The organism is Paucibacter sediminis, assembly GCF_030254645.1.
Classification (GTDB): Bacteria; Pseudomonadota; Gammaproteobacteria; order Burkholderiales; family Burkholderiaceae_C; genus Paucibacter_B; species Paucibacter_B sediminis.
Genome location: NZ_CP116346.1, coordinates 3932179 through 4160273 on the forward strand (window position 1 = coordinate 3932179; position 228095 = coordinate 4160273).

General features: G+C 68.2%; 187 protein-coding genes and 6 tRNA genes (2 of these 193 only partly in view). 93 read left to right on the forward strand and 100 right to left on the reverse strand.

Annotated elements, in window-relative coordinates:
• On the reverse strand, positions 1-183 hold the start of the coding sequence (galU, locus tag PFX98_RS18265) for a UTP--glucose-1-phosphate uridylyltransferase GalU (RefSeq protein WP_285231920.1). The gene continues 684 nt to the left of window position 1, outside the view; only the first 183 of its 867 coding nucleotides appear in the window; the start codon lies at positions 181-183; its stop codon lies off the left edge, out of view.
• 86 nt (positions 184-269) lie between these two features.
• Here galU and PFX98_RS18270 point away from each other — a divergent pair, with 86 nt between their 5' ends.
• Positions 270-1247 carry an NAD(P)-dependent oxidoreductase gene (locus PFX98_RS18270; protein WP_285231921.1) on the forward strand — a complete coding sequence of 326 codons (978 nt, stop codon included), beginning with the start codon at positions 270-272 and terminating at the stop codon, positions 1245-1247.
• On the opposite strand, the gene PFX98_RS18275 is transcribed toward PFX98_RS18270, so the two are convergent.
• Positions 1198-4020, reverse strand: a complete 2823-nt coding sequence (locus PFX98_RS18275; RefSeq protein WP_285231922.1) for a valine--tRNA ligase — start codon at positions 4018-4020, stop codon at positions 1198-1200. The genes PFX98_RS18270 and PFX98_RS18275 overlap by 50 nt on opposite strands.
• Positions 4021-4110: 90 nt before the next feature.
• Positions 4111-5088, reverse strand: coding sequence for a GMP reductase (locus PFX98_RS18280; RefSeq protein WP_285231923.1), 978 nt, complete (start codon positions 5086-5088; stop codon positions 4111-4113).
• Positions 5089-5361: 273 nt separating this feature from the next.
• Between PFX98_RS18280 and PFX98_RS18285 the strand changes: the two genes are divergently transcribed.
• A complete protein-coding gene (locus tag PFX98_RS18285; protein ID WP_285231924.1) occupies positions 5362-6483 on the forward strand; it encodes a beta-ketoacyl-ACP synthase III in 1122 nt (373 codons plus the stop codon).
• Here PFX98_RS18285 and PFX98_RS18290 read toward each other — a convergent pair whose 3' ends face one another.
• Positions 6484-8790, reverse strand: a complete 2307-nt coding sequence (locus PFX98_RS18290; RefSeq protein ID WP_285231925.1) for a penicillin-binding protein 1A — start codon at positions 8788-8790, stop codon at positions 6484-6486. It abuts the gene before it with no gap.
• A gap of 96 nt (positions 8791-8886) precedes the next feature.
• Between PFX98_RS18290 and sbcB the strand changes: the two genes are divergently transcribed.
• Positions 8887-10335, forward strand: coding sequence for an exodeoxyribonuclease I (gene sbcB / locus PFX98_RS18295; RefSeq protein ID WP_285231926.1), 1449 nt, complete (start codon positions 8887-8889; stop codon positions 10333-10335).
• 13 nt (positions 10336-10348) lie between these two features.
• Here the strand turns inward: sbcB and PFX98_RS18300 are convergent, their stop codons facing one another.
• Positions 10349-11194 carry a substrate-binding periplasmic protein gene (locus PFX98_RS18300; protein WP_285231927.1) on the reverse strand — a complete coding sequence of 282 codons (846 nt, stop codon included), beginning with the start codon at positions 11192-11194 and terminating at the stop codon, positions 10349-10351.
• A 54-nt stretch (positions 11195-11248) separates the two neighbouring features.
• Between PFX98_RS18300 and PFX98_RS18305 the strand changes: the two genes are divergently transcribed.
• Positions 11249-11761, forward strand: coding sequence for a YybH family protein (locus tag PFX98_RS18305; protein WP_285231928.1), 513 nt, complete (start codon positions 11249-11251; stop codon positions 11759-11761).
• Between the two features lie 3 nt (positions 11762-11764).
• Here the strand turns inward: PFX98_RS18305 and PFX98_RS18310 are convergent, their stop codons facing one another.
• Both PFX98_RS18310 and PFX98_RS18315 read right to left on the reverse strand, forming a co-directional pair.
• Positions 11765-13111: an amidohydrolase family protein gene (locus tag PFX98_RS18310; RefSeq protein WP_285231929.1), complete on the reverse strand. Its 1347-nt coding sequence runs from the start codon at positions 13109-13111 to the stop codon at positions 11765-11767.
• Entirely contained in the window at positions 13108-16284 is a 3177-nt protein-coding gene (locus tag PFX98_RS18315; RefSeq protein WP_285231930.1) for an amidohydrolase family protein, read from the reverse strand. Before PFX98_RS18315 ends, PFX98_RS18310 begins: the two co-directional genes overlap by 4 nt.
• A 263-nt stretch (positions 16285-16547) precedes the next feature.
• On the opposite strand from PFX98_RS18315, the gene PFX98_RS18320 reads away from it, so the two are divergent.
• Both PFX98_RS18320 and PFX98_RS18325 read left to right on the forward strand, forming a co-directional pair.
• Positions 16548-17489 (forward strand): GGDEF domain-containing protein, encoded by a 942-nt coding sequence (locus PFX98_RS18320; RefSeq protein ID WP_285231931.1) that lies wholly within the window; start codon positions 16548-16550, stop codon positions 17487-17489.
• Between the two features lie 112 nt (positions 17490-17601).
• Positions 17602-17901 (forward strand): flagellar basal body rod protein FlgC, encoded by a 300-nt coding sequence (locus tag PFX98_RS18325; protein ID WP_285231932.1) that lies wholly within the window; start codon positions 17602-17604, stop codon positions 17899-17901.
• Here PFX98_RS18325 and PFX98_RS18330 read toward each other — a convergent pair whose 3' ends face one another.
• Positions 17902-19827 (reverse strand): bifunctional 2',3'-cyclic-nucleotide 2'-phosphodiesterase/3'-nucleotidase, encoded by a 1926-nt coding sequence (locus tag PFX98_RS18330; RefSeq protein WP_285231933.1) that lies wholly within the window; start codon positions 19825-19827, stop codon positions 17902-17904. It lies immediately after the preceding gene.
• Positions 19828-20020: 193 nt separating this feature from the next.
• Between PFX98_RS18330 and PFX98_RS18335 the strand changes: the two genes are divergently transcribed.
• The 5 genes from PFX98_RS18335 (at position 20021) to PFX98_RS18355 (ending at position 29950) form a co-directional block, all read left to right on the forward strand.
• Positions 20021-21268 (forward strand): 3-methyl-2-oxobutanoate dehydrogenase (2-methylpropanoyl-transferring) subunit alpha, encoded by a 1248-nt coding sequence (locus PFX98_RS18335; protein WP_285231934.1) that lies wholly within the window; start codon positions 20021-20023, stop codon positions 21266-21268.
• Positions 21265-22323: an alpha-ketoacid dehydrogenase subunit beta gene (locus PFX98_RS18340; RefSeq protein ID WP_425334623.1), complete on the forward strand. Its 1059-nt coding sequence runs from the start codon at positions 21265-21267 to the stop codon at positions 22321-22323. The genes PFX98_RS18335 and PFX98_RS18340 overlap by 4 nt, the downstream gene beginning before the upstream one ends.
• On the forward strand, positions 22323-23600 hold the full coding sequence (locus PFX98_RS18345) for a dihydrolipoamide acetyltransferase family protein (protein ID WP_285231935.1): 1278 nt from the start codon (positions 22323-22325) through the stop codon (positions 23598-23600). The genes PFX98_RS18340 and PFX98_RS18345 overlap by 1 nt, the downstream gene beginning before the upstream one ends.
• 73 nt (positions 23601-23673) lie before the next feature.
• Positions 23674-24984 (forward strand): prephenate-dependent tRNA uridine(34) hydroxylase TrhP, encoded by a 1311-nt coding sequence (trhP, locus tag PFX98_RS18350; RefSeq protein WP_285231936.1) that lies wholly within the window; start codon positions 23674-23676, stop codon positions 24982-24984.
• Between the two features lie 151 nt (positions 24985-25135).
• Positions 25136-29950 (forward strand): NAD-glutamate dehydrogenase, encoded by a 4815-nt coding sequence (locus PFX98_RS18355; RefSeq protein WP_285231937.1) that lies wholly within the window; start codon positions 25136-25138, stop codon positions 29948-29950.
• Between the two features lie 33 nt (positions 29951-29983).
• Here PFX98_RS18355 and PFX98_RS18360 read toward each other — a convergent pair whose 3' ends face one another.
• Entirely contained in the window at positions 29984-35041 is a 5058-nt protein-coding gene (locus PFX98_RS18360) for a diguanylate cyclase domain-containing protein (protein WP_285231938.1), read from the reverse strand.
• A gap of 57 nt (positions 35042-35098) precedes the next feature.
• On the reverse strand, positions 35099-35737 hold the full coding sequence (locus tag PFX98_RS18365) for a pyridoxamine 5'-phosphate oxidase family protein (protein WP_285231939.1): 639 nt from the start codon (positions 35735-35737) through the stop codon (positions 35099-35101).
• A gap of 96 nt (positions 35738-35833) precedes the next feature.
• On the opposite strand from PFX98_RS18365, the gene pdxR reads away from it, so the two are divergent.
• Positions 35834-37303, forward strand: coding sequence for a MocR-like pyridoxine biosynthesis transcription factor PdxR (pdxR, locus tag PFX98_RS18370; RefSeq protein WP_285231940.1), 1470 nt, complete (start codon positions 35834-35836; stop codon positions 37301-37303).
• Positions 37304-37380: 77 nt separating this feature from the next.
• On the opposite strand, the gene PFX98_RS18375 is transcribed toward pdxR, so the two are convergent.
• Entirely contained in the window at positions 37381-37983 is a 603-nt protein-coding gene (locus PFX98_RS18375; protein WP_285235631.1) for a TetR/AcrR family transcriptional regulator, read from the reverse strand.
• Between the two features lie 176 nt (positions 37984-38159).
• Between PFX98_RS18375 and PFX98_RS18380 the strand changes: the two genes are divergently transcribed.
• The 6 genes from PFX98_RS18380 (at position 38160) to PFX98_RS18405 (ending at position 43544) form a co-directional block, all read left to right on the forward strand.
• A complete protein-coding gene (locus tag PFX98_RS18380; RefSeq protein ID WP_285235632.1) occupies positions 38160-38951 on the forward strand; it encodes an SDR family NAD(P)-dependent oxidoreductase in 792 nt (263 codons plus the stop codon).
• Positions 38952-38981: 30 nt separating this feature from the next.
• Complete coding sequence (locus PFX98_RS18385; RefSeq protein WP_285231941.1) at positions 38982-39908, forward strand: alpha/beta fold hydrolase; 927 nt, start codon at positions 38982-38984, stop codon at positions 39906-39908.
• A gap of 14 nt (positions 39909-39922) precedes the next feature.
• Positions 39923-40768, forward strand: a complete 846-nt coding sequence (locus PFX98_RS18390) for an alpha/beta fold hydrolase (RefSeq protein ID WP_285231942.1) — start codon at positions 39923-39925, stop codon at positions 40766-40768.
• A gap of 56 nt (positions 40769-40824) precedes the next feature.
• Positions 40825-41223, forward strand: a complete 399-nt coding sequence (locus PFX98_RS18395; protein ID WP_285231943.1) for a helicase — start codon at positions 40825-40827, stop codon at positions 41221-41223.
• Between the two features lie 7 nt (positions 41224-41230).
• Positions 41231-42481 (forward strand): NADH:flavin oxidoreductase/NADH oxidase family protein, encoded by a 1251-nt coding sequence (locus PFX98_RS18400; RefSeq protein ID WP_285231944.1) that lies wholly within the window; start codon positions 41231-41233, stop codon positions 42479-42481.
• A gap of 61 nt (positions 42482-42542) precedes the next feature.
• Positions 42543-43544 carry an NADP-dependent oxidoreductase gene (locus PFX98_RS18405; RefSeq protein WP_285231945.1) on the forward strand — a complete coding sequence of 334 codons (1002 nt, stop codon included), beginning with the start codon at positions 42543-42545 and terminating at the stop codon, positions 43542-43544.
• Between the two features lie 80 nt (positions 43545-43624).
• On the opposite strand, the gene acnB is transcribed toward PFX98_RS18405, so the two are convergent.
• The 6 genes from acnB to PFX98_RS18435 form a co-directional block, all read right to left on the reverse strand.
• Positions 43625-46216 (reverse strand): bifunctional aconitate hydratase 2/2-methylisocitrate dehydratase, encoded by a 2592-nt coding sequence (gene acnB, locus PFX98_RS18410; protein ID WP_285231946.1) that lies wholly within the window; start codon positions 46214-46216, stop codon positions 43625-43627.
• Between the two features lie 40 nt (positions 46217-46256).
• On the reverse strand, positions 46257-46661 hold the full coding sequence (locus PFX98_RS18415) for a type II toxin-antitoxin system VapC family toxin (RefSeq protein ID WP_285231947.1): 405 nt from the start codon (positions 46659-46661) through the stop codon (positions 46257-46259).
• A gap of 12 nt (positions 46662-46673) precedes the next feature.
• On the reverse strand, positions 46674-46919 hold the full coding sequence (locus tag PFX98_RS18420) for an AbrB/MazE/SpoVT family DNA-binding domain-containing protein (protein ID WP_285231948.1): 246 nt from the start codon (positions 46917-46919) through the stop codon (positions 46674-46676).
• Positions 46920-47054: 135 nt separating this feature from the next.
• Positions 47055-47594, reverse strand: coding sequence for a hypothetical protein (locus PFX98_RS18425; RefSeq protein WP_285231949.1), 540 nt, complete (start codon positions 47592-47594; stop codon positions 47055-47057).
• Between the two features lie 121 nt (positions 47595-47715).
• Positions 47716-48714 (reverse strand): HpcH/HpaI aldolase/citrate lyase family protein, encoded by a 999-nt coding sequence (locus PFX98_RS18430; protein ID WP_285231950.1) that lies wholly within the window; start codon positions 48712-48714, stop codon positions 47716-47718.
• 83 nt (positions 48715-48797) lie between these two features.
• Entirely contained in the window at positions 48798-49784 is a 987-nt protein-coding gene (locus PFX98_RS18435) for a malate dehydrogenase (protein WP_285231951.1), read from the reverse strand.
• Between the two features lie 266 nt (positions 49785-50050).
• Here PFX98_RS18435 and PFX98_RS18440 point away from each other — a divergent pair, with 266 nt between their 5' ends.
• The 11 genes from PFX98_RS18440 (at position 50051) to PFX98_RS18490 (ending at position 60399) form a co-directional block, all read left to right on the forward strand.
• Positions 50051-50806 (forward strand): GntR family transcriptional regulator, encoded by a 756-nt coding sequence (locus PFX98_RS18440; RefSeq protein ID WP_285231952.1) that lies wholly within the window; start codon positions 50051-50053, stop codon positions 50804-50806.
• A gap of 102 nt (positions 50807-50908) precedes the next feature.
• Positions 50909-51352 (forward strand): succinate dehydrogenase, cytochrome b556 subunit, encoded by a 444-nt coding sequence (gene sdhC, locus PFX98_RS18445; protein ID WP_285231953.1) that lies wholly within the window; start codon positions 50909-50911, stop codon positions 51350-51352.
• Positions 51353-51392: 40 nt separating this feature from the next.
• Positions 51393-51752 carry a succinate dehydrogenase, hydrophobic membrane anchor protein gene (gene sdhD / locus PFX98_RS18450; protein WP_285231954.1) on the forward strand — a complete coding sequence of 120 codons (360 nt, stop codon included), beginning with the start codon at positions 51393-51395 and terminating at the stop codon, positions 51750-51752.
• 2 nt (positions 51753-51754) lie between these two features.
• Positions 51755-53530 (forward strand): succinate dehydrogenase flavoprotein subunit, encoded by a 1776-nt coding sequence (gene sdhA / locus PFX98_RS18455; protein ID WP_285231955.1) that lies wholly within the window; start codon positions 51755-51757, stop codon positions 53528-53530.
• Between the two features lie 12 nt (positions 53531-53542).
• Positions 53543-54244 (forward strand): succinate dehydrogenase iron-sulfur subunit, encoded by a 702-nt coding sequence (locus PFX98_RS18460; RefSeq protein ID WP_285231956.1) that lies wholly within the window; start codon positions 53543-53545, stop codon positions 54242-54244.
• Positions 54245-54266: 22 nt separating this feature from the next.
• On the forward strand, positions 54267-54557 hold the full coding sequence (locus PFX98_RS18465) for an FAD assembly factor SdhE (protein ID WP_285231957.1): 291 nt from the start codon (positions 54267-54269) through the stop codon (positions 54555-54557).
• Positions 54558-54593: 36 nt separating this feature from the next.
• Positions 54594-55904, forward strand: a complete 1311-nt coding sequence (gene gltA / locus PFX98_RS18470; RefSeq protein WP_285231958.1) for a citrate synthase — start codon at positions 54594-54596, stop codon at positions 55902-55904.
• A gap of 203 nt (positions 55905-56107) precedes the next feature.
• Positions 56108-57109, forward strand: a complete 1002-nt coding sequence (locus PFX98_RS18475; RefSeq protein ID WP_285231959.1) for a LacI family DNA-binding transcriptional regulator — start codon at positions 56108-56110, stop codon at positions 57107-57109.
• An 18-nt stretch (positions 57110-57127) separates the two neighbouring features.
• Complete coding sequence (gene rbsK / locus PFX98_RS18480) at positions 57128-58078, forward strand: ribokinase (protein ID WP_285231960.1); 951 nt, start codon at positions 57128-57130, stop codon at positions 58076-58078.
• A gap of 12 nt (positions 58079-58090) precedes the next feature.
• On the forward strand, positions 58091-59068 hold the full coding sequence (locus tag PFX98_RS18485; RefSeq protein WP_285231961.1) for a nucleoside hydrolase: 978 nt from the start codon (positions 58091-58093) through the stop codon (positions 59066-59068).
• Between the two features lie 11 nt (positions 59069-59079).
• Positions 59080-60399, forward strand: coding sequence for a TRZ/ATZ family hydrolase (locus PFX98_RS18490; RefSeq protein ID WP_285231962.1), 1320 nt, complete (start codon positions 59080-59082; stop codon positions 60397-60399).
• Positions 60400-60407: 8 nt separating this feature from the next.
• Here the strand turns inward: PFX98_RS18490 and PFX98_RS18495 are convergent, their stop codons facing one another.
• Complete coding sequence (locus PFX98_RS18495) at positions 60408-61046, reverse strand: class I SAM-dependent methyltransferase (protein ID WP_285231963.1); 639 nt, start codon at positions 61044-61046, stop codon at positions 60408-60410.
• Between the two features lie 187 nt (positions 61047-61233).
• Between PFX98_RS18495 and purL the strand changes: the two genes are divergently transcribed.
• On the forward strand, positions 61234-65247 hold the full coding sequence (gene purL, locus PFX98_RS18500; protein ID WP_285231964.1) for a phosphoribosylformylglycinamidine synthase: 4014 nt from the start codon (positions 61234-61236) through the stop codon (positions 65245-65247).
• Between the two features lie 13 nt (positions 65248-65260).
• Here the strand turns inward: purL and PFX98_RS18505 are convergent, their stop codons facing one another.
• The 4 genes from PFX98_RS18505 to PFX98_RS18520 form a co-directional block, all read right to left on the reverse strand.
• On the reverse strand, positions 65261-65518 hold the full coding sequence (locus PFX98_RS18505) for a hypothetical protein (RefSeq protein ID WP_285231965.1): 258 nt from the start codon (positions 65516-65518) through the stop codon (positions 65261-65263).
• A 117-nt stretch (positions 65519-65635) separates the two neighbouring features.
• Complete coding sequence (locus tag PFX98_RS18510; protein WP_342399157.1) at positions 65636-66622, reverse strand: LLM class flavin-dependent oxidoreductase; 987 nt, start codon at positions 66620-66622, stop codon at positions 65636-65638.
• A 44-nt stretch (positions 66623-66666) separates the two neighbouring features.
• The gene (locus PFX98_RS18515; protein ID WP_285231967.1) at positions 66667-69306 is read right to left on the reverse strand and encodes a PAS domain S-box protein; all 2640 of its coding nucleotides are present in this window, start codon (positions 69304-69306) and stop codon (positions 66667-66669) included.
• A 65-nt stretch (positions 69307-69371) separates the two neighbouring features.
• Positions 69372-70436, reverse strand: a complete 1065-nt coding sequence (locus PFX98_RS18520; protein ID WP_285231968.1) for a S1C family serine protease — start codon at positions 70434-70436, stop codon at positions 69372-69374.
• Positions 70437-70511: 75 nt separating this feature from the next.
• Between PFX98_RS18520 and PFX98_RS18525 the strand changes: the two genes are divergently transcribed.
• The 4 genes from PFX98_RS18525 (at position 70512) to upp (ending at position 73941) form a co-directional block, all read left to right on the forward strand.
• The gene (locus tag PFX98_RS18525; RefSeq protein WP_285231969.1) at positions 70512-71210 is read left to right on the forward strand and encodes an acetyltransferase domain-containing protein; all 699 of its coding nucleotides are present in this window, start codon (positions 70512-70514) and stop codon (positions 71208-71210) included.
• A gap of 64 nt (positions 71211-71274) precedes the next feature.
• Positions 71275-72468, forward strand: a complete 1194-nt coding sequence (locus PFX98_RS18530) for a glycerophosphodiester phosphodiesterase (protein WP_285231970.1) — start codon at positions 71275-71277, stop codon at positions 72466-72468.
• A 49-nt stretch (positions 72469-72517) separates the two neighbouring features.
• Positions 72518-73267: a 23S rRNA (guanosine(2251)-2'-O)-methyltransferase RlmB gene (rlmB, locus tag PFX98_RS18535; protein WP_285231971.1), complete on the forward strand. Its 750-nt coding sequence runs from the start codon at positions 72518-72520 to the stop codon at positions 73265-73267.
• Between the two features lie 44 nt (positions 73268-73311).
• Positions 73312-73941 carry a uracil phosphoribosyltransferase gene (gene upp / locus PFX98_RS18540; RefSeq protein ID WP_285231972.1) on the forward strand — a complete coding sequence of 210 codons (630 nt, stop codon included), beginning with the start codon at positions 73312-73314 and terminating at the stop codon, positions 73939-73941.
• Positions 73942-73953: 12 nt separating this feature from the next.
• On the opposite strand, the gene PFX98_RS18545 is transcribed toward upp, so the two are convergent.
• Genes PFX98_RS18545 through PFX98_RS18555 form a run of 3 tightly spaced genes read right to left on the reverse strand, consistent with a single transcriptional unit; the run spans position 73954 to position 76074 of the window.
• The gene (locus tag PFX98_RS18545; RefSeq protein ID WP_285231973.1) at positions 73954-74496 is read right to left on the reverse strand and encodes a chromate transporter; all 543 of its coding nucleotides are present in this window, start codon (positions 74494-74496) and stop codon (positions 73954-73956) included.
• 4 nt (positions 74497-74500) lie between these two features.
• A complete protein-coding gene (locus PFX98_RS18550; protein WP_285231974.1) occupies positions 74501-75067 on the reverse strand; it encodes a chromate transporter in 567 nt (188 codons plus the stop codon).
• Positions 75067-76074 (reverse strand): D-2-hydroxyacid dehydrogenase family protein, encoded by a 1008-nt coding sequence (locus PFX98_RS18555; protein WP_285231975.1) that lies wholly within the window; start codon positions 76072-76074, stop codon positions 75067-75069. Before PFX98_RS18555 ends, PFX98_RS18550 begins: the two co-directional genes overlap by 1 nt.
• Positions 76075-76194: 120 nt before the next feature.
• Here PFX98_RS18555 and PFX98_RS18560 point away from each other — a divergent pair, with 120 nt between their 5' ends.
• Entirely contained in the window at positions 76195-76701 is a 507-nt protein-coding gene (locus PFX98_RS18560) for a DUF1993 domain-containing protein (RefSeq protein ID WP_285231976.1), read from the forward strand.
• Between the two features lie 4 nt (positions 76702-76705).
• Here PFX98_RS18560 and PFX98_RS18565 read toward each other — a convergent pair whose 3' ends face one another.
• Positions 76706-77026, reverse strand: a complete 321-nt coding sequence (locus PFX98_RS18565; protein WP_285231977.1) for a hypothetical protein — start codon at positions 77024-77026, stop codon at positions 76706-76708.
• The gene (locus PFX98_RS18570; protein ID WP_285231978.1) at positions 77017-77481 is read right to left on the reverse strand and encodes a hypothetical protein; all 465 of its coding nucleotides are present in this window, start codon (positions 77479-77481) and stop codon (positions 77017-77019) included. Before PFX98_RS18570 ends, PFX98_RS18565 begins: the two co-directional genes overlap by 10 nt.
• Positions 77482-77696: 215 nt before the next feature.
• Between PFX98_RS18570 and PFX98_RS18575 the strand changes: the two genes are divergently transcribed.
• Positions 77697-79094 (forward strand): glycosyltransferase domain-containing protein, encoded by a 1398-nt coding sequence (locus PFX98_RS18575; RefSeq protein ID WP_285231979.1) that lies wholly within the window; start codon positions 77697-77699, stop codon positions 79092-79094.
• A gap of 4 nt (positions 79095-79098) precedes the next feature.
• Here PFX98_RS18575 and PFX98_RS18580 read toward each other — a convergent pair whose 3' ends face one another.
• Genes PFX98_RS18580 through asnB form a run of 3 tightly spaced genes read right to left on the reverse strand, consistent with a single transcriptional unit; the run spans position 79099 to position 83924 of the window.
• Positions 79099-79767, reverse strand: a complete 669-nt coding sequence (locus tag PFX98_RS18580; protein WP_285231980.1) for an FkbM family methyltransferase — start codon at positions 79765-79767, stop codon at positions 79099-79101.
• Between the two features lie 10 nt (positions 79768-79777).
• The gene (locus PFX98_RS18585; RefSeq protein ID WP_285231981.1) at positions 79778-80455 is read right to left on the reverse strand and encodes an FkbM family methyltransferase; all 678 of its coding nucleotides are present in this window, start codon (positions 80453-80455) and stop codon (positions 79778-79780) included.
• A 13-nt stretch (positions 80456-80468) separates the two neighbouring features.
• Positions 80469-83924, reverse strand: coding sequence for an asparagine synthase (glutamine-hydrolyzing) (gene asnB, locus PFX98_RS18590; protein ID WP_285231982.1), 3456 nt, complete (start codon positions 83922-83924; stop codon positions 80469-80471).
• Between the two features lie 272 nt (positions 83925-84196).
• Between asnB and PFX98_RS18595 the strand changes: the two genes are divergently transcribed.
• The 5 genes from PFX98_RS18595 (at position 84197) to PFX98_RS18615 (ending at position 92265) form a co-directional block, all read left to right on the forward strand.
• The gene (locus tag PFX98_RS18595) at positions 84197-86089 is read left to right on the forward strand and encodes an O-linked N-acetylglucosamine transferase, SPINDLY family protein (RefSeq protein WP_285231983.1); all 1893 of its coding nucleotides are present in this window, start codon (positions 84197-84199) and stop codon (positions 86087-86089) included.
• 29 nt (positions 86090-86118) lie between these two features.
• Positions 86119-88482, forward strand: a complete 2364-nt coding sequence (locus tag PFX98_RS18600; RefSeq protein ID WP_285231984.1) for a type I secretion system permease/ATPase — start codon at positions 86119-86121, stop codon at positions 88480-88482.
• A gap of 3 nt (positions 88483-88485) precedes the next feature.
• Positions 88486-89718: an HlyD family type I secretion periplasmic adaptor subunit gene (locus tag PFX98_RS18605; protein WP_285231985.1), complete on the forward strand. Its 1233-nt coding sequence runs from the start codon at positions 88486-88488 to the stop codon at positions 89716-89718.
• A gap of 65 nt (positions 89719-89783) precedes the next feature.
• Positions 89784-91280 carry a TolC family protein gene (locus PFX98_RS18610; RefSeq protein ID WP_285231986.1) on the forward strand — a complete coding sequence of 499 codons (1497 nt, stop codon included), beginning with the start codon at positions 89784-89786 and terminating at the stop codon, positions 91278-91280.
• A gap of 22 nt (positions 91281-91302) precedes the next feature.
• On the forward strand, positions 91303-92265 hold the full coding sequence (locus tag PFX98_RS18615) for a class I SAM-dependent methyltransferase (RefSeq protein ID WP_285231987.1): 963 nt from the start codon (positions 91303-91305) through the stop codon (positions 92263-92265).
• A gap of 3 nt (positions 92266-92268) precedes the next feature.
• Here PFX98_RS18615 and PFX98_RS18620 read toward each other — a convergent pair whose 3' ends face one another.
• From PFX98_RS18620 to PFX98_RS18655, 8 genes are all read right to left on the reverse strand, one after another.
• On the reverse strand, positions 92269-92745 hold the full coding sequence (locus tag PFX98_RS18620) for an acyltransferase (RefSeq protein WP_285231988.1): 477 nt from the start codon (positions 92743-92745) through the stop codon (positions 92269-92271).
• On the reverse strand, positions 92742-93389 hold the full coding sequence (locus PFX98_RS18625) for an acyltransferase (protein WP_285231989.1): 648 nt from the start codon (positions 93387-93389) through the stop codon (positions 92742-92744). The genes PFX98_RS18620 and PFX98_RS18625 overlap by 4 nt, the downstream gene beginning before the upstream one ends.
• An 8-nt stretch (positions 93390-93397) precedes the next feature.
• The gene (locus PFX98_RS18630; protein WP_285231990.1) at positions 93398-94357 is read right to left on the reverse strand and encodes a glycosyltransferase family A protein; all 960 of its coding nucleotides are present in this window, start codon (positions 94355-94357) and stop codon (positions 93398-93400) included.
• A gap of 17 nt (positions 94358-94374) precedes the next feature.
• Complete coding sequence (locus PFX98_RS18635) at positions 94375-95490, reverse strand: DegT/DnrJ/EryC1/StrS family aminotransferase (RefSeq protein ID WP_285231991.1); 1116 nt, start codon at positions 95488-95490, stop codon at positions 94375-94377.
• 4 nt (positions 95491-95494) lie between these two features.
• Positions 95495-96307: a WxcM-like domain-containing protein gene (locus tag PFX98_RS18640; RefSeq protein WP_285231992.1), complete on the reverse strand. Its 813-nt coding sequence runs from the start codon at positions 96305-96307 to the stop codon at positions 95495-95497.
• 73 nt (positions 96308-96380) lie between these two features.
• Positions 96381-100241, reverse strand: coding sequence for a heme utilization protein (locus PFX98_RS18645; RefSeq protein ID WP_285231993.1), 3861 nt, complete (start codon positions 100239-100241; stop codon positions 96381-96383).
• Between the two features lie 97 nt (positions 100242-100338).
• Positions 100339-113325: a hypothetical protein gene (locus PFX98_RS18650; protein WP_285231994.1), complete on the reverse strand. Its 12987-nt coding sequence runs from the start codon at positions 113323-113325 to the stop codon at positions 100339-100341.
• Between the two features lie 515 nt (positions 113326-113840).
• Positions 113841-114506 carry a GntR family transcriptional regulator gene (locus PFX98_RS18655; RefSeq protein WP_285231995.1) on the reverse strand — a complete coding sequence of 222 codons (666 nt, stop codon included), beginning with the start codon at positions 114504-114506 and terminating at the stop codon, positions 113841-113843.
• An 83-nt stretch (positions 114507-114589) separates the two neighbouring features.
• Here PFX98_RS18655 and scpA point away from each other — a divergent pair, with 83 nt between their 5' ends.
• From scpA to PFX98_RS18685, 6 genes are read left to right on the forward strand one after another with little or no spacing between them, the layout of a single operon-like run.
• Positions 114590-116773, forward strand: coding sequence for a methylmalonyl-CoA mutase (gene scpA / locus PFX98_RS18660; protein ID WP_285231996.1), 2184 nt, complete (start codon positions 114590-114592; stop codon positions 116771-116773).
• Entirely contained in the window at positions 116773-117201 is a 429-nt protein-coding gene (locus PFX98_RS18665; protein ID WP_285231997.1) for a GNAT family N-acetyltransferase, read from the forward strand. The genes scpA and PFX98_RS18665 overlap by 1 nt, the downstream gene beginning before the upstream one ends.
• Positions 117198-118220 (forward strand): methylmalonyl Co-A mutase-associated GTPase MeaB, encoded by a 1023-nt coding sequence (meaB, locus tag PFX98_RS18670; protein WP_285231998.1) that lies wholly within the window; start codon positions 117198-117200, stop codon positions 118218-118220. Before PFX98_RS18665 ends, meaB begins: the two co-directional genes overlap by 4 nt.
• Positions 118213-119745: an acyl-CoA carboxylase subunit beta gene (locus PFX98_RS18675; protein ID WP_285231999.1), complete on the forward strand. Its 1533-nt coding sequence runs from the start codon at positions 118213-118215 to the stop codon at positions 119743-119745. Before meaB ends, PFX98_RS18675 begins: the two co-directional genes overlap by 8 nt.
• 20 nt (positions 119746-119765) lie before the next feature.
• Positions 119766-121841, forward strand: a complete 2076-nt coding sequence (locus tag PFX98_RS18680) for an acetyl-CoA carboxylase biotin carboxylase subunit (protein WP_285232000.1) — start codon at positions 119766-119768, stop codon at positions 121839-121841.
• On the forward strand, positions 121841-122311 hold the full coding sequence (locus tag PFX98_RS18685) for a VOC family protein (RefSeq protein ID WP_285232001.1): 471 nt from the start codon (positions 121841-121843) through the stop codon (positions 122309-122311). The genes PFX98_RS18680 and PFX98_RS18685 overlap by 1 nt, the downstream gene beginning before the upstream one ends.
• A gap of 1 nt (position 122312) precedes the next feature.
• On the opposite strand, the gene PFX98_RS18690 is transcribed toward PFX98_RS18685, so the two are convergent.
• From PFX98_RS18690 to PFX98_RS18705, 4 genes are read right to left on the reverse strand one after another with little or no spacing between them, the layout of a single operon-like run.
• Positions 122313-122897: a PqiC family protein gene (locus PFX98_RS18690; RefSeq protein WP_285232002.1), complete on the reverse strand. Its 585-nt coding sequence runs from the start codon at positions 122895-122897 to the stop codon at positions 122313-122315.
• The gene (locus tag PFX98_RS18695) at positions 122894-123901 is read right to left on the reverse strand and encodes an MlaD family protein (RefSeq protein WP_285232003.1); all 1008 of its coding nucleotides are present in this window, start codon (positions 123899-123901) and stop codon (positions 122894-122896) included. Before PFX98_RS18695 ends, PFX98_RS18690 begins: the two co-directional genes overlap by 4 nt.
• Positions 123898-124656, reverse strand: coding sequence for an ABC transporter ATP-binding protein (locus PFX98_RS18700; RefSeq protein WP_285232004.1), 759 nt, complete (start codon positions 124654-124656; stop codon positions 123898-123900). Before PFX98_RS18700 ends, PFX98_RS18695 begins: the two co-directional genes overlap by 4 nt.
• Positions 124656-125822, reverse strand: a complete 1167-nt coding sequence (locus tag PFX98_RS18705) for an MlaE family ABC transporter permease (RefSeq protein WP_285232005.1) — start codon at positions 125820-125822, stop codon at positions 124656-124658. The genes PFX98_RS18700 and PFX98_RS18705 overlap by 1 nt, the downstream gene beginning before the upstream one ends.
• Positions 125823-125947: 125 nt before the next feature.
• Between PFX98_RS18705 and PFX98_RS18710 the strand changes: the two genes are divergently transcribed.
• The 26 genes from PFX98_RS18710 (at position 125948) to PFX98_RS18835 (ending at position 149701) form a co-directional block, all read left to right on the forward strand.
• Entirely contained in the window at positions 125948-126115 is a 168-nt protein-coding gene (locus PFX98_RS18710; RefSeq protein ID WP_285232006.1) for a hypothetical protein, read from the forward strand.
• Between the two features lie 99 nt (positions 126116-126214).
• Positions 126215-127876: an NAD(P)/FAD-dependent oxidoreductase gene (locus PFX98_RS18715; RefSeq protein ID WP_285232007.1), complete on the forward strand. Its 1662-nt coding sequence runs from the start codon at positions 126215-126217 to the stop codon at positions 127874-127876.
• A gap of 75 nt (positions 127877-127951) precedes the next feature.
• On the forward strand, positions 127952-128929 hold the full coding sequence (locus PFX98_RS18720) for a Bug family tripartite tricarboxylate transporter substrate binding protein (protein ID WP_285232008.1): 978 nt from the start codon (positions 127952-127954) through the stop codon (positions 128927-128929).
• A gap of 19 nt (positions 128930-128948) precedes the next feature.
• Positions 128949-129860 (forward strand): LysR family transcriptional regulator, encoded by a 912-nt coding sequence (locus tag PFX98_RS18725; protein ID WP_285232009.1) that lies wholly within the window; start codon positions 128949-128951, stop codon positions 129858-129860.
• A gap of 1 nt (position 129861) precedes the next feature.
• A complete protein-coding gene (gene leuC / locus PFX98_RS18730) occupies positions 129862-131274 on the forward strand; it encodes a 3-isopropylmalate dehydratase large subunit (RefSeq protein ID WP_285232010.1) in 1413 nt (470 codons plus the stop codon).
• Positions 131274-131924, forward strand: coding sequence for a 3-isopropylmalate dehydratase small subunit (leuD, locus tag PFX98_RS18735; protein WP_285232011.1), 651 nt, complete (start codon positions 131274-131276; stop codon positions 131922-131924). Before leuC ends, leuD begins: the two co-directional genes overlap by 1 nt.
• Before the next feature lie 7 nt (positions 131925-131931).
• On the forward strand, positions 131932-133026 hold the full coding sequence (leuB, locus tag PFX98_RS18740; protein ID WP_285232012.1) for a 3-isopropylmalate dehydrogenase: 1095 nt from the start codon (positions 131932-131934) through the stop codon (positions 133024-133026).
• A gap of 98 nt (positions 133027-133124) precedes the next feature.
• Entirely contained in the window at positions 133125-134255 is a 1131-nt protein-coding gene (gene asd / locus PFX98_RS18745) for an aspartate-semialdehyde dehydrogenase (protein ID WP_285232013.1), read from the forward strand.
• Between the two features lie 294 nt (positions 134256-134549).
• Positions 134550-137150 (forward strand): motility hub landmark protein FimV, encoded by a 2601-nt coding sequence (locus PFX98_RS18750; protein ID WP_285232014.1) that lies wholly within the window; start codon positions 134550-134552, stop codon positions 137148-137150.
• A gap of 76 nt (positions 137151-137226) precedes the next feature.
• Complete coding sequence (gene truA / locus PFX98_RS18755; protein WP_285232015.1) at positions 137227-138015, forward strand: tRNA pseudouridine(38-40) synthase TruA; 789 nt, start codon at positions 137227-137229, stop codon at positions 138013-138015.
• A 14-nt stretch (positions 138016-138029) separates the two neighbouring features.
• Positions 138030-138674, forward strand: a complete 645-nt coding sequence (locus PFX98_RS18760; protein WP_285232016.1) for a phosphoribosylanthranilate isomerase — start codon at positions 138030-138032, stop codon at positions 138672-138674.
• A gap of 15 nt (positions 138675-138689) precedes the next feature.
• Entirely contained in the window at positions 138690-139970 is a 1281-nt protein-coding gene (gene trpB, locus PFX98_RS18765; RefSeq protein ID WP_285232017.1) for a tryptophan synthase subunit beta, read from the forward strand.
• Complete coding sequence (trpA, locus tag PFX98_RS18770) at positions 139967-140779, forward strand: tryptophan synthase subunit alpha (RefSeq protein ID WP_285232018.1); 813 nt, start codon at positions 139967-139969, stop codon at positions 140777-140779. Before trpB ends, trpA begins: the two co-directional genes overlap by 4 nt.
• A gap of 52 nt (positions 140780-140831) precedes the next feature.
• Positions 140832-141704, forward strand: a complete 873-nt coding sequence (gene accD / locus PFX98_RS18775; RefSeq protein WP_285232019.1) for an acetyl-CoA carboxylase, carboxyltransferase subunit beta — start codon at positions 140832-140834, stop codon at positions 141702-141704.
• A 66-nt stretch (positions 141705-141770) separates the two neighbouring features.
• On the forward strand, positions 141771-143105 hold the full coding sequence (folC, locus tag PFX98_RS18780) for a bifunctional tetrahydrofolate synthase/dihydrofolate synthase (protein ID WP_285232020.1): 1335 nt from the start codon (positions 141771-141773) through the stop codon (positions 143103-143105).
• A gap of 73 nt (positions 143106-143178) precedes the next feature.
• Positions 143179-144000 carry an SPOR domain-containing protein gene (locus PFX98_RS18785; RefSeq protein WP_285232021.1) on the forward strand — a complete coding sequence of 274 codons (822 nt, stop codon included), beginning with the start codon at positions 143179-143181 and terminating at the stop codon, positions 143998-144000.
• 2 nt (positions 144001-144002) lie between these two features.
• Positions 144003-144491 carry a CvpA family protein gene (locus tag PFX98_RS18790; protein WP_285232022.1) on the forward strand — a complete coding sequence of 163 codons (489 nt, stop codon included), beginning with the start codon at positions 144003-144005 and terminating at the stop codon, positions 144489-144491.
• A gap of 97 nt (positions 144492-144588) precedes the next feature.
• Entirely contained in the window at positions 144589-146100 is a 1512-nt protein-coding gene (gene purF, locus PFX98_RS18795; protein WP_285232023.1) for an amidophosphoribosyltransferase, read from the forward strand.
• A 4-nt stretch (positions 146101-146104) separates the two neighbouring features.
• Positions 146105-147346: an O-succinylhomoserine sulfhydrylase gene (locus tag PFX98_RS18800; protein WP_285232024.1), complete on the forward strand. Its 1242-nt coding sequence runs from the start codon at positions 146105-146107 to the stop codon at positions 147344-147346.
• Complete coding sequence (gltX, locus tag PFX98_RS18805) at positions 147343-148746, forward strand: glutamate--tRNA ligase (protein WP_285232025.1); 1404 nt, start codon at positions 147343-147345, stop codon at positions 148744-148746. Before PFX98_RS18800 ends, gltX begins: the two co-directional genes overlap by 4 nt.
• Positions 148747-148849: 103 nt before the next feature.
• A tRNA-Ala gene (locus PFX98_RS18810) sits at positions 148850-148925 on the forward strand.
• A gap of 48 nt (positions 148926-148973) precedes the next feature.
• Positions 148974-149049 (forward strand) — tRNA-Glu (locus PFX98_RS18815).
• Positions 149050-149131: 82 nt separating this feature from the next.
• Positions 149132-149208, forward strand: a tRNA-Asp gene (locus PFX98_RS18820).
• A gap of 85 nt (positions 149209-149293) precedes the next feature.
• Positions 149294-149369 (forward strand) — tRNA-Ala (locus tag PFX98_RS18825).
• 88 nt (positions 149370-149457) lie between these two features.
• Positions 149458-149533 (forward strand) — tRNA-Glu (locus PFX98_RS18830).
• A gap of 91 nt (positions 149534-149624) precedes the next feature.
• Positions 149625-149701: transfer RNA gene (locus PFX98_RS18835), tRNA-Asp, on the forward strand.
• A 52-nt stretch (positions 149702-149753) separates the two neighbouring features.
• On the opposite strand, the gene PFX98_RS18840 is transcribed toward PFX98_RS18835, so the two are convergent.
• Positions 149754-150050: a helix-hairpin-helix domain-containing protein gene (locus PFX98_RS18840; RefSeq protein ID WP_285232026.1), complete on the reverse strand. Its 297-nt coding sequence runs from the start codon at positions 150048-150050 to the stop codon at positions 149754-149756.
• Positions 150051-150062: 12 nt separating this feature from the next.
• The gene (gene lexA, locus PFX98_RS18845) at positions 150063-150761 is read right to left on the reverse strand and encodes a transcriptional repressor LexA (RefSeq protein ID WP_285232027.1); all 699 of its coding nucleotides are present in this window, start codon (positions 150759-150761) and stop codon (positions 150063-150065) included.
• Positions 150762-150851: 90 nt separating this feature from the next.
• Between lexA and PFX98_RS18850 the strand changes: the two genes are divergently transcribed.
• Entirely contained in the window at positions 150852-151787 is a 936-nt protein-coding gene (locus PFX98_RS18850; protein WP_425334624.1) for an asparaginase, read from the forward strand.
• Between the two features lie 49 nt (positions 151788-151836).
• Here the strand turns inward: PFX98_RS18850 and PFX98_RS18855 are convergent, their stop codons facing one another.
• On the reverse strand, positions 151837-152262 hold the full coding sequence (locus tag PFX98_RS18855) for an organic hydroperoxide resistance protein (protein WP_285232028.1): 426 nt from the start codon (positions 152260-152262) through the stop codon (positions 151837-151839).
• A 26-nt stretch (positions 152263-152288) separates the two neighbouring features.
• Positions 152289-152783, reverse strand: a complete 495-nt coding sequence (locus tag PFX98_RS18860; protein ID WP_285232029.1) for a MarR family winged helix-turn-helix transcriptional regulator — start codon at positions 152781-152783, stop codon at positions 152289-152291.
• Between the two features lie 67 nt (positions 152784-152850).
• Here PFX98_RS18860 and PFX98_RS18865 point away from each other — a divergent pair, with 67 nt between their 5' ends.
• Positions 152851-153210: a DUF1304 domain-containing protein gene (locus tag PFX98_RS18865; protein ID WP_285232030.1), complete on the forward strand. Its 360-nt coding sequence runs from the start codon at positions 152851-152853 to the stop codon at positions 153208-153210.
• A gap of 4 nt (positions 153211-153214) precedes the next feature.
• On the opposite strand, the gene PFX98_RS18870 is transcribed toward PFX98_RS18865, so the two are convergent.
• Genes PFX98_RS18870 through queF form a run of 8 tightly spaced genes read right to left on the reverse strand, consistent with a single transcriptional unit; the run spans position 153215 to position 161402 of the window.
• Positions 153215-155203, reverse strand: a complete 1989-nt coding sequence (locus tag PFX98_RS18870) for an ATP-binding cassette domain-containing protein (RefSeq protein ID WP_285232031.1) — start codon at positions 155201-155203, stop codon at positions 153215-153217.
• A complete protein-coding gene (gene prmB / locus PFX98_RS18875) occupies positions 155200-156069 on the reverse strand; it encodes a 50S ribosomal protein L3 N(5)-glutamine methyltransferase (RefSeq protein WP_425334704.1) in 870 nt (289 codons plus the stop codon). Before prmB ends, PFX98_RS18870 begins: the two co-directional genes overlap by 4 nt.
• A gap of 5 nt (positions 156070-156074) precedes the next feature.
• Complete coding sequence (gene dapE, locus PFX98_RS18880; RefSeq protein WP_285232033.1) at positions 156075-157232, reverse strand: succinyl-diaminopimelate desuccinylase; 1158 nt, start codon at positions 157230-157232, stop codon at positions 156075-156077.
• A 2-nt stretch (positions 157233-157234) separates the two neighbouring features.
• Positions 157235-158389: a PilT/PilU family type 4a pilus ATPase gene (locus tag PFX98_RS18885; protein WP_285232034.1), complete on the reverse strand. Its 1155-nt coding sequence runs from the start codon at positions 158387-158389 to the stop codon at positions 157235-157237.
• Between the two features lie 34 nt (positions 158390-158423).
• The gene (gene dapD / locus PFX98_RS18890) at positions 158424-159248 is read right to left on the reverse strand and encodes a 2,3,4,5-tetrahydropyridine-2,6-dicarboxylate N-succinyltransferase (protein ID WP_285232035.1); all 825 of its coding nucleotides are present in this window, start codon (positions 159246-159248) and stop codon (positions 158424-158426) included.
• 57 nt (positions 159249-159305) lie between these two features.
• Positions 159306-160526 (reverse strand): succinyldiaminopimelate transaminase, encoded by a 1221-nt coding sequence (gene dapC, locus PFX98_RS18895; protein ID WP_285232036.1) that lies wholly within the window; start codon positions 160524-160526, stop codon positions 159306-159308.
• Between the two features lie 7 nt (positions 160527-160533).
• Positions 160534-160959, reverse strand: a complete 426-nt coding sequence (locus tag PFX98_RS18900) for an SET domain-containing protein (protein ID WP_285232037.1) — start codon at positions 160957-160959, stop codon at positions 160534-160536.
• 11 nt (positions 160960-160970) lie between these two features.
• The gene (gene queF / locus PFX98_RS18905; RefSeq protein ID WP_285235634.1) at positions 160971-161402 is read right to left on the reverse strand and encodes a preQ(1) synthase; all 432 of its coding nucleotides are present in this window, start codon (positions 161400-161402) and stop codon (positions 160971-160973) included.
• Positions 161403-161627: 225 nt separating this feature from the next.
• Here queF and smc point away from each other — a divergent pair, with 225 nt between their 5' ends.
• From smc to paeA, 3 genes are all read left to right on the forward strand, one after another.
• A complete protein-coding gene (gene smc / locus PFX98_RS18910) occupies positions 161628-165149 on the forward strand; it encodes a chromosome segregation protein SMC (RefSeq protein WP_285232038.1) in 3522 nt (1173 codons plus the stop codon).
• On the forward strand, positions 165146-166213 hold the full coding sequence (locus tag PFX98_RS18915) for a cell division protein ZipA C-terminal FtsZ-binding domain-containing protein (protein ID WP_285232039.1): 1068 nt from the start codon (positions 165146-165148) through the stop codon (positions 166211-166213). Before smc ends, PFX98_RS18915 begins: the two co-directional genes overlap by 4 nt.
• A 92-nt stretch (positions 166214-166305) precedes the next feature.
• Complete coding sequence (paeA, locus tag PFX98_RS18920; protein ID WP_425334705.1) at positions 166306-167541, forward strand: polyamine export protein PaeA; 1236 nt, start codon at positions 166306-166308, stop codon at positions 167539-167541.
• A 23-nt stretch (positions 167542-167564) separates the two neighbouring features.
• On the opposite strand, the gene PFX98_RS18925 is transcribed toward paeA, so the two are convergent.
• Positions 167565-168290, reverse strand: coding sequence for a hypothetical protein (locus PFX98_RS18925; RefSeq protein WP_285232041.1), 726 nt, complete (start codon positions 168288-168290; stop codon positions 167565-167567).
• A 162-nt stretch (positions 168291-168452) separates the two neighbouring features.
• Between PFX98_RS18925 and PFX98_RS18930 the strand changes: the two genes are divergently transcribed.
• On the forward strand, positions 168453-169142 hold the full coding sequence (locus tag PFX98_RS18930) for a DUF4082 domain-containing protein (RefSeq protein ID WP_285232042.1): 690 nt from the start codon (positions 168453-168455) through the stop codon (positions 169140-169142).
• Between the two features lie 91 nt (positions 169143-169233).
• Positions 169234-171297, forward strand: coding sequence for an NAD-dependent DNA ligase LigA (ligA, locus tag PFX98_RS18935; protein ID WP_285232043.1), 2064 nt, complete (start codon positions 169234-169236; stop codon positions 171295-171297).
• On the opposite strand, the gene PFX98_RS18940 is transcribed toward ligA, so the two are convergent.
• From PFX98_RS18940 to PFX98_RS18965, 6 genes are all read right to left on the reverse strand, one after another.
• Positions 171269-172642 carry an MFS transporter gene (locus PFX98_RS18940; RefSeq protein ID WP_285232044.1) on the reverse strand — a complete coding sequence of 458 codons (1374 nt, stop codon included), beginning with the start codon at positions 172640-172642 and terminating at the stop codon, positions 171269-171271. The two genes, ligA and PFX98_RS18940, sit on opposite strands and share 29 nt — an antisense overlap.
• Before the next feature lie 93 nt (positions 172643-172735).
• Positions 172736-174175, reverse strand: a complete 1440-nt coding sequence (locus PFX98_RS18945; RefSeq protein ID WP_285235635.1) for an aldehyde dehydrogenase family protein — start codon at positions 174173-174175, stop codon at positions 172736-172738.
• A gap of 15 nt (positions 174176-174190) precedes the next feature.
• A complete protein-coding gene (gene gudD, locus PFX98_RS18950) occupies positions 174191-175525 on the reverse strand; it encodes a glucarate dehydratase (RefSeq protein ID WP_285232045.1) in 1335 nt (444 codons plus the stop codon).
• 23 nt (positions 175526-175548) lie between these two features.
• Positions 175549-176505, reverse strand: coding sequence for a Bug family tripartite tricarboxylate transporter substrate binding protein (locus PFX98_RS18955; RefSeq protein WP_285235636.1), 957 nt, complete (start codon positions 176503-176505; stop codon positions 175549-175551).
• 36 nt (positions 176506-176541) lie between these two features.
• Complete coding sequence (kdgD, locus tag PFX98_RS18960; protein ID WP_285232046.1) at positions 176542-177453, reverse strand: 5-dehydro-4-deoxyglucarate dehydratase; 912 nt, start codon at positions 177451-177453, stop codon at positions 176542-176544.
• Between the two features lie 117 nt (positions 177454-177570).
• On the reverse strand, positions 177571-178302 hold the full coding sequence (locus tag PFX98_RS18965; RefSeq protein WP_285232047.1) for a FadR/GntR family transcriptional regulator: 732 nt from the start codon (positions 178300-178302) through the stop codon (positions 177571-177573).
• Between the two features lie 127 nt (positions 178303-178429).
• Here PFX98_RS18965 and garD point away from each other — a divergent pair, with 127 nt between their 5' ends.
• Positions 178430-180031 carry a galactarate dehydratase gene (gene garD / locus PFX98_RS18970; RefSeq protein WP_285232048.1) on the forward strand — a complete coding sequence of 534 codons (1602 nt, stop codon included), beginning with the start codon at positions 178430-178432 and terminating at the stop codon, positions 180029-180031.
• Positions 180032-180046: 15 nt separating this feature from the next.
• Here the strand turns inward: garD and PFX98_RS18975 are convergent, their stop codons facing one another.
• The 5 genes from PFX98_RS18975 to PFX98_RS18995 form a co-directional block, all read right to left on the reverse strand.
• Positions 180047-180934, reverse strand: coding sequence for a DMT family transporter (locus PFX98_RS18975; RefSeq protein ID WP_285232049.1), 888 nt, complete (start codon positions 180932-180934; stop codon positions 180047-180049).
• On the reverse strand, positions 180931-182460 hold the full coding sequence (locus PFX98_RS18980; protein ID WP_285232050.1) for a DNA-3-methyladenine glycosylase 2 family protein: 1530 nt from the start codon (positions 182458-182460) through the stop codon (positions 180931-180933). The genes PFX98_RS18975 and PFX98_RS18980 overlap by 4 nt, the downstream gene beginning before the upstream one ends.
• A gap of 59 nt (positions 182461-182519) precedes the next feature.
• Positions 182520-183260 (reverse strand): substrate-binding periplasmic protein, encoded by a 741-nt coding sequence (locus PFX98_RS18985; RefSeq protein ID WP_285232051.1) that lies wholly within the window; start codon positions 183258-183260, stop codon positions 182520-182522.
• Positions 183261-183363: 103 nt separating this feature from the next.
• A complete protein-coding gene (locus PFX98_RS18990; RefSeq protein ID WP_285232052.1) occupies positions 183364-184137 on the reverse strand; it encodes a LytR/AlgR family response regulator transcription factor in 774 nt (257 codons plus the stop codon).
• Between the two features lie 11 nt (positions 184138-184148).
• Entirely contained in the window at positions 184149-185276 is a 1128-nt protein-coding gene (locus tag PFX98_RS18995; RefSeq protein ID WP_285232053.1) for a sensor histidine kinase, read from the reverse strand.
• 154 nt (positions 185277-185430) lie between these two features.
• On the opposite strand from PFX98_RS18995, the gene PFX98_RS19000 reads away from it, so the two are divergent.
• The 3 genes from PFX98_RS19000 to PFX98_RS19010 all read left to right on the forward strand — a co-directional run bounded on the left by PFX98_RS19000 (position 185431) and on the right by PFX98_RS19010 (position 188816).
• A complete protein-coding gene (locus PFX98_RS19000; protein WP_285232054.1) occupies positions 185431-186828 on the forward strand; it encodes a phosphomannomutase/phosphoglucomutase in 1398 nt (465 codons plus the stop codon).
• Positions 186825-188129 (forward strand): 3-deoxy-D-manno-octulosonic acid transferase, encoded by a 1305-nt coding sequence (locus tag PFX98_RS19005; RefSeq protein WP_285232055.1) that lies wholly within the window; start codon positions 186825-186827, stop codon positions 188127-188129. Before PFX98_RS19000 ends, PFX98_RS19005 begins: the two co-directional genes overlap by 4 nt.
• 186 nt (positions 188130-188315) lie before the next feature.
• Entirely contained in the window at positions 188316-188816 is a 501-nt protein-coding gene (locus tag PFX98_RS19010; protein WP_285232056.1) for a DUF2938 family protein, read from the forward strand.
• A 16-nt stretch (positions 188817-188832) separates the two neighbouring features.
• On the opposite strand, the gene PFX98_RS19015 is transcribed toward PFX98_RS19010, so the two are convergent.
• From PFX98_RS19015 to PFX98_RS19085, 15 genes are all read right to left on the reverse strand, one after another.
• Positions 188833-190017, reverse strand: a complete 1185-nt coding sequence (locus PFX98_RS19015; RefSeq protein ID WP_285232057.1) for a sigma-54-dependent Fis family transcriptional regulator — start codon at positions 190015-190017, stop codon at positions 188833-188835.
• 100 nt (positions 190018-190117) lie between these two features.
• On the reverse strand, positions 190118-191911 hold the full coding sequence (locus PFX98_RS19020) for a pilus (MSHA type) biogenesis protein MshL (protein WP_285232058.1): 1794 nt from the start codon (positions 191909-191911) through the stop codon (positions 190118-190120).
• Complete coding sequence (locus PFX98_RS19025; protein WP_285232059.1) at positions 191908-192291, reverse strand: hypothetical protein; 384 nt, start codon at positions 192289-192291, stop codon at positions 191908-191910. The genes PFX98_RS19020 and PFX98_RS19025 overlap by 4 nt, the downstream gene beginning before the upstream one ends.
• Positions 192288-192947 (reverse strand): hypothetical protein, encoded by a 660-nt coding sequence (locus PFX98_RS19030; RefSeq protein WP_285232060.1) that lies wholly within the window; start codon positions 192945-192947, stop codon positions 192288-192290. The genes PFX98_RS19025 and PFX98_RS19030 overlap by 4 nt, the downstream gene beginning before the upstream one ends.
• Complete coding sequence (locus PFX98_RS19035; RefSeq protein ID WP_285232061.1) at positions 192944-193648, reverse strand: PilN domain-containing protein; 705 nt, start codon at positions 193646-193648, stop codon at positions 192944-192946. The genes PFX98_RS19030 and PFX98_RS19035 overlap by 4 nt, the downstream gene beginning before the upstream one ends.
• 20 nt (positions 193649-193668) lie before the next feature.
• Positions 193669-194694 carry a type IV pilus biogenesis protein PilM gene (locus PFX98_RS19040; RefSeq protein ID WP_285232062.1) on the reverse strand — a complete coding sequence of 342 codons (1026 nt, stop codon included), beginning with the start codon at positions 194692-194694 and terminating at the stop codon, positions 193669-193671.
• The gene (locus PFX98_RS19045) at positions 194694-197375 is read right to left on the reverse strand and encodes a DUF6701 domain-containing protein (RefSeq protein WP_285232063.1); all 2682 of its coding nucleotides are present in this window, start codon (positions 197373-197375) and stop codon (positions 194694-194696) included. Before PFX98_RS19045 ends, PFX98_RS19040 begins: the two co-directional genes overlap by 1 nt.
• Positions 197372-197842, reverse strand: coding sequence for a pilus assembly FimT family protein (locus PFX98_RS19050; protein WP_285232064.1), 471 nt, complete (start codon positions 197840-197842; stop codon positions 197372-197374). Before PFX98_RS19050 ends, PFX98_RS19045 begins: the two co-directional genes overlap by 4 nt.
• Positions 197823-198641 (reverse strand): PulJ/GspJ family protein, encoded by an 819-nt coding sequence (locus PFX98_RS19055; protein ID WP_285232065.1) that lies wholly within the window; start codon positions 198639-198641, stop codon positions 197823-197825. Before PFX98_RS19055 ends, PFX98_RS19050 begins: the two co-directional genes overlap by 20 nt.
• A complete protein-coding gene (locus tag PFX98_RS19060; RefSeq protein WP_285232066.1) occupies positions 198628-199200 on the reverse strand; it encodes a type IV pilus modification PilV family protein in 573 nt (190 codons plus the stop codon). Before PFX98_RS19060 ends, PFX98_RS19055 begins: the two co-directional genes overlap by 14 nt.
• Positions 199201-199252: 52 nt before the next feature.
• Positions 199253-199672: a pilus assembly FimT family protein gene (locus PFX98_RS19065; protein WP_285232067.1), complete on the reverse strand. Its 420-nt coding sequence runs from the start codon at positions 199670-199672 to the stop codon at positions 199253-199255.
• Between the two features lie 65 nt (positions 199673-199737).
• Positions 199738-200124, reverse strand: a complete 387-nt coding sequence (locus tag PFX98_RS19070) for a pilin (protein WP_285232068.1) — start codon at positions 200122-200124, stop codon at positions 199738-199740.
• Positions 200125-200258: 134 nt separating this feature from the next.
• Complete coding sequence (locus PFX98_RS19075; protein WP_285232069.1) at positions 200259-201491, reverse strand: type II secretion system F family protein; 1233 nt, start codon at positions 201489-201491, stop codon at positions 200259-200261.
• A gap of 5 nt (positions 201492-201496) precedes the next feature.
• Positions 201497-203248 carry a GspE/PulE family protein gene (locus PFX98_RS19080; protein WP_285232070.1) on the reverse strand — a complete coding sequence of 584 codons (1752 nt, stop codon included), beginning with the start codon at positions 203246-203248 and terminating at the stop codon, positions 201497-201499.
• A gap of 6 nt (positions 203249-203254) precedes the next feature.
• Positions 203255-205786 carry a GspE/PulE family protein gene (locus PFX98_RS19085; protein WP_425334625.1) on the reverse strand — a complete coding sequence of 844 codons (2532 nt, stop codon included), beginning with the start codon at positions 205784-205786 and terminating at the stop codon, positions 203255-203257.
• A gap of 230 nt (positions 205787-206016) precedes the next feature.
• On the opposite strand from PFX98_RS19085, the gene PFX98_RS19090 reads away from it, so the two are divergent.
• From PFX98_RS19090 to pcp, 3 genes are read left to right on the forward strand one after another with little or no spacing between them, the layout of a single operon-like run.
• Positions 206017-206550 carry a winged helix DNA-binding protein gene (locus tag PFX98_RS19090; RefSeq protein ID WP_285232071.1) on the forward strand — a complete coding sequence of 178 codons (534 nt, stop codon included), beginning with the start codon at positions 206017-206019 and terminating at the stop codon, positions 206548-206550.
• Positions 206547-210206: a hydantoinase B/oxoprolinase family protein gene (locus tag PFX98_RS19095; protein WP_285232072.1), complete on the forward strand. Its 3660-nt coding sequence runs from the start codon at positions 206547-206549 to the stop codon at positions 210204-210206. Before PFX98_RS19090 ends, PFX98_RS19095 begins: the two co-directional genes overlap by 4 nt.
• Positions 210203-210850 carry a pyroglutamyl-peptidase I gene (gene pcp, locus PFX98_RS19100; protein ID WP_285232073.1) on the forward strand — a complete coding sequence of 216 codons (648 nt, stop codon included), beginning with the start codon at positions 210203-210205 and terminating at the stop codon, positions 210848-210850. The genes PFX98_RS19095 and pcp overlap by 4 nt, the downstream gene beginning before the upstream one ends.
• A 9-nt stretch (positions 210851-210859) precedes the next feature.
• On the opposite strand, the gene PFX98_RS19105 is transcribed toward pcp, so the two are convergent.
• Together PFX98_RS19105 and PFX98_RS19110 are read right to left on the reverse strand one after the other, a co-directional pair.
• A complete protein-coding gene (locus PFX98_RS19105) occupies positions 210860-211057 on the reverse strand; it encodes an anti-sigma factor family protein (protein WP_285232074.1) in 198 nt (65 codons plus the stop codon).
• Entirely contained in the window at positions 211057-211623 is a 567-nt protein-coding gene (locus tag PFX98_RS19110) for a sigma-70 family RNA polymerase sigma factor (protein WP_285232075.1), read from the reverse strand. The genes PFX98_RS19105 and PFX98_RS19110 overlap by 1 nt, the downstream gene beginning before the upstream one ends.
• Before the next feature lie 129 nt (positions 211624-211752).
• Between PFX98_RS19110 and PFX98_RS19115 the strand changes: the two genes are divergently transcribed.
• The 4 genes from PFX98_RS19115 to PFX98_RS19130 are packed head-to-tail and all read left to right on the forward strand — an operon-like array spanning position 211753 to position 214105.
• Positions 211753-212034: a BufA1 family periplasmic bufferin-type metallophore gene (locus tag PFX98_RS19115; protein WP_285232076.1), complete on the forward strand. Its 282-nt coding sequence runs from the start codon at positions 211753-211755 to the stop codon at positions 212032-212034.
• A 21-nt stretch (positions 212035-212055) separates the two neighbouring features.
• On the forward strand, positions 212056-212907 hold the full coding sequence (locus PFX98_RS19120; RefSeq protein ID WP_285232077.1) for an MbnB/TglH/ChrH family RiPP precursor modification enzyme: 852 nt from the start codon (positions 212056-212058) through the stop codon (positions 212905-212907).
• Positions 212907-213617: an HvfC/BufC family peptide modification chaperone gene (locus tag PFX98_RS19125; RefSeq protein ID WP_285232078.1), complete on the forward strand. Its 711-nt coding sequence runs from the start codon at positions 212907-212909 to the stop codon at positions 213615-213617. The genes PFX98_RS19120 and PFX98_RS19125 overlap by 1 nt, the downstream gene beginning before the upstream one ends.
• On the forward strand, positions 213614-214105 hold the full coding sequence (locus PFX98_RS19130) for a DoxX family protein (protein ID WP_285232079.1): 492 nt from the start codon (positions 213614-213616) through the stop codon (positions 214103-214105). Before PFX98_RS19125 ends, PFX98_RS19130 begins: the two co-directional genes overlap by 4 nt.
• A gap of 3 nt (positions 214106-214108) precedes the next feature.
• On the opposite strand, the gene tolA is transcribed toward PFX98_RS19130, so the two are convergent.
• The 5 genes from tolA to PFX98_RS19155 are packed head-to-tail and all read right to left on the reverse strand — an operon-like array spanning position 214109 to position 217804.
• Entirely contained in the window at positions 214109-214990 is an 882-nt protein-coding gene (tolA, locus tag PFX98_RS19135) for a cell envelope integrity protein TolA (RefSeq protein WP_285232080.1), read from the reverse strand.
• Positions 214991-215011: 21 nt separating this feature from the next.
• Entirely contained in the window at positions 215012-215458 is a 447-nt protein-coding gene (gene tolR, locus PFX98_RS19140; protein WP_285232081.1) for a protein TolR, read from the reverse strand.
• Positions 215459-215476: 18 nt separating this feature from the next.
• Positions 215477-216181 (reverse strand): protein TolQ, encoded by a 705-nt coding sequence (gene tolQ / locus PFX98_RS19145; RefSeq protein WP_285232082.1) that lies wholly within the window; start codon positions 216179-216181, stop codon positions 215477-215479.
• 16 nt (positions 216182-216197) lie between these two features.
• Positions 216198-216617: a tol-pal system-associated acyl-CoA thioesterase gene (ybgC, locus tag PFX98_RS19150; protein WP_285232083.1), complete on the reverse strand. Its 420-nt coding sequence runs from the start codon at positions 216615-216617 to the stop codon at positions 216198-216200.
• Complete coding sequence (locus PFX98_RS19155) at positions 216614-217804, reverse strand: pyridoxal phosphate-dependent aminotransferase (RefSeq protein WP_285232084.1); 1191 nt, start codon at positions 217802-217804, stop codon at positions 216614-216616. The genes ybgC and PFX98_RS19155 overlap by 4 nt, the downstream gene beginning before the upstream one ends.
• A 12-nt stretch (positions 217805-217816) precedes the next feature.
• On the opposite strand from PFX98_RS19155, the gene PFX98_RS19160 reads away from it, so the two are divergent.
• Positions 217817-218314 carry a recombinase family protein gene (locus tag PFX98_RS19160; RefSeq protein WP_285232085.1) on the forward strand — a complete coding sequence of 166 codons (498 nt, stop codon included), beginning with the start codon at positions 217817-217819 and terminating at the stop codon, positions 218312-218314.
• A 19-nt stretch (positions 218315-218333) separates the two neighbouring features.
• The gene (locus PFX98_RS19165) at positions 218334-218834 is read left to right on the forward strand and encodes a hypothetical protein (RefSeq protein WP_285232086.1); all 501 of its coding nucleotides are present in this window, start codon (positions 218334-218336) and stop codon (positions 218832-218834) included.
• A gap of 123 nt (positions 218835-218957) precedes the next feature.
• On the opposite strand, the gene PFX98_RS19170 is transcribed toward PFX98_RS19165, so the two are convergent.
• The 12 genes from PFX98_RS19170 to nrdR form a co-directional block, all read right to left on the reverse strand.
• Positions 218958-219374, reverse strand: coding sequence for a hypothetical protein (locus PFX98_RS19170; RefSeq protein ID WP_285232087.1), 417 nt, complete (start codon positions 219372-219374; stop codon positions 218958-218960).
• A gap of 267 nt (positions 219375-219641) precedes the next feature.
• A complete protein-coding gene (nusB, locus tag PFX98_RS19175) occupies positions 219642-220136 on the reverse strand; it encodes a transcription antitermination factor NusB (protein ID WP_285232088.1) in 495 nt (164 codons plus the stop codon).
• Positions 220133-220597: a 6,7-dimethyl-8-ribityllumazine synthase gene (ribH, locus tag PFX98_RS19180; RefSeq protein WP_285232089.1), complete on the reverse strand. Its 465-nt coding sequence runs from the start codon at positions 220595-220597 to the stop codon at positions 220133-220135. Before ribH ends, nusB begins: the two co-directional genes overlap by 4 nt.
• Before the next feature lie 13 nt (positions 220598-220610).
• Positions 220611-221708, reverse strand: coding sequence for a bifunctional 3,4-dihydroxy-2-butanone-4-phosphate synthase/GTP cyclohydrolase II (gene ribBA, locus PFX98_RS19185; protein WP_285232090.1), 1098 nt, complete (start codon positions 221706-221708; stop codon positions 220611-220613).
• 59 nt (positions 221709-221767) lie between these two features.
• Positions 221768-222904, reverse strand: coding sequence for a bifunctional diaminohydroxyphosphoribosylaminopyrimidine deaminase/5-amino-6-(5-phosphoribosylamino)uracil reductase RibD (gene ribD / locus PFX98_RS19190; RefSeq protein ID WP_285232091.1), 1137 nt, complete (start codon positions 222902-222904; stop codon positions 221768-221770).
• A gap of 26 nt (positions 222905-222930) precedes the next feature.
• On the reverse strand, positions 222931-224109 hold the full coding sequence (locus PFX98_RS19195; protein WP_285232092.1) for a prepilin-type N-terminal cleavage/methylation domain-containing protein: 1179 nt from the start codon (positions 224107-224109) through the stop codon (positions 222931-222933).
• Complete coding sequence (locus PFX98_RS19200; RefSeq protein WP_285232093.1) at positions 224106-225389, reverse strand: pilus assembly PilX family protein; 1284 nt, start codon at positions 225387-225389, stop codon at positions 224106-224108. The genes PFX98_RS19195 and PFX98_RS19200 overlap by 4 nt, the downstream gene beginning before the upstream one ends.
• Complete coding sequence (locus PFX98_RS19205) at positions 225383-226084, reverse strand: PilW family protein (RefSeq protein WP_285232094.1); 702 nt, start codon at positions 226082-226084, stop codon at positions 225383-225385. Before PFX98_RS19205 ends, PFX98_RS19200 begins: the two co-directional genes overlap by 7 nt.
• Entirely contained in the window at positions 226078-226641 is a 564-nt protein-coding gene (locus PFX98_RS19210; RefSeq protein WP_285232095.1) for a GspH/FimT family pseudopilin, read from the reverse strand. The genes PFX98_RS19205 and PFX98_RS19210 overlap by 7 nt, the downstream gene beginning before the upstream one ends.
• The gene (locus tag PFX98_RS19215; RefSeq protein ID WP_285232096.1) at positions 226638-227087 is read right to left on the reverse strand and encodes a type IV pilin protein; all 450 of its coding nucleotides are present in this window, start codon (positions 227085-227087) and stop codon (positions 226638-226640) included. Before PFX98_RS19215 ends, PFX98_RS19210 begins: the two co-directional genes overlap by 4 nt.
• Before the next feature lie 131 nt (positions 227088-227218).
• Positions 227219-227773, reverse strand: a complete 555-nt coding sequence (locus PFX98_RS19220) for a GspH/FimT family pseudopilin (protein ID WP_285232097.1) — start codon at positions 227771-227773, stop codon at positions 227219-227221.
• Between the two features lie 89 nt (positions 227774-227862).
• On the reverse strand, positions 227863-228095 hold the 3' portion of the coding sequence (gene nrdR / locus PFX98_RS19225; protein ID WP_285232098.1) for a transcriptional regulator NrdR. It continues 211 nt past the right edge of the window; only the last 233 of its 444 coding nucleotides appear in the window; its start codon lies beyond the right edge, outside the window; its stop codon occupies positions 227863-227865.

Sequence of the window (228095 nt, forward strand, 5' to 3'; positions counted from 1 at the left end):
GCGCTTGTGGCGGCCCGTCACAAAAATCATTTCGCGTACGCCGGCGGCATAGGCTTCTTCCACCGCGTACTGAATGAGGGGCTTGTCCACCACGGGCAGCATTTCCTTGGGCTGGGCCTTGGTGGCCGGCAGGAAGCGCGTGCCAAGACCTGCAACAGGGAAGATCGCTTTCGTGACTTTCATATCCGTACACTCTCCGGTTTGCGTTGGCGCGCATTGTGGCATTGCCGCATAGCCGTGCCGCGGATCCCGAACCCCCTAAATAGCGCATGAGCCTGCTGATCCTGGAGCCACTCGAGCTGGAAGTGATGCAATGGTTGTCCGAGCGGCATCCGGTGCATTACGCCCCCGAGCTCGCGCTGGAGCCGCAGGCCTTGAAGGGGCTGCTGCACCAGGCCCAGGGTCTGGTCTTGCCCCCCTCGGTGGCGCTGGACGCCAGCCTGATACGCATGGCGCCCAAGTTGCGCGTGGTCGGGCGCATGAGCGCCGGGGCCGAAAACATCGATCTCGAGGCCTGCCGGGCGGCGCGCGTGGAGGTGGTGCGCAGCCTCACCGCCACCGCGGCGGCCGAGGCCGAATTCGTGATCGGCGCCTTGCTTGCGCTGCTGCGGCGTGTGCCGGTGCAGTCCACCGACGGCATGTGGGTGGGGCGCGAGCTGGGCTGCGCCACCATCGGTCTGATCGGCATGACGCCGGCCTCGCGCATGCTGGCGCAGATCCTGCCGGTGTTTGGCACGCGCGTGCTGGGCTATGACCCCAGCCTGCACCAAAACGACCCGCTGTGGGCGCAATGGGGCATCGAGCCCCTGCCGCTGAAGGACCTGATGGAACAGTCCGACGGCGTGAGCGTGCAGCTGGCCTATTTCCAGCGCTACCGCGGCCTCATCGGCGAGCGCGTGCTGGGCTTCGCCAGGCCCTCGCAGGTGCTGGTGAGCCTGGGCCATTCGGCCCTGTTCGACGAGCAGGCGCTGGCCGAGGCCCTGCACAGCGGCCGCGTGCTGGCCGCCTGGTTCGACAGCGTCGAGCCCGGCCTGATGGAGCCGGGGCGGCCGCTCTACGGCGCGCCGGGCCTGCAGGTGACGCCGCGCGTGGCCAGCACCACGCGCGAGTCGCGCACGCGCGCCGCCTGGGGCATTGCGCGGCGCATCGACGAGCTGCTGATGATTCCGCCCGAACCCGCGGCGGAATTCCGTTCGACTACGCCAGCCGCGCTGCCTGATCCTGTAGCCGAGCAACGGTGGCGCTGAACTCGGCCACGCGCTGACGCTCCTGCTCCACCACGGCGGCGGGCGCGCGCGCCACGAAGCTCTCGTTGGTCAGCTTGCCTTGGGCCTTGCTGATCTCACCCTGCAGACGCGCGATTTCCTTGGCCAGGCGGGCCTGCTCGGCCGCCACGTCGATCTCCACCTTGAGCGCCAGGCGTGCCTCGCCATGCACCAGCACCGGCGAGCTGGCGCTGGCCTTGGCGAACTCGGCCTCGTCGGCGATCAGCTGCACATCGGCGAGCTTGGCCAGCGCCTTCAGCAGCAGCGCCGCTTCGGCGATGAAGCCGGTGTCGCCGCCCACCAGGAGCGGCACGCGCTCCGAGGGGCTCAGCGCCATCTCGCTGCGCAGGCTGCGGCAGGTGCCCACCAGCGCCTTCAGATTGGCCACCCAGGCCTCGGCCTTTGCGTCGATGCGCTCGGGCTGTGCCAGCGGGTAGGGCGCGTTGACGATGTAGTCGGTATTCTTGCGTCCGGCCAGCGGAGCCACCGTCTGCCACAGCTCCTCGGTGATGAAGGGCGCGATCGGGTGCAGCAGGCGCAGCATGGTTTCCAGCGTGCGCACCAGGGTGCGGCGGGTGGCGCGCTGCTGCGCTTCGTCGCCGCTCTGGATCTGCACCTTGGCGATTTCCAGGTACCAGTCGCAGTACTCGTCCCACACAAAGGAGTAGATCGCGTTGGCGACGTTGTCCAGGCGGTAGTCGGCAAAGCCCTGGGCCACCGCCTGCTCGACGCGCTGCAGCTCGCTGGCGATCCAGCGGTCGGCCTGGCTGAAGCTCATATAGCCGGGCGGGCATTGGCCCTGCTCATGCGCGAGGCCGCAATCCTGGCCCTCGGTGTTCATCAGCACGAACTTGGTGGCGTTCCAGAGCTTGTTGCAGAAGTTGCGATAGCCCTCGCAGCGCTTGCTGTCGAAGTTGATGTTGCGACCCAAGGACGCCAGCGAGGCGAAGGTGAAGCGCAGCGCATCGGCACCGAAGCCGGGAATGCCCTCGGGGAACTCCTTCTCGGTGGCCTTGCGCACCTTGGGCGCCGTCTCGGGGCGGCGCAGGCCGGTGGTGCGCTTGTCCAGCAGGGGGCCGAGCTCGATGCCGTCGATCAGGTCCACCGGGTCCAGCACATTGCCCTCGCTCTTGCTCATCTTCTGGCCCTGCGAGTCGCGCACCAGGCCATGGATGTAGACATGCTTGAACGGCACCTTGCCGGTGAAGTGCGTGGTCATCATGATCATCCGGGCGACCCAGAAGAAGATGATGTCGTAGCCGGTCACCAGCACCGAGGAGGGCAGGAAGAGATCCTGTTCCAGCGTCTGCTCGGGCCAGCCCAGCGTGGAGAAGGGCACCATGGCCGAGGAGTACCAGGTGTCCAGCACATCCTCGTCGCGCGTCAGTGCGCCGCTATAGCCGGCGGCGGCGGCCTTGGCGCGCGCCTCCTCCTCGCTGCGTGCCACGAACAGCTCGCCACCGGTGCCGTACCAGGCCGGGATCTGGTGGCCCCACCAGAGCTGGCGCGAGATGCACCAGTCCTGGATGTTGTTCATCCAGTGGTTGTAGGTGTTGACCCATTGCTCGGGGTAGAACTTCACCGAGCCGTCGGCCACCACCTCGGTGGCGCGCTGGGCGATGCTCTTGCCATCCTTGCCCGGCTTGCTGACGGCCATGAACCACTGGTCGGTCAGCATCGGTTCGATCACCTGGCCGGTGCGCTCGCAGCGCGGCACCATCAGCTTGTGCTTCTTCACCTCGACCAGCAGGCCCAGGGCCTCCAGATCGGCGACGACCTTCTTGCGCGCGACAAAGCGGTCCAGGCCGCGGTAGGCCTCGGGCGCGTTGTCGTTGATGGTGGCGTCCAGCGTCAGCACGCAGATCATCGGCAGGCCATGGCGCTGGCCCACCGCGTAGTCGTTGGTGTCGTGGGCGGGCGTGACCTTGACCACGCCGGTGCCGAATTCGCGGTCCACATAGTCGTCGGCAATCACCGGGATCTCGCGCCCGGTGAGCGGCAGCGTCACCCGCTTGCCGATCAGCGCCTGGTAGCGCTCGTCCTCGGGGTGCACCATCACCGCCACGTCGCCCAGCATGGTCTCGGGGCGGGTGGTGGCCACCACGATCTCGCCCGCGCCATCGGCCATCGGGTAGCGGATATGCCAGAGGAAACCGTCCTCCTCCTCGCTGCTGACCTCCAGATCGGAGACGGCTGACTTCAGCACCGGGTCCCAGCTCACCAGGCGCTTGCCGCGGTAGATCAGGCCGTCGTCGAACAGCTGCACAAAGGTCTCCGTCACCACCTTGGAGAGCTTCTCGTCCATGGTGAAGTACTCGTGCTCCCAGGAGACCGAGTCGCCCATGCGGCGCATCTGGCGCGTGATGGTGTTGCCGGACTCCTGCTTCCACTCCCAGACGCGCGCGACGAAGTTCTTGCGGCCCAGGTCGTGGCGGGTTTTCTCACCTTCTACGCCGCGCTCCTGCAGCTGGCGCTCCACCACGATCTGGGTGGCGATGCCGGCATGGTCGGTGCCCGGCACCCACAGGGTGTTGTGGCCCCGCATGCGGTGGTAGCGCGTCAACGAGTCCATGATGGTCTGGTTGAAGGCATGGCCCATGTGCAGGGTGCCGGTCACATTGGGCGGAGGCAGCTGGATGCAGAAAGACTCGCGCGCCTTGTCCAGGCTGGGCTTGTACAGACCCTTGGACTCCCACAGGGGGCCCCAATGGGCTTCCAGGGCGGCGGGTTCGAAGGACTTGGCGAGTTCGGTCATGGCAAGGTTCACTTCAATACAAAGGCAAAGGGGCGAACTCCCGGTCCGGGAGCCGCCCCTGGCGTGGAGACGGGGGATGCCCCGATTGTCCTACATGAACAGATGCTCCCCGGCGTTTTCACCCCCGAGGATCACGTAGTTCACCTTGCGCAGATCGGCGAGCTGCTTGCCGCCTGAGTAGGAGACCGAGCTCTGCACGTCCTCCTGCATCTCGCGCAAGGTGTCGGCCAGCTTGCCCTTCACCGGCTCGAGGATGCGCTTGCCCTCGACATGCTTGTACTCGCCCTTGTTGAAGTCCGAGGCCGAACCGTAGTACTCCTTGAAGAGTTTGCCGTCCACCTCGACGGTGGCGCCGGGCGACTCCTCATGGCCGGCGAACAGCGAGCCCACCATCACCATGGCGGCGCCGAAGCGCACACTCTTGGCGATGTCGCCATGGTGGCGGATACCGCCGTCGGCAATGATGGGCTTGGTGGCCACGCGCGCACACCATTTCAGCGCCGAGAGCTGCCAGCCGCCGGTGCCGAAGCCGGTCTTCAAGCGCGTGATGCAGACCTTGCCCGGGCCGATGCCCACCTTGGTGGCGTCGGCGCCCCAGTTCTCCAGGTCGATCACGCCCTCGGGCGTGCCCACATTGCCGGCGATCACGAAGGCCTTGGGCAGCTTCTGCTTGATGTGCGCGATCATGCGCTGCACGCTGTCGGCATGGCCGTGGGCGATGTCGATGGTGATGTAGTCGGCGCCCACACCATCGGCGGCCAGGGCATCGATCACCGCGTAGTCGGCCGGCTTGACGCCCGAGCTGATCGAGACGAACAGGCCCTTGTCGCGCATGCTGCGCGCGTAGGCCACGTTGTCGAGATCGAAGCGGTGCATCACGTAGAAGTAGCCATTGGCGGCCAGGTATTCGGTGATGCTTTCATCCACCACCGTCTTCATATTGGCCGGCACCACCGGCAGCTTGAAGCGGCGCGGGCCGAATTCGATCGAGGTGTCGCATTCGGCGCGGCTTTCCACGCGGCATTTGCGCGGCAGCAACAGGATGTTGTCGTAGTCAAAAATTTCCATGACGGAAGTCCAAGTTCGCAAGGTCGGGATGCGTTCGTGCAGTGCATGCCCTGGGCTGCGAGCGCTTGACTTGGAGCCCGGCCGGCCCGCGAAGCCGTCCGAGGCAAGGGACGGTGCAGGCACAAAAAACCGGGCGCCAATATTTGGGCCCGGTGCCCGATTCTACGCAGATTCCACCGCCATGCTGAACACCCTTAAGCGGTGCCTGCATAGCGGTCGCTACACTTCCGGCACCGCCCGCCCGCCTGGTGGGCACCAGAATCCGAGATTCATATGCATGCAGTCGTCATCAGCGGCACCGGCATCTACACGCCGCCGCACACCATCAGCAACGCCGAGCTGGTGCAAGCCTTCAACCAGTACGTGGACCTGCAGAACGCCCAACATGCCGAGGCCATTGCGGCCGGCACGCATGAGGCGCTGACGCATTCCAGCGTCGAGTTCATTGAAAAGGCCTCCGGCATCAAGCAGCGCTATGTGATCGAGAAAGAGGGTGTGCTCGACCCCACCCGCATGTACCCGCGCTTTGCCGAGCGCGCCGACGATCAGCTCTCGCTGATGGCCGAGATCGCCGTGGTGGCGGCCCGCGACGCGCTGGCCGCGGCCGGCAAGCAGGCCAGCGAGGTGGACGCGATCTTCTGCGCCGCCGCCAATATGCAGCGCGCCTACCCGGCCATGGCGGTGGAGATCCAGCAGGCCCTGGGCGCCGGCGGCTACGGCTTCGACATGAACGTGGCCTGCTCCTCGGCCACCTTCGCGCTCGAGCAGGCCTATAACGCGGTGCGTTCGGGCGCCAGCAAATGCGTGCTGGTGGTGAACCCCGAGATCACCTCGGCCCACCTGGAGTGGAAGGACCGCGACTGCCACTTCATCTTCGGCGATGTCTGCACCGCCATCGTGGTCGAGCGTGCCGACACCGCCACCGCCGCCGAGCAATGGGAGGTGCTGGGCACCAAGCTGGCCACGCAGTTCTCCAACAACATCCGCAACAACTTCGGTTTCATGAACCGCAGCGAGGACAGCGACCCGCTAGCACGCGACAAGACCTTCCGCCAGGAGGGCCGCAAGGTCTTCAAGGAAGTGGTGCCGATCGCCGCCGCCCATATCGAGGGCCATCTGAAGGCGCTGGACAAGGCCCCCACCGACGTGCGCCGGTTCTGGCTGCACCAGGCCAATCTGGGCATGAACCAACTGGTCATCAAGCGCCTGGTCGGCGGTGAAGCCGGCTCCGACGTGGCGCCGCTGATCCTGGACGAGTTCGCCAACACCGCCTCGGCCGGCTCCATCATCGCCTTCCACCGTCACCGTGCCGACCTGGCCCCGGGCGATCTGGGCGTGATCTGCTCCTTCGGCGCCGGCTATTCGGTCGGCAGCGTGATCGTCAGGAAGCGATAGCTAGATCCCAGGGGCCGAGGCCGGCGGCGAACTGGCCGCCGCATCCAGGCCGATGAAGCGGATGCCGGCCTCGCCGGCAAACTCCTCGAAGCTCCAGTCGCCACCCTCGGGTCGCACCAGGCCCTCGGTGGGCGGCGCGATCTCGGCCACCGGCACGCCCTTGAGCGCCACGCTCATGAAATCGATCCAGGCCGGCAGGGCCATGCCGCCACCGGTCTCGCGGTCGCCCAGGCTGCGCGGGTTGTCATAGCCGATCCACACCACCGCCGCCAGGCTCGGTTGGTAGCCGGCAAACCAGGCGTCCACCGCATCGTTGGTGGTGCCGGTCTTGCCATAGATGTCGGGCCGGCGCAGGCTGGCCTGGGCGCGCGCCGCGGTGCCGCTGCGCGCCACCTCCTGCAAGAGGCTGCTCATCACGAAGGCGTTGCGCTCGGGAATGGCGCGGTTGTCCTCGCTGATGGCGGGGGCCTCGGCCTCGAACAGCGGCACTCCCTTGGCATCGGTGATGCGCGTGATGATGAGGGGCTTGAGCGCATGGCCGCCGTTGGCAAACACCGCGTAGGCGCTGGCCATCTGCAGCGGCGTCACCGAGCCCGAGCCCAGCGCCAGCGTGAGGTTGTCGGGCTGCTTGTCCTGGTCCAGGCCGAAACGGCCGGCCCAGGCCTTGGCGCGCTGCGGGCCCAGCTGTTCCAGCACTCGGATCGTCACCATGTTCTTGGAACGCGCCAACGCCTGGCGCACCGTCATCGGGCCGTCGAAAGTGCCGTCGTAGTTCTTGGGCTCCCAGTCGCCGGCCACGAAGGGCGCGTCGTTCACCAGGGTGGCGGGCGAGACCCCCAGCTCCAGCGCCGACGAATAGACGATGGGCTTGAAGCTCGAGCCCGGCTGGCGCCAGGCCTGGGTGACATGGTTGAACTGGTTGCGCGCGAAATCGAAGCCGCCCACCAGCGCGTGCACGCGCCCGCTGCCGGGCTCCAGCGCCACTAGCGCGCCCTCGGCCTCGGGCGCCTGGGTGATCAGCCAGGCGCCTTGCGGCTCGGCCTTGCTGGGCGCGCCGCGCAGCACGCGGATGATGCTGCCGCTGCGGATGCGCAGCTCGCTCCTGGCCTTGTCGGACAGCGCGGCCTGCACCGAGCGCAGGCCTTCGCCCGTGATCACCAGATCCTCGCCGCTCTGCAGGCTGGCCAGCACCTTGGCGGGCGAGGCCTGGGTCACCACCGCGGCGCGCAACTCGTCCTGGTCGGGGTGCTCGGCGAGCGCCTGGGTGATGGCAGCGTCCTGCTCGGCGGCATCGCCGGGCAGGTCCACATGGCCCTCGGGGCCGCGGTAGGGCTTGCGGCGCTCGTATTCCATCAGGGTCTTGCGCAGCGCCTTGTAGGCGGCCTGCTGCTGCTCGGCCACCAGGGTGGTGTAGACCTTCAGGCCGCGGCTGTAGGCCTCGTCGCCGTACTGCGCATGCACCACGGCGCGCGCCATCTCGGCCGCGTACTCGGCATGCAGGCGCGGGTCCTGGGCCGAGCGGATATGCAGCTTCTCGGCCTTGGCGGCGGCATAGTCCTCGGGGCTGATCAGGCCGGTGTCGTGCATGCGCTCCAGCACGATCAGCTGGCGCCGCGTGGCGCGCTGGAAGTTGCTGATCGGGTTGGCGTAATAGGGGTTCTGCGGCAGGCCGGCCAGCATCGCGGTCTCGGCAATGCTCAGCTCCTTCAGGCTCTTGCCGAAGTAGGCCGCCGCCGCCGCTTCGAAGCCGTAGGCCCGCTGACCCAGATAGATCTGGTTCATATAGACCTCGAGGATCTGCTGCTTGCTCAGCTGGCTCTCGATCTTCAGCGCCAGCATCATCTCGACGAACTTGCGCGTGTAGAGCTTCTTCTTGGTGAGGTAGAGATCGCGCGCCAGCTGCTGCGTGATGGTGGAGGCGCCCTGGCTGCGCGAGCTGAACAGATTCGCCAGTGCGGCACGCGCGATGCCCGGGTAGTAGAGCCCGCCATGCTCGTAGAAGCCGGTGTCCTCGATCGCCAGCAGGGCGTCCTGCATGCGCTTGGGAATGTCCTTGAGCGGCAGGTAGTGGCGGCGCTCGGCGCCGAACTCGCCCATCAGCTGGCCATCCGCGGTGTAGACGCGCAGGGGCTGGCGCGGCTGGTAGTCGGTGAGGTTGTCGATCGAGGGCAGGTTGGGGTAGACCAGGGCCGCGGCCATCGCCAGCAGCAGCACCAGCAGCGCGGCCGTGGCGGCCAGGATGATGAGCAGGCGTTGCCAGGCCAGGCCGGACTGGGACGCGAAGGAGTGGCTGAAGCGTGTGCGCATCAAGGCGGGTCAGACAAGCGGGGACAGGTGATTATCGCGACCCTTCGGTGAAGGCCTGCTGAAGCGGCGGGGCAGCGATCGGTTATCGTGCCGGCCATGCAAGCCCTGACCTTCTACTGGCACGATTACGAAACCTTCGGTCGCGTGCCGCGCCGCGACCGCCCCTCGCAGTTCGCCGGCATCCGCACCGACGCCGAACTCAATGAGATCGGCGCGCCCCTGATGGTGTACTGCCGGCCCGCGCCCGACTACCTGCCCGAGCCCGAGGCCTGCCTGCTCACCGGCATCCTGCCGCAGACCTGCCTCGAACAGGGCCTGGCCGAGCATGAGTTCGCCGCCGCCATCGAGGCCGAGCTGGCAAGACCTGGCACCGTGGGCCTGGGCTACAACACCATACGCTTTGACGACGAGGTGACGCGCCATCTGTTCTGGCGCAACCTGATGGACCCCTATGCGCGCGAGTGGCAGAACGACTGCGGCCGCTGGGATCTGCTGGACGTGGTGCGCTGCGCCTACGCGCTGCGCCCCGAGGGCATTGAATGGCCCAGGCACGAGGACGGCCGCCCCTCCTTCAAGCTGGAGCATCTCAGCGCCGCCAATGGCCTCGCCCACGAGGCGGCGCACGACGCGCTCTCGGACGTGCGCGCCACCATCGCGCTGGCGCGCCTGCTCAGGAGTGCCCAGCCCAAGCTGTTCGAGTTCTGCCTCAGGCTGCGCAAGAAGGAGGCGGTGTGGGCCGAGATCGGCGTGGGCCGCCCCTTCCTGCACATCTCCGGCATGTATGGCGTGGAGCGCGGCTGCATGGCCCTGGTGTGGCCGCTGGCGCCGCACCCGAGCAACAAGAACGAGCTGATCGTCTGGGACCTGGCCAGCGATCCGGCCGAGCTGCTGACGCTCAACGCCGAGGCGATCCGCGCACGCATGTTCGTCAAGCAGGAGGCGCTGGAGGAGGGCGTGACGCGCTTGCCCATCAAGACCATCCACGTCAACAAATCGCCCATCGTGATCGGCAATCTGAAGACGCTCAGCTCCGCCATGGCCGAGCGCTGGGGGCTGGACCTGGCGCAGGGCCTGCGGCATGCCGAGCTGCTGGCGCGCGAGGGCCAGCTGCTGGCCGGGCTCTGGGGCGAGGTGTTCCAGCGCCCCGCGGCGGCCGGGCCGGTGGACGTGGACGAGGATCTCTATGGCGGTTTTCTGAGCCCCGACGACCGGCGCCTGCTGAATCGCCTGCGCGGCCTCGATGCCGCGGCCCTGGCCGAGCGCGTGGCGCAGGGCAAGGCGGCGTTCCAGGACGCGCGCCTGGCCGAGCTGCTGTTCCGCTACCGCGCCCGCAACTTTCCCGCGTCGCTCAGCGATGCCGAGCAGGCGCAGTGGCAGGCGCATTGCGCCGCGCGCCTGCATGCCGGTGCGGGCGGCGCGCAGACGCTGGCGCAGTTCTTCGAGCGCATCGACGCGCTGGGCGAGAGCGCCGAGGACGAGCGCAGCGAGGCCATCCTCGGCGCGCTCTACGACTACGCCGAGCAGATCGCGCCGCCGCCGCCGTGAATGCGGCGGTCTGCTAGAGCCAGTCCTTCCAGCGCAGGCGGATGCGCTCCAACTCGCCATTGCGGGCGATCACCTCCTGGCCCCGATCCATCAGCTCGCGCAGGGCCTGGTGCTGGGGGCGTGACTTGGCCATTGCGAAATGCAGGGGCATGCGCTCCAGGGCCGGCTCCATCCAGACGAATTGCGCGGCCGCGCCTTTCAACTCGGTATTGATGAGGTAGCGCGCCACGCCCTTGTCGATCAGCACCAGATCTACCCGGCCGGCCAGCAGCTTGCGCAGATTGGTGAGGTCATCGCGCGCCGGGTCGGCCTTCGCACCCAGTTGCACCGCCTGCTCGAAGGCCTTGGGGTTGGCATAGCCCTGCACGGTGCCGATGTGCAGACCGGCAAGGTCCGCGGGCAGCTGGTTCTTGGCCGCGTTGCGCTGCGTGGCCAGGCCGAAATAGCCGACCTGGTTGTCGATGCCCATGGGCTTGGCGAAATCCATGACGCGTTCGCGCTCGGGCTGGTACCAGGCGCCGATCACGCCGTCGTGCTGGCCCGCCTCCAGCTCGGTGAGGGCGCGCGCCCAGGGGCGGAACGCGACCTGCAGGCGCCAGCCCTGGCTGGCCAGGGCGGCACGCGCGATCGCCACCGGCACGCCTTGCTCGGGCAGTTTCTCGCCCATATAGGGCGCGAATTCGGTGGTGACCAGATGAAGCACCGGCGCATCGGCTGGCATGGCTTCCGGCTGCGCGCTGCCGGCCTTGCTATAAGCAGCGCAGGCCAGCATGGCCAGGCTGCATAGCCAACGCCGCCGGTGCCAGGTCTTGCCTGCGGCGCGCTTGCTTGCGGTGCTCGCGGTGATGCGCGGATTCATGCCTGCTTGCCCAACGTCGTTCTTGTCACCCCACACCCATCCGGAGGTCTTGCCGTGAATCGTAGCGATCAGTACATCGGATTGTGCCGCCTATTGATGCTCGCCCTGCTGGGGGGATCGGCCATGGCCGGCGAGGTGCCCGCCGGCGGCGCGGCGGATCTGCGCGCCCAGGTCTGGGCCGCGGAATGCGCGTTCGCGCGCAGCATGGCCGAGCGCGATCTGCCGGCCTTCGAGCGCCATCTCTCCGAGCAGGCGCTGTTCTTCGGCTCCAGCCAGGTGCACCGCGGCAAGCCGGCGGTGCTGGCGGCCTGGAAAGGTTTTTACGAGGGCGCGCAGGCGCCGTTCTCCTGGGCGCCCGATTCGGTCGAGGTGCTGGGCGACGGCACGCTGGCCCATTCCACCGGGCCGGTGCGCAATCCCCAGGGCGAGCTGGTGTCGCGCTTTGCCTCGGTGTGGCGGCAGGAGGCGCCGGGCCAATGGCGCATCGTGCTCGACAAGGGCGTGCCGCTCACGGCCGCCGAGCGCGAGCGCGCCAAGGAGGCGCCGGCCAAGCCGCTGTGCCCCTGAAATTTACCGGGCCGTGGCCGGGTAGCGCTGCTGGTATTTGTCGCGCAGCCGGGTCTGGCGGTCTTCCAACGCCAGCTCGCGGCCGGCGATGAAGATGCGCTCGATGCGGGTGCCGGCCTCCAGCGGATCGCCATCGGCGACGAACAGATTGGCCAGCCGGCCCGGCTGCAGCGAGCCCAGCAAGGCCTCGGCGCCGAGGATCTGCGCGGGGTAGAGCGTGATGGCCTTGAGCGCTTCGGCGCGCGGCAGGCCATGGGCGACGGCGGTGGCGGCCTCGAAGGGCAGGCGGCGCTCGTTGGCCGCATCGCCCTCCGCGCCGCCGCGCGCGATGCAGTAGCGCAGCCCGGCCGCATGCAGGCGCGCGGCCAGGCGCAAGGGCGCGTCCGCCGCATCGTCGCGGCGCAGCGGCAGCCGGTGCACGCCGGCAATCACCACCGCGGCATCGGCCGCCTTGAGGGCGTCGGCCAGCAGCGGGGCGTCGTAGCCGCCCACGATCACCAGCTTCAGATGGTGGCGCTGGGCCAGGCCCAGGGCCCAGCGTATCTGCGCCGCCTCGTCGGCATGCACGAACACCGGCAGCTCGCCGCGCAGCGCCGGCAGCATCGCCTCCCAGCGCGTGTCCGGCGCCAGGCCGGGTTCGGCGCTGCGCGCCTTCAGATAGGCGGCGGCCTGCTCGAAGCTCTCCTCCAGGCTTTGCAGACGCTGGCGCGCCAGGCGCTTGTAGTCGGCCAGCCTGGCCTCGTCCAGCATCGGCAGCAGCTGCGCATTGGCGCGCAGCGAGGGCGGGCGCACATGCAGGCCCACGGCGGGGCGCAGCGCCATGTCCTCCCAGTTCCAGCCGTCCAGTTGCAGCAGGGCCGAGGTGCCCGAGATCAGGCCGGCCGGGCCGCTGCGCGGCACCGTCTGCGTGGCCAGCACGCCGTTGGCGCGCGTCACCGGGATCAGCTCGCTGTCGGCATTCACCGCCACCAGCGCGCGCGCGTTCGGATTCAGGCTGCCGGCCTCGGCGGTGTCGACGGTGGCGCGCACCGCGGCCACCTCCACCAGGCCCAGGGCCGAATTGGCGGCGATGAAACCGGGGTAGACATGCTTGCCGGGCAGGGCCAGGCGCTCGGTGCCGGCGGGCAGCTGGAGGGCCTCGCCCTCGGCGGCCACCGCGCTGATGCGGCCCTGCTCCAGCAGCAATTGGCCGCGCTCCAGCACCGCGCCGCTGACGGTGTGCAGGGTTGCGCCGCTGATCAGCAGCGGCCGGCTCTGCGGCGCGGGCGGCACATTGGGCGTGCCGTGCACAGCGCCGCTGGTGAGCAGCGCTGCCAGCCAAATAGTCGTGATGCTGGCCCCGCGCTTCATGGTGCGTCCTCCGTGCATTCATGCCAGGCCCCGCCGGCCCAATAGCTGCCACGCAGGCGCGTGGCCTGGTGGACCTCGTTCTGCAAGGCCAGCCAGTCCAGCAGCTCGCGCACCGGGCTGCCGCCCGCGGCCGCGGGGCGGCCGGCGGGTGCCGCCTGCAGCGCGGCCAGGCGCTCGGGCAGGGCCTTGGCCAGCAGGCGCTGGCGTTCGCGCTCGGCGGCCTGGCGCAGCTCGGCATCGCGCGCCAGGCTGTAGCTGCGGCGGCCGTCGATCCAGGTCTGCTCGGCACGGCTGTAGCCGGACAGCGGCGGGCCGCTCCAGATCACGAAGTCGGCGTCCTTGCCGGGTTCTAGCGAGCCGACGCGCTGCTCCACGCCCAGCTGGCGCGCCGGGTTGATGGTCACCAGCTTGAGCGCCTCGGGCTCGGACATGCCACCGTACTTGACCGCCTTGGCGGCCTCGGTGTTGAGGCGGCGCGCCAGTTCGTCGCTGTCGGAGTTGAAGCTGGACAGCACGCCGGCGCGCGTCATGATGACGCCGTTGTAGGGCACGGCGTCCTGTACCTCCATCTTGTAGGTCCACCAATCGCTGAAGGTGGAGGCGCCGGCGCCGATGCTGGCGATCTCGCTGGCCACCTTGTAGCCCTCCAGCACATGCTGGAAGGCCGCCACGCGCAGGCCGAATTCCCTGGCCAGGCGGGTGAACATCAGGATCTCGTCGGCGCGGTAGGCATGGATGTGGATGGCGCGCTTGCGCTCCAGCAGCTCCACCAGGGTCTCCAGCTGCAGATCGCGGCGCGGCTCGGCGATCGCCTTGGGGTTGCCCTGCCAGCGCGCGCGCTCGCGCTGGTAATGGCGCGCGGTCTGGAAGGCGTCGCGCAGCAGCTGCTCCACGCCCATGCGGGTCTGCGGGTAGCGGCTGCTCGCGGCCTCCCAGCTCTGCTTGACGTTCTCGCCCAGCGCGAACTTGATGCCGGGCAGGGCGCCCTTGAACTTCAGCGCCTCGGCGTCCTGGCCCCAGCGCAGCTTGATCACCTGGCTCTGGCCGCCGATGGTGTTGGCCGAACCATGCAGCAGATTGGCGGTGGTGAGGCCGCCGGCCAGCTCGCGGTAGAGGTTGATGTCGGTGGCGTCCAGCACATCGCCCACCCGCACCTCGGCGGTGATGGAACTGCTGAACTCGTTGATGCCGCGCGCGATCGCGGTATGCGAATGCGCGTCGATCAGGCCCGCGCTGACATGCTTGCCGGCCAGCTCCAGCAGCTCGGCGCCGGCCGGGGCCTTGAGGTCCTGGCCGATGGCGCTGATCTTGCCGTCCTGCACCAGCAGGTCGTGGTTCTCCAGCTTGCCGGCGGGGCCGCTGGTCCAGAGCGTGGCATGGCGCAGCAGCAGGGCCGCGGGGCGTGGCGCCAGGGTTTCGGCCAGCGCGCCGGCCGGGTAGCCGGCCGAGGGCGGGGGCGGCAGGGCTTCCGCCTTGGGCGGGGCCGCCTCGCCGGCCTGGTGCGGCGCCACGCGCCGCGCCTCCCAGCTCTGCCGGCTGCCATCGGGCCGCAGCAGCTGGCCGCTGAGGCGCTCGCCATCGAGCTCGGCCACCAGCTGCTGCCATTGCGCGGGCTCGACCTGGCCGCAGGGCAGGCGCAGCAGCAGCTGGCGGCCCTGCTGGCGCAGCTCGCAGCGCGCATCGCCCAGGCTCAGCTCGGGCTTGGCCGCGCTGCCGCCAATCTGCCAGCTCGCGTCGGCGAGCTGCCAGCGCCCGCGCAGATCGGGGCGCGCGGCGGCTTCCAGCGCATAGGGCTGGCCATCGACAAAACTCCACTCCGGCTCGGCCTGCTCGTCGCGGAACAGGTCGCCGCGGGCGATCAGCAGATTCGCCAGATGGCCCGGCTCCAGGCTGCCCAGTCGTGCGCTTTCGCCCACCAGCCGGGCCGGCACGGTGGTCAGCGCGGCCAGGGCCTGCTCGGGCGCCAGGCCGCGGCGCACCGCCTGGCGCAGGCGCGGCCAGAACTCGCGGCGCGGCTCCTTGAGCCCATGGGCCGAGAGTGCGAACTCCAGGCCCTGGGCCGCCAGATAGGCCGCGTTGGAGGGCGCCTGCTCCCAATGCTGCAGGGTCTCCAGGCCCACATCCAGCGCGGCATCGGGCTGCTCCAGCTCGGGCGCGGGCGGGAAGTTGAGCGGCAGCAGCAGCGGCGCGCCCAGCGCCTTGAGCTGGGCCGCGCGACGGTATTCGTGGCCATTGCCCTGCAGCACCAGTCTGAAGCCGAACTCCTCGCGCAGGCGGCCGATGCGCGCATAGTCCTGCTCGTCGTCGGCGGCGAAGAACACCGGCTGGCGCCCGGCCACCGCGTCCTGCAGCGCCGCCAGGCCGGCATGGGCGGCGATGCGCTCAATGCCCTGGGGGCCGCCACGGGCGGCCTGCTGCGCCTGCCCGTACCAGCGCGTGTCCGACCAGGTCTGGCGCAGCAGCGCGATGCTGCCCATCAGCGAATTGGGATAGGCGCGCCCGTTGTCCACATCCAGGCCCAGATGCTGGGCCACGCGCTCGGCCAGCAGCAGGCGCTTGGCGTCACCGCCATCGCCCAGGTTCAGCAGCGCGCTCTGGCCGCGGAAGATGCCCACCGAGGGCGCGGCCAGCACGGTGGTGAAACCCAGCTCGCGCGCGGCCTTGAGCTCATCGGCCTTGAGTTCCAGCTGCGTGCCCACCTGCTGTTCGGCGCGCAGCATGGTGTTGGACGCCGCCAGGCCGCGGCCCGTCAGCGGCGGGATCGGCCGCGCGGCGGCCGGCGGCGCGTCGGCGCCGGGGCCCCAGCGCGGGTTGACGGGCGGCCGCTCGCGCAGGGCCGCGGGCACGCCCAGGCTGCTGGCCAGGTCGATGAAGCCGGCATAGACGGTGCGGCCGGGCAGGGCCCAGACGCGCGCACCCGCCGGCACCGGCAGCTGGGCGCCGACGGCCACGATCAGGCCGTCGCGCATCACCAGGGTGCCGCGTTCGATCACCTTGCCGGGCGCCAGCACCAGGCGCGCCTCGGTGATGGCGTGCCAGCGCGGGCTGTGGTCGTGCAGGCCTTCGACGCGCTCGACGCCGGGCTGGGCCGCCGCCGTCAGCACCAGCGCGCCGGCCGCCAGGGCGAAAACAGACCGCGGCGCGCGTGGCGCACCGCATCGATGGCTGGGCATGGCATCCTCCTTGGGCCCGGCTAGGGCGGGTCTTGCTGGCAGGCACTCTAGGGGCTGGGCAGCGACCCGGCCATGCGGGATTGCGTGGGGCCGCCGCCGCGGCGTGCGAATGCTGAACCAGTCAAACAAGGTCTTGTTCGGGCTTTTCAGGCAGGCGCAAACGCGGTACACCCTCAAGCATGGCCCGCTGCGTGTCGAAAAGTCCTGCTGACGCCGGCGCCGAGACCATGGCCAATACCATGGTCAATACCAAGGAGAACCGAATGCAAGCCACCACCCCCGCGGCCAGCGAGCCCGCAGCCGATGTGATCGCCGCCCGCATGCGCGCCCTGCTGGTGCGTGCGCCGATGGCGGTGGCCTTCGTCAGCGGGCCCGGCTTCGAGGTGGTGAGCGAACAGTTCAACCACCTGTTCGGCCATGGCGACGAGACCGATCTGTGCGGGCAGACCACGCGCAGCGTGCATGTCTCGGACACCGCCCATGCCGGCGTGCTGGAGCGCCAGGGCGCCGCCTTTGCGGCCGGCCGGCCGCTGGACGAGGAGATCGAATATGTGCGCCGCGACGGCTCGCGCTTCTGGGGCCGACTGCAGGCCACGCCGGTGCACTGGGATGCGCCCGCCGGCGAGGCGCTCTGGATCGTCGAGGACGTGACCGCGGCGCGCCAGCTGCGTCTGCAACCCACCTGGACCGCCAAGCACGATGTGCTCACCGAGCTGGCGAATCGCCGCGAGTTCGAGCGCCGCCTGGCCGAGCATGTGGGCAGCCGCCGGCACGAGCCGGTGTCGGTGCTGTGGGTGGATGTGGACCGTTTTACCGAGGTGGTGCACGGCATGGGCACCGAGGTGGCCGACCATTTCCTCTATGGCCTGGGCCAGATGCTGATCACCAAGGTGCGCGCCTCCGACCTGGTGGCGCGCCTGGAGAACGACCATTTCGCCGTGCTGCTGCCCGACTGCGACCAGCATTACGCCCAGATCGTGGCCGAGAAGATGCGCGCGTCGGTGGCCGGCTACCGCCTGCGCTGGGGCCTGCACCGCACGCGCGTGAAGGCCAGCCTGGGCGTGGTGCAGCTCCATCCCACGCTGGAAACCGTGGACGCAGTGCTGGGCGCGGGCTCGCTGGCCTGTGCCGAGGCCAAGGCGGCGGGTGGCGATTGCGTGCGCGTGTTCGTCTCCAACGGCGGCTTCGAGGAGCTGGCCGGTTGATGACCGCATGAATTGAGGGTTTTTTACCCTTCAGTTCTAAAGTCCGGCGGCGCGCTGCCGATATGCAGGGAAATCACCCGGCATATCGCCTGCAGTCTGGAGCGCCGCCATCATGTCCATCAGCCTTTCCACCGCCCTGTCCGGCATGTCCGCGGCCCAGGAGAGGCTGCGCGCGGCCGCCAGCAACATCGCCTCCTCGGGCACCGGCGATCTGCGCCGGCTGCAGGTCGAGGCCCAGACCGTCGAGGGCGGCGGCGTGAAGGCGCAGCTGCGCCAGGTGCCGGCCAGCGGCCAGGTGCCCGAGCAGGACCTCATCAACCAGCATGGTGCCACCTATGCCTTCGTGGCCAATCTGCGCGTGCTGCAGACCCAGGTGCGCGCCGAGGGCTCGCTGCTGGACATCCAGGCCTGATCAGGGCGCGGGGCCGGCCCCGCTCAGCTCATAGAGCGCCGAACCGTCGCCCAGCTCACGCACCAGGCGCACCGCCGGTGTGGCGGCCAGATGGGCGATGCCGCCCAGCCCCGAGACGAATTGCAGCCGCACGCCCGGCACCGGCCGGATGCGCCAGTTGCCATCCGCGCTGGGGTTGACGCGCTTGGTGTCGGCCAGGTACTGGGCCAGCGCGGCGCGGTTCTCGTCGGGCGCGTCCACCACGATGCGTTCCGGGCCCAGGCCGGGGAAATGCCCGCCGCCGCTGGCGCGGTAGTTGTTGGTGACGACCAGGAATTCGGCCTCGTCATCGATCGGCGCGCCGCGGTAGCTCAGGCCCAGGATGCGATGCGACTGCGGCTGCACGAGCCGCCCCTCGAGGTCGTAGCGCGCCGGCTGGCTCACATCGATCTCGTAGGCGAGCCCGTCCAGGGTGTCGAAGTTGAAGCTCGGAAAGCGCGGCTCGATCAGGGCCTGCTCGGCCGGGCCCGCCGGGTCGATCTGGCGGAACTGGCCCGCCGCCATCTCCAGCCATTCGCGCAGCTCGCGGCCCTTGAGCTTGAGCCCCTTGATGGTGTTGGGGTAGACATAGAGATCGGCCACATGCTTGATGGCCAGAGGGCCGGCCGGGATGTCGGTGTAGTGGCTCCAGCCCTGGCGCCCGCCGCTCTTGAAGGGCGCCGCGGCCGACACCAGCGGCAGGCCCTCGTAGGCCGTGCCCTTCACCGCGCGCGCCATGTAGGCGAGCTGGGCCTGTGCCACCAGCTGCACCGAGGGGTCGTCGGCCACCTGGGCAAAGTAGCTGTGGATGGGCGCCTCGGTGCTGGCCACCTGCTGGCGCACATAGTCCAGCGTGCGCGCATGCTCGTCGGCGATCAGGCGCGCCGGTGCGGGGTCGGCCGCTACCAGGGCGCGGCGCGCCTGGCGGTCGTAGATGGGGCGCAGGCTGGCCTGGCTCTCGAGCACGCGCCAGCGGCCGGCGCTCCTGCGCAGGGTCAGGTCGATCAGGCCCAGATGGTCGCCCCAGCGGCCCGGCATCACCGCGGGCAGGCCGTGCAGGCGCCCGGCCTTGGCATCGACGCCCGGCAGCCCCTCGAACTCGGGGCCGGGAAACTGCGCGTGGGCATGGCCCAGCAGCAGCAGGTCAAGACCTGGCACCTGGGCCAGCCTGACGGCGGCGTTCTCGGCCAGCGGTGCCGAGGCCTGGGCTTCGATGCCGGTGTGGGCGATCGCGATCACCAGGTCGGCGCCGGCGGCGCGCAGCCTGGGCACCAGCGCGCGCGCCGTCTCCACCATGTCGTGCGCCTGCACGCGGCCGCTCAGGTGCTGCTTGTCCCATTGCATGATCTGCGGCGGCACCAGGCCGAACACCGCAATCTTGAGCCGCTGCGGCCGGCCGGCTTCGTCCTTGAACTGGCGCTGCAGCATCACGCTGGGCGTGAAGGCAGGCTGGCCATTGCCGGCCAGCCGCACGTTCGCGTTCACATAGGGAAAGCGCGCGCCGGCCAGCGCCTGGCGCAGAAAGGGCAGGCCGTAGTTGAACTCGTGGTTGCCGATATTGGCGGCGTCCACCCCGAGCTCGTTCAGCACCTTGAACGCCGGGTGAAGCTCGCCCTGGGCGAGCGGCCGCACGCGCGCCACCAGATCGCCCAGCGGATTGCCCTGCAGCAGGTCGCCGTTGTCGAACAGCAGGCTGTTGGCCACCTCGGCGCGCGCCGCCTTGATCAGGGTGATGGTCTTGGCCAGGCCGTACTCGTCGGTGGCCTGGTCGCGGTAGTAGTCGTAGTTGAGCAGGCTCATGTGCACATCCGTGGTCTCGAGGATGCGCAGCTTCAGGTCGGCGGCATGGGCGCTGGCCAGGCTCAGCAGCAAGGACAGCGATGCAAACAACAGGCGGCGATTCAGCATGGGCGCATGGTAGCCGGCTAGGGTTAGCGAGACCGCGGCGGGGCCCGCAGATTGCGCTACGCTAGCCCTGCGCAAGTGCCGCGCTGGTGATCCCGGCGTGGCGCCTGCTGGGCAGCGCGAGCCTCATCAAGCCCGCCGCTGCATCCAACCATGACAAGCCGCGCAGCCACTACCCTGCGCAGGAGCGAGCCGCATGAGCTATGAGCCTTTGCGTTTGCATGTCCCCGAGCCCACCGGGCGTCCGGGCTGCCATACCGATTTTTCCTATCTGAAGCTCTCGCCCGCCGGCGCGGTGCTGCAGCCGCCCATCGACGTGGCGCCGGTGGAGATGGGCCCGCTGGCCTACAGCCTGGTGCGGGTGCTGGACGAGGAGGGCCGGGCGGTCGGCCCCTGGGCCCCCGAGCTGAGCGAGGCGCAACTGCTGCGCGGCCTGCGCACCATGCTGAAGACGCGCATCTTCGACGCCCGCATGCTGATCGCGCAGCGCCAGAAGAAGCTCAGCTTCTACATGCAGAGCCTGGGCGAGGAGGCGATCGGCAGCGCCCATGCGATGGCGCTGCACGACGGCGACATGTGCTTCCCCACCTACCGCCAGCAAAGCCTTTTGATCGCGCGCGACGATGTGCCCCTGGTGGACCTGATCTGCCAGCTGCTCTCCAACGAGCGCGACCCGCTGAAGGGCCGCCAGCTGCCGGTGATGTACTCGATCAAGCGCGCCGGCTTCTTCAGCATCAGCGGCAACCTCGCCACCCAGTTCATCCAGGCGGTGGGCTGGGCCATGGCCAGCGCCATCAAGGGCGACACCAGGATCGCCTCGGCCTGGATCGGCGACGGCGCCACCGCCGAGAGCGACTTCCACACCGCGCTGACCTTTGCCCATGTCTACCGCGCGCCGGTGATCCTGAATGTGGTGAACAACCAATGGGCGATCTCGACCTTCCAGGCGATTGCGGGCGGCGAGGGCACCACCTTCGCCGCGCGCGGCGTGGGCTGCGGCATCGCCTCGCTGCGCGTGGACGGCAACGACTTCCTGGCCGTCTACGCCGTCTCGCGCTGGGCCGCCGAGCGCGCGCGCCGCAACCTCGGGCCCACCCTGATCGAATGGGTGACCTACCGCGCCGGCCCGCACAGCACCTCGGACGACCCCAGCAAATACCGGCCCGCCGACGACTGGTCGCATTTCCCGCTGGGCGACCCGATTGCGCGCCTCCGGCAACACCTGACCCTCACCGGCATCTGGTCCGATGCCCAGCACGAGGCCCTGCAGGCCGAGCTGGAGGCTGAGGTGATCGCGGCGCAGAAGGAGGCCGAGCGCTATGGCAGTCTGGCCGATGGCCATATCCCGACGGCGGCCTCGATGTTCGAGGACGTCTACAAGGAGATGCCGCCGCACCTGAAGGATCAGCTGCGCCAGGTACACGAGCGAGGAGGCCGCGCATGAAACCCGAAGACCTGAGCCAGCTGCTCGAGGAGCAGCCCGCCGTCAGCACCATGACCATGATCCAGGCGCTGCGCTCTGCCATGGACGTGATGCTGGCGCGCGACCCCGATGTGGTGATCTTCGGCCAGGATGTGGGCTATTTCGGTGGCGTGTTCCGCTGCACCGATGGCCTGCAGGCCAGGTACGGCAAGCACCGCGTCTTCGATGCGCCGATCTCCGAGGGCGGCATCGTCGGCGTGGCGGTGGGCATGGGCGCCTACGGACTGCGGCCGGTGGCCGAGATCCAGTTCGCCGACTATTTCTACCCGGCCTCCGACCAGATCGTTTCCGAGGCGGCGCGCCTGCGCTACCGCTCGGCCGGCGACTTCACCGCGCCGCTGACGATACGCATGCCCTGCGGCGGCGGCATCTACGGTGGCCAGACCCACAGCCAGAGCCCCGAGGCGCTGTTCACCCATGTCTGTGGCCTGCGCACCGTGATGCCCTCCAACCCCTATGACGCCAAGGGCCTGCTGATCGCGGCGATCGAATGCGACGACCCGGTGATCTTTCTGGAGCCCAAGCGCCTCTACAACGGGCCCTTCGACGGCCACCACGACCGCCCCTCCACGCCCTGGACCGACCATCCGCTGAGCCAGGTGCCCGAGGGCCATTACCGCGTGCCGCTGGAGAGCGCGTCGGTCTATCGGGCCGGCAGCCAGCTGAGCGTGATCACCTACGGCACCATGGTCTATGTGGCCGAGGCGGCGGCGCGCGAGACCGGCATCGATGCCGAGATCATCGACCTGCGCAGCATCTGGCCGCTGGACCTGCCGACCATCGTCAACTCGGTGAAGAAGACCGGCCGCTGCTTGGTGCTGCACGAGGCCACGCGCACCAGCGGCTTCGGTGCCGAGCTGCTGGCGCTGGTGCAGGAGCATTGCTTCTACCACCTGGAGGCGCCGATCGAACGCGTGGCGGGTTGGGACACACCTTACCCCCATGCCCAGGAATGGGACTATTTCCCCGGCCCGGCCCGCGTGGCGGCCGCGATGCAACGCGCGATGGAGTCGTGATGAGCGTACATGTGATCAAGATGCCGGATATCGGCGAAGGCATCGTCGAGGTGGAGCTGGTGGCCTGGCGCGTGCAGCCCGGCGAGCTGGTGAAGGAAGACCAGATCCTGGCCGATGTGATGACCGACAAGGCCACCGTGGAGATCCCGTCGCCGGTGCATGGCCGCGTGGCCGAGCTGGGCGCCGCGGCCGGCACGGTGATGCGGGTGGGTGCGGCGCTGATCAAGATTGATATGGAGGATGGGGCTGAAGCGCCGGCGCCGGTGGAACCGCCGGCCCAGGCAAGACCTGACCCCGCGCCGCGCGCAGCCGTGCCTGCGCCTGTGCGCTCGCCAGCACCTGCGCCCGCACCCGTCGCGGCACACGATCGCCCGATCGCCTCGCCCTCGGTGCGCCGCCAGGCCTGGGAGCTGGGTGTGGACCTGAGCCAGGTGCGTGCCAGCGGCACCGCCGGGCGCATCATGCATGCCGATCTGGAAGCCTATGCGGCGGCCCATCCGCAGCGCAGTGCGCGTGTCTCAGCGCCAACGCCAGCAGCGGCGGCCGCAGCGCCGCGGCCGCCGGCCATCACCGGCAGCGATGCCGTCGAGGCCATCCCCATCATCGGCCTGCGCCGCAAGATCGCGCAGAAGATGCAGGAGGCCAAGCGCCGCATCCCGCATTTCAGCTATGTGGAGGAGGTAGACGTCACCGAGCTGGAGGCGCTGCGCCAGACGCTCAACCAGCAGCATGGCGCCACGCGCGGCAAGCTCACCCTGCTGCCGCTGCTGGCGCGCGCCATCTGCCGCGCGCTGCGCCAGCATCCGCAGCTCAATGCCAGGCTGGACGACGAGGCCGGCGTGCTGACGCGCTTCGATGCGGTGCATCTGGGCATCGCCACCCAGACCCCGGCCGGCCTGATGGTGCCGGTGCTGCGCCATGCCGAGGCGCTGGACCCCTGGCGCTGCGCCGCCGAGATCCGCCGTCTCGCCGAGGTGGCGCGCAACGGCCGCGCCACGCGCGACGAGCTCAGCGGCTCCACCATCACACTCAGCAGCCTGGGCGCCTTAGGCGGCATCGTCAGCACGCCGGTGATCAACCATCCCGAGGTGGCCATCGTCGGCGTGAACCGCATCGTCGAGCGGCCGATGCTGCGCGACGGCCTGGTGGTGGGGCGGCAGATGATGAATCTCTCGTCCTCCTTCGATCACCGCGTGGTCGATGGCCAGGTGGCGGCGGAGTTCATCCAGGCCATCCGGGCCATGCTGGAAAGTCCGGCCCTGCTGTTCGTGGATTGATCTGGCTCAAAGGAGTGCGAGGCGGGCGCTTGCGCTGAGCAGGCGGGGGCGATGGGCTGGAGACAATCCCGCGATGTCACTCAAAGCCCCCGAACTCCTGCTCCCTGCCGGCTCGCTCGCCAAGATGCGCGCCGCCTATGACTTTGGCGCCGATGCCGTCTATGCCGGCCAGCCGCGCTATTCGCTGCGCGCCCGCAACAACGAATTCCGCCTCGAACAGCTGGCCGAGGGCATCGCCGAGGCGCATGCGCGTGGCAAGAAGTTCTTCGTCACCAGCAATCTGATCGCCCACAACGACAAGGTGCGCACCTATCTGCGCGACATAGCACCGGTGATCGCGCTCAAGCCCGACGCGCTCATCATGGCCGACGCCGGCCTCATCATGCAGGTACGCGAACGCTGGCCCGAGACGCCCATCCACCTCTCGGTGCAGGCCAACACCACCAACTGGGCGGCGGTGAAGTTCTGGCAGAAGATGGGTGTGGCGCGGGTGATCCTCTCGCGCGAACTCAGCCTGGAAGAGATCGAGGGCATACGCAACGAATGCCCGGACATGGAGATCGAGGTGTTCGTGCACGGCGCGCTGTGCATCGCCTACTCGGGCCGCTGCCTGCTCTCGGGCTATTTCAACCGGCGCGATTCCAACCAGGGCACCTGCACCAATGCCTGCCGCTGGTGCTATGACACGCACGAGGCCGGCAACTGTGGCAACACCGGCGAGGCCGTGCCGATCGCGCCGCCGGCCCGCGCCGACCGCCACCCCGCCGCCGAGCAGCTCTACCTGATCGAGGAGCAGGGCCGGCCCGGCGAGCTGATGCCCATCATGGAAGACGAGCATGGCACCTACATCATGAACAGCAAGGACCTGCGCGCGGTCGAGCATGTGGAGCGGCTGGCGCGCATTGGCGTGGATTCGCTCAAGATCGAGGGCCGCACCAAGAGCCTGTACTACGTGGCGCGCACCGCCCAGGTCTACCGCCGCGCCATCGACGATGCGGTGGCGGGGCGGGCCTTCAATCCCGAGCTGATGCTGGAGCTGGAGGGCCTGGCCAACCGCGGCTATACCAGCGGCTTCCTGGAGCGCCGCCCCAACCAGGATTACCAGAACTACCTCAGCGGCAGCTCGCAGCTGCAGCGCAGCCATTTCGTGGCCGAGGTGCGCGGCGTGCGTGCGGACGGCTGGGTCGAGGTGGAGACCAAGAACCGCTTCGAGGTGGGCGACGAGCTGGAGCTGATCCACCCGGGCGGCAACCGGCGCCTGCGCCTCACCCAGATGCAGGACGCCGAGGGCCGCGCCATCCAGGTGGCGCCCGGCAGCCCCTTGCGCGTCTGGCTGCCGCTGGGCCAGCCGGCCGAGGGTGGCCTGCTGGCGCGCCTGCTCTAGCGCTGTAGCAACAACAGCGGCATGCGCCGAACAGAATTTGGCGCTGCCGCGCCCCGAGCTTGGCCGCCTGTGGCAGGCTTGGGATACTTGGCCGACAAGCCGGCAAAACCGGCACAGGCAACGGGCTGACTAGGCCCAAGGAGACAAGTTGATGAATGACGCCACCGAGACCGCGCACCACGAACGCATGGAGGCCGTGCTGGCCATGGCCTGCGAGCGCCTGCCCGCCGATCAGCACGCCATGCTGGAGAATTTCGCGCGCGGCTGCTTCCGCCAGTTCGATGCCGAAGACTGGGCCGAGCGCCGCAACGAGGACCTCTGCGGCGCCTTGCTCTCGCACTGGCAGTTCGGCGCCGCGCGCGCGGCCGGGCGGCCCAAGGTGCGGGTGTTCAGCCCCACCATGGCCGAGCATGGCTGGAGTTCGCGCCATTCGGTGATCGAGATCGTCAACGACGACATGCCGTTTCTGGTCGATTCCGCCTCGGCCGAGATCAACCGCCAGGGCCTGACCCTGCACCTGATCGTCCATCCGATCTTCGCGGTGCAGCGCGCCGCCGATGACGCGCTGACGGCCCTGCAGGCGCGCGCCCAGGCGCCGCAGGACGGGCGCGAATCGTGGATGTATATCGAGGTCGACCGCCTGGTCGATCCGCAGCAGCGCGCCGAACTGGCGGCCGGCATCGAGCGCGTGCTGGCCGATGTGCGCGCCGCGGTGGAGGACTGGCAGCCCATGCTGGCACGCCTGCGCGCGGCCGCCGCCGAGCTGGCCCCGCTCGAGCAGGTGCTGCCCAACGCCCAGGTGGCGGAGAGCCGCGCCTTCCTGGAATGGCTGGCCGACGAACACCTGACCCTGCTGGGCTACCGCCAGCATGAGCTGGTGGAGCAGCAGGGCGCCGATGCGCTGCGCCTGGTGCCCGGCAGCGGCCTGGGCGTGCTGCGCGAGAGCGAGGCCGAGCAACGCAGCGGCAGCATCACGGTGCTGCCCGCGAATGCGCGCGCGCTGGCGCGTGCGCCCACGCCGCCGCTGGTGGTCACCAAGGCCAACACCCGCTCCACCGTGCACCGGCCCGGCTATACCGACTACATCGGCGTGAAGCGCTACGACGCGCAGGGCCGGGTGGTGGGCGAGCACCGCTTCCTGGGCCTCTTCACCTCCACCGCCTACAGCGCGCGCGTGTCCGAAACGCCGCTGCTGCGCGACAAGGTGGGCGCGATCGCCGAGCGCGCCGGCCTGCCGCCGGGCGGCCATCTGGCCAAGGCGCTGCACCACATCCTCGAGACCTATCCGCGCGACGAGCTGTTCCAGATCGCTGACGACGAGCTCTACGAAACCGCACTGGGCATCCTCTCGCTGGGCGAACGTCAGCGCCTGCGCCTGTTCCTGCGCCGCGATCCCTTCGACCGCTTCGTCTCCTGCCTGGTCTATGTGCCGCGCGAGGCCTATGCGACCGATCTGCGCATCAAGTTCCAGGCCATCCTGATGGAGGCGTTTGCGGGCGTCAACGCCGACTTCAATGTGCTGCTCAGCGACACCGTGCTGGCGCGCATCCACTTCTATGTGCGCACCACGCCGGGCCAGGTGCCGGCGGTCGACCAGCGCGAGCTGGAGCTGCGCCTGGCCGAGGCCGCGCGCCGCTGGGGCGACCAGCTGCGCGATGCCCTCATCGAGGCCGAGGGCGACGCGCGCGGCATTGCGCTGTTCAAGCAATGGAGCGGCGCCTTCCCGCCCGAGTACCGCGAGCGCGTGAGCGCGCGTGCGGCCGTGCCGGACGTGCGCAAGATGGCCGCGCTGACCCCCGAGGCGCCGCTGGCCCTGGCCTTCTACCGGCCGCTGGGTGCGGCCGCCAACGCCCTGGGCTTCAAGGTCTACCGCCTGGGCGAGGCCATCGTGCTGTCCGACAGCCTGCCGATGCTGGAGCATATGGGCGTGCGCGTGCTGGGCGAGCAGAACTACCGAATCAACGAAAAGGGCGGGGCCATCTCGCTGCACGACTTCGAGCTGCAGGCGCAGCTCAACGAGGAGTTCGAGCCCGAGTTGCTGGCCAGCCTGTTCGAGGACTGTTTTGCGCGCGTGTTCCGCGGCGAGGTGGAGAACGACGACTTCAACCGCCTGGTGCTGCGGGGCGCACTGGCGGCCGACGAGATCGTGGTGCTGCGCGCCTATGCCAAGTACCTCAAGCAGATCGGCTTTGCGCTCTCGCAGGGCGCCATCGAGGCCACGCTGGGCGCGCACCCGCATCTGGCGCGCATGCTGGTGGCGCTGTTCAAGCTGCGCTTCGATCCCGCCACGGCCGATGAGCAGGGCGCGCAATCGCAGGTGAATGCGATCGAGCAGGCGCTGGACCGCGTCAGCAACCTCTCCGAGGACCGCGTGCTGCGCCAGCTGCTGGCGCTGATGAAGGCCACCCTGCGCACCAACTTCTGGCGCACCGGCACCGGCCACAGCGGTGCCGCCGGGCCGCGCCGCAGCTTCTTGAGCTTCAAGCTCGAGTCGGCCAAGGTGCCGGGCCTGCCCGAGCCCAAGCCGCTGTACGAGATCTTCGTCTACTCGCCGCGCTTCGAGGGCATCCACCTGCGCGGCGGCAAGGTGGCGCGCGGCGGCCTGCGCTGGTCGGATCGCCCGGAAGACTTCCGCACCGAGGTGCTGGGCCTGGTGAAGGCGCAGATGGTGAAGAACACGGTGATCGTGCCGGTGGGCTCCAAGGGCGGCTTCGTGCTGAAGAAGGCGCCACCGGCGAGCGAGCGCGATGCCTACCTCAAAGAAGGCGTGGCCTGCTACCAGGACTATCTGCGCGGCCTGCTGGACCTCACCGACAACCTGGCCGGCACGGCCCTGGTGCCGCCGCCCCAGGTGCGGCGCCTGGACGGCGACGACCCCTATCTGGTGGTGGCGGCCGACAAGGGCACGGCCACCTTCAGCGATTACGCCAACGCGGTGAGCAAGGAATACGGCCATTGGCTGGGCGACGCCTTTGCCTCGGGCGGCAGCGTCGGCTACGACCACAAGGCGATGGGCATCACCGCGCGCGGCGCCTGGGAGAGCGTGAAACGCTGCTTCCGCGAGCGCGGCCAGGACATCCAGAGCAGCGACTTCACCGTCGTCGGCGTGGGCGATATGTCGGGCGATGTGTTCGGCAACGGCATGCTGCTGTCACGCCATATCCGGCTGCTGGCGGCCTTTGACCATCGCCATGTCTTCATCGATCCGAGCCCCGATGCGGCGCGCTCCTTTGCCGAGCGCGAGCGCCTCTTCAAGCTGCCGCGTTCCTCCTGGGCTGATTACGACACCGCGCTGATCTCGGCCGGCGGCGGGGTCTGGTCGCGTTCCGAGAAGTCCATCCCGATCTCGCCGCAGGCGCGTGCGGCGCTGGGCATCGACGCTGAACGCCTCGCGCCCAACGAACTGCTCAGCGCCATCCTGCGGGCGCCGGTGGACCTGCTCTACAACGGCGGCATCGGCACCTATGTGAAGGCCAGCAGCGAGAGCCATGCCGAGGTGGGCGACCGCGCCAATGACGCGCTGCGCATCAATGGTTGCGAGCTGCGCTGCAAGGTGGTGGGCGAGGGCGGCAATCTGGGCTTCACCCAGCGCGGCCGCATCGAGGCTGCCAGCCATGGCGTGGCGCTCAACACCGATGCGATCGACAACTCGGCCGGCGTCGATACCTCCGACCACGAGGTCAACATCAAGATCCTGCTGGGCCTGGCGAGCGCCGACGGCGAGATCACCGAGAAGCAGCGCAACAGCGTGCTGGCCGAGATGACCGACGAGGTGGCCGCGCTGGTGCTGCGCGACAACTACTTCCAGACCCAGGCGCTCTCGGTCACCGGCCGCCTGGGCGTGGCCCTGCTGGACGAGGAGGCGCGCTTCATACGCTTCCTGGAGAAGGCCGGGCGCCTGAACCGCGCCATCGAGTTCCTGCCCAGCGACGAGGAGATCGCCGAGCGCAAGGCGCGCGGCGTGGGCCTCACCACGCCCGAGCGCGCGGTGCTGCTGGCCTATTGCAAGATGTGGCTGTTCGACGAGATCGTGGCCTCCGAGCTGCCCGAGGACGCCTGGATCAGCACCGCGCTGTACCGCTACTTCCCGGCCCAGCTGCGCGAGCGCTTTGGCGCCCATATCGCGCGCCATCCGCTCAAGCGCGAGATCATCGCCACCCATGTGCTCAACAGCATGGTGAACCGCGTCGGCTCGACCTTTGTGCACCGCCTGGCCGACGCCACCGGCATGCGCCCCGCCCAGGTGGTGCGCGCCTACCTGGCCACGCGCGAGGTGATGGGCCACGTGGAGCTGTGGCAGCAGGTCGAGGCGCTGGACAACCGCGTCGCCGATGCGGTGCAGTCCGAGCTGCTGATCGAGGAGGGCCGCCTGACCGCGCGCGCCACCGCCTGGTTCCTGCGCTCGCGCCGGCTGGCCGAGCCGCTGGAGCAGACCATCGCGCGCTTCACGCCGGCGGTGCAGGCCCTGCGCACGCAGCTGGCCGCGCAGGCCGAGGCCTCGCCCCTGGCCCAGGCCTGGGTGGCGGCCGGCGTGCCGGCGGCGTTGGCGCAGCGCGTGGCCAGCGCCGAGGGGCTGTATGCCGCGCTGGACATCGCCGAGCTGGCCGATGCCCTGCAACGCGATGTGGCCGAGGTGGCCGAGGTGCATGCCGAGGTGGAGCGCCGCCTGGGCCTGGCGCGGCTGCGCCAGCAGATCGAGGCCCTGCCGGCCGGCAGCTACTGGCAGGCCCTGGCCAAGGCCGCGCTGGGCGACGACCTCTGGGGCCTGCGGCGCGATATTGCGCAGCAGGTCCTGATGGGTGGCGCGGGCGGTGCGGACGGTGCGGGTGCCCGCCTGGCCGCCTGGGAGCAGGACAAGGCCGCGGCGCTGGAACGTTCGCAACGCCTCTTGGCCGAGCTGGCCGAGGCCAAGGGCGCCGACCTGGCGATGCTCTCGGTGGCGCTGCGCGAGTTGCGCAATGTGTAGCTGAGCGCCGCGGGCTCGCCGCGCAGGTGCCGATCAAGCGGCGTCGGCGTGGTGTTGCCAGCGCCGCCGGCCGGCGCGCTTGGCCTGGTAGAGCGCGGCATCGGCCTGCCCCAGCAAATGCTCGGGGCTGCTCAGTGGCGTGGCCACCAGGGTGGCGCAGCCCAGGCTGATGCTCACCAGCGGGCCGGCCAGCGACTGCGCATGCGGCATGGCCAGCAGTTCGGTGGCGTCCAGGCAGGCCTGGGCCAGGCGCGCCGCGGCCGGGGAGTCGGTGTCGGGCAGCAGCAGTGCGAATTCCTCGCCGCCGTAGCGCGCCACCAGGTCGCCGCCGCGGCCCGCCACCTCGCTGAGCACCGACGCCACGGCGCGGATGCAGCGGTCGCCCTCGAGGTGGCCATAGCAATCGTTGTATTGCTTGAAGTGGTCGATGTCGACCATCAGCAGCGACAGCGGCGAACCCTGGCGCTGGCTGCGTCGCCACTCCAGCGCCAGGCGCTCGTCGAAGGCGCGGCGGTTGGCGATGCCGGTGAGCCCATCCTTCATGCTCATCTGGCGCAGCTCCTCGGTGCGCTGCGCCACCTTGTGCTCCAGGCTCTCGTACAGCCTGGCATTCACCAGCGAGATCGCGGCCTGGCTGCTGAGCAGTTCCAGGGTCTGCAGATGCTGGGTGGTGAAGGCGTTCTCGAGCTGGTTGTTTTCCAGATAGACCAGCGCCACCGGCTTGCCCTGGCTGAGCACCGGCAGGCACACCAGCGACTTGATCTGGCGCCGCTGCAGGCAGGCGCTGTGGGAGAAGCGTTCGTCCTCGGCGGGGCGGTTCAGCACCAGGGTGCGGCGCGTCAGCCTGACGTACTCGATCAGGCCCGCGGGCAGCATCTGCTGGCCGGCCTCGCCCAGCTCTTCCAGGGGCATGCACAGGCGCTGCATGTCACCTTGCTGCTCGGGCGCCATTGCCCCCATCACCTCCACCACCAGGCTTTCGTCCTCGTCGAGCACGATGGCGCCGAACTCGGCACCGGCATGCTCCAGCAGCACGCCCAGCATCTGCGGCAGCAAGGTGTCGAGATGGATTTCCTGTGCCAGCAGCTGGTTGGCCTTGAGCAGGGAATGCAGGTCCAGGCTTGCGCCTGGCTCCAGCGAGTCGCGGTAGCTGCTGCCGCTACTGCGGCCCGCCGAGCCGCCAGAGCCGCCAGAGCCGCCAGAGCCGCCTGAAGGGCGCGGCTGGCCGAAGCTGATGTGCGGCCAGCGCGCCTCCAGCTGCAGGCACTTCACCAGCGCGCCCCAGCGGCGGTAGTGGTAATGCGCCTCGCGGATGAAGTTGCTGCTCAGCTGCCTTTGCTGTTGCGCGGCCCAGAACTCGGCATAGAGCTCGTTGGCCAGGGCTTCGCAGGCGGTGAAACCGGCCGCGGCCGCGGCGTCGATGGCCTGGGCATAGAAGTCCATGGCGGCGCGCTCCTCGCCGCGCACGCGCGCCAGCTCGGCGGCGATCAGCGCCTGCTTGTGGTGGAAGTTGGCGGCGCAGCCCTCGGCCCAGCTGGCGAAACGCGCCAGTTGCTGCTCGGCGGCCTGCACGGCCTCGGCCTGCTGCGCGGCGTCCACAAAGCCCGGGCGCAGCTGGCCCAGGGCGGTGTAGAAGCAGGCCTCCACCATCGAGGGGCTGTCGGGCAGGCACATGCCTATCACCGCCTGGCGTGCCACGCAGGCCTGCCACTGCGCCCGGTCGCCCATCAGATAGGCGTGGCGCAGCATGGCGGCGCTGTAGAGCGCCAGCGGAATCGAGGGCGCCGCATCGGCGAACATGGTGCTGCTGGCGCTGTCCTCGGTGTCGAAGCTGAGGGCGCCGAGGGTCTTGCCGCGCAAGGCCTGCAGAGGCTGCAGCACACCGTGGCGCAGCATCAGCTCGGTATTGGGCTGGCGGGTCTTTTGCAGAAAGCGCAGGCCTTGCTGGCAACGCACTTCCAGCTGCGCCAACTCCTCACCCAGGGCGAAGCGGTTCACCGCGCCCAGCAGGGCGCAATAGCCGGCGGCGAGCGGGTTCACCCCGCCCTGGCCCAGCTCCAGGCCCAGCTCCACCTGGGCGATGGCCTCGGCCAGGGGCTCGCCCCAATGCTGGTAGAAGGCCGAGAAATACTGGTAGACGGTGATGCGGTAATAGGGGCCGCCGCGCTGCTCGGCCAGCCGCATGGCCAGCCGCCCCAGCGCATGGCACTGGGTATAGGGCCGGTGCATCACCGACATGGCGGTGAGGTAGGCCACATAGGCGATGCAGCTGAGGTCGCCCTGCCCATGGGCGAGCGTGGTCTGCACCATGCGGCAGGCGTCCAGCACGAAGGCAGCGAAGCGCCCGGTCTGGTAGCTGGCGTAGGAGAGCGCGTAATAGACGCGCATTTCCATCAGGCGCTCGGGTGCCTGCATTTCGGCCGCCTGCAGCAGGGCGGATGGGCCGAGCCGCTGCAGCAGCGCCTCGGTGCGCTCGAACTCGGCGGGGAACAGCGCCTGCGCCTCTTCCTCGCTGGCCGGGAAGGGCTGGCCCAGCAGGGCCATGGCCTGCAGCAGCACCGGGAAGGCGTCGGCAAAGCGACCCTGGATATGGTATTGGTCGGCCTGCACCAGGCAGATGCTGACCCGGCCCAGCCGCAGCGGGCAGGCCGCCATCACCTCGGGGTAGAGCCGCTCGGCGGCATCGAAATGGCCGGCCAGGTACTCGGCCTCGGCCAGCGCGGTGAACAGCGCCAGCGTCTCGTCGGGTGCGTGCTGCCAGGCCTGTTCGGGCAGCAGCGCGCGCGCCTGGCGCAGCAGGGCCACGGCCGCGCAATGGGCCGAGGCGTTCTTGGCGCGCAGGCCCGCCTGCACGTTCAGGCGCAGCAACAGCGCGCGCTCGTCGGCGGCGCTGATCAGCGCCAGCGCCTGGTTGAGGCAATCGACGATGTTGAAGAGCCGCTCGTCCAGCAGCGCGCCCGGGCTGCAGGCCAGCAGCTGGCGCCCGCAATGCAGCAGCATGGCCTGGCGCTCGGGCTCGGGCGTGAGCTCATGCGCGGCCTGCTGCACGCGGTCGTGCAGGAAGCGGTAGCGCGCCGCTTCCAGCAGGGCCGGGCTGTGCTCGAACTTGTAGTCCTCATCCATGGGCAGCAGCAGGCCGGCATCCAGGGCCGGCCAGAGCATCGCCGCGGTGCTGCCGGCGTCGGCCTGCAGCAGCGCCATCAGCTCGCGCAGGCAGAAGCTGTCGCCCAGCTGGGCGGCGCGGGTCAGCAGCGTCTGGGTGGCCGCGGGCAGGCCGCGCAGGCGCTCCAGCATCAGGGTGACGACGTTGTCGGTCATGCCGCGCCGGGCGATCTGCTCGATGTCCCACTGCCAGGCGCCCTGGGCGCGCTCGTAGTGCAGGTCGCCATGGACATGCAGGCTGCGCAGGAACTGGCCGAGGAAGAAGGGGTTGCCGCGGGTCTTTTCCAGGCACAGCGCGGCCAGTGGCGCGACGCGCTGGCCCTCGGCCCGCAAGGTGTCGGCCAGCAGGGCCTGCACCTCAGGCAGGCCGAGGGGCTGGAGCGTCAGCTGCTGCAGCGCCGTGCCCAGCTGGCGCTGCTGCTCCAGCAGCTGTGCCAGCGGGTGGGCCGCGTCCACTTCGTTGTCGCGGTAGGCACCCACCACCAGCAGGCAGGCGCCGGCCTCGTCGGCATTGATGAGCCGGCGCAGCAGGCGCAGGCTGGGCGCATCGACCCATTGCAGATCGTCGATGAAGAGCAGCAGCGGATGGGCCGGCGCGGCCAGCGCCTTGACGAAGCGGGCGAAGGCGAGGTGAAAGCGCTGTTCATGTTCGGCCACCGGCAGCGGCGTCAGCGGCGCCGGAGTGCCGATCAGCAGGCTCAGGCCGGGCACGATGGCGGCCACCGCGGCGGCCGCGTCACCCAGCGCCTTGCCCAGGCTGGCCTGCCAGTAGCGACGGCGCTCGGCGCCCTCGCTGGCGAGCTGCTGCATCAGCAGCTGGAAGGCCTGGCTGAGCGCGGCATAGGGCTGCTGGTGGCTGTATTGGTCGCACTTGCCGCGCAGGAAATAGCCTCGTTGCGCGACCACGGGGCGATGCAGTTCCGCCGCCAGCGCGGTCTTGCCCACGCCCGCACTGCCCCCGATCAGCAGCAGCTCGGCACGGCCGGCGCTGGCGCGCGCAAAGGCCTCGCGCAGCGTCAGCACATCGGCGGCGCGGCCATAGAGTTTCTGCGAGACGCAGAAGCGTTCCGGGATGTCCTCGCTGGCGAGCGCAAAGGCCTCGATGCGGCGCTGCTGCTGCCATTGCTCGGCGCAGCGCTGCAAGTCCTTCAGCAGGCCATAGCTGCTCTGGTAGCGGTCGTCCGGGTACTTGGCGAGCAGCTTCTGCACGATGGCGGCCAGTGGCGCGGGCACGCCGTGGCCGAGCTGGTCCAGGGGTGGCGGCATGAGTGCCACCTGGGCATGCAGCAGGGCGATCGGATCGCTCAGCTGGAAGGGCTTGTGGCCGCTGAACAGTTCGTACAGGCTCACGCCCAGCGAGTAGAAGTCGCTGCGGTAGTCCACTTCCAGATTGGTACGCCCGGTCTGCTCGGGTGCGATGTAGTCCAGCGTGCCGCGCAGGCCGCCACCGGCCGGCTGCGTCTGGCCATGCGCCAGCCGCGTCGAGAGCGCAAAGTCGCAGAGCTTGAGTTGCAGGCTGGCCAGGTCCACCAGCACATTCTTGGGCGCGATGTCGCCATGGATGAGGCGGGCCTGGTGCACGGCGCTGAGCGCCTGCGTCAGCTGCATCGCCAGACCGAGACGCTCGCCGAGGTCCAGCAGGCCCTGCTCGATCACCTGGCTCAGATTGAGGGGCGAAAAGTTCTCCAGCACCAGCACCAGCCGGTGACCCACCTCATGCAGGCCTAGCGCCTTGACGACCCAGGGCGAATCGATCGCCCGCAGCATGCCGTACTCATGGCGCCAGCGCGCATTCAGGGCCGGCGCCGGCTGCTCGCTTTCGGGGTATTTGAGCGCCACGCGCTCGCCCTGCGGTGACTGCGCCGTGGCCACCGTGGTTTCACCGCCGGTGTAGAGAATGCCTGTTAGTTGATAGCCGGCGAGTTGCATCGTGGAGGGGCGGGGCAGGGACTGCGCCGATGTTATCCCTCCAAAGGCGGGTATGGTTCATGCCCAGCCCCTCACATAGGCCGGCACGGCTTGGTAGCCGTCGCCATCGGCCTGCGGCTGGCCGTGCACCTGCGCCAGCGGCAGCACGCCGGCCCAGACCGCGAGCCCGAGGTCTTCCTCATCGTCCACCGGGCCGCCGCTGCGCGTCTTGCAAGCGGCCTCTGCCAATGCCATCCGCAGCACCGTGGTGGCGGCGAACTCGCGCTCGTTGCCGGGCCGGATCTCGGCCTGGCGGCCCGGCGCGAGCTTGTCCATGAAGGCGGCCAGCGCGGCGCGCTTGTCCGTCTCGCCCTCGACCTTCTCGAAGCGGCCGTAGATCACCGCCGAGCGGTAGTTCATCGAATGGTTGAAGGCCGAGCGCGCCAGCACCAGGCCGTCCAGATGGCAGATGCTGATGCACACCGCCGCGCCGCCCGCCAGCTGCTTCATCAGGCGGCCGCCGTTGGAGCCGTGGATGTAGAGGTGCTCGCCCGTGCGCCAGCAGGCCATCGGGATGCTGTGCAGGCCCTTGTCGTCGGCAAAGGCGAGGTGGCACAGATAGGCCGCGTCGATGATGGCGTGCAGGGTGGCGCTGTCGTAGCGGGCGTTCTCGGCCACGCGGCGGATGCGGCTGCGGTCGCTGGGAGCTTGCTTCATGCTGAGGTGCGGGTGTTTGCTTGCGTGGAAGAGGGCGCAATGTAGTGCCAGGCTGGTTCCATGAAAAGGTCCACGGATCACCAATATCATGGGGCCATGACGTACCAGCTGCTGATCGACCGCTTCGCCAGCCCGCAGGGCCCCATGCAGCGCCGCCTGCACGAGGCGCTGCGCGCGGCCATCCGCGCCGGCGTTCTGGCGCCGGGCACGCGCCTGCAGGCCAGCCGGGTGCTGGCGCGCGAGCTGGGCGTGGCGCGCAATACCGTGCTCTATGCCTATGAGCAGCTCGCCACCGAGGGCCTGATCGCACCCGACCGGCGCGGCAGTCGGGTCAGCGAGCTGCTGCGCCCGCCGGCCAAGGAGACGCGTCCGCCCGGGGCGTCCGGGTCGCTCGGGCCGCTGGCGCGGCCACTCTCGCGCCGCGCCGAGGCGGTGCTGGCCGCCGGCCCGGTGCTGGAGACCACGCTGGCGTTTGCACCGGGCGTGCCGGCGCTGGATGAATTCCCCACCCAGCGCTGGCGCCGCCTGCTGGAGCGTTGCTGGCGCGGCCTGGGTCCGGCCCAGCTCAACTATGCGGACGCGGCCGGCGAGGCCGGGCTGCGCCAGGCGATCGCCGAGCATCTGCGCGCCTCGCGCGGCGTGCAATGCGAGCCGCAGCAGGTCTTCGTCACCGACGGCACGCAGGCCAGCCTGGACCTGTGCGCGCGCGCCTTTGCCGATGCCGGCGAAACGGCCTGGCTGGAGAGCCCCGGCTATGCCGGCGCCGAGACCGCGCTGCGCGGCGCCCAGCTGAAGCTGATCGGCATCGCGGTGGACGAGCAGGGCATGGCGCCGCGCGCCCAGGACTGGCGGCGCCAGCGCCCGCGCCTGATCTACACCACGCCCTCGCACCAATACCCCACCGGCGCGGTGATGAGCCTGGAGCGGCGCCTGGCCCTGCTGGCCCACGCACGCGAGGCCGGTAGCCTGATCATCGAGGACGACTACGACAGCGAGTTCCGCCACGACGGCCCACCGCTGCCGGCCATGCAGGGCCTGCAGGCGGACGCGCCGGTGCTCTACCTGGGCACCTTCAGCAAGACCTTGTTCCCGGGCCTGCGCATCGGCTTCATGGTGGTGCCCGAGGGCCTGTGCGAGGCGCTCGCGCGCCTGCTGGCGCGCAGCCAGCCGCGCGGCCGCATGGCCGATCAGCTGGCCCTGGCCGAGTTCCTGCGCAGCGGCCAGTTCGGCCTGCACCTGCGCCGCATGCGTCGGCTCTATCGCCAGCGCCGCGACGCGCTGGTGGCGGCGCTGGAGCGCGAGTTGGGTGATCTGGCCAGTGTCCACGGCGGCTCGGCCGGCATGCATCTGGCGCTGCGCTTTGCAGACAGCGCCGGCCTTGATGACGTGGCCATCAGTGCGCGGGCGCTGCGGGCCGGCATCGTCGCACCGGCGCTCAGCGAGCTGGCGATGGGGCCGCGCGCCCAGGCCTGGCGCGGCCTGCTGCTGGGCTATGCCCAGGTGCCGGTGGCGCAGATGGCGCCGCTGGTCGCGCGCTTGGCCAAGGTGCTGCGGGCCGGGCCATAGCAATGGATCCGTGCCGTTGGTCTGCACACCAAGCCTTCGCGCGACTCAGGCGCGAGGAGGATTGGGGCGGGGCGTGGTCAGCGCGAAGGAGCCTCTGGTACCTGAGTTGCCGCCAGCGTCCCAAGCATCGCGTCACGGCATACCGTGAGGAATTCGTCGGCGAGGGGCGAGTCGTCCGGGCAGGCTCGCGACATGACGAGGGCTCCCACGGCGTGCGAGATCATGTCCAGGACCTGGGCGCGCGTCTGGCGCGCGTCTGCAGAATCTGCCACATCGCCATCGCCGCGGCTCAATGCCGCCACCAGGCTCTCTATGCCCGTTGCAAAAGCGCTTCGGACTGAATCGGGCTGACGTGCCGCGTCCCCGCCCAAGGCGGCCATCGTGCAACCGGTGCCACGACTGTCACGGTGCTCGCGCGATAGGTACTGCCTGACGAACTCAGCAAGTTCTACACCGGCCCCTGTCAGCGCAATGGTCTGGGCGATGCCGCAAGCCGCCGATTCCGCGATCAGGTCGGTCTTGGACCCGAACTGCTTGTAGAAGCCGCCGTGGGTGAAGCCGGCGGCGGCCATCAGGTCGGCCACGCCGACGCCGTCATAGCCGCGTTCACGAAACAGCTGGGAAGCTGTTTCCACCACATGCGCCCGATTCGCCTGCGCCTGCGCTTTGGTGACTCTCATCGCTTGTTTGCCCTGGAGTGATGCATTTGTCGATCTCGATTCTATATTGATGTTGTTCGTAATCAAAGTATTGACATTTTGGATTACGTCCATCATCATTGGTCCATGCCAAGCCAATCCCGCCGGAAGTCGAACTCACTCGACAAGCGGCCATCACTGCTCAGGAACTCATGAACATGACCAGCACTCCTTCCACCGTCCTCATCACCGGCGCGTCCAGCGGCATCGGCGCCGTCTACGCCGAGCGCTTTGCAAAGCGTGGCCACGACCTGGTTCTGGTTGCCCGCGACAAATCCCGGCTCGATGCGCTTGCGGCACGCCTGCAGGAGGCGCACAAGGTCACGGTCGACGTGCTGCAGGCGGACCTGACGCAGCAGAGCGAGCTGGCGGCGGTCGAAACCCGCCTGCGCGAGGACGCTCGCATCGGCATCCTGATCAACAACGCGGGCATGGCGCAGCCCGGCAGCTTTGTCCAGCAAAGCGCGCAAGCCATCGAGAGGCTGATCGCCCTCAACACCACGGCGTTGACCCGCTTGGCGGCCGCCATTGCCCCACGCCTGGTACAGGCCGGCACCGGCACCATCGTCAACATCGGCTCGGTGGTGGGCTTCGCACCCGAACTCGGCATGACGATCTACGGTGCTACCAAGGCCTTCGTGCTGTTCCTGTCGCAGGGCTTGAACCTGGAGCTCTCGCCCAGGGGCATCTATGTGCAGGCCGTGCTGCCGGCCGCGACGCGCACGGAGATCTGGGAGCGTGCCGGCGTTGACATCAACACCCTCCCCGAAGTCATGGACGTCGAGGAACTGGTCGATGCGGCCATGGTCGGCTTCGACCGCCGCGAACTCGTCACGATCCCGCCGCTCCATGTGGCCGAGCGCTGGGACGCGTTGGATGGCGCGCGCCAAGGCTTGCTGTCTGACGTCCGGCAGGCCCACGCGGCCGATCGCTACCGCCAGCAGGCCTGAGCCCCCATCCCTCGCAAACGGAAGTCTGTCATGCCTATCAAGCTGATGAAATCGATCCTCCACGCGCTCGCACTGTCCGGTGTGCTGGCCTCTTCGAGCGCCTTGGCGAGCGATGTGCAGCCGGCGACATGGAAGAGCGTGCCGACGCAAAGTGTCACGGCCGGCGATGTGAGCTTCTCCTACCGCGAGCTCGGGCAGCAAAACGGCGGCACGCCCGTGGTGCTTCTCGTCCACCTGGCTGCCGTGCTGGACAACTGGGATCCGCGCATGGTGGACGGGCTCGCCGCGAAACATCACGTGATCGCGTTCGACAACCGAGGTGTCGGCGCCTCCACCGGCAAGCCGGCCAACACCATCGAGCAGATGGCCGACGACGTCATCAGCTTCATCAAGGCCAAGGGCTTCACGCAGGTGGACCTGTTCGGCTTCTCGATCGGCGGAATGATCGCGCAGGAGATCGTGCTGAAGGATTCGCAGCTGGTTCGCAAATTGATTCTTGCAGGCACGGGCCCAGCCGGAGGCGAGGGCATCAGCTCTGTCGCAGGCGTGGCGAACTACGACCTGATTCGGGCCACGCTGACCGGCCAGGATCCGAAGCAGTACCTGTTCTTCACCCGCACGCCGAACGGCATCGAGGCCGGCAAGGCGTTTCTGAAGCGATTGCAGGAGCGCATCGACCAGCGCGACAGCGAGATCGCCATCTGGGCCTATGTGTCGCAACTGCAGGCGCTCAGTGCCTGGGGGCAGAAGCGACCGGCCGACCTCTCGGTGATCAAGCAGCCGGTGCTCGTGGCCAATGGTGAGGATGACCGGATGGTGCCCACGCGCAACTCGCATGAGCTGGCGAAGCGCCTGCCGAATGCGCAGTTGATCATCTACCCGGATGCAGGGCACGGTGGCATCTTCCAGTATCACGAGGACTTCGTGCCCAAGGCGCTGGCCTTCCTGGCGAATTGATGTCGGAGGCCCTCATGACTGACACCCATCTCACCGCACCCACCCGTTTCGTGAGCGTCGACGGCGCACGGCTCGCCTACCGGCGCTGGGGCAATGCGGGCGCTGGGCAAGCGCCGCTGCTGATGCTGCAACACTTCCGGGGCGGCATGGACCACTGGGATCCGCTGATGACGGACGGCCTGGCCGAAGGCCGGGAGGTGATCCTCTACAACGGTCGAGGCATCGCGTCCTCTGATGGGACACCACGCACGCGCATCGAGGACATGGCCGACGATGCGGCGGCCTTCGTTCGTGCGCTGGGCCTGGAACAGGTCGACCTGCTGGGCTTCTCGCTGGGAGGCTTCCAGGCGCTCGATCTGACCTGGCGTCATCCGACGCTTGTGCGCAAGCTGATGCTTCTGGGCACGGGCCCGCGCGGCGGTGATCCGGAGATGGAGCATCGCGTGCTGGGCACGGCCGTCAACCCGGTGCCGACCCTGGAAGACTTCCTGTATCTGTTCTTCGGCCGCTCCGAGACGGCGGCGCAAGCAGGAAGGGACTTCTGGGAGCGGCGCCATCGGCGCGTCGATCAGCACCCGCCGTCCTCACCCGATGCCGCGAAGGCGCAGATCGAGGCCAATATGCATTACCTGCCCAGGTTGTCGGAAGACGATCCCTTCGCCTACCTGCGCGGCATCCAGCAGCCAACCTTCATCCTCAACGGCGTGCACGACGTGATGATCCCGACGGTCAACTCGTTCTACATGGCGCGTAACCTGCCGAACGCCCAGCTGTTCATCTATCCCGACTCGGGCCACGCCGCGCAGTTCCAGTACCCGCAGCGATTCCTGCGTCACGCGGTCCAGTTCCTCGGCGAGTGATGGCGGCGACCGCCGTCGTCCGCATCGCCTTGCCGGCTCTCTAAAGGTTGCCCCTCATGTTGAAGTTCAAGTTCCTCTTGTGGGCGTTCGCCCAGATCCTCAAGCGCCAGATTCGCGGAAACCCCGACTGCGCCCGCTATGTCGCCAGCAAGCGCCTGGTGTTCCAGATCCGCACTGCCTCGGGCGCGGGCCGCACCTTCGTGATCGAAGGCGGCGCCATCCGGTCTTTTGCCGGGCTCGCCGCGAATCCCCAGTTCACGTTCAGCTTCAAGGACGCCACCAGGGGATTCGCCATCCTGTCGGCCAAGGACAGCCAGGCCGCCTTCCTACGGGCTCTGGGTAGCAAGGAGCTGGTCATCAGCGGCGACTTCCAGGAAGTGATGTGGTTTCAGGGACTGACGGCATTCCTGCAGCCACCCAAAATCATCTCGCCGTATGAACGCACGGCCTTCTGAGTTGCCCATGGAATCCAGTCTGCTGAATCAGCCCTTGCACCTGCCGAACGGCAGCGTGCTGCGCAATCGTCTGGCCAAGGCGGCCATGAGCGAGACGCTGGGCACCTACGACAACCGTCCGACGAATGGCCTTGTGCAGTTGTATGGCCGCTGGGGCGCCTCGGGTCTGGGTCTGATCGTCACGGGTAATGTGATGATCGACCGGCGCGCGCTCGGCGAGCCCGGCAACGTCGTGATCGAGGATGAGTCTGACATGGCCGTGCTGAGGCAATGGACGCAGGCGGCAACAGCCCATGGATCGGCGCTATGGGCGCAACTCAACCATCCGGGCAAGCAGTCGACGCGGGGCTTGAATGCGTTCAACCTCGCGCCCTCTGCCGTTCCCTTCCGCGAGGACATGGCGGCGTTCTTCGACACCCCACGCGAGGCCAGCAGCGATGACATCCTGGACATCATCGAGCGCTTTGGGCGCAGCGCGGCCATCTGCAAGAAGGCGGGGTTCAGTGGTGTCCAGATCCACGCCGCGCATGGCTACCTGATCAACCAGTTTCTCTCGCCCCACCACAACCGTCGCGACGACGAATGGGGCAGTACGGCCGAGAAGCGCCGGCGCTTCCTGATGGCCGTCTATGCCGAGATCCGACGCCAAGTCGGCGCGGATTTCCCGGTGGGCATCAAGCTCAACTCGGCCGACTTCCAGCGCGGTGGTTTCACCGAGGAGGAATCGCTTGCGACGATTCGCGCGCTGGCAAAGGCTGGCATTGACCTGATCGAGATCTCCGGCGGCACTTACGAAGCCCCTGCGATGAGCGGCGCCATGCAGGAGCCAAAAAGGGCAAGCACCGCAGCGCGGGAAGCCTACTTTCTTGGCTTCGCGGAAAAGGCGCGGGCCACGACCAAGCTGCCGCTCATGGTGACCGGTGGCTTCCGTACGGCGACCGGCATGAACGCTGCGCTGCGTACCGGTGCACTGGATGTGGTGGGCCTGGCCCGGCTGCTGGCGATCGACCCCGACGCGCCCGCAGCACTGCTGCAAGGGCGCGACAGCGCACAGCGGGTCCGACCGATCAGCACGGGTCTCAAGGCCGTGGACCGCATGGGAATCATGGAGGTGCTCTGGTATGAGCGCCAGCTCAAACGCATCGCCAAGGGCAAGGAACCACGTCCGGCCGAGAGCGGCCTGGCGGCGTTCCTGAAGTCGGCGCTCGGCAGTAGCTGGGGCACGTTTCGCACACGACGCCTGCGTGCGCGCGCCTGAGAGGCAGGCTTGTGACCCGATTGACCACCACCCTGGGTTCGCCAGGAACAAGGAAGAAGACATGAAAGCCCTCACATTCAAGCGCTACGGCAAGTCGCCCGATATCGGGTTCTCCAACGTCGACCGCCCCACGCTGCAACCCGACGAGCTGCTGGTTCAAGTTCACGCCGCAGGCGTGAACCCCATCGACAACATGGTCCCGGTCGGCACCTTCAAACCTGTGCTGCATTTCAAGCTGCCGGCCATCCTGGGCAGCGATCTGGCCGGCGTGGTGGTCGAGATCGGGAGCCGCGTGACCCGCTTCAAGCCGGGTGACGAGGTCTTCGCCAGCCTCTTTGACCTGGGCAAGGGGTCGATTGCAGAGTTCGCCGCGGTGCCGGAAAGCGCCGCCGCCCTGAAGCCGCCCAAGCTGGACTTCGTGCAGGCCGCGTCCGTCCCCATGGTCGCGCTCACCTCCTGGCAGGCGTTGAAGGAACGTATCAAGCTGCGCCATGGTCAGAAGGTGTTCATCCCTGCAGGCTCGGGTGGCATCGGGACCTTTGCGATCCAGCTGGCTCACCAGCTTGGCGCCAAGGTCGGGACGACGGTCAGTACCGGCAACGTCGAGTTCGTTCGCGGCTTGGGTGCCGATGAAATCGTCGACTACAAGAAGCAGGAATTCGAGAAGCTGCTGCGCGGTTACGACGCCGTGCTTGGCACGGTCCGGGGCGACGCCATCGAGAAGTCGCTGGATATCCTGAAGCCGGGAAGCCGCATCGTTTCGCTCATCGGCCCGCTGGATGCGGCCTTCGCAAAGGCGAAGAAGCTGAACTTCTTCCTGACGTTTGTGTTCGGCCTGATGAGCCGCAAGATCCGCAAACTGTCCCGGAAGAAGGGCGTCGACTACGCCTTCCTCTTCGTGCGGCCTGATGGCCAACAGCTCGCAGAAATCGCTGAGCTGCTCAAGACCGAACGGATCCGACCGGTCATCGACAAGGTGTTCCCGTTCGACCAGGCCAAGGAAGCCCTGGACTACCTGGCCCTCGGCCGAGCCAAGGGAAAGGTCGTCATCAAGATCAAATGACGGGTGTCGCAAAAAAAAAGCCCGCCCGGTTGCCCGGGCGGGCTTGTCAGCACCGATCAGCGCGGCGCTTCAGATGGTGATCAGGCGGTGACGCCCTTGGCAGTCTCCGCGTACTCTTCGATCTGGTCGAAGTTCATGTACTTGTAGATCGAGGCGCCGTCCTTGTTCACCACGCCCATGGCCTCGTGATACTCGCTCACGCTGGGGATCTTGCCCAGCTTGGAGGCGATCGCGGCCAACTCCGCCGAGGCCAGGAACACATTGGTGTTCTTGCCCAGGCGGTTGGGGAAGTTGCGGGTCGAGGTCGAGACCACGGTGGCACCTTCACGCACCTGCGCCTGGTTGCCCATGCACAGCGAGCAGCCGGGCATCTCGGTGCGCGCACCGGCGGTGCCGAAGGCGGCGTAATGGCCTTCCTTGATCAGCTCGCTCTGGTCCATCTTGGTGGGCGGTGCCACCCACAGCTTGACCGGGATGTCGCGCTGGCCGCCCAGCAGCTTGGCCGCGGCGCGGAAGTGGCCGATGTTCGTCATGCAGGAACCGATGAAGGCCTCGTCGATCTTGGTGCCGGCCACTTCGCTGAGGGTCTTGGCATCGTCCGGATCGTTGGGGCAGCAGAGGATGGGTTCCTTGATGTCGGCCAGGTCGATCTCGATCACGGCCGCGTATTCGGCGTCCTTGTCAGCTTCCAGCAGGCTGGGGTTGGCCAGCCAGGCTTCGACCTTCTCGATACGGCGCTGCAGGGTGCGCGCGTCGGCATAGCCGTCCGCGATCATGTTCTTCATCAGCACGATGTTGCTGCTGAGGTATTCCTTGATCGGCGCGGGGTTCAGCTTGACCGTGCAGCCGGCGGCGCTGCGCTCGGCCGAGGCGTCGCTGAGCTCGAACGCTTGCTCGACCTTCAGGTCGGGCAGGCCTTCGATCTCGAGGATGCGGCCCGAGAACACGTTCTTCTTGCCGGCCTTGGCGACGGTCAGCAGACCGGCCTTGATGGCGTACAGCGGGATCGCATGCACCAGATCACGCAGGGTGATGCCGGGCTGCATCTGGCCCTTGAAGCGCACCAGCACCGACTCGGGCATATCCAGCGGCATCACGCCGGTGGCGGCGCCGAAGGCGACCAGGCCGGAGCCTGCCGGGAAGGAGATGCCGATCGGGAAGCGGGTGTGCGAATCGCCGCCGGTGCCGACGGTGTCGGGCAGCAGCAGGCGGTTCAGCCAGCTGTGGATCACGCCGTCGCCCGGGCGCAGGGCCACGCCGCCACGGTTGCTGATGAAGGCGGGCAGCTCGCGATGCGTCTTCACGTCCACGGGCTTGGGATAGGCCGCGGTGTGGCAGAACGATTGCATCACCAGGTCGGCGCTGAAGCCCAGGCAGGCCAGGTCCTTCAGCTCGTCGCGGGTCATCGGGCCGGTGGTGTCCTGCGAGCCGACGGTGGTCATCTTCGGTTCGCAATAGGTGCCGGGGCGCACGCCCTGGCCTTCCGGCAGGCCGACGGCACGGCCGACCATCTTCTGCGCCAGCGTGAAGCCGGCCTTGGTTTCGGCGGGGGCCTGCGGCAGGCGGAACAGGGTGGAGGCGGGCAGGCCCAGGTAGTCGCGTGCCTTGCCGGTCAGCGAGCGGCCGATGATCAGGTTGATGCGGCCGCCGGCGCGCACCTCGTCGAACAGCACGTCGCTCTTGAGCTTGAACTCGGCCACGGTCTGGCCGTCCTTCACCAGCTTGCCTTCATAGGGCAGCACGTCGATGACGTCGCCCATTTCCAGCTTGCTGACGTCGACCTCGATCGGCAGCGAGCCCGAGTCTTCCTGCGTGTTGAAGAAGATCGGGGCGATCTTGCCGCCCAGGGTCACGCCGCCGAAGCGCTTGTTCGGCACGAAGGGGATGTCTTGGCCGGTGGCCCAGATCACGCTGTTGGTGGCGCTCTTGCGCGAGGAACCGGTGCCGACCACGTCGCCCACGTAGGCGACCAGGTGGCCCTTCTTCTTCAGGTCCTCGATGAACTGCATCGGGCCGCGCTTGCCGTCTTCCTCGGGCTCGAAGGCCGCGTCGGGGCGGGTGTTCTTCAGCATCGCCAGGTAGTGCAGCGGGATGTCCGGGCGGCTCCAGGCATCGGGGGCGGGCGAGAGGTCGTCGGTATTGGTTTCGCCGGGCACCTTGAAGACGGTGACGGTGATCTTCTTCTCGACCTCGGGGCGGCTGGTGAACCATTCGGCATCGGCCCAGCTCTGGATCACTTCCAGCGCCTTGGCATTGCCGGCCTTGGCCTTGACTTCGACGTCGTGGAAGAAGTCGAACATCAGCAGGGTCTTCTTCAGGCCTGCGGCGGCCACGCCGGCCACCTCGGCATCGTCCAGCAGGTCGATCAGCGGCTTGACGTTGTAGCCGCCCACCATGGTGCCCAGCAGCTCGGTGGCCTTGGCCTTGGAGATCAGGCCGACGGCGAGGTCGCCATGGGCCACGGCGGCCAGGAAGCTGGCCTTGACCTTGGCGGCGTCATCCACGCCCGGCGGCACGCGGTGCGTCAGCAGGTCGAGCAGGAATTCGCCCTCGCCAGCCGGCGGGTTCTTGATCAACTCGATCAGCTCGGCGACCTGCTTGGCATCCAGCGGCAGGGGCGGGATGCCCAGCGCGGCGCGCTCGGCTTGGTGTTGGCGATAGGCTTGCAACATGGCTACTCCTGGTGTCGTTGAGTGGGATGGGCGCTGCTGTTCAGACCGGCTTGGGCTTGATCAGCTTCAGACCCTTGAAATAGTCGCGGAAGAATCCGTCGTCGGCGGTGATGAGGGCGCTGCATTGCAGCAGGGCATGGGCGCCGACGATGAAGTCCGGCACGGTGCGCTGGCGTTCGCCGCCGCGCGCACGGTAGCGGCGCTGCATCTCGCCGGCGCGTATGGCGGCGCGTTGTTCAACGGCACTGTAGACGATGCCCATGTCTTCGAGCACCTGCATGGCCTGGTCGCCGTCGTGCAGCGAGGAGCAGATCTCGGAGACCACCACGTCGCAGACCACCACCGGCCCGTGCGAGAGCGCCTCGCGCAGCGCCGCCTCGGCCAGGTCGGCGCGTTCGCTGTCGCTCAGCAGGTCGACGAGCACGGAGGAATCGATGGCAATCATGGGCGGGCCGCTTCAGCGCTCCACCGGATCGCCGGGGGCGCGGCCGCGCACCGCGCGCATGGCGTCGTCGACCGAGGCGAAGCCATCCAGCTTGAACTTGCCGCGGGCGCGCGAAATGGCGTCGTCGACGTTCTTGCGCAGGATGATGCGGCCGCCGTCGAGTTCGACCTTGAGCGTCGTGCCCTTGGTCAGGCCCAGGGCGTCACGCACTGCCTTGGGCAGGGTGATCTGGCCGCGTTCGGCGACGGTGGCTTCCATGGGCACTCCTCGGTATGTGCGGCGAAGTATGCATTGATTTTACATACTTCTGTGTGCATACCAAGCCCGAGCGCGCTACTGCGGCAATGAAAAAGGGGAGGCCGGTGGCCTCCCCTGGTGTGCGGGCGCAGCGCCTCAGTTCTTGGGCAGGCTGGTGCCGGGGGTGATGCCGATGCCGCTGTCGGGTGCCACCATGGCCTGGGCGCTCTGCACCTGCTCGGGGTGCTGGCAGCTGTCGACCATGCGCTGGCCGATCTTGGCATTCATCAACATCGATTTGGCGGGGATCTGCAGCCACACCACGCCGGCCTTCTTGTCCTCCAGGCGCACCGCGCCGGTGGTGGTGGGCTCGGGCGTCATGTTGTAGACCAGCTTGCCGAACTGCAGGCGGAAGCGCCCCGGCTTGTCGGGATGCGGCGTGATCTGCACCTTCTGGTTGAACTCGCACTGGGCGTCGCCGCTGTGCACGCGCGGGCCTACGGCGAGTTGATCGTCGTTCAAGGGCGTGTTGTCCTCGTCCACGACCGCGGGTGCCGGTGCCTGCGGCTTGACCTTGGCGGCCAGGCGGTTGCGCGGCTTGGGGTTCTCCACGGCGGCCGACCAGGCGCTGCCGCACAGGGCCAGGCTGGCGAGGGCAAGGAGGAGGGGGCGGAGTTGGCTTGCTGCAGACTTCATATCACCACGCTTGGAGTTCGATGCGCTGATTGTCGCGCTGCAAGACCCGCCGCAGCCTAGCGTTTCCCTGCATTTCTCGCCTCAAGCGTGCGCCATTCGTAAGTGGCGCAGCAAGGCGGTATCAACAAGTTTCGAAATAGGCGCGACAGACCTCGGCCGGCAGGGCCTGGCCGGTGCGATGGGCGCGCTCCAGCACTTGCCAGAAGTAGCGGTAGCTGGCGCGGTCGTGCAGGCTGTCGCGATGCTGGATGGGCGCCCAATGCGCCGCCTGCGCGGCGTGGATGATCTCGATGGCCTCGTCGATCTCGGCCACGCTGGGTGCGAAGGCGTCGATGATGGGCTGGATCTGGCTGGGATGGATGCTCCACATGCGGGTGTAGCCGAACTCGCGCGCCGCGCGCGTAGCGGCGGCCAGGATGGCGCGGGCGCTCTTGAACTCGGTCACCACGCAGTGCGAGGGCGTCTTGGCGTTGGCATGGGCGGCGGCGGCGATCTCGAGCTTGGCGCGCGCCACCAGCGGGTGGGTGAACTGGCCCTCGACGCTCAGGGCGCTGCGCGGGATGGCACCGCGGTGCGCGGAGACGAAGTCCATCAGCCCGAAGGACAGCGATTCGATGCGGGGATGCGCGGCAATCGCCTGCACATCGCGCAACGCGCCATGGGTTTCGATCAGCACATGCACGGGCAGGGGCTTCTCGACACCGTGGCGCTGCAGGCTGTCATCGATGAAGGCAATGGCCTTGTGCACATCGGCCAGGCTGCGCGGCTTGGGCAGCATCAGATAGGCCAGACGCTCGCCGGCCAGCGCGAGCAGGCCGTCCACATCGGCCTCGAAAGCGGGGTGGTCCAGCGGATGCACGCGCGCGCCCACCCGGCCGTGGCGGTTCAGGTTGCTGTTCAGCAGCTCCGATACCAGCAGCACATGCTCGGCCTCGCCGCCGATGGGGGCGCCGTCCTCGCAATCCAGGGTGATGTCGAACAGCGGCCCCATCTGCGCCTGCAACTCGAGGCTCTTGCGCATGCGCAGCTCGACACCGCAATAGTGGTCCACCACGGGCAGCAGGGTGGCGGCATCGCCCTCTTCGAACAGGGCCAGTTTGGGATGCAGGGCAGCGGACATGGTGCAAGTCGAAATGAAAAAGGGCCGGCGCGATAGCCGACCCTTGGAGTATCGCGTCAGCCTTGGCTGATCACGTCATGCCATCACAGCAGGTGCTTGACGCCGTTCTGCTCTTCCAGCAGTTCGTTGAGGGTCTTGTTGATGCATTCTTGCGAGAAGGCGTCGATCTCGATGCCTTCGACGATCTTGTATTCGCCGTTCGCGCAGGTGACCGGGTAGCCGAACATCACGTCCTTGGGGATGCCGTACTCGCCGCCCGAGGGGATGCCCATCGTGACCCACTTGCCGTTGGTGCCCAGGGCCCAGTCGCGCATGTGGTCGATGGCGGCGTTGGCGGCCGAGGCGGCCGACGACAGGCCGCGTGCGGCAATGATGGCGGCGCCGCGCTTGCCCACGGTGGGCAGGAAGGTCTCGCGGTTCCAGGTCTCGTCGTTGATCATGGCCTTGACCGAGGCGCCGCCAATGGTGGCGTTGCGGTAGTCGGCGTACATGGTGGGCGAGTGGTTGCCCCAGACGGCCAGCTTCTCGATGTCCGCCACGGCCTTGCCGGTCTTGGCAGCGAGTTGCGAGGCGGCGCGGTTGTGGTCCAGGCGCAGCATGGCGGTGAAGTTCTTGGCCGGCAGGTCCGGGGCCGACTTCATCGCGATATAGGCATTGGTGTTGGCGGGGTTGCCCACCACCAGCACCTTGACGTTGCGCGAGGCCACGGCGTTCAGGGCCTTGCCCTGGGCGGTGAAGATGGCGCCGTTGATGGCCAGCAGCTCCGAGCGCTCCATGCCGGGGCCGCGCGGGCGCGAGCCCACCAGCAGGGCGTAGTCGGTGCCCTTGAACGCGGTCATCGGGTCGCTGTGGGCCTCGATGCCGGCCAGCAGCGGGAAGGCGCAGTCTTCGAGTTCCATGATCACGCCCTTGAGCGCGTTCTGGGCCTTCTCGTCGGGGATCTCCAGCAGCTGCAGGATCACGGGCTGGTCCTTGCCCAGCATTTCGCCGGAGGCGATGCGGAACAGCAGGGCATAGCCAATCTGGCCGGCGGCGCCAGTGACGGCAACGCGAACGGGAGTCTTGCTCATGGGAAATCTCCGGAAAGGTTGGTGAAGGTGCAGATCAAAACTGTGGTCTTGCGCAGGGCGTCGCCAAGCCGGCAACGCGCTGCGCCGAAGTGGCGCCAAGTGTAGGCCAGACTCCGGGCATTCCCGAGCTTGACCAATTGCCTGGGGTCAATTTGACGGCAGATTATCCGTGCTGCTTTGCACAAATCTGACAGTCATCTGTCTTATAGAAGATAGCAGGCGTCAGATGGTGGACTGGCCTGCGCGCTTGTGCTGCAATGCCGGCCATGCCTGCGCAGCCCATTCCTCCCGCCATCCCAGAGGCGGGGCCCTCATTCAGCCCGCTCTACCGCCAGATCAAGGGGCTCATCATTGCCGGCCTGCAGGGCGGCGAATGGAAGGCGGGCGAGAGCATTCCCAGCGAGATCGAGCTGGCGCAGCGCTTTGGCGTCAGCCAGGGCACGGTGCGTAAGGCTATTGACGAACTTGCCGCCGAGAATCTGCTGGTGCGCCGCCAGGGCAAGGGCACCTTCGTGGCCACCCATGCCGAGCAGCAGCAGCAATACCGCTTTCTGCGCCTGATGCCCGACGAGGGGCAGGATCCGGGCCTGGGGCGCCAGTTGCTGGACTGCAAGCGTCAGCGCGCGCCGGCCTGGATTGCCAAGCAATTGCAGATGCGGGCCGGCGACGCGATGGTGGAGGTGCGCCGCCTGCTGCACAGCGCCGGGCGGCCGGTGGTGCTGGACGATATCTGGTTGCCGGGGAACTTGTTCAAGGGGCTCACCACCGAGCGCCTGAGCCAGCACCGCGGCCCGTTCTATGGCTTGTTCGAGACCGAGTTTGGTGTGCACATGATTCGCGCGCAGGAAAAGATCAGGGCGGTGGCGGCTGACGCCGAGACTGCTGCGCTCTTGCAGGTGGCCGAAGGCACGCCGCTGCTGAGCGTGGAGCGCCTGTCCTTCACCTACGGCGACAAACCGGTGGAGTTGCGGCGCGGCCTATACAACACTTCTACGCATTTCTACCGCAATGATTTGAATTGATCGAGAGTCGTTGTTTGGTTCGCAACACGCCCCGCACAAGCTTTGGATGTGTTGCGTTGCAATAAAATCTTTGGGTTTCACGTTGATTACAAAAGGTCGGGTATGACGGACACCACCAACAGCACGGCCGGCAAAAGACCGGTCTACCGCAACATCAACATCTTCACGGATGTGCGCACCTACCGCCTGCCGGTGGCGGGCTTCGTGTCCATCCTGCACCGCGTCAGCGGCCTGCTGATGTTCCTGTTGCTGCCCTTCGTGATCTGGATGTTCGACAACAGTCTGACGTCTGAAATCTCCTACGGCGCCTTCACCAATGCCTTCGTGGCCGGCATCGGCTTCGTGCCCGCCTGGTTCGTGAAGCTGGCGACGCTGGGCCTGATCTGGGGCTATCTGCACCACTTCATCGCCGGCCTGCGCCATCTGTGGATGGATGCCACCCATAGCGTCAGCAAGGAATTCGGCAAGTCCAGCGCGGTGTTCACGCTCGTCGTGAGCCTGGCGCTGACGGCGCTGCTGGGTGCCAAGCTGTTCGGTCTGTACTGAGCGGCCCGTACCGATCTCTAGCCTAGAGGCAACAACAACCATGAGTACTTTTGGATCCAAGCGCATCGTCGTGGGTGCGCATTACGGCTTGCGTGACTGGATGGCGCAGCGCGCCACCGCGCTCTTGATGGCGCTGTTCACCGTCGTGCTGCTGGCACAGCTGCTGATGCCCGGCGAGCTCGGCTACGACCGCTGGGCCGGCATCTTCTCGCAGCAGTGGATGAAGGTCGTGACCTTCGCCCTCATCATCTCGCTGGCCTACCACGCCTGGGTGGGCATGCGCGACATCTGGATGGACTATGTGCAGCCAGTGGGCATTCGCCTGGCCCTGCACCTCTTCACCCTGGTTTGGCTCGTGGCTTGCGCCGGTTGGGCGGTCCAAGTGCTTTGGAGACTTTGAAAATGCAAATTGGAACGACGCTCGCAAAGCGCAAATTCGATGTGGTGATCGTCGGCGCCGGTGGCTCCGGCATGCGCGCATCGCTGCAACTCTCGCTGGCCGGCCTGAACGTGGCCGTGCTGTCCAAGGTGTTCCCGACGCGCTCGCACACGGTGGCGGCGCAGGGCGGCATCGGTGCCTCCCTGGGCAATATGTCCGAGGACAACTGGCACTATCACTTCTTCGACACCATCAAGGGTTCGGACTACCTGGGCGACCAGGATGCGATCGAATTCATGTGCCGCGAGGCGCCCAAGGTCGTGTACGAGCTTGAGCATTTCGGCATGCCCTTCGACCGCAATCCGGATGGCACCATCTACCAGCGCCCCTTTGGCGGCCACACCGCCAACTACGGTGAAAAGCCGGTGCAGCGCGCCTGCGCCGCGGCCGACCGTACCGGCCACGCGCTGTTGCACACCCTGTACCAGCAGAACGTCAAGGCCAAGACCCAGTTCTTCGTCGAATGGATGGCGCTGGACCTGATCCGCGACGCCGAGGGCGATGTGGTGGGCGTGACTGCGCTGGAAATGGAAACCGGCGAGATCCACATCCTCGAAGCCAAGACCGTGCTGATGGCCACCGGCGGGGCAGGGCGCATCTACGCCGCCTCCACCAATGCCTTCATCAACACCGGTGACGGCCTGGGCATGGCCGCCCGCTCCGGCATCCCGCTGGAAGACATGGAGTTCTGGCAGTTCCACCCCACCGGCGTGGCCGGCGCGGGCGTGCTGCTGACCGAAGGCTGCCGCGGCGAGGGCGCGATCCTGCGCAACAGCAATGGCGAGCGCTTCATGGAGCGCTATGCGCCGACGCTGAAGGACCTGGCACCGCGTGACTTCGTGTCGCGCTCGATGGACCAGGAAATCAAGGAAGGTCGCGGCTGCGGTCCCAACAAGGACTATGTGCTGCTGGACATGACCCACCTGGGCGCCGAGACCATCATGAAGCGCCTGCCCTCGGTGTTCGAGATCGGCCACAACTTCGCCAACGTCGACATCACCAAGGAGCCGATTCCCGTGGTGCCGACCATCCACTACCAGATGGGTGGCATTCCGACGAATGTGCATGGCCAGGTGGTGATCCCCAAGAATGGCAAGGTCAACGACATCGTCAACGGCCTCTACGCCGTGGGTGAGTGCTCCTGCGTGAGCGTGCACGGCGCCAACCGCCTGGGCACCAACTCGCTGCTGGACCTGGTGGTGTTCGGCCGCGCGGCCGGCAACCACATCGTCGACTTCGCGCTCAAGAACAAGAACCACAAGCCCCTGCCCAAGGACGCGGCGGACCTGACCCTGGCACGCCTGGCGCGCCTGGAGTCGGCCACCAACGGCGAATACGCGCAGGACGTGGCCAACGACATTCGCTCGACGATGCAAAAGCACGCCGGCGTGTTCCGCACCCAGGCGGTGATGAACGAGGGCGTGAGCAAGATCCTGGAAGTGGCCGAGCGCGTCAAGAGCATCGGCCTGAAGGACAAGAGCAAGGTGTTCAACACCGCGCGCGTCGAGGCCCTGGAGGTCGACAACCTGATCGAGGCCGCCAAGGCCACCATGATCTCGGCGGCCGCCCGCCCGGAAAGCCGTGGCGCGCATGCGCACAACGACTTCCCTAACCGCGACGACGCCAACTGGATGAAGCACACGCTGTGGTACTCCGAAGGCAACCGCCTCGACTACAAGCCCGTGAACCTGCAACCGCTGACGGTGGAATCGGTGCCGCCCAAGGTCCGCACCTTCTAAAGGATTAGAGCCATGAAACGCACCTTCCAGATCTACCGCTACGACCCGGACAAGGACGCCAAACCCTATATGCAGACCATCGAGATCGAGCTCGATGGCCATGAGCGCATGCTGCTGGACGCCCTCATCAAGCTGAAGGCCGTGGACCCCACGCTGTCCTTCCGCCGCTCCTGCCGCGAAGGCGTGTGCGGCTCGGACGCGATGAACATCAACGGCAAGAACGGTCTGGCCTGCCTGACCAATATGCTGTCGCTGCCGGCCACGATCGTGCTGAAGCCGCTGCCGGGCCTGCCGGTTGTGCGCGACCTGATCGTCGACATGACGCAGTTCTTCAAGCAGTACAACTCGATCAAGCCCTATCTGGTGAATGACAACATTCCGCCGGAGAAGGAGCGTCTGCAGTCGCCGGTGGAGCGAGAAGAGCTCGACGGCCTGTACGAGTGCATCCTGTGTGCCAGCTGCTCGACGAGCTGCCCCAGCTTCTGGTGGAACCCCGACAAGTTCGTGGGCCCGGCCGGTCTGCTGCAGGCCTACCGCTTCATCGCCGACAGCCGCGACGAAGCCACCGCCGAGCGCCTGGACAACCTGGAAGATCCGTACCGCCTGTTCCGCTGCCACACCATCATGAACTGCGTGGACGTCTGCCCCAAGGGGCTGAACCCCACCAAGGCGATTGGCAAGATCAAGGAACTGATGGTGCGTCGCGCGGTCTGAGCGCGAACATTGTCTGCACAGCATGAGTACCGGCATCGAAGCCCCGATGGAAGCCCTCATCGACGAGAGAGCTCTCTCCAAACTTAAGTGGCGCTGCCGCCGCGGTTTGCTTGAGAATGACCTTTTCATCGAGCGCTTCTTTGTGCGCCACGAGGCCACGCTCACCGAGTCTCAGGCCCTGGGCCTGACGCTTCTGATGGACCTGGCCGACAACGACCTGATGGACCTGTTCCTGGCCCGCAAGGAGCCCGAGGGCGAACTGGATCGCCCCGAGGTGCGGGCCGTGCTCAAGCTGCTGCGTGTTCCCAAGTAGTGAATTCTTTCGAAAAGCTGTCACAAGGAAAGACTTATGACCCCGTCTGACGTCAAAGCCACCCTGTCGTTCTCGGACGGCAGCCCGCAAATGGACCTGCCCATTTACAAGGGCTCGGTAGGCCCGGATGTGATCGACATCCGCAAGCTCTACGCGCAGACGGGCAAGTTCACCTACGACCCGGGCTTCCTCTCCACCGCCTCCTGCAACTCGACCATCACCTATATCGATGGCGACAAGGGCGAGCTGCTGTACCGCGGCTACCCGATCGAGCAGCTGGCAGTGAACTGCGACTACCTCGAGACCTGCTATCTGCTGCTGTACGGAGAGCTGCCCAACGAAACCCAGAAGGCGGATTTCGTCTCGCGCGTGACCAACCACACCATGGTCAACGAGCAGATGCAGTTCTTCCTGCGCGGCTTCCGCCGCGACGCCCATCCGATGGCCGTGATGACCGGCCTGGTGGGTGCGATGTCGTCCTTCTATCACGACAGCACGGACATCAATAACCCCGAGCATCGCGAGATCGCGGCGATCCGCCTGATCGCCAAGATGCCGACGATGGTGGCGATGGCCTACAAGTACACGGTCGGCCAGCCCTATATCTATCCGAAGAACGACCTCAGCTACGCCGGCAACTTCATGCGCATGATGTTTGCCACGCCTTGCGAGGACTACAAGCCCAATGACGTGCTGGTGCGCGCCATGGACCGCATCTTCACCCTGCATGCCGACCACGAGCAGAACGCCTCGACCTCCACGGTGCGTCTGTGCGGCTCCTCGGGCACCAACCCCTTTGCAGCCATCGCCGCCGGCGTGGCCTGCCTGTGGGGCCCGGCCCACGGCGGCGCCAACGAGGCCTGCCTGAACATGCTCAGCGACATCCAGCAAATGGGTGGCGTGGCCAAGATCGGCGAGTTCATCAAGCAGGTGAAGGACAAGAACAGCAACGTCAAGTTGATGGGCTTCGGTCACCGCGTCTACAAGAACTACGACCCGCGCGCCAAGCTGATGCGCGAGACCTGCCACGAGGTGCTGAACGAGCTGGGCCTGCACGACGACCCGCTCTTCAAGCTCGCGATGGAACTCGAGAAGATCGCGCTGGAAGACGAATACTTCGTCGCCCGCAAGCTCTACCCGAACGTGGACTTCTACTCGGGCATCGTGCAGCGCGCCATCGGCATCCCGGTGCCGCTGTTCACGGCGATCTTTGCACTCGCCCGCACGGTCGGCTGGATCGCCCAGCTGAACGAGATGATCGGCGACCCCGAGTACAAGATCGGCCGTCCGCGCCAGCTCTTCGTCGGCGCCACCTCGCGCAACGTCAAGCCCATCGCCCAGCGTTGATGATCGCCGGCAGGCTCCCTGCCTGCCCGATCGCAGCAGCCCCCGCAGCCTTGCTCGGGGGCTTTGTTTTTGCTGGGTTTGTCCCCGGTGTGGGCGGCGCGCCAGCCTGATGTAGATCAGGCTTTTTGGGCTATGCTACGCAGGCTGGCAAACGTTTGCCAATCTGGATCCATCGATCCGACCCTAGCGAGCAACAAGCATCCGTGAGCACGATCAAAGACGTGGCCGCCCTGGCCGGGGTGTCCTTTACGACGGTATCGCATGTCCTCAACGACACCCGCCCGGTGAGCGCCGATGCGCGCCGGCGCGTGCTGGCCGCGGTGGAGGAGATCGGTTACCTGCCCAGCGCGGTGGCGCGTTCGTTGCGCAAGAGCGAGACCAAGATCATCGGCGTGCTGGTGCCGAATGTGCAGAACCCCTTCTTCGCCGAGCTGGTCTGCGGCGTCGAGGAATGCTGCCGCCTGGCGGGCTATTCGGTGTTTCTGTGCAACTCCGACAACGACCCCAAGCGCCAGCAGCAGTACATGCGCACCCTGCTGGAAAAGCGCATCGACGGCCTGCTGCTGGCCTCGGCCGGCGATGCCGCCTCGCTGGCGAAGATCTTCAAGCTGGCCAGCGTGCCCGCGGTGACGGTGGACCGCCTGGTGCCCGGCGCACGCGCCGACCGCGTCAGCGTGCACAACCAGGCCGGCGCGCATGCGGCGGTGGCGCATCTGCTGGAGCTGGGGCACCGGCACATCGGCTGCATCAGTGGCCCGGCCGAGTTCGAGGTGGCGATCGAGCGTGTCGAGGGCTGGCGCCAGGCGCTGCTGGAGCGCGGCATCACGCCGCAGGAAGGCTGGCTGGTGGAGAGCGACTTCTCCAGCGCCGGCGGCTACGAGGCGGTGCGGGCGCTGCTGCGCAAGCATCCCGAGATCACGGCCGTGTTCGCCGGCAACGACATGATGGCAATGGGCGGCTTGCGCGCCGCGGCCGAGCTGGGGCGCAAGGTGCCCGAGCAACTCTCCATCGTGGGCTTCGACGACATCGAGCTGAGCAGCTTCGTCTACCCCGCGCTCACCACCGTGGGTTGTTCCATCAAGGAGCTCGGCCGCGAGGCCGCTCGCGTGCTGCTGGACCGCATCGACAACCCTGGCGCACCACTGAAGGATGTGTTGCTGACGCCGCGCCTGGTGGTGCGCGAAAGCAGCGCCGCGCGCGCCTGATTGCCAAGGAATCTTTTCATGACTGCAACAGCAAGCAGCAAGCCCGCCAGCGTGGTGGTGGTGGGCAGCATCAATATGGACATGGTCTCGCATTCGCCGCGCCTGCCGGCGCCCGGCGAGACCCTGGTCGGCGAGGCCTTTGTGATGGCCCCGGGCGGCAAGGGTGCCAACCAGGCGGTGGCCGCGGCGCGCCTGGGCGCCGAGGTGGCCTTCGTGTCGCGCGTCGGCACGCGCCAGCATGGCGCCGAGCTGCTGGCGGCGCTGGGCGCCGAGGGGGTGCACACCGCGGCGGTTGCCACCGATGCCACGGCGCTGCCGGGCATCGCCGTCATCATGGTGGCCAGCCAGGGCGGCGAGAACTCCATCGTCTATGTGCCGGGCAGCAATGCGCAGCTGAGCGCGGCCGACGTCGAGCAGGCCAAGGCGGTGCTGCAGGCGGCGCGCGTGGTGGTGGCCCAGCTGGAAGTGCCGCAGCCCGCCATTGCGCATGCTTTTGCGCTGGCACGCGCGGCCGGGGTGACAACCATTCTGAACGCCGCGCCGGCCCTGCCGGTGAACGCCGAGCTGCTGGCCCAGACGCAGTGGCTGGTGCTCAATGAAACCGAGGCCGGCCAGATGGCGGGCATGCCCAGCGCCAGCCTGGAGCAGGTGCGGGCGGCGGCCGAGGCGCTGCTCGCGCGTGGCCCGGGCCAGGTCGTGGTCACCCTGGGCGCCCAGGGCGTGCTGCTGTGCAGTGCGCAACAAGGCGCGCAACATCTGCCGGCGCAGCGTGTCACCGCGGTGGACACGGTGGGCGCCGGCGATACCTTTGTCGGCGGCCTGGCCACCGGCCTGGCCGAAGGCTGGGCGCCCGCAGACGCGGTGCGCCTGGGCCAGGCCGCAGCCGCGCTGGCGGTGAGCCGCGCCGGCGTGCAGACGGCCATGCCGCGCCGTGCCGAACTCGCAGCCGAGCTGCAGCCGCGCTCCTGAGGTTTTTCAGCCATGCAAGCAGTTCCCCAATCCGTCATCTTCGACACCGATCCCGGCATCGACGACGCCATGGCGCTCTATGTGCTGGCGCGCCACCCCGCCATCCGGCTGCGCGCCATCACCACCGTGTTCGGCAATGCCGCCGTCGCCACCACCACGCGCAATGCGCTGGCGCTGGCGGCGCTTTATGAGCTCGAGCTGCCGGTGGCGGCCGGCGCGGCCGGCCCCTTGCGGCCGCGCCAGGACCAGGCCTTCCCAGCCCATGTGCACGGCGAGGACGGCCTGGGTGGCGTGGGCGCGCTGGTGCCCGCGCCACGGCGCGAGGTCGATGGCCGTCCGGCGCATGAGCTGATCTGTGCCATGGTCAATGCCGAGCCGGGCCAGATCACCCTGGTGGCCGTGGGCCCGCTCACCAACCTCGCGCTGGCGCTGCGCCACGACCCCGGCATCGCCGCCAAGGTGCGGCAGGTGGTGGTGATGGGCGGCGCCTTCGGCACCCATGGCCATGGCGGCAATGTCAGCCCGGTGGCCGAGGCCAACATCATCAACGACCCCGAGGCGGCCGATGCGGTGTTTGCCGCGGCCTGGCCGGTGGTGATCGTCGGCCTCGACGTGACCCAGGAGGTGGTGATGAAGCACGACGATCTGGCCGCCCTGAAGGGCCGTGGCGGCAAGCAGGGCGCCGTGGGCGACTTCCTCTGGGCGGCGACGCGCCATTACCAGGATTTCTATCACGAGCGCGACGGCATCGGCGGCATCTACTCGCACGATGCCAGCGCGGCCGTGTACGTGGCCGCACCCGAGGCCTTCGGCCTGCGCGCCGGCCCGGTGCGCGTGGTGCTGGACGGCATCGCGCGCGGCCAGACCATCCAGGATCACCAGGGCCTGGCCGCCCCCGATTCACCCTGGGCCCACAGCCCCGCGCAGCAGGTCTGCGTGCGCGTGGACGCGGCCCGCGTGCTGTCAGAATTCACCCGTCTTTTCGACTGAGCGACCCCATCATGAGCAAGCAGCAAACCATCCTCAAGGCCCGCTGGGTCCTTCCCATGACTCCTGGCGGCGCCGTGCTCGAGCAGCATGCGGTGGTGATGGACGGCGAACGCATCGCCGCCGTGCTGCCTTGGGGCGAGGCCGAGGCGCGCTATGCCGATGCCGAGCGCGTCGAGCTGGGTCAGCATGTGCTGATCCCCGGCCTGATCAATGGCCACACCCATTCGGCCATGTCGCTGCTGCGCGGCGTGGCCGACGACCTGGCCCTGATGGACTGGCTCAACAACCATATCTGGCCGCTGGAGAAGAAGTGGGTCAGCGAGGACTGGACCTACCAGGGCTCGCTGCTCTCCGCCGCCGAGGCGCTGCGCGGTGGCGTGACCTATCTGAACGACATGTATTTCTTCCCCACCGCGATGGCCCGTGCCGCGGTGGATGCCGGCATCCGCGCCGGCGTGTCGATCAATGTGATCGACTTCCCCACCGGCTATGCCGCCAACGCCCAAGAGTACATCGACCGTGGCGTGGCCGCCTACGAGCAGTACAAGGGCGAAAGGCTGCTGGACTGGACCAGCGCGCCGCACGCGCCCTACACGGTGTCGGATGAGACCTTCGTCAAGCTGCGCGAACTGGCCGAGCGTCTGGACATCCAGATGCACTGCCACATCCACGAGACCCAGGAGGAAGTGGACGGCAGCCTGAAGCAATACGGCATGCGGCCGCTGGAGCGCCTCAACAAGCTGGGCGTGCTGAACGAGCGCATGCTGGCCGTGCACATGGTGCATCTCACCGAGGCCGAGATCGCGATGCTGGCGGCGCAGAAGGTGCACCTGGTGCACAACCCCAGCTCCAACCTCAAGCTGGCCTCGGGCGTGGCGCCGATCAAGGCGCTGGAAGCCGCCGGCGTGAACACGATTCTGGGCACCGACGGTGCCGCCTCCAACAACCGCCAGGACATGTTTGCCGAGATCCGCGCCGCGGCCCTGCTGGCCAAGGGCGTGACGGGCGACCCGCTCACCGTCTCGGCGCGCACCGCGCTGGAAATGGCCACCATCCGGGCCGCCAAGGCGATGGGCCGCGAGGCCGATCTGGGCTCGCTGGAAGTCGGCAAGCTGGCCGATGTGGTGGCGGTCTCGCTGGACGCGCTGGAATGCCGGCCGGTCTACCACGCCGATGCGCAGCTGGTCTACGTGGCCGGCCGCGAGCATGTGTCCGACGTCTGGGTGGGCGGCCGCCAGGTGCTCAAGGGCAGGGCGCTCACCACCATCGACACCGCCGCGCTGATCGAGCGCGCCGAGCACATCGTCGGCCAGATGAAGGCCGGCCGCTAAGTCGGACGCTAAGTCGGCGGCAAACGCCGCGCCGCGAAATCCCATACCGACTTGGGCGCGCCGTAGCGCAGGCTGATGGACTTGCGCAGCTCCAGCAACTCGTAGTGCTGGCGCAGGCAGCTCAAGAGCTTGGGCGAGGTGAAGAACTGCTTGGGCACGCCGTCCACCAGGACCGGCTCCCAGCCGCTGGCGTCGGCCGGCGCGCCGTAGTTGAGGTCGTCCTCGGCGTTGACGCTGCCCAGAAGCAGGCCACCGGGCTTGAGCACCCGTGCGATCTCGGCGAAGGCCTGCAGGCTGCCGGCCTGGTCGAAGTAATGCAGCGAGAGATGGGCCACCGCCAGGTCCATGCTGGCGCTGGCGATCTCGGGCATGGTGCGCACATCGGCGAGCAGGTGGCGCGCCGCCGGATTGCGTTCCTCGGCCGCCGCCAAGGCGGTGGGCGAGATCTCGGTGGCGGTGACCTGCCAGCCCAGGGCCAGCAGGGCGGCGCTTTCATGGCCATTGCCGCAGCCGATGTCCAGCGCCTGATAGCCCTGGCCATGGGCATGGGCGAGCCAGGCGGCGCCCCAATGCTCCAGCCAGTTGTCGGCCAGGCTGGCCTGGCCGAGGCCGTAGCGCTGGTCCCAGATTTGGCGCGGATCGTTCATGTGCAAAGTATCGCGAGACGGCGAAAAGACTGTGTGAATGCCAGGCAAAGATTTCACCAAGCTGTGAAACTTTGCGGGCTCCGCCGTATCGGTACAGACCCTAGCTAAAATCCCGGGCTTCAACGGCCAGGCCCACCAGGCTTGAGACCGCAACCTCCAGCGCCGCATGCGCGCATCCCGGGACCCCATGGCCTCTTCCTCCTCCAAGCCCAAGCATCTGCTCCACTTCGAGGGCGGCAACGCTCTTTCCTCCTTCCGTGCCAATGCCTTGCTGCCGCGGCTGCAGGCCGTCAACGAGCGCATCACCGCCATTGCCGCACGCCATGTGCACTGGGTCTGGAGCGATGCAGCGCTGGCCGATGAGGTCAAGTCCAAGCTGGCGGCCCTGCTGGACTATGGCGATGCCTACCAGGGCGCGCAGGACGGCGAACTGATCGTGGTGGCGCCGCGCCTGGGCACGGTGAGCCCCTGGGCCTCCAAGGCCACCGACATCGCGCACAACTGCGGCTTGGATATCCATCGCGTCGAGCGTGTCACCGAGTACCGCATCACGCTCAAGAGCGGTTTGCTGGGCGGCGTGAAGACCCTGTCCGAGGCCGAACGCCTGGCCTGCGCCGCGCTGCTGCACGACCGCATGACCGAGAGCGTGCTGCTGAGCCGCGCGGCCGCCGCCCATCTGTTCGACGAGAAAGAGGCCCAGCCGCTGGAGCATGTTGACGTGCTGGGATCGGGCCGCCCGGCCCTGGAGGCCGCCAACAAGACCTTCGGTCTGGCGCTTTCGGACGACGAGATCGACTACCTGGTGACGGCCTTCCAGGGGCTCAAGCGCAACCCCAGCGATGTCGAGCTGATGATGTTCGCGCAGGCCAATAGCGAGCATTGCCGCCACAAGATCTTCAACGCCAAGTTCACGGTCGACGGCGAGGCGCAAGACCTGTCCCTGTTCGGCATGATCCGCAACACCGAGAAGCTGCACCCCCAGCACACGGTGATCGCCTATTCGGACAACGCCGCGGTGATGGAAGGCCATGAGCTCGAACGCTGGATGCCGGCGGGCTTTGACAAGGCACCGCAGTACCAGGCGCGCGCCGAGACCTCGCATGTGCTGATGAAGGTGGAGACGCACAACCACCCGACCGCCATCTCGCCCTTCCCGGGTGCCTCCACCGGCGCCGGCGGCGAAATCCGCGACGAGGGCGCGACGGGGCGCGGGGCCAAGCCCAAGGCCGGCCTCGCCGGCTTCACCGTTTCCAATCTGCGCCTGCCCGGCCTCACCGAGCGCTGGGAGCAGCAGGACATCGGCAAGCCCGAGCACATCGCCAGCCCGCTGCAGATCATGATCGAGGGCCCGATCGGCGGCGCGGCCTTCAACAACGAGTTCGGCCGGCCCAATCTGGGCGGCTACTTCCGTGCCTATGAGCAGGAGGTGGACGGCATCACGCGCGGCTACCACAAGCCCATCATGATCGCCGGGGGCATCGGTGCGATCCGCTCCGACCTCACCCGCAAGATCGAATTCCCCGCCGGCAGCCTGCTGGTGCAGCTGGGCGGCCCGGGCATGCGCATCGGCATGGGCGGCAGCGCCGCCAGCTCGATGGCGGCCGGCACCAACACCGCCGACCTGGACTTCGACTCGGTGCAGCGCGGCAACCCCGAGATCGAGCGCCGTGTGCAGGAGGTCATCAACCATTGCTGGGGCCTGGGTGCCGACAATCCCATCCTCGCCATCCACGACGTCGGCGCCGGTGGCATCTCCAACGCCTTCCCCGAGCTGGTGAACGATGCCGGCCGCGGCGCCATCTTCGATCTGCGCGCTGTGCCGCTCGAGGAGTCAGGTCTTGCCCCCAAGGAGATCTGGTGCAACGAGAGCCAGGAGCGCTATGTGCTGGCGATCGCGCCCGAGAGCCTGGAGACCCTCCGCGCCATGTGCGAACGCGAGCGCTGCCCCTTTGCGGTGGTGGGCGTGACCACCGAGCAGCGCGAGCTGGTGCTGGAAGACGGCCCGGCAGGAGACCGCGCCATCGACATGCCGATGGCGACGCTGCTGGGCAAGCCGCCCAAGATGCACCGCGATGTGCAGCGCGTGGCGCGCGACGCCGGCCGCCTGGAGCTGGGCGGCGCCAGCCTGGCGACCGCGGCGGTGGAAGTGCTGCGCCACCCGACCGTGGCCTCCAAGCGCTTCCTGATCTCGATCGGTGACCGCACGGTCGGCGGCCTGAACCATCGCGACCAGTTCGTCGGCCCCTGGCAGGTGCCGGTGGCCGATTGCGCCGTCACCCTGGCCGACTTCAAGGGCTTCCGCGGCGAGGCCATGAGCATGGGCGAGCGCACCCCGCTGGCGGCCGTCAACGGCCCGGCCTCGGGCCGCATGGCGGTGGCCGAGGCCATCACCAATCTGCTCGCCGCGCCGATCGAGCTGGAGCGCGTCAAGCTCAGCGCCAACTGGATGGCGGCCTGCGGCGAGCCCGGCGAGGACGCCGCGCTGTTCGATACCGTCAAGGCGGTGGGCATGGAGCTGTGCCCGGCGCTGGGCATCTCGATCCCGGTGGGCAAGGATTCGCTGTCGATGCGCACGCGCTGGAACGATGCGGCGGGCGCGGTCAAGCAGGTCACCGCACCGGTTTCGCTCATCATCACCGCCTTCGCCACGCTCGCCGATGTGCGGGGCACGCTCACGCCTGAGCTGCGGGCTGGTGACACGAGCCTGATCCTGGTCGACCTCGGCCAGGGCCGGCAGCGCATGGGCGGCTCCATCCTGGCTCAGACCCTGAGCCAGTTCGGTGGCGAGGTGCCCGATCTGGACGATGCTGAAGCGCTCAAGAGCCTGGTGGCCGCCGTGAACGAGCTGCGCGCCAGCGGCCAGCTGCTGGCCTACCACGACCGCGGCGACGGCGGCCTCTGGGCCACCGCCTGCGAGATGGCCTTTGCCGGCCATTGCGGCATCAGCCTGAATGTGGACATGCTGGTCACCGAGGGCGATGGCGTCTCCGACAGCCGCGCCGATGTGGGCGATTCCAAGAACTGGGCCAGCCAGGTGAGCGCGCGCCGCGAGGAGCTGACGCTCAAGGCCCTGTTCAACGAGGAGCTGGGCGCGCTGCTGCAGGTGCCCACCGCCCAGCGCGATGCGGTGATGCAGTTGCTGCGCAAGCATGGCCTCTCCAAGCACAGCCATGTGGTGGGCAAGCCCAATGCGAGCGGCCAGATGGAAGTCTGGCGCGACAGCAAAAAGGTCTATGGCGCGGCGCTGGAGGCGCTGCACAAGGAATGGGACCAGGTCAGCTGGCGTGTCGCCCAGCTGCGCGACAACCCGGCCTGCGCCGATTCCGAGCATGCGCTGGCCGGCCAGGCCGACGACCCCGGCCGCCATGTGCACCTGAGCTTCGATCCCAAGGAAGACGTGGCCGCGCCCTTCATCTCGGCGGGCGCGCGCCCCAGGATCGCGATCCTGCGCGAGCAGGGCGTCAACTCGCATGTGGAGATGTCCTATGCCCTGGCCCGGGCCGGCTTCGACACCTACGACGTGCACATGAGCGATCTGCAGTCCGGCGGCACCACGCTGGACCGCTACAAGGGCTTCATCGCCTGCGGCGGCTTCAGCTATGGCGACACCCTGGGTGCCGGCGAGGGCTGGGCGCGCTCGGTGATGTTCAACCCGGTGCTGGCCGATCAGTTCAAGGCCTTCTTCGCGCGCAGCGACAGCTTCGCGCTGGGCGTGTGCAATGGCTGCCAGATGATGGCCGCGCTCTCGCCCATCATCCCCGGCGCCCAGCACTGGCCCAAGTTCACGCGTAACAAGAGCGAGCAGTTCGAGGCCCGGCTGGCGATGGTGGAAGTGCTGGAGAGCCCCAGCCTGTTCTTCCAGGGCATGGCCGGCAGCCGCCTGCCGATCGCGGTGGCTCATGGCGAGGGTTATGCCGATTTCTCGCAGCGCGCTAACCCTCAAGAAGCGGCCAGCAAGGTGGCACGCGCAATGCGTTACGTGGACCACCATGGCCGGCCCACCGAGGTCTATCCGCTCAACCCGAACGGCAGCCCCGAGGGCCTGACCTCGGTGACCACGGCCGATGGCCGCTTCACCGTGCTGATGCCGCATCCGGAGCGCGTGCAGCGCAACATCCAGCTCAGCTGGACCAGCGGCGACAAGAGCGAGGCGAGCCCCTGGGCGCGCATGTTCGCGAACGCGCGTCGCGCCCTGGGTTGAACCGGCCTGCCGGCTAGCCTGGCGACAGGTGCTCCAGCGGGTCGAGCCCGCCCAGCATGGTTTCGCCGCTGTGCGTGGGCAGCGGCGTCCAGTCCTTCAGGCGCGGCGGCACCGGCCAATGGGCGGCCAATTCGGCCAGCGCCTCCTCAGGGTCGGCGAAGGAGCGGTCCAGCAGGCCGCTGGCGCAACGCACCCGCCAGCGGCCGTAGGGGCGCAGGCTGATCGCAAAGCGACCTTCGGCCGTGATGAATTCATAAGCAGCAATCTGCATGTCTGGGCATTCCGGGCGTCCCGGCTGTGAAACTCGGCTTTGGGCGGCGAGCCTACTGCGAATGCGCGGCGCAAGCTGTAAGCAATTGAGAGGCGCCCGGCGGCTGGCGCCCGCCCCCTAGGCCAGGCCGGCCAGCAACTCGTAGGAGCGCAGCCGTGCGGCCTGCGAGTGCAGGGCGCAGGCGACGATGAACTCGTCGGCGCCGGTGCGCGCCTGGGTGGCCGCCAACCCCGCCTTGACGGTGGCGGGCGAGCCGACGATGGATTCCGCCAGCATGCGCGCCACCTGGGCCGCCTCGGCCGCGTTCCAGCGCGCATTCATATCGTCCACCGGCGGCGGCAGCGGCCCGCGCCGGCCGCGCACCATGCCCAGGAAGCGCTGCTGCAGCGAGCTGAACAAATACGCGGCCTGCGCGTCGCTGTCGGCCACGATCACGTTCAGCCCCACCATTGCATGGGGCCTGGGGTGGCGCTCGCTGGGGCGGTACTGGCCGCGGTAGAGCTCGAGCGCCTGCATCAGCAGCTCGGGTGCGAAATGCGAGGCAAAGGCAAAGGGCAGGCCCAGATAGGCGGCCAACTGGGCGCTGTAGAGGCTGGAGCCGAGCAGCCAGATCGGCACCTCGGTGCCCTGGCCCGGAATGGCGCGCACGACCTGACCCTCGCGGGCCGGCGCCAGATAGGCCTGCAGCTCCTGCACGTCCTCCGGGAAGCGGTCTTCGGCCGCCGTGCTGAGGTGGCGGCGCAGCGCGCGCATGGTCGGGCCATCGGTGCCGGGCGCGCGGCCCAGGCCCAGGTCGATGCGATCGGGGAAGAGCGTGGCGAGGGTGCCGAAAGCCTCGGCGATGGTCAGCGGCGCGTGGTTGGGTAGCATGATGCCGCCCGAGCCGACGCGGATCTGCCGGGTGGCGGCGGCGATCTGGCCGATCAGCACCGCGGTGGCCGAGCTGGCCACGCCGTCCATATTGTGGTGCTCGGCCACCCAGTAGCGCCGGTAGCCCAGTGCTTCGGCATGGCGGGCCAGCTCCAGGCTGTTGAGTAGGGCGCTGCGGGCATCGCTGCCCTCGACGATGGGCGCGAGATCCAAGATGGAAAGAGGCGTGTGCATGGGCGTCATCTTGCGGCAGAGCGCGGGCGCCCGCTGAGGCGCGCTCAATGCCCCTTCAACTCGGGCGCCACGCGCGGCAGCCGGAACACGAAGCGGCTGCCCCGGCCGGGTTCGCTGTGCAGCTCCACATGGCCGCCCAGGATGTCGGTGATGATGTTGTAGACGATGTTGAGCCCGAGGCCGGTACCGCCGCGCCCCATCTTGGTGGTGAAGAAGGGGTCGAAGGCGCGGCGCCGCACCTCCTCGCTCATGCCCAGGCCGTCGTCGGCCACCACCAGCTCGAACTGCTGCGCGTCCAGCGCGCGTGCGCTGATGCTGAGCTCGCCGCTGTCGCGGCCCTCGAAGGCATGCAGCAGGGCGTTCAGCATCAGATTGCTGAGCACCTGGCTGAGCGGACCGGGGTAGCCGTCCAGCTCGAGCTCAGGCGGGATGTCGGTGCGGATGCGGTAGGGCGTGGTCTTCCAGCGCGCCCGCATCAGGCTCAGCACATCGTCCACCACCGCGTCGAGGCGGTACTGGCGGCGCTGCACGCTGGTCTGGTCCACCGAGAGCTGCTTGAAGTGCGTCACCAGTTCGTTGGCCGTGCCCAGGCCGCGCAGCAGGATCGCGGTGGCGGCGCCGGCATCGTCCAGATAGGAGGCCAGGCTGGAGCGGCGCATATGGCCCTCCACAAAGGCCTGGCGGGTCTCGCGCGTGCGCTCGTCCAGCGTCGAGGCGGTGGTGAGGCAGTTGCCCAGCGGCGTGTTGAGCTCATGCGCCACGCCCGCCACCAGCGAGCCCAGCGCGGCCAGTTTTTCCGAGCGCAGCAGCTCGTCCTGGGCGCGGTGCAGATGGGCCAGCGCCTCACGCAGCTCGGCGGTGCGCCGGCTCACCCGGCTCTCGAGCTCGGCATGCAGTTCATGCGATTGCCGCTCGGCCTGGCGCTGCGCGCTGATGTCGCGTGCCACACCCAGATAGCCGAGCGGCGTGCCATGGCGGTCGCGCACATGGGTGACGCTCAGGGAGACCGCCAGGGCCTGGCCGTCGCGGCGCAGATAGGTCCATTCGCGCGTCTCGATGCCATCGCGCTGCGCCAGCGCCACAAAGGTCTCGAAGCCCTGGATGGGGCGCCCCAGTTCGGCGCTGAGCGCCAAGCCGCGTGCCTCGACCTCGGCCGGCAGGTGCAGCAGGGCCGGGCTCTTGCCCAGCATGTCCTCCTCGCGGTAGTCCAGCATGCGCTCGGCGCCGCGGTTGAACAGCATCATGCGGCCCTGCAGATCGGTGGCGATGATGGCCACCTCGATGGCCGCATCGAGCAGGGCCTGCAGGCGATCGCGCGCCTGCATCAGATCGGCCTGGGACTGGCGCAGCGCGGCCTCCGCCTGCTTGGCCGGCGTGATGTTGCGGCCGGTGCCGCGGTAGCCGCGGAACACGCCGTCGGCATCGAAGATCGGCGTGCCGGACACGCTCACATGGCGCAGCGTGCCGTCTTCGGTGTACTGCGAATACTCGAGGTCGCGGAAGGGCTCGTGTCGCGCCAGCTGCGCCTTGTGCGCCTCCCAGTCGACGCCGGGCGCGATCGCCGGCGACTCCCAGCGCCGGTGGCCCAGCACGCTGCTGCTGTGCACATTGGAGGCCTCCTCGGCGGTGCGCGAGATGTAGGTGAAGCGCAGCTCGGCGTCCTGCTCCCAGACCCAGTCGCTGGCCAGCGCGGCGAGGCTGCGAAAACGCGCCTGCGATTCCTGCAGCTGCTGGCTGGCCTGGCGGCCCGTTTCGATCTCATGGGCCAGGGCCTCGTTGCGCTGGCTCAGCACATGGCGCTGCCGGCCCAGCAGGGCGAGCAGGGCGGTGACCAGGGCCGCGCCGATCAGGCTGGCCATCACATCGGCCGACTGCCAGGCCAGGCCGCTCTCCCAGCCCCCCTGGGGCAGGGCCAGCAGGGTCCACAGGCCGCCCGGCAGCTGCGCCACCTGCCGCACCGCGCCGGCCTCGGCCAGCCTGGTCTCGCCCCAGATATGGCGCGCCGCCTGCCGGCCCTCGCGCTCGTCGACGATCTCGAGCGCCAGCCCGGCCTGGCGCTCCAGGCCGGCGACCTGCATGAAGCGCTCCAGGTCCGCCACCACCGACACCACGCCCCAATAGCGCTGGCCGTCCGGCGCGGCGGCATCGCGCAGGAACACCGGCGTGCGCTGGATGATGCCCATGCCGCCCTGCACCAGCACCACCGGCGCGACGATCAGCGGCCCGCGCTGCGCGCGCGCCGCCTGCACCTGCGCCCATTGCGCCGGGATGCTGCGGTAGACCAGGCCGAACACGCGCTCGTTGCCGGCGCGTGGGAACACATGGCGGGCCACGTCGTCGGGCGCCGCCACCACGCTGCGCAGCTGCGGCACGAGCTTGACGGCACGGCTGGTGAGGCGCTCGAAACGCTCCTCGGAGATGTCGCCATCAAGCTGGATCATGGCCTCCAGCCCGAGGGTGGGGCTGAAGGTGCTTTGTGCGGTGGCCTCGATGCGGGCGCGCAGCAGGGTCAGCTGTGCCTCGAGCTGGCCGCGCGCGGCGGCGCGGTCGGTCTGCAGATGCAGGCGCAGCAGGCCGGCCACGATCAGCGCCCCCACCAGCACGCTCAGCAGCGCCGGCCAGTACCAGACCAGCAGGGCCCAGGGCCGTCTGGGCGCGGCGGGTGGCGGGTGGGGCGGGATCATCCTGGCGAGGCGGCTCGGTGACAGTGGCGCGGGCCCGGCCACGGTATCACAGCTACCTCGCTGGCCTAGTCGGATGCGGCCAACACCAGCGCCTGTCTGCGCGTCTTGCCGTTGTTCCAGAGCGTGAGCGTGACGCGCTCGCCGACCTGGCGGCGCTCCAGCAGGGCCAGCATGTCGTCGAGATCGGCGATCGCCTCGTCGTTGATCGCGGTGATCACGTCGCCATGCACGATGCGGCCGTCGCGCGCCCGCGTGAAGGGCTGCAGCCCGGCCTCGGCGGCGGGGCTGCGCGCGCCCACGCCGACGATGGCCACGCCCTTGGGCAGGCGCAGCGCCTGCTGCAGCTGGGCCGAGCCCGAGGTCACGCCGATGGCCGGGCGAATGTAGCGTCCGTCCTTGATGAGCCTGGGCACGACGCGGTTGACCTCGTCCACCGGGATGGCGAAGCCGATGCCGGCGCTGGCGCCGCTGGGGCTGTAGATCTGCGTGTTGACGCCGATCAGCCGCCCGGCCGAATCGAGCAGGGGGCCGCCCGAGTTGCCGGGGTTGATGGCGGCATCGGTCTGGATCACGCCGCGGATGGCGCGCCGGTTCACCGATTCGATCTCGCGGTTGAGCGCCGAGACGATGCCGCGCGTCAGCGTCTGGTCCAGGCCGAAGGGGTTGCCGATCGCGTACACGCCCTGGCCCACCTGCAGCTCGCGGCTGCTGCCGATAGCGATGGGCACCAGCTTCTCGCGCGGCGCCTCGATGCGCAGCACCGCGAGGTCGCGGTCGGGGAAGGCGCCCACTAGCCGGGCAGCGTAGCTGCTCTGGTCGGCGAGCGTCACGCGCGCCGCGTCGCCGCCCTGGATGACGTGGTAGTTGGTGACGATGTGGCCGCGCTCGTCCCAGATGAAGCCGGTGCCGGTGCCGCGCGGCACCTGCTGCACGTCCAGCGAGAAGAAGTCGCGCTGCACGTCCAGCGTGGTGATGTGCACCACCGAGGGCGAGCTCTTCTTGAACACGCTGATGTTGTTGAGCTCGGCGGCGTCGAGCGCGCCGCGCGGCTGCACCGGACGCTGGGCCGCGGCGGGCAGGGCGGCCAGCAGCGCGGCACAGAGCAGGAAGAGGGTGGGCAAACGTCGCATGGGGTCAGATGTTGCCGGCTAGACTGCGGCCATTCGTTTTGCGTGGCTTCTATTTTGACCGCTCCGAACTCTCGCATGCCACGCCTGGACGCCTTGCGCGGCCTGGCGATGCTGTGGATGACGCTGTTCCACTTCGGCTTCGACCTCAACCATGCCGGCCTGATACGGCAGGATTTCTACCGCGACCCCTTCTGGACCTGGCAGCGCACGGCCATCGTCAGCCTGTTCCTGCTCTGCGCCGGCCTGGGCCAGGCGGTGGCGGTGGCGCAGGGTCAGCGCTGGCCGCGCTTCTGGAAGCGCTGGGCCCAGGTGGCGGGCTGCGCCCTGCTGGTATCGCTGGGCTCCTGGTGGATGTTTCCGCGCAGCTACATCAGCTTCGGCGTGCTGCATGGCATGGCGCTGATGCTCTTGCTGCTGCGCTGGGCCGGCCCGCGCCTGCCCGGCTGGGCCCTGCTGGGCCTGGCCCTGCTGGCGCTGGCGGCGCCGCAGCTCTGGCAGCACGCCTTCTTCGACAGCCGCTGGACCAACTGGGTCGGGCTGGTCACGCGCAAGCCCGTCACCGAGGACTATGTGCCGCTGCTGCCCTGGCTGGGCGTGATGCTGCTGGGCTTTGCGCTCGGCCGGGCCTGGCTGGCGCGGCAGCGCGTGCTGCAGGGCGGCATCGCGGCGCCGCTGCGGCCGCTGGCCTGGCTGGGCGGCTGGTCGCTGAGCTATTACATGCTGCACCAGCCGGTGCTGCTGGGCCTGCTTTATCTGTATCAGCGCTTGATCTAGCAGCTTCATCAGCCTGTCACCTCCTGTTCGAACAATGCGGTGTTGTTCAACGGAGGTGAAGACGATGAATTCGATGCAGCGTGCGGCCGTGGCCGCGGCGGTGATTGGCCTGATGCTGAGCGCCTGTGGCGGCAGCGACGACCTGGATCCCCTGCCGACCCTGGATGGTCAGCAGCCCCTGGTGGTGGGGCACCGCGGTGCCTCGGGCTATCTGCCCGAAGAGACGCTGGAGGCCTATGCGCTGGCGATCGAGCAGGGCGCCGATGTGGTGGAGCCCGACCTGATCTCCACCAAGGATGGCGTGCTGATCGCAAGACATGACCCCAACCTGGCCTACAGCACCGATGTGGCCAGCCATCCCGAATTTGCCGCGCGCAAGAAGACCATGGCGGTGGACGGCGAGCTGCAGGAGGGCTGGTTCGCCAGCGACTTCACGCTCGCCGAGATCAAGACCCTGGGCGGCCTGATCACCGATGCCGAGCGCCCGCAGGGCAACAACGGCAAGTTCAAGCTCATCACCTTCCAGGAACTGATCGATCTGGTGAAGGCCAAGAGCAAGGAGAAGGGGCGCAGCATCGCGGTCTATCCCGAGACCAAGAACCCCAGCTTCCACCGCGACCTCGGCCTGCCGCTGGAAGACAAGCTGATCGCCCTGCTGGACGCCGCCGGCTGGAATGCCAAGGATGCGCCGGTGTTCGTGCAGAGCTTCGAGCCCGGCAGCCTGAAATACCTGAAGAGCAAGGGCCTGAAGACGCGCCTGATCCAGCTCATCGACGCCGACGACGTGGACCTCAAGACCGGCAAGCTCACCTATGTGGCGCCCTACGACCGGCCCTACGACTGGTTCAAGGCCGGCGACAAGCGCCTGTTCAGCGACATGGTCACGCCCGCCGGCCTGGCCGAGATCAAGAGCTATGCCGACGGCATCGGCCCCTGGAAGCCCTATATCGTGCCGGTGAAGGGCGTGCTGAATGCCGATGGCTCGTTGAAGGACCAGAACGGGGACGGCAAGACCAACTGGGCCGACGCCAACACGCAGGCGCCCACCAGCCTGATCGCCGACGCGCACAAGGCCGGCCTGTTCGTGCATGCCTACACCTTCCGCAACGAGAAGCGCCGCCTGGCCTTCGACTATGGCGGCGATCCGCAGAAGGAGTACCTGCAGTTCTACCGCCTGGGGCTGGACGGCCTGTTCTCGGACTTCCCCGACACCGCCCTGGCCGCGCGCGCTGCCTATTTGAAGGAAATGGGCCGCTGATGAGGCCCGCGCCGCCGGGCGCAAGGCCCGGCGGCGCTACGATGGGCGCATGAGCGCTAGCAAACACATTCTCTTCGGCTTCCACGCCGTCACGGTGCGGCTCAAGACCGCCGCCGCTTCCATCTCCGAAATCCACATCGACCAGACGCGCCGCGACCAGCGCATGCGCCAGTTCGTCGAGCGCTGCAAGGAGGCGGGCGTGAAGCTGGTGGAGAGCGACGACGAGCGCCTGCACAAGCTCTGCGGCACGCATCGCCACCAGGGCGTGGTGGCACGCGTGAGCGCGCTGCAGCAGCATCACTCGCTGGACGATGTGCTGGACGAGGTGGAAGCTGCGGAAGCCGCCCCGCTGGTGCTGGTGCTGGACGGCGTGACCGACCCGCACAATCTGGGCGCCTGCCTGCGTGTGGCCGATGGTGCCGGCGCGCATGCGGTGGTGGCGCCCAAGGACCATGCGGTTGGGCTGAACGCCACCGTGGCCAAGGTGGCCAGCGGCGCGGCCGAGACCGTGCCCTATCTGATGGTCACCAACCTGGCGCGCACGCTGGGTGAGCTGAAGGAGCGCAATATCTGGGTCATAGGCACCTCCGACCAGGCCGAGAAGTCCATCTACGACCTGGACCTCAAGGGCCCGGTGGCGCTGGTGCTGGGTGCCGAGGGCGAGGGCATGCGCGCGCTCACCGCCAAGACCTGCGACGAGCTGGTGCGCATCCCCATGAAGGGCGCGGTGGAGAGCCTCAACGTCTCGGTGGCGGCAGGGGTTTGCCTCTACGAGGCGCTACGCCAGCGCGGACAGTGAGCAGGGATAATCTGACCATTCAGTAAGAAAGCAGAGTTCTCATCATGGCCGTCATCGAAGTCCACCACCCCCTCGTCAAACACAAGATCGGCCTGATGCGCGAGGCCGATATCTCGACCAAGAAGTTCCGCGAGCTCACCGGCGAGGTGGCGCGTCTCTTGGCTTACGAGGCCACGGCCGACTTTCCGCTCGAGAAAACCACCATCGAATGCTGGAGCGGCCCGACCGAGATCGACCAGATCGCCGGCCGCAAGGTCACCGTGGTGCCCATCCTGCGCGCCGGCCTGGGCATGCTGGATGGCGTGCTGGACATGATGCCCAATGCCAAGGTCAGCGTGGTGGGCCTGGCGCGCGACCACGAGACGCTCAAGCCGGTGAACTACTTCGACCGCTTCGTCGGCCAGCTGGACGAGCGCACCGCCCTCATCATCGACCCCATGCTGGCCACCGCCGGCTCGATGATCGCCACCGTGGATCTGCTCAAGGCGCGCGGTTGCAAGGACATCCGCGCCCTGGTGCTGGTGGCCGCGCCCGAGGGCGTGAAGGCGCTGAACGAGGCCCACCCCGAGGTGCGCTGCTGGACCGCCGCGATCGACAGCCATTTGAACGAGCATGGCTACATCATCCCGGGCCTGGGCGATGCGGGCGACAAGATCTTCGGAACGAAGGAGTGAGCTCCTTCTAGCTCACACCCAGCCCAGCGCCCCCACCACCCCACCCGCCAGCACCATCCACACCAGGCCGAGCTTGGTGCGCAGCGTGAGTGCGAGCGTCACGGCGATCAGCGCCAGCGTGGCCAGCCGGTGTTCCGGTGCGGCCACATAGGGTGCCGCCAGCAGCCAGCCGGTGGCCACGATCAGCCCCAGCGTCAGCGGTGCCATGCCTTGCGTGAAGGCGCGGATGCCGCGTGCCTGCTGGTGCTCGCGCGCCCAGCGCGTGGCCGCCAGCACCAGGGTGGTGGAGGGCAGCATGATGCCCGCCATGGCCGCCGCGGCGCCGGCCGGGCCCGCCACATTCCAGCCCAGCACCGCGACGAACAGGATGTTGGGCCCGGGCGCGGCCTGGGCCAGCGCGATCGAGCCGGTGAAATCGGTGTCGGACAGCCAATGTTGCTGGCCCACCAGATAGCGGTGCATCTCGGGCGCGGTGGTGATGGCGCCGCCGATCGAGAGCAGGGAGAGGCTCAGGAAGTGCAGGAACAGGGACAGCAGGTCGGGTGGCGGGGGCATGGGGTCAGTCCTTGCCCAATCGATGCCAGGCGAGCGCCATGCCCAGGCCTCCAATGCCCAGCACGGCCCAGATCAGCGGCAGGCGCAGCAACGCAATCGCCGCAAAGCCCAGCGCCGCCAGACCCAGGCTGACGCTGCGGCCCAGCACATTGGCCTTCAGGCCGCCCATCAGCTTGAGCCCGGTGGCCAGGATCAGGCCGGCCGCCACCGCGCCCATGCCGCGCAGCGCCCCCGCCACCAGGGGCTGGTGCAGGAACTGGCCGGTCAGGGCGGTGAGGCCCAGCACGATCGCGCAGGGCAGCACGAACATGCCGGCCAAGGCCGTGAAGGCACCGCGCAGGCCGAAGAAGCGGTCGCCAATCATCAGCGAGATGTTCACCACATTGGGGCCGGGCAGCACCTGGGCCACCGCCAGCACCTCCAGGAATTCGGCCCGGCTGAGCCAGCCCAGGCGGTCCACCAGCTCGCGCTGCGCCACCGCCAGCACGCCGCCGAAGCCCTGCAGGGCCAGCCGGTTGAAGGCCAGGTAGAGCGCCCAGAGGTCTTGCGGTGCGGCCCGCTCGCCGGCCATCAGCGCAGTACCTTCAGGGCGTCGGGGTTGACGATGTTGCTGGGCGCGCCGTTGATGAAGGCCAGCACATTGTCAAAGGCCGCGTCGAAGTAGAGCTCATAGCTGTCCTGCTCGACATAGCCGATATGCGGCGTGCAGACGGCGTTCTCCAGGCGCAGCAGCGGATGGCCCTGCAGAATCGGCTCGCTCTCGAACACGTCCACCGCCGCCATGCCGGGGCGGCCGCGGTTGAGCGCCGAGACCAGGGCGCCGTCGGCCAGCAGCTCGGCGCGCGAGGTGTTGACGAACAGGGCGGTGGGCTTCATGCGCGCCAGGTCTTCGGGCGTAACCATGCCGCGCGTGGCCTCGCTCAGGCGCAGGTGCAGGCTCAGCACATCGCAGCCCTCGAAGAAGGCCTCGCGGCTTTCGGCCGCCTCGTAGCCGTCCAGCGCGGCGCGGCCGCGCGAGGTCTCGCTGCCCCAGACCAGCACCTTCATGCCGAAGGCGCGCGCATAGCCCGCCACCATCTGGCCGATCTTGCCGTAGCCCCAGATGCCCAGGGTCTTGCCCTTGAGCACCATGCCGACACCGAAATTCGGCGGCATCGAGGCCGCCTTCAGGCCCGACTGCTGCCAGGCCCCATGCTTGAGATTGCCGATGTACTGGGGCAGCCGCCGCATCGAGGCCATGATCAGGGCCCAGGTCAGCTCGGCCGGCGCCACCGGCGAGCCCACGCCCTCGGCCACCGCGATGCCCAGCTTGGTGCAGGCCTCCACGTCGATGTGCGCGCCGACGCGGCCGGTCTGGGCGATCAGCTTCAGGCGCGGCAGCTTCTCGAGCAGCTGGCGCGGGAACTGGGTGCGTTCGCGTATCAGCACCAGCACATCGGCATCGCGCAGGCGCACCGACAGCTGGCCGATGCCCTTCACCGTGTTGGTGAAGACCTTGGCATTGAGCGCGTCCAGCTTGGTTGCGCAGCGGAGCTTGCGCACCGCGTCCTGGTAGTCGTCGAGAATGATGATGTTCATGGCGTGCGCCTGGGATTGTGCCTTGTGCGCGGGGTGATGGCGTCCGGGTCAGCACGCACTTGCGCGAATCTCGCTAGCATCGTGCCACCCTAACCCGACAGGCCCGCCGAGGAGACCCCCATGAGTATCAATATGCACAGCGCCAGCAGCCCCGTGTTCGTGAAGATGCTGGGCAATATGTTGCATTGGTTGCAGCTCGCCCGTACCCATGCCGAGACCAAGAAGTTCGACACCTCGGTCTATCTGGGCCTGCGGCTGGCGCCCGACATGCTGCCCTTCTCGCGCCAGATCCAGATTGCCAGCGATGCCGCCAAGGGCTGCGTGGCGCGCCTGGCGGGCATCGAGATCCCGAAATGGGAAGACAACGAAGCCACGATGGACGAACTGGAGGCGCGCGTGCGCCGCACCATCGACTTCGTCAACTCGGTGCCGGCCGAGCAGCTGATCGGCAGCGAGGAGCGCGTGATCGAGCTGGTGATGCGCAATGGCACGGTGCTGAAGTACAGCGGCGAGGACTTTCTGCGCCATTACGCCACGCCGAACTTCTACTTCCACGTCACCACCACCTATGCCTTGCTGCGCCATGCCGGTGTGAGCCTGGGCAAGCCAGACTATCTGGGGCGCTGAGGCTTCAGCCGAACATGCTGTCCAGCGCCGCCTGCATGGACTGGCGGTGCTGGCTCTGGCGCTCGAGGTCCTCGTCGGGCAGGGCGGCGAGTATGCAGCCGCGCAGCAGCCAGAGCTCGATCGGTTCGCAGGCCTGGCGCACCAGGTGCTGCAGTTCGGCACCGCGCTCGCCCGGCAGTTCGGCGGCGGCGCGCATGAAGCTGAGTTTCAGGTCCACGAAGGCGCGGCGTGCGGCGATGCGGCCGCGCCGCTCGCCGGGCTGGCCCGCCGAGGCATAGGCCCAGGGCGGCAGAAAGCCGGGAATCTCGCGCAGCGTCAGTTGCACGGCCGGCCCCCGCGCCGCTCGGCGCCGCGGCGGTTCACCGCCACCGGCTTGAACGGGAAATGCCGGTTCAGCCGCGCCAGGCGCTGCTCGGCCTCCCATTGGCTGTGGCTGCGCGCCACTTGGGTGTAGATGCCGGCGCGCAGATGCCAGAAGTCGCGCAGGCTGCGGCTGCGCATGACGCTGCGCTTGAGCTCCTGCACGCCCGGGCCGTCCGCATCCAGATCGTCCAGGCAGGCCAGGAAGGCCGCGCGCAGCTCGGGCAGCTTGCCCAGCGAGGACTGCGTCGAGCCCCAGGGGTCGGCGTCACCGGGCAGCCAGCGCAGCAGGCTTTGCAAGATCGAATCATGCGAGCGCCGCGCCGGCGGGCTCGCCGTCACGCCGGCAAACGCGGTCATGGCTTCGCCCAACGCATCGGTATCGCTGCGCACCCAACGAGAGAAAATCGCATTGATCATGTTCGGGATTCTTGTGGTGACGCGCCACCCTCCTCCGGGTGGGGCTCGTCAGGATTTTGAGCAGGGTCAGGTCTTGCTGATGCGATGAAATGGGCCGCCCGGGCCGCGCAGTACGGGGCCTGATCAGGGAAGTCCCGCATTCAGAAGCAAAGATGCCCGTTCCTCGGGGTGCAAATCCAGCGCTTCGGCGCCGCGCCGCCGCCTAATATGCGCGCATGAGTTCGAACACCTCACGCACGCGCCTGGTCGTCTATACCGTGTTGACCGGATCCAAGGAGGCGCTGGGCAACCCGCTGGCGCAGCTGCCGCCGGATGCCAGCTCAGACCTGGACATCGATTTCGTCTGCTTCACCGACAACCGCGCACTGAGCTCGCCGGTCTGGAGCTTCCGCTACCTCGACCGCCTGCCGCTGCCGCCCGAGAAGGCGTCGCGCCGGCCCAAGGCGATGCCGCAGGACTATCTGCCCGAGTGGGAGTACAGCCTCTACATCGACAACATCGTGCTGTTCAAGCGCCTGCCGCAGGCGGCGGACCTGCGCACCGAGCGGCCCTACCTGTTCAAGCTCTTCAAGCACCCGACGCGCAGCAACCCCCTGCAGGAGGCCGAGGCGATCCTGCAGATCGGCTACGAGAAGGCCGAGCGCGTGGCCGCCCAGCTGGACTTCTACGCCAAGCTGATGCCGCTGGAGGAGATCACGCCGCTGAGCACCTGCACGGTGATGCTGCGCCAGCATGGCCATGCGCAGGTGCAGGGTTTTGGGCGCACCTGGTGGGAGCAGATCCTGAACTTCTGCAAGCGCGACCAGATGTCCTTCGACTTCTCGCTCAAGTCCAGCGGCGCCGCGGTGGAGTATTTCCCGGGCACCATGGGCGACAGCGAGCTGGTCTACAAGACCGTCAACATGCATGCCGGCCGCGTGCTGGCCAATTTCGACCCGGTGCGCTACGGCTGGATGCATCGCGACGACCCCGAGGCAAGACGTGACCCCCGGGCGCATTACCTGAAGGCCGGCCAGCACACCGGCCAGGACTATGCGGCGCGTTCCGAGCTGCTGGAATTTCTCAGCTACCGCTATGGCTCCAGCCTGGGCAACCAGGTGGCGCCGCGGCGCAATCTGGCCGCGCCGCTACAGCTGCTGTTGCAACCCTACCGGTTGGAGGCGCAGGGCCGCATGCTGATCGTGCGCGTGCTGGCCGAGGGCGAAACCGCCTTCGACGCCGCCGAGGCCGGCCAGGCCGAGGTCGTGCTGGCGACCTTCATGGGCGCCAAGTACGAGGGCGTGCGCCTGGAGCTGACGAGCGCCCAGCTCGCCTCCGGCACGATCCGCCTGCAGCCCGACGCACGCGGCTACGAGCTGGTGGTCTTGCTGGGCCTGCCCGGCGAGTTGCTGACCCAGGCCTATGCCATGCTGGTGCCGGTGCTCACCGCTGCGCGTGGCCTGCTGTGCGCGATCGCCTGCACGCCGGCCGCGGTGATGGACGTGGCGCGGGTGGAGCAGGCCATGCTGCAGCTGCGCGGCAGCTGCCTCACCGGCGTGCAGCAAAGCCTGCACGACAGCCTGGAGCAGCCGTTGCGGAACAGCCTCCTGAGCTTCGAGTGGGGTGGCGGCTGAGGCCTTACTTGACCGCCACCAGATCCTTGCGGATGAAGAGGGCGTTGCCGGCCTGTTCGGGGTAGCCGAAGTAGACGTCGTTGAGCGTGAAGCCGATGGCGTCGAGGAAATGGCAGTAGCTCAGGAAGGGCACCTGGCCGGCGTAGAGCTCGTTGCGCATCACCTCGGTGTAGATGTACTTGAACTGCGGCAGGCTGCGCGCCGCGCCGCGGAAGATCTGGAACTCCGCGCCCTGGCAGTCCAGAAACATCAGGTCCAGCGCCTGCACCGCGGCCCCATGGCCGTTGGCCTGCACCAGGGCCAGCACATCGTCCACCGTCGACGAGACGACGTTGACGGTGTGGGTGAAATGCACGCCCGGGTTGACCGCCAGATGCGTGCCCGGCGCCAGGATGCTGCTGCTCATGCCGCCATTGCTGGCGACGTGAAAGGGGTAGGTCTTGCCCGAGGTCTCCGCGCACAAGGTGTTCACGGCGATGTAGTGGGGCACCAGGCTGCAGTTCTTCGCCAGGTTGGCGAAGGGCTCGGGCAGGGGCTCGACGAACACGCCGGCGCGGATGCCGTTCTCGGCAAACTCGCGCAGCTCCTGGCCGTAGCTGGCGCCCAGCTGCAGCACGCCGACGGGGGCGGGCAGACCCAGTTCGCGCAAACGTGGAAAGAGCGAAAAGGTCATGCGTTGGCTCCTAGAACCAGATCCGCAGCGGAACCTGGTCGTGAACGATTTGTGCCTTCAGCCGCGCCTCAAGTTCGCGGTAGACCGCGCCCTTGGGTTCGGCCATGTACTGCGAGTGGAACTCGATGTAGGCGGCGTCCAGCAGCTTGTGGGCGCCGCGCGCGATCAGGTCGGGCAGCACCTCGTACTCGCCGCCCTCGATGTCGAGCTTGAGCACCACGCTGGGATAGCGGGCGCGCGCGTCCTCGATCAGCTGCGCCAGCGAGAAGCAGGGCACGTCGAGCGCGGTGGCGGCGTTGGCGGCGTAGTACTTGCTGTTGTGCTCGGCCAGCATCGAGCCGCCCTGCGAGGTCGGGTCCTGCTCCAGGCCGAAGAACTGCACCACGCCGACCTTGGTGCCGGCGGCCTGTTTGAGCAGCTCGATGCGACCCTCGCCGGCGGCCACGATCTTCTCCAGCGCCGGCCAGCAATTGGGGTTGGGCTCGATCAGCACATAGTCGAAGTCGCGCGGCAGGAAGTAGCGCGAGAACTGGCCAAAGCCCTGGCCCAGATTGGAGCCGCAGTCGATGAACAGGCCGCGCTGCGGCGTGCCAGCGGCCTGCAGGCGCGCCGTGATGCCCTTGGCATCCTCGCCGGCCTGGCGCTCCAGCGCCTGCACATAGTCCTGAAAGCTGGCTGTTGCACTCATGGCGGCCGGCCGTTCAGAAGGCGCGCAGATGCAGGTCGGGCAGCTGGGGCACGTTGGGACGGTCCAGCGGGCCGGGGATGGGCTCGTTGGAATGGCCGTAGAAGCTGGCCGAGCTGATGCGCATCCAGGTCAGCTCCAGCAGGCGTGGGAAGGGCACGCCGCCGATCATCACCATGCCGCCGGCATTGTTGGCATGCAGGTGCACGACGCGGTGCGTCTCGTTGAGCTTGCTGAAGACGCCGAACACGGTGTCGAAGAAGGCGCGGTCGGGCAGCTGGTGGAAGTCGTGGAACTCGCCGGTCAGCACCTCGAAGCGGGCCAGGTCGGCGCTGTCGGCCGCGCTCAGGCAGGACCATTCGGCGCCCTCGGTGTCGAACTTCAGGATCGGATGGCGCGCCTGGCTCCAGTCCAGCATGCCCACCATGGTCTTCAGCGAGACCAGCGGTGCGCTGTCGCTGGCGCCCCAGCCCTGGCGATGGAACTGGCAGTTGGGGTGGCGGCTCGGGCTGCCCTCGATGGTGTGGTCGAACTGCAGCACGCGCGCGCCCAGGCCGGCCAGCTCGTCGTCGAAGCTGACCTCGTCGCCGATGCCGATCGACAGCACCGTGTTGCTGCGGCGCGAGGAGCTGGGCATCACATAGCCGCCGTCATGCGGGGCACCGATGCGCACCTTGACGTCGCTGTTCATCTGCCAGGGGCGGATCAGGTTCAGCAAGGCATAGAGGTCGAATGGGGTCACGGGACGCTCCGCGGGTTTGGGCATGGGAGGAGGTGGGGTGATGGCCGGCGCCGCCTCTTGCGCATTCTGCCCGCCGAGGAACTGCGTCTGGCCGAACAGCTTGGCGGTGTGCAGAAAGGTCGAATTCGAGGTGCTCATGATGGCCGTCCGTGACAGGATGAGTTGATCGACAAAGCCTTCCACCACCGAGGCGGAGGGGCGCGAGATATTGAAGGGGAACTGGCGGCCGTTGCCGTCCTGGGTCCACTGGTTCCAGCCCGCCTCGGCCACCATCTTCTCGGGGAAGGCGGTCTTCGTGAACACGGCGCAGTTGGGCAGGGTGGCAAAGCGAGCGTTGACCTCGGCATCGTCGGAGCAGACGAAGAAGCGCGTGCTGCTGCCCTGGGCCTGCTTGAAGAGGGCCTGGTCGTCGACGCGGTCGCCGAAGTCGGTCTTGCGGATATGCAGGCCCACCACCTCGGGGCCGATGTGGTGCTGCTGGCAGAAGTCCAGCGCGCGCCTGGCCGCAACAGCGTTCGGGCGCAGCTGGGCCAGCGCCTGGCGCAGGTCTTCAAAGCTGGCGAAGCCGGGGATCAGGTTGTTGTAGTAGACGACGCTGCGGCCGCTGGCAAAGTGGCGCGCATAGTCCTCATAGCCCTGCAACTGGCGGTTGATGACCAGGTGCTCGCCGGAGAAGCCGACCTGGTTCTCATGCATCAGCAGCAGATGCTCGGCCTCGCGCGCCTTGTAATGGTCGATGCCCAGCTCGTCCACCGGCAGCTCGCATTCGAACAGCTCGTGGAAGGCCGCGCCGCACCAGTTGTTGATGGGCCAGGAGATGCGCCAGTCGCCGCCGAACTTGTTGCGCAGCACCAGGGCAAAGGCGAGGGCGTTGAAACGGTTGCTCAGGCCCCCGTCGCACAGGACATGATGAATCGTCACGGGGGTCTCCGCTGGGGTGATCACGGGGGTCAGGGGCTTGGGCAGCTGTTTGGGCAAGTACGCGGGCAGCACCTCGGCCCACCACAGCAGCAGCACCGCCAGGTTCCAGGCCTTGAAGACCGGCACACTGCCGGGCTGCTCGTAGTACTGCGTGAGGGTGGCGCGCACCGCGTCCAGGTCCATCACGCCGTCCAGGTTTCCATGGCGCAGCTGCTCAATGGCGCCAGCCAAGCGCTCGCGCAGCGGTGCCAGGAAGAAGGCCGGCGGCACGGTGAAACCCATCTTGGGGCGCTCCAGCACCGAGCGCGGCAGCTGGGGCTGCATCAGATCGCGCAGCACCTGCTTGGAGGCGCCGGGCGTGGGGATCTTGAGCTCGCGCGGCAGGCGCGCGGCGAACTCGAACACCTTCAGGTCCAGGAAGGGGAAGCGGCCCTCGAGCGAATGCGCCATTGCAATCTTGTCGGCCTTCATCATCAGGTCTTCGGGCAGCCAGGTGTGCAGCTCGAAGTTCTGCATGCCCGAGAGCAGGCTGTCGGCCCGGTCGAAATGCGGGCGGAAGCGCAGGTGCTGCAGCGGCATGGCCTTGTCGCGCAGCCACTGCGGGGCCTCGATATTGTTGGCACTGCGCTGGAAGAACTCGACGAAGGCCTGGTCGCGCCCCAGGCCCGGCACGGTGGCGAGCTGGTGGTGGCCATAGCCGGCAAAGAGCTCGTCGCCGCCTTCGCCCGACAGCACCACGGTGACGTCCTCGCGGATGCGCTGACACAAGCGCGAGAGCGCAAAGCAGGCGGGGTCGGCGATCGGTTCGTCGAGCTCGCGCAGCACGCGGTCCATGCCGCCGCGCAGCTCGTCTTGCGTGATGCACAGCTCCACATAGTCGAGCTCGAAGCGCTGCGCCACATCGCGCGAGAAGCTGAACTCGTTGACCTCGGGGAAGCCGATGCTGTAGGCCTTCAGGTGCGCGCCGGCCTTGTGCACATAGGCGGCGATGCTGGAGGAATCCAGGCCGCCGGAGAGCAGCACGCCGATCGGCACCTCGCCCATCAGCTGGCCCTTCACCGAGCTGGCCAGCAGCGCATCCAGCTCTTCCACATAGTCGTGCGTCGGGCGGCTCAGCGCCGGCTCGGTGATTTCCAGCCGGGCATAGGGCCGCAGTTCGCGGCGCTGGCCGTTCACGAAGCGCAGCAGATGGCCGGCCGGCAGCTTCTCGATGCGCTGGAACAGGGTGCGCGGCGCCAGGTTGTAGCGGAACGCCAGGTAGTCCTGCAGGCCGGCGGCATCGGGCGTCAGGTCCAGGCCCTCCAGGCCCAGCAGGCCCTTGAGCTCGGAGGCGAAGGCGATGCAGTGCGCGTCTTCGTAGACATAGAGGGGCTTGGCGCCGAAACGGTCGCGCGCCAGCACGAAGCTCTTGTCAGCCTCGTTCCAGATGCACAGGCCGAACATGCCGTTCAGTGCGGCGAAGGCGGCGTCGCCCTGGGCCAGGTGGCTGGCCAGCACCACCTCGGTGTCGGTGTGGCTCTTGAACGGGAACTTGCCCTCTAGCGGCGCACGCAGTTCCTGCCAGTTGTAGACCTCGCCGTTGTAGACGATGCCGCTGCCGCCGTCGGGTGCGTAAAAGGGCTGGTTGCCGCTGCTGGCGCGGTCCACGATGGCCAGGCGCAGGTTCACGAAGGCGGCGCGCTCGCTGCGGTGCACGCCGAAGGCATCCGGGCCGCGGTGATGCATGCTGAGGCGGAAATGCTCCACCGCGCGGTCAATGCGCCCGCTGTCGGCGGCTTCTTTCAGCCAGATTCCCGCAATTCCGCACATGCCAACACTCCCTGTTGCGCGCTGGATGAGCGGCGCAGACCACAATCTGCTGGCGATTATGGTGGGGCCCATGCGCCAACTTGAGCCGGAACAACGCAGGGAACACCGCCCAAATCCGCACCGCGTTGGAAGCCGGCAAGCCTGGAAATAGGGGTGGATTGAGGGGGCTAATCGGCGGCCGCGGCGCGGGGTGCGAGGCTACGATTGGGCAACATCGCCGTGGACCCTGCGGGTTCGCGTGCCCTTTTTTTACCTTTGCCGGTACTTCCGTCATGGACATGTCCCAGCCCGATCTCAAGACCCTGACCGCCTCCGAAGCCCAGGCCGCCGCCAAGGCGGAGCTGATTGCGCGCGCCGGCAAGCCGGGTCAGGTGAGCCTGGCGGATGTGATGGAGACCGCCAGCGCCTGGCAGCAGGCCGGCCAGTTGGAGCCCGCCGCCCAGCTCTACCAGGCCTGGATCGCCGCCAACGATTCGCCGCTCAAGCCCCTGGCCTGCTACAACTGGGGCACCATCCTGGGCGCGCTGCGGCGTGCCGCCGAGGCCGAGCAGGCCTATCTGATGGCCTTGCAGCTCAAGCCGGGCTTTGCCCAGGCGCAGCTGAACCTGGGCCACCAGCGCGAGCATCTGGGCCGCGTCGAGGAGGCGCTGGCCTGCTGGCAGGCGGTGGTGGCGCTGCAAGCCCCGTTCGAGACCATGGGCGTGGACGTGCTGAGCCTGCGCCTGCATGCCCTCAACAATATGGCGCGGCTGCTGGAAGAGCAGCGCCGCTACGAGGAATCGCAGGCCTGCATGCGCCAGAGCCTGATGCTCAAGGCCGACCAGTCCGACGTGCTGCAGCACTATGTGCACATCCGCCAGAAGCAATGCGACTGGCCGGTCTACCAGCCCGTCGGCGAGGTCACGCACAACCAACTGCTGCGCAGCACCTCGCTGCTGGCCACGCTCAGCGCCAGCGACGATCCGGCCGTGCAGCTGATGATTGCGCAGCGCTTCGTGCACGAGAAGGTGCTGGCCTACAAGGGCAAGCCCCTGCACGAGGCAGCCGCAGCGGCCAAGCCACGCAGCGGCAAGATCAAGATCGGCTATCTCTCGGGCGACCTCTGCATGCACGCGGTGGGCCTGCTGACGCCCGAGCTGTTCGAGCTGCACGACCGTGAGCGTTTCGAGGTCACGGCCTTCTGCTGGAGCCGCGAGGACGGCAGCGCGCAGCGCGCCCGCATCCTCAAGGCCATGGATCAGCATGTGCGCCTGGCCGGCGTGGACGACCAGACCGCCGCGCGCCTGATCGCCGAGGCCGGCATCGACATCCTGGTGGACCTGCAGGGCCTCACCAGCGGCGCGCGCCCCAACATCCTGGTGCAGCGCCCCGCGCCCATCCAGGTCAGCTACCTGGGCCTGCCCGCCACCTCGGCCATCCCGGGCGTGGACTGGATCATCGCGGACCGCTTCGCGATGCCCGAGGACTATCTGCCCTACTGCACCGAGAAGCCGATCTACCTGCCGCATTGCTACCAGGTCAGCGACCGCCAGCGCGTCATCGGCGCGCGTCCCACGCGCGCCCAGTACGGCCTGCCGGAAGACGCCTTCGTGTTCTGCTCCTTCAACAACAACCACAAGTTCAGCGAAGAGATGTTCCGCTGCTGGATGCGGGTGCTGTCGGCGGTGCGGGGCAGTGTGCTGTGGCTGCTGGCCGACAACGCCTGGGCCAAGGCCAATATGCTGCGCGTCGCCGCCGAGTACGGCGTCGGCGAGGAACGCCTGATCTTCGCGCCGCGCGTGGCGCCGCCCGAGTATCTGGCGCGCTTCGTGCTGGCCGACCTGGTGCTGGACACCTTCCCCTACAACGCCGGCACCACCGCCAGCGACTGCCTGTGGATGAACACGCCGATGCTGACGCGCGCTGGCCGCAGCTATATCTCGCGCATGGCCGGCAGCCTGCTGACGAATGTGGGCTTGCCGGACCTGGTGACCTATTCTTTGGCCGAGTACGAGCAGCGCGCCATCCAGATCGGCCAGCAGCCGGCGAGGGCGGCCTCCTACCGCCGCTATCTCGAAGAGCATGGCCATGCCTCGCCGCTGTTCGATATTCCCGGCATGGTGCGCGATCTGGAAGCGCAGTTCGAATCCATTGCGCTGGCGGCACGTCAGCGTCAGGGCGGCTGAACCGCAAGCGAGCAGGAATGGGTTGATCGGTGACACAACGCAAAGACCCCTTCTTCGACGGTGGCCAGCGCGCGACGCGGGCCGCCCCGCCGAGCCTGCGCCTGGCCGATCCGGCGCCCGCGCCTGCCGACCCCGGCCATGCCGCCGATCCGCTGCTGGATGAGCGCGCCGAGCTGAGCGTCGACCCCCTGCTGGCCGCGCTGGCCTGGCTGACGCGCCACCATGGCCGCGCCCGCTCGCCCGAATCGCTGCGCGCCGGCATGCCGGTGGAGGGCGCGCTGGCGCCCAGCCAGGCGCTGCGCATGATGCGCGAGGCCGGCTACAACGCCGGCCTGCTGCGCAAGCCGATCGAGGACATCAGCCCCTTGCTGCTGCCCGCGGTGCTGCTGCTCAAGGAGGGCGATGCCTGCCTGCTGGTCAAGCACCTGGAACCCGATGCCCAGGGCATGCCGCGCTTCGAGGTGGTGTTCCCGGGCGAGCAGGCCCAGGCCTGCGCCGCCAGCCTGGCCGAGCTGGAGCCCGAATACAGCGGCTTCATGATCGCGGTGACGCCGCAGGAGCAGTCCCAGGCCCAGCAGCGCAGCGATGCCCTGCTGCCGCCGATGAGCCAGCATTGGCTGTGGGGCACGCTCAAGCGCTTCACGCCCTATTACCGTGCCGCCATGCTGGCGGCCCTGCTCAGCAATGTGCTGATGCTGGTGTCGGGCCTGGTGACCTCGGTGATCTACGACAAGGTGATCCCGCACCAGGCCACGGTGACGCTGTGGACGCTGGCGATCGGCGCGGCCATCGCGCTGGTGTTCGACCTGGTGGCGCGGCAGCTGCGCAGCTATCTGATCGATCTGGCCGGCCGCAAGGCCGACCTCATCATCGGCTCCAAGCTGTTCCGCCAGACCCTGGGCGTGCGCATGGAGCACAAGCCGCAGTCGGCCGGCTCCTACGCGCATTACTTGGCGCAGGTGGAGGTGGTGCGCGACTTCTTCACCTCGGCCACCATGTCGGCGCTCTCGGACCTGCCCTTCGTGCTGGTGTTCGTGGCCATGACCTTTGTGATCGGCGGGCCGCTGGGCTGGGTGCTGGTGTTTGTGATCCCGATGGTGATCGCGGTCAACATCGCCATCCAGGGCTATCTGCGCAAGGCCATGCACACCAATATGGCCGAGATGGCCGATCTGCACGGCACCCTGGTGGAGGCGATCGAAGGCCTCGAAGACCTCAAGACCTCGGGCGCCGAGGGCCGCTTCCTGCGCCGTTATGAGAACGGCCTGTCGATCGCCGCCGCCTCCTCGCTGCGCGCGCGCTACCTCACCAGCTGGAGCGGCAATATCTCCGCCAGCCTGCAACAGGCCATCACCCTGGTGATGCTGGTGTGGGGCGTCTACCTGATCAAGGATGGCGAGATCACCTCGGGCGCCCTGATCGGCGCGGTGATGTTCGCCGGCCGCGCGCTGGCACCGCTGGGCAGCCTGGTGGCGCTGGCCTCGCGCTACCAGGGCGCGCGCAACGCCATGATCTCGCTGGACCAGATGATGAACGCGCCGAATGAGCGCGAGGCCAGCCGCAACTATGTGCCGCTCAGCAAGCTGAACGGCCGCCTCGGTCTGCACGAGGTTGGCTTTGCCTACCCGCCGGTGGGGCAGGTCGCCTCGCCCAAGGTGCTGAAGGGCGTGAGCCTGAAGATCGAGCCGGGCGAGCGCGTCGCCGTGCTGGGCCGCATCGGCAGCGGCAAGAGCACCATCCTGCGCCTGCTGGCCGGGCTCTACCAGCCCACCGAGGGCATGGTGGAGGTGGACGGCATCGACCTGCGCCAGATCGACCCGGCCGAGTTCCGCGCCCGCGTCGGCTTCGTCTCGCAGGAGCCGCGCCTGTTCCACGGCACGCTGCGCGACAACGTGCTGATGGGCCGCGCCCACCTGGATGCCTCGCACCTGGTGGAGGTGGCCAAGCTCACTGGCCTGGACCGCGTGGTCGCCGCGCATCCGCTCGGCTGGGATCTGCCGGTGGGCGAGATGGGCGGCCTGCTGTCGGGCGGCCAGCGCCAGCTGGTGGCGCTGGCGCGCAGCCTCGTCACCAAGCCGCAGATCCTGCTGATGGACGAGCCCACCAGCTCGATGGACGCGCAGTCCGAAATGGCCTTCCTGCGCCAGCTGCGCGATGCCGCCGGCGCCTGCACCCTGATCGTGGTGACGCACCGCCCGGCGGTGCTGGAGCTGGTGCAGCGCGTGATGGTGATCGACAGCGGCAAGCTGGTGGTGGACGGCCCGCGCGACCAGGTGCTGGCCGCGCTCTCGGGCGTCAAGCCCACGGCGGCCGCCGGCGGGGATGGTGCGGGCGCCTCCAATCTGCATATGCATCCGGCCACCCAGCCGGTGCAGCGTTCGGCATCGGTCTGAGCCATGGCCAAGCCCAACAAAGCCCAAGGCAAGGAACTGGCGCTGCGCCCCGACGAGGCGATGTTCGTCTCCGCGGCGGTGAGCGCGCAGATCAACGAGCCGCTGCCGCGCGCCACCTGGGCCATCTACCTGATGCTGGTGGTGGTGGTGACCGCGATCACCTGGGCCTCGATCGCGCGCGTCGACGAGATCACGCGCAGCGACGGCAAGGTGGTGCCCGATGGGCGCGAGCAGATCATCGCCAGCCTGGAGAGCGGCATCCTGCAGCAGCTGCTGGTGCGCGAGGGCATGCAGGTCGAGGCCGGCCAGGAGCTGGCCCAGCTCGACCCGACGCGCGTCGAGGCGCAGCAGAACGAGGGCCAGGCCAAGCGCGTCGCGCTGCTGGCCCAGGTCTCGCGCCTGCAGGCCGAGGCCTATGGCCGGACCCTGAGCTTCCCGCCCGAGGTGCAGGCCCTGCCGGCGATTGCCCAGGCCGAGACCGAGGCCTTCGAGGCACGGCGCCGCCTGCTCGACGAGGCGGTGAGCAGCATCAACCGCAGCGCCGGCCTGGTGGAGCGCGAGCAGCGCATGGCCCAGGACATGGCCGCACGCGGCCTGATGTCGGACGTCGAGGTGATGCGCCTGAACCGCCAGGTCAACGAGCTGCACCAGCAGCGCGCCGAACGCATCAGCCGCTTCCGCCAGGAGGCCAGCAGCGATCTGGTGCGCGCCAAGACCGAGCTGGCCCAGGTGGACGAGCAGATGGTGGTGCGCCACGACGCGATGAGCCGCACCGTGCTGCGCTCGCCCGTCAAGGGCATGGTCAAGAACATCCGCATCAACACCGTGGGCGGCATCGTCACCGGCGGCGCGCCCATCATGGAGATCGTGCCGCTGGGGCCGCGCGTGCTGGTGGAGGCGCGCATCAAGCCGCGCGACGTGGGCTTTGTGCGCGTGGGCCAGACCGCCGAGGTCAAGCTGACCGGCTACGACTTCAACGTCTACGGCGGGCTGGAGGGCAAGATCGAGGTCATCAGCCCCGATGCCATCAGCGACGGTGCCGACAAGAGCGGCGAGGGCAGCTACTACCGCGCCATCGTCGCGGCCGAGCGCAACAACCTGCACTTCAAGGGCAAGACCCTGCCGGTGATCCCGGGCATGACGGCGCAGGTGGAGATACGCACCGGCGAACGCACCGTGCTGAGCTATCTGCTGCGGCCGATGATGAAATCGCAGGAAGCGCTGCGCGAGCGCTGATTTGCGCCGCGCAAGGGCGCTTGTTTGGCGCTTAAGTTTTCCGACCCTGTGATGTAGTACTGCTCATGTCGAGCAAGTACTTTTTCACCCACGCGAATTGGCGCGCCGGCCTGCTGGCCATCGCGGCCGCCATGCCGCTGGGCCAGACCGGTGCCGCCGCCGCAGCGCGCGCCGATGGCGCCCTGCAGCCGCTGAAGCCCGTTGCCATGCCGGCCAGCGCGCCGGCGGTTGCAAGCGTGGCTCGCAAGCAGGCGGCCGTGCCGGCGCCGGCTGCAACGACGGTGGTTCCGCCCAGCCGCTGCAACGAGGACGACGCCGCGCCCGCGGGCACGGGCCGCAGCGCCAATGGCCTGGAGACCAGCGACACCGATCCGCGCGCGCAGCTGCTCAGCCTGATGGATGCGGCACGCGAGCGCAGCCGCACGGTGGGCGCGATGCGCCTGCTGCGCGAGGCCGCCGACGCCGAGATCCGCGAGGCCAAGGCCGGCAGCCTGCCCAGCGCCAGCGTGGTGGGCATGCTCAATGGCGTCGATACCTCGGTGCGCGGCATCGAGCAGACCAAGGGCGCGCAGACGCGCCTGAACCTGAACGTGATCTACCCGCTCTACGACGCCGGCCGTGTCGCCAAGCTGACCGAGTGGCGCGTCGCGCTGGCCGAGGCCGCGCGCCTGGGCCAGAGCAGCGTGGAGGAGCAGTTGGCGCTGCAGACCGTGTCGCTGGCGCTGGACCGCAGCCGCTATCTGCTGGTGGGCCAGATCTACAGCCAGTACGCCCGCAAGATGGCCTGCCTGGTGGACGCGCTGGAAATCATCACCAAGGCCGACCGCGGCAGAGCCAGCGAGCTGGTGCAGGCACAGAAGAGCCTGCAGCAGGCCGAGCTGGCCTATGAACAGAACCTCACCACGCTGCGCCAGACCGAGGTGCGCATGCGCCGCCTGGTGGGCGACAAGCTGCCCGCCAGCGCCAGCATGAGCGTGGTGCTGACCAAGCTGCCCGACCTGGCCGAGCTGGAGCGCGACATCCTCGACGCACCCGACGTGGCCCAGGCCAGCGCGCAGGCGCAGGCGCAGCGCAGCTATGCCGAATCGGTGCGCGCCGGCCAGAAGCCCAGCGTCAACCTGAGCGTGATCGGCGCGGCGGTGGGCGGGCAGGGCAGGTCCACCGACTGGGCCGGCGGCGTGTCGGTCAACATCCCCCTGCTGCAACCCGGCGCCGACTACACCCTGAGCGCCGCGCAGCGCCGCGCCGAGGCGGCGCAGTTGCAGCGCGACGAGGCCATCGAGGCCAAGCGTTATCGCCTGATCGAGATGAACGATGCCGCCGCCGCCTCGCTGGACCGCGCGCGCCGCGTGGTCGAGATCCTGCGCAACAGCGACCGTGTGCGCGCCTCCACGCTGCAGCAATGGCAGCAGCTGGGCCGGCGCTCGCTGTTCGACGTGATGGCCGCCGAGGGCGACTACTACGGCATGCGCGTGGCCCACGTCAGCGCGCTCTACGATACCCAGCAGGTGGTGGCGATGATGTGGTCGATGGGCCGCGGCGTCGGTGCCAGCCTGCGTTGAACGACAAGCAGAGGAGCAAGCCTTGGACAATGCCGAACTGATCGCCTCGGTGCTGAAGGACTGGTGGTATTACAGCGTCGAGCTGGCCCCCGGCGTGATGGCCAGGGGCGTGGACACGCCGCAGACGCCGATGCTGCCGCGCATGATGTTGCGCAACTGCAATCTGCGCGGCATGGACTGCCTGGACATCGGCAGCATGGAGGGCCTGATCCCCACGCTGATGTGCCGCCAGGGCGCCCGAAAGGTGCTGGCCACCGACGCCATCCCGCATTGCCAGAAGAAGATGGACGTGCTGCGCCAGGTCTATGGCGTGAACTTCGACTTCCAGCAGGTGGGCCTGCTCTATGACCTGAGCGCCAAGCTCAAGGACCATGGCGGCTTCGATTTCATCAATCTCTCGGGCGTGCTCTACCACGTCTACTCGCCCCTGCATGTGCTGGCCGGCATCCGGCCGCTCCTCAAGAAGGGCGGGCTGATGGTGGTCTCCACCAATGTGATGCGACGCGAGGGCTACAGCCTCGAGTTCAACAACGCCGGCAAGCTGCAGACCGAGACCAATACCTTCTGGTACCACTCGGTGCCGATGCTGGAATACCTGCTGCGCTACTTCAACCTGGTGCCGCTGGACTTCCTCTACCTGCCGCATTCACCGGTGAACCCGCACAACTATGTGCCGGGGCAGGACAGCGGCTATATGTCGGTGGTGTGCCGCGCGGTCGACGAGGCCACGCCCAACTACCCCGATCCCTGGGCGGCGCGCACTCATATCGCCTCCTGGGAATACCTGGCGCTGTGCAACCGCGAGATGATGAACGGCCAGCCGGTCTCCAGCATCTCCTACCGCGGTGATCACGATCGTGCCAATGCGTCCACCGACACCACCGGCATCACGCTGATGGACCACATCATGGACCCGGCGCGCATCGTCGCCAGCGTGGACGATTCCAGGAACTCGCAGTTCCTGCACCTCTCGGACATGTACTGAGGGCTAGGGCCGCGGCACCGGGCCGCGGCTCACCGCCGGGTTGCCGACCCAGAGCTCGCCATCTGGCACATGCTTGGTGACCACGCTGCCCGCGCCGATCATGGCGCCGGCGCCTATGGTCAGGCCGCCCAGCACGGTGGCGTTGGCGCCGATCGAGGCGCCGGCCTTGATGAGAGTGCGCTGGAAGGCCTCGGGATACTGCTTGGAGCGCGGGTAGCGGTCGTTGGTGAACGTGACGTTGGGGCCGATGAAGACATCGTCCTCCACCGTGATGCCGTCCCACAGCTGCACGCCGCATTTGACGGTGACGCGGTCGCCCACCACCACATCGTTTTCCACAAAGACCTGGGCGTTGAGGTTGCAGTCGCGGCCGATGCGCGCGCCGGCCAGCACCACGGTGAACTGCCAGACGCGCGTGCCGGCACCGAGCTGGGTGCTCTGCACGTCGGCGAGGGGATGAATGTGGGCTTGCTCGTTCATGCTTGGGGTACCGTGCCGACGATTCTGCAGGGGTTGCCGGCGATGATGCTGTTGGGCGGCGCCTGGAACTTGGGGCTCACCACCGTGCCGGCCGAGATGATGCAGCCCGCGCCGATGCGCGCGCCCTTGAGGATGATGACGCTCGAGCCGATGAAGACATCGTCGCCGATCTCCACCGCCTGCGGTTGCTGATCCGCCATATGGCGGCGCGCCACCGCCAGCTCATGCGCGTTCGTGTCCATCACTTGCAGGTCGGTGCCGATCAGGCAGCGCCGGCCGATGCGTATGCCGGCGCCCTCGGAGAGCAGCATGGCGCGGTTGTTGAGCGTCGTGCCTGCGCCGATCTCGATCAGCGCGCCGGGCGTGCGCGCCTCCACATAGCTGCAGCCATAGCTGCCGGGCGAGAGCGGCACACCGAACACCACGTCGGGCGCGAGCCGGATGCGGCCATGGCCCAGGAACTGCGTGGGCGTGAGCAGGTTCACGCGGCGCGGCGCGGTGGGCGACTCGGTCAGCACCTCGACGATGGCCTTGTTGGAGACGTGGAAGAAGTAGTGGACCAGCAGGCTGCGCACCATCGCCTCCAGCCGGCCGGGCTCGGTGCCGCTGATCAGGGCCTGGTAGCGTTCCAGCTTGAGTGCCATGGTGTATTTCAGAAGCGATGCGTGGTCTGGAACTCGGTCCAGGCCTGGATGAAGCGCTCTTCGGCGCCCGGCTCCTCACCTGCCAGCGCCGGCAGGATGCGCAGGAACTCCTGCATGTCGGCCTGCCCGGCATAGTCCAGCTGCAGCGAGGGGCCGATGACGCGGTAGCAGGCCAGCAACTGCTCGCGGCTCAGGCGGCCGAGCCGGTGCGCGCCCATCGCCAGCGCGGTATAGCCCAGGAAGGCACCCTTCATGAACGGGCCGTTCCGGTCCGCCGAATTGCCGCTGCCGCCGACGCGGAAGAAGCCCAGATGATCCTGGATGAAACCGATGGGCCCGTGCAGGCTGGCGTTGACGAAGAAGCCCAGGTCCCAGATGCCGGCGTAGGACACGCCACCCAGCTCGGGCCGGAGCAGCAGCTCGCAGCTGCTGGCGCGCAGCACCGCATTGGAAAACTCGCCGAACCAGTTCTCGCACTTGGCCACCGTGGTCATGAAGACCACGTCGCTGTCCAGCATCAGCAGGCGGTTGGGATGCTGGGCCACCTGGGGCGGCACCGGCAGGCCCACCACCAGGGGCAGGCCGGTCTCGTTGGCGGTCCAGCGCCGGCTGATGCTGCAGGAGAGCTCGGCCGAGGCATGGGTGACCAGATGGCGCTGGTAGAACTCGGGGTAGATGACGTCGTCGTCGAACAGCAGGTGCACCAGCTCGGAGCTGCCGTTCCATTGCCGTATCAGGTGCTTGACGTTGGCATAGGCACCCTGGCGCGGCCCCTCGATCACCTCGATATTGAGGCGCTGGCGCAATGCCTGGTGGGCCTCGGACATGAGCGCCTGGCGGAACTCGCCGCCCGGGCTGTCGTCCGAGATCAGGATGCGCTTGGAGGGGTGGGTCTGGTGGCGCAGGCAGCCCAGCAGCTCGCGGATGTATTTGGGCTTGTAGGCCGGGATCAGGGTGGTGATGTCCATGGGGCCGGGTCTTGCGGTCAGAGGCCGGCCAGGGTCTGCTTCAGCGCCGCGATCACCTCGCGCGTCTCGGCCTCGGTCTGGGTCGGGCCGATGGGCAGGCTCAGCACCTCGCGGTGCATGGCCTCGGAGATCGGATAGCTGCCCGGGCCCTGGCCCATGAAGGCATAGGCCGGCTGCAGATGCGGCGCCACCGGGTAGTGGATCACCGTGGCGATGCCGGCCTCGGCCAGGCGCAGCGCCAGCAGGTCGCGCTGCGCATGCCGCACCACGAACAGATGCCAGACCGGCTCGCCATGGTCCGGCACCTTGGGCAGGCCCAGGCCCTTGCCGGCCAGGCCCGCCAGACCGGCGAGGTATTGGGCGGCCACCGCGGCGCGTTGTGCGTTCTCGGCATCCAGTGCGCCCAGCTTGGCGTTCAGCAGGGCGGCCTGCAACTCGTCAAGGCGCGAGTTGTAGCCGATCACCTTGTTGTGGTACTTGCGCTTGGAGCCATAGTTGCGCAGCGCGCGCAGGCGCTCGGCCAGGGCCGCATCGTTGGTGGTGATAGCGCCGCCATCGCCCAGGGCGCCGAGGTTCTTGCCGGGGTAGAAGCTCCAGGCCACCGCGTCGCCATGGGCGCCCAGGCGCTGGCCCTGGTAGCGCGCACCATGGGCCTGGGCGCCGTCCTCCAGCACGCGCAGGCCATGGCGCTGGGCCAGCGCCAGGATGGGCTCCAGATCGGCCGCCTGGCCGTACAGATGCACCGGCATGATGGCGCGGGTGCGCGGCGTGATGGCGGCCTGGATGCGCGCCGGGTCGATATTGAAGCTCGCCGGGTCGGGCTCCACCGGCACCACCGTGGCGCCCACATGGGTAACGGCCAGCCAGCTGGCGATATAGGTGTTGGAGGGCACGATGACCTCGTCGCCCGGGCCGATGTCCATGGCCCGCAGCGACAGCGCCAGCGCATCCAGGCCGTTGGCCACGCCCACGCAATGGCGCGCGCCGCAGTAGTCGGCCCAGGCCTGCTCGAAGCGCTTGAGCTCCTCGCCCATGATGAACCAGCCGGAATCGAGCACACGCTCGAAGGCCTGCATCAGCGCGTCTTTGTGCGCCAGGTTGATCTGCTTGAGGTCGAGAAAGGGGACGGGCATGTCGTCAATGGGCTCTCGTGGTTTGCACGGCCTGCAGGAAGTCCGCGTAATCGCGGATGTAGTCGCTGGCGTCGTAGTAATCGGAGGCGAACACCATCAGCAAGGCATCGGGCGTGTGCTTGTACTGGATGCCCCAGGTCATCGGGGGCAGGTAGAGGCCGCGGTTGGGTGCGTTCAGCTCCACCTCGACCTTGCGCTCGCCGTCGTCGGCCACCACCGAGCAGCTGCCGCGCAGGCAGATCAGGAACTGGTGGCAGCGGCGATGCGCATGTTCGCCGCGGATCTCGCGGCTTGGCACGCCGAACACCATGAAGTAGCGCTTGGGCGTGAACGGGATCTGGCGCTCGAATTCGCCCACCGTGAGGTTGCCGCGCATGTCCGGCACGATCGGGAACTGGTGCACGCTGACGCCGCGCACGCTGGTGGTTTCGACGCTGGCCGGACCGCTGCCGGGCGCCGGCCGCAGCGCCGCGGCGGCCTCGTGCAAGGTGTCGACATAGCCGACGATGGTGGCCGGGTTGCCCTCGACGATGGCGTTGGGCGGCACCGCGCGCGTCACCACCGAGCCCGGCCGCACGACGGCCTTGGCCGCGATCACCACGCCGGCCAGCACGGTGGCGTTGGCGCCGACGCGCACGCCCTGGCACAGCCTGGTGGTCTGGCCGGCCTCGCAGTCCACCAGGGCGGCGTTGGCATCCAGCTGCACGCCGGCCTCGAGGCACACGCCGGCGCCCACATAGGCGCCGCTGCGCAGCACGCAGCCGGGTGCCAGGCTGGCGCTGGGGTCGAGATGGGCGCGCGGATCGATCTGGCTCATGGCCAAGAGTAGAGCACAGCGCGCCGGCCCCGAGCCCGGGGAGACGCCGGGGCTTTGCTGGCTAAATCAGCGGCTATATCAGTGGCAGCTGCTGCCAGCCCTCGTCGCGCCAGGCCTGGTGCGTGTGCGCGAGCAGCGCTGCGGGGCTCTCCGCATGCCGCTCCTGCATCGGCAGCGGCGCTTCGGGCAGGGGTGGCGTTGCCGCCGGGGCCAGCAGCTCGGTCAGCGGCGGAAGTGTGGAAACAGCGGCGGCCTGCTGGCTGCCGCGCGTGCCCTCGCCGGTGAGCCAGACGTCGGCCAGCGCCGCGCTGCTGCCGTCCTCGCGCCGGTAGCTGGCCGTCAGGCCCAGCAGATTGCCGTGGTCGATCTCCTTGCCGGGCTGCGCCTGCAGGTGCAGCTCGGTGATGCCCAGCTCGGCCAGGGTCTTGAGCTCGCCCGCGTCGCTCTGGCCATTGCTGTTGGCATCGACCCAGACGCGCAGGTCCTTGAAATCGTGGTCGGCGGCGCTGAGCTTGCCGTCGTGGTTGCTGTCCAGCGCCGCCATGGCGGCAAAGCCATCGCGCGCGCGGCTGCCGTCGGGCAGGCGGGTGGCGCTGCCGAACAGCTCGCTGCCGTCGTTGATGCGGCCGTCGTGGTTGCGGTCCATGGCCAGCAGGCCGTCGCTGGGCGCCACCCAGGCCACCTTGCCGGCATGGCCGCTGGCGTTCAGGTCGAACTGCACGCCCTGGGCGGCGGCCAGGGTGCGCACGCCGTCGCCGTTCAGGTCCAGCATCACCGGGGTGGCGAGGAAATAGGCGCTCAGCTGCGCGCCCGTCATGACGCCGATATCGGCCACCTCGAAGGCGGCGATCTGGGCCGTGCTCATGGCCGCGATGTCCTCGGTCTGCAGGCCCGGGATCTGTGCGGTGGTGAAGGCCACGATGTCGGCGGTGCTGATCGAGCGGATCTGGGCCGTCGTGAAGGCGCTGACCTGGGCGGTGCTGAGGGTGGCGAACAGGCTGGTGCCGATGGACGCCACCTGCTCGTTGGTGAGGGTGGCGATATGGGCGGTGGACAGGCGCGCGAACTGCACCGGGCTGAGGGCGTTCAGGTCCTCGGTGGACAGGCCCGCCACCTGGGCGGTGGTGAGCGAGCCGACCTGGGTGGGCGTGAGCGCGGCGATCTGGGCGGTGCTGAGGCCGGCCACCTGCTCGGGCGCCAGCGCGCGCAGCGAGGCGCTGGAGAGCACGGCGAGGTCGCGCGTCTCGATCGCCGCGATCTGCTGCGACTGCAGGGCCGCCACCTGCGCGGTGGTCAGGTTGGCGAACTGCTGCGTGCTCAGCGCGACGATGGCAGCGGTGCTGAGGCCGGCAAAGGCGCTGGCGCTGAGGCCGCGGATCGCGCTGCTGTTGAGGGCCGCCAGGTCGGCGGTCTCCAGCGCGGCGATCTGCAGGGTGCTGAGCCCTGCCACCTGGGCGCTGCCGAGCGCCGCGAACTGGGCCGTGCCGAGGGCATTCAGCACCTGGGTGGAGAGCGCCGCCAGCTGGGCCGAGCCCAGCTGGGCGATCTGCGCCGGCACCAGGGCCGCCATCTGGGCCGTGCCCAGGCCCTCGAACTGGGCGGGGCTCAGGGCCTTGAAGGCGGCGGTGGCCAGGGCGGCGATGTCGCGCGTCTCGATGGCGGCGATCTGGCTGCTGCTGAAGCCCGCCACCTGGGCCGACGTGAGCGCCGCGAAATGCTGGGTGCCCAGGGCCACGATGGCGGCCGTGCCAAGGCTAGCCAGGGCGCCGGCGTTGAAGCCACGCAAGCCGCTGCTGCTGATGGCCGCCAGGTCGGCGGTTTCCAGCGCCGCCACCTGGGTCGGGCTGAGGCCGGCCAGCTGCGCGCTGCTGAGCGCGGCAAACTGCGCCGTGCCCAGCGAGTTCAGCACCTGGGTGGCGAGCGCACCCAGCTGGGCGCTGCTCAGCAAGGCCACCTGGCTGGGCGACAGAGCCCCCAGCTGGGCGCTGCTGAGGGCTTCGAACTGGGCCGGCGTCAAGGCCTTGAAGGCCGCGGTGGAGATGGCCGCGATGTCCTGGGTCTGGATCGCTGCGATCTGGTTGGAGCTGAGCGCCACGACCTGGGCCGTGCTGAGGGCGGCGAACTGGGTGGTGCTCAGCGCCACGATGGCGGCGCTGCTGAGCGCCGCGATACCGGTGCTGCCCAGCCCGCGCAGCGCGCTGGTGCTGATGGCCGCCACATCGGCGGTTTCCAGCTTGCTGATCTGCAGTGGCGTCAGCGCCGCGATCTGGGCGCTCGTGAGGGCGGCGAACTGGGTGGTGCTGAGGCCGTTGAGCGCCTGCGTGCTCAGGGCCGCCAGCTGATGGTTGCTGAAGGCCGCCACCTGGGCCGGCGTGAGGGCGGCGATCTGCGCGGGGGTCAGGCCTTGCAGCTGCGAGTCGGCAAAGCCGCGGATCGCGGCCGTGCCCAGGGCCACCAGGTCCTGGGTCTCGATCGCGCCGATCTGCGCGGCCTTCAGCGCCGCCATCTGGCCCGAGCCGAAGGCGGTGAACTGGCTGGAGGTCAGCGCGGCAATCTGCTGCGGCTGCAGCGCACTAATGGCCAGGGTGCCGAGCGCCTTGATGGCGGCGCTGCTGAGCGCGGCGAGGTCCTCCAGCTCCAGCTTGGCGATCTGATCCGGGCGCAGCGCCGCCGCCTGGGCCGAGCCGAGTGCGGCGAACTGGCCGCTGTCGAGCGCGTTGAGCTGGCTGCTCGTCAGCGCCGCCAGCTGGGCGGTGGTGAGCGCCGCCACTTGCAGCGTGCTCAGCGAGAGCAGCTGCTCGGCCGTCAGGCCGCCGAGCTGCTGAGTCGCCAGCGCGCGCAGGGCGGCGCTGCTGAGCACCGCCAGATCGGCGGTTTCGATCGCGGCGATCTGGCCGGCGCTGAGCCTGCTGGTCTGCGCCGAGCTGAGCGTGGCGAACTGATCGCTGCTGAGCGCGGCGATGCCCGCCGGGCTGATGGCCGCCATCGCGGCGCTGCCCAGGGCCTTGATGCCCGCGGTGCTGAGCGCCGCCAGGTCTTCCAGCTCCAGCGCGGCGATCTGGGCCGTGTTCAGGCTCGCCACCTGGGCGCTGGTGAGGGCGGCGAACTGGTCCGAGCTCAGCGCGTTGAGGGTGTCGGGCGTGAGCTTGCCAAGCTGCTGGCTGGCGATCGCCGCCACCTGGGCCTCGCTGAGCGATTGCAGCTGGGTCGAACTCAGTGCCTCCAGCTGGGCCGAGGAGAGCGCGCGCATCTGCGCCGTGCTGACGGCGTCCAGCTGTTCCGGCGTGAGCGCCCTGAGCCCTTGGGTGGCGAGCTTGGCGATATCGCGCGTCTCGATCGCGGCGATCTGGCTGGGGCCCAGCGCCGCCAGTTGCTGGCTGCTCAGCGCGGCGAACTGCGCCGTGCCCAGGCCCACGATCTGCGCCGTCGTCAGACTGGCCATCACCTGGGTGGAGAGGGTGGCCAGATCGGCGCTTTCCAGCGCGCCCAGCTGGGCGCTGCTGAAGGCCAGCACCTGGCTGCTGGTGAAGGCCGCGAACTGCTTGCTGCTGAAGGCGTTCAGGTCCGCCGTGCCCAGCTTGGCGATCTGCTGGGTGGTGAGCGCCGCCACCTGGAAGGCGGTGAGGGCCGGTGTCTGCGCCGAGGTGAGGGCGTTGATATGGGCACTGGAGAGCAGCTGCAGATTGGCGGTGCTGAGCGAGGCCAGGTCGCGCGTCTCCAGCTTGGACATTTGCTGGGTGGTGATGCCGGGCAGCTGCGCACTCGTCAGGTTGGCGAACTGCACCGCGCTCAGGGCATTGAGCTGGGCCGTGCTCATCGCCGCGATCTGGGTCGAGGTGAGCGCGGCCGCCTCGGCATCGCTGATGGCCAGCGGGTCCGGGGGCGGGGCCTGGCCGAACAGGGTCAGCAGGCGCTGGGTGATGGAGCCAAGCATCGCGACGTGTGGCCTTGGTTGCAGATACGCGGCGGGCGGAGGTGGTGCACGCAGGCCCCACCTCCGCCCTCCGCCGCTCAGGCAGGTTGATGCTGCATCAGATCAGCGGCACGCCCTTGTTCTCGTCGTCCTCCGGTCGCTTGAGCGGCAACAGATGGGCATGCAGCTCGGCGTCGCGGTGCTGCTGCGCCGTCAGCACGCCACCGCCGGGCAAGACCTCGACGCTCGGCGCCGCCAGCAGGTCATGCAGCTTGACCTCGGCATGCGCGGGCTCGCCGCTGGCCGTCTTGTCCTTGGCGAACCAGACGTCGGCCATCGCATGGTCGGCACCATCGGCGGTCTTGTAGCCCGATACCAGGCCCAGCAGATTGCCGTTGTCGACCGCGGAGCCCTTGCTGGCGTGCAGGTCCAGCTCGACGATGTTGAGCTCGGTGAGCGTCTTCAGCTCGCCGACATCGGTCTTGCCGTCGTGGTTGGCGTCCACCCAGACACGCAGGTCCTGGTAATGGGCGTCGGCCGCCGTCAGCTTGCCATCGTGGTTGCTGTCCTCCGCCGCCATCGCGGTGAAGCCATCGCCGGCGCGCTTGCCGTCGGCCAGCAGGGTGCCGGCACCGAACAGCTCGCGGCCGTCGTTGATGACGCCGTCATGGTTGCGGTCCATCACCAGCAGACCGTCGGTCGCCGCCGCCCAGCCGACCTTGGAGTTGTGGCCGATGCCCAGCAGGTCGAAGTTGACGCCGTTGGCCGCACTGGTGGTGCTGACACCGTCGCCATTCAGGTCCAGCACGATGGGCGAGACCGCCAGCAGGGCGCCGAGCTGCGCACCGCTCATGACCTGGATGTCCGCACTGGTGAAGGCACCCGCCGCTTCCATGGTCATGGCCGCGATGTCCCTGGACTCCAGCGCCACCACCTGGGTGGTGCTGAAGCCCAGCACCTGGTCGGAGCTCAGCACGGAGGCCTGCTCGGTGGTCATGGCCACGATCTGCGAGGTGGACAGCACGCCGATCTGCGTCGAGGTGATGGCCGCCCACTGATCGGTGTGCAGGGCGCCGATCGCCGCGGTGCTGAGGGCCTTCAGGTCGGCCGTCTCCAGGTTGGCGATCTGCAGCGTGGTGAAGCCCTGCACCTGGGCGCTGGTCATGACACCGAACTGCGTGGACGAGAAGGCGTTCAGATCGGTGCTCGACAGGCCGGCCAGCTGGTCGGTGGTCAGCAGGATGACCTGGCCGCCCAGCGCTTGCAGCTGGTTGGCCGTGAGGGCATCGAGCTGGTCGCTGGTCAGCGAGCGCAGCGAGTTGGAGCTCAGGGCGCGCAGATCGGCGGTTTCCAGATTGCTGATCTGCAGCGTGCTCAGCGCCATTACCTGGTCGGTGCTGAGGGCGTTGAACTGCGCGGTACCCAGGGCGTTCAGATCGTCCGTGGTGAGGTGCTTGATCTGGTCGGTGCTGAAGGCCGCCACCTGGGCCGAGGTGAACTTGCTGAACTGATCGCTGGTGAAGGCGTTCAGGTCGGCGGTGTTCAGGCTCAGGATCTGGTCGGTACCCAGGGCCGCGATCTGGCTGGAGCTCAGCGCCTGCAGCTGGCCGTTGCTCAGCGCATCGAGCTGATCGCTGCTCAGCGCGCGCAGCGTGGCAGTGCCCAGGGCCTTGAGGTCGGCGGTCTCGATCGCCGCGATCTGGGCGGTCGAGAAGTCGACGATCTGGGCCGAGGTCAGCGCCGCCACTTGGGCCGAGCCGAGTGCGACGATGTCCGCGGTGGCCAGGCCGCCGATCTGGTCGGAGCCCAGCGCCGCCACCTGGCCGGTGGTGAGCTGGCCGATCTGATCGCTGCTGAGGGCTGCGATCTGGTCGGAGCTGAGCGCGCGCAGCGCTGCGGTCCCGATGGCACGCAGATCCGCGGACTCCAGCTTGGGCAACTGCACCGAGGTGAAGGCCGCCACCTGCTCGCTGGTCATTGCCGCGAACTGCGCCGTCCCGAGGGCGTTGAGGTCCTCCGTGGTGAGGTGGCCGATCTGGTCGCTGCTCATCGCGGCCACCTGGGCCGAGGTGAACTTGGCGAACTGATCCGAGGTCAGCGCGTTCAGATCCCCGGTGTTGAGGCCGCGCACCTGCTCGGTGGTGAGTGCAGCCACCTGGGCCGAGGTGAGCGCCTGCAGCTGGCTGTTGCTCAGGGCATCGAGCTGGTCGCTGCTCAGCGCACGCAGGGCGGAGGTGCCGAGCGACTTCAGATCGGCGCTTTCAATGGCCGCGATCTGCGCGGTCGAGAAGTCGACGATCTGGGCCGAGCTCAGCGCCGCGATCTGTGCCGAGCTCAGGGCCACGACGTCGGCCGTGCTCAGGCCCGGCAGGTGCTCGCTGGTGAGCGCGCCGATCTGGCCGGTGGTGAGCTGGCCGATCTGGTCGCTCGTGAGGTCGGCAATCTGATCCGAGCTCAGGGCGCGCAGGGCCGCGGTGCTGATGGCACGCAGATCGGCGGACTCCAGCTTGGGCAGCTGTACCGAGGTCAGCGCCGCCACCTGTTCGGTGCTCATCGCCGCGAACTGTGCGGTGCCCAGGGCGTTGAGGTCCTCCGTGGTGAGGTGCGAGATCTGGTCGCTGCTCATCGCGGCCACCTGGGCCGAGGTCAGCTTGGCGAACTGATCCGAGGTCAGTGCATTCAGATCCCCGGTGTTGAGGCCGCGTACCTGGTCGGTGGTCAGCGCCGCCACTTGCGTGGAGGTGAGGGCCTGCAGCTGGCCGTTGGTCAGCGCATCCAGTTGGTCACTGCTCAGCGCACGCAGGGCCGAGGTCGACAAGGCCTTCAGGTCCGCCGTCTCGATGGCCGCGATCTGTGCGGTCGAGAAGTTGGCCATCTGGGCCGAGGTCAGCGAGGCGATCTGGGCCGAGCTCATCGCGACGATGGCGGCGGTGTTCAGGCCGGCGAACTGATCCGGGTTGGTGTTCAGCGCGGCGACCTGGGCGGTCGTCATGCTGCCGATCTGGTCGCTCGTGAGGGCAGCGATCTGATCGGTGCCGAGGGCGCGCAGGGCCGCCGTGCTGATGGCACGCAGGTCCGCCGACTCCAGCTTGGGCAGCTGCACCGAGGTGAAGGCCGCCACCTGCTCGGTGGTCATCGCGGCGAACTGGGCGGTGCCCAGGGCGTTGAGGTCCTCCGTGGTGAGGTGCGAGATCTGGTCGCTGCTCAGCGCCGCCACCTGGGCGGTGGTGAACTTGGCGAACTGATCCGAGGTCAGCGCATTCAGGTCACCGGTGTTGAGGCTGCGCACCTGGTCGGTACCCAGGGCCACCACCTGGGCGCTGGTCAGCGCCTGCAGCTGGCCATTGGTCAGCGCATCGAGCTGGTCGCTGGTCAGCGCGCGCAGGGCCGAGGTCGACAGCGACTTCAGATCGGCGGTCTCGATCGCGGCGATATGCGCGGTCGAGAGGTTGACGATCTGGGCCGAGGTCAGCGAAGCCACCTGGGCCGAGCTCAGGGCGACGATGTCGGCCGTGGCGAAGCCCGCCAGCTGGTCGGTGGTCATCGCGTTGATCTGGCCGGTGGTGAGCTGGCCGATCTGGTCGCTGGTCAGTGCCGCGATCTGGTCGGAGCTGAGCGCCTTGAAGGCCGCCGTCGTGATGGCACGCAGGTCGGCGGACTCCAGCTTGGGCAGCTGCACCGAGGTCAGCGCCGCCACCTGGTCGGAGTTCAGCGCCGCGAATTGGGCCGTGCCCAGGGCGTTGAGGTCTTCGGTCGTCAGGTGAGCGATCTGGTCGCTGCTCATCGCGGCGACTTGCGCCGAGGTGAACTTGGCGAACTGGTCGCTGGTGAAGGCGTTCAGGTCACCGGTGTTCAGACCTTGCACTTGGGCGGTGGTCAGTGCGGCGACCTGGCTCGAGGTCAGCGCTTGCAGCTGGCCGTTGGTCAGGGCGTCGAGCTGGTCACTGCTGAGAGCACGCAGGGCCGAGGTGCTGAGCGACTTCAGATCGGCGGTCTCGATGGCCGCAATCTGCGCGGTCGAGAGATTGGCCATCTGCGCCGAGGTCAGCGCGGCGATCTGGGCCGAGCTCATCGCCACGATGGCGGCGGTGTTCAGGCCGGCGAACTGATCCGGGTTGGTGTTCAGCGCCGCGACCTGGGCGGTCGTCATGCTGCCGATCTGGTCGCTCGTGAGGGCAGCGATCTGGTCGGTGCTGAGGGCGCGCAGGGCCGCCGTGCTGATGGCACGCAGATCCGCCGACTCCAGCTTGGGCAGTTGCACCGAGGTCAGCGAACCGACCTGCTCGGAGTTCAGCGCGGCGAACTGGGCGGTGCCCAGGGCGTTGAGGTCCTCCGTGGTGAGGTGGCCGATCTGGTCGCTGCTCATTGCCGCCACCTGGGCGGTGGTGAACTTGGCGAACTGGTCGCTGGTGAAGGCGTTCAGGTCACCGGTGTTCAGGCCTTGGACCTGTGCCGTGGTGAGCGCGGCGACCTGCGCCGAGGTCAGGGCCTGCAGCTGGCCATTCGTGAGGGCATCGAGCTGGTCGCTGGTCAGCGCACGCAGGGCCGAGGTCGACAGCGACTTCAGGTCGGCGGTCTCGATCGCGGCGATATGCGCGGTCGAGAAGTTGACGATCTGGGCCGAGGTCAGCGAGGCCACCTGGGCCGAGCTCAGGGCGACGATGTCGGCCGTGGCGAAGCCCGCCAGCTGGTCGGTGGTCATCGCATTGATCTGGCCGGTGGTGAGCTGGCCGATCTGGTCGCTGGTCAGTGCCGCGATCTGGTCGGAGCTGAGCGCCTTGAAGGCCGCCGTCGTGATGGCACGCAGGTCGGCGGACTCCAGCTTGGGCAGCTGCACCGAGGTCAGCGCCGCCACCTGGTCGGAGTTCAGCGCCGCGAATTGGGCCGTGCCCAGGGCGTTGAGGTCTTCGGTCGTCAGGTGAGCGATCTGGTCGCTGCTCATCGCGGCGACTTGGGCCGAGGTGAACTTGGCGAACTGGTCGCTGGTGAAGGCGTTCAGGTCACCGGTGTTCAGACCTTGCACTTGGGCGGTGGTCAGTGCGGCGACCTGGCTCGAGGTCAGCGCTTGCAGCTGGCCGTTGGTCAGGGCGTCGAGCTGGTCACTGCTGAGAGCACGCAGGGCCGAGGTGCTGAGCGACTTCAGATCGGCGGTCTCGATGGCCGCAATCTGCGCGGTCGAGAGATTGGCCATCTGCGCCGAGGTCAGCGCGGCGATCTGGGCCGAGCTCATCGCCACGATGGCGGCGGTGTTCAGGCCGGCGAACTGATCCGGGTTGGTGTTCAGCGCCGCGACCTGGGCGGTCGTCATGCTGCCGATCTGGTCGCTCGTGAGGGCAGCGATCTGGTCGGTGCTGAGGGCGCGCAGGGCCGCCGTGCTGATGGCACGCAGATCCGCCGACTCCAGCTTGGGCAGTTGCACCGAGGTCAGCGAACCGACCTGCTCGGAGTTCAGCGCGGCGAACTGGGCGGTGCCCAGGGCGTTGAGGTCCTCCGTGGTGAGGTGGCCGATCTGGTCGCTGCTCATTGCCGCCACCTGGGCGGTGGTGAACTTGGCGAACTGGTCGCTGGTGAAGGCGTTCAGGTCACCGGTGTTCAGGCCTTGGACCTGTGCCGTGGTGAGCGCGGCGACCTGCGCCGAGGTCAGGGCCTGCAGCTGGCCATTCGTGAGGGCATCGAGCTGGTCGCTGGTCAGCGCACGCAGGGCCGAGGTCGACAGCGACTTCAGGTCGGCGGTCTCGATCGCGGCGATATGCGCGGTCGAGAAGTTGACGATCTGGGCCGAGGTCAGCGAGGCCACCTGGGCCGAGCTCAGGGCGACGATGTCGGCCGTGGCGAAGCCCGCCAGCTGGTCGGTGGTCATCGCATTGATCTGGCCGGTGGTGAGCTGGCCGATCTGGTCGCTGGTCAGTGCCGCGATCTGGTCGGAGCTGAGCGCCTTGAAGGCCGCCGTCGTGATGGCACGCAGGTCGGCGGACTCCAGCTTGGGCAGCTGCACCGAGGTCAGCGCCGCCACCTGGTCGGAGTTCAGCGCCGCGAATTGGGCCGTGCCCAGGGCGTTGAGGTCTTCGGTCGTCAGGTGAGCGATCTGGTCGCTGCTCATCGCGGCGACTTGGGCCGAGGTGAACTTGGCGAACTGGTCGCTGGTGAAGGCGTTCAGGTCACCGGTGTTCAGACCTTGCACTTGGGCGGTGGTCAGTGCGGCGACCTGGCTCGAGGTCAGCGCTTGCAGCTGGCCGTTGGTCAGGGCGTCGAGCTGGTCACTGCTCAGCGCACGCAGGGCCGAGGTCGACAGCGACTTCAGATCGGCGGTCTCGATCGCGGCGATCTGCGCGGTCGAGAGATTGGCCATCTGTGCCGAGGTCAGCGCGGCGATCTGGGCCGAGCTCATCGCGACGATGGCAGCGGTGTTCAGGCCGGCGAACTGATCCGGGTTGGTGTTCAGCGCCGCGACCTGGGCGGTCGTCATCGAACCGATCTGGTCGCTCGTGAGGGCGGCGATCTGGTCGGTGCTGAGGGCGCGCAGGGCTGCCGTGCTGATGGCACGCAGGTCCGCCGACTCCAGCTTGGGCAGCTGCACCGAGGTCAGCGATCCGACCTGCTCGGAGTTCAGCGCGGCGAACTGGGCCGTGCCGAAGGCATTCAGGTCTTCGGTGGTCAGGTGCGAGATCTGGTCGCTGGTCATCGCGGCGACTTGCGCCGAGGTGAACTTGGCGAACTGGTCGCTGGTGAAGGCGTTCAGGTCACCGGTGTTCAGGCCTTGGACCTGTGCCGTGGTGAGCGCGGCGACCTGCGCCGAGGTCAGGGCCTGCAGCTGGCCATTCGTGAGGGCATCGAGCTGGTCGCTGGTCAGCGCACGCAGGGCCGAGGTCGACAGCGACTTCAGGTCGGCGGTCTCGATCGCGGCGATATGCGCGGTCGAGAAGTTGACGATCTGGGCCGAGGTCAGCGAGGCCACCTGGGCCGAGCTCAGGGCGACGATGTCGGCCGTGGCGAAGCCCGCCAGCTGGTCGGTGGTCATCGCATTGATCTGGCCGGTGGTGAGCTGGCCGATCTGGTCGCTGGTCAGTGCCGCGATCTGGTCGGAGCTGAGCGCCTTGAAGGCCGCCGTCGTGATGGCACGCAGGTCGGCGGACTCCAGCTTGGGCAGCTGCACCGAGGTCAGCGAGGCGATCTGGTCGGAATTCAGCGCGGCGAACTGGGCCGTGCCGAAGGCGTTCAGGTCCTCGGTGCTCAGGTGCGAGATCTGGTCGCTGCTCATCGCGGCGACCTGGGCCGAGGTGAACTTGGCGAACTGGTCGCTGGTGAAGGCGTTCAGGTCGCCGGTGTTGAGGCCTTGTACCTGGGCGGTCGTCAGCGCGGCGACTTGGGCCGAGGTCAGGGCCTGCAGTTGGCCGTTGGTCAGGGCATCCAGCTGGTCACTGCTCAGCGCACGGAGGGCCGAGGTCGACAGCGACTTCAGATCGGCGGTTTCGATCGCGGCGATCTGCGCGGTCGAGAGGTTGCCCACCTGGGCCGAGGTCAGCGCGGCGATCTGGGCCGAGCTCAGGGCCACCACGTCGGCCGTGGACAGGCCGCCGAACTGGTCGGGGTTGGTGGTCAGTGCCGCCACCTGGGCCGTGGTCATGGCCCCGATCTGGTCGCTGGTCAGCGCGTCGATCTGTTCGGTGCTGAGGGCGCGCAGCGCCGCGGTGCTGATGGCACGCAGGTCGGCGGACTCCAGCTTGGGCAGTTGCACCGTGGTCAGCGCCGCCACCTGGTCGGAATTCAGCGCGGCGAACTGGGCCGTGCCGAAGGCGTTCAGGTCCTCGGTGGTGAGGTGGGCGATCTGGTCGCTGGTCATCGCGGCCACCTGGGCCGAGGTGAACTTGGCGAACTGGTCGCTGGTGAAGGCGTTCAGGTCACCGGTGTTCAGGCCTTGCACCTGGGCGGTGGTGAGCGCGGCCACCTGGGCCGAGGTCAGGGCCTGCAGCTGGCCGTTGGTCAGCGCATCGAGCTGGTCACTGGTGAGGGCACGCAGGGCCGAGGTGCTCAGCGCCTTCAGGTCGGCGGTCTCGATCGCCGCGATATGCGCGGTCGAGAGGTTGACGATCTGGGCGGCCGTCAGCGAGGCCACCTGGGCCGAGCTCAGGGCCACGATGTCGGCGGACGACAGGCCGGGCAGCTGGTCGGTGCTCAGCGCATTGATCTGGCCGGTGGTGAGCTGGCCGATCTGGTCGCTGGTGAGGTCGGAAATCTGGTCGGAGCTGAGCGCCTTGAAGGCGGCCGTGCTGATGGCACGCAGGTCGGCCGACTCCAGCTTGGGCAGTTGCACCGAGGTCAGTGCCGCCACCTGGTTGGAGTTCAGTGCGGCGAACTGGGCCGTACCGAAGGCATTCAGGTCATCGGTGGTCAGGTGGGCGATCTGGTCACTGCTCATCGCGGCGACTTGGGCCGAGGTGAACTTGGCGAACTGGTCGCTGGTGAAGGCGTTCAGGTCACCGGTGTTCAGACCTTGCACCTGGGCCGTGGTGAGCGCGGCGACTTGGGCCGAGGTCAGGGCCTGCAGCTGGCCGTTGGTCAGCGCGTCGAGCTGGTCGCTCGTCAGCGCACGCAGGGCCGAGGTCGACAGCGACTTCAGATCGGCGGTTTCGATCGCGGCGATCTGCGCGGTCGAGAGGTTGCCCACCTGGGCCGAGGTCAGCGCGGCAATCTGGGCCGAGCTCAGGGCCACCACGTCGGCCGTGGACAGGCCACCGAACTGGTCGGGGTTGATGTTCAGCGCCGCCACCTGGGCGGTGGTCAGCTGGGCGATCTGGTCGCTGGTGAGGTCGGCCACCTGATCCGAGCTCAGCGCGCGCAGGGCGGCCGTGCTGATGGCGCGCAGGTCGGCGGACTCCAGCTTGGGCAGTTGCACCGAGGTCAGCGCCGCCACCTGGTCGGAGTTCAGCGCCGCGAATTGGGCGGTGCCCAGGGCGTTGAGGTCTTCGGTGGTCAGGTGAGCGATCTGGTCGCTGCTCATCGCGGCGACTTGGGCCGAGGTGAACTTGGCGAACTGGTCGCTGGTGAAGGCGTTCAGGTCACCGGTGTTGAGGCCTTGCACCTGGGCCGTGGTGAGCGCGGCGACTTGCGCCGAGGTCAGGGCCTGCAGCTGGCCGTTGGTCAGCGCATCCAGCTGGTCGCTCGTCAGGGCGCGCAGCGCGGCGGTGCCGAGCGACTTCAGGTCGGCGGTTTCGATCGCGGCGATCTGGGCGGTCGAGAAGTTGACGATCTGGGCGGCCGTCAGCGAGGCCACCTGGGCCGAACTCAGGGCCACCACGTCGGCGGTGGAGAGACCCGGCAGTTGGTCGGTCGTCAGCGCGTTGATCTGCCCCGAGGTCAGCTGACCGATCTGGTCGCTGGTGAGGTCGGCGATCTGGTCGGAGCTCAGCGCCTTGAAGGCCGCTGTCGTGATGGCACGCAGGTCGGCCGACTCCAGCTTGGGCAGTTGCACCGAGGTCAGCGCCGCCACCTGGTCGGAGTTCAGCGCCGCGAACTGGGCGGTGCCCAGGGCGTTGAGGTCTTCGGTCGTGAGGTGCGAGATCTGGTCGCTGCTCATCGCGGCGACTTGCGCCGAGGTGAACTTGGCGAACTGGTCGCTGGTGAAGGCGTTCAGGTCACCGGTGTTGAGGCCTTGGACCTGGGCGGTCGTCAGCGCGGCGACTTGCGCCGAGGTCAGGGCCTGCAACTGGCCATTGGTGAGCGCATCCAGCTGGTCGCTCGTCAGGGCGCGCAGCGCGGCGGTGCCCAGCGACTTCAGGTCGGCGGTTTCGATCGCAGCGATCTGGGCCGTCGAGAAGTTGACGATCTGGGCGGCCGTCAGCGAGGCCACCTGGGCCGAGCTCAGGGCCACCACGTCGGCGGTGGAGAGACCCGGCAGCTGGTCGGTCGTCAGGGCATTGATCTGGCCCGAGGTCAACTGACCGATCTGGTCGCTCGTCAGGTCGGCGATCTGGTCGGAGCTCAGCGCCTTGAAGGCCGCTGTCGTGATGGCACGCAGGTCGGCCGACTCCAGCTTGGGCAGTTGCACCGAGGTCAGCGAGGCGACCTGGTCGGAGTTCAGCGCAGCAAACTGGGCTGTACCGAAGGCATTCAGATCCTCGGTGCTCAGGTGGCCGATCTGGTCGCTGGTCATCGCGGCGACCTGCGCCGAGGTGAACTTGGCGAACTGGTCGCTGGTGAAGGCGTTCAGGTCACCGGTGTTCAGGCCTTGCACCTGGGCGGTGGTGAGCGCTGCGACCTGACCCGAGGTCAGGGCCTGCAGCTGGCCATTGGTCAGCGCATCGAGCTGATCGCTGGAGAGCGCACGCAGCGCCGAAGTGCTGAGCGACTTGATATCGGCGGTCTCGATCGCGGCGATCTGCGCGGTCGAGAGGTTGGCCATCTGGGCCGCGGTCAGCGAGGCGATCTGGCTGGAACTCAGCGCGACCACGTCGGCCGTGGACAGGCCGCCGAACTGGTCGGGGTTGATGTTCAGTGCGGCCACCTGGGCGGTGGTCAGCTGGGCGATCTGGTCGCTGGTGAGGTCGGCAATCTGGTCCGAGCTCAGCGCGCGCAGCGCGGCCGTGCTGATGGCGCGCAGGTCGGCGGACTCCAGCTTGGGCAGCTGCACCGAGGTCAGCGCCGCCACCTGGTCGGAATTCAGCGCCGCGAATTGGGCGGTACCGAAGGCGTTCAGATCCTCGGTCGTCAGATGCGCGATCTGGTCGCTGCTCATCGCGGCGACCTGGGCCGAGGTGAACTTGGCGAACTGGTCGCTGGTGAAGGCGTTCAGGTCACCGGTGTTGAGGCCTTGGACTTGTGCCGTCGTCAGGGCCGCCACCTGGGCGCTGGTCAGGGCCTGCAGCTGGCCATTGGTCAAGGCGTCGAGCTGGTCGCTCGTCAGCGCGCGCAGGGCCGAGGTCGACAGCGACTTCAGGTCGGCGGTCTCGATCGCGGCGATGTGCGCGGTCGAGAGGTTGACGATTTGTGCGGCGCTCAGCGAGGCCACCTGGGCCGAGCTCAGGGCCACGATGTCGGCCGTGCTCAGGCCGGGCAACTGGTCGGTGCTCAGCGCGTTGATCTGGCCCGAGGTCAGCTGACCGATCTGGTCGCTGGTCAGGTCCGCGATCTGGTCGGAACTCAGGCCCTTGAAGGCCGCCGTGCTGATGGCACGCAGGTCGGCCGACTCCAGCTTGGGCAGTTGCACCGAGGTCAGCGAGGCGACCTGGTCGGAGTTCAGTGCGGCGAACTGGGCGGTGCCCAGCGCGTTCAGGTCTTCGGTCGTGAGGTGCGAGATCTGATCGCTGCTCATCGCGGCGACTTGGGCCGAGGTGAACTTGGCGAACTGGTCGCTGGTGAAGGCGTTCAGGTCGCCGGTGTTGAGGCCTTGCACCTGGGCGGTGGTCAAGGCGGCCACCTGGCCCGAGGTCAGAGCTTGCAGTTGGCCGTTCGTGAGCGCATCGAGCTGGTCGCTGGTCAGCGCGCGCAGCGCGGCGGTGCTCAGGGCCTTCAGGTCGGCGGTCTCGATGGCCGCGATATGGGCGGTGGACAGGCTCACCACCTGGGCGGCGCTGAGGGCGGCCACCTGGGCGGAGCTGAGGGCCACGATGTCGGCCGTGGCCAGGCCAGGCATCTGATCGCTGGTCAGTGCGCTGATTTGGCCGGTCGTGAGCGAGCCGATCTGGTCGCTGCTCAGGTCGGCAATCTGGTCGGAGCTGAGGGCCCTGAAAGCGGCCGTGCTGATGGCACGCAGATCGGCCGATTCAAGCTTGGGCAGTTGCACCGAGGTCAGCGAGGCGACCTGGTCGGAATTCAGTGCGGCGAACTGGGCCGTGCCCAGCGCGTTCAGGTCTTCGGTGGTGAGGTGCGATATCTGATCGCTGCTCATCGCGGCGACTTGCGCCGAGGTGAACTTGGCGAACTGGTCGCTGGTGAGGGCGTTCAGGTCACCGGTGTTGAGGCCTTGCACCTGGGCGGTGGTGAGCGCGGCCACCTGGGCCGAGGTCAGGGCCTGCAGCTGGCCGTTGGTCAGCGCGTCGAGCTGGTCGCTCGTCAGCGCACGCAGGGCCGAGGTGCTCAGCGCCTTCAGGTCGGCGGTCTCGATCGCCGCGATATGCGCGGTCGAGAGGTTGACGATCTGGGCGGCCGTCAGCGAGGCCACCTGGGCCGAGCTCAGGGCCACGATGTCGGCGGACGACAGGCCGGGCAACTGGTCGGTGGTCAGCGCATTGATCTGGCCGGTGGTGAGCGAGCCGATCTGGTCGCTGCTCAGGTCGGCGATCTGGTCGGAGCTGAGCGCCTTGAAGGCGGCCGTGCTGATGGCGCGCAGATCGGCCGATTCCAGCTTGGGCAGCTGCACCGAGGTCAGCGCCGCCACCTGGCTGGAGTTCAGGGCGGCGAACTGGGCCGTACCGAAGGCATTCAGGTCATCCGTCGTCAGATGGCTGATCTGGTCGCTGCTCATCGCGGCGACCTGGGCGGTGGTGAACTTGGCGAACTGGTCGCTGGTGAAGGCGTTCAGGTCACCGGTGTTCAGGCCTTGTACCTGGGCGGTGGTGAGCGCGGCCACCTGGGCCGAGGTCAGGGCCTGCAGCTGGCCGTTGCTCAGGGCGTCGAGCTGGTCGCTACTCAGGTTGCGCAGCGCCGCGGTGCTCAAACCCTTCAGATCAGCGGTCTCGATGGCGGCCACCTGGGCGGTGGAGAACAGCGCGATCTGTGCCGAGGTCAGCACGCCGATCTGGTTGGACGCCAGCGCGACGATGTCGGCGGTGCTCAGGCCGGGCAGCTGGTCCGAGGTCAGGTTGACGACCTGGGCCGTCGTCAGCGCACCGACCTGGCTCGAGTTCAGGGCGCCGATCTGGTCGGAGGAGAGGGTGCGGAAGCTGTTCGAGCTCAGCGCCGCGAAGTCGGCGGTCTCGAAGGCCTTCAGCTGCGTGCTGTTGAGCACCGAGATGCCCAGGGTGGAGATGGCCGCCGCCTGCGCGGTGGTGAGCGCCACGATCTGGTCGGTCCGGAAGGCAGCCCAGTCTTCCGTGGTGAGGTCCCGAATCGCCGCCGTGGTGAGTTCCGCGATCTGCTTGGTGGACAGAAGATTGATAAACGTGCTCATGATGGTCTCACCTGGAGGTTGTGTCGGTGTTCAGCTCGGCCACCAGGGCCGCGGGCTGTCGGATTCGTCGCGCTGGTGTCATGCGCATGGGCAAAACAAGCCGTCGGGCCTGGCTGCTGGCCTGGGTCTGGTTTGCTGTAGTGACAGAACTGAACACCATGGAACTCACAAAGGTCGGGGCAGTCTTGCGATGCCTGGGCAAAAAAACGGACTCGGACGCCTGGCATCGATCCAGGCGCTTCACTCGGTTTTCGGGCCCCAGCGGATTTACTTTAGGTTTCACTCTGGTGGCGGCCCCCCGGTTGGGGAGGCCGGGCCACACGGACTGCCGGACTTAGCCTGATTAAAGGTTTGGGTGCAGTGATGCTAGGGCCGGGGCCGGGCAGGGAAGCCGGCATAAGGCCCTGTTTCGGCGCACTAATTGCGCCGTTGGGCCAAAAAATCGTTCAGATTTCACGCCGGCCTGCCGATATCGGAGGGTTGGGCCCTCAAGTTCCGCCGCAGGCTGGCGAGGCTCAGGCCGGAATCTGGGCGGCGGCCAGACCGTTCTGAAAGTGCAGCCGCATCAGTTCGGTGGCCCTGGCGGGCGAGCGCGCGGCGAGTTCCGCCATCAGCTCGCGATGCTCCTGCAGCGAGTCCAGCAGGCGCCCTGCCTTGAACAGCGAGTGGTGGCGGTTCAGCTTGATGATGCGGCGCAGATCGCTGACCAGGTGCTGGCGCAGGCGGTTGTCGTCGATCTCCAGCAGCTTGCGATGGAATTCCTCGTTGGCGGCGAAGAACTGATCGCGGTCGGCGAGCCGTGCTTCCAGCTGCTCATGCAGGTGCTGCAATTCCGCCAGTTGCCGGGCGTCGGCCTTGCGCGCCACTTCGCCGGCGGCATCGCTTTCCAGCAGGGCCAGCAGTTGGTAGGCTTCGCGGACGTCGCGTTCCGACAGTTCGGTGACATAAGCGCCCCGGCGCACCTTCATCGTGACCAGGCCTTCCACCGCCAGGACCTTGAGTGCCTCGCGCATGGGGGTGCGGCTGATGCCCATCTCCTTGCAGAGTTTGAGCTCGTCGATCCATGCGCCGGGCTCCAGCTCGCGGCCATAGATCTGCTGGCGCAGGCGCTCGGCCACCTCCTGGTAGAGGGCACGAGGGGCCAGGCTGGCAGAAGGCTGGGCGGAGGAGGTGGCGGGCATGACGCGTCAGAGTGTAGTCAAATTTTGCATTCATAATTATGAATAACGGAAACGGTATGATGCCGGGTCCGCAGGAGTCGAACATGTCTGAAGCAAGCAAGTCCCCGTCCGCCAACGCGCCCACCGAGTTCACGCCCGCCAGCCTGGAGCAATGGCACAAGGCGGCCGCCAAGTCGGCCCCGGGTGGCGATGTGGCGGCCCTGAACTGGCACACACCCGAGGGCCTGACCGTCAAGCCGCTCTATACCGCGGCCGACACGGCGAACCTGCCGCATGCCGACACCTTGCCCGGCTTCGAGCCCTTTCTGCGCGGCCCGCAGGCCACCATGTATGCGGTGCGCCCCTGGACGATCCGCCAGTACGCCGGCTTTTCCACCGCCGAGGAGAGCAATGCCTTCTATCGCAAGGCGCTGGCCGCCGGCGGTCAGGGCGTGTCGGTGGCCTTTGACCTCGCCACCCACCGCGGCTACGACAGCGACCATCCGCGCGTGACCGGCGACGTCGGCAAGGCCGGCGTGGCGATCGACTCGGTGGAGGACATGAAGATCCTGTTCGACGGCATCCCGCTCGACAAGGTCTCGGTTTCGATGACCATGAACGGCGCGGTGCTGCCGGTGCTGGCCGGCTATGTGGTGGCGGCCGAGGAGCAGGGCGTTGCGCAGGACAAGTTGAGCGGCACCATCCAGAACGACATCCTCAAGGAGTTCATGGTCCGCAACACCTATATCTACCCGCCCGAGCCGTCGATGAAGATCATCGGCGACATCATCGAGTACACGGCAGCGAAGATGCCGAAGTTCAACTCGATCTCGATCTCGGGCTATCACATGCAGGAAGCCGGCGCCAACCAGGCGCTGGAGCTGGCGTTTACGCTGGCCGACGGCAAGGAGTATGTGAAGACCGCCATCGCCAAGGGCATGGACGTGGACGACTTCGCCGGCCGCCTGTCCTTCTTCTGGGCGGTGGGCATGAACTTCTATCTGGAGATCGCCAAGATGCGCGCCGCGCGCCTGCTGTGGTGCCGGATCATGAAGGGCTTTAACGCCAAGAACCCGAAGAGCCTGATGCTGCGCACGCACAGCCAGACCTCGGGCTGGAGCCTGACCGAGCAGGACCCCTACAACAATGTGGTGCGCACCACCATCGAGGCGATGGCCGCGGTGTTCGGCGGCACGCAATCGCTGCACACCAACTCGCTGGACGAGGCGATTGCATTGCCCACCGAGTTCAGCGCCCGCATCGCCCGCAACACCCAGCTGATCATCCAGGAAGAAACCCACATCACCAATGTGATCGACCCCTGGGCCGGCAGCTACATGATGGAATCGCTGACCCAGGACATGGCCGACAAGGCCTGGGCCATCATCGAGGAGGTCGAGGCCATGGGCGGCATGACCCGCGCGGTGGACAGCGGCTGGGCCAAGCTCAAGATCGAGGCCAGCGCGGCCGAGAAGCAGGCGCGCATCGATTCGGGCAAGGACGTGATCGTGGGCGTCAACAAGTACAAGTTATCAAAGCAGGATCCGATCGAGATCCTGGATGTGGACAACGTGCGTGTGCGCGACGGCCAGATCGCGCGCCTGAATGCCATCAAGGCCAAGCGCGATGGCGCGGCGGTGCAGGCCGCGCTCAAGGCCTTGACCGACGCCGCCCAGTCGGGCCAGGGCAATCTGCTCGATCTGTCCATCCAGGCGATCCGCCTGCGCGCCACCGTCGGCGAGGTGTCCGATGCGCTGGAAGCCGTCTACGGCCGCCACCGCGCCGACACGCAGAAGGTCACCGGCGTCTATGCCGCGGCCTACGACTCGGCCGAGGGCTGGGCCAAGCTGCAGGAGGAGATCAAGGCCTTTGCCGACGATCAGGGGCGCCGCCCGCGCGTGATGATCGCCAAGCTGGGCCAGGACGGCCATGACCGCGGCGCCAAGGTGGTGGCCACCGCCTATGCCGATCTGGGCTTCGACGTCGACATGGGCCCGCTGTTCCAGACCCCCGAGGAATGCGCCCGCCAGGCGATCGAGAACGATGTGCATGCGGTGGGTGTCTCCACGCTCGCCGCCGGCCACAAGACCCTGGTGCCGGCCATCATCGCCGAGCTCAAGAAGCAGGGCGCCGACGACATCATCGTGTTCGTGGGTGGCGTGATCCCGGCGCAGGACTATGAACAGCTCTATGAGGCCGGCGTGAAGGGTATTTACGGCCCCGGCACGCCGATCCCGGCCAGCGCCAAGGATGTGCTGGAGCAGATTCGCCAAGCCGTGGCGGCCTGATGCCACTGGCGCTGACTCCCGTGCAGGCCGAGGACTTCGAGTCCATGCTGGCCCTGCGCATCGCGGCGCTGCAGCCCAGCCTGGAGCGGCTGGGCCGCTTCGACCCGCAGCGTGCGCGTGAGCGTCTGGCCAGCCAGTTCGAGCCGGCGGCGATGCGACATATCGAGCGGGACGGGCAGCGCATCGGTTTTCTGACCGTGAAGCCGCAGGCCGACGCGCTGCGCCTGGAACACCTCTATATCCAGCCCGGCGCGCAAGGGCAGGGCGTGGGCGCCTGGGCGCTGGACTGGGTGAAGGCACATGGGCAAGACGTGACCCTCTCGGCCCTCAAGCTCAGCGACGCCAACCGCTTCTACCTGCGCCACGGTTTCGTCGTCACTGGCGAGAGCGACTTCGACATCGACTACCGCTGGAGCGCGCCGAGATGATGAGGAATCTGGGCGCCTCCATCCTGGGCGAGCCGGGCGCCATGCAGCGCCGGGCCATGGCCAAGGCCATCACCCTGCTGGAGTCCACCCGCGCCGACCACCGCGCCCAGGCCGATGCCCTGCTGACCGGGCTGCTGCCGTACAGCGGCAAATCGCTGCGCCTGGGCATCTCGGGCGTGCCGGGCGTGGGCAAGAGCACCTTCATCGAGGCCCTGGGCCTGATGCTGATCGCGCGCGGCCACCGCGTGGCGGTGTTGGCGGTGGACCCCTCCAGCAGCGTCTCGGGCGGTTCGATCCTGGGCGACAAGACCCGCATGGAGCATCTCTCCATGGACGAGCGCGCCTACATCCGCCCCAGCCCCAGCAGCGGCACCCTGGGCGGCGTGGCCGAGAAGACGCGCGAGGCCATGCTGGTGTGCGAGGCGGCCGGCTATGACATTGTCATCGTCGAGACCGTCGGCGTGGGCCAGAGCGAGACCGCGGTGGCCGGCATGACGGATATGTATGTGCTGCTGCAGCTGCCCAACGCCGGCGACGACCTGCAGGCCATCAAGAAGGGCGTGATGGAGTTGGCCGACCTGGTGGTGATCAACAAGGCCGACATCGACGCCGCCGCCGCCACGCGCGCCGAGGCGCAGATCGCCTCGTCGCTGCGCCTCCTGGGCCTGCACCACCGCCCCGACCATGTGGCGCACGATGCGCAGCAATGGCATGCCCAGGTGATGCAGCTGAGCGCCCTCAAGGCCGCGGGGCTGGACCGCTTCTGGGACCTGGTGATGCAGTTCAAGGCCCTGCAGCAGGCCAATGGCCGCTTTGCCGCCAAGCGCCAGCAGCAGGCCCTGGCCTGGATGTGGGAGCGCATCCAGGCGGGCCTGAAACATGAATTTTCCGAGGCGCCGGCCGTGCGGGCCGCGCTGAACGAAACGACCGAGCGCGTGCTGACCGGCCGCCTCGCGCCCTCGACCGCAGCCCGCGAGCTGCTGGCGACCTTCTTCCGTGGAGACCAAGACCATGCATGACATCCAACAAATGCTTGAAGAAAAGCGTGCCAAGGCGCGCCTGGGCGGTGGCGAGAAGCGCATTGCCGCCCAGCATGCCAAGGGCAAGCTGACCGCGCGCGAACGGCTGGAACTGCTGTTCGACGAGGGCAGCTTCGAGGAATGGGACATGTTCGTCGAGCACCGCTGCGTGGACTTCGGCATGGCCGACAACAAGATCCCGGGCGACGGCGTGGTGACGGGCTACGGCCTCATCAACGGCCGCCTGGCCTTTGCCTTCAGCCAGGACTTCACCGTGTTCGGCGGCGCCCTCAGCGAGGCCCATGCCGAGAAGATCTGCAAGGTGATGGACCAGGCCATGAAGGTCGGTGCGCCGGTGATCGGCCTGAACGATTCGGGCGGCGCGCGCATCCAGGAGGGCGTGGCGTCGCTGGGCGGCTACGCCGATGTGTTCCAGCGCAATGTGATGGCCTCGGGCGTGATCCCGCAGATCAGCATGATCATGGGCCCCTGCGCCGGTGGCGCGGTCTATTCGCCGGCCATGACCGACTTCATCTTCATGGTGAAGGACTCCTCCTATATGTTCGTCACCGGCCCCGAGGTGGTGAAGACGGTGACGCACGAGGAAGTGACCGCCGAGGAACTGGGCGGCGCCGGCACGCACACCAGCAAGAGCGGCGTGGCCGACCTGTCCTTCGACAACGACGTCGAAGCCATCCTGATGCTGCGGCGCTTCTTCAACTACCTGCCGCTCAACAACCGCGAGAAGGCGCCCACGCGCCCCAGCGGCGATCCAGGCAACCGCGTCGACATGTCGCTGGACACCCTGGTGCCCGACAACGCCAACAAGCCCTACGACATGAAGGAGCTGATCCTCAAGACGGTCGACGATGGCGACTTCTTCGAGCTGCAGCCCGACTACGCCAAGAACATCATCATCGGCATGGCGCGCATGGAGGGCCAGACGGTGGGCATCGTGGCGAATCAGCCCCTGGTGCTGGCCGGCTGCCTGGACATCAAGAGCAGCATCAAGGCGGCGCGCTTCGTGCGCTTCTGCGATGCCTTCAACATCCCGGTGATCACCTTCGTCGATGTGCCCGGCTTCATGCCCGGCACCAGCCAGGAGTACGGCGGCATCATCAAGCATGGCGCCAAGCTGCTCTACGCCTATGCCGAGTGCACCGTGCCCAAGGTCACCGTGATCACCCGCAAGGCCTATGGCGGCGCCTATGACGTGATGGCCTCCAAGCACCTGCGCGGCGACGTCAACTTCGCCTGGCCGAACGCCGAGATCGCGGTGATGGGCGCCAAGGGTGCGGTGGAGATCATCTTCCGCGAGGACAAGGGCGATCCGGCGAAGCTGGCGGCCAAGGAGGCCGAGTACAAGGCCCGCTTCGCCAACCCCTTCGTGGCCGGCGCGCGCGGCTTCATCGACGACGTGATCCAGCCGCATGAGACCAGGCGGCGCATCAGCCGCAGCCTGGCGATGCTGAAGGACAAGAAGCTTGAGAACCCGTGGCGCAAGCACGGCAACATTCCCCTCTGAGGCAAGCAGGAGACAAGAACATGTTCACGAAGATTCTGATTGCCAACCGTGGCGAGATCGCCTGCCGCGTCATCAAGACGGCCCAGAAGCTGGGCATCAAGACGGTGGCCGTGTATTCCGAGGCCGACAAGGACGCCCGCCATGTCGAGCTGGCCGACGAGGCCGTGCTGTTGGGCCCGGCGCCCTCGCGCGAGTCCTATCTGGTGGCCGACAAGATCATCGCTGCCGCCAAGCAGACCGGCGCCCAGGCCATCCACCCGGGCTATGGCTTCCTGAGCGAGAACGAGGAATTCGCGCGCCGCGTCGAGGAAGAGGGCATCGCCTTCATCGGCCCCAAGCATTACTCGATCGCGGCGATGGGTGACAAGATCGCCTCCAAGAAGCTCGCCAACGAGGCCAAGGTCAACACCATCCCCGGCCACAACGAGCCCATCCTGGCGGCCGAGGAGGCGGTGAAGATCGCCCAGGGCATCGGCTATCCGGTGATGATCAAGGCCAGCGCCGGCGGCGGTGGCAAGGGCCTGCGCGTGGCCTTCAACGACAAGGAATGCTTCGAGGGCTTCACCTCCTGCCGCAACGAGGCGCGCAACAGCTTTGGCGACGACCGCGTCTTCATGGAGAAGTTCGTCGAGGAACCGCGCCATATCGAGATCCAGGTGCTGGGCGACAGCCAGGGCAATGTGGTCTATCTGCATGAGCGCGAATGCTCGATCCAGCGTCGCCACCAGAAGGTCATCGAGGAGGCGCCGTCGCCCTTCATCAGCGAGGCGACGCGCAAGGCCATGGGCGAGCAGGCCGTGGCCCTGGCCAAGGCGGTGAAGTACCAGAGCGCCGGCACGGTGGAGTTCGTGGTCGGCAAGGACCAGAGCTTCTACTTCCTGGAGATGAACACCCGCCTGCAGGTGGAGCATCCGGTCACCGAGTGCATCACCGGCGTGGACCTGGTGGAGCAGATGATCCGCGTGGCCGCTGGCCTGCCGCTGCCGTTCAAGCAGGCGGAGATCAAGCGCGAGGGCTGGGCCATCGAGTGCCGCATCAACGCCGAGGATCCGTTCCGCAACTTCCTGCCCTCCACCGGCCGGCTGGTGAAGTACCAGCCGCCTGAGGCGGCGTTGGAGCAGGGCCGCGAGACCCTGCAGGGCGCCGCCTACGAGAACGGCGAGTTCGGTGGCGTGCGCGTGGATACCGGCGTCTACGAGGGCGGCGAGATCCCGATGTTCTACGACTCGATGATCGCCAAGCTGATCGTGCACGGCAAGGATCGCAACGATGCGATTGCCAAGATGCGCGAGGCGCTCAACGGCTTCGTGATCCGCGGCATCTCCAGCAACATCCCCTTCCAGGCCGCGCTGCTGGCGCACCCGGACTTCGTCAGCGGCAATTTCAATACCGGCTTCATTGCCCAGCATTACGCCGGCGGCTTCCGCGCCGAGGATGTGCCGCACGACGATCCGCTCTTCCTGGTGGCCCTGGGTGCCTTCATCCGCCGCAAGACGCGCGAACGCGCGGCCGGCATCAGCGGCCAGCTGGCGGGCCATGAGCTGCAGGTGGAGAGCGACTATGTCGCGGTGGTGAACGAGGGGGCCGGCGAGTACCAGTGGCACGAGTTGCATGTCTCGGAGTTCGCCGGCCAGGCCGGCCGCGCCAGCGTGCAGATCGGCGCCAATACCTACCGCATCGAATGCCGCTCGCGCCTGAACGACATCCGCCTGACCGGCACGGTGAACGGCCAGCCTTTTGTGGCCCAGGCCGAGCGCGGCGCGGCCAAGAACCCGCTGGCCTACAAGCTCACCCACAACGGCACGGCCATCGAGGTGATGCTGCTGAGCCCGCGCGCCGCGGCCCTGCATGAGCTGATGCCTTACAAGGCGCCGCCCGACACCAGCAAGTTCCTGCTCTCGCCGATGCCGGGCCTGCTGGTGCAGATCGCTGCCCAGCCGGGCCAGATCGTGCAGGCCGGCGAACGCCTGGCGGTGATCGAGGCCATGAAGATGGAGAACATCCTGCTGGCCACGCAGGACGTGAAGATCGCCGAGGTGCTGGCCAAGACGGGCGAGAGCCTGTCGGTCGACCAAGCCATCCTGAGGTTCGAGTGATGAGCAGCGCAGCCAAGCCCTACAAGATCCTCGGCATCCAGCAGATCGCCATCGGCGGCCCCGACAAGCAGGCCTTGCGCAAGCTGTGGGTGGAGGTGCTGGGCCTCACGGTCACCGGCAACTTCGTGTCCGAGCGCGAGAACGTCGACGAGGACATCTGCGCCATCGGCAGCGGCCCGCACAAGGTCGAGGTGGACCTGATGCAGCCGCTGGACCCCGAGAAGAAGCCGGCCGTGCACACCACGCCGCTCAACCATGTGGGCCTGTGGGTGGACGATCTGCCCAAGGCGGTGGCGTGGATGGCCGCCAACGGCGTGCGCTTTGCCCCCGGCGGCATCCGCAAGGGCGCGGCCGGCTACGACATCTGCTTCATCCACCCCAAGAGCAACGACGAGTTCCCGATCGGCGGGGAGGGCGTGTTGATCGAGCTGGTGCAGGCGCCGCCCGAGGTGGCGGCGGCGCTGGGCTGATTCAGGGCGCGGCGGCGATCGCCTGCGCCAGCTGCCACAGCGCGCTGCGATGCGCGCTCACCAGGGCGTCCATGCTGCCATCGCCGGCGTCCACCTCGAAGCGCCGCTCGCTCACCGTGGGCCTGCTCTTGCCGCTCGGGTCCACCAGGGTCCAGCGCGCCTGCAGCACCACGCTGCGGCCATCGGTGCTGGCGTCCAGGCGCTGCACGTCCACGCGCAGCTGGCGGTCCACCTGCACGCCCGGCGGCACCGGCATGCGCCAGACCTGCGCCGCGCCGCGCAGGCGCGCCAGGTCTTGCGCCAGCAGGCGCGGCAGCGCATCGCGCAAGGGCTCGGCCCAGCGCTGCGAGGGGTTGTGCTGCAGGCTGGCCTGGCCGCTGGGCCGCACGATGGCGTCGCGGTCCAGGTACTCGGGCATCTGCACGGGGCCCAGCGCCCAGACCGCGCTGGCGACGCCGCTCGCGGCCTCACCCTGCACGGCGGGCGCATCGGCGCGCAGCTGGTAGAGCTGGATCGGCGGCGAGCTGCTGCAGCCGCCGAGCAGGGCCAGCAGCAGGCCCGCAAGAATCCAAGGCTTGTTCATCATCGACGCCCCTTCAAGACGGATTCGGGCTGCTGGTCCAGGGTGTCGGCCAGCTCGCGCAGCGCGCGTGCGGCCTGCGAGACATCTTTCAGCGCGCGCTGCAGGTTCTGGTTCAGCGGCGCGTCGTCCTGCGCCGCATCGGCCAGCGCGGCGGCGGCGCGTGTCAGCTCCTGGGCGCTGCGCTGCAAGTCCTTCACCATCGGGCCGTCCGGGTTGAAGGTCTTGCCAACGCGCTCGGCGGTATCGTCCACCGAGACGGCGGCCTTGTTCATGCGCTCCATCGCCTGCTTGGTGGCCTCCAGCGTGCCGAGGGTGGCGTCGGCCAGCGGCCCGAAGCGGCGGTCGAGCTGCTCGGTGAGCCGGCGCAGATTCGTCGCCACCGCCTCGATGTCCTTCACCGCGTGGCTCAGTTCGGGCCCTTCCAGCAGGCGGCGGCCCGAGCTGGCGATGGCGGAAAGGTCGCCCACCAGGCGCTTGATGTCCAGGCCGTCGACCTGGTTCTTCAGGTCCTGCAGCGGCGTGGTGACGGTGGGGATCTCGATCTCGGCGCGCTCTTCCTCGCCGCTGGCGGCGAGCGGCTTGCCGGGGCGGAAGTCCAGGTCCACATAGAGCTGGCCGGTGAGCAGGCTCTGCATCGCCAGCTGGGCGCGCAGGCCGCGCGCGACCAGGGCGTTCATCGAGGCCACCACGGTGCCGGGCTGGTGGTCGCCGGTGAGGTTGCCCAGCATGTCGCGCTCGAGCTCGGCCACCACGGGAATGGAGACCTCGTTGTGGGCGCGGTCGTAGGCCACGCCGATGGAGCTGACGCTGCCCAGCCGCACGCCGCGGAACACCACCGGCGCGCCCACCTGCAGGCCGTAGATGGAGCCGTTGAAATACATCACCACCTTCTGCTTGCCGCCCAGCAGCTTGCCGCCGGCGATCACGAACACGGCGACGAACAGCATGATCAGTGCGCTGACGATGAACAGGCCCAGCAGGGCCGGGTGGCCGTGGCGCTTTCTCATGGCCGCTCTTTCCGGCGCAGGAAGGCGCGCACCGTGTCGGGTCCGGTTTCCAGCAATTGGCGCGGTGCGTCCAGCGCGATCATGGTCTTGTCCTTGGCATCGAGAAACAGGGCGCGGTCGGCCACCGCGAAGATGCTGTCCAGCTCATGCGTGACCAGCACGATGCTGGTGCCCAGATGATCGCGCAAGTTCAGGATCAGCTCGTCCAGGCGTGCCGAGGTGAGGGGGTCCAGGCCCGCCGAGGGCTCGTCCAGGAACAGGAGGGGCGGGTCCAGGGCCATGGCGCGCGCGATCGCCGCGCGCTTCTTCATGCCACCGCTGAGCGCCGCGGGCGACTCGTCGAAGGCGCCGTCCAGCCCCACCAGGGCCAGCTTGAAGCGCGCCAGCTGCTCGGCGGCATCGTCGTCCAGCTCGGTGAACTCGCGCAGCGGCAGCATCACGTTCTCGCCCACCGTCATCGAGCTCCACAATGCGCCGGCCTGGAACATCACGCCGAATTGGCGGCGCAGGCCGGCGAGCTGCTCCTCGCCGGCTTCGGCCAGGTCGATGTCGCCATAGAGCACGCGGCCCGCGGCGGGCGTCTGCAGGCCGATCAGATGGCGCATCAGGGTGCTCTTGCCGCAGCCGCTGCCACCCATCAGCACCAGGATCTCGCCGCGCCGCACGTCGAAGTTGAGCTCTCTCTGAATCAGCCGGCCGGCCACGGCCAGGCTCAGGCCCTCGGCGCGCAGCAGGGCTTGGGCAGGCGCTGCCATCACCACCCCAGGCGCTGGAACATGATGGTCAGCGCCGAGGCCGCCACCACGATCCAGACGATGGCCTGCACCACCGCCGCGGTGGTGGCGTCGCCCACCGCCTGGGCGCTGCGGCCGGCGTTGAGGCCCTGGCGGCAGCCCGCCAGCGCCACCAGGATGGCGTACACCGTGCCCTTGAGCAGGCCGATGCCGGCATGGGCCAGGGTCAGGGCCTGCGAGCTGCGGTAGAGATAGTCCAGCATCTCGACCTGGTAGATGCCCACGGCCACCAGCAGGCCGGCGCCCATGCCGACGACGGCCGCATAGGTGGTCAGCAGCGGCGCCATCAGGGCCATTGCCAGCACGCGCGGCAGCACCAGATGCTCGACCGGGTTCAGCCCCATGGCGCGCAGCGCGTCCACTTCCTCGTTGGCCTGCATGCTGCCGAGCTGGGCGGCGAAGGCCGCGCCCACGCGGCCCGAAAGAATGATGCCGGTCATCAGCGCGGCGATCTCGCGCACCACGCCGATCGTCACCAGATCGGCCATGAAGGCCTCGGCGCCCAGGCGCTGCAGCTGGGCCGCGCCCATATAGGCAATGATGAGGCCGACCAGAAAGCTCACCAGCGAGACGATCGGCAGGCTGGCGGGGCCGGTGGCGTGCAACTGCAGCGCCAGGTCCTCGCCGCGCATCGCGCTGCCACCGCGCAGCGTCCGGAGCAGCGCCTGCAGCACCTCACCGACGAAGCCCAGCGTGGTCTTGGTGCGGGTCAGGCGCGCAAGCCAGTTCAGGCCGATCTGGGTGAGCCAGCGCGAGCGGCGGCTGCGCGGGGCGGCGCTGGCGGCGCCTCCTCTGTTGCCCGGGCTGCTGGCGGCCAGCGCCAGGATGCCGCGCAGGCCGGCCGGCAGCTGGCTGGTGTCCAGCGGCCTGCCGCTGTGCTTGCCCAGGGCCCAGAGCGCGGCAGCCAGCTGGCTGTCGAAATGGCTGATGGCACTGCCGTCGATGCGCCAGTGGCTGCCGGCGGTCGTATCAGCAAGTTGGGGCGGGGCGGGCAGGCTTGCCCGGCCGCGCCAATCGCCCGCCAGGCGCAAGATCTGACCCTGGGCATCGCTGTCCCATTGCGCCTGCGCGGGCGCCGGGCCCGTCTCAAATGCAGTGGTCGACGGCAATTCAGACAACTCGTTCAAGGCCTCTCCGATGCAGCCGCCAGGTTCGCTGGGCGCAGGTTAACAGGGCCGCGGCGCGCGCCTCTGAAGATTCGCTTGGTTCATGCACTAAAATCCCGCATTCATTTCTCGTACCGGAGCCATCAATGGGCAACAAGATCGTCACCGAGGCCATGCGCCGTGCTTCCCCCCGTCCCGCCGCCACCGCTGGCGTGACCCTGACCACCGGCCGCGGCCAGAAGATCAGCCTCGAGCGCGGCTCGCACACCCGCAGCAAGAAGAACCCCGGCAAGCGTCCCCACAAGGGCGGCTGAAGCCGAGCGGCTCATCGGCGCTGCCGATGACGCCCCGAATCTGATGAACAGGCCCCAGCCTTGCGCGGGGCCTGTGTCTTTCTACCTTAACCTTCTGCCATGCTGCGACTCACCGAACTCCGCCTGCCGCTCAACCATGCCGAGGACGCGCTGCGCCCCGCCGTGCTGGCGCGCCTGGGGCTCAAGGATGGGCAGCTGAAGAATTTCACGATCTTCAAGCGCAGCTACGACGCGCGCAAGAAGAGCGCCATGGTGCTGATCTACACCGTGGATTGCGAGGTGGCGGATGAGGCCGCGCTGCTGGCCCGTTTTGCCGGCGATGCGCATGTGAAGCCCACGCCGGACATGGACTACAAGTTCGTCGGCCAGCTGCCGGCGGACTTCTATGCCGGCGCGCGCCCGCGCCCGGTGGTGATCGGCTTCGGCCCCTGTGGCATCTTCGCCGCCCTGATCCTGGCCCAGATGGGCCTGCGCCCCATCGTGCTGGAGCGCGGCAAGCAGGTGCGCGAGCGCACCAAGGACACCTGGGGCCTGTGGCGCCAGGGCGAGCTGAACCCCGAATCGAATGTGCAGTTTGGCGAGGGCGGCGCCGGCACCTTCTCGGACGGCAAGCTCTGGAGCCAGATCTCCGACCCGCGCCATCTGACGCGCAAGGTGCTGAACGAGTTCGTCAAGGCCGGTGCGCCCGAGGAGATCCTGTTCGTCAGCAAGCCGCACATCGGCACCTTCCGCCTGGTCAGCATGGTGATCAAGATGCGCGCCGAGATCGAGGCCCTGGGCGGCGAGATCCGCTTCGAGCAGAAGGTCACCGACCTGCTGATTGAACAGGGCCCGGGCGGCAAACAGGTGCGTGGCGTCACGCTCGCCTCCGGCGAGCAGCTCCGCACCGACCAGGTGGTGCTGGCCCTGGGCCACAGCGCGCGCGACACCTTCCAGATGCTGCACGAGCGTGGCGTCCACATGGAGGCCAAGCCCTTCTCGATCGGCTACCGCATCGAGCATCCGCAAAGCATCATCGACGCGGCGCGCTTCGGCCCCAACGCCGGCAACCCCATCCTGGGCGCGGCCGACTACAAGCTGGTGCACCATGCCAGCAATGGCCGCTCGGTCTACAGCTTCTGCATGTGCCCCGGCGGCACGGTGGTGGCCGCCACCTCCGAGCCCGAGCGCGTGGTCACCAATGGCATGAGCCAGTATTCGCGCAACGAGCGCAATGCCAACGCCGGCATCGTGGTGGGCATCTCGCCGCAGGATTACCGGCAGGATGGCAAGAGCGAGGGCCCGGTGAGCCCGCTTGACGGCATGGCCTTCCAGCGCATCTGGGAGTCGCGCGCCTATGAGCTGGGCGAGGGCGGCTACAAGGCCCCGGGCGCCCTGGTGGGTGACTTCATCAAGCGCCAGCGCAGCCGCGAGTTCGGCAACGTCATGCCCAGCTACAAGCCGGGCGTCACGCTCACCGACCTGCAGCAGAAGGGCCGTGGCAGCCTGCCCGAGTACGCGCTGGAGGCGATCCGCGAGGCCTTGCCGGCCTTCGAGCGCCAGATCCGCGGCTTCTCCATGGCCGATGCGGTGCTCACCGGGGTCGAGACCCGCACCTCCTCGCCGCTGCGCATCACGCGCGGCAAGAACTACCAGAGCCTGAACGTGGCCGGCCTGTTCCCGGCCGGCGAGGGGGCCGGCTACGCGGGCGGCATCATGTCGGCCGGCGTGGACGGCATCGAGGTGGCCGAGGCGGTGGCCAAGGACATGCTGGGCCTGTAAACTTCGCAAACGGCGAAGGGTTGTTTGGCGGCTTAGGTAGTTGCCGGCCTTCGGCGAAGGCTAAATTGCAGTCCCATGCTCCGCTCCGTTCACTCAGCCCGTCTTGCCGCGCACCTTCTCGTCGCGGCCGGGCTGCTGCTGGTGGGGCTGGCGCAAGCGGCCGCTTATCCGCAGCGCAGCATCAACTGGCTGGTGGCGTTTCCGGCCGGCAGCGCCACCGATCAGCTGGCGCGCGTGCTGGCCGAGCACATCGCCCGCCAGGCCGGCCAGGCCATCGTGATCGAGAACAAGCCGGGGGCGAACGGCCTGCTGGGCAGTGCCGCGGCCGCCAAGGCCGCGCCCGACGGCTACAGCTTCTTCATCGCCACCAGCACCACGCATGCGGCGAACGCCTCGCTGTATCGCAAGCTGCCCTATGACCCGATCAAGGATTTCGCGCCGGTCGCGCGGCTGGCGGAGATCCCTTTCGTGATGCTGGTGAACCCAGCCGTACCGGCCGACTCGCTGGCCGGCTTTGTCGGCCACGCCAGGGCCCATCCCAACCAGCTGGCCTGGGGCTCGGGCTCCAGCGGCAGCCTGATTCCCGGCCATGCCCTGGTCAGCGCCAACAAGCTGGCCCTGACCCACGTGCCCTACAAGGGCGTGCAGCCGGCCATGACCGACACCATCGGCGGCACCATCCAGCTGGTGTTTGCGGACCTGGCCTCGGCGGTGCCGCAGGTCAAGGCCGGCAAGCTGCGCGCGCTGGCGGTGACCTCGGCCAGGCCCCACGCCATGCTGCCCGCGGTGCCGCCGCTGGCGCAGGCCGTGCCCGGTTTCGAGATGACGGCCTGGTTTGCCATCTATGCGCCGGCCGGCACGCCCGAGCCGGTGCTGGCGCAGATGAATAAATGGGTGAGGGCGGCGCTGGCCGATGCCGGCGTCAGGCAACGCCTGACCCTCGCCGGCTTCGAGCTGACGCCCAGCACGCCGGCCGAGCTGGGCCTGTTCGCCGCCAAGGAAACGCTCAAATGGGCCAAGGCGGTGCAGGCCGCGGGCCTGCAGCCGGAATGAGGTAGCAAAAGCGATGCGCATGGACCTCACCACCCTCAATCTGGTGCTCGCGATCGAGCAGACGCGCTCCATCACGCGCGGCGCCGAGCGCGAACACCTGGCGCTGGCGGCGGCCAGCAAGCGGCTTTCCGACCTGGAGTCGCGCCTGGGCGTGCAGCTGTTCGAGCGCCGCGCCCGCGGCGTCGAGCCCACCGAGGCCTGCCGCGCCCTGGTGCGCCATATCCGCGCCCTGCATGCCTCCCTGCATGCGCTGGAGAGCGAGGTGGTGGAGTTTGCGCGTGGCATCAAGGGCCATCTGCGCATCGCCGCCAATGCCGGCTCGATCGCCGAATGCCTGCCGCCCGACCTGGTGGCCTTCTCTCAAGCGCACCCGCAGATCCGCATCAGCCTGGAAGACCTCACCAGCGCCGAGGTGCAGGCCGCGGTGGCCGAAGGGCGCGCCGATGTGGGCGTGTTCACCGCGCCGCTGCTGGACAACCGCCTGCAGACCTGGACCTACCGCCAGGGCCGCCTGGCCGTGCTGGTGCCCAAGGGGCATGCGCTGTCCAAGCGCAGCGCGGTCAGCTTCGACGACCTGCTGGACTACGACCTGATCGGCCTGCACGCCGGCGCCGCGGCCCAGGACATGATGATCGAGCAGGCGGTGGCGCGCGGCCGCACGCTGAATGCGCGCCTGCAGGTGCGCGGCTTCGACGCGATTGCCCAGCTGGTGGAAGCCGGGCTGGGCGTGGCCGTGCTGCCGGGCGGGCCGGCCGAGCGCTTTGCCCGCGTGTTCGACTTGAAAGCCCTGCGCCTGGACGAGGACTGGGCGCAGCGCGACTATGTGCTGGCGGTGGCGCGCCAGGAGCGCCTGCCCATGGTGGTGCAGCGCTTCGTGGACCAGCTGTGCCCGCCACCCGCCAAGGATTCATTGCCTGTGAAGGATGACTGAGATGACCGCACGTACCCTTTACGACAAGCTCTGGGATGAGCATGTCGTGCATACCGAAGACGACGGCACGGCCGTGCTCTATATCGACCGCCATCTGGTGCACGAGGTCACCAGCCCGCAGGCCTTCGAAGGTCTGGATCTGGCCGGCCGCAAGGTCTGGCGACTCTCGGCCAATCTGGCGGTGAGCGACCACAACGTGCCCACCACCGACCGCAGCCAGGGCATTGCCGACCCCATCTCCAAGCTGCAGGTCGACACCCTGGACAAGAACTGCGACCGCCATGGCCTGACCCAGTTCAAGATGAACGACAAGCGCCAGGGCATCGTGCATGTGATCGGCCCGGAGCAGGGCGCCACCTTGCCCGGCATGACGGTGGTCTGCGGCGACAGCCACACCTCCACCCATGGTGCCTTCGGCGCGCTGGCACATGGCATCGGCACCTCCGAGGTGGAGCATGTGCTGGCCACGCAGACGCTGCTGGCCAAGAAGGCCAAGAACATGCTGATCCGCGTCGAGGGTCAGGTCATGCCCGGCGTGGGCGCCAAGGACATCGTGCTGGCCATCATCGGCAAGATCGGCACGGCGGGCGGCACCGGCTACACGATCGAATTCGCCGGCTCGGCAATCCGCGCGCTCAGCATGGAAGGCCGCATGACGGTCTGCAATATGGCCATCGAGGCGGGCGCGCGTGCCGGCCTGATCGCGGTGGACGAGACCACCATCAACTACTGCAAGGGCCGGCCCTTCAGCCCTGCGGGGGTGGAGTGGGAACAGGCCGTGGCCTATTGGCGCAGCCTGCATTCCGACGCGGGTGCGCATTTTGATGCTGTGGTGGAACTGGACGCGGCGCAGATCCGCCCGCAGGTCACCTGGGGCACCTCGCCGGAGATGGTGCTCTCCATCGAGGACCGCGTGCCCGATCCCGACAAGGAGAAGGACGCCGTCAAGCGCGGCGCCATCGAGCGCGCCCTGCAGTACATGGCCCTGGAGCCCAACAAGGCCATCAACGACATCCGCATCGACAAGGTCTTCATTGGCTCCTGCACCAACAGCCGCATCGAGGACATGCGCGAGGCCGCCGCGGTGGTGCGGCGCCTGGGTGGCAAGATCGCCAGCAATGTGAAGCTCGCGCTGGTGGTGCCCGGCTCAGGGCTGGTCAAGGCGCAGGCCGAGGTCGAAGGGCTGGACCAGGTCTTCAAGGCGGCCGGCTTCGAGTGGCGCGAGCCCGGTTGCTCGATGTGCCTGGCGATGAATGCCGATCGCCTGGAACCGGGCGAGCGCTGTGCATCCACCAGCAACCGCAATTTCGAAGGCCGCCAGGGCGCTGGCGGGCGCACCCATCTGGTCAGCCCAGCGATGGCCGCGGCCGCCGCGATGCAGGGCCATTTCGTTGACGTTCGCAGGATTTCATGATGGAAAAGTTCACCGTGCACAAGGGCCTGGTGGCCCCGATGGATCGCGACAACGTCGACACCGATGCCATCATCCCCAAGCAGTTCCTCAAGTCGATCAAGCGCAGCGGCTTCGGCCCCAATCTGTTCGACGAATGGCGCTACCTGGACCATGGCGAGCCCGGCCAGGACCCGGCCACGCGCAAGCTCAACCCGGACTTCGTGCTGAACCAGGCGCGCTACCAGGGCGCCTCGATCCTGATCGCGCGCAGCAACTTCGGCTGCGGCTCCAGCCGCGAGCATGCGCCCTGGGCGCTGGAGCAATACGGCTTCCGCGCACTGATCGCACCCAGCTTCGCCGACATCTTCTTCAACAACTGCTTCAAGAACGGCGTGCTGCCCATCGTGCTGCCCGAGGCCCAGGTGGCGCGGCTGTTCGACGAGGTGGCGGCCTTCCCGGGCTACCAGCTGAGCGTGGATCTGGAGCGCCAGGTGGTGTTGAAGCCCGATGGCAGCGAGCTGCCCTTTGAGGTGCAGGCCTTCCGCAAGTTCTGCCTGCTGAACGGCTTCGACGACATCGGCCTGACCCTGCGCCATGCCGACAAGATCAAGGCCTATGAGGCCGAGCGCATCGCCACCAAGCCCTGGCTGAACAACCGTCTGATCGGATGAATCGACTATGAAAATCGCAGTCCTGCCCGGTGATGGCATCGGCACCGAAATCGTCGCCGAGGCGGTCAAGGTCCTGAAGGTTCTCGACCTGAAATTCGAACTGGAAACCGCCCCGGTGGGCGGTGCGGCTTACGAGGCCAGTGGTCATCCGTTGCCCGAGGCCACGCTCAAGCTGGCCCAGGCCGCCGACGCGGTGCTGTTCGGCGCCGTGGGCGACTGGAAGTACGACAAGCTGGAACGCGCGCTGCGCCCCGAGCAAGCCATCCTGGGCCTGCGCAAGCATCTGGGCCTGTTTGCCAACTTCCGCCCGGCGATCTGCTACGAGCAGCTCACCCATGCCTCCAGCCTCAAGCCCGAACTGGTGGCTGGCCTGGACATCCTCATCATCCGCGAGCTCACCGGAGACATCTATTTCGGCCAGCCGCGCGGCCGCCGCACCGCAGCGGATGGGCATTTCCCCGGCAGCGAGGAAGCCTTCGACACCATGCGCTACTCGCGCCCGGAGATCGAGCGCATCGCCCATGTGGCCTTCCAGGCCGCACGCAAGCGCAACAAGCGCGTGACCTCGGTGGACAAGGCCAATGTGCTGGAGACCTTCCAGTTCTGGAAGGATGTGGTCACCGAGGTGCATGCCCAGTATCCCGACGTGGAGCTGGACCATATGTATGTGGACAACGCCGCGATGCAGCTGGTGAAGGCACCCAAGCGCTTCGACGTGGTGGTGACCGGCAATATGTTCGGCGACATCCTCTCGGACGAGGCGGCCATGCTCACCGGCTCGATCGGCATGCTGCCCTCGGCCTCGTTGGACAAGAACAACAAGGGCCTTTACGAACCCAGCCATGGCAGCGCGCCTGACATCGCCGGTAAGGGTGTTGCAAACCCGCTGGCTACAATACTGTCAGCTGCCATGATGCTCAAGTTCTCCCTCAGCCAGCCCGAAGCCGCCGCCCGTATCGAGGCGGCCGTTGGTGCTGTGTTGTCCCAAGGTCTGCGCACCGCGGACATTTGGAGCGAGGGCACCCAGAAGGTGGGCACGCGCGAGATGGGTGATGCGGTTGTGGCCGCCATCACCACCATGACCAAAACCATTAAGAGCTAGTTCAGCTCCGGTTCGTCTCGCCCCTGCATCCCCGGCGACACGAGCCGGGGAAGGAAGAGCTTAGTTCTCAACTTTTCTAGGGCGATAGAGGTAAGCAGATGACGACACTTGTAGGACTGGTAGGCTGGCGCGGCATGGTGGGCTCGGTGCTCATGGACCGCATGAGCGCTGAGCGTGATTTCGACCTGATCGAGCCGCTGTTCTTCAGCACCTCGAATGCCGGCGGCGCCGCCCCGGCCCAGGCCAAGAACGAAACCAAGCTGCAGAACGCTTTCGATATCGAACAGCTCAAGCGCTGCGAGATCATCATCACCGCCCAGGGCGGCGACTACACCACCGAGGTCTATCCCAAGCTGCGCGCCGCCGGCTGGAACGGCCACTGGATCGATGCCGCCTCCACCCTGCGCATGGCCAGCGACGCCGTCATCATCCTCGACCCGGTCAATATGCCGGTGATCAAGGACGCGCTTGCCAAGGGCGGCAAGAACTGGGTCGGCGGCAACTGCACCGTCAGCTGCATGCTGATGGGCGTGGGCGCGCTCTACAAGGCCGGCCTGGTGGAGTGGATGAGCACTCAGACCTACCAGGCGGCCTCCGGCGGCGGCGCCCAGCATATGCGCGAGCTGCTGACGCAGTACGGCACGCTCAATGCCGAGGTGAGGGCGCTGCTGGACGATCCCAAGAGCGCCATCCTCGAGATCGACCGCCGTGTGATCGCCAAGCAGCGTGCACTCTCCGCCACCGAGACCGCCAACTTCGGCGTGCCGCTGGGCGGCTCGCTGATTCCCTGGATCGACAAGGATCTGGGCAACGGCCAGTCCAAGGAAGAGTGGAAGGGCATGGCCGAGACCAACAAGATCCTCGGCATGGGCGAGGGCTTTGGTTCGGCCGCGATTCCGGTGGACGGCTTCTGCGTGCGCGTGGGCGCGATGCGCTGCCACAGCCAGGCCCTGACCTTCAAGCTCAAGAAGAACGTGCCGCTGGACGAGATCGAGGCCATGATTGCCGCCGACAACGAGTGGGTGAAGGTGGTGCCCAACAACCGCGAGGCGACGCTGCAAGACCTGACCCCGGTGGCCGTGACCGGCACCATGAGTATCCCGGTGGGCCGCATTCGCAAGCTCGCCATGGGCCCCGAGTACCTGGGTGCCTTCACCATTGGCGACCAGTTGCTGTGGGGTGCGGCCGAGCCGCTGCGCCGCATGCTGCGCATCCTGCTCGCTCGGTGAATACCCCAGGCTGATCCCGCCCCTCGTTGCCGGCAAGCCACATGCTGGTAACGGGAGGTGAATCAGGGTGCTGTCAAGCCTCGTATTCAGCCTTTGCCTTAGCTCTCAAGCGTATATGCTTGATGCTGTTGTGATTTCATGTCGTCTGACCGCATGGGACAGCATCGCGAAGGCTGCGAGCAGCAATACAAACATCGTCTAGACAGGCGGACACCCTGGGGTGCCCGCCTTGTTGCTTTGGGGGACGCCTTGAATACTCATCCTGGCGCTTATGCGCGCTTTGCCCTGACCCATGTGGCAGTGGCTGTTCTGGCCGTGGCCAGCACCACCGCCTGGGGCCTCGGCCTCGGTCGGCTCTCGGTGCAATCGTCTCTGGGCGAAACGCTCAAGGCCGAGATCGATGTCACCAGCCTGACGTCGGAAGAGGCTGGCACGCTGAAGCTGCGTGTCGCGCCGCCCGAGTCCTACCGGGCGGCGGGTGTCGAGTACAACGCCGTGCTCAGCGCCACCCAGGTGCAGCTGAGCCGCCGCGCCGATGGCCGGCCGTTTCTGCGCATTGCCAGCGATCGCGCGGTGCAGGAGCCTTTTGTCGATGTGATCCTCGAGATCAACTGGGCCAGCGGCCGCCTGGTGCGCGAATACACCTTGCTGTTCGATCCGCCGGGCACGCCCAAGCCGGCCGCCGAGGTGGCCACCGCGCCGGTCATCGCGCCGACGCCGGCCGAGCCCGCGGCGGTGCCGCCGGTGGCGAGCCGCGCGCCCGCGCCGGTGCCGCCGGCCGCACCGGTGAAGCCGCGCCTGGAAAGCAAGCCCGAGCCGCAGGCGCCCGCGCCCAAGCCCGCGCCAGCACCCAAGCCGGTAGCCGCGGCGTCCGCCAGCGAATATGCGGTCAAGCCGGGTGACACGCTGTCGCGCGTGGCCAGCAAGACCCTGGCGCCCGGCGTCTCGCTGGACCAGATGCTGGTGGGCCTGTACCGCAACAACCCGGACGCCTTCATCAACGAGAACATGAACCGGCTGAAGGCCGGTGCGGTGCTGCAGGTGCCCGGCGGTGACACGCTGGCGGCCATCGGCCCGGACGAAGCCCGCCAGGTGATACAGGCGCAGAGCGCTGACTTCAGCAGTTATCGCCAGCGCCTGGCGAGCGGTGCACCCGAGATGGCAGCGCAGGAAAGCGCGCGCCAGGCCAAGGGCAAGGTGCAGGCCGCGGTGGAAGACCGCAAGCCGGCGCCCGCCGCCACACCCGACAAGCTGACGCTCAGCAAGTCCGCCTCCGGCACTGAAGCCAAGCTGTCCAAGGAGACCGAGAAGAAGGACTCCGCCACCCGTGTGGCCGAGCTGACGCGCAATGTCGAGGAGTTGAAGAAGCTGTCCTCGGCGGCCAAGCCGGCACCGGCGCCCAGCCCCGCACCTGCACCCGCGCCCGCGCCCGCGCCCGCGCCCGCGCCGACGCCAGCACCGACGCCAGCACCGAGCCCCGCGCCGGCCGCAGCGCCAGCGCCGGCCCCTGCGCCGGTCGTCGCACCTGCCGTGGTGACGCCGCCGCCGGTGGTGCAGGCGTCTGCACCGGCACCCGCGGCCTCCAAGCCCATGCCGCCCAAGCCGGCGGCGAGTGCGCCGGCCATTCCGATGTCCGAGGCGCCCGGGGTGATGGATACCTTGATGGACAACATCCTGCCCCTCGGCGCCGCGCTGCTGGCGCTGTTGGGCGGTGCGGCCTTCCTGCGCTGGCGCTCGCGCAAGCAGCCCGCCCAGCATGCCGAGACCGGCTTCACCGAAAGCCGCATGCAGCCGGATTCGTTCTTTGGCGCCAGCGGCGGGCAGCGTGTGGATACCCGCGACGCTTCCACCAGCGGCCAGTCCTCGATGAGCTATTCGCTCAGCCAGCTGGATGCCATCGGCGATGTGGATCCGGTCGCCGAGGCCGACGTCTACCTGGCCTATGGTCGCGATCTGCAGGCCGAGGAAATCCTCAAGGAAGCCCTGCGCGCCAACCCCGAGCGGCTGGCCATCCGCCTCAAGCTGCTGGAGGTCTACGCCAAGCGCCGCGACACCAAGGGCTTTGAGCAGCTCGCGGTGCACCTCTACGCCGAAACCCAGGGCATGGGCGAGGATTGGGAGCGTGCGCAGGAGCTGGGCCGCCAGATTGATTCGGACAACCCGCTTTACCAGCCGGGCGGTGCGCCCGTCACCGTGAGCGGCGAGGAAGATGCGCGCCCCGAGCCCATGAACGCCAGCACCCTGCCGGCGTCCAATGTGGCGCATATGGCGACGGCCCCGGTCGAGCGGCCGGTTGATCCCGGCCCGTCCAGCCTGCTGGACCTCGATCTGGACCTGGATCTGGGCTCGCCCGCGCCCGCCGCCAGCAGCATTTCGATGGACGCCACCCAGGCCCTCGCCACCACGGTGGAGCAGGCGCCGCTGGCCATGGATCTGGACGTCTCGGCGCCTGCGGCCGCCCCTGATCTGGAGTTCGACCTGAACGATCTGGGCGATTTCGATGCACCGGCCACGCCGGCGCCGGCCGCCGAGGCTTCGGCGCCTTCGCTGGACTTCGATCTCTCCGGCATCGATCTCGACCTGCCCGCCAGCGAGCCGAGCGCACCCCTGCCGGCGGCGGAAGTGACGCAGGTGAACGAAGGCTTGCCGGCCGACTTCGACGCCGTGTTGCAGGAGGCCACGGCCGCCAGCACGGCCGACGACCAACTCAGCCATGCGCTGGATGCCTTGGGCGATGACGAGGGCGACCCCTTGCAGCGCCAGCTGGAACTGGCCGACGAGTTCCGCCAGATCGGCGATACCGAGGGCGCACGCGATGTGCTGCAGGAGCTGATCGCCAAGGCCGACGGCGCGCTGAAGGCCAAGGCCCAGGCCATGCTGGACGAGTTGCGCTGACAAGCCGGCGCAAGCGCGCAGCGACAATCAAGGCGCCCGGGCCGACCGGGCGCCTTTTCTTTCATTTGGGGACAAGATGACAACGCGCGTGGCGCTGGGAGTGAGTTACCGGGGCACGACCTACAAGGGCTGGCAGAGCCAGCCCGGCGGCGGGACGGTGCAGGACGCGCTGGAGCGCGGCCTGGCCAAGTTCGCCGCCCACCCGATACGCACCATCTGCGCCGGCCGCACCGATGCCGGCGTGCATGGCCTGAACCAGGTGGTGCATTTCGATGCCCAGGTGGAGCGCGAGCCTTTCTCCTGGATACGCGGCAGCAACCGTTATCTGCCGCCCGATATCGCCATCCAGTGGTGCGCCTTCCCCGGCGCCGATTTCCACGCCCGCAACCATGCGCGCGGCCGACGCTATGCCTATCTGCTGCTGGAGTCGGCGGTGCGGCCGGCGATCGAGTCGGGCGGGGCGGGCTGGATCTTCAGGCCGCTGGACGGCGACGCGATGCGCGCCGCCGTCGAGGTGCTGCTGGGCGAGCACGACTTCAGCTCCTTCCGTTCGGCCGAGTGCCAGGCGGCCTCGCCGATCAAGATCCTGCGCGCCATCGAGATCCACAAGCGCGGCGCCTACTGGCGCTTCGAATTCGATGCCTCGGCCTTCCTGCATCACATGGTGCGCAACATCATGGGCTGCCTGCTGGCGGTGGGCACGGGCACGCGCTCGGTGGCCTGGCTGGCCGAGGTGCTGGCCGCACGCGACCGCAAGCTGGCGGCACCCACCTTTGCGCCCGACGGCCTCTATTTCGTGGGCCCGTACTACGATGCCGAACTGAACCTTCCGCAAAAGACGGCGGCCATGGACTGGCTGCCCTGACCGAGTCCCGCATCATGAGCCGTACCCGCATCAAGATCTGTGGATTGACCCGCGAGGCCGATGTGGACGCCGCCGTCGAGGCCGGCGCCGATGCGATCGGCTTCGTGTTCTATGCCAAGAGCCCGCGCGCGGTGACGCCCGGCCGCGCGGCCGAGCTGGCGCGCCGCCTGCCGCCCTTCGTGACACCGGTGGGCCTGTTCGTCAATGCCGGCGCGGCCGAGCTGGCGGCCGGCCTGCAAGCTCTGCCAAACATGCTGCTGCAGTTCCACGGCGACGAGGGCAGGGCGGACTGCGAGCGCGCGGCGCGCCCCTATCTGCGCGCCGCCCGCATGGTGCCGGGCTTTGATTTGCTAGACTTCGCGTCTCAGTTCTCCAGCGCCCAAGGCCTGCTGCTCGACGCCCATGTCGAGGGCTATGGCGGCGGCGGAAAGGTATTCGATTGGTCACTCATTCCAAGAAACGTGCCCTCTCCAGTCGTTTTGTCTGGTGGGTTGCATGCCGGAAATGTGATCGAAGGGATTCTTCAGGTCCGGCCCTGGGCCGTTGACGTCAGCTCCGGTGTGGAGGAGGCCAAGGGTCTCAAGAGCGCCGCGCTGATGCGCCAGTTCTGCGAGGCGGTGCGCGAAGCCGATGCACGCCTTGATGAAGCCAATAGCTGAAGAGAAGAATCCCTCATGACGACCTATGACCAACCCGATGCCCGCGGGCATTTCGGACCCTATGGTGGGCGCTTTGTCGCCGAGACCCTGGTGCACGCCCTGGATGAACTCAACGAGGCCTACGCGCACTACAGCCGTGACCCCGAGTTCATCGCCGAGTACCAGCGCGAACTGGCCCATTTCGTCGGCCGCCCCAGCCCGATCTATCACGCCGACCGCATGAGCCGCGAGCTCGGCGGTGCACAGATCTACCTCAAGCGCGAGGACCTGAACCACACCGGCGCGCACAAGGTCAACAACACCATCGGCCAGGCCCTGCTGGCCAAGCGCATGGGCAAGAAGCGCGTGATCGCCGAAACCGGCGCCGGCCAGCATGGCGTGGCCACCGCCACCATCTGCGCCCGCTACGGCATGGAATGCGTGGTCTATATGGGCAGCGAGGACGTCAAGCGCCAGTCGCCCAATGTCTACCGCATGAACCTGCTGGGTGCGCGCGTGGTGCCGGTGGAATCGGGCTCCAAGACCCTCAAGGACGCGCTCAACGAGGCCATGCGCGACTGGGTCACGAATGTGGAATCGACCTTCTACATCATCGGCACCGTGGCCGGCCCGCATCCCTATCCGATGATGGTGCGCGACTTCCAGCGCGTCATCGGCGATGAGTGCCTGACCCAGATGCCGCCGATGATCGGCCGCCAGCCCGATGCGGTGATCGCCTGCGTGGGCGGTGGCTCGAACGCCATCGGCATCTTCTACCCCTATATCGAGCATGCCGGTGTGCGCCTGATCGGCGTCGAGGCGGCCGGCCTGGGCGTGGACAGCGGCAAGCATGCGGCCACGCTCTCGGCCGGCAGCCCCGGCGTGCTGCATGGCAATCGCACCTATCTGCTGCAGGACGCGAACGGCCAGATCATCGAGACGCATTCGATCTCGGCCGGCCTGGACTATCCCGGCGTCGGCCCCGAGCATGCCTACCTGAAGGACATTGGCCGCGCCGAATATGTGGGCATCACCGACGAGGAGGCGCTGGCCGCCTTCCACTATCTGTGCCGTACCGAGGGCATCATCCCGGCGCTGGAGTCCAGCCATGCGGTGGCCCATGCGATGAAGCTGGCGCCGACCATGAGGCCCGACCAGCATCTGCTGGTGAACCTCTCCGGCCGCGGCGACAAGGACATCGGCACGGTGGCCGATCTCTCGCATGCCGAGTTCTTCTGCCGGCCCTCCTGCAAGGGGCAGTCCGTGAAGGGCGGCGGCGAGCCGCCCGTCGTCATGGTGAAGGGAGGTCAGGCATGAGCCGCATCCAAGCCACCTTCGCGCAGCTGGCGGCCGAGGGCCGCAAGGCGCTGATTCCCTTCGTGCACGCGGGCGATCCTTTCCCCGAAACCACGGTCGAGCTGATGCTGGCCATGGCCGAGGCTGGCGCCGATGTGATCGAGCTGGGCGTGCCCTTCTCGGACCCGATGGCCGATGGCCCGGTGATCCAGCGCGCCGCCGAACGGGCGCTGACGCATGGCATCGGCATGCCCCAGGTGCTGGCCTATGTGCGTGCCTTCCGGGCGCGCAACAGCAGCACACCGGTGGTGCTGATGGGCTATGCCAACCCGATCGAGCGCTATGGCATGGAGTGCTTTGTGCTCGATGCCAAGGCGGCCGGCGTGGATGGCGTGCTGGTGGTGGACTACCCGCCCGAGGAATGCGAGGCCTTCGCGGCCGCGCTGAGTGCGCAGGAGCTGGACCCGATCTTCCTGCTCGCCCCCACCTCCACCGACGCACGCATGGCGCGCATCGGCAAGGTGGCGCGCGGCTATGTCTACTACGTCTCGCTCAAGGGCGTGACCGGTGCCGGGCATCTGGACACCGAGGCGGTGGCGGCAATGATTCCGCGCATCCGCGCCCATGTGAGCGTGCCGGTGGGCGTGGGTTTCGGTATCCGCGACGCCGCCACGGCCCAGGCCGTGGGCCGGGTTTCGGACGCGGTGGTGATCGGCTCGCGCCTGGTTCAGCTGCTGGAGGTGCAGACACGCGATAATGTCGCCGCCACGGGTGCTGAATTCATCCGCGAGATACGGGCGGCGCTGGACGCGCTGCCGGCATCGACTTGACACTCTGGCCCATGGCACTTTGCCCGGGCCGGCTAGCAAAAAGGAATCTGCAATGAGTTGGCTCGAGAAGCTTCTGCCGCCCAAGATGCAGCAACAGGATCCCAACGAGCGCCGCACGGTGCCCGAGGGCCTGTGGATCAAGTGCCCGTCCTGCGAGACGGTGCTCTACAAGACCGATCTGGAGCAGAACGTCAATGTCTGCCCCAAGTGCAGCCACCACCACCGCATCGGCGCGCGTGCGCGCCTGAACGCCTTCCTCGACGGAGAGGGTCGCTACGAGATCGGCCAGGAGGTGTTGCCGGTCGATGCGCTGAAGTTCAAGGACAGCAAGAAGTACCCCGACCGCCTCAAGGAAGCGCTGGAGTCCACCGGTGAGACCGACGCCCTGGTGGTGATCGGTGGCGCGGTGATGAGCGTGCCGGTGGTGGCGGCCTGCTTCGAGTTCGACTTCATGGGCGGGTCCATGGGCTCGGTGGTGGGTGAGCGTTTTGCGCGTGGCGTGGAAACCGCCCTGGAGCAGAAGACCCCCTTCATCTGCTTCACCGCCACCGGCGGTGCGCGCATGCAGGAAGGCCTCCTGAGCCTGATGCAGATGGCCAAGACCAATGCAGCGTTGAGCCGCCTGGCCAAGGCCAAGTTGCCCTACATCAGCGTGCTGACCGATCCCACCATGGGTGGCGTGTCCGCCAGCTTTGCCTTTGTGGGCGACATCGTGATTGCCGAGCCCAAGGCCCTGATCGGCTTTGCCGGCCCGCGCGTGATCGAGAACACGGTGCGCGAGAAGCTGCCGCCGGGCTTCCAGCGCGCCGAGTTCCTGATGGAAAAGGGCGCGGTCGATATGATCGTGGACCGCCGCCAGCTGCGTGAGACGATTGCCCGCCAGCTCGCCATGCTGCAGCGCCAGAGCTCGGACGCGGTGGCCTGATTGCTTCGATGAAACCCCGCACGGCCAGGCCCGCAAGGTCTGGCCGTGTTGCTTTGCGAATCCCAGATGACCAGCAGCCCCACCGCCCAACAGCGCCTTGATGACTGGCTCGCCCATTGCGAGCGTCTGCATCCCAAGGAAATCGACATGACGCTGGCCCGCGTGGCCGAGGTGCGCAAACGACTGGGGCTGCGCTTCGAGGCGCCGGTGGTGATGGTGGCGGGCACCAATGGCAAGGGCTCCACCTGCGCGATGCTGGAGTCCATCGCCCTGCATGCGGGTTATCGGGTGGGCCTCTACATCAAGCCGCACCTGGTGCATTTCCAGGAGCGCTGCCGGGTGGGCGGTGCGCCGGTGCCAGCCGAGTCGCTGATCCCGCATTTCGAGGCCGTCGAGGCCGCGCGTGGCGAGCTGGCGCTGACCTATTTCGAATTCACCACCCTGGCCATCCTGCACCGGCTGGCGGCCGAGCCGCTCGACCTGGTGATCCTGGAGGTGGGCCTGGGCGGGCGCCTGGACGCGGTGAACGCCATCGATGCCGATTGCATGGTGATCACCAGCATCGATCTGGACCACACCGAGTTCCTGGGCAGCGACCGCGAGTCGGTGGGGCGCGAGAAGGCCCACATCATGCGCGCCGGCAAGCCCGTGATCGTCAGCGACCCCATGCCACCGGCCTCGATCGCCGAGTTTGCCGCCGGCATCGGTGCCGACCTGCGCCAGCTCGGGCGCGACTTCACCTACAGCGGCGACCGCCAGCAATGGCAATGGGCGGGCCGCAGCCGGCGCTTCAGCGGCATGGCCTATCCGGCCCTGCGCGGCGTCAACCAACTGCTCAATGCCGCAGGTGTGCTGGCCGTGTTCGAGGCCTTGTACGAGCGCCTGCCCATCAGCGCGCAGGCGGTGCGCACCGGCCTGGCCATGGTGGAGCTGCCGGGGCGCTTCCAGGTCGTGCCGGGCCAGCCGGCGCTGGTGCTGGACGTGGCGCACAACCCCCATGCGGTGGCGGCGCTGGCGCAGAACCTCGACCAGATGGGCTTCTTCCCGCGCACCCATGTGGTGTTCGGCGCCATGGCTGACAAGGACTTGGGCCAAATCCTGGAGCGCATTGCGCCCCTGGTGGACGTCTGGCATTTCACCGATCTGCCGCTGCCGCGCGCCGCCAAGGCCGCGGCCTTGGCCGAGCAGTTCGAATCGCTGCGCCGGGCCGGGCGCTTGAAGGCGCCCGCCGACGTGCAGAGTTTCCAGCATGCGGCGCCCATGGACGCCCTGGAGGCCGCCGCCGCGGCGGCCGACCCCGCTGATAGAATTCTGGTCTTCGGTTCCTTCTACACCGTGGGAGGAGTGCTGCAGCAAGGCCTGCCGCGCATCAGCGCGGGCGGCGGCGCAACGCAGCACTGAATCTCAGGATCAGGACCCCACGACCGCGGCCCCCGAATGGAGGCCGCTTTCAATTCAAGGCACCGCCCACGACATGGATCTGCTGTCCTTCTTCAAGCGCACAGCGGCCGCCCCCGCGGCCAAACCGGTCTCCGACAGCCTGGATGCCGTGCAGGAGCTGCGCTTGCGTGCGCGCCGCCGCCTGATCGGTGCGGCCGTGCTCGTGGGCATCGGTGTGATCGGCTTCCCGCTGGTGTTCGAGACCCAGCCGCGACCCATCCCGGTGGACCTGCCGATCGAGATCCCGCGCAAGGATGCCTTGCCGCCGCTGGCAATTCCGGCACCGGCACCCGCGCCGCTGCCCGCGCCGGCCGCCTCGCAAGAGACACCGGTGCAGAGCGCCGAACTGGGCAAGGGCATCATCACCGAAGCCCGCGAACCCGAGCCCAAGCCCGCAGCCGCCATCGCGCCCGTGGCCAAGCCGGCGGAGAAGCCGGCCGAGAAGCTGGTGGAAAAGGCCAAGCCCGAGCCCAAACCCGAGGCCAAGGTCGAAGCAAAGCCCGAGAAGAAAGCGGCCGAGCCGCCAAAAGTCGACGTAAAAGCCGATACCAAGGCCGAGGCCGCCCGTGTGCAGGCCCTGCTGGAGGGCAAGCCCGCCGCCGACAAGAAGGCCAGCGACGCTACGGGCGCGCGCTTCATCGTGCAGGTGGGCGCCTATGCCGAGGCCAAGGCCGTGCAAGAAGCGCGCAGCCGGGTCGAAAAGCTTGGCCTCAAGACCTATACCCAGGCGGTGGAAACCGCCGATGGCAAGCGCATCCGTGTGCGCCTGGGCCCCTTCGCCAGCCGTGAAGAGGCCGACAAGGCCGCGGCCAAGGTGCGTGGTGCTGGCCTTTCCACCGCGGTACTGACGCTCTGACGATGGCCTGGGTCGACCTCGTCTTGCTGGGCCTGCTGGGCATTTCGGTGCTCTTGGGTTTGTGGCGCGGTCTGGTGTTCGAGATCCTGTCCATCGCCGGCTGGGTGGTGGCCTATCTGGGGGCGCGCTATCTGTCGCCCTGGACCGAGGGCTGGCTGCCCGCCGAGCGCATGGGGCCGGTGCTCACGCATGCCGCCAGCCTGGTGCTTGGCTTTGTGCTGATCCTGATCGTCTGGGGGCTGGCGGCCAAGCTGCTGCGGGCCTTGATCCATGCCACGCCGCTGAGCGTGTTCGATCGCCTTGGCGGCGCAGGCTTCGGCGTGCTGCGCGGCGTGCTGATCGGCCTGCTGGTGGTGGTGGTGGTGAGCATGACGCCGGCGGTGGAGTCGGCGGCCTGGAGCGACTCGCAACTGGCGCCCTGGTTGCAGGCGCTGTTGCAGGGGCTCAAGCCGGTGCTGCCGGCCGAGCTGCTGAAGTTCATCCCGGTTTGATGATGATGAAGAGTTCGGGTGAGGGCGCCACAAGCGCCCGCGCCCTGTGTATGGTTCAGTGAAGTCTCCTCGCGAGACGCTATTCGAGGTAAACGATATGTGCGGCATCGTCGGTGTGATCTCCCAGGCGCCCGTCAATCAGCTGATCTACGACGCCTTGCTGCTGCTGCAGCACCGCGGGCAGGATGCGGCCGGCATCGTCACGATGCAGGGCAACAAGTGCTTCATGCACAAGGCGCGTGGCATGGTGCGCGACGTGTTCCGCACCCGCAATATGCGTGCGTTGCCCGGCACGACCGGCCTGGGCCAGGTGCGCTATCCCACCGCGGGCAATGCCTACAACGAGGAAGAGGCCCAGCCCTTCTACGTCAACGCGCCCTTCGGCATCGTGCTGGTGCACAACGGCAACCTCACCAACGCCCATGCGCTGAAGAAGGAGCTGTTCGACATCGACCGCCGCCACATCAACACCGAGAGCGATTCTGAGGTGCTCTTGAACGTGGTGGCGCATGAGCTGGAAATGGCGGCGCGCGACCTGCCGCTGACGCCCGAGGAAGTGTTCAAGGCGGTGCGCGCGGTGCATCGCCGCATCAAGGGTTCGTACGCGGTGATCGCGCTGATCGCCGGCCACGGCCTGCTGGCCTTCCGCGACCCCTATGGCATCCGCCCGCTGTGCTTCGGCAAGGCCGCGGACGGCGAGTACATGGTGGCCAGCGAGAGCGTGGCCCTGGAGGGCACCGGCCATCAGCTGGAGCGCGACGTGGCGCCCGGCGAGGCCCTCTTCATCGACACCAAGGGCCAGTTGCACACCCAGCAATGCGCCGAGAACCCGACGCTCAATCCCTGCATGTTCGAGTTCGTCTACCTGGCGCGCCCGGATTCGGTGATGGACGGCATCTCGGTCTACCAGGCCCGCCTGAACATGGGCGAGACGCTGGCGCAGCGCCTCATCTCCACCATGCCGCCGAGCGACATCGATGTGGTGATCCCGATTCCCGAATCGAGCCGCCCTTCGGCGATGCAGCTGGCGCACCGCATCGGCAAGCCCTACCGCGAGGGCTTTGTGAAGAACCGCTATGTGGGCCGCACCTTCATCATGCCGGGGCAGGGCGCGCGCAAGAAGTCGGTGCGACAGAAGCTCAATGCGATCGGCCTGGAGTTCAAGAACCGCAATGTGCTGCTGGTGGATGACTCCATCGTGCGCGGCACGACCTCCAAGGAAATCGTGCAGATGGCCCGCGAGGCCGGCGCACGCAAGGTCTACCTGGCCTCGGCCGCACCGCCGGTGCGTTATCCCAATGTCTATGGCATCGACATGCCCACCAAGGAAGAGTTGGTGGCGCACAACCGCACGATCGAAGAGATCCGCCAGTTCATCGGCGCCGATGCGCTGATCTACCAGGACGTGGATGCGATGAAGCGCGTGGTGGCCGCGCTCAAGCCGGGCCTGGCCGGTTTCGAGGCCTCCTGCTTCGATGGCCACTACATCACCGGCGACGTCAGCGCCGAGGACTTCGCCACCATGCAGGAGCAGCGCAAGAGCCAGGGCGACGAGGAAGATGGCCCGGCGCGCAGCCGCCTGGCCTTGCAGAGCCGCACGGAGGGCTGATGGCATGAGCGACGAAGAAGAGCGCCGCATCGCGCGCGCGCGCCTGCCCGAAGGCCTGCGGCCCGAAACGCTGGCGGTGCGCACCGCGCTGGCGCCCAGCCAGCATGGCGAGAATTCCGAGGCCCTGTTCCTGACCAGCGGTTTTGTGCAGCCCGACGCCGAGACCTCGGCGAGCCGCTTTGCCGCGTCGGAAGACTTCACCTATTCACGCACCAGCAACCCGACCGTGCGCAGCTTCGAGGCGCGTCTGGCAGCGATGGAAGGCACCGAGGCGGCGGTGGCGACGGCCACCGGCATGAGTGCCATCCTGCTGCTCATCATGGGCCTGCTGAAGGCGGGTGACCATGTGGTCTGCTCGCGTTCGGTGTTCGGCTCGACCATCAATCTGTTCGCCAAGGAGTTCGCCAAGTTCGGCGTCGAGACATCCTTCGTCTCGCAGACCGATCTGGACGAATGGCGCGCTGCGATCAAGCCGACGACCAAGCTCTTCTTTGCCGAGACGCCGACCAATCCGCTGACCGATATCTGCGACATCCGCGCGCTGGCCGACATGGCCCATGCCGCCGGCGCGCTGCTGGTGGTGGACAACAGCTTCTGCTCGCCGGCGCTGCAGCGCCCGGCCGAACTGGGCGCCGACGTCGTCATGCACTCGGGCACCAAGTACCTGGACGGCCAGGGCCGCGTGATGGCTGGCGCGCTGTGTGGCGGCGAGAAGCTGATCAAGGACGTGTTCGGACCGGTGATCCGCACCGCCGGCATGACGCTCGCGCCATTCAATGCCTGGGTGGTGCTGAAGGGGCTGGAGACGCTGGGCGTGCGCATGAAGGCGCATTGCGAGAACGCGCTGAAGGTCGCGCAATGGCTGGAGGTGCAGCCCGAGGTCGCGCGCGTCTACTACCCCGGCCTGGCCTCGCATCCACAGCATGAATTGGCGATGCGCCAGCAAGGCGGGCGGGGCGGGGCGGTGGTGTCCTTCGACCTGAAGGGCGCCACACCCGAGGCCGCACGCGCAGCTGCCTTCCACCTGATCGACAGTACCCGCGTGATCTCTATCGCCACCAATCTGGGTGACACCAAGTCCATCATCACCCACCCGGCCACCACCTCGCACGGACGCCTGAGCGAGGCTCAGCGTCAGGCGGCCGGTATCGGGCAAGGCCTGATCCGGCTGGCCGTCGGCCTCGAGCATGTGGACGACATCACCGACGATCTGCTGCGCGGCCTTTCCACCTTGAAGAACCGATGAGCCAACAAGCCCCCACCCCTATCCGTACCCGTATTGCGCCGTCGCCCACCGGCTTTCTGCATCTGGGCACGGCCCGCACGGCCCTGTATTCCTGGGCCTATGCCAGACACTACGGCGGCCAGTTCGTGCTGCGCGTGGAAGACACCGACGTGGCCCGTTCCACCCAGGATTCGGTCGACCAGATCCTGGCCGCGATGAAGTGGCTGGGCCTCGACTATGACGAAGGCCCGATCTACCAAATGCAACGCCTGGAGCGCTACCAGGCCGTGGTCGAGCAGATGATTGCGGCCGGTACGGCCTACCGCTGCTATTGCACGCCCGAGGAGCTGGACGCGATGAAGGCCGCCCAGGAAGCGCGCGGCGAAAAGCGCCGTTACGACGGCACCTGGCGCCCCGAGCCCGGCAAGCAGCTGCCGGCGGTGCCGGAGGGCGTGAAACCGGTGGTGCGTTTCAAGAACCCGGTGAGCGGCGATGTGGTGTGGGACGACGTGGTCAAGGGCCCGATCAGCATCAACAACCGCGAGATCGACGACCTCATCATTCTGCGCACCGACGGTGTGCCCACCTACAACTTCGCCGTGGTGGTGGACGACTGGGACATGAGGATCAGCCATGTGTTCCGTGGCGACGAGCATGTCAACAACACGCCCTGGCAGATCAACATCTTCAATGCCCTGGGTGCGCCGCTGCCCAGGTTCGGCCATATGCCGGTGATCCTGGGCGACGATGGCCAGAAGCTCTCCAAGCGCCGCGGTGCGGTGAGCGTGACCGCCTACGAAGAGGCCGGCTACCTGCCTGAGGCAATGCTGAACTACCTCTCGCGCCTGGGCTGGAGCCATGGCGACGACGAGTTGTTCACGCGCGAACAACTGGTGAGCTGGTTCGATGGCAGCCACCTCAACAAGAGTCCGGCTCAATGGGATCCCGCCAAGCTGGAGTGGGTGAACAGCCAGTACATCAAGCAAGCCGACGATGGCCGCCTGGCCCTGTTGGTGGCCGAGCAACTGGCCAAGCGTGGCGTGCAGGCCGACGCGGCGCGCTTGTCTGCCATGGTGGCGCTGTACAAGGATCGTTGTGCCACCACCGTGGCCCTGGCCGATTGGCTGGCCATGTACTTTGGCCCGGTCGTGCCGAATGCGGAAGAACGCGCCGCCCACGTGACCGAGGCGGTGGGGCCGGCATTGGCAGCGCTGGCCGACAAGTTCGCCGGCATCGAATGGAACAAGGCCGCGATTCAGGCCGCCATCAAGGAAGTCATCACGGCGCATGGGCTGAAGATGCCGCAACTGGCGATACCCGTGCGCGTGTTGGTGTGCGGCCGCGCCCAAACTCCCTCGGTGGATGCGGTGCTGGAACTGTTCTCAAAAGAAATCGTGATCGAACGCTTGCGCTCCTTGTAAAAATCGTCCTATAATCTATGTCTCGCTTGAACAGCGCGATACACAAAGAGTCGCAAGCAGCTTGGCAGACGGAATATGTCGAAGAGCAGTTTGCAGGCTCCGAGGGGGTATAGCTCAGCTGGGAGAGCGCTTGCATGGCATGCAAGAGGTCAGCGGTTCGATCCCGCTTACCTCCACCAAGACTTTCAAGTCTGACGTGGCGCGCGGTTCAAGAGGTAGAAGGTTTAGTCCCCTTCGTCTAGAGGCCTAGGACACCACCCTTTCACGGTGACTACAGGGGTTCGAATCCCCTAGGGGACGCCAAGTTTGATAAGGCTTGGCAATCCTTTGGACGCCAGTTTCGACAGAAACAGGAGTTTGAAGGTTTGCGTAACTTATCCCACGCGGAGTGGTAGTTCAGTTGGTTAGAATACCGGCCTGTCACGCCGGGGGTCGCGGGTTCGAGTCCCGTCCACTCCGCCAAGGTTTCGCTAGTACGGCGGCCATTCAGTTGGCCGCTTGTATTTTGAGAAGAATATTTGACGCTTGAATGGCGCGCTATCCTCACGGGGGTATAGCTCAGCTGGGAGAGCGCTTGCATGGCATGCAAGAGGTCAGCGGTTCGATCCCGCTTACCTCCACCATCAATACTCAGGCAATATGTCGGAGAATATGATTGGAATATGTCAGGTGGTGCGCAATTTAAGCTATATAATGTTCGAAGAAGGTTTAGTCCCCTTCGTCTAGAGGCCTAGGACACCACCCTTTCACGGTGACTACAGGGGTTCGAATCCCCTAGGGGACGCCAAGTTTTACAAGGCTTGGTAAACGGCAGCGCGCAAGCCCTGCGAGTTTATGAAATTTGTTGATGCGACGAGTTATATAATGCCCGTCCATCTGGAGTGGTAGTTCAGTTGGTTAGAATACCGGCCTGTCACGCCGGGGGTCGCGGGTTCGAGTCCCGTCCACTCCGCCAACATTTTGATCAAACCCCGATTGCGCAAGTAGTCGGGGTTTTTCTTTATGCGCTAGATACTGCCGTAGAGCGCCTTGCGCTGTGGCGTGTAATGCCACCAGGGCGCTGCGGCAGCGCCGGCCATGAAGTCAACCGCCGCCATCAGGGTATCGAGCACGCAGGGGTCGTGGCGCTGCTCGGTGATGGCGCAGAGCTGCTGGTAGAGCACAAAGGCATCACGCCCGCGCAACTCGCCCGGCACGCGTATGCCAAGCAGACGCAGATCCTCCACCATGGCGGGGCCGATATTGGGGATCTGCTCCAGCGTTACGCAGTCGTCGCGATGCGCCGCCTTGCTCGGTTTCACCATGGGCGCGCCGCCTCAGGAGAGAAACTGCGAGCGAATCAGGCCGACCGCCAGCCCTTCGAGCGCAAAGCTCTGGTCGCCCTCGTTCACGCGTATGGGCTCGAAGTCGGGGTTCTCGGGCAGCAGCTCAATGCCTTGCTTGCCGCGTTTGAAACGCTTCACGGTGACCTCATCGCCGATGCGCGCCACCACGATCTGACCGTTCTTCGCTTCACTGGCGCGCTGCACGGCCAGCAGGTCGCCATCCATGATGCCGATGTCTTTCATGCTCATGCCACGTACGCGTAGTAAATAGTCCGGCTTGCGCGCAAACATGCCGGCCTCGACGCTATAGTTTTGCTCGATATGTTCTTGCGCCAATATGGGCGAGCCTGCCGCCACGCGCCCTACCAGGGGCAGGGTGAGTTGGTTCAAGCCCGGCATGGGCAGATTGAACTGCATGCCGCTGACGCCGGTGCGTGCCTCGCGGGCCAGGTTGAGGGCGCGCAGGGTGTCCGAGCGCAGCCGTATGCCGCGCGAGGTGCCACCCAGCAGCTCGATCACGCCCTTGCGCGCCAGGGCCTGCAAATGCTCTTCGGCGGCGTTGGCGGAGCGAAATCCGAGCTCCTGTGCAATCTCGGCGCGCGTGGGTGGCGCACCGGTTTGCTCGATGCTGGTGCGTACCAGGTCGAGGATTTGCTGCTGCCGGGCTGTGAGTTTGGGGCTATCGTCCACGCTGACCTCGCTGGGAATGGGCTGAAACTGGCAGACCGAGCCACTGCAGGCCTCTGATCATTTATCCAGCTACTGTATTTTCATCCAGGATTGAATAAATTGCAAAGCAACACCAATGACTTGATCGTGATCCTGGGCACTGGCGGCACGATCGCCGGTGCGGGTGATGACGTGGGCTATGTGGCCGGCCAGATCAGCGTGGCTGATCTGGTGACGGCAGTGCCGGCATTGGCTGCACGACAGCTCGAAGCCGAGCAGGTCGCGCAGCTGGACAGCAAAGACATGAGCCATGCCGTTTGGCGGTTGTTGGCGCAGCGGGTGGCCTATCACCTCGCCAGGCCCGAGGTGGCTGGCGTGGTCGTGACGCATGGCACCGATACGTTGGAGGAGACCGCCTACTTCCTGCATCGGGTCTTGGCACCAGGCAAGCCCGTGGTGTTGACAGCGGCGATGCGGCCGGTGACATCCTTGCAGTCTGATGGCCCGCAAAACCTGCTCGATGCAGTGACGGTGGCCGCCCACCCGGGCGCGAGTGGGGTGCTGGCCGTACTGCAGGGGCGTGTGCATGGCCCGGTCGAGGTGCGCAAAGCCCAGCCCTTCGCGCTGGATGCGTTCAGCTCGGGTGAGGCTGGACCGTTGGCCTTGGTGCTGGAGGGGCAGGTTAGGGTGCTGCGCCACTGGCCAAGCTGCGCGCCCTTGGGCCTTGATGTCGTCGCGGCCGACCCCGAGCTCTGGCCGCGCGTCGACATCGTCGCCAGCCATGCTGGTGCGGATGGTGTGGTGGTCGACGCGCTGGTCGCGGCTGGCGCCCGCGGCCTCGTGATCGAGGGTACGGGCAATGCGACCGTGCATGCTTCGCTGTTGGAGGCGCTGAAGCGCGCCCGTGCTGCGGGCCTGCCGGTGTTGCGTGCCACGCGCTGCACTGGCGCCGCCGTGGTGGGAGCGCCCGAAGGCGCGCTGCCGTCGGCCGGTGAGCTATCGCCGGTCAAGGCGAGGGTCGAGTTGATGCTCGGCTTGCTTGCCTGACGCAAGCCGGCTACCTGGTAGCCGGCATGTCCGGGCTTGCTGGAGCAGCTTAGACCAGGGTCAGCGTCACGTCGATATTGCCGCGCGTGGCGTTCGAGTAGGGGCAGACCTTGTGCGCAGCGTCGATCAGGGCCTGGGCGGCGGCGCGCTCCATGCCCGGCAGGCTGATGCGCATCGCCACCTGGATGCCGAAGCCGGCCGGGATCGGGCCGATACCCACGTCCGAGGTGATGGAAACATCGGCCGGGATGGCGATCTTCTGTGCCGCGCCCACCGCCTTCATCGCGCCGATGAAGCAGGCCGAGTAGCCGGCGGCAAACAGCTGTTCGGGGTTGGTGCCCGGGCCGCCGGCGCCGCCCAGCTCGCGCGGCGTGCTGAGTTCGATCTTGAGCGCGCCATCCGAAGACTGGGCCGAGCCCTGGCGGCCGCCGGTGGCGGTGGCGGTGGCGGTGTAGAGGACTTTGTCGAGAGCCATGGTGCTTTCCTTTGCGAACGAACCGTTCAGGTGGAGGCGGCGTTGCCGAGCTGCGCGCGCAGCTCATGCAGACGCCGGGTGAGGGAACTCAATTCATCGAGCGAACAGGCGCTGGCACAGGCCAGGGCCTTGGGAATGGGTTTGGCGCGCTGGCGCAGTGCGGCGCCGGCGTCGGTGAGGAGGAGGTGGACACGCCGCTCATCGTCCAGTGCGCGCTGCCGCCGGATCAGGCCGTTGGCTTCCAGGCGCTTGAGCAGCGGGGTCAGGGTGCCGGAATCCAGCTGCAGCCGTTCGCCCAGGGTCGAAACGCTGAGGTCATCGCCCTCCCAGAGCACCAGCATCGCCAGATACTGCGGATAGGTCAGGCCCAGCGGCGCCAGCAGCGGCTTGTAGAGCTTGGTCATGGCCAGCGAGCTGGCATAGAGCGCAAAGCAGAGCTGCTGGTCCAGTGCCAGCCAGTCGGCCTGCGCGCGGGCCTCGGCCTGCCTGCGGTTTGTACGGATGGTGCGTGCGCTGTCCATGGGCGTTAATGTAGTTCGCAATTAAATTGCACACAATCTAAATGGGTATTGCTTCTGAGGAGCTGCAATGGGCATGGTGAGCAAGGTCTTGGTTGGGCTGGTGGCGGCCCTGCACGTCTACATCCTGGTGCTGGAGATGTTCCTCTGGACCACGCCACGCGGGCGCCGCGCCTTCGGCCTGACGGCCGAATTCGCCGAAGCCAGCAAGGTGCTGGCCGCGAATCAGGGGCTTTACAACGGCTTCCTGGCCGCTGGCCTGGCCTGGGGCCTGCTGCTGGGCGATGCCGCCGGCCGTCCGGTGCAGTTCTTCTTCCTGGGCTGCGTGCTGGTGGCTGGCCTGTATGGCGCGGCCACCGCCAGCCGCAAGATCCTCTTCGTGCAGGCGCTGCCGGCCGCGCTCGGCATTGCGGCCTTGCTGCTGAGCTGAGCCGTCAGTCGGCCGCTGCGTGCAGCGCGTCGACCTCGGCGCTGAGCTCCAGCCAGCGCAGCTCGGCCGCCTCGAGTTCGTCGTGGATGGTCTTCAGGCGCTTGCCCAGATCGGCGATCTGGGCCGGCGTGACCGTGCCCGATGCCAGCTGCGCTTCCAGCGCCGTGCGCTCGTCCGCCAGCTTGTTGAGCTTGGCGTCGATCGCTTCCATCTCCTTGCGCATGGGCTTGGTCTGCTCTGCCAACTTCTGGCGCGCCTGGCCGCTGGCCTTGCGGTCCTCGCGCTTGGGCGCGGGCGCGGGCGCCGCCACCGGTGCCGCAGCCACCACCACGGCGGGTTTCTTCGCGCCCGCCTTCGCGGCCTCCTTGGCCGCTTCCTTGGCCGCCTTGGCGGCCTCCTTGGACTGCTCCAGCAACCAGCGCTGGTAGTCGTCCAGATCGCCGTCGAAGGGCCCCACCACGCCCTTGCTCACCAGCCAGAACTCATCGCAGACCTCGCGCAGCAACGCGCGGTCATGGCTCACCAGCATCACCGTGCCCTCGAACTCGTTCAGCGCCATCGAGAGCGCCTCGCGGGTGTTCAGGTCCAGGTGGTTGGTCGGCTCGTCCAGCAGCAAGAGGTTGGGGCGCTGCCACACCAGCATGGCCAGCACCAGGCGGGCCTTCTCGCCGCCGGAGAGGCTGCCGACCTGCTGGTTCACCATCTCGCCCACGAAGCGGAACTGGCCGAGGAAGTCGCGCAGCTCCTGCTCGCGCGCGCTCGGGCTGACCTCCTTGGCCAGCCGCACCATGTGCGAGAGCGGCCCCTCGTCGGGGCGCAGCACATCCATTTCCTGCTGGGCAAAGTAGCCGATCTGCAAGCCCTTGCCCTCGGTGATCTTGCCGCCCAGCGCGCGCTGCATGCGCGCGATGGTTTTCACCACGGTGGACTTGCCTTGGCCGTTGGCGCCCAGGATGCCGATGCGCTGGCCGGCCAGCACCGAGCGGTTGATGCCGCGCACGATGATCTTCTCGCCTTCGTCGGTCTCATAGCCGCAGGCCACCTCGTCGAACATCAGCATCGGATTCGGCAGGCTCACCGGCTCGCGGAACTCGAAGGAGAAGTCCGAGGCGGTCAGCACCGGCGCCAGGCGCTCCATGCGTTCCAGCGCCTTCACGCGGCTCTGCGCCTGCTTGGCCTTGCTGGCCTTGGCCTTGAAGCGGTCGATGAATTTCTGCAGATGGGCCATGCGGTCCTGCTGCTTCTCGAACGCGGCCTGCTGCAGCACCATGCGCTCGGCGCGCATCGCCTCAAAGGCGGTGTAGTTGCCGCCATAGCGCATCAGCTTCATCTCATCCAGGTGCAGGGTCACACGCGTGATCGCATCCAGGAACTCGCGGTCGTGGCTGATGATGATGAGCGTGCCCTCGTAGCGCTGCAGCCACGCTTCCAGCCAGACCAGGGCGTCCAGGTCCAGGTGGTTGGTGGGCTCGTCCAGCAGCATCAGATCGGCCGGGCACATCAGCGCGCGTGCCAGCTGCAAACGCATGCGCCAGCCGCCCGAGAAGCTGTTCACCGGGGCATCCACCTGGGCGCCGGTGAAGCCCAGACCCATCAGCAGGGCCTGCGCGCGCGGGCGGGCGTCGAACACACCGGCGTCCATCAACAGGGCGTGGGCATCGGCCATGGCGTGGCCGTCTTCGGCCGCCTCGGCCGCGGCCAGGGCCTGCTGCGCGGCCATCAGGCGGGTATCGCCTTCCAGCACGAAGTCGGTGGCCGGCATCTCGGTCTCGGGCATGTTCTGCGCCACCTCGGCCATGGTCCATTGGCGCGGGATGTCGACGTCGCCCTTGTCGCTCTGCAGCTTGTCGGTGAGCAGCGCGAACAGGCTGGACTTGCCGGCGCCGTTGCGGCCCACCAGGCCGACCTTCTCGCCGGGCTGCAGCGTGACGCTGGCATCGTCCAGCACGACCTTGGTGCCGCGACGCAGCGTGATATTGCGCAGCGTGATCATGCGTGCAGGGCTTTCTTCAGGGACTCTTGAGTGACTAGCAAAACTTGATCTTCTCCGGCCGATGTTTCCATCCAGGCCACTTCCAGTTGCGGGAATGCCGCTTCAAAAAACGCGCGCTCGTTGCCGATCTCCAGCACCAGCACGCCATGCTCGCTGAGGTGCTGTGGGGCGTCCGCCAGCAGGCGGCGCACAAAGTCCATGCCGTCGCTGCCGCCGGCCAGGGCCAGCTCGGGCTCGGCGCGGTACTCGGCGGGCAGGCGGGCCATGGACTGGCTGTTTACATAGGGCGGGTTGCACAGGATCAGGTCGTAGGGCCCCTGCGCCGGCGCCAGGCCGTCGCCCTGCAGCAGGCGGATGCGCTGCTGCAGGGCATGCTTGGCCACATTGATCTCGGCCACTTCCAGCGCCTGGGGGCTGAGGTCGATGGCGTCCACCTGCACCTCCGGCCAGGCCAGCGCGGCCAGCACGGCCAGGCTGCCGTTGCCGGTGCACAGATCCAGCACGCGCCGCGTCTGGTCCGACAGCCAGGCGTCGATGCTCGCGTCGGCGATCAGTTCGGCGATGAAGCTGCGCGGCACGATGGCGCGTTCGTCCACATAGAAGGGTACGCCCTGCAGCCAGGCCTCGCGCGTGATGTAGGCGGCGGGCTTGCGGCTCAGGATGCGCTCATCGACCAGGGCGGCCAGGCGCGCCCGCTGCTCCGGGGTCAGGTCTTGCTCGGCATGCGCGTCGAGCGCATCCAGCGGCAGGTTGAGGCTCCACAGCGCCAGCCAGGCCGCCTCGTCAAAGGCATTGGTGGTGCCATGCCCAAAAGAAACGCCCGCCTCGGTCAGGCGGGCGGCGTGGGCCTCGATGCAGGCAATCAGGGTGGTCACAGCAACAGGTTCTCCAGGGTGCGCCGGTAGATGGCGGTGAGCGGCGCGATATTGTCGACCGGTACGTACTCGTCGATCTTGTGGATGCTGGCGTTGATGGGGCCGAACTCCAGCACCTGGGGGCAGATCTTGGCGATGAAGCGGCCGTCCGAGGTGCCACCGGTGGTTGAGAGCTCGGGCCGGCGGCCGGTCTCGGCCTCGATGGCGGCGCTCACCGCGGCCGAGAGATTACCCACCGGCGTCAGGAAGGGCTCGCCGCCCAGCACCCAGTCGAGGCCGTATTCGAGGCCATGGCGATCGAGCAGCGCATGCACGCGCGCCTTCAGGCCATCCGGCGTGGACTCGGTGGAAAAGCGGAAGTTGAAATCCAGCTCCAGCTCGCCGGGAATCACATTGGTGGCGCCGGTACCGGCCTTGATATTGGAGATCTGGAAGGTGGTGGGCGGGAAATAGCGGTTGCCCTGGTCCCAGAGCTCGGCGGCCAGCTCGGCCAGCGCGGGCGCGGCCTGGTGCACCGGGTTGCGCGCCAGCTGTGGGTAGGCCACATGGCCCTGGATGCCCTGCACGCGCAGCTTGCCGCTGAGCGTGCCGCGGCGGCCGTTCTTGACCATGTCGCCGATCTGCGCCACCGAGGTCGGCTCGCCGACGATGGCGTAGTCCAGGCGCTGGCCGCGCGCCTTCAGGCGCTCGCAGCAGACCACCGTGCCATCGCGGGCCGGGCCTTCCTCGTCGCTGGTGAGCAGGAAGGCGATGCTGCCTGCATGGCCAGGATGCGCGGCCACAAAGGCCTCGCAGGCCACCACCATGGCCGCCAGCGAGCTCTTCATGTCGGCCGTGCCGCGGCCGTAGAGGCGGCCATCGCGGTAGCTGGGCACGAAGGGGTCGCTGGTCCAGGCCGCCAGCGAGCCGGTGGGCACCACGTCGGTATGGCCGGCAAACATCAGCACCGGACCGTCGGCGGCGCTTCCGCGCCTGATCGCCCAGAGATTGCTGACGCGGAAGTCCTCGGGCCCCGAGTCCATGCGCTCCAGCTCGAAGCCCAGGGCCTGCAGGCGCGCGCCCAGCAGCTCCAGGCAACCGGCATCGCGCGGCGTCACCGAGGGCAGGGCGATCAGCTGCTCGAGCAGCGCAAAAGTGCTGTCTGCCTGGCTCATGCTTATTCGGGCCTCACGTCCAGGGTGATCTCGGTGAAGCTGGCCTCGTCCTGGGCCGGCTCTTCCTTCTTGGCGCTCGGCTTGGTCTGGCCGGGCATGTCGTTCTGCAGGCGCCACAGCAGGTTGGTGGGCGAGTCGGCAAAGGCCAGGCCTTCCTCGCGCGTGATGGTGCCGTCCTTGATGAGCTTGGCGAAATGCTCCTCGAAGGTCAGCGAGCCCTCGGCAATCGACTTCTCCATCGCCTCCTTCACGCTGGTGAAATCGCCCTGCTCGATGAACTCGGCGATCAGCTTGGTGTTGAGCATGATCTCGGTCACCGGTACGCGGCCGCCCGCGGTGGCGCGCACCAGGCGCTGCGAGATCACCGCCTTCAGGCCTGCGGCCAGGTCGTTGAGCAGCGCGGGGCGCGATTCCGGTGTGTAGAAGGAGAGGATGCGGTTCAGCGCGTGGTAGCTGTTGTTGCCGTGCAGGGTGGCCACCACCAGATGGCCCGAGAGCGCATAGGAGATCGCCGCCGTCATGGTGTCGCGATCGCGGATCTCGCCGATCAGGATGCAGTCGGGCGACTGGCGCAGCGCGTTCTTCAAGGCCACCTGCAGCGAGGCGGTATCGCGCCCCACCTCGCGCTGGTTCACCACCGAGCGCTTGTTGGTGAACAGGTATTCCAGCGGGTCCTCGATGGTGAGGATGTGGCCGGCCATGTTCTGGTTGCGCTGCTCCAGCATGGCCGCGAGCGTGGTGCTCTTGCCGGTGCCGGTGGCGCCCACCATCAGGATCAGGCCGCGCTTTTCCTGCACCAGCTTGCCCAGTATCGGCGGCAGGTTGAGGCTTTCCAGCGAGGGGATGGTGTGCGGGATATGACGGAACACCGCGGCGATGCTGCCGCGCTGGCGAAAGCCCGAGAGCCGGAAGCTGCCCACCTTGGGGATCGACACCGCCATGTTCAGCTCGCCGGTCTGGTCCAGCTCGGCCAGCTGGGCCGGCTCGATCACCTCGCTGATGAGCTGGCGCGGTTGCGAGGGGCTCAACAGCTGGTCGGACAGCTGCAGGATCTGGCCGTTGATGCGTATCAGCACCGGCATATTGGCCGAGAGATAGGAGTCGGACGCCCCTTTCTCCGCCATCAGGCGCAGGATGCGCTCCATGTTTCCACTCATGCCGGTGCTCCCTCGCGTTGGCGTTGGCTGAAGATCAGGCGCGCAGCAGGTCGTTGATGCTGGTCTTGGCGCGCGTGCCGGCATCGACCTTCTTGACGATGATGGCGGCGTAGAGGCTGTACTTGCCATCGGCCTTGGGCAGGCTGCCGCTGATCACCACCGAGCCGGCGGGGATGCGGCCATAGCTCACGGTGTCGGTCTCGCGGTCGTAGATGGGCGTGCTCTGGCCCAGGTAGACGCCCATCGAGATCACCGAGTTCTCTTCCACGATCACGCCTTCCACCACCTCGGAGCGCGCGCCGATGAAGCAGTTGTCTTCGATGATGGTGGGGTTGGCCTGCAGGGGCTCCAGCACACCGCCGATGCCCACACCGCCGGAGAGGTGCACGTTCTTGCCGATCTGCGCGCAGGAGCCCACGGTGGCCCAGGTGTCCACCATCGCGCCCTCGTCCACATAGGCACCGATGTTCACGTAGGAAGGCATCAGCACCACGTTCTTGGCCTGGTAGCTGCCGCGGCGTGCCACCGCGGGCGGCACCACGCGCACGCCGGTGGCGCGCAGCTGCTCTTCGCTCATGCCGCCGAACTTGGTGGGCACCTTGTCGAAGAAGGTCAGCGGGCCTTCGCCCATGATGTGGTTGTCGTTCAGCCGGAAGGACAGCAGCACCGCCTTCTTGATCCATTGGTGCACCGTCCACTGGCCCACGGCTTGGCGCTCGGCCACGCGCAGGCGGCCGGCATCCAGCTCGGCGATCACATGCTCCACCGCCTCACGCACCTCGGGGGCGTTGGTGGCGGTGATGTTGGCGCGGCCTTCCCAGGCGAGGTCGATGACGGATTGCAGTGCTTGGTGGCTCATGAGGAAACTCGTTCGAAGAGGGAGGGAAGAGGTTTGATGGATGAATTCGGGTGCGGCTCAGGCCTGGTAGGTCTTCGCGAAGGCGCGGATGCGTTCGGCTGCTTCCATGCATTCGGCCACCTCGGCCACCAGGGCCAGGCGGATACGCCCGGCGCCCGGATTCGTGCCATGGGCGGTTCGCGCCAGCAGGCTGCCCGGCAGCACCGCGACATTGTATTGAGCCAGCAGTTCCAGGGCGAAACGTACATCGTCTCCGCCAGGTACCCCAGCCCAAAGATAGAAGCTGGCGTCCGGCAGCGCCACGTCCAGCACCTCGGCCAGCAGCGGCGTCACCTGGGCGAACTTGGCGCGGTACTGCTCGCGGTTCGCGATCACATGGGCCTCGTCGCCCCAGGCCGCGATGCTGGCCGCCTGCACCATCGGGCTCATGGCGCTGCCATGGTAGGTGCGGTAGAGCAGGAAGCGCTTGATGATCTGGGCATCGCCCGCCACGAAGCCCGAGCGCAGGCCCGGCACATTGGAGCGCTTGCTGAGGCTGGTGAAGGCGATCAGGTTCCTGAAATCGCTGCGCCCCAGCTTGATCGCGGCCTCCAGGCCCGACAGCGGCGCCTCATCTCGGAAGTAGATCTCCGAGTAGCACTCGTCCGAGGCGATCACGAAGCCGTGGCGGTCGCTGAGCGCGAACAGTTGCTCCCACTCCGAAAGCGGCATCACCGCGCCGGTCGGGTTGCCGGGTGAGCAGACGTAGAGCAGCTGCGTCCGGGCCCAGGTGGCGGCATCGATCTGCGACCAGTCGGCCGCAAAGTTGCGCGCCGGATCCGAGTTGGCAAAGGCCGTCTCGGCGCCTGCCAGCAGGGCCGCGCCCTCGTAGATCTGGTAGAAGGGATTGGGGCAGACCACGGTCGCGCCAGCACGCGTGGGGTCGATCACCGTCTGCGCGATGGCGAACAGCGCCTCGCGCGAACCGTTCACCGGCAGCACCTGGGTGGCCGCGTCCAGGCTCAGGCCATAGCGGCGCTGCAGCCAGCCCACGATGGCTTCGCGCAGGGCCGGTGCACCGGCGGTGGCGGGGTAGGCCGAGAGGCTCTTGAGGCTGGCCACCAGGGCGTCCTCGATCAGCTTGGGCGCGGGATGCTTGGGCTCGCCAATGCCCAGGCTGATGGGCTTGTAGGCCGGGTTGGGCGTCAGCCCCGCGGTGAGCGCGCGCAGGCGCTCGAAGGGGTAGGGGTGCAGCTTGTCCAGCAGCGGGTTGTGTGGTGCGGGCGGTGCAATGCTCATGGCGGCTTCAGAGTTGACCCTGGCAATTCTCGGCCCCGCAGCGGCAGGCCAGGCGCCCTTCGTGGTGGGTGCTGCCGTAGGACACGGTTATTTCTTCGCCAAGCGAGATATCGCGCAGCGCGAAGAAGGCAATTTCGCCGGCCTCCACCCGCAGGCGGGCATTCGGTGCGCAGCTGTGGTTGGTGAAGCGCATCGGGTCGCTGCTGCGGCTGGCATCGATGGCGCGGCTGGCGGAGAGCTCCACCAGCATCAGGCGCTGCCGGCCCTCGGCGCGGCGGCGCGCCTCGGCCACCGTGATGGCCTCGCCGGTCAGCTCACCCAGGCGCGCGCCCGCGCCAATCGCCTCGGCCGCGAACACGCCGAAGCCGTCGATGCGGCTGCGCCGCACCGTCACCTCGACCAGTTGATGCGCGGGGTGGGAGGCCAGGGCCACGCAGCGATCGATCAGCGCAGCAGACCGGATTCGAAACCATGCGCGGGCAGGTCCACGCGCGGCTGCGGCTTCCAGCCCTTCTTGCGGTGCTCCACCACCACATTGGTGTAGATGCCGCCGCGCACATACCACTTGGCGGTGATGCGGATGAAGCGTGGGTTGGTGACCTTGACGATGTCTTCCAGGATGGTGTTGGTGACCTTCTCGTGGAAGGCGCCCTCGTCGCGGTAGCTCCAGAAATACATCTTCAGGCTCTTCAGTTCGACGCAATACTGGTCCGCGATCATGTCGATGGTGAAGTGCGCGAAGTCAGGCTGGCCGGTGAGCGGGCAGTGGCAGGTGAACTCGGGCACCTGGAACTGGATCACATAGTCGCGCTCGGGGGCCGGGTTGGGGAAGACATGCAGCTCCTTGCTGGGGCGCGAGGGCGGGTTGGGCGGCATCTCGCGCTGCTTGGGCGCGAGCTCCACGTCTTTGCGCATCTTGGGCGCGGGGGCTGCGGACTTGGCGGTTTTCTTCTGGGTGGCCATGGATGCTGCGGCCCGGGGCCATGGCCCTGGGCTTGTCTTAAATGGGGAGGCCTCGATGGTATCATCCGGCCCCGAGACGAGCCCCCTTGAAGGGGCTTTTCTGTAAATAAATCAAGGGCTTAGTACGCGTCCACTGAAATGCGCCTGAACTCGATCAAGCTCTCCGGCTTCAAGTCCTTCGCCGAGCCCACGAATTTCCAGCTGCCCGGGCAGCTGGTGGGCGTGGTGGGGCCCAATGGCTGCGGTAAGTCCAACATCATGGACGCCGTGCGCTGGGTGCTGGGCGAAAGCAAGGCCAGCGAGCTGCGCGGCGAGTCCATGCAGGACGTGATCTTCAATGGCTCGGGCAACCGCAAGCCGGCCAGCCGCGCCAGCGTGGAGCTGGTGTTCAGCAATGAAGACGCGCGCGCCGGCGGCCAGTGGAACCAGTTCACCGAGATCGCCGTCAAGCGCGTGCTGACGCGCGACGGCAGCTCCAGCTACTTCATCAACAACCAGGTGGTGCGCCGCCGCGATGTGCAGGACGTGTTCCTGGGCACCGGCCTGGGGCCGCGTGCCTACGCCATCATCGGCCAGGGCACCATCAGCCGCATCATCGAGAGCAAGCCCGAAGAGCTGCGCATGTTTCTCGAGGAGGCGGCCGGCGTCTCCAAGTACAAGGAGCGCCGCCGCGAGACCGAGAACCGGCTCAAGGACACGCGCGAGAACCTCACCCGCGTGGACGACATCCTGCGCGAGCTCAACAACAACCTCGAGCGCCTGGAGAAGCAGGCCGTGGTGGCGGCCAGCTATCGCCAGCTGCAGGAGCAGGGCACGCTCAAGCTGCACCAGCTCTGGTTCCTCAAGCACCGCGACGCCACCGGCGAACAGGCGCGCGTGAAGGGCGAGCAGCTGGAAGCGGTGAACGCGCTGGAGGCCCGCATGGCCGAGCTGCGCGCCGTCGAGGCCGAGCTGGAAACGGTGCGCCAGGCCCACTATGCGGCGGGCGACGAGCTGCATGCCTCGCAGGGCCGCATGGCCGAGGCCCAGCTGGAAGTGAGCCGGCTGGAAGAGCGCATCCGCTATGTGGTGGAGGGGCGCCAGCGCGTCGAGCAACGCCTGCTGGAGCTGCACACCCAGAACCAGCAATGGGAAGAGCGCTCGGCCCAGGCGCGCGAGGAGCAGGAGCACATCGGCGCGCAGATCGCCACGGCCGAGGAGCAGAGCGAGATCCTCGCCGCCCAGGCCGAGGAGCAGGGCATGAACCTGCCCAATAGCGAGGACGCGGTGCGCGCCGCCCAAGGCCGGGCCAACGAGCAGCGCGGCCTGGTGACCCAGGTGCAGCAGCAGATCCAGGTGCTGGCCGCCGAGAGCCGCAATATCGACGAGCAGGCGCGCCAGTTGCGCGGTCGGCGCGAGCGCCTGGCCACCGAGCGGCAAGGCCTGACCCTGCCGGACCAGGATCGCCTGGCCGAATTGAAGCGCCAGAGCGAGGCCGCCGACGAGGCGCGCGAGCTGGCCGATGCGCGCCTGCACGAGCTCTCCGAGCAGGTGCCGGCGCTGGACGAGACGCGCCGCGCCGCACAGCAGGATGCCAACGCCCAGCTGGCGCGGCAATCGGAGCTCTCCGCCAAGCTCGATGCGCTGCGCGCCCTGCAAGAGAAGGTACAGACCGAGGGCAAGCTCAAGCCCTGGCTGGCCAAGCATGGGCTGGAGGGCCTGGCCGGACTGTGGACCAGGCTGCACATCCAGCAGGGCTGGGAAAACGCCCTGGAGGCGGCCCTGCGCGAGCGCATGGGGGCGCTGGAGGTGGGCCGGCTGGAGACGGTGCGCGCCTTCGCCAGCGATGCGCCGCCCGCCCGGCTGGCGTTTTACTCGCCGCCCGCGGCCTCGATCGCCAACACCCACGAGACCCTGCCGCGCCTCACCGAGCTCTTGCGCCTGGACGATCAGCCTGGGCTGAAGGCCCTGCTGAACGACTGGCTGGAAGGCGTCTACACCGCTGCCAGCATCGACGAGGCCCTGGCGGGCCGCGCCAAACTCACGCATGGCGAGGTCATCATGACCCGCGAGGGTCATGCGGTGAGCCAGTTCGCGGTGAGCTTCTATGCGCCCGATTCCGAGGCCGCCGGCCTGCTGGCGCGCGCCCAGGAGATCGAGAACCTGGGCCGCGAGTTGCGCGCCCAGCAGCTCATCGCCGAAGACGCCAAGACGCAATTGGTGCGCGCCGAGGCCGGCTATACCGAGGCCTCGCAGCGCCTGGGCCAGGTGCGCCGCGAAGCCACCGACACCCAGACCCGCGCCCACCAGCTGCATGTGGAGTTGCTGCGCCTCACCCAGCAGAGCGAGGCCGCCAGCACCCGGCGTGCCCAGCTGGAAGAGGAGCTGTTCGAGATCGATGCCCAGTCCGAGGAGCTGCAGGAGCGCCGCATCACCGGCGAGGCGCGCTTCGAGGAACTGGATATGCAGCTGGCCACCTGCCAGGAGAAGCATGCCGAGCTGGACGATGCGGTGATCAGCGCCGAGCGCCGCCTGGCCGAGGCGCGCGAGCAGCTGCGCTCGCTGGAGCGCCGCGCACAGGAGGCTACCTTCAGCGCCCGCACGCTGGCGGCGCGCCGCGGCGAGCTGCAGCGTTCCATCGAGACCGCGCAGCAGCAGATGGCGCTGAACGTGCAGTCGGCCGAGACCCTGGGCAAGGAGCTGGACACGCTCAACGACGCGGCCGCCCAGGCCGGCCTGCAGGACGCGCTGGCGCTCAAGGTCGAGCGCGAGCGCGAGCTCGCCGCCGTGCGCGCCGGTTATGACGACCTGAGCCTGCGGCTGCGCAAGGCCGAGGAGCAGCGCCTGGCCTTCGAGCGCAGCCTGGACCCGCTGCGCGAACGCATCACCAAGCTGCAGCTGGACGAGCAGGCCGCCTCGCTGGGCGGCGCCCAATACATGGAGCAGCTGCTCGCCGCGGCGGTGGACCTGGAGGCGCTGGCCAAGACCGTGGAAGAGGGCCAGGTCAAGCTCTACGGCCTGCAGGGCGAGATCGACCGCATCAACCGCGAGATCGCGGCCTTGGGCGCGGTGAACCTGGCGGCGCTGGACGAGCTGAGCGCGGCGCGCGAGCGCAAGACCTTCCTCGACTCGCAGTACACCGACCTCAGCACCGCGATGAAGACCCTGGAGGATGCGATCCACAAGATCGACCTCGAGACGCGCGATCTGCTCTCCGGCACCTTCAACCAGGTGAACGAGCATTTCGGCCGCATGTTCCCCACGCTCTTCGGCGGCGGCAATGCCAAGCTGGTGATCACCGGCGACGAGATCCTCGATTCCGGCGTGCAGGTGATGGCCCAGCCGCCCGGCAAGAAGAACAGCACCATCCACCTGCTCTCGGGCGGCGAGAAGGCGCTCACCGCGATCGCCCTGGTGTTCGCCATCTTCATGCTCAACCCCGCGCCCTTCTGCCTGCTGGACGAGGTGGATGCGCCGCTGGACGACGCCAACACCGAGCGTTACGCGAAACTGGTTTCTGAGATGAGCAGCAAGGGCACGCAGTTCCTCTTCATCTCGCACAACAAGATTGCAATGGAAATGGCAGAACAACTGATTGGCGTGACCATGCAGGAGCAGGGCGTGTCGCGCATCGTGGCCGTCGACATGGAAGCCGCGCTGGGCATGGCGGAGGCCGCATGACCTTGACTGCCATGCTCGCCATCCTCGGTGGCCTGATCCTCGCCGCCGTCATCGCCCATGGTGCCTGGACCGCCCGCAAGGCCGGCCCGCGCCGTGCCGACCCGCCGATCGAGCCGCAGCTGGGCGAGCGGCAAGACCCGACCCTGGGCGAGGCCAAGGACGCGGTGGGCGAGCCCTTCCAGCCCGCCATGCCGGGCGACGAGACCGTGCCCCTGGTGGCACGCCAGCTGCCGCGCAAGCCCTCGGCCCGCATCGATGCGCTGATCGACGCCATCGCCACCGTCACGCTGGAAGCGCCGGTGACCGGCGACCTGGCGATCTCGCACCTGCCGGGCAGCCGCCGCGCCGGCACCAAGCCCTTCCACATCGAGGGGCTGAATGCCGAATCGGGCGAGTGGGAGCTGCCCCTGCCGGGTCAGCGCTACAGCGAGTTCCAGGCCGGCGTGCAGATGGCCAACCGCAGCGGCGCGATGAACGAGATCGAGTACTCGGAGTTCGTGCAGAAGGTGCAGGGCTTTGCCGATGGCCTGAGCGCCTTCGTGCAGTTCCCCGACATGCTGGACGTGGTGGCGCGTGCCCGCGAGCTCGACCAATTCGCCAGCGAGCATGACGCCCAGCTGGCCGTGGTGCTGCGCGCGCGCAGCGCTGCCTGGACCCTGGGCTATGTGCAGCAGATGGCGCTGCGCCACGGCTTCGTGCCTGGCGCCATCCCTGGCCGCCTGGTGCTGGCCGCCGAAGAGGAGGGCGCGCCGCCGATCCTGAGCCTGCAGTTCGATGCCCAGGCGGCCCTGGCCGAAGACCCGCAGGCCTCGGCGCTGCGCGAGCTGACGCTGGCGCTGGACGTGCCGCAGACCCCCGAGGCGCTGGAGCCCTTTGCCGCCTGGCAGGAAGCCGCGCGGGCGCTCTCGCGTGACATCGAGGCCGATGTCTGCGACGACCGCGCCCAGGTTCTCAATCTGCATGCCTTCGCCGCCATCGGCCAGGAGCTGTCCACGCTCTACAAGGCCCTGGCCTCGCGCGATCTGGCGGCCGGCAGCCTGGCCGCGCGGCGCCTGTTCAGCTGACTACACTGGGGCTCTGAGCAGCCCCTGGAGTCCCCTTGAGCACCAGCCTCTTGCTGATTGCCCTCTTGATCGCCGCCAGTGCCTTCTTCTCGATGGCCGAGATGTCGGTGGCGGCCTCGCGTCGGCTCAAGCTGCGCCAGCTGGCCGACGAGGGCGATGGCCGCGCCGAGCGCGTGCTGGAGGTGCAGGAGCAGCCCGGGCATTACTTCACCGTGGTGCAGATCGGCGTCAACACCGTGGCCATCCTGGGCGGCATCGTCGGCGAGGGCGCGTTCACGCCGCATTTCTCCGCCGCCCTGGGCCTGCTGCTGGCGCCCGAGCAGGCGCAAAGCCTGGGCTTCGCGCTTTCCTTCGCGGCCATCACCGCGCTCTTCATCGTGCTGGCCGACCTGGTGCCCAAGCGCCTCTCGATGAACGAACCCGAGCGCGTGGCGCTGATCCTGATCGCGCCCATGCTGGCGCTGTGCACCCTGCTGCGGCCCTTGTCCTGGGCCTTCAGCCGGATCAGCGAGGCCTTGATACGGCTGATGGGCCTGCCGGCCGCGCGCGACAACAGCATCACCCATGCCGACATCCTGGCCCTGGCCGAGGCCGGCAACCTGGCCGGCGTGGTGGCCGACGCCGAGCAGCAGATCATTGAAAACGTGTTCGAGCTCGACACGCGCACGGTGGAAAGCGTGATGACCACGCGCGAGCGCATCGTCTTCTTCGGCCTCGACGACGAAGACGCGCTGGTGCGCAACCGCATTGCCGAGGAACCGCATTCCACCTACCTGGTGTGCGAGGGCGAGATCGACCAGGTGGTGGGCTATGTGGACGCCACCGACCTGTTCCAGCGCGTGCTGCGCGAGGAGGCGCTGCGCCTGCGCGGCAGCGAGGGCCTGATCAAGAAGGTGCTGATCGTGCCGGACCGCATCACCCTCTCCGAGGTGCTGCTGCAGTTCCGCGAGAAGCATGAAGACTTCGCCGTGGTGGTGAACGAATACAGCCTGGTAGTGGGCGTGATCACCCTCAACGACGTGATGAGCACGGTGATGGGCAGCCTGGTGGCCAGCCACGACGAGGAGCAGATCGTGCGCCGCGAGGACGGCTCCTTCCTGGCCGACGGCATCACCCCCATCCCCGATGTGCAGCGCGCGCTGGAGGTGGAGGCCTGGCCCCATGCCGGCCAGTACGACACCCTGGCGGGCTTCCTGATGGTGATGCTGCGCCGCATCCCGCGCCGCACCGATCAGGTCGTCTGGGAGGGCTGGCGCTTCGAGGTGGTGGACGTGGACAGCCACCGCGTCGACCAGGTGATGATCACGCGCCTGCCGGCGCCACCGTAGACCGCTGGCGCCCAGGCATCCCATCAGGGGATGTGGGCCAGCTGCGTGCTGGCCCGCACGCCCTGGCCACCGAGCACGGTGGACCAGTTGCCGGTGGCCTGGTTGTCGTAGCCGCCGACCACCGCCGAGTAATAGCCCCCCGAGACATTGCCGGTGCCGCCCAGCACCGAGGCGAAATAGTTGCTGCTGCTGTTGACCGCCCCCAGCAAGAGCGCCCCGGCGTGGCTGTAGTTCTGGTTGAAGCCCAGTATCAGATTGTGCGAGCCGCTGCGCGTATTGACCGCGCCGCTGCCGCCGCGCAACTCGTTGTAGCCGATGGTCAGATTGCCCAGGCCGTTGAGGGTTTGGTAGGTGAGGCCCGTGCCATTGCGAAGATGCAGGTTGGCGCCGGTGATGTAGATCTCGTTGCCACTGCGGCTGAAGTGCGCCAGCTTGTCGTTCAGCGGACTCACCAGGCCGTCGCCATAGCTTTTCGCGCTGGCCAGCGCGTTGGCGGCCGCGGCGTCGGCATAGGCCTTGCGATCGGCAACCTCCTTGCTCAACGCCGTCTGCAGCGTGGCGATCGTGCTCGCCTGTGCCGTGTTGGCGGCCTGCAAGCTGGCGACCGTCTGGCTCAGGGCGGCGACCGTCGTCTCCAAGTTGGCCAGGCGCTGGGCGGAGCTGACGACCGGCTGCGCCTGCGCCGCGCCAGCCAGACACAAGGCGACCGTGAGGACGGCTGACAGGCCAAGGGTTCTGAGAAGCTGCATCTGAATCTCCTGTTGGCGAGCGGTTGATTGTGATGAGCGCGCCGGCCCTTGACCAGCGCCTGGAGCCGCCGGCAGCGATCAGACAGGCCCACACCCCTATGTTGACGAGGCTCGGCGCCGATGGGCCCGCATAGACTGAAACCCCACTCTGGCGAGGCTCGGATGAAACACTCTGCAAACCTGCTGGCTCCGCTCGTCGCCGGCCTGATGGCGCTGGCAGCCCCGGAGGTCGGTGCGGCCACGCCGGCCCTGACCCTGAGCAGCGTCGGCGCCACCTTCCCGACCGACGGCAAGTTCACGCTGGGCTTCGAGTTCATGGTGTCCGAGGCGGTCGAGGTGGTCTCGCTGGGCGTCTTTGACGGCGGAGCGCCCGGGCTCGCTGCGCCGGCACAGGTCTCGCTGTGGCTGGACGACCAGGTTGGCACCCTGCTGGCCACGACCGAGGTGGCGGCCGGGACCGGTGCGACCCTGGTGGGCCAGTTCCGGCATGTGGCGATCAGCCCGCTCACGCTGCTGCCGGGCAACATCTACGTCATCGGGGCCTATCTGCCGGCCGGCGAGGCCACCGCCTTCAATATGGGCGGCGACAGCAGCGTGGGCAGCTTCGACGGGCGACTGACGCAGGTGGTGGACCGCTACTGGGACGACGGCCAGGACTTCCCGCTGGGCTCGTCCGGTGTGGCCGGCTCGGCCTGGCTCGGCGCGAACTTCCAGATCGCCGCGGTGCCCGAACCGGGCCAGGCCGGCTTGCTGACCCTGGGCCTGCTGGGCCTGGCGCTGCGGCGCCGGCAACAGATGAGCGCCGGCACATCGGCGGATCAGAGCAGCTCGGGCAGCATCGCGCAGCGTTAGTTGGCTCCCGGTCGGGCCCTGGTGCCAGCGCGGCGCGCCGAGGCACGCGCGCAGCCGGGGCGAGGCCCGAGGTGTGGGCACAATCGGGGCCATGAGCCAGACCGATACCCTCGCCGCTGCGGATCGCGCCGCCGCCCTGCGTGCCCAACTTCATCACCACGCCCATCTCTACTACGTGCTCGATGCCCCGGTGCTGCCGGATGCCGAGTACGACAAGCTGTTCCAGGAGTTGCAGGCGCTGGAGGCCGCCCACCCCGAGCTGCTGAGCCCCGACTCGCCCACCCAGCGCGTGATCGGCCAGGTGCTGGACGGCTTTGCGCCGGTGCGCCATGCCGTGCCGATGCTGAGCATACGCACCGAGACCGACACCGAGGCCAGCGGTGCTCGCGCCTTTGACGAGCGCGTGCGCCGCCAGCTTGAGCTGGGCGAGGACGCGCCACCGGTGGAATATGCCGCCGAGCTCAAGTTCGATGGCCTGGCCATCAATCTGCGCTACGAGCAGGGCGTGCTGGTGCAGGCCGCCACCCGCGGCGATGGCGAGACCGGCGAGGACGTGACGCAGAACATCCGCACCGTGGGCCAGATCCCCTTGCGCCTCAAGGGCGTGCACGCGCCGGTGCTGGAGGTGCGCGGCGAGGTCTATATGCGGCGCGACGATTTCGAGGCCCTCAACGAGCGCCAGCGCGAGGCCGGTGAAAAAACCTTTGTGAATCCGCGCAACACCGCGGCCGGCGCGGTGCGCCAGCTCGACCCGGCGCTGGCCGCCAAGAAGCCGCTGAGCTTCTTCGCCTACGGCCTGGGCGAGGTGCAGGGCTGGGTCGTGCCCGAGACGCACAGCGCCCTGCTGGACGCGCTGCAGGCGATGGGCATGCCGGTGTGCGAGCACCGCGTCGTCACCCAGGGGGCCGCGGGCCTGATCGCCTTTCACCAGGCCATGGGCGCGCAGCGCGACGGCCTGCCCTTCGACATCGACGGCATCGTCTACAAGGTCAACAGCCGTGCCCTGCAGCAGCGCCTGGGCTTTGTGACGCGCGAGCCGCGCTGGGCGGTGGCGCACAAATACCCGGCGCAGGAACAGCTGACGCGCCTCCTGGCGATCGACATCCAGGTCGGCCGCACCGGCAAGCTCACGCCGGTGGCAAGGCTTGAGCCGGTGTTCGTGGGCGGCACCACGGTCAGCAACGCCACCCTGCACAACCTCTTCGAGCTGCGCCGCAAGGGCGTGCGCGTGGGCGACCAGGTGATCGTGCGGCGCGCCGGCGACGTGATCCCCGAAGTGGTGGGCGTGCTGAAGGCCGAACGCGCCGCCTACGTGCCCAATTTCCGCATGCCGCGCAGCTGCCCCGTCTGCGACAGCGCCACCGTGCGCGAGAAGGGCGGCATGGACTACCGCTGCTCGGGCGGCATCTTCTGCCCGGCCCAGCGCAAGCAGGCGCTGCTGCACTTTGCCGGCCGCCGCGCCATGGACATCGAGGGCCTGGGCGACAAGCTGGTCGAGCAGCTGGTGGACGCCGGCATCGTCGACAGCCTGCCCAGCCTCTACAAACTGGGTGTGGCCAAGCTGGCGGCGCTGGAGCGCATGGCCGAGAAGAGCGCGCAGAACATCGTCGATGCGCTGGAGAAGAGCAAGACGACCACGCTGGCGCGCTTTCTGTTCGGGCTGGGGATTCGCCAGATCGGCGAGACCACCGCCAAGGATCTGGCGCGGCATTTCGGTTCGCTCGACGCCTTGATGGACGCCAGCGTCGAGCAGCTGCTGCAGGTGCGCGACGTCGGCCCCATCGTGGCGCAGAGCATCCACATGTTCTTCGCCCAGCCGCACAACCGCGAGGTGGTGGCGCAGCTGCGCGCCGCCGGCGTGCATTGGCCCGAGGGCGAGGGCGCTGCCGCCGAGCAGGGCCCCAAGCCGCTGCTGGGCAAGACCCTGGTGCTCACCGGCACGCTTCCCACGCTCTCGCGCGACGCCGCCAAGGACTTGATCGAAGCGGCGGGCGGCAAGGTCAGCGGCTCGGTCTCCAAGAAGACTCACTATGTGGTGGCAGGCGAGGAGGCCGGCTCCAAGCTCGACAAGGCGCGCGAGCTGGGCGTCACGGTGCTGGACGAGGCGGGCCTGCAGGCCCTGCTGCTCAGCGCTTCGTCAGCTCAAAGCGCTTGATCTCACCCACCACGAAGAGGTAGCAGCACACCGCCACCAGCGCATTCGCGGCCACGAAGACCAGGGCCGCGTTGAAGGAGCCCGTGCCCTTGATCAGGTAGCCGATCACGATCGGCGTGGTGATGCCGGCGGTGTTGCCGAAGGTGTTGAAAAGCGCGCCGCTCAGGCCCGAGATCTCCTTGGGCGAGGTGTCGGACACGACCGCCCAGCCCAGCGCGCCCAGGCCCTTGCCGAAGAAGGCCAGCGCCATGATGGCCACCACCAGGGTCGAGCCCTTCACGTAGTTGCAGGCAATCATGCAGGTGGAGAGCAGCATGCCGATCACGATGGGCGTCTTGCGCGCCACGGTGAGCGAATGGCCGCGGCGCAGCAGGCCGTCGGAGATCAGGCCGCCCAGCACGCCGCCGGCAAAACCGCAGATCGCCGGCAGCGCCGCGACGAAGCCGGCGTTGAGGATGGACATGCCGCGTTCCTTCACCAGATAGACCGGAAACCAGGTGAGGAAGAAATAGGTCAGCGTGGTGATGCAGTACTGGCCGATGTAGACCCCCAGCAGCATGCGGTTGCCGAGCAGCTGCTTGATGTAACCCCACTTGGGTGCGTCGGCCTGGCTGGCCCGGGCGGCCGGCTGATCCATATCCACCAGGGCGCCGCCCTGGGCGATGGCGTCCAGCTCGGCGCGGTTGATGCCCGGGTGGGTCTTGGGGCTGTGCACCGTCTTGAGCCAGATCGCGCTCACCACCATGCCGATCGCGCCCATCACATAGAACACCGCCGGCCAGCCATAGGCATGGGTGATCCAGCCCATCAGCGGCGCGAACAGCACGGTGGCGAAGTACTGGGCCGAGTTGAAGATGGCCGAGGCGGTGCCGCGTTCCTTGGCCGGGAACCAGGAGGCGACGATGCGGCCGTTGGCGGGGAAGGAGGGCGCCTCGGCGGCACCGACCAGAAAGCGCAGGGCGAACAGCACCACCACCGCCGTGCCCGCGGTGGCGCTGATGAAGCTGATGCCGCCCTGCAGCAGGGTGAACAGCGACCAGATGAAGATGCTGGCGGCGTAGACCTTCTTGGAGCCATAGCGGTCCAGCAGCCAGCCACCGGGCAGCTGCGCCAGCACATAGGACCAGCCGAAGGCCGAGAAGATATAGCCCATCGTGACCGTGTCTATGCCCAGTTCCTTGGACAGGGCCGGCCCGGCGATGGAGAGCGTGGCGCGGTCGGCATAGTTGATGGTGGTCACCAGGAACAGCATGGCCAGCACCTGGTAGCGCTTGCGCGTGGCCTGGGCGCTGCTGGGCTGGGCGGCGGGGGCGGACAACGGGTCCGCGGTGGTGGCAGTGTGCATGTCTCGCTCCGGTCGATGTGGGCATGGCGCTGCCCCGCCGTCCGTCTTGAGGCGGACTGCTGTCGGGGCTTGCGCCGGTGTTCAGGCCTGCATTTAGGCCTGTGTATAGGCCGTCTTCACGGTGGTGTAGAACTCGGCGGCATGGCGGCCCTGCTCGCGTGGCCCATAGCTGGAGCCCTTGCGGCCGCCGAAGGGCACGTGGTAGTCCACGCCCGCGGTGGGCAGGTTCACCATCACCATGCCGGCCTGGGCATGACGCTTGAAGTGCGTGGCATGCTTGAGCGAGCTGGTGGCGATGCCGGCGGCCAGGCCGAAGGGCGTGTCGTTCGCCAGCGCCAGGGCCTCCTCGTAGTCGCGTGCGCGCAGCACGCTCACCACCGGGCCGAACACTTCCTCGCGGTTGATGCGCATGGCCGCCGTGGTGTCGGTGATGAGGGCCGGGCGCAGATAGAAGCCGGGCTGGCCCTCGGGGTTGTGGGCCAGGGCCTCGCCGCCGCAGGCCAGGCGCGCGCCCTCGGCCTGGGCGATGGCGATGTATTCCAGGTCCTGGCCCAGCTGGCTCTGGTCCACCACCGGCCCGATGTCGGTGCCAGGCTTGCGTGCGTCGTCCACCTTCAGGCTCTGCATGCGCGCCACCATGGCGGCCACGAAGCGCTCGTGGATGCCCGCGGTGACGATCAGGCGCGAGGAGGCGGTGCAGCGCTGGCCGGTGGAGAAGAAGCCGCTCTGCACCGCGCAGTTCACCGCCAGGTCCAGGTCGGCATCGTCCAGCACGACCATGGGGTTCTTGCCGCCCATCTCGAGCTGGAACTTGGCCATGCGTGCGACGCAGGCGGCCGCCACCTTCTGCCCCGTGCCCACCGAGCCGGTGAAGCTGATGGCGGCGACGCGGCGGTCATCCAGCAGGGTGGCCCCCACCTCCGAGCCGCGCCCCATCACCAGATTGAACACCCCCTGCGGCAGGCCGCTGCGCGAGAGGATCTCGGCCAGCGCCCAGGCCGAGCCGGGCACCAGATCGGCCGGCTTGAAGACCACGCAGTTGCCATAGGCCAGGGCCGGCGCGATCTTCCAGGCCGGGATCGCGATCGGAAAATTCCAGGGCGTGATGATGCCCACCACGCCGATCGGCTCGCGCGTGATTTCCACGCCCACGCCGGGCCGCACCGAGGGCATCAGCTCGCCGCCGGGGCGCAGCGCCTCGCCGGCAAAGAACTTGAAGATATTGCCGGCGCGCGCCACCTCGCCGACGGCCTCGGGCAGGGTCTTGCCTTCCTCGCGGGCCAGCAGCTCGCCCAGCTCGGCGCGGCGCGCCAGGATTTCACTGCCCACCGCGTCGAGGATGTCGAAGCGCTGCTGCGGCGTGGAGAGGCTCCAGGTCGGGAAGGCGGCCTCGGCGGCGGCGATCGCCAGGCGCGCCTGGGCGGCATCGGCCTGGGCGTATTCGCCGATCAGGTCGCGCGTGTCCGAGGGGTTGATATTGCGTGAGACGCGCTGGCCTTCCAGCCACTCGCCGGCGATCAGATTCTTGAACATCGTCATGTTTGCTTTCTAGCGGTCCAGCGCGGGGCGCTTGGGGTCGAAGCGCCAGCCGGGGATCAGGTCTTGCATGGCGATGGCGTCGTCGCGCGCGCCCAGCCCATGCTGCAGATAGAGCTGGTGGGCCTTCTCGACCTCGACCATGTCGAGCTCGACGCCCAGGCCCGGTTTTTTTGGCACCTGCACATGGCCGCCGACGATCTGCAGCGGCTCCTTGCTGAGGCGCTGGCCGTCCTGCCAGATCCAGTGCGTGTCGATGGCGGTGACCTTGCCGGGCGCGGCCGCGCCCACATGGGTGAACATGGCCAGCGAGACGTCGAAATGGTTGTTGGAATGCGAGCCCCAGGTGAGGCCCCAGTCGCGGCAGGTCTGGGCCACGCGCACCGAGCCGGCCATGGTCCAGAAATGCGGGTCGGCCAGCGGGATGTCCACGCTCTGCAGGGCCAGCGCATGGCTGAGCTGGCGCCAGTCGGTGGCGATCATGTTGGTGGCCGTGGGCAGGCCGGTGGCACGGCGGAACTCGGCCATCACCTCGCGGCCGGAGAAGCCATCCTCGGCGCCGCAGGGGTCCTCGGCATAGGCGATCACGCCACGCATATCGCGCATCAGGCGGATCGCGTCCTTGAGCAGCCAGCCGCCGTTGGGGTCCAGCGTCACGCGTGCGCTGGGGAAGCGCTCGTGCAGTGCGCGGATTGCCTCCACTTCCTCGTCGCCGCGCAGCACGCCGCCCTTGAGCTTGAAGTCGTTGAAGCCGTAGCGCTCGCGCGCGGCCTCGGCCACGCGCACGATGGCCTCGGGGGTGAGCGCCTGTTCGTGGCGCAGGCGGCACCAGTCGTTGTCGGCGCCGGGTTCGCTGGCGTAGGGCAGCGCGCTGCGCGTCCGGTCGCCCACATAGAAGAGATAGCCCAGCATCTCCACCGAGTCGCGCTGCTGGCCTTCGCCCAGCAGCGCTGCCACCGGCACGTTGAGGTGCTGGCCCAGCAGGTCCAGCAGGGCGGATTCAATCGCCGTCACCGCATGGATGGTGGTGCGCAGGTCGAAGGTCTGCTGGCCGCGGCCACCGGCATCGCGGTCGGCGAACTGCGCCTGCACCGCCTGCAGCACGCGCTGCTGCGAGCCCAGGGGCTGGCCCACCACGAGGGCGCGCGCATCCTCCAGGGTCTGGCGTATCTTCTCGCCGCCCGGCACCTCGCCCACGCCGGTGCGGCCGGCGCTGTCTGTGAGTATCAGCAGATTGCGGGTGAAGAAGGGGGCGTGGGCGCCGCTGAGGTTCAGCAGCATGCTGTCGCGGCCGGCGACGGGGATCACGCGCAGCGCGCTGATCACGGGAGTGGCGGAGAGGCTCATGCGGGGTGGTCTCTTTGCAGCTTTCAGTCGGCGGTGATCTTGCCCAGCTCGATCACCTTTTTCCAGCGTGCGAATTCGCTCGCCTGGTAGGCGCTGAACTGCTCGGGGGTGTTGGCCACGATCTCGAAGCCCAGCTCCAGCAGCTTGGCCTTGACCTGGGGCTCGTTGAGGGCGGCCACCAGCGCGCCATGCAGCTTGCCCTTGATGTCGGCCGGCAGGCCCTTGGGCGCGGCCACGGCCTGCCAGGAATAGACCGTCACGCCCTTGATGCCCAGCTCTTCCAGCGTCGGCACCTCGGGCAGCTGCGGCGAGCGCTTGCTGCCGGTCACGGCCAGGGCCTTTAGCTTGCCGGCCTTGATGTTGCTGAGGCCGGTGTTGATGTTCATAAAGGTGGCATCCACCTGGCCGCCCAACAGGTCTGACAGCGCCGGGGCGCCGCCCTTGTAGGGGATGTGCAGGCCCATGGTGCCGGTCTGCTGCCAGAACAGCTCGGCGGTGAGGTGGTCGCTGGAGCCATTGCCCGAGGAGGCGAAGCTCATCTTGTCGGGATTCGCCTTCATGAAGGCCACCACCTCGGCCAGGCTCTTGTGCGGCGAGCTCGCCGGCACGGCCAGCACATTGGGCGCCTGCACCGCGACGGTGATGTAGTCGAAGTCCTTGAGCGGGTCGTAGCCCACGTTCTTCATCAGGTGCGGGCCGATCACGAAGGGGCCCAGCGAGGACACCAGCAGGGTGTAGCCATCGGGCGCGGCACGCTTCACCAGGGCCGAGCCCACGGTGCCGCCGGCGCCGCCCTTGTTGTCGACGATGAAGCTGCCGCCCAGCTTCTCCTGCAGGCGCGGGCCGACGGCGCGGGCGATGGCGTCCGACGAGCCGCCGGCCGGGAAGGGCACCAGCAGGGTCACCGGCTTGCTGGGCCAGGGTTGGGCCTGCGCCAGCGTGGCCAGGCCGAGCAACAGGGTCGTTAGCAGTTTCTTCATCATCATCATGGTTTGTCTCCGTTCTGACTTGTTGGCTTACTGCGGGCCGAGCTTGGAAATCAGGGCGCCCAGCTGGTCCACCTCGGCGGGCAGCAGGTCCGACAGCGGCGGCCGCACCGGGCCGGCGCTGTGGCCCACCAGGGTGGCGCCGGCCTTCACGATGGACACCGCATAACCCTCGCCCTTGTTGCGCAGCGCGATATAGGGCAGGAAGAAATCGCGGATCAGGCGGTCGCAGGTGATGGTGTCACCAGCTGCATGGGCGTTGTAGAACTCCATCGCCGTCTTCGGGATGAAGTTGAACACCGCCGAGGAATAGACCGGGCAGCCCATGGCCTTGTAGGCGCCGGCAAAGAGCTCGGCGGTGGGCAGGCCGCCCAGATAGGCGAAGCGCTCGCCCAGGGTCTGGCGGATCGCAACGAACTTCTCGATATCGCCCAGGCCGTCCTTGAGACCGATCAGGTTGGGGCAGCGCTCGGCCAGCACCAGCAGGCTTTCCGGCGTGAGCTTGCATGCGCCGCGGTTGTAGACGGTGACGCCGAACTTGACGCTCTTGCACACCGCCTCCACATGGGCGATCAGGCCGGCCTGGCTGGCCTCGGTGAGGTAGTGCGGCAGCAGCAGGATGCCCTGTGCGCCCAGGCGCTCGGCCTCCTGCGCGTACTTGATGGCCAGGCTGGTGCCGCCACCGGCGCCGGCGATGATGGGGGTACGGCCGCGGCAGGTGTCCAGCGCGACCTTGATCACCTCGCTGTACTCGCCCGGCTCCAGCGAGAAGAACTCGCCCGTGCCGCCGGCCGCGAACAGCGCCGAAGCGCCATAGGGTTGCAGCCACTCCAGCCGCTCGGCATAGGGCTTGGGCGCGAAACGCAGCTGGCTGTCGAAATCGGTCAGCGGGAAGGACAGCAGGCCGGCTTGCAGCACGCTCTTGAGTTCTTGGGGCGACATGGATCAGGCTCCTGCGATGGTGTGGTGTGAAAGGCGGAGGCCAGCGTGCCGGCCTGTTGATGTTGTATGTCATCGTACAACTAAGTTCAAGCGAGGCGAAGTGAGGGGAATTACGCATCAGCCCAGATCGGCCTGGGCGCGGCGCCGGCGCTCGCGGCTGTTGGTGAGGTGGGTGCGCATGGCGGCGCGCGCGGCATCGGGATCCTGGGCGGCGATGGCGTCGAAGATGTTCTCGTGCTCGCCATTCACACGCCGCAGATAGGCCTGGCGCTCGGCGCTGAGCTCACCCGCCGGCTCGAGCCTGGCGCGCGGGATGATCTGGCTGCCCAGGGTGTTCATCAGCTCGGCGAAGTGGCTGTTCTGGGTGGCGCGGGCAATCTCCAGATGAAACTGGAAGTCCGCCGCCACCGCGTCCTGGCCGGCTTCCACCGCCGCCACCACCGCACCCAGCGCGGCGCGCATCTGCGTCAGATTGGCCTCGCTGCGACGCTGGGCGGCCAGGCCGGCGGCTTCGGTTTCCAGGCCGATGCGCAGCTCCAGCACCGCGATCACGTCCTGCAGGGTGCTGAACTGTTCGGGCGTGATCTTGAAGGCCGGCGCATCGCCGATGCCCAGCACAAAGGTGCCGATGCCGTGGCGGGTCTCCACCAGGCCGGCGGCTTGCAGCTTGGAAATGGCCTCGCGCACCACCGTGCGGCTGACCTCGAACTCGGCCATGATGGCGGCCTCGGTGGGCAGCTTGTCGCCCGCCTGCAGGCGGCCGTCGCGGATGCGCTGGCCCAGCGAATCGACCAGCTCCAAGGCCAGGGTGCGGGGGCGTCGGCGGGCGGGAGCGGCAGGGCTGTTCATGGCTTGTACGTACTATCCCGAGGGTCCGGTGCAGGGCTTTGGCCTACAGTTCATGCAAGTTGTACGACAACTAGACGACGTACAACAAGTGTTTTGTGCACTGTAGCAACATCTTCCGGGTTCCGACATGACCGAACAAACGCCTCCGCGGCCTCCGCGCCCGCCGCTGACGATACGCATGCACGCGGACGACAACGTCGCCATCGTCGCCAACGACGGCGGCTTGGCCGCAGGCACCGTGCTGCCCGACGGCGTGCCGGGGGCCGGATTGCAACTGCGAGACAAGCTGCCGCAGGGCCACAAGCTCGCCCTGCAGGACATCGCAGAGGGTGAGCCGGTGCTGCGCTACGGCGTCCCGATAGGCTATGCATTGAAAGACATACCCGCCGGCAGCTGGGTGCATGAGCGCCTGCTGCAGATGCCCTCGGCGCGCGCGCTTGAAGGCCTGCCGATGGCCACGGTCCGGCCTGCGGAACTGCCGCCGTTGCAGGGCCATACCTTCGAGGGCTATCGCAACGCCGACGGATCGGTGGGCACGCGCAACATCCTGGCCATCACCACCACGGTGCAATGCGTGGCCGGCGTGGTGGCGCAGGCGGTGGCGCGCATCAAGGCCGAGTTGCTACCGCTGTACCCCCATGTGGACGACGTGATCGGCCTGGAGCATGGCTATGGCTGCGGCGTGGCCATCGACGCGCCCGGCGCCGAGATCCCGATCCGCACGCTGCGCCATATCTCGCTCAACCCCAACTTCGGCGGCGAGCTGATGGTGGTGAGCCTGGGCTGCGAGAAGCTGCAGCCCGAGCGGCTGTTGCCGCCGGGCTCCTTCGCCATCACGGACGAGCGTGCGGCCGACGCGGGCCCCGAGACCATCTGCCTGCAGGCCGAGCACCATGTGGGCTTCATGTCCATGCTGGACGACATCCTGCAGAGCGCCCGCCCGCACCTGGAACGCCTGAACGCGCGCCGGCGCGAGACCCTGCCGGCCAGCGCCCTGGTGGTGGGCCTGCAATGCGGCGGCAGCGATGCCTTCTCGGGCGTCACCGCCAACCCGGCGCTGGGTTTCTGCGCCGACCTGCTGGTGCGCGCCGGCGCCACCGTGATGTTCAGCGAGAACACCGAGGTGCGCGATGCGGTGGAGCAGCTCACCAGCCGTGCCGCCACGCCCGCGGTGGCCGAGGCGATCGTGCGCGAGCTGGGCTGGTACGACCGCTATCTGGAGCGCGGCCGGGTCGACCGCGCCGCCAACACCACGCCGGGCAACAAGGCCGGCGGCCTCGCCAATATCGCCGAGAAGGCGATGGGCTCCATCGTCAAGAGCGGCAGCGCGGCGATCTCGCATGTGCTGGCGCCGGGCGAGAAGCTCAGGCCCGATCAGCGCGGCCTGGTCTATGCCGCCACGCCGGCCAGCGACTTCATTTGCGGCACTCTGCAACTGGCCGCCGGCATGAATCTGCATGTCTTCACCACCGGCCGCGGCACGCCTTACGGGCTGGCCGAATGCCCGGTCGTGAAGGTGGCCACGCGCAGCGATCTGGCGCGGCGCTGGCATGACCTGATGGATGTGAACGCCGGTCAGATCGCCGACGGCGAGGCCAGCATCGAGCAGGTTGGCTGGCAGCTGTTCGAGCTGTTGCTGGAGGTGGCCAGCGGGCGCAAGAAGACCTGGGCCGAGCATTGGAAGCTGCACAACGCGCTGGTGCTGTTCAACCCGGCGCCGGTGACTTGAGCTTGTGATGCCAACTCAGGCCGGCTTGGGTGCCGGCAGCGGCAGCCGCAGCAGGCCCACCGCCAGCGCCGTGCCCAGCAGCACGATGGCGCAGCCCGCGGCCATGTGCAGGGTGAAGGCCTCGGCCAGGAACAGATAGCCCCAGAGCACCGCGAACACCGGGATCAGAAAGGTCACCGCGATGGTGTTGGTGGGCCCCACCCGCTGCATCAGGCGGAAGTAGAGGATGTAGGCGATGCCCGAGCACAGCACCGCTAGCAGGGCCACGCTGGTCCAGGCCTGGGCGCTGGGCAGCTGGGCCGGCCATTGCCAGGCGGCCAGCGGCGCCAGCATGAAAGCGGCGCTGACCTGGCTGCCGGTGGCCACCGTGAGCGGGCTCACCTTGGCGAGATAACGCTTGGTGTAGTTGGCCGCGATGCCGTAGCAGAGCGTGGCCACCAGGCAGGCCAGGATGGCCCAGCCGCTGCCGCCGGGCTTGAAGCTGGCCTTGTCCCAGGCCAGGAAGACCACGCCGGCAAAGCCCAGCGCCAGGCCGCTCAGGCGGCTGGCGTTCAGGCCTTGCGAGAGCCAGATCCAGGCCACCAGGGCGCCCCACAGCGGCGTGGTGGCATTCAGGATGCTGGACAGGCCGGCGGTGATGGAGAGCGCCGCATAGGCATAGAGCGCAAAGGGGATGGCGCTGTTGAGTAGGCCCACCACCAGCAGCGGCTTCCATTCCCGCAGCAGCTCGCCCAGGCCCTGGCGCGCCGCCAGTATCGGCAGCAGGAACAGGCTGGCGCCGCCGACACGCAGCGCCGCCATCGCCAGCGGGCCGAACTCATGCGCGCCCAGGCGCATGAAGAGAAAGGAGGCGCCCCAGATGGCGGCCAGCAGGGCGAGTTCGCTCAGGTCTTTGGATTTCATTGTTTCTTTTCTTCTTTCTTGGCCGCATCGGCCAGCGCGGCGCGGCGCCAGAGCTGCAGCACGGCATAGCTGCGATAGGGCGCAAAGGCCGCGGCCGCTTGCTGCACCTCGCGCGGTTTCAGTGGCGCGTCCGGCGGGCTGAGCTGCTTGCGCAGCACCACGTCGGCCTCGGGAAACATATCGGGCCAGCTCCAGCCGCGCATCAGCATGTATTGCGCCGTCCAGGGGCCCAGGCCGGGCATCGCCTGCAGCTCGGCCAGGACCTCGGCCGGCGTGCCCAGGCCAGCAGCAAAGCGCGAGCCCGGCCAGGCGCGCGCCAGCGCGATCAGGGCCTCGGCACGGCGCCGGATGATGCCCAGCGCGGCAATCTCGTCCACCGCCGCAATGGCAATGCGCGCCGGGCTCGGGAACAGCCGGTGCACCGTGGCCGTTGCTTGCCCCTCGGGCAGGGCCTCGCCAAAGCGCTCGACAAAGCGGCTGGCCAGGGTGCGCGCCGCCGCCACCGTGACCTGCTGGCCCAGCACCGCGCGCACCGCCAGCTCGTAGCGGTCGACGCAGCCGGGCAGGCGCATGCCGGGTTCCGCCTGTGCCAGCGCGCCGAGGCAGCCATCGATGGTGGCGGGCTCGGCATCCAGGTCCAGCCAGCGGCGCAGGCTGGGCATCAGGCTGGCCACCGCCGGCCAGACGGCCGAGCAGGGCAGCAGCCAGACGCGCGGCAGCTGGGCATCGAATTGCAGCTCCACCCGCCCCGCCAGCCATTCGCCCTGGTGGCGCACGCGCAGGCTGCGGCTGATGCGACGTTCGGCCAGATCCACCTCCTCGATGCCGGGAATGGCGCGCGCCGCCAGGAACTGCAGCAGCGCGTCGACCGCGAAGGGCGGGCGGTAGTTCAGTGCCAGCCTGGGTTCACCGCAGGCGCTCAGGTTCAGGCTCTGGCCGCGCCGCAGCGCCGAGGGCTGTAGCCGGTATTGCTCGGCAAAGGCGGCGTTGAAACGCCGCAGGCTGCCAAAGCCGGCATGGTGGGCCACCTCCGCGATGGGCATGCGGGTGTCGCTGAGCAGCTGCTTGGCCAGCAGCAGGCGGCGCGTCTGCAGGTATTGCAGCGGCGTCACGCCATGCTCGGCCAGAAAGATGCGGCGCAGGTGGCGGCTCGTGATGCCCAGATGCGCGGCCAGTTGCTCCATTGAGCCGGCGCCATCCTCGGCCCACTCGGCCTGGTCCAGCCAGGCGGCGGCCTGCTGGGCCAGGGTGCGCGAGGCATCCATCACCGACCAGGCCGGCCGGCCCGCACGCGGCGCCAGCTCGGGCCGGCATTTCAGGCAGGGGCGAAAGCGTGCCGCCTCGGCCAGCGCGGCGCTGCCGAAGAAGCGGCAGTTCTCGGCCTTGGGCGTGCGCACCCGGCAGATCGGCCGGCAGTAGACACCGGTGGAGGTGACGCCCACGAACCAGCGCCCGTCAAAGCGCGCATCGCGCGCCAGCAGGGCGGGGTAGCAGAGTTCGGCGCTGAGGTCCGGGCTGGTTGACATGGCCGCATGATAGGGGCGCGGCCGGCGCACTACTGGCCGGATCCGGACATGTGGCTGGCTTACTTGAAATAGCGCTGCTGCAGCCGCGCCACGCTGCCGTCCGCCACCAGCTGCTGATAGGCCTGCAGCCAGCGTTCGGCCTCGCCCTCGGCCAGGCGCAGCGAGGTGCCCATATAGAGATCGGCCTCGCCCAGGCTGGTGTGGGTCTTGAATTCGCCGCGCGGGTAACCGTATTGCTCGATGGCGGCCTGCAGCATCGGCGCGCCGGCGTAGATGGCCGTCAGCATGTCGCTGCGCAGCATGCGCAGGAGGTCCTTGTAGTCCTTGGCCTCGGTGACGCTGGTGAACTTCTCGGCCTGCAGGTTCTTGATGATGGGCGAGCCGCGCAGCACGCCGATGCGGGCGTGGCGCAACTGCTCGAGGCTCAGGTTGGGCTCGCCGGCACGGCCGACGAAGCTGTAGCGCACATGCATCAGCAGGATCAGCCAGCGGAACTTGGCTTCGCGGTCGGGCGTGCGCGCCAGCGGGAAGACGCCGAGGTTCTCTCCCTCCTCGGTCATGCGCACCGCGCGCGCCCAGGGATAGAAGTCCACCGTGTCGCTGCGCCCCAGGCGCTGCGACATCAGCAGCGCCAATTCATAGGCATAGCCCTCGGGGCCCTGGCTGCCCTGCCAGACGAAGGGGGGCAGATCGCCCGCCACCCAGCGCAATTGGCCCGGTGGGCCGGGCGGGCTGGCCACAGCAGCGGCGGCACACAGCAGGCCAAACAAAAGACCAAGCAGCTGACGACGCAAGCTCATGGACATCGATGTGGAAGGCCTGTGCCGGCCGCTGACTCCCCGCTCCGTATCGACTCTAGCACCGCGCCGCGCCCGATGGCTCCCCACGGGCATGGGGGCCGCGCTACATGGACTTGAACAGATGCACGTAGGCGCGGCTGACCGGCAGCTCGCGCGGCAGGGCGCGGAAGCGCACATAGAGCCGGCTCAGCTCGTCGCGCCGGGTGCCGGCCAGATGGGCCAGATTGATGATGGTGGAGCGGTGCACCTGCCAGAAGCTCTGCGGGTCCAGCTGCGCCACCAGCTCGGTGATGGGCGTGCGTATCAGGTACTCGGCCGTGGCCGTCTGCACGCAGGTGTATTTCTCGTCGGCGTGGAAGTAGACCACCTCGTCCACCGCGATCTGGTGCATGAGCTCGCCCTGGCTGGCGCGGATGTAGCGCAGCGTCTGCCCCGTTGCCTGCGCGCCCAGCAGCTGCTGCAGGGTGCGGGCCAGCCTGGCGTCGGGCTCGGCATCACCCTCGGCCGCGCCGGCGAGGCTGAGCCTCACGCGCGCCAGCGCCTTGGCCAGGCGCTCGGTCTTCACCGGCTTCAGCACATAGTCCAGCGCGGCATGCTCGAAGGCCTCGAGCGCGTATTCGTCATAGGCGGTGACGAAGACCACGCGCGTCTCGCCCTCGATGCCCTGTGCCACTTCGAGGCCGCTGAGGCCGGGCATCTGGATGTCCAGAAAGGCCAGGTCGGGCCGCAATGCGGCGATCTGGGCGGCCGCCTCGTTGCCGTTCCTGGCCATCGCCACGATGGTGAGCTCGGGCCACAGCTGGGCCAGTTGCTCCTTCAGGTACTGGGCCAGGTGCGGCTCGTCGTCGGCGATCAGGGCGGTGACGGCAGATGGCATGGTGTGCTCGTTCAGTTGGTTTCGTAGGGAATTTCGAGCAGGGCCTGGGTGCCGGGCTCGGCGGCTTGCAGCTGCAGACTGGCGCGCTCGCCGTAGCGGCTTTGCAGGCGGGCGCGGATGTTGGCGAGCGCCATGCCGTGGCCGCGTCGGCCGCTGCGCCGCGGGGCGTCCAGCCCCAGGCCATCGTCCCGCACCGTCAGGCGCAGCTGGCCCTGCTCGACGCTGGCCTCGATCACGATGTGGCCGCCCTCCAGCTTGGGCTCCAGGCCATGGTGGATGGCGTTCTCGATCAGCGGCTGCAGCAGCAGCGGCGGCAGGCGCGCGCCACGCGCCGCCTCGCTGGCCTCGATGCGGAAGGCGAGCCGATCGGCCATGCGGGCCTGCATCAGGCTCAGATAGCTCTGCGCCATGTCCAGCTCCTGGGCCAGGCTGCAGCTGTCGCTGCGCAGTTGCTGCAGGCTGGCGCGCAGATAGTCGGTGAAGGCCTCCAGCATGCGCTTGGCGAGCGGCGCGTCCACGTCGATCAGGCTCTGCACATTCGCCAGCGTGTTGAAGAGAAAGTGCGGCTCGATCTGGGCCTGCAGCAGGCGCAGCTGCGCCTCGCTGGCCTTGAGCCGCTGTTGCTGCCGCTGCCAGCGCCACTGGCTGTTCAGGTGCACCAGCACCGAGATGACGATGGAGGTGACGATGAACTGCGGGATGGAGAAGTTCTGCAGCGTGAAGATGCGCCAGGCATCGATCTGCAGCGCCCAGCTCATCACCCACAGCGAGATGGCAAAGCCGAGGGCGACGCAGAACATGCTGTAGAACATGTAGAACAGCGCCGCGCGCCAATCACGCGCGCCGCCCAGGCGCTGCAAGGTGGCGCGCGGCAGCGCCGCTTGCAGGCCACGCCGTACCAGCTGGAAGGTGTAGCTGACGCACAGCATGGTGATCACATTGGCGGGCAGGGTGTAGCTCCACCAATGCGCCGCGCCGAGCTGCTCGCCCAGCCAGCCCGCCAGCACGCCGATCGCCGCGCCCAGCACCAGGCCCGCGCCGGTGCTGATGAGCAGCAGGAACCAGAGCGGCGTGCGGCTCTCGGTCTGCAGGCGCCAATGCTCGCTCCAGGCCTGCTTGAAGGGTGAGCTTGTATCCATGGGCGGCGAGTGTAGACAGGCCGGCCTCCGCCGGCGCCCTTGCGCGACGAAACGCCAGCGCGGCCGACGACCGGCGAGTTACGGCGCTGCAACAAGGGCCATGCCTACAATCCGCCCAAATCCAATTCGCCAAGCAAGGCAAGACAGGACATTCATGCAAGTCAATGCATCCATCTTCAAGGCCTATGACATCCGCGGCGTGGTCGGCACGAGCCTGAACGAAGAACTGGCCGAGCACCTGGGCCGCGCCTTCGGCACCGAGGCCCGCAAGCTCGGCGAGAAGGCCGTGGCGGTCGGCCGCGACGGCCGCATCTCGGGCCCCGCCCTGGTCGCCGCGCTGATCCGCGGCCTGCGCTCGACCGGCCTCGACGTCGTCGACATCGGCGCCGTCACCACGCCGATGCTGTACTACGTGGCGGCCACGCGCATCCAGCATGGCTGCAACTCCGGCATCATGGTCACGGGCAGCCACAACCCCAAGGACTACAACGGCTTCAAGATGGTGCTGAAGGGCGCGGCCGTCTACGGCGAGCAGATCCAGGGCCTGCGCCAGCGCATCGAGGCGGAGGACTATGCGAAGGGCAAGGGCCGCGTGGCGCAGATGGACGTGGGCGCCGAGTACGCGCACCGCATCGTCAGCGACTGCAAGCTGGCGCGCCCGATGAAGATCGTCGTCGACAGCGGCAACGGCATCCCCGGCGCCAGCGCCCCGGCGATCCTGCGCGCGCTCGGCTGCGAGGTGATCGACATCTATTCCAGGGTCGATGGCGATTTCCCCAACCACCATCCCGATCCCTCGCGCCCCGAGAACCTGGAAGACCTGAAGCGCATCGTGCATGCCTGCGATGCCGAGCTGGGCCTGGCCTTCGACGGCGATGGCGACCGCCTTGGCATCGTCACCAAGGACGGCACGATGATCATGCCGGACCGCCAGATCATGCTGCTGGCGGCCGACATCCTGAAGCGCAAGCCCGGCGCCGAGATCATCTTCGACGTCAAGTGCACCCAGCGCCTGGGCCCCTGGATCCGCGAGCATGGCGGCCGCCCGCTGATGTGGATGACCGGCCATTCGCTGGCCAAGGCCAAGCTGAAGGAAACCGGCGCGCCGCTGGCCGGCGAGCTCTCGGGCCACATCTTCTTCGCCGAGCGCTGGTATGGCTTCGACGATGCCATGTACACGGCCGGCCGCATGCTGGAGATCCTCTCGCGCGCGGCCGACCCCAGCGCGGTGCTGAACGGCCTGCCCAACAGCTTCAACACGCCCGAGATCAACGTGCCCTGCGCCGAGGGCGAGCACCACGAGGTGGTGGCCAAGCTGAAGGCCTTGACCACGCTGGCCGACTTCCCCGGCGCCAAGGAGCTGGTCACCATCGACGGCCTGCGCATCGAGTACGAAGACGGCTTCGGCCTGATCCGCCCCAGCAACACCACGCCGGTGCTGGTGCTGCGCTTCGAGGGCCACACCCAGGCCGCGCTCGAGCGCATCCAGCACGATGTGCTGGCCCAGCTCAAGCGCGTCAAGCCCGACGCCACCTTCGCGGCCGGCCATTGACGCAAGAGCGCCTCGCCGAGCGCCTGGCCCGCTGGGTCTACGGCACCCTGCTGCGCCTGCTCACGCCCTACTACCTGCTGCGCCTGTGGCGGCGCGGCGGGGCCGAGCCGCTCTACCGCGCGCATTGGGGTGAGCGCCTGGCGCTCGCCGGCCCCACGGCGGCGCCCGGTGCGATCTGGGTGCATGCGGTCTCGCTGGGTGAGACGCGTGCCGCGGCCGCCCTCGTCGACGCCCTGCGCGAACAGCGCCCCGGCATGCGGCTGCTGCTCACGCATGGCACGGCCACCGGTCGCGAGGCCGGCCAGGCCCTGCTGCGCGCGGGCGACATCCAGGTCTGGCTGCCCTACGACACGCCCGGCGCGGTGCGGCGCTTCATGCAGCGCCATAACCCGGCCATCGGCCTGCTGATGGAGACCGAGATCTGGCCGAATCTGCTGCATGCCGCGCGCCGGGCCGGCGTGCCCATGGTGTCGGCGAATGCGCGCCTGTCGGCCAAGAGCGCGCGCCAGGGCGAGCGGTTCCGGCTGCTGCTGGCGCCGGCGGTGCGCGGCCTGGCGCTGGCGCTGGCGCAGACCGAGGCCGATGCCCAGCGCCTGCGCGCGGGCGGCGTGCCGCAGGTGGCGGTGATGGGCAATCTGAAGTACGACCTGCAGCCCGATGCCGCGCTGCTGGCGCGCGGCCGTGCCTGGCGCGCCGCCCTGGGCGCACGCCAGGTCTTGCTGTTCGCGGTCTCGCGCGAGGGCGAGGAGGCGATGCTGCTGCAGGCCTGGGCGCAGGTGCCGGCCGCCGGCCGCCCGCTGCTCCTGATCGTGCCGCGCCATCCGCAGCGCTTTGACGAGGTGGCGGCGCTCATGGTCGCGCAAGGCCTGAGCCTGGCGCGCCGAAGCCAATGGCTGGAAAACGGGCAAGACCTGCCCCCCGACGCCGCACTGGCTGCCGACGCCTGGCTGGGCGACAGCATGCGCGAGATGGCGCTCTATTACGGCCTGGCTGACGTTGCCCTGCTGGGCGGCAGCTTTGCCCCGCTGGGTGGCCAGAACCTGATCGAGGCGGCCGCCTGTGCCTGCCCGGTGGTGATGGGGCCGCATACCTTCAACTTCGCCGAGGCGGCGGAGCTGGCGCTGGCCGCCGGCGCGGCGCAGCGCGTGGCCGACATGTCGCAAGGCCTCGCCGCCGCCCTGGCCCTGCTGGCCGAACCCGGCGCGCTGGCGCGGGCCGGCGAGCAGGCCGAGCGCTTTGCGGCCCAGCATCGCGGCGCGGCGCGCCGCATGGCCGAGGCGGTTGAGGCGCTGTTGCGCTGAGCGCTCAGCGGCATGGCCGGCACGCGCACGGCTCGGCCGCCGCCAGCCGCCACCGCACCGGGCCAACACCATTCGGTCGAGCGCCGCCCCCACTGCGGCACGGCATGCCACGGCTCGTCTCAGAGCGCTGGCCCGGCGCTGCCGGCGCGCCGACAGTGCGGCCATCGAAGCAATCGGACGCAGCAAATGGAATTACTTGTCCTGGCCTATCTCGGCGGCATCGTGGGCGCCGCGCTCATGGACATGACCGAAACCGTTGCGGCCGGCTTCGGCATCCGCAGCGGTGTGAACGCCGCGCTGCTGGGGCGCTGGGCCGGCGGTCTGCCACATGGGCGGCTGAGGCACGCCGACATCCTCAAAGTACCGGCCCGGCCGGGTGAGGCCAGGCTGGGCTGGGCCTTCCATTTCCTGCTGGGCGGCGGCGGCGTGGCACTTGCGTATCCCGCCTTCTTCCAGCTCATGGGGGCGTTGCTGCCGGCCAATCACCTGCTGGCGGGCGTGCTCTTCAGCTTGACGACGTCTGTGCTGCCCTGGTTCGTGCTGCTGCCCTGTTTCGGTTGGGGCCTGTTCGGACGGCGCGGGCCACGTGGCACGAACGCCTTGCTGGCCGCCACGCTGTCGCACATGCCCTATGGACTTGGCGTTGGCGCGGTGATCGCAGCGGGCGCGCTGCCGCTGGCGAGCTGAGCGCGCAGCGGCCGATTCAGCGCTCGCGCAGCTTGCGGTACAGCGTGCTGCGCCCGATGCCCAGCTGGCGCGCCGCCAGCGACAGATTGCCCGCCGCCGCCAGCACGGCGGCCTGGATGGCCTGCGCCTCGGCCTCGCGCAGGCTGTGCGACACCGCGCCGGGCGCTGCGGGGGGCTCGGTGGCCTCGGAACTCTGGTAGGGCGCCGAGGCCGGTGCCAAGTCTTGCCTGAAGGCCTCGTGCGTGGTGGCGCGCTGTTGCGCAAGGCCGGCCTGCGGCAGGCAGAGCTTGAGCAGCATCTCGCCGCGCTGCGGCAGTTGCACGCGCAGGTATTCCTCGCCGGAGCGCCGGCCGGCCTCGGCCAGCGCACCCAGCCCGCAGCCCAGCAGCGAGCCGAGGCTCTCGCGCCGCAGTGCCGCGGGCGTGAAGGCCAGCAGCTCCATCGCGGGCCGGTTGGCGCCCAGGATGCGGCCGTCCTCGTCCAGCGCCAGCACCGCCTCACGCAGCGTGCCCAGGGCTTGCGGCTGGGCATGGAAGTGCAGGCGGATGCTATGGCGGAAGCGGTCGACAAACCATTGCGCCTCGATCATGCGCGCCGACATGCCGGCCAGGGCCAGCGTGTGCGGATGGTAGGAGCGGCGGTCGCCGGAGACGTCGATCACGCCCAGCAGGCCGCCGCGATGGTCGAAGATCGGCGCCGCCGAGCAGGTCAGGAACTGCATCGCCTTGAGGTAATGCTCCTGCCCATGCACCAGGGTCGGCGCCTCGGTCATCAGCGCCGTGCCCACCGCATTGGTGCCCTTGTCGGCCTCGGCCCAGAGCGCGCCGGGCGCCAGCGCGACCTGCTGGGCGCGGCCCAGAAAGCCCGGGTCGCCCAGGGCATGCAGGATGGTGCCGCTGGCGTCGGTCAGCAGCACCATGCTCTGCGCATGCATGAGCTGCTCGTAAAGCATGTCCATCACCGGCAGGGCCTGGGCGCACAGGCGCGCATTGCGCGCCTGCAGCTCGCGCAGTGGCTCGGGCGCCAGGCGGCTGAGGTCGGGGCTGCCCGTGCTCACCAGGCCGAAGGCGCGGCAGCGCTCGTGCGAACTGGCGATCGTCTGGGCGTGCAGGCCCGGGCTCAGGCCGGCCAGGCCCGGCCCACCCAGCAGATGCGGGGCAAGCTGGCCGGGGCCGGAGGATGGGGCATAGGGTGCAACCAAGAGGCCTCCCGCAAGAGCTGGATCGTCAGTGCATGAGCCGTTGACTATCCATCAGCGCGGCGGGCCTGGCAAGGCGGGACTGCCCGCCGCTGTCACCGATTTACGGTTGCTTGCCGGCCGTAGTGGGTGACGTGCTTGGCGTGCCGTTCACGGTGATGACGCGGCGGCGGCCGGCCTCCATCTCGTCCAGGCGCTGGTTGAGCGCCTGGTTGGCCTGCTCCCAGTCGTCCTGGCTGCGGATGATGGTGGGCTTGATCAGCACCACCAGCTCGCGCTTGCGGCCGACGCTGGCGCGATTGCCGAACAGGGCCGCGGTGAGGGCGTTCTCGCCGCTGCCGGGCAGGCCCGAGCCGCGCCGCGAGGACTCCATCTGCATCAGCCCGCCGATTGCGACGATGGCGCCATCGGGGATGCGCACCATGGTGTCGGTCTCGTTGACGCTGCTGGAGGCGAGCGGCAGGCGGTAGTTGCCCACCGCACCCAGGTCCACCTGCTTGACCTTCTCGGTCACCGAGGTCACCGAGGGGTGGATGTGCAGGGTGATCATGTTGGCGTCGTCGATCTGCGGCGTCACGTCCAGCGCAATGCCCGAGAAGAACGGCGTCAGCGTCAGCGTCGGCATGCTGATGCCGGTGTTGTTGTTGCTGGTGTTGTTATTGTTGTTGCTGTTGCCGCCCGAGATGCCGGTGACGAAATAGTCGTCGGCGCCGACCTTGAGCACCGCCTTCTGGTTGTTGAGCGTCGCCACGCGCGGGCTGGAGAGGATCTGCAGATCGCCGTAGTTCTCCAGAAAGCTCAGCAGGCCCTGGAAGCCGCCCTTGGCCAGTGCCAGGCCGAAGGCGCCGCCACCCGGCGAGGGCAGGGGAATCAGGTCGGGCCAGCCGGAGGCATTGGTGGTGGTGGAGAGCACCGGCAGGCCGCGGCTGTTGCTGACCAGCGGGTTGATGATGGTGTTGACGCCGCTGGGCAGCGAGGGGCTCACGCCGGTCTGGCCGATGGCGCCGTTCTTGCCGAGGTAGGACCAGTCGATGCCGCTCTGGAAGCCCTCGCGCAGCTCCACCTCCACCAGCTTGGCCTCCAGCATCACCTGGCGCTCCACCGCCAGCTTGGTGGCGCGCAGAAAGCTCTCCACATGGCGCAACTCATCCGGCATGGCGCGCACCGCGATCGTGCCGGCCTGCGGGCTGACGATGACATTGCGGCCGGCCTCATTGCCCACCAGGGCGCGCAGGCCCGCGCCCAGCTCGGCCCAGAAGTCGCTTTTGGTGCTGGTGGAGACCTGCGAGCTCTCGGGCGCGGCCACCGCCGTGCCGGGCGTGGCCGGGCTGCCGGTGCTGCCGCCGGCGCCCGTGCCATTGCCGGGCGGAGTGGGCGCCGAGCCCGAGCTGACGCGCAGCTCGCTGCGGCCGACGCGCTGGCCGGGCAGGTAGTTGACGCTGAACACGCGCGTCTGCATGGTGGGCGGGTAGACGGTGACGCGGCGGCCATCGATCTTGAAGTCGTAGCCGTAGACGTCTCGGATCGCCTCCAGCGCCTCGCGCAGGGTCACGCCCTTGAGTGTCACCGAGAGCTGACCGGCGACGCCCGGGTGCACCATCATGCTGTAGCGCGTGTCGGCCACCAGCGAGAGAAACACGTCGCGCACCTGGGCGCCGTTGACCACCAGGTCAAAGCGCGGCTCGGCCGGCAGCTCGGCGCGCGGCGCTGCCTCGGGCAGGGCTGGTGGCGTGGCTGCCGACGCGGCCGACGCGGCTGCCACCGGCTTGCGCGCCGCCTGCTGTTGCAGTTCGGTCTGCAGATCGCTGCTGGGCTGGCTCAAACGCAGGGGCTTGTCGGCGCAGGCGCCCAGCAGCAGACTCAGCGCGAGTGGAAGCAGACGGCCTGAACAACTCATGATTTCTCCGATGCATTCTTCTTGTGGGGACGGCCGGTGGCGGTCGAGCGCTTTAGCTCCACACCCGGATAGAGCGGCAGGCGGCGTTTCACGCCGGCCTCGCTGAGCGTCACGGCGTGCTCGTCGATGGACAGGATGCGGGCCTCGCCCCAGCGCTCGCCGACGCCGAGGCGGCGGCCCTGTACCACCAGATAGGGGCGGCCATCGACGATCAGGATATGTTGCGGCTGCTGGGCCTCGGCCTCGGGTGCCGAGGCCGCGCTGGCGGCCGCCGCGCGCAGGCTGGCGGGGGCCTGCAGCGGGTCGCGCAACTCGCCCTGGGCCAGAGCGGGCAGGGCGCAGCCCAACAAGGCAAGGGTGGCGATGGCGCGGCGCATCATGGCTGCGGGCTCGCCAGCACGACTTGCAGCTGCAGCACCGCCTTGGCCGCGCCTTCGCCCTGCGCCGCCAGGCGCAGCTCGCCCCAGCGCAGGCCGGGCAGTTCGGCTTGCAGTTCGTTCATGTACTTCATCAGGTCCAGATAGTCGCCCTGCACGCGCAATTCCACGGCCTGCAGGCGCCAGGCGCCCGGCGGCGCGGGCAGGCCGGGCGGGCGCTCGTCCAGGGTCTGCAAGCGCAGCAGGCGCAGCTGGGGATGGGTTTGCAGCAAGGTGCCCAGCACGTCGGCCAGCGCCGTGCCCGCATGGCTCGCCTTGCCGGCGCCCGCGGCATGCAGGGCCTGGCGCAGCGCGAGCTGGCGCGCGCGCTCAGACTCCAGCTCGGCCCGCAGCCGGGCCTGCGGGCCGTTGGGGCCCTGCTGCTGGCCGGCCAGCAGGAATTGCTGGCGCAGCGTCTGCAGCTCGGTCTCGACCTTGCGCAGCCCACCGAGCTGCAGCCTCTGCTCCTGGCTCAACGGCGCCACCAGCAGGCTGTCCAGCAGGCCCAGCAGCAGCACCGCCAAGGTCAGGAACATGAACAAGCGTTCGCGCACCGAGAGCGCGTCGATGCGTGCCGACTGCTGGGTCCAGGCGTTTTGCAAACGGGCGCGCAAGCTCATGGCTGCCTCCCGCTGGCGGCCGAGGTGACGGGGGAGGCGGCCGAGGCCGCCGGCATGGCGCTGACGACGCGGAAGGCCCACACCGCCTGGCCGGTGGCTTCGGCCATACCGACGGGGGCCGCCTCATCGCCGAAGCGCAGCGCACCGCTGCCGCCGCCGGCCTGGCGCTCGACGCGCACCGCCGCGAGCTGCTGGCCCTGCAGCAGCGGATGTGCGGACAGGCGCGCCAGCCAGGGCTGCAGGCTGGCGGGTGCCAGCGTGCGGCCCTCGAGTTGCAGGCGCTCGCCGTTCCAGCGCAGCTCCTGCAGCCAGACCGTGGCCGGCGTGGTCTGGGCCAGCATGCGCAGCAGGTCCGCATGGCTGCGGCCGGCCTGGGGCAGGCCGCTCTGCCAATCGCTGAGGGCCTGTGCCTGCCTGGCGTTGTCTTCCTTCAACTGGGCGAGCTGCTGGCGCAGCGCGGTGCCGTCGCCGCCACCCGGCAGGGCGGCCATGGCCTGTTGCAGCGCCTGGCGCTCGTTGCGCGCCTGCAGATGGGCCTCGGCCAGCGCGGCGCTGGTCTGCTTGGACTGCCAGATCAGGGTGACGCTGATGAGCAGGCCGCCGCCCAGCAGCAGCAGCAGACCCTGCAGCATGGCCACGGCCGAGAACAGCCGCCGCGGCGCCAGCAGGATGGGGGTGAGGAGATTGATTTGCTGTGCCATCTTGTCGGCTACTTCCGGCCCTAGAGCACGCGCTCGTCCTGGCGCAGCAGGGCGCCCAGTAGGGGCAGGCAGGCGGCATAGGCCGCGGGCCCATGGGCGGCGGGTTCGAAGCCGGGGAACAGCGCGGCCGGGTCGATCGCGCTGGTGCGCAGGCCCAGTTCGCGCTGCAACAGGGCCGCCAGCTCCTGGCCATGCTCGGGCGCCGCGAGGTACAGCCTGGCCAGCGGCAGGTCGGGCCAGGAGCGCTCCCAGACATCGATGGAGCGCTGCAGCTCCAGCACCAGGGGCGAGGATTCGAGCTCGGCGTCCAGGCCGTTGAACGCGAGGTCGTCGCCGGGCATGTACTCATAGCCCAGCGGCGCGGGTGCGTCGGCCTTGGGCGCGCCGGTCTGGGTGGCGCGCTTGAGCAGGCGGGCATCCCAGTCGAGCCGGCGCGTGTAGAACAGCTCGCCATGCGCGCAGATGGTGAGCAGGCATTGCGTGCCCTGCAGCAGCAGCGCCGCGGTGGCGCGCTTGCTCAGCTCCTCGGCCGCGGCGGCGGCGCTCTGCAGATTGCGCAGCGCGGTCTCGGCGATGTCCACCACGTCCAGCGGCATGCCGGCGGCCGCGCCGAGCTTGCTGACACGCTCGATCGCGCGGTTGCTGCCCGCCACCACGAAGAGCTGCTTGTGTGCGCGCGGCTGGTCGTCGCCGACATGCATCACGTCCAGGGTGAGCTCGTCCAGCGGCACCTCCAGCAGGTCCTTGATCTGCCAGCGCGCGGCCGCCTTGAGTTCGTCCTGCGGCACATTGGGGGTGTCGATCTTGAGGATCTGGTAGGCATCGGCATCCAGCAGGGCCAGCACCTCGCCGCCGGCCAAGCCCAGCGCGGCGAGCTGGCGCTGCAGGGCCTCGTCGGCGGGCTCGCCCAGCTCGATCAGGCCCCAGCGCTCGGGGGCCAGCGGCGCGCTGCCGCCCTTGGGTGCCTGCAGATAGGCGAGCTGCTGACGGCCGAGCTGCAGCACCACGCGGCTGTTCGATCTGGCGCTCTGCCAGGGCCATCGCATCAGTAGTTCTCCCGCTGGTAGATCAGGTTGGGGCTGCTGCCATAGAGGCCGAAGCTGGCGCGCGCCGAGGGGTCCTTGTCGTAGCTGCCGCCGGCGGTACACCAGCCGCCCTGCAGGAAGGCGAGGTTGGCGCTGCTGCCGGCCGCCGGGTTCGGGCTCCAGGGCGCCAGGCAGGCGGCATCGCTGCTGCCGAGCTTGATGCTGAGGTCGTAGCTGCCCGCGCGCCCGCCGCCGGGCGCGGCCAGGATCAGGCGGGCACGGCCGCTGGCGAGTTGCACGGGGCTGTTGGTCAGGATGGCGTCGGCGGGGATCAAGCTCTTGCGGTAGTTGCCAAAGTTCAGCTGGGCGGCGCTGATGCCGGTGCAGCTGTCGGCGCTGTTGGTGGCGAAGGCGCTGCCGTTCCAGTATTCCGCCTGCATGGGCATGAGCAGATTGCGAAGCTGCGAGCCTATGGCATTTTGCAGGCGCAGGCGACCGAAACGCAGCGGCACTGTGGCAATCAGGCTGCGATCGTTTACCCCATCGGCGGGGCTGTCGGTATCGAGATCGAGGCCGGCCATGCCCACGCCGTCCTGGTCGACCGGCGCGACGCCCAGGCGCAGCGCATCGGCACCCTCGAAGGGGCCGTCGGGCCCGCCGCTGGCGCGCAGCGCCGCCACGGTGAGCTTGAGATCGCTGCTGACGCCCTGGCTCCAGCTGCCGCTGCTGAGCAGCGAGAGCCGCAGCGGCACGCCGCTGCTGAGGAAGCGGGTGCTGCCGGCTACCCCCGTCAGTTGCCAGACGGCGCTGCTGCCGAGGTCCAGGCGCGCAAAGCTGCCCTCGTAGTTGAGGGTGGTGGCGCCCAGCGCATTGCGGGCCGTGAGGGTCAGGGCTTGCTCGAAGTTCTCGCCCAGGTAGTTGAAGGTGGAGGCCGGGGCGCAGGTGAGATTGCTGCGCAGCTTCAGCGCGCCGGCGCTGACCGCGAAGCCCGCGGGCGTGAAGCGCCCCACCACGGCGCTGGGTGCACCGCTGGCATTGAAGACCAGGGCGTCCAGGTTCACGCCGGGGCTGCCCAGGTAGTTGCTCACCAGCGCGGCGCTGGCGAGCTGGAAGCTGCCCACCTCGGTGTACTGCAGCGTGCCGATGGTCTTGCTGCCGCCGCTGAAGCCGCTCACCGTGCCGTTGTTGAGGCTGCCCAGCACGCCGCTGGCCGGGGTCTGCGAGCCGGCCAGCGGGCTCAGGTTGACGGCGGTGTTGAAGGAGGGCGCCAGGCCACCGGCGCTCACCTGCGCCAGGCTGGCACCGGCATCCGGCACGCCATCGCCATTGGCATCGGCGCCGGCGCTCCAGCGGTAGGCGCCCACCGTGGCGCTGAAATCGGCGCCGGCCTTGCCGAACACCGCGCCGCTGGCGCTGCTGTTGGCGGGGTTGGCGACCGCGCCCATGGCGATGCCCGAGACCACCAGGGCAAAGGGGCGCAGCGTCAAATCGCCGCTGCTGCCGCTGATGGTGCTGGCGGCGTAGCCGAGCGAGTCGTCGTCGAGGTTGAGCGCGAACTTGCCGATGTCGCTGCTGCTCAACACCAGGCTGGCGACGCCGGCGCTGAAGTTCAGGCCGATCAGGTTGTTTCCGGCCGGGCGGCTCGCCGGCACGGCGGCCAGGGCCGGCGCGACGATGCCCGGCGCCGTCCACGGGCCGCCGGTGTTGCCGGTGTCGCTGCGCCAGAGCTTGAGGTTGCGTGTGCCGCTGTAGTCGCTTGCGATGCCGCAGCTGCCGGTGCCGGGGTCCTTCTTGATCAGGCTGACCTGCAGGTCGTGGTTGCGGCCGGCCACCGCCACATTGCTGCCGGCGATCTGGTTGCCGAGGTCCTCGGCCCAGACAAAGGCGTTGTCGCGGTACTGGATGGTGGCCGAGACGGTGCTGCTGGCCGGGACGGTGTTGTCGACCACGGTGACGCTGAGGTTCTGCGCCAGGCTGTGCGCCAGCCTGAGCCTGACCGCACCGCCATCCGCGGCCGCAAAGCTGTAGCTGGCCAGGCCGCTGTTGGCCGCGCCCGGGCTCAGCGTGCCGGCCGGGGCCGGGCCGCTGCCGGCGCTCCAGTTGCCGCGGCCGGTGGAGGTGCTGAGACTGACCGTGCCGGTATAGCCGCTCAACGTGTTGCCGTTGCCGTCCCGGGCGGTGATGGTGAGGGTCTGCGGCAGGCAGGTGGAGGCGCTGCCGGTGCCGCCGATGCCGAAGCCTGCCAGGGGCGGGGCGGCGTTGACGGTGATATTGACCGTCCGCGAGGTCTGGGTCTGATACTCCGTGAAGGTGATGGAGCGGCTGCCGGCGCTGGTGGCGATGTAGCGCAGGCTCAGCACGGCGACGCGGTTGCCGTTGTTGCCGGGAACATAGACCGAGTACCTGGCACCACCCGAGACATAGACGTTGTTGCAGTCCCAGTCGATGGAACTCGCGCAGCCCGCGTAGCTGAAGCCGGCCGGCGCGTTGTCGCCCACCTGCATCGCACCGCCCTGGCAATGGTCGTAGAAGATGGTCAGGTTCACCGTGACGGTGGCGCCTACGGTCACGTTGCTGGGGCTGGCCGTGACGGCGCCCAGGCTCATGCTGCAGGCGCTGGCGCCGGTGCTGCAAAGCCATTGCAGCGCCAGCAGCAGGCACAGGCGCAACAGGCGCAACGGGTGCAAAGGCCGGCGCATCATGGCCGCACCACCGTGCGGCTCAGCTGCCGCTCCGCATAGCTGGGCTGTGGCGTGCCACTGGCCGGGCAGGCGCCGGCCGCCGGGGCGTTGCAGGCGTTCGCCACCAGTTGGTAGAAGACCAGGCTGCTGGCGCCGTCGCTCGCGCTGCTGCGCTGGCAGCTCACCGTCACCACGAAGTCGCCCAGGCTGATATTGGTGTTGCCCGGGCAGGCGGGGGCCGGCGCCGGCGGTGCCGGCACGCGCAGCACCTGGAAGCTGGCCCATTCCAGGCCGGCAAAGGCGGCCTGGTAGGCGCGCGCGGCGTTCAGCTCGGCGGCCGAACCCAGATGCTGGCGCTGGCTGAAGCGCGCCATCGCCGCGCCCAGCGCGGCCAGCACCACCAGGATGAAGATCACCGACACCATGGTGAAGCCATGCTGCTGCTGCGCGCGCCGCGGCCGCCTTGCCTCAGGGCTGGTTGTCGACATGCAGGGCATGGTGCAGGGTAATGGTTTCGTCGCCGCTGGCGGCGGTGCTTTGCAGCGTGAGGCGCAGCGTCACCAGGGCGGCGCGCGCCGCCGCGGCGGCGGCGCTGTAGCTGAAGCTGCAGGCCTTCACGCCGCGCGCCAGCAGCGCGGCACTGCCGCCCGCGGGCGGATCGGGCTGCGCCGCCACAAAGCCATAGCCGCTGTAGCGCGTCAGCGTGGCGGCGGCCAGGTCGCAGCGGTAGCTGACGGGCTGCTCCACCGCAAACACGCGGTAGGGCGGGGTCGCGAGCGCGACCGGCAGCCCGGCCGCATTCGACATCGTGATGCTGCTGGCGAGGCCGGCGCCATTGCTGGCGCTGCGGCGGTTGGCGCCGACATAGGCGTCGGCATCCGGGTTGTCGGCGCCCAGGTTGTAGAACACCAGCTGCTGGCCGCTCGCGAGGGCAAGACCCGGCCCCACGAGATCGAAGGCGTTGTCGGCAACGCCGAAGTCCAGCCGGCCGGCGCCCTCGGTGGCGTAGCGCGCCGCGCCGCTGCTGGGGATCAGCTCCAGGCTGGCGCCGCCGGCGCTGCTGAGCGTACGTACGCTGTTGGGCAGGGCCACGGCGATGTCGCGGCCGATGCGGCGCAGCGCCGTGTCGGCCTGGTCCACCAGCTGCGCGCGCGCGCTGCTGGCCAGGTAGCTGCGCACCGGCGCGACGATGAAGACCGACACGATGCCGGCCACGATGCCGGTGAGCGTGATCACCAGCACCGCCTCGACCAGGGTGAAACCCTTTTGCAGCTCAGAGCGCGGCATTGGGCGCATGGCGGGTGCGGTAACCCTGCAGGCTGATGGTTTCGCCACCCGGGCCGCTGACGGTGACGGTGATCTGCAGCGCATCGCCGCTGCCGGCGTTGATGCTGCCCAGGTCGGCCGCCGCGACCGTGATGCTGGCGTTATAGCGCTCCAGGCCGCTGACGGCGCTGTCGCTCAGGTCGCGGATGCCGCTCATGCTGAAGCCGTGATAGTCGTTCACATTGTCGAAGGGCGTGCTGCCGGCGTAGCGGGTCTCGCCGGCCTCGGGGCCGAGGTTCTCGGGCTGGCTGCAGGCCGCGCTGTCGGCGGCCTGGTCGGCGTTGGCATCATCCGGGTCGCAGAAGGTGAAGGGCATCAGCTGCACCTCCTGCAGCAGCGACTCGGCAATCGCCAGCGCCTGGCGGCGGATCATCGGATCGGCGCTCCTGGCACCGGCCTGCACGAAGATCTGCAGCACGCCCGCCAGCGCCGCGCTCACCACCACCATGAAGACGATCAGCTCCACCAGGGTCAGGCCTTGCTGACCGGCGCGGCGCGAGGGATGAAGGTGGCTGGGCATGCGTGGGAGGCTCCAGGCCGCATGCTAGCCGCTGCAGCCCCCAGGCAAGGGCTCAGGGAAGGCGGAAAACCAGCCCAGTTTCCTGTTCCAGCTGATAGGCCTGGCTGTAGGCGCCATGGGCCACGGTGATGGTCAGACTGGTGTTGCTGCCGCTGAGGCTGCGGCCGCTGTTGCCGGCGTTGAAAGTGAAGCTGCGCGTGCCGCCCTCGGCGATGCAGGGGCTGGTGCCGGCGGGGCAGTCCAGCGTGCCCAGGCTGGCACCGCCCACATAGGCGAAGGCGATGCCGTCGCCGCTGATGGTGGCGACGATGGGGCGGCGCTGCGTCAGGGCCTGGCGCTGCATGGCGGGCAGTTCGGCCAGCAGCTGGTCACCGAAGGCGCGCAAGCGCCAGTCGGTGGTGTCGATCAGCCGGGGCAGGGCGATCACCGCGAGCGCGCCGATCAGCACCATCACGATGATCAGCTCGATCAAGGTAAAACCCGCCACGGGCCGTCGCGGGCCGGTGGCGGGTGGGTGGCAGGCGCGCGCGCCAGGGCTCACAGAATGCCGATGGCGCTGAAGGTGGCGCTGTGGCCGTTGCCGTCGGTGATGGTGCAGGTGACCGTGGCGCCGGGCGCGATGGCGGCCGCGGTGATGGTGTAGGTCGAACCATTGCCGGTGGGCAGCACGCCGCCCTGCAGGGCGCTCGCGACGCTGGTGCAATTGTTGATCGCGACGCCATTGGCGGCGTTGACGGTGCGGGCCGAGAAGTTGATCGACGAGGCCGAGCTGAGCGCGCCCGCCACGCCGTTCAGCGCGGCCGCCTGGGCGTCGCCGCGCAGGTCGACGAACCTGGGCAGGGCCACGGCGGCCAGCACGCCCAGGATGACGATGACCATCACCAGTTCGATGAGGGTGAAACCAGCTTGCGTCGTTTGCTTCATGGAACGGAACCTCTGTTGATGCCTTGAATCGGCCCGGCCGGGCAGGGCCCATGGACCCAGCTTAGCCGGGCATACCCTCGGCTCATCGTCCAAATGCGGCCACACTTGAGCGCGATTTGGGCGCCGGCGTGAAATCAGCCACGCCCCATGGCCGCCTGGCCCAGATTCCACAGCGGCAGGAACACGCCCAGCGCCAGCATCAGCACCATGGCGCCGATCAGCAGCAGCAAAATCGGTTCGATCGCGGCCGACAGGCCCTTGATGGCGTAATCGGTTTCGCGCTCGTACATGCCGGCGATCTCGACCATCAGGTTGTCGAGCTCGCCGGTCTCCTCGCCCACCGCAATCATCTGCAGCACGATGGGGGTGAATACGCCCGCCGCGGTGGCGCAGCGCGAGATGCTTTCGCCGCGCTCCACGCCATCGCGCATCTGGTCAATGCGCGCGCCGATGAAGGCGTTGTCCACCGTCTGCGCCACCACCGTCATGGCCTGGCTGATCGGCACGCCGCTGCGCGAGGCGAGCGCGAAGCTGCGCGCGAAACGCGACAGCGTGGCCTTCAGGATGATGGGGCCGGCGATCGGCAGGCGCAGCTTGAGGCGGCCCCAGCGGTAGCGGCCGACCGCGGTGGCGAGCCAGCTGCGCGTGGCCAGCACCGCTGCCGCCGCGGCGGCCAGCAGGCCCGGCCACCATTTCAGCATCCAGGCCGAGAAGCCCAGCAGCAGCCGCGTCATCAGCGGCAGCTCGGTCTTGAAGCCCGCGAACACCGCTGCAAAGGTGGGCAGTACGAAGATGTTGATGACCACCAGGGCGATCGCCATCGCCACCACCACCATGGTGGGGTAGCGCAGCGCCTGCTTGATGCGGGCGCGCGTGTCGATCTCGAACTCGAGGTGCTGGCCCAGGCGCTCGAACACCTCGGTGAGGCGGCCGGTCATCTCGCCCACGCGCACCATCGCCACGTAGAAGGGCGTGAACACCTGCGGGTGGCGGGCCATCGCGGTGGAGAGTTCGCGCCCCTGGTCGAGGCTGGAACGCAGATCCTGCAGCAGGCCGATCATGGCCGGCTGCGCGGTGGAGGCCTCCAGGCCGGCGAGCGCGCGCAGGATGGGCACGCCGGCCTTCTGCAGGGTGTAGAGCTGGCGCGTCATCACCAGCAGGTCCACCATGCCGACCGGGCGCGCGCGCATTGCCGCCCACCAGTCCTGCCGGGGCGCGGAGAGGCTGCTGCCGGCCGGCTTGATGTCGATCGGGATCACGCCGCCGGCGCTGAGCTGCGCGGCCACCGCGTCCATGCCCTCGGCATCGATGACGCCGCTGAGCTGCTCGCCGCGGTTGTTGCGGCCGCGCCAGGCGTAGGACCTCACCGGGCTCAGTCTCCGGCGTCGGTGGCGATGCGCATGGCCTCGGCCACCGTGGTCTTGCCCTGGCGCACCAGCGCCAGCGCGCCATCGGCCAGGGTCTTGCCGCGCAGGCGCTCGCGCGAGGCGCGCATGAAGGCCTGGCTGTCGCTGTGAGTGATGGCCAGGGCCATCTCGGTGTCGATCTCCAGCATCTCGTAGATGCCGCGCCGGCAGTGGTAACCGGTGCCGTTGCAGACCGAGCAGCCGCGCCCGCGTTGGCTCTGCAGCGGCTTGCCGTCTTCGGCGTTGGCGGCCAGCCAGGCGGCCTCCTGTGGCGAGGGCTCGTGCGGCTCGGCGCAGTTCTCGCAGATCGCGCGCAGCAGGCGCTGGGCGATCACGGCCTGCAGGCTGGTGGCCACCATGAAGGGCGGCGCGCCCATGTCCAGGAGGCGGAAGGGGGTGCTGGCGGCGTCCTTGGTGTGCAGGGTGGAGAGCACCATATGGCCGGTGATGGCGGCACGCAGGCCGATCTCGGCGGTCTCGGCATCGCGCATCTCGCCCACCAGGATCACGTCCGGGTCCTGGCGCAGGGTGGCGCGCAGCACGCGCGAGAAGCTGAGCTCGATCTTCTCGTTCACCTGCACCTGGGTCAGGCCCGGCAGGCGGTATTCGACCGGGTCTTCCACGGTGATGATCTTGTGCTGCTCGGCGTTGATCTCTGCCAGCGCGGCGTACAAGGTGGTGGTCTTGCCCGAACCGGTGGGGCCGGTCACCAGCACCATGCCCGAGATGCGGCCCAGCAGCTCGCGAAAGCGCGCCAGCATCTCATCGGGCATGTGGATCTGGTCCAGGCGCCGGATCGCCGTGCCCTGGCCCAGCAGGCGCATCACCACCGATTCGCCATACTGGCCGGGCAGGGTGGAGAGGCGCACGTCGATGGTGCGCTCGCGCAGGCGCAGCGAGAAGCGGCCGTCCTGCGGCAGGCGCTTCTCGGAGATGTCCAGGCCGGCCATCAGCTTGAGGCGCTGGGCGATCGCCGCGGCGATGCGCTTGTCGGCCTGGGTCTGGGTCTGCAGCACGCCGTCGATGCGGTTGCGTATCAGCAGCTCGGTTTCCTGCGGCTCCACATGCACGTCCGAGGCACCCGCGGCGGCGGCGTCCTCGAACACCGATTGCAGGAGGCGCACCACCGGCGCGCCCTCCTGGCCCACGCTGGCCTGCAGGGCGCCGAAGTCGACGGCGTCGCCGATGTCCTTCTCCAGCGCCTTGGCCAGGCCGGAGATCTCCTCGCTGCGCCGGTAATGGCGGTCAAAGGCGGCGGGCAGCTGGCTCTCGGCCACCACCGCCATGCTGATGCGGCGCTTTAGCAGCCGGCTCAGCTCGTCGAAGGCGAACAGGTCCAGCGGGTCGGCCATCGCCACCAGCAGGTAGTCGCCCTTGTCCTCCAGCACCAGGGCCTTGAAGCGGCGCGCCGGCGTCTCCGGCAGCAGGCGCACCAGATCGCTGCGGGTCGGGAAGCTCTTCAGGTTGACGAAGGGCACGCGCAGCTGGCGCGCCAGCACATGGGCGAGCGCCTCTTCGGTGATGAGGCCGGCATCGATCAGCAGCCGCCCCAGCTTCTTGCCGGTGGCGCGCTGCAGCTCCAGGCTCTGCTGCAGCTGCGCTTCGCTGATCAGCTGCTGCTGCACCAGCACATCGCCCAGGCGCAGCTTCTGCGGCCGGCCGGTGGTGTCGGGGGCGGCGGGAGTTGCTGGCGTTGCGGGATTGGCGGCGGTGTCCATGCCGGCTCAGTTGTTGCTGGTGGCCCGCACCTCGGCGAGCGTGGTGATGCCCTGCAGCACCTTGACGATGCCGTCCTGGCGCAGCGTGCGCATGCCCTCGGCCATGCCGGCCTGCTGGATCTCCTCGGCGCGCGCGCCGGTCTGGATCAGGCGGCGTATCGGCCGCGTCACGCTCAGCAGCTCATGCAGGCCGGCGCGGCCCTTGAAGCCGGTCTGGTCGCACTGCGTGCAGCCGGGGCTGTGGAAATGCATCAGCTGGCCGTTCACGCCATGCTCGGTCAGCCAGCCGGCCAGCAGCGCCTCGCGCGTCGGGCGCTGGTCGGCGGCGAAGGCATGCAGGTAGTCGTCCATCAGCTCGGTCAGCGCGGCCTCGCCGATGGGCTCGGAGCGGCGGCAGCTGGGGCACAGGCGGCGCACCAGGCGCTGCGCCAGCACGGCCAGCAGCGAGTCGGCGAAGTTGAACGGGTCCATGCCCATGTCCAGCAGGCGCGTGACGGTCTCGGGCGCGCTGTTGGTGTGCAGGGTGGAGAGCACCAGGTGGCCGGTCAGCGAGGCTTCCACGGCGATCTGCGCGGTCTCTTCGTCGCGGATCTCGCCCACCATGATCACATCGGGATCGGCGCGCAGGAAGGCGCGCAGGGCCTTGGCAAAGGTCCAGTCGATCTTGGGATTCACCTGCACCTGGCGCAGGCCGGGCTGGGTGATTTCGACCGGGTCCTCGGCGGTCCAGATCTTGCGCTCGGGCGTGTTGATCTGACTCAGCACCGAGTGCAGGGTGGTGGTCTTGCCCGAGCCGGTTGGGCCGACGCACAGCACCATGCCATAGGGGCGCTGCACCGCGGCCTCGAGCTCGCGGCGGTTGTGCGGCGAGAGGCCCAGCTTGTCGATCGGGATCGGCTTGGCCGAGGCCAGGATGCGCATCACCACGTCTTCCAGGCCGTTGCTGGTGGGAACGGTGGCGACGCGCAGCTCCAGTTTGTGCTGGGGCGAGAAGCGCGCGAAATTGATCTTGCCGTCCTGCGGCTTGCGGCGCTCGGAGATGTCGAGGTCGCACATGATCTTGATGCGCGCGATCATGGCGCTGCGATAGGTGTGCGGCAGCTCCAGATAGGGATGCAGCGCGCCATCCTTGCGGAAGCGGATCTTGAGCTTCTCGCGCCCCGGGTGGGTCTCGATATGGATGTCGGACACGCCCTGCGCATGCGCTTCGATGATCATGGTGTTGATCATGCGCACCAGCGAGTTGTCGCTCTGCTCGATCGGGCTCTCGTCTTCGCGCGAGCTGCTTGCCAGGCCTTCGCGCTCCAGCGTCTCGACCAGCTTGTCGGCGTTGTCGAGCTCGAAATCGGCCTGCAGCGTCGGCAGCCCGAAGTCGCGGCTGCCGATCGGCTCGGAGCCGAAGCGGCCATAGGCGGCCGGGATCGCAAAGGCCAGGCTGCCCAGCTTGGCCAGCGTGGGCACGAGCTTGAGCTGGGAGACGAACTCGGCCTCGTCGATGGCGTCGCGCCGCGTCGGGTCCTCCATCGCCACGATCAGCTTGCCCTCGCGCAGCACCAGCGGCAGGATCTCAAGGCGCTTGGCCACCGACAGCGGCAGCTTGCGGATGGCGTCGGGCTCGACCGGGAAATGCTCCACGTCGACGAGCGGATAGCCCATCTTGCGCGCCAGCGCCGACTGCAGCTGCTGGCGGCTCACGATGCCCTTGCGCACCAGCAGCTCGCCCAGCGGCACCGAGCGGTCCATGCGTTGCTGGGCCAGCGCGTCGTCAAGCTGCTGCTGCGACACCAGGTCCAGCGCCAGCAGGGCCTCGCCGATGCGCACCATGGGCATGCGGGCCTGCTGCTCGATCGCCTGCAGCAGCTGATCGGCGGTGACGATCTGCTGCGCCACCAGGATGTCGCCGACGCGGCGGCTGCGCAGCTGCAGCTGCTCGCGTGCGGCTTCCTCGACCTGCTCCTCGGTGGCCAGGGCGTCCTGGACCAGCACCTCGCCGATGCGCTCACCGAGCTCGAAGTTGCCCAGCACCTCGCGCGGTATGAAGATGCAGCGCACCGCATCGTTGCCCTCGCTCAGCGGCGGGAACAGGAACAGGCCGTTGTGGTCGTGGCAATGGCCGATGGTGCTGCCGCTGATCTCGCCGCCGCCGTTGAAATGCACCTTGAAGCTGCTGCGCGGACGCTGGTCCAGGCTCAGGCGCACATCGGGCTGGTCGGTCTCGCGCGGCGCGGCCGGGATCACCCGCATCAGCTTGAGCGCGCGGATCTGCCCGAACTTCACCATCATGGCGTTGCGCGCCGGCGGCACGTTCACCTGCAGGGTGCGTTCGGCCGCCGAGATCTGCAGCACCGAGCCGACCGTGCGGCTGTTGTTGATGCCGATGATCTCGCAGGCCTCCGGGCCCAGGTGCGGGCTGGGCTCGGGGTAGGCGGCAAAGGGCGGGGTGGGCCAGTGGAACTGCGCGTCGGGCGCCGCGTCGGAGCCGCTGTCTGGCTTGGGCGCATAGGGCCAGCTCAGTGGGGCGGACAGATCTGCGGACATCGCGTGGCTCCTGCGGGAAATCGTTGGGCTGGACGGGCAGGGCGATGCAAGCGCCACGGCACCTCGTGCCCGCATGCTAAGGCCTGGGCGGCCCTTTCATCGGCGGATTTGGCGCGCAGCGCCCACTCATTTCGGCGGTCACCCGGTAACAACCCGCATGGGTCGGTGGGCAGGTTTTGGCATGATGTTCACAAATTATCGATAAATTGCAATCCTTGCCCGCCCCCCTCATGCCCGCCTCCAAACTCAAAGCCGCGGGCCGCCAGAGCGCCGGCGGCATCGTCTCCTCCTCGCATCTGGTGTCGCCGCGCAGCCTCGAGCTGAGCGAATTCGAGTTCGGCCTCATCGTGGCCTGGAACGCCTTCTCGCGCTGGGCCATGCGCTGCATGGCGGCGGCCGGCCGCGGCGATCTGGCCATCACCGATGTGCTGGTGCTGCACCATGTGAACCACCGGGCGCGCAACAAGAAGCTGGCCGACATCTGCTTCGTGCTCAATTACGAGGACACCCATGTGGTGGCCTATGCGCTGAAGAAGCTGCTGGCGGCCGGCCTGGTGGCCGCCGAGAAGCAGGGCAAGGAGGTGTTCTACACCCCCACCGCCGAGGGCGAGGCCCTGGTGGAGCGCTACCGCGAGGTGCGCGAGACCTGCCTGATGGACAACTTCGAGCAGGAGCTGAACCACGACATCGGCGCCAACGCGCGCCTGCTGCGCAGCATGTCGGGCATGTATGACCAGGCGGCGCGTGCCGCCAGCTCGCTGTGAGCGCGCCGGTGCCGCTGGCCGGGCGCTGGCAGTTCTGGGTCGACCGCGGCGGCACCTTCACCGACCTGGTGGGGCGCGCGCCGGATGGCCGGCTGCACACCCTCAAGCTGCTGTCGGAAAACCCCGAGCAGTACCGTGACGCCGCGGTGGAGGGCATACGCCGCCTGCTCGGCCTGCGGGCGCACGAGACCATCTCGCCCGCCCAGGTGGAATGCGTGAAGATGGGCACCACGGTGGCCACCAATGCGCTGCTGGAGCGCAAGGGCGAGCCCACCGTGCTGGTCATCACCCAGGGCTTTCGCGATGCGCTGCGCATCGCCTACCAGGCGCGGCCGCGCCTCTTTGATCGGCATATCCAGCTGCCCGAGCTGCTCTACGAGCGGGTCATCGAGGCGCGCGAGCGCGTCGGCGCCCATGGCGAGCTGGAACAGGCGCTCGACCTGGCGGACCTGCGCCTGCAGCTGCAGGCCGCCCGCCAGGCCGGGCTGCGCGCCTGCGCCATCGTCTTCATGCACGGCTATCGCTACCACGCCCATGAGCTGGCCGCGGCGGCGCTGGCGCGCGAGCTCGGCTTCGAGCAGGTCTCGGTCTCGCACCAGGTCAGCCCGTTGATGCGGCTGGTTGGGCGCGGCGACACCACCGTGGTGGACGCCTATCTCTCGCCCATCCTGCGCCGCTATGTGGAGCAGGTGGCGGCGCAGATGCCGGGTGTGCCGCTGCTGTTCATGCAGAGCAGCGGCGGCCTCACCGAGGCGGGGCAGTTCCAGGGCAAGGACGCGATCCTCTCCGGCCCCGCCGGCGGCATTGTCGGCATGGTGCGCACCGCCCTGCAGGCCGGCCATGCCAGGGTGATCGGCTTCGACATGGGCGGCACCTCCACCGATGTCTCGCATTACGCGGGCGAGTTCGAACGCGCGTTTGAAACGCAAGTGGCGGGCGTGCGCATGCGCGCGCCGATGATGAGCATCCACACGGTGGCCGCCGGCGGGGGCTCGGTGATCCGTTTCGACGGCGCGCGCCTGCGCGTCGGCCCGGAGAGCGCCGGCGCCCATCCCGGCCCGGCCAGCTACCGCCGCGGCGGCCCGCTGGCGGTGACCGATGCCAATGTGCTGCTGGGCAAGATCCAGCCCGCGCATTTCCCCCATGTGTTCGGACCCCGGGCCGACGCGGCGCTGGACCTGGCCGCGGCGCGGCGCGGCTTCGAGGCCCTGGCGGCGCAGATCGGCGCCGCCACCGGCCGCGGCAGCAGCGCCGAGGAGGTGGCGGCCGGCGCGCTGCAGATCGCGGTGGCCTCGATGGCCAATGCCATCAAGCGCATCTCGGTGGCCAGGGGCTATGACGTCACCGGCTACACCCTGCAGTGTTTTGGCGGCGCCGGCGGCCAGCATGCCTGCCTGGTGGCCGACGCGCTGGGCATGTCGCGCGTGTTCGTGCACCCGCTGGCGGGCGTGCTGAGCGCCTATGGCATGGGCCTGGCCGATCAGGTGGCGATGCGCGAGGCGGCGGTGGAGCTGCCGCTGGACGCCGCCGGCCTGCGGCAGGCGCAGGCCCAGCTGGCGGAGCTGGCCGAGGCGGCGCGCGCCGAGCTGCTGGCCCAGGGCCTGCGGGCCGAGCGCCTGCAGACGCGCGCCCATCTGTTGCTGCGCTACCAAGGTACGGACACCGCCCTGCAAGTGCCCGCCGCGCAAGACCTGGCCCTGCTGCAGCAGGCCTTCGAGGCCGCCTACCGCCAGCGCTTTGCCTTCCTGATGCCGGGGCGCGCCCTGGTGATCGAGGCGGCCGTGGTGGAAGCCCTGGCGCCCGGGGAAGTGGCCGATGGTGGGGCCGCGCAAGGCACCGATGAGCAAGGGGGCGAGCCGCACGCGGCCGCGCCGCTGGAGCAGCTGCGCATGTACTGCGGCGGCGACGGCCAGCCGGCGGGCTGGCGCGCGGCCGGCCTCTACCAGCGTGAGCAGCTGCGTCCCGGCGCGCTGGTGCAGGGGCCCGCGGTGATCGCCGAGCGCAATGCCACCACGGTGGTCGAGCCCGGCTGGCAGGCTCGCATGAGCGCGGGCGGCTGCCTGGAGCTGCAGCGCGTGCTGCCGCGCCCGCTGGCCCAGGCGCTGGGCACGCGCGCCGATCCGGTGATGCTGGAGGTCTTCAACAACCTCTTCATGAACATCGCCGAGCAGATGGGGCTGCGCCTGCAGAACACCGCGCATTCGGTCAACATCAAGGAGCGCCTGGACTTCTCCTGCGCGCTGTTCGACGGCCAGGGCCAGCTGATCGCCAACGCGCCGCATATGCCGGTGCACCTGGGCTCGATGAGCGAATCGATCAAGACCGTGATTGCGCGCAACCCGGACATGCGGCCGGGCGATGTCTATGCGCTGAACGATCCTTACCATGGCGGCACGCACCTTCCGGATGTCACCGTCGTCACCCCGGTCTACCTGGATGGTGGCGCGGCACCGGTCTTCTACGTCGCCTCGCGCGGCCACCATGCCGATATCGGCGGCATCAGCCCGGGCTCGATGCCGCCGCTGTCCACGCGCATCGAGGAGGAGGGCGTGCTGCTGGACAACCTGCTGCTGCTGCGCGAGGGCCGGCTGCGCGAGGCCGAATTGCGTGCCCTGCTGCTGGCGGGGCCCTGGCCCGCGCGCAACCCGGAGCAGACCCTGGCCGACCTGCGCGCCCAGGTGGCCGCCAACGAGAAGGGCGTGCAGGAGCTGCGCGCCATGGTGGCCCAGTACGGCCTGGAGACCGTGAACGCCTATATGGGCCATGTGCAGGACAACGCCGAGGAGGCGGTGCGCCGCGTCATCACCGCGCTGAAGGACGGCAGCTACTGCATGGAGCTGGACAACGGCGCCCGCATCCAGGTGGCGCTGCGCGTGGACCGGGCGCAGCGCAGCGCGCAGATCGACTTTGGCGGCAGCAGCGCCCAGCTGCCCAACAACTTCAATGCGCCCAAGTCGGTCACCATGGCGGCGGTGCTGTATGCCTTCCGCAGCCTGGTGGACGACGAGATCCCGCTCAACGCCGGCTGCCTCAAGCCGCTGGAGGTGATCGTGCCCGAGGGCAGCATGCTCAATCCGCGCCATCCGGCCGCCGTGGTGGCGGGCAATGTCGAGACCTCCAGCTGCGTCACCAATGCGATCTATGGCGCGCTGGGCGTGATGGCGGCGGCGCAATGCACCATGAACAACTTCACCTTCGGCAACGCGCGCTACCAGTACTACGAGACCATCTCGGGCGGCTCGGGCGCGGGGCCGGGTTTTGCCGGGACCAGCGTGGTGCAGACGCACATGACCAATTCGCGCCTCACCGACCCCGAGGTGCTGGAGTTCCGCTATCCGGTGCGGCTGGAGAGCTATGCGATCCGCGCCGGCTCGGGCGGCGCCGGGCGCTGGCGCGGTGGCGATGGCGGGGTGCGGCGCCTGCGCTTCCTGGAGGCCATGAGCGCCGGCATCCTCAGCAATGGCCGCAAGCAGGGCGCCTTCGGCATGGCCGGTGGCCTGCCCGGCGCGGTGGGGGTGAACCGCGTCGAGCGCGGCGATGGCAGCATCGAGTGGCTGGACCATATCGCCACGGTGGAGATGGCGCCGGGCGATGTGTTCGTGATCGAGACACCCGGCGGCGGCGGCTATGGATCAGCGGAGGACCAGACGATATGAAGAGCGGCACCATCTTGCTGACGGGCTTCGAGCCCTTCGGCGGCGAGCACATCAACCCCTCCTGGGAGGTGGCGCGGGCGCTGGACGGTGAGCAGGTGGCCGGCGCCCGCGTGCTGGCCTGGCAGCTGCCCTGCGTGTTCGGCGCGGCGCTGCAGAGCCTGGCCAAGGCGCTGGCCCAACATCAGCCCCAGCTAGTGCTGGCGCTGGGCCAGGCCGCCGGGCGCAGCGAACTCTCGGTGGAGCGCGTGGCCATCAATGTGGATGACGCCCGCATCGCCGACAACCAGGGCAGCCAGCCGATCGACGAGGCGGTGATCGCGGATGCGCCGGCGGCCTACTTCTCGACCCTGCCGATCAAGTCCATGGTGGCGGCGCTGCGCGTGGCGGGCTATCCGGCGGGCATCTCGCAGAGCGCCGGCACCTTCGTCTGCAACCATGTGTTCTACGGCATGCAGCACCAGCTCGCCGGCAGCGCCGTGCGCAGCGGCTTCATGCACATCCCCCTGCTGCCCCAGCAGGCGGCGCTGCACCCGGGCCAGCCCAGCATGGCGCTCGAGACCATGATCACCGGCGTGCGCTTGGCGCTGGGCGTGGCCTGGCGCGTCAGGAACGATGTGCGCCAGGGCGGTGGCACGATCGCCTGAGGGCGCGCGCTACTCGTTCTCGCTGTAGCTGCGCCAGCGCTCGGTAGCCCGGCGCATCAGCGCCAGCTGGTCGACGATGCGCGGGCAGGCGTCGCAGGCCATCATGTGCAGCCGCAAGGCCAGGCGCTCGCGCCAGGGCAGTTGCAGCTCCTGCGCTTGCATGACCAGCAGGCTGACTTCCTTGCAGGTGCGCTTCAACAACGACATCAGGACTCCTTGGCGAGCTGCGCGCCCGAAAACCAGTTCAGCTGCAGGCATTCCCGCAAGCGCAGGCGGGCTCGGTGCAGCATCACCCAGAGATTGGTCGGGCTGATCGCGAGTTCCTTACAGATCTCGTCGGTCTCCAGCTCCAGCCATTCGCGCATCATGAAGAGCCGGCCCTGTTGCCCCGGCAGCAGCTCCACACAGGCCTCCAGCACGCGCATGAAGTCCACTTGCCGCAGCGCATGCTCGGGGTCGCCCCAGTCCTGCGGCTGATCGCGCCAGTGGCCGGTGCTGTCGAACAACTCGTCCTCGATCGGCTCGTCGTCCTCGCGCGTGGTGGACAGCTCCCGGCTGTTGCGGCGGATCTGGTCGATCAGCTTGTGCTTGAGGATGCCGATCAGCCAGGTCTTGAGCTGCGACTGGCCGGCAAAGGTCTGCGGCCGCTCGATCGCGGCCAGCAGGGTGTCCGACACCGCGTCCTCGGCCCAGGCGGCATTGCGCAATTGCAGGCGCGCGTATTTCAGCAGCTGCGGTCGCAGGCGTTCGAGTTCGGCGGAGAAATCAGCCATCGGCGATCCGGAAGAATGATTTTGTGGGCCCGAGTGTAAGGACTGGACGCTCGCTTGCGACACAAGGCTGGCGACGCGATGATGCGTCACTCCAGCAACCCTCTCTTTATTCAACACGGAGACTTTTCCATGTCCACCAACAAGCTGATCTCTTCCGCCCTGCTCGCCGCCCTGACGCTCGGCGCCGTCGGCCAGGCCGTGGCTGCCGACGACAAGGCCGCCAAGGAAAAATGCTTCGGCATCGTCAAGGCCGGGCAGAACGACTGCGCCAACCTGAGCGGCAGCCACTCTTGCGCCGGGCAGGCCAAGACCGATGGCTCGCCGGACGAGTGGAAGTACGTGGCCAAGGGCAGCTGCAAGAAGGAAATGGGCCTGACGGCCGAGGAAGCCAAGGCCAAGCTGAAGAAGTAAGCCGGCCAACCAGCAGCCACCATGAAGCATCTGGGCATAGGCTGGCGACAGCCGCATTACGCGCAACTGCTGGAAGAGCGGCCGGCGCTGGGGTTCATCGAGGTGCACTCGGAGAACTTCTTCGCCGCCGGCGGCGCCAGCCGCCAGTTGCTGCGCGATGCGCGCGCCAGCTATGCGCTGAGCCTGCATGGCGTGGGCCTGGCGCTGGGTTCGGCCTGCGGGCTGGATGCCTGGCATCTGGAGCGCCTGGCCGAGCTGGTGGCGGACGTGCAGCCCCTGCGGGTGTCCGACCACGCCAGCTTTGCCCGCGTGCAGCTGAGTGGCGAGGTGTCGCATGGCAACGACCTGCTGCCGATTGCCTTCAACGATGACAGCCTGGCGCTGATGCTGCGCCATGTGGACCAGGTGCAGCAGCGCCTGGGCCGGCAGCTGCTGGTGGAGAACCTCAGCGCCTACCTGGGCTGGCAGGGCGACACCCTGGCCGAACCCGAGTTCTTCAACGAGCTGACGCGGCGCAGCGGCTGCGGCCTGCTGCTGGACGTCAACAACCTGGTGGTGAATGCGCTCAACGAGGGCGACTCGGAGGCGCAAGCGGCCGCGCGTGCCTCGGCCTGGGTGGATGCGATCAGCCCCGGCACGGTGGGCGAGATCCACCTGGCCGGCTATGCGCGCACACCGGACCTGGTGATCGACGACCATGGCAGCCGCGTGCATGCACCCGTCTGGCAGGTCTATCGCCATGCGCTGCAGCGCCTCGGGCCGCTGCCCAGCCTGATCGAGTGGGACACCGATGTGCCCGCGCTGGCCGTGCTGCTGGACGAGGCCGCCATGGCCCAGGCCTGCATGGCCGAGCTGACACCGGTGGAGGCCTGATGAGCGCGGCCGAGATCGAGCGCCAGCGCCAGCTGGTCCAGGCCGTGTTTGGCGGCACTGCCGAGGGGCCCTGGCGCGCACCGGCCGGCGTGCAGGGCGGGGCGGCACGCGGTCTGCTGGCCTACCGCCTGAATGCGGCGGCGCTCGCCGAGCGCGCCCTGGCCACGGTGTTCGCCCAGTTGCGCGAGGCCATGGGCGCGAGCGAGTTTGCTGCCATGGCCTGGGCCTTCTGGCGCTGGCGGCCGCCGCGGCTTGGCGACATGGGCGAATGGGGCGCCGATCTGCATGAATTCCTGGCCGGCCAGCCCGAGATGGAGCCCGCCTGGCTGGATCTGAGCCGGCTGGAATGGGCACTGCACGCGGCCGAGCGTGCGGCCGACGCCAGCCTGGATGCCGACAGCCTGCTGCGGCTCGGCGAACCCTCGCCCGGCCTGTTGCGGCTGCGCATGCGGCCGGGCCTGCGGCTGCTGCCGGCCGACAGCCAGGGTCAGGTCTTGCTGGTGTGGCGCCAGGGCTGGCGCGCCCGGGCCGAGCCGCTGCCCGCGGCCCAGGCCCTGTTGATGGCGCAGCTGCTGGCCGGCGTCGATCTGCAATCCGCGCTGGATGCCTGCCTGGCGGCGCATCCGGACTTCGACTTCACGGCCTGGCTGCATGAGGCCTTGCTGCAGCAACAGCTGTGGCGCGTGGAACCCATAGGTGAACCGACATGAAACTCAATGCCTTGATGAAGAACGCGGCCTGGCTGAGCCTGACCGACGCCGGCGTGGACGACGCCGCCCGCCTGCCCGCCTGGTTGCGGGCCCTGCTGAAACAGGCCCAGGCGCTGGTGCTGCTGGGCGCCAGGCTGTATGTGGCCCAGGTGTTTTGGCTCTCGGGCCTGACCAAGATCCGCGACTGGGGCACCACGCTGGCGCTGTTCCAGGACGAATACCATGTGCCCCTGCTGCCGCCCGAGCTGGCCGCCTACCTGGGCACCGGCGGTGAGCTGTGCCTGCCGGTGCTGCTGGTGCTGGGCCTGGGCGGCCGCTTCGCGGCCCTGGGCCTGAGCGTGATGAATGTGATGGCGGTGCTGAGCCTGGAGGAGATCGCACCGGCCGCCCTGGCCGGCCACCAGCTCTGGGGCGCGCTGCTGATCGGGCTGGCGCTGTGGGGGCCGGGGCGCTGGTCGCTGGACGCCTGGATGGCGCGGCGGCGCTGAGCCTTATTCCCTGGGCTGAAAGGTGATGACCAGCAGCGAGGGCACGCGGCCATCCACATCGCGCGGCAGGGTTTCGGTCTTGTCGATCGCGCGCAGCACCGCCTTGTCCCATTCGGCATCGCCGCTGGGCTTGATGATCTTCTTGCCGATGATGGTGCCGTCGGGGGCCACGCGCACTTCGACCTCGGTGACCGGGTTGCCGCTGGGCGTGTCCGCGTAAATGATGTTGGGCCGGATGCGCGCCTTGATGCGGCCGCCGTAGCTGGCCGAGGGCCCCGAGCTCTGCAGCACGCTGCCGGTGGCACCCGGCCCGCCCGAGGCACCGGCCATGCCCTGGATGCGGCGCAGATTCTCCTGGCGCAGCGCTTCGCGCTTGGCCTCGGCCTGCTTGGACTCCTTCGCTTCCTTGGCGGCGGCGGCCTCGGCCTGGCGTTGCTTCAAGGCCAGTTCTTCCTTCTTGGCCTGCTCTTTCTTGGCTAGCTCCTTGGCCTTGCGCTCGGCTTCCAGCTCGGCCAGGCGCTTCTGCTCGAGGTCCTTCTTCTTTTTCTCGGCCTTGGCGATGGCGATCTCGGCATCGCGCTGCGCCTGCAGCTCGCGCGGGTCGGGCTCGGCGGGTTTGGGCTCTGGCTTAGGCTGAGGCTTGGGCGCTGGCGGCTCCTCGGGCGGCAACTGCTCGCGCGGGGCGGCGGCCTGGGGCACGGCGGCCCAGAGCTCGGCCTCGTAGGTGGGCAGGGTCTGGGTACGCCAGTGCACGCCGGCGCTCAGGGCCAGCACCAGCAGCAGGTGGGCCGCCACCGCAAAGGCAAAGCCGCGGCCCAGGCCCGGTGCCTGCGGCGGACGCAGCGGGTCGCGGTCGAGGTGAAAGCGTGAGGCCAGGGCGCTCATGGCGGCTGCGTGGTCGCGGGTTCAGTTCTTGCTGGCGTCGGCGGGCGGGCCGTTGCGCACCGCCAGGCCCACGCGCGCGATGCCCGCGCTCTGCAGCACGTCCATGGCCTTCACCACCGCCTCGTACTTGACGCTGCGGTCGGCCGAGATCACCACCGGGGTGTTGCTGTCGCTGCCCTGGGCGGTCTTGACGCGCTCGGCCAGTTGCTTGAGCTGCACCGACTGCGGCTCTTCCTTGTCGAGCTTGAGCTTGAGCTTTTCATCGGCGCCCACGATCACGTGGATCACATGCTCGGGCTGCTGGCGGCTCTTGCCCACCGAGGGCAGGTCCACCAGGCCGGTGGTGATGAGGGGCGCGCTCACCATGAAGATGATGAGCAGCACCAGCATCACGTCGATGAAGGGCACCATATTGATTTCATTGATGGTGCGGCGGCGTCCGCGGCCGCGCGAGGCGATGGCTGCCATGCTCTGTGCTCCGGCGCCTCAGCGCGTGTTGCCTTGCTGGCCGGCGGGGGCCGGCTGGCTGGCGTTGCGCTGCAGGATGTTGGAGAACTCCTCGATGAAGGTCTCCAGCGTGATGGCGCTGCGGTCGATCTGGCGCGCAAAGCGGTTGTAGGCCAGCACCGCGGGAATGGCGGCGAACAGGCCGATCGCGGTGGCCACCAGGGCCTCGGCAATGCCGGGCGCCACGGTGGCGAGCGTGACCTGCTGCAGGTTCGACAGGCCCACGAAGGCGTGCATGATGCCCCAGATGGTGCCGAACAGGCCCACATAGGGCGAGACCGAACCCACCGAGGCGAGGAAGGAGAGGTTGCTCTCCATCGCGTCGAGCTCGCGCTGGAAACTGGCACGCATGGCGCGGCGGGCGCCGTCGAGCAGGGCGGTGGGCTCGACCACGCGGCGCTCGCGCAGCTTGAGGAACTCGCGCATGCCGGAGGCGAAGATGCGCTCCAGCGGCGCGCCCACGGTCTTGCTGGCGACGCTGCTGTAGAGCTCGTTGAGGTTCTTGCCGGACCAGAACTCGGTCTCGAAGGCCTCGTTGCTGGCCTTCACCCGGCCCAGCGAGATGAGCTTGCTGAAGATCACGCTCCAGCTCGCCAGCGAGACCAGCAAGAGCGCGGCGATCACCAGTTGCACCACCAGGCTGGCGTGGGCAATGAGGCTGAAGATGGACAGGTCTTGGTTCATGTCTCTGGAGAGTGGGTCAGGGCGCAGGCACGGCGATGGCCTGCAGGATGGCAGCGGGAATGCGGGTGGGTTTGAAATCGGCCGCGCCCACGCAGCCGATGCGGATCTCGCTCTCGGCCAGCAGCGTCTGGCCACGCCAGGCCTGCTGGGCCAGGTCCATGCTGACACGGCCGAGCTTGATCGGCTTCACGGTGACGCGCAACTGATCGTCCAGACGTGCCGGGCTGAGGTAGCGCACGTTGGTGGCGCCCACCACGAACAGCGCGCCCAGCTCGGTGCGCAGGCGCTCCTGCTCGAAGCCCAGGGCGCGCAGCCATTCGGTGCGGGCGCGTTCGAAGAACTTCAGGTAGTTGGCATAGAACACCACGCCGCCGGCGTCGGTGTCTTCCCAGTAGACCCGCAGCGCGAACTCGAACGCTTCGCCTGCCTGCGTCATGCGCGTGCCTGCAGATAGGCGCGGATGCGCTGCAAGGCCTCGCGCAGGTCGTCCTGGCTGCTGGCAAACGAGAGCCGCATATAGCGCTCGCCAAAGGCCGGGCCGAAATCGCGCCCGGGCGTCAGCGCCACATGGCATGCGTGCATCAGCTCGAAGCAGAAATCCCAGCTGCTGTCCGAATAGGCCGAGACATCGGCCCAGGCGTAGAAGGCGCCGTCGGGCAGCACCGGCACCGGCAGGCCCATGGCCTCGAGCGCCGGCACCACCAGATCGCGGCGCGCGCGGAACTCGGCACGGCGGCGCTCGTACTCGGCCATCGCGTCGGCCTCGAAGCAGGCCAGCGCCGCATGTTGGGCCACCGCGGAGGCGCAGATGAAGAGGTTCTGGGTCAGCTTCTCGATCGGCGCCACTAGCGCCGGCGGCAGCACCAGCCAGCCCAGGCGCCAGCCGGTCATGCCGAAGTATTTGGAGAAGCTGTTCACCGAGATCACGTCCTCGCCCAGACCCAGCACGCTGTGGCCAAAGCGCTCGTCGTAGGACAGGCCGAGGTAGATCTCGTCGACGATGCTGACGCCGCCGCGCGCGCGCACCACCTCGACGATGGCGCGCAGCTCATCGGGGTCGATGGAGGTGCCGGTGGGGTTGCTGGGCGAGGCCAGCAGCACGCCGCGGCTGTGCTCGTTCCAGGCGCTGGCGATCTGCGCCGCGCTGGGCTGGAAGCGCTGCGCCGGCCCGGCCGGCAACAGCACGGCGCGCGCATCCGTGGCGGCGACGAAATGGCGGTTGCAGGGGTAGCAGGGGTCGGGCATCAGCACCTCGTCGCCCGCCTCGAACAGGGCCAGGCAGGCGAGCTGCAGGGCCGCCGAGGCGCCGGCGGTGATGACGATGCGTTCGGGCGCAATGGCCAGACCGAAATGCTGGGCATACCAGCGCGACACGGCCTCGCGCAGCGCTGGCAGGCCGGTGGCCGGCGTGTATTGCGTGCGGCCTTGCGTGATGCAGGCCTGCGCGGCCGCTTGCACGGCCGGGGCGGCAGCGAAGTCGGGCTCGCCGATGTTCAGGTAGATCATGCGCCGGCCGCCCTGGGCCGGGTCGCAGGCCGGGCTGCGCGCGATCTCCGCGGCGGCCTTGGCGCATTCCATCACGTAGAACGGTTCAATAAAACGCAGGCGATCCGCGAGCTTCATGCGAGCCACCTCGTGAACTTCGATTCAAAAGCCGCGGGCACTGGAGCCGGGAGTCGATTGAATAGGCAGGAACAGCAATCCAGAAGCGTCAGCCCCCCTTCGTTATTGATTCCCATGTCTACGGTCGCAATTTCCTATGCTCGTTTCAGCTCGGCGCCACAGGCGCAGGGTGCAAGTTTATCCCGTCAAGTCGAGCGGGCCCGCGAATACGCTGAGGCGAACAGCCTCGTCCTTGATCCCACGCTCTGCTTCGAGGACCCGGGCGTCTCCGCTTGGGATCAGAGCAACCTTGAAAAGGGGGCGCTCGGCGGCTTCCTTAGGGCTGTGGATGAGGGCAAGGTACCCAAGGGAGCGACGCTCATCGTGGAGAGCTTTGACCGACTCTCGCGTGCAACACCGCTTGATGCGCTGCCGGTCTTCCTGAGGATCATTGGCGCCGGTCTGAACCTCGCAATTCTGACCAACCCGCCGCAGTTGTTCTCGCGAGCTACCCTAAAAGAGAGCGGGTAAGCACGTTGCCGAGGTCGCCATGATCGATCTCGCTACCGCAAAAAAGGTCGTCATTGCGCTCTTCTTCGGGGGGCAACTTGTGCCGCATCCGAAGCAGCGGATTTTCCAATTGCTCGGCTATGACGTCGTGGCGATCGGTCGGCTGAAAGCTGATCCTGAAGTGACTGCGTTGCGGCGTGATGTGAAGGCCATGTGGAATATCTTGCTTAGGGCTGAGCGTGCGATGAACGGGCTCAGCGCCATGCGGGGAGGGGCTGTTGTGCCAACGCCGGAAAGGATCGGCAGTCAGAGGTCCGCGATCTACAACCGACTCGAGCGATTGGTCGTCGACGTAATCGAATCAGCTCTTGAGCGTGATGGGATTTTCTGCGTGTTGATCCATGACGGGTTCATGGTGCCGAGGCGGATTGACCATCAGGCCATGGAGCAGCTCGTACTGGAGAAAACGGGCTTCCGGATTCGTCTGACCGAGACCTTCATGCAAGGTCCCGGCGATGAGGTCGAGCTGCTGGCGGCATAAGCAACGGCGTCGATCTCATCCAGTTGGACGGCATGGAGCGATGAGCCGGCAACCAGAAGGCCTCTGGCAATAGAGAACACGCGCCGCGGAGCATATGTTGTACAAAAGTGCCAGTTTCCTCGATCAGCCTCCTGCCTGCACGAACGGATCCGGCTGTGTATTCATCGTTCCGCGCGCATCCCAAATGACTTGAAACGTAGTCTCTCGATCTATGCCCATCTCGTCCAAGCAACGGATTCGACCTTGCAGGACGGAATCTTTGGGAAGGCGAACAGTTGTCGCAACGTGTTGTTCTTGCCGCAGGAGCTCGACTCGCAAGACGTCGGTCGGTCCCTCCGGCTGATCGAGCGACATCACTACCCTGCGGGCAATCTTGCCGGCGTTCTCAAGCTGAACCTCAATGGATTTTTCGTGCAGGTACTCGGCCTGAACTCGTAGATGCACGAGAAAGCGGGGCAGTTGTGCTGCAAGCGCAAGCTGCTGTTGCTGGCGAGCTTCTGTCGTTGCTTGATCCAATTGCTGCCGGCTGACCTCGACCAATTGACTCTGCTGTTCGACTGAGTTCTTTAGCTCTTCAGCCTGCAAGCGTAGACCGACCGGAAGTACTCGGTCAAATCTTGCTCAACTTCTGGGCAGTCGATGCGAATGTACTCCGGGCTCATGATTCTCGGCTCAATATCTCGCTACATGGAATGCACGAACCCTTGGCCACGAGATACGATTGTTTTGCTGGTCCGTCATTCACGTAGAAGGGCTCGATGTGGTCGAGCCGCCGGGCCAGCTTCATGCCTTGACTCAGAACTTGCTTCAGGAGCGCTTGCGGGCGGCGTCGACCTCGCGCGGGCGCAGGTCGACGGCGGCACGGTCCAGCACGGCGTTCACATACTTGTGGCCGTCGGTGCCGCCGAAGGACTTGGCCAGTTCCACCGCCTCGTTCACCGCCACCTTGTAGGGCACGTCCATGCAATGCTTGAGCTCGTAGGCGCCGATCATCAGCACCGCATGCTCGATGGGCGAGAGTTCGGTGGTCTTGCGGTCCACATGGCGCGAGAGCACCGCGTCGAGGTCGGCGGCTTCGAGGATGCAGCCATGCAGCAGGGCGTCGAAATGCGCCGTGTCGCTCTTGGCAAAGCCGTCCTGTTCGCGCGTGTGAGCATCGACCGAGCCGGCGTCCTCACCGGTGAGCAGCCATTGGTAGAGGCCTTGCAGGGCCAGCTCGCGGGCACGCCGGCGCGCCGATTTGGCGGGCGCACGTTTGGCCGCTGGCTTGGCCGCGGGCTTCTTGTTTTCGTTCTCGCTCACTGCAGTTCTTTCATCAAATTGGCCATCTCCACCGCCACACGGGCGGCATCTCGACCTTTTTCCTCGGTGCGTGCCCAGGCTTGTGCTTCGTTTTCGACCGTCAGCACCGCATTCGCGATCGGGATGCTGCTGTCCAGCGAGACGCGCGTCACGCCGGCGCCGCTTTCATTGGCCACCAACTCGAAGTGATAGGTCTCACCGCGGATGATGCAACCCAGCGCCACCAGCGCGTCGTAATGCTCGCTGTCGGCCATGGCTTGCAGGGCGATGGACACCTCCAGCGCGCCCGGCACGGTGATGTGGCGGATATGGCGCTCGGGCACGCCCAGGGCCAGCAGTTCCTGGGTGCAGGCCGCGGCCAGCGCGCTGGTGATCTTGTCGTTGAAGCGCGCCTGCACCAGGCCGATGCGCAGGTTCTGGCCGTCCAGCGAGGCGGCCTGGCCCTTGTCTGATCCTTGCATGGTGTCTGCTTCCTCAGCTTGCGTTGCCAGCGGCCACAAAGCCGGTGACCTCGAGACCATAGCCCGTCATGCTGGGCATGCGGCGCGGGCTGCCCAGCAGCTTCATCTTGTGCACGCCCAGCTCGCGCAGGATCTGCGCGCCCACGCCATAGGTGCGCAGGTCCATGCTGCTGGCCGCAGGTGCGGCGGCCTCGGGCTGCAGGCGGCCCAGCAGGGCCTCGGTGTCCTCGCCGGCGTTGAGCAGCAGCGCGGCACCGCGGCCTTCGGCCTGGATCTGCGCGAGTGCCTGGGGCAGGGGCCAGGAATGGCTGCAGGGGCCGATGTCCAGCAGGTCCAGGGCCGAGAAGGGCTCGTGCACGCGCACGGTGACTTCCTCGCCGGGCTGCCAGCTGCCCAGCGTGAGGGCCAGATGCAGGGCGCCGGTGCGGTCGCGGAACACCTGGCAGTCGAAGTTGCCCTGCGGCGTGCGCATGCTGCGCGTGGTGACGCGCTGCACCAGCGATTCGTTGCGGCTGCGGTATTCGATCAGGTCGGCGATGGTGCCGATCTTGAGACCATGCTCCTTGGCGAAGATCTCCAGGTCCGGCAGGCGCGCCATGGTGCCGTCGTCCTTCATGATCTCGCAAATCACCGCGGCGGGCGTGAGCCCGGCCATCTGCGACAGATCGCAACCCGCCTCGGTATGGCCGGCGCGCATCAGCACGCCGCCGTCCTGGGCCTGCAGCGGGAAGATATGGCCGGGCTGCACCAGGTCGCGGGCCTCGGCGCCACGCGCCACCGCGGCCTGCACGGTGCGGGCGCGGTCGGCCGCCGAGATGCCGGTGGTGACGCCGGTGGCAGCCTCGATGGAGACTGTGAAGGCGGTGCCATGCTTGGTGCCGTTGCGCGTGGCCATGGGCGGCAGCTGCAGGCGCTCGCAGCGCTCGCGCGTGAGCGTCAGGCAGATCAGGCCGCGGCCGTACTTGGCCATGAAGTTGATGGCCTCGGGCGTGACATGCTCGGCCGCGAGCACGAGGTCGCCCTCGTTTTCGCGGTCTTCTTCGTCAACCAGGATGACCATGCGGCCGGCCGCCAGTTCGGCCACCAGCTCGGGGATAGGGGATATCGGCATGGGCGCCATTGTAGGCGGCCCGGGACGCGGCCGACGGCTGCGGCTTGGTGCCAGCCACCTTAATGCCAGCCACCGATCGGCCGAAGGCGAAGGCGCAGGTCGCTGCCGACGCGGTCGACCGCCTGCCAATCCCAGCTCTGCACGCCGTCCAGGCTTTGCAGGGCGTCCAGCGCGGCGAGATCGCGGCCGGGGCCGATCAGCTTGGGGGCCAGATAGAGCAGCAGCTCGTCGACGAGGCGCTCGCGCAGCAGCGAGGCATTCAGCTTGTGGCCGGCCTCGACGTGCAGCTCGTTGATGCCGCGCTGCCCCAGGTGCAGCAGCAGTGCGGGCAGGTCGACCTTGCCGGCCGGACCGGGCAGGCCGACGATTTCTGCGCCGCTGTCGCGCAAGGCGCGCGCCGCGGGGCCATCCAGATCGACCTGCCCGCAGGCCAGCAGGACCTTGCCGGGCGGCTTCAGGATGCGCGCCTGCGGCGAGGTCTCGAGGCGCGCGTCCACGATCACGCGCAGGGGCTGCAGATAGGTGTCGATGCCGCGCACGTCCAGGCGTGGGTCATCCTCGCGCACCGTGCCGATGCCGGTGAGGACGGCACCGGCGCGATTGCGCCAGCGGTGCCCGTCCAGCCTTGCCTCGGGCCCGGTGATCCATTGGCTGACACCGTTCTCGAGCGCGGTGCGCCCGTCCAGGGAGGCAGCGAGCTTCATGCGCACGAAGGGGCGCTGGCGCAGCATGCGCGAGAAAAAGCCGATATTGAGCTCGCGCGCCGGCCCGGCCAGCAGGCCATGCTCGACGGCGATGCCGGCGCCGGCCAGGCGCGCCAGGCCTTGGCCGGCGACGAGGGGGTTGGGGTCGGTGGCGGCCGCCACCACGCGTGCCAGGCCCGCGGCGATCAGAGCATCGCAGCAGGGCGGAGTGCGGCCATGGTGCGAGCAGGGCTCCAGGGTCACATAGGCGGTGGCGCCGAGCGCGCTGTGGCCGCGCGCCTGCAGGTCGCGCAGCGCCATCACCTCGGCGTGGGCCTGGCCCGCGGCCTGGGTGTGCCCGACCCCAAGCACCAGGCCCTTCGCATCGGTGATGACGCAGCCCACGCGCGGATTCGGCTCGCTCAGGCCGATGGCGAGCTCGGCGAGCGCCAGGGCGTGGGCCATGGCGCTCTCGTCGCAGTCAAGAATGGTGGGCGGTATGAAGCTTGGCATCGGCGCAGTCTAGCGCCGCGCTCGCGTCACAGATGCTGGTGGTCGACCGTTGCGGTGTTGACGTAACGTCCGTTGGCCGGGTCGGCGGCCTGCCCGGCGGGGCAGCTGTTCGCGTTGCTCACGACGAGAAAATTCTGACGCGTCAAGGGGCCGGCCACCTTGACGTAATCCGCCGGATGCTCCTCGTTCTTGTCGACGCCGCCGATGCCGTCGTAATCGGCGCTGTAACGGCAAATCCGGTAGTTGCCGTCGCCCAAGGGGATTCCCGTCAGATTCAGCCGACCCGACCAGGTATTCAGCACGGCGCTGTTGGGATAGACGATGCAGTAATAGGCCACCACGCTTTGCGCGCCCACGACGCCTGGGGCGTCGTCAAAGCACTCAAAGGCGGGGGTCAGGTACTGGCTGCTATCGACGACCTGCAATTGCATATCGAGCGGCAGCGCCGGGCTGCTGGGATTTTCGGGATCGGCGCTGACACCCGTCGAGAAACGCACAAAGCCGCTCAAATAGTAGCCAGCCGTCACCACACTGCAGCCGATCACGTCATCCTTGGAAATATCTGCAATCGCCTTTTCAACATTGCATTTGTTGGTGATCATGCCGGTCAGGTTGTTGAACACCCAGATCAGGCTGGCGCCATTGACCGGCCGGAACACGCTACCCCCGTTGCCTAGATCCTTCGCGGAAACGGGGATCTGGGCACTTCGTTCCAAGGGGCGGCGTGCTGGAGCACCCTCGCTGGGTTGACTCAGGAAAGCGCCTAGGCTTGGGTCGTTGGCACCCACCAGGGTATCCATCTGCAGCGTGGTGTCGGCACCGGCGCGGTCTTTCCAATCGACGCGACTGCTGATCGAGGTCAGCCAATACTGGGCGTCAAGATTCACCACGGTGCGCGTGAGTGTGAAATTCGTGTTCGTCGTTTCCGCCGAGGTTTGGGTGGCGATGCCGGCAAAGCCCTGGACGCCCGACGCGGCCGCCTCCGGCGTGGCCGCGCCAATCTGGGAGAAGGCACGCAGGTTTTCGATGTCCTGTTGGCTCATGCGAACAGCCTCGCCCCGCTGCTTCGCAATATCTGCACTACGGCGAATATTGCCTTGCAGTCCGGCCAGGGCGACCATGCCGAAGGCCATTACAACCAGCGCCACCATCGCTTCGATCAGCGTGATGCCGCGCTCGTGAACCAGTATGCGAGGCTTGCTCATCGCACCTGCTCCCAACTTCCCGGTACCTGCACATAGGCGCCGCGCTGCCGATTCAGTCGACCAATGACCTGGGTGTCATAGGCGAAGTCAACCAAGCCGCTGGCAGTCAGCGTGGATTCGGTGATCAGCGCACCGATGAGCTGCGAAGGCATGCCGCTGGCGTTGCTCCAGCTGACAGCGCCTTGCGCATAGATCACGCCCCAGACCTGGATTGGCGTGTTGACCGTCACGGCGCCCGTTGAAATCAACAGAATCGGTGCGGTAGCACTACCCAGCACTTGATTGCCGGTCAGGGTCAGATTGCCGTTCACCCAGATCACATCGGCACCTGCGTTCACCAGTTCCAGCAGCTTGGCCGTGCAGTCGTCCGCCGGGCAGGCAAGTTGGCGCACATTGGGCTGGTCCCGATAACGCGTCGCCGCCATGCCGAAGTACTTGCGGAACATGCCCGCTGCCTGCAGGCCGGTATCGCCCGTGATGATGCCGTCGCTGATCGGCGATCCCGGCGTGCTGGTCCAGCGCTCGCGGTCGCCGGTAAGGTCGCCATGAGTCTGGATGAGCAGCCCATTGCTGCCGATGTCGGCATTGTGCAAGCCGGCATTGGCACCTAACGCCACATTTGCACCTGCAATCACCGGGCTCGCCGGCGGCATTTTCAATGCACTGAGCATGGCCAGATCCGCCTGAACCTTGGCGTTCCCTACCGCGTCCGTGACGAGCGTGCGGCCATCGCAATCGCTGGGCAGGCTGGTGCAGGCGCTGATGGTCACCCTGACTTGGTTTGCCTCGGCCGGATTGAAGGGCGTCATCATGACCCTGAAGCCAGGCTGCATGCGACTGGCATCACGTGCGGGCTCCGCGATCGGGGTGCCGGTGGGCGGGCAACTGCATGTCCAGCTGTTGGCGCCGCTCAGTACGCAGGCGGCCTGGGGCTGATCTGCCGGCCGCGAATCCATGTCCAGCTCATAGCCGGCCCGGGCGCTCATAAAGCGCTGTCTGAACGTGCTGCCCAATGGGTCGGCGCGGCAACTGTTGCCGACCTTGCCACCGTTGAGCATGGCCAAGGTCCACTCCAGACCGGCTTCGGCAGTTTCGGCGGCGATGCCTGTTCGGAGATAGTTGCTGGTGATGCGCTGCTCGAAAATCAGGTTGCGGTTGGCAAACGAGGCCATCAACGCCAGCACGAAGAAGAGCACCATCACCGTCACCAAGGTGGCGGCACCTCGCTGCGACCGCAAACGGTGCGGCACACGCGGTTGGGGTAATTTGGTGTTCAGCATGCTGCAGGCGCCGTCTTGACGACTTGATCGTTGCGCACACGGGCGCGGACCGTCAACGTGCGCACCACGTCCTTGTCGTGCGCAGCCTCACCCTCCAGACGAATGGTCACATCGCGCACGCGCATGCAGGGCGTTTGGTCGGGCGGGCAGGGACCGTTGCACAGGTCAGGCAGGGCGAGCCCCTGCGAGTTCACGTTGACCAGAAAGCCGGTCATCTTCAAGGTGTTCGGATCGGTCAGGGGCTGATAACTGCCCCCAATCAGGTACTCCAGGCGCGATGCACGCAGTCTGAACCCATATGTTTCGTCCTGGGTTAGTCTGTTGTCCTCGGGCGTGTCCTTGGAGTCCTTGGTATAGGAATAGTTCACTTCCGTGCCGCCGCCTTTGACCTCAAGGTCTTGGTACGGGTTGACACTCGATGCCGCATTGCTTGGCGTCCACACGGTGTTGCGCGCCTGTCCCCATGCACCGGCCTGGCGTAGTTCGCGCAGCATCAGGTCAGCCGCGGCACGCAAGTCCTGTTGCACCTGCGTTTCAAGAATCAAGCGTTTGTGTTCACCGATTTGGCTGGTGGTCAGCAGCACCGCACCGGCCACCACGATCATGCCCACGGTCAGGCCGACCATCAACTCCACCAAGGTCATGCCACGCTGGTGGCGCCCGAGGGCCGCTGTGGCTGCGCGGGTGTTCAGCATGCGATTACTCCCGGCATCGAGCCATCCGGCGTGCAGGTCGAGATGCGCCCGATCGCGTTCATGCTCACCTGCAACTGACCGACTCGATTGCTTTTGACGAGCGCGCGGAAGTCGACCGGATCGGGTGTCATGCGAGGAGGTGAGAACTGCAGGCGCGGGCCTACTTTGCTCCATTCGTTGAGCGTGGTGATCAGCACACCATCGCGAGCAAGCCTCTGTACGGTCTTCACTTCCACGAAGCTGCCGATACAGGCACTGCCAGGCTGCGCCGTGCAGGTGCAGCGCCCCACCTCCCCATTGCGGGAGTAAATCGTGTAGCAGCTCATGCTGTCGCTGCTGCCAAATGTGACGATGGTCGAAATGTTCCGGATGCTCGCCTCCGAGCGTGCCAAGGCCAAATCCGAGCGCAACTCTGACGCTGCCACGGTGACCCGATGCCGCGCCAGCATGTCCGCCATGTTCGGCCACGCTGCGCCGGCCAAGAGGCCAAGAATGGCCAAGGTCACCATGACTTCAATGATCCCTATGCCGCGAAGATTGACGGATGTCCTGCTCATTTGGGCCAGCACTTGTCGTTGGTTGAGTCGCCCGCCTTGTTGCTCGACGTGTAAGTGATCGTGCCGCGGTTCAGGATGACGCTCATGGTGGCGCAGTCGCCGTCATCGCGCTGACGCCCGCTGGCCTTGGCCGTAGCCACTACCGTGTAGCCGGACGCACTCACGTTTGCGACCGAAATGCTGTAATTGCTGCCCCCAAGGCTGGAGTCGAACTTGAGCTGTTCGGACAGATCGGTGGCATAAATCGGTGCGTTGGCCCGCCAGCGCTCCTGAGCCTGCTGGACGGCGGACAAGGCGCTAAAAGCATCGGCGCGCCGGCCCTTGACCACATAGGCCTGGTAGCTGGGAATCGCGATGGCGGCCAAGATGGTGATGATGATCACCGTCACCATCAGCTCGACCAGCGTGAATCCTGCCAGCCGCGCCTTACCACGGGTCTGCTGCATATTGCGCACGCCAAGTAGCTTGAGTTGTGCGGATGTTGGCACTTGGTGCTCAAGCGATTCAGGTTGCGCTGCCCGCTGGTCGCGCCAGCCCTACCGCTCGTCCTTACCCCCCTTGTTTCAGGGGGGGGGCATCAACCACAGCTGGGCAAGGCTCCGCGCGCTGCGTCGGGGGAGCAGGTTCGCACCCTGCCGGCGATGCTCACAACGTGTCGGATGCTGGGGCTGTGCGCGAGCTGAATGTCAATGCTGCCGGTCGTGCTGACCGTGCCTTGGTGACCTTGAAACGTCATGCGCCGCACGTTGGCCTTGACCTGCGGAGACAGCGGTAGCGGCAACCACTGCGCCTTGATCAAGGTGCCGCTGTCTTGGCAGACGGTCTGGCCGTCAGCATTGCAGCTGCATGCGTCGGTCTTGCCGCTGTGCATCCAGTAGCAACTGCCCGAGGCGTGCTGGACGAAGCTCACATGCACGGTCGTAGCGGTGCGCACCGCTTCGCTGCGCGCTTGCTGCAGGTCCACATAGACGGCCGCCGCCACTGCATGCACGCGCTGCCTGGCGTTGAATTCCTGCACGGCCCGCATCACGGACACCAGCAGCAGAGCGATGACAGCCAGACAAATAAAGACTTCGATCAGCGATCTGCCAGCATCGCCTCGAAGTGCGCTAACACGTGAGCCCTTGTTCATCGCCGCCACCCGCTGAGAGTTTGAAGCTGGAAGCTCAAAAACTAGGCCACGCGGGCACGGACTTCCCTCCCTCGGAAGAGGGGGGCTGCTCAAATCTCGCGAATCAACTGGCGGAACTCGTCCACATCCTCGAAGCTGCGATAGACCGAGGCAAAGCGCACATAGGCCACTTTGTCGATGCGCTTGAGCTCGCGCATCACCAACTCACCCAGCCGGGTGGAGGGGATTTCCTTGGCGCCGCTGGCGAGCAGTTTTTCGTGGATGCGCTCCAGGGCCGCATCGATCTGCTCAATGCTCACCGGACGCTTACGCAGCGCCAGTT

Coding starts and splice junctions, on each gene's coding strand:
- PFX98_RS19085 (WP_425334625.1), bottom strand. CDS start 205,786: ATGTCCGCAGATCTGTCCGCCCCACTGAGCTGGCCCTATGCGCCCAAG.
- PFX98_RS19060 (WP_285232066.1), bottom strand. CDS start 199,200: ATGCCCAGCCACCTTCATCCCTCGCGCCGCGCCGGTCAGCAAGGCCTG.
- PFX98_RS18640 (WP_285231992.1), bottom strand. CDS start 96,307: ATGAGCCAGATCGATCCGCGCGCCCATCTCGACCCCAGCGCCAGCCTG.
- PFX98_RS18620 (WP_285231988.1), bottom strand. CDS start 92,745: ATGAACGAGCAAGCCCACATTCATCCCCTCGCCGACGTGCAGAGCACC.
- PFX98_RS18545 (WP_285231973.1), bottom strand. CDS start 74,496: ATGCCCCCGCCACCCGACCTGCTGTCCCTGTTCCTGCACTTCCTGAGC.
- PFX98_RS18420 (WP_285231948.1), bottom strand. CDS start 46,919: ATGGAAGCCACCGTCGCCGAACGCGGCCAGATCACCCTGCCCAAGGCA.
- PFX98_RS19200 (WP_285232093.1), bottom strand. CDS start 225,389: ATGCTGAACACCAAATTACCCCAACCGCGTGTGCCGCACCGTTTGCGG.
- accD (WP_285232019.1), top strand. CDS start 140,832: ATGAGTTGGCTCGAGAAGCTTCTGCCGCCCAAGATGCAGCAACAGGAT.
- PFX98_RS18650 (WP_285231994.1), bottom strand. CDS start 113,325: ATGAGCACGTTTATCAATCTTCTGTCCACCAAGCAGATCGCGGAACTC.
- tolA (WP_285232080.1), bottom strand. CDS start 214,990: ATGAGCGCCCTGGCCTCACGCTTTCACCTCGACCGCGACCCGCTGCGT.
- PFX98_RS18870 (WP_285232031.1), bottom strand. CDS start 155,203: ATGATCACGCTGCGCAATATCACGCTGCGTCGCGGCACCAAGGTCGTG.
- PFX98_RS18580 (WP_285231980.1), bottom strand. CDS start 79,767: ATGACCTTTTCGCTCTTTCCACGTTTGCGCGAACTGGGTCTGCCCGCC.
- gudD (WP_285232045.1), bottom strand. CDS start 175,525: ATGAGCCTCTCCGCCACTCCCGTGATCAGCGCGCTGCGCGTGATCCCC.
- PFX98_RS19155 (WP_285232084.1), bottom strand. CDS start 217,804: ATGAAGCTCGCGGATCGCCTGCGTTTTATTGAACCGTTCTACGTGATG.
- PFX98_RS18390 (WP_285231942.1), top strand. CDS start 39,923: ATGACTGACACCCATCTCACCGCACCCACCCGTTTCGTGAGCGTCGAC.
- PFX98_RS18460 (WP_285231956.1), top strand. CDS start 53,543: ATGAAACGCACCTTCCAGATCTACCGCTACGACCCGGACAAGGACGCC.
- smc (WP_285232038.1), top strand. CDS start 161,628: ATGCGCCTGAACTCGATCAAGCTCTCCGGCTTCAAGTCCTTCGCCGAG.
- PFX98_RS18395 (WP_285231943.1), top strand. CDS start 40,825: ATGTTGAAGTTCAAGTTCCTCTTGTGGGCGTTCGCCCAGATCCTCAAG.
- pdxR (WP_285231940.1), top strand. CDS start 35,834: ATGACGTACCAGCTGCTGATCGACCGCTTCGCCAGCCCGCAGGGCCCC.
- PFX98_RS18490 (WP_285231962.1), top strand. CDS start 59,080: ATGAGCAAGCAGCAAACCATCCTCAAGGCCCGCTGGGTCCTTCCCATG.
- PFX98_RS18415 (WP_285231947.1), bottom strand. CDS start 46,661: ATGATTGCCATCGATTCCTCCGTGCTCGTCGACCTGCTGAGCGACAGC.
- asd (WP_285232013.1), top strand. CDS start 133,125: ATGACGACACTTGTAGGACTGGTAGGCTGGCGCGGCATGGTGGGCTCG.
- purL (WP_285231964.1), top strand. CDS start 61,234: ATGGCCTCTTCCTCCTCCAAGCCCAAGCATCTGCTCCACTTCGAGGGC.
- PFX98_RS18355 (WP_285231937.1), top strand. CDS start 25,136: ATGAATGACGCCACCGAGACCGCGCACCACGAACGCATGGAGGCCGTG.
- trhP (WP_285231936.1), top strand. CDS start 23,674: ATGTCACTCAAAGCCCCCGAACTCCTGCTCCCTGCCGGCTCGCTCGCC.
- PFX98_RS18300 (WP_285231927.1), bottom strand. CDS start 11,194: ATGAATCCGCGCATCACCGCGAGCACCGCAAGCAAGCGCGCCGCAGGC.
- ribBA (WP_285232090.1), bottom strand. CDS start 221,708: ATGCCGATATCCCCTATCCCCGAGCTGGTGGCCGAACTGGCGGCCGGC.
- PFX98_RS18505 (WP_285231965.1), bottom strand. CDS start 65,518: ATGCAGATTGCTGCTTATGAATTCATCACGGCCGAAGGTCGCTTTGCG.
- rlmB (WP_285231971.1), top strand. CDS start 72,518: ATGAGCGCTAGCAAACACATTCTCTTCGGCTTCCACGCCGTCACGGTG.
- PFX98_RS19090 (WP_285232071.1), top strand. CDS start 206,017: ATGCCCGCCTCCAAACTCAAAGCCGCGGGCCGCCAGAGCGCCGGCGGC.
- PFX98_RS18270 (WP_285231921.1), top strand. CDS start 270: ATGAGCCTGCTGATCCTGGAGCCACTCGAGCTGGAAGTGATGCAATGG.
- PFX98_RS18625 (WP_285231989.1), bottom strand. CDS start 93,389: ATGGCACTCAAGCTGGAACGCTACCAGGCCCTGATCAGCGGCACCGAG.
- PFX98_RS18520 (WP_285231968.1), bottom strand. CDS start 70,436: ATGCGACGTTTGCCCACCCTCTTCCTGCTCTGTGCCGCGCTGCTGGCC.
- PFX98_RS18485 (WP_285231961.1), top strand. CDS start 58,091: ATGCAAGCAGTTCCCCAATCCGTCATCTTCGACACCGATCCCGGCATC.
- garD (WP_285232048.1), top strand. CDS start 178,430: ATGACCGAACAAACGCCTCCGCGGCCTCCGCGCCCGCCGCTGACGATA.
- PFX98_RS18330 (WP_285231933.1), bottom strand. CDS start 19,827: ATGCTGAATCGCCGCCTGTTGTTTGCATCGCTGTCCTTGCTGCTGAGC.
- PFX98_RS18860 (WP_285232029.1), bottom strand. CDS start 152,783: ATGGACAGCGCACGCACCATCCGTACAAACCGCAGGCAGGCCGAGGCC.
- kdgD (WP_285232046.1), bottom strand. CDS start 177,453: ATGTCGCCCCAAGAACTCAAGAGCGTGCTGCAAGCCGGCCTGCTGTCC.
- trpA (WP_285232018.1), top strand. CDS start 139,967: ATGAGCCGCATCCAAGCCACCTTCGCGCAGCTGGCGGCCGAGGGCCGC.
- PFX98_RS18425 (WP_285231949.1), bottom strand. CDS start 47,594: ATGAAGTCTGCAGCAAGCCAACTCCGCCCCCTCCTCCTTGCCCTCGCC.
- PFX98_RS19070 (WP_285232068.1), bottom strand. CDS start 200,124: ATGAAGCAAACGACGCAAGCTGGTTTCACCCTCATCGAACTGGTGATG.
- PFX98_RS18375 (WP_285235631.1), bottom strand. CDS start 37,983: ATGAGAGTCACCAAAGCGCAGGCGCAGGCGAATCGGGCGCATGTGGTG.
- PFX98_RS19055 (WP_285232065.1), bottom strand. CDS start 198,641: ATGCCGCGCTCTGAGCTGCAAAAGGGTTTCACCCTGGTCGAGGCGGTG.
- PFX98_RS18585 (WP_285231981.1), bottom strand. CDS start 80,455: ATGAGTGCAACAGCCAGCTTTCAGGACTATGTGCAGGCGCTGGAGCGC.
- sbcB (WP_285231926.1), top strand. CDS start 8,887: ATGCAAGCCCTGACCTTCTACTGGCACGATTACGAAACCTTCGGTCGC.
- PFX98_RS18665 (WP_285231997.1), top strand. CDS start 116,773: ATGCCACTGGCGCTGACTCCCGTGCAGGCCGAGGACTTCGAGTCCATG.
- PFX98_RS18325 (WP_285231932.1), top strand. CDS start 17,602: ATGTCCATCAGCCTTTCCACCGCCCTGTCCGGCATGTCCGCGGCCCAG.
- gltX (WP_285232025.1), top strand. CDS start 147,343: ATGAGCCAACAAGCCCCCACCCCTATCCGTACCCGTATTGCGCCGTCG.
- PFX98_RS18275 (WP_285231922.1), bottom strand. CDS start 4,020: ATGACCGAACTCGCCAAGTCCTTCGAACCCGCCGCCCTGGAAGCCCAT.
- PFX98_RS18855 (WP_285232028.1), bottom strand. CDS start 152,262: ATGGCTCTCGACAAAGTCCTCTACACCGCCACCGCCACCGCCACCGGC.
- PFX98_RS19205 (WP_285232094.1), bottom strand. CDS start 226,084: ATGCTGAACACCCGCGCAGCCACAGCGGCCCTCGGGCGCCACCAGCGT.
- PFX98_RS18955 (WP_285235636.1), bottom strand. CDS start 176,505: ATGAAGAAACTGCTAACGACCCTGTTGCTCGGCCTGGCCACGCTGGCG.
- PFX98_RS18710 (WP_285232006.1), top strand. CDS start 125,948: ATGGGCAACAAGATCGTCACCGAGGCCATGCGCCGTGCTTCCCCCCGT.
- PFX98_RS19025 (WP_285232059.1), bottom strand. CDS start 192,291: ATGATGCGCCGCGCCATCGCCACCCTTGCCTTGTTGGGCTGCGCCCTG.
- PFX98_RS18915 (WP_285232039.1), top strand. CDS start 165,146: ATGACCTTGACTGCCATGCTCGCCATCCTCGGTGGCCTGATCCTCGCC.
- trpB (WP_285232017.1), top strand. CDS start 138,690: ATGACGACCTATGACCAACCCGATGCCCGCGGGCATTTCGGACCCTAT.
- PFX98_RS18990 (WP_285232052.1), bottom strand. CDS start 184,137: ATGCCATCTGCCGTCACCGCCCTGATCGCCGACGACGAGCCGCACCTG.
- ribD (WP_285232091.1), bottom strand. CDS start 222,904: ATGCCAAGCTTCATACCGCCCACCATTCTTGACTGCGACGAGAGCGCC.
- sdhD (WP_285231954.1), top strand. CDS start 51,393: ATGAGTACTTTTGGATCCAAGCGCATCGTCGTGGGTGCGCATTACGGC.
- PFX98_RS18465 (WP_285231957.1), top strand. CDS start 54,267: ATGAGTACCGGCATCGAAGCCCCGATGGAAGCCCTCATCGACGAGAGA.
- PFX98_RS19080 (WP_285232070.1), bottom strand. CDS start 203,248: ATGGACACCGCCGCCAATCCCGCAACGCCAGCAACTCCCGCCGCCCCC.
- PFX98_RS18285 (WP_285231924.1), top strand. CDS start 5,362: ATGCATGCAGTCGTCATCAGCGGCACCGGCATCTACACGCCGCCGCAC.
- PFX98_RS18290 (WP_285231925.1), bottom strand. CDS start 8,790: ATGCGCACACGCTTCAGCCACTCCTTCGCGTCCCAGTCCGGCCTGGCC.
- PFX98_RS18560 (WP_285231976.1), top strand. CDS start 76,195: ATGAGTATCAATATGCACAGCGCCAGCAGCCCCGTGTTCGTGAAGATG.
- scpA (WP_285231996.1), top strand. CDS start 114,590: ATGTCTGAAGCAAGCAAGTCCCCGTCCGCCAACGCGCCCACCGAGTTC.
- PFX98_RS18335 (WP_285231934.1), top strand. CDS start 20,021: ATGAGCTATGAGCCTTTGCGTTTGCATGTCCCCGAGCCCACCGGGCGT.
- PFX98_RS18925 (WP_285232041.1), bottom strand. CDS start 168,290: ATGCAGCTTCTCAGAACCCTTGGCCTGTCAGCCGTCCTCACGGTCGCC.
- PFX98_RS18495 (WP_285231963.1), bottom strand. CDS start 61,046: ATGAACGATCCGCGCCAAATCTGGGACCAGCGCTACGGCCTCGGCCAG.
- gltA (WP_285231958.1), top strand. CDS start 54,594: ATGACCCCGTCTGACGTCAAAGCCACCCTGTCGTTCTCGGACGGCAGC.
- sdhC (WP_285231953.1), top strand. CDS start 50,909: ATGACGGACACCACCAACAGCACGGCCGGCAAAAGACCGGTCTACCGC.
- PFX98_RS18715 (WP_285232007.1), top strand. CDS start 126,215: ATGCTGCGACTCACCGAACTCCGCCTGCCGCTCAACCATGCCGAGGAC.
- PFX98_RS18570 (WP_285231978.1), bottom strand. CDS start 77,481: ATGATCAATGCGATTTTCTCTCGTTGGGTGCGCAGCGATACCGATGCG.
- PFX98_RS19000 (WP_285232054.1), top strand. CDS start 185,431: ATGCAAGTCAATGCATCCATCTTCAAGGCCTATGACATCCGCGGCGTG.
- PFX98_RS18760 (WP_285232016.1), top strand. CDS start 138,030: ATGAGCCGTACCCGCATCAAGATCTGTGGATTGACCCGCGAGGCCGAT.
- leuD (WP_285232011.1), top strand. CDS start 131,274: ATGGAAAAGTTCACCGTGCACAAGGGCCTGGTGGCCCCGATGGATCGC.
- PFX98_RS19210 (WP_285232095.1), bottom strand. CDS start 226,641: ATGAGCAGGACATCCGTCAATCTTCGCGGCATAGGGATCATTGAAGTC.
- PFX98_RS18800 (WP_285232024.1), top strand. CDS start 146,105: ATGAGCGACGAAGAAGAGCGCCGCATCGCGCGCGCGCGCCTGCCCGAA.
- rbsK (WP_285231960.1), top strand. CDS start 57,128: ATGACTGCAACAGCAAGCAGCAAGCCCGCCAGCGTGGTGGTGGTGGGC.
- PFX98_RS18790 (WP_285232022.1), top strand. CDS start 144,003: ATGGCCTGGGTCGACCTCGTCTTGCTGGGCCTGCTGGGCATTTCGGTG.
- PFX98_RS18280 (WP_285231923.1), bottom strand. CDS start 5,088: ATGGAAATTTTTGACTACGACAACATCCTGTTGCTGCCGCGCAAATGC.
- PFX98_RS18405 (WP_285231945.1), top strand. CDS start 42,543: ATGAAAGCCCTCACATTCAAGCGCTACGGCAAGTCGCCCGATATCGGG.
- PFX98_RS18340 (WP_425334623.1), top strand. CDS start 21,265: ATGAAACCCGAAGACCTGAGCCAGCTGCTCGAGGAGCAGCCCGCCGTC.
- leuC (WP_285232010.1), top strand. CDS start 129,862: ATGACCGCACGTACCCTTTACGACAAGCTCTGGGATGAGCATGTCGTG.
- ligA (WP_285232043.1), top strand. CDS start 169,234: ATGAGCCAGACCGATACCCTCGCCGCTGCGGATCGCGCCGCCGCCCTG.
- PFX98_RS18385 (WP_285231941.1), top strand. CDS start 38,982: ATGCCTATCAAGCTGATGAAATCGATCCTCCACGCGCTCGCACTGTCC.
- PFX98_RS18720 (WP_285232008.1), top strand. CDS start 127,952: ATGCTCCGCTCCGTTCACTCAGCCCGTCTTGCCGCGCACCTTCTCGTC.
- PFX98_RS18315 (WP_285231930.1), bottom strand. CDS start 16,284: ATGCCCAGCCATCGATGCGGTGCGCCACGCGCGCCGCGGTCTGTTTTC.
- PFX98_RS18975 (WP_285232049.1), bottom strand. CDS start 180,934: ATGAAATCCAAAGACCTGAGCGAACTCGCCCTGCTGGCCGCCATCTGG.
- PFX98_RS18440 (WP_285231952.1), top strand. CDS start 50,051: ATGCCTGCGCAGCCCATTCCTCCCGCCATCCCAGAGGCGGGGCCCTCA.
- PFX98_RS19130 (WP_285232079.1), top strand. CDS start 213,614: ATGAAACTCAATGCCTTGATGAAGAACGCGGCCTGGCTGAGCCTGACC.
- PFX98_RS19010 (WP_285232056.1), top strand. CDS start 188,316: ATGGAATTACTTGTCCTGGCCTATCTCGGCGGCATCGTGGGCGCCGCG.
- PFX98_RS19035 (WP_285232061.1), bottom strand. CDS start 193,648: ATGGCACAGCAAATCAATCTCCTCACCCCCATCCTGCTGGCGCCGCGG.
- tolR (WP_285232081.1), bottom strand. CDS start 215,458: ATGGCAGCCATCGCCTCGCGCGGCCGCGGACGCCGCCGCACCATCAAT.
- PFX98_RS18320 (WP_285231931.1), top strand. CDS start 16,548: ATGCAAGCCACCACCCCCGCGGCCAGCGAGCCCGCAGCCGATGTGATC.
- PFX98_RS18965 (WP_285232047.1), bottom strand. CDS start 178,302: ATGAACAGCCCTGCCGCTCCCGCCCGCCGACGCCCCCGCACCCTGGCC.
- PFX98_RS19120 (WP_285232077.1), top strand. CDS start 212,056: ATGAAGCATCTGGGCATAGGCTGGCGACAGCCGCATTACGCGCAACTG.
- PFX98_RS18365 (WP_285231939.1), bottom strand. CDS start 35,737: ATGAAGCAAGCTCCCAGCGACCGCAGCCGCATCCGCCGCGTGGCCGAG.
- PFX98_RS18345 (WP_285231935.1), top strand. CDS start 22,323: ATGAGCGTACATGTGATCAAGATGCCGGATATCGGCGAAGGCATCGTC.
- PFX98_RS18980 (WP_285232050.1), bottom strand. CDS start 182,460: ATGTCAACCAGCCCGGACCTCAGCGCCGAACTCTGCTACCCCGCCCTG.
- PFX98_RS18885 (WP_285232034.1), bottom strand. CDS start 158,389: ATGAGTGGAAACATGGAGCGCATCCTGCGCCTGATGGCGGAGAAAGGG.
- asnB (WP_285231982.1), bottom strand. CDS start 83,924: ATGTGCGGAATTGCGGGAATCTGGCTGAAAGAAGCCGCCGACAGCGGG.
- PFX98_RS18930 (WP_285232042.1), top strand. CDS start 168,453: ATGAAACACTCTGCAAACCTGCTGGCTCCGCTCGTCGCCGGCCTGATG.
- PFX98_RS19125 (WP_285232078.1), top strand. CDS start 212,907: ATGAGCGCGGCCGAGATCGAGCGCCAGCGCCAGCTGGTCCAGGCCGTG.
- dapD (WP_285232035.1), bottom strand. CDS start 159,248: ATGAGCCACCAAGCACTGCAATCCGTCATCGACCTCGCCTGGGAAGGC.
- sdhA (WP_285231955.1), top strand. CDS start 51,755: ATGCAAATTGGAACGACGCTCGCAAAGCGCAAATTCGATGTGGTGATC.
- dapE (WP_285232033.1), bottom strand. CDS start 157,232: ATGAGCCAGGCAGACAGCACTTTTGCGCTGCTCGAGCAGCTGATCGCC.
- PFX98_RS18435 (WP_285231951.1), bottom strand. CDS start 49,784: ATGAGCAAGACTCCCGTTCGCGTTGCCGTCACTGGCGCCGCCGGCCAG.
- PFX98_RS19220 (WP_285232097.1), bottom strand. CDS start 227,773: ATGAACAAGGGCTCACGTGTTAGCGCACTTCGAGGCGATGCTGGCAGA.
- meaB (WP_285231998.1), top strand. CDS start 117,198: ATGATGAGGAATCTGGGCGCCTCCATCCTGGGCGAGCCGGGCGCCATG.
- PFX98_RS18865 (WP_285232030.1), top strand. CDS start 152,851: ATGGGCATGGTGAGCAAGGTCTTGGTTGGGCTGGTGGCGGCCCTGCAC.
- PFX98_RS19105 (WP_285232074.1), bottom strand. CDS start 211,057: ATGTCGTTGTTGAAGCGCACCTGCAAGGAAGTCAGCCTGCTGGTCATG.
- PFX98_RS18400 (WP_285231944.1), top strand. CDS start 41,231: ATGGAATCCAGTCTGCTGAATCAGCCCTTGCACCTGCCGAACGGCAGC.
- PFX98_RS19215 (WP_285232096.1), bottom strand. CDS start 227,087: ATGCAGCAGACCCGTGGTAAGGCGCGGCTGGCAGGATTCACGCTGGTC.
- PFX98_RS18635 (WP_285231991.1), bottom strand. CDS start 95,490: ATGCCCGTCCCCTTTCTCGACCTCAAGCAGATCAACCTGGCGCACAAA.
- PFX98_RS18360 (WP_285231938.1), bottom strand. CDS start 35,041: ATGCAACTCGCCGGCTATCAACTAACAGGCATTCTCTACACCGGCGGT.
- upp (WP_285231972.1), top strand. CDS start 73,312: ATGGCCGTCATCGAAGTCCACCACCCCCTCGTCAAACACAAGATCGGC.
- PFX98_RS19195 (WP_285232092.1), bottom strand. CDS start 224,109: ATGAGCAAGCCTCGCATACTGGTTCACGAGCGCGGCATCACGCTGATC.
- PFX98_RS18675 (WP_285231999.1), top strand. CDS start 118,213: ATGCATGACATCCAACAAATGCTTGAAGAAAAGCGTGCCAAGGCGCGC.
- PFX98_RS18510 (WP_342399157.1), bottom strand. CDS start 66,622: ATGCACACGCCTCTTTCCATCTTGGATCTCGCGCCCATCGTCGAGGGC.
- PFX98_RS18595 (WP_285231983.1), top strand. CDS start 84,197: ATGGACATGTCCCAGCCCGATCTCAAGACCCTGACCGCCTCCGAAGCC.
- PFX98_RS18575 (WP_285231979.1), top strand. CDS start 77,697: ATGAGTTCGAACACCTCACGCACGCGCCTGGTCGTCTATACCGTGTTG.
- truA (WP_285232015.1), top strand. CDS start 137,227: ATGACAACGCGCGTGGCGCTGGGAGTGAGTTACCGGGGCACGACCTAC.
- PFX98_RS18610 (WP_285231986.1), top strand. CDS start 89,784: ATGTCGAGCAAGTACTTTTTCACCCACGCGAATTGGCGCGCCGGCCTG.
- PFX98_RS18840 (WP_285232026.1), bottom strand. CDS start 150,050: ATGGTGAAACCGAGCAAGGCGGCGCATCGCGACGACTGCGTAACGCTG.
- acnB (WP_285231946.1), bottom strand. CDS start 46,216: ATGTTGCAAGCCTATCGCCAACACCAAGCCGAGCGCGCCGCGCTGGGC.
- leuB (WP_285232012.1), top strand. CDS start 131,932: ATGAAAATCGCAGTCCTGCCCGGTGATGGCATCGGCACCGAAATCGTC.
- PFX98_RS18605 (WP_285231985.1), top strand. CDS start 88,486: ATGGCCAAGCCCAACAAAGCCCAAGGCAAGGAACTGGCGCTGCGCCCC.
- PFX98_RS18430 (WP_285231950.1), bottom strand. CDS start 48,714: ATGTCCGCTGCCCTGCATCCCAAACTGGCCCTGTTCGAAGAGGGCGAT.
- queF (WP_285235634.1), bottom strand. CDS start 161,402: ATGCCGCCCAACCCGCCCTCGCGCCCCAGCAAGGAGCTGCATGTCTTC.
- PFX98_RS19165 (WP_285232086.1), top strand. CDS start 218,334: ATGATCGATCTCGCTACCGCAAAAAAGGTCGTCATTGCGCTCTTCTTC.
- PFX98_RS18555 (WP_285231975.1), bottom strand. CDS start 76,074: ATGAACATCATCATTCTCGACGACTACCAGGACGCGGTGCGCAAGCTC.
- PFX98_RS18680 (WP_285232000.1), top strand. CDS start 119,766: ATGTTCACGAAGATTCTGATTGCCAACCGTGGCGAGATCGCCTGCCGC.
- PFX98_RS19045 (WP_285232063.1), bottom strand. CDS start 197,375: ATGATGCGCCGGCCTTTGCACCCGTTGCGCCTGTTGCGCCTGTGCCTG.
- pcp (WP_285232073.1), top strand. CDS start 210,203: ATGAAGAGCGGCACCATCTTGCTGACGGGCTTCGAGCCCTTCGGCGGC.
- purF (WP_285232023.1), top strand. CDS start 144,589: ATGTGCGGCATCGTCGGTGTGATCTCCCAGGCGCCCGTCAATCAGCTG.
- PFX98_RS18630 (WP_285231990.1), bottom strand. CDS start 94,357: ATGGACATCACCACCCTGATCCCGGCCTACAAGCCCAAATACATCCGC.
- PFX98_RS18310 (WP_285231929.1), bottom strand. CDS start 13,111: ATGAAGCGCGGGGCCAGCATCACGACTATTTGGCTGGCAGCGCTGCTC.
- PFX98_RS18725 (WP_285232009.1), top strand. CDS start 128,949: ATGGACCTCACCACCCTCAATCTGGTGCTCGCGATCGAGCAGACGCGC.
- PFX98_RS18655 (WP_285231995.1), bottom strand. CDS start 114,506: ATGCCCGCCACCTCCTCCGCCCAGCCTTCTGCCAGCCTGGCCCCTCGT.
- PFX98_RS18685 (WP_285232001.1), top strand. CDS start 121,841: ATGAGCAGCGCAGCCAAGCCCTACAAGATCCTCGGCATCCAGCAGATC.
- PFX98_RS18700 (WP_285232004.1), bottom strand. CDS start 124,656: ATGGCAGCGCCTGCCCAAGCCCTGCTGCGCGCCGAGGGCCTGAGCCTG.
- dapC (WP_285232036.1), bottom strand. CDS start 160,526: ATGAGCATTGCACCGCCCGCACCACACAACCCGCTGCTGGACAAGCTG.
- tolQ (WP_285232082.1), bottom strand. CDS start 216,181: ATGAACCAAGACCTGTCCATCTTCAGCCTCATTGCCCACGCCAGCCTG.
- ribH (WP_285232089.1), bottom strand. CDS start 220,597: ATGCAAGGATCAGACAAGGGCCAGGCCGCCTCGCTGGACGGCCAGAAC.
- folC (WP_285232020.1), top strand. CDS start 141,771: ATGACCAGCAGCCCCACCGCCCAACAGCGCCTTGATGACTGGCTCGCC.
- PFX98_RS18645 (WP_285231993.1), bottom strand. CDS start 100,241: ATGCTTGGCTCCATCACCCAGCGCCTGCTGACCCTGTTCGGCCAGGCC.
- PFX98_RS19050 (WP_285232064.1), bottom strand. CDS start 197,842: ATGTCGACAACCAGCCCTGAGGCAAGGCGGCCGCGGCGCGCGCAGCAG.
- PFX98_RS19040 (WP_285232062.1), bottom strand. CDS start 194,694: ATGCGATGGCCCTGGCAGAGCGCCAGATCGAACAGCCGCGTGGTGCTG.
- PFX98_RS18945 (WP_285235635.1), bottom strand. CDS start 174,175: ATGTTCAAGAATCTGATCGCCGGCGAGTGGCTGGAAGGCCAGCGCGTC.
- PFX98_RS18530 (WP_285231970.1), top strand. CDS start 71,275: ATGAATTCGATGCAGCGTGCGGCCGTGGCCGCGGCGGTGATTGGCCTG.
- PFX98_RS18380 (WP_285235632.1), top strand. CDS start 38,160: ATGACCAGCACTCCTTCCACCGTCCTCATCACCGGCGCGTCCAGCGGC.
- PFX98_RS18695 (WP_285232003.1), bottom strand. CDS start 123,901: ATGAGAAAGCGCCACGGCCACCCGGCCCTGCTGGGCCTGTTCATCGTC.
- PFX98_RS18690 (WP_285232002.1), bottom strand. CDS start 122,897: ATGATGAACAAGCCTTGGATTCTTGCGGGCCTGCTGCTGGCCCTGCTC.
- ybgC (WP_285232083.1), bottom strand. CDS start 216,617: ATGACGCAGGCAGGCGAAGCGTTCGAGTTCGCGCTGCGGGTCTACTGG.
- PFX98_RS18515 (WP_285231967.1), bottom strand. CDS start 69,306: ATGATCCCGCCCCACCCGCCACCCGCCGCGCCCAGACGGCCCTGGGCC.
- PFX98_RS19110 (WP_285232075.1), bottom strand. CDS start 211,623: ATGGCTGATTTCTCCGCCGAACTCGAACGCCTGCGACCGCAGCTGCTG.
- PFX98_RS19115 (WP_285232076.1), top strand. CDS start 211,753: ATGTCCACCAACAAGCTGATCTCTTCCGCCCTGCTCGCCGCCCTGACG.
- PFX98_RS18940 (WP_285232044.1), bottom strand. CDS start 172,642: ATGCACACTGCCACCACCGCGGACCCGTTGTCCGCCCCCGCCGCCCAG.
- PFX98_RS19020 (WP_285232058.1), bottom strand. CDS start 191,911: ATGAGTTGTTCAGGCCGTCTGCTTCCACTCGCGCTGAGTCTGCTGCTG.
- PFX98_RS18785 (WP_285232021.1), top strand. CDS start 143,179: ATGGATCTGCTGTCCTTCTTCAAGCGCACAGCGGCCGCCCCCGCGGCC.
- PFX98_RS19030 (WP_285232060.1), bottom strand. CDS start 192,947: ATGAGCTTGCGCGCCCGTTTGCAAAACGCCTGGACCCAGCAGTCGGCA.
- paeA (WP_425334705.1), top strand. CDS start 166,306: ATGGCCGAGATGTCGGTGGCGGCCTCGCGTCGGCTCAAGCTGCGCCAG.
- PFX98_RS18550 (WP_285231974.1), bottom strand. CDS start 75,067: ATGGCCGGCGAGCGGGCCGCACCGCAAGACCTCTGGGCGCTCTACCTG.
- PFX98_RS18525 (WP_285231969.1), top strand. CDS start 70,512: ATGCCACGCCTGGACGCCTTGCGCGGCCTGGCGATGCTGTGGATGACG.
- PFX98_RS18985 (WP_285232051.1), bottom strand. CDS start 183,260: ATGAGCTTGCGTCGTCAGCTGCTTGGTCTTTTGTTTGGCCTGCTGTGT.
- PFX98_RS18995 (WP_285232053.1), bottom strand. CDS start 185,276: ATGGATACAAGCTCACCCTTCAAGCAGGCCTGGAGCGAGCATTGGCGC.